The organism is Algibacter sp. L1A34 (assembly GCF_009796805.1).
GTDB lineage: Bacteria > Bacteroidota > Bacteroidia > Flavobacteriales > Flavobacteriaceae > Algibacter.
Genome location: NZ_CP047029.1, coordinates 915,172 through 1,145,857, shown reverse-complemented (window position 1 = coordinate 1,145,857; position 230,686 = coordinate 915,172). Strand labels below are relative to the sequence as shown.

Below are 230,686 nucleotides of genomic sequence, written 5' to 3'. Positions count from 1 at the left end.
TGATACTATTGATACCGAGACGTTTACATCTAAATTAATGCGCATTAGTCGCTATTTTGATGTGTTAACATCTTCATTTACTATTATGAAGGATGGAATGGACGTGGAGCAATACAATAAATTTAGGACAACTTTAACGCCTGCAAGTGGGTTTCAAAGCGCACAATATCGTAAAATTGAATTTGCTTCTACGGAGCTAATTAATTTAATCGATAAGCGTTTTAGGGATACGTTTGATAAAAACTCATCTTACGAAAATGCTTTTGAGCATTTGTATTGGCAAGCTGCTGGTAAAGATTATAAAACAGGAAAAAAAACGTATACATTGTCTGATTTTGAAGGTCGATATAAAGACGAATTTATTAGATTTATAAAGTTTTATAAAAACAGCAACTTGTGGAGCAAATTTAAGGAGCTTCCTAAAGCATCGCAAGAAAATGAAGAATTGATTGATGCCATGAGGCATTACGATTATACGGTGAATATAAAATGGGTTATGGCCCATTATAATACCGCAAATCATTATTTAAATATTAACGGAAAAACAGCCGAGGCAACCGGAGGAAGTGAATGGGTGAAGTATATGCACCCCAAATACCAAAAAAGAATATTTTTTCCAGATTTATGGACAGAGCAAGAAAAAGAAACGTGGGGAACAAATATATAATTCTATTAGCATGCATATTGGTTTTTATAAGTTGTAAAGACGATGAAAAGCAAGACGAGGTGGTAGATCAAGAATTGGCTTTAGTTGAAATGCCAGAAGAGAATTTTGAATTTGGTTTTAATTTAGACGATTTTATCGTGAAACGGGATACTATTAAAAGTGGTGATACTTTTGGTAAAATCCTAGATAGGAATCATTTAAGTTATCCTGAGATATTCAATATAGTTGAAAAGGCAAAAGATAGTTTTAATGTTAGAAGTTTACGGCCGGGCAAACCTTATACGTTGCTGTGTGCTAAAGATTCTTTACAAACACCTAAATGTTTTGTTTATCAACCAAATGTAGAGGAGTATGTAGTTGTTAATTTTCAAGATTCTATCCATGCTTATACAAGTAAAAAACCAATAAAATATATTGAAAAAACGGCAACAGGTGTTATTACTAATAATATTTCGCAAACTTTAGAAGAGCAAGGGTTAAGTCAGCGTTTGGCCTATAAAATGGCAGATGAGATTTATGCTTGGACTATAGATTTTAGACGTTTACAGAAAGGTGATCGGTTTAAAGTTATCTATACCGATAAATATATCGATGATACTATTTATGCTGGAGTTCAAGATGTAAAAGCCGCGTATTTTGAGCATAATAGTGAACCATTTTATGCTTTCGAATATGTAACAGATTCTACTAAAGGTATTGTAGATTATTTTAGTGATGAAGCTAAAAATTTACGACGTGCCTTTTTAAAAGCACCAGTTAAGTTTAGCAGAATATCTTCGAGATATAATTTAAAAAGACGTATTGCTGTTTACGGTTTTAAATTAAGACCACATAAAGGAACCGATTTTGCTGCACCAATTGGCACGCCTATTATGGCGACGGCAAATGGAACAGTTTCTAAATCGACCTACTCTGGTGGTAACGGTAATTATGTAAAAATTAGGCACAATGCCACTTACGAAACCCAATATTTACATATGAAAAAACGTAATGTAAAACCGGGGCAGTTTGTAAAACAAGGCGATGTTATTGGTTGGGTTGGCATGACAGGGAATACTGGAGGGCCACATGTATGCTATCGTTTTTGGAAAAATGGTAAACAAGTAGATCCATTTAAGCAAAAATTACCTGAAGCAAAAGGGATTTCAGATTCATTAAAAATAAAATATTTAGAATTTATTGAGCCTATAAAAAAACAACTGGACGCTGTTGATTTCTTGGAAGATGTTTTCGACGATCAAAAGCAAATAGAACCTACAATAAAACAAAATACTAACGCAATATCATTTAATAATTAATCTTATGGCATTACCAAACGTAAATCCGACAACAACAGCATCTTGGAAAAAACTGCAAGCGCATTTTGAATCTGTAAAAGATGTACATATGAAAGATTTATTTGCTCAAGATAAATCGAGAGCAAATAATTTCACTATTAAATGGGATGATTTTTATGTAGATTTTTCTAAGAATAGAATTACTGAAGAAACACTTAAGTATTTATTAGAATTAGCTGATGATGTGAAGCTTAAAGACGCCATTAAAAGTCAGTTTGCTGGAGAGATAATAAATGAAACCGAAGGAAGAGCCGTTTTGCATACAGCCTTAAGAGCACCAGAAGATGCCGATTTTAAAGTAGATGGTGTTAATGTGATGCCGGAAATATATCAAGTAAAACAAAAAATTGAAGGTTTTACAAATGAAGTTGTAAGTGGCGCAAGAAAGGGGTATACAGGAAAAGCATTTACCGATGTTGTAAATATAGGTATTGGAGGATCGGATCTTGGACCTGCTATGGTGGTAGATTCACTTCAATATTATAAAAACCAACTAACAACTCATTTCGTGAGTAATGTAGATGGCGATCATGTTAATGAAGTTATTAAAAAATTAGATCCAGAAACTACATTGTTTGTTATTGTTTCTAAAACATTTACTACACAAGAAACACTTTCTAATGCAAATACGTTAAAGGATTGGTTTTTAAAGTCAGCAAGCAGTGATGCTATTGCAAAACATTTTGTTGCAGTTTCTACTAATATTGAAAAAGTAAAAGGTTTCGGAATTGATGGAGATAATATTTTCCCTATGTGGGATTGGGTTGGTGGTCGTTTTTCACTTTGGAGTGCTGTTGGGTTAACCGTAAGTTTAGCTGTTGGTTATAAGAACTTCGATAGCATGTTAAAAGGGGCTAACAAAATGGACGAGCATTTTAAAAATGAAGATTTTGAGTCTAATATTCCAGTTGTTTTAGCATTATTAACGGTTTGGTATAATAACTTTTTTAAAGTAGAAAGTGAAGTGGTAATTCCATATTCACAATATTTAAACCAATTTGCTACCTATTTACAACAAGGTATCATGGAAAGCAATGGTAAAAGTGTAGATAGAAATGGCAATCCTATAGATTACCAAACAGGAACTATTATTTGGGGAGAACCAGGAACAAATTCTCAACATGCCTTTTTTCAATTAATACATCAAGGAACAAAGTTAATTCCAGCCGATTTTATTGGGTTTACTAAGTCGTTACATGGTAACCAGGATCATCAAGATAAATTAATGTCTAATTTTTTAGCGCAAACTGAAGCGTTATTAAATGGTAAAACACAAGCCGAAGTTGTTGCCGAAGGTACAAGTGAGACAATAACACCTTTTAAAGTATTTAAAGGTAACAAGCCAACAAATACCATTTTTATAGATAAATTATCACCAGAGAGTTTAGGTAAACTAATCGCGATGTACGAGCATAAAATATTTGTTCAAGGTATTATATGGAATATCTTTAGTTACGATCAATTTGGTGTAGAGCTAGGAAAACAGTTAGCGTCTAAAATTTTAAAGGAATTTAGTGGTGATGTTAATAATGAACATGATTCTTCAACTCAAAATTTATTGAATTATTATAAGCGATTTAAGTAAATTGATAGAATATTCTTATACAAAAAGCAAAAAGGCCTTGATATTTTTAATATTAAGGCCTTCTTTTTTATAGAAATTGTTAAATTTGTTAACATTTACTTAATATTGGCCCGCAATTTATCCGTATTTTTGCACCGACTAATTTCAAATAATTAATTACATAATTAAAATTATGAAAAAAACAGCAAATTATTTATTACTAACTGTGGCACTGTTATTCAGCACAGTAATTATGGCACAAAGTACTATTACAGGTACTTTAGTGGAACAAGGTATTGATATGCCTCTTCCTGGTGCTAATGTATTAGAGAAGGGAACAACTAATGGAGTTGTAACAGATTTCGACGGAAACTTTACTCTTAAAACAAAATCGGACTCAGGTGAGATTGTAATTACTTATGTTGGTTACACATCTAAAACAATTCCTTTTTCAGGGAGTGCTTCTTTAGGGAGAGTTATGTTAGCGCCTAGCCAAGTAGGTTTAGAAACTGTACAAATTATTGCATCTGTGGCGGTTGATAGAAAAACGCCAGTTGCTGTATCTACAATTAAATCGGCAGATATTGAGCTTAAATTAGGAACACAAGAATTTCCTGAAATTTTAAAATCTACACCAGGTATTTATACAACGAAAACAGGTGGTGGATATGGTGATGCTAAAACAAGAATTAGAGGTTTTCAATCAGAAAACGTTGCTGTAATGATTAACGGTATTCCTGTTAACGATATGGAAAATGGAGCTGTTTACTGGTCTAACTGGGCTGGTTTAGGTGATGTTACTTCAACTATGCAAGTTCAAAGAGGTTTAGGTGCTTCTAAAGTGGCTGTACCTTCTATAGGTGGAACAATTAATGTGATCACAAAAACAACAGATGTTGAAGAAGGTGGTAGTGTGTTTACATCTATCGCAAACGATGGTTACGAAAAATATGGTCTTACATACTCTACAGGAGTAAATGATAAAGGTTTTGCTGCAACAGTTTCTGCTGCTCAAACTAGTGGTAACGGTTACGTAGATGGAACAGAATTCACAGGTGTTTCTTACTTTGTTAACCTTTCTAAAGAAATAAACGATTTTCATAAACTTTCGTTTACTGCTTTTGGTTCTAAGCAACGTCATGGTCAAAGACAAAACAGACAGTTGATTTCTACTTTTGAAAATAGTGAAAGAGGGAGAAAATTTAATGCAGATTGGGGTTATAAAGATGGACAAGTATTGCATCAAGAAGATAACTTCTATAACAAACCACAAATGTCTTTAAATCATTACTGGACTTTAAGTGATAAAACATCTGTTTCAACCGTAGCTTATGCCTCTTTTGGTTCAGGTGGTGGTGGTGGAACCGCTGGAGATAATAAATTTACTTTCGATAGTACAGGATATAGTGAATATAGAAATGGTCTTTACGGAACTATTGATTTCGATAAAATTGTTGACGAGAATATTGCAAATGGAGCAAACGGTTCTACAACTGCTTTAAGAGCTTCTAGAAACGACCATAATTGGTACGGAGTTTTATCAACTTTAAAAACAGATTTATCTGATGATATAGTTTTATTAACAGGTCTTGATTACAGAAACTACAAAGGAATTCACTTTTCTGAAGTAACAGATTTATTAGGTGGTCAATATTTACAAGAAGATGATAATGTTGTAAACAATCCAAATCAAATACTTAAAGTTGGAGATAAAAGAAGTTACTATAATGATGGCTTAGTAGGTTGGTTAGGTGCTTTTGGACAAATAGAATATGATGTAAACGAAAACTTTAATACGTTTTTATCTGCGGCATTATCTAACACTTCTTACAAGAGAGTTGATTATTTTGGTTATTTAGATACAGATCCGTTACAAGAAACAGATCGTTATAATTTCTTAGGGTTTAGTACAAAAGGTGGTGCTAACTATAGATTAGATAATAACCATAACGTATTTATGAATATTGGTTATTTTGAAAAAGCAGCTGATTTTGATGCTGTTTTTCAAGAATTTGATAATGAGCATATTAATGAAAATGCTGAAAATCAAAAAATATTTAGTTTTGAATTAGGGTACGGGTTTAGAAGTGATAAACTTACTGCTAACGTAAACGTATATAGAACAACTTGGAAAGATAGAACGGAAACAGCTTCTTTTCAGCAGCCAGATGGTACAAATGCATTTGCTAATATTTTAGGTGTAAATGCAATTCATCAAGGTTTAGAGGTTGATTTTATTTATAAAGCTACCGATAAGTTAAACATTACAGGGATGATGTCTTTAGGAGATTGGAGATGGGATAACAATGTAACAGATGTTCAAATTCTTGATGAAGATCAAAACCTAATATCTACAGTAGATCTTTTCATAGAAGATTTACATGTTGGTGATGCTGCTCAAACAACATTAGCTTTAGGTTTAAACTACAAGTTAACTCCAGATACAAGAGTAGTTTTAGATTACAATTATTTTGGAGATCTTTATGCTGATTACGACCCTAGTGATAGAGGAGAACCTGGTGATGATGCTTGGAAATTACCAGATTACGGATTGTTTGATGCCGTAGTTAGTCACGGTTTTAAATTTGGTCCATTTGATGCGACTTTAACAGGTCGTATAAATAATGTGTTTGATACAGAGTATGTAACAGATGCTTTCGATGGTACTGCTGATACTGCACTAGTGTATTTCGGTACAGGTAGAACATTTAGTGTTGGAGCAAAACTTAAATTTTAAAAAATATTCAAAATGAAAAAAATAATATATTATTTATTAGTTCTAGGAGTAGTCTTTACAGGATGTAATCCTTTAGAAGATATTACTGATGATATTCAAGAGCGTGATATAGAAGGTGTCGATTTTATTAAAGGTGTAGAGCAATATACTTTTACTGATGAGGATTATGAAATCTATGAAGATGAATTAGATTTTGAGACTTATTTTTTAAACCAGGATCTGGCCGATTTAGTTATTCCAGATTTCTTAGCAAATAAGTACCCTGTTTGGGGAGAAGGTTCTTTAGTAAATGTTGGATATAATCTTTATAGCCCTACGTTACTTGAAACAATGAGTACTACCGAAACTTTAGCTGGTTTATCTGGTATTGAGGGGTATTTAAGTTCAAATTATGAAACTGCTTCAAATGGAACATTTTTAGAGTTAACATACAATGCTGAGGTTTTAGCTTATGAATTATCTAGTGCTGATTTTGAAACTATTGGAGCTGCTTTAGCTGATAAATACCCGAACCCTGCAGATAATGCTGCAAGTTATGGGAATTTTGGTAGATGGGATTCTAGTAGTTCTTATTGGTCTGATGATATGATATTAGAAGCAATGGATGCGCTTTTAGCAGGTAAATATGCTGCTGGTCAAGTAGTTTCTGTTTCTTTTGCTACTTATGGTCCTTCAAGCTCAGAATCTTTTACTTTACAATATGATGGAAGTAAATTTATAGATTTAGGTTTTGAAGTCGTTGCTGAATCTGGAACAGAATATACGCTTTCAAGTACAGACTATGATGATATTATTGCTGGACTTATAGGAGAAAACCCTGGGCCAGCAGGAAACTTAGATGCTTATGGTAGTATTGATGTAAGAGAGACAAGTGATAACTATTGGAGTCAAGAATTGATTTTAGAAGGTTTAAATCTTATTTTACCAACAGCTGCAGAAGGTGATATTTATGTGGTAACTTATACCATTTATAATGGATCGACTACGACTCAAGTTATGACTCTTAAATACGAATCTGGAGAATATGTTGTAAACCCAGCAATTATTACAGAAGTTACAACGATAGTAGCGAAAAATAATGGAGATTGGGTATTCCCTTATGTTTTCTCTAGTGCCGATTATGATTTGTTAGGTGAATCTTATGGTAACTTTGATTCTGGATCTATCTACAAATTAGAGATCTTCTTAAAGTCTTTATATCCTTATGCTCAGGCTGGAGATGTTTCTACTGTTCAATATAGGTATTATAGTAGTGGTGAAACAACTACTAAATATGGATCTAGTGTTTTTGATGGTGATAAATGGTCTTTACCTCAAGATATAATTGAAACTTCATTCCAATATGGTTTTGAAGATGGTCAATGGGTTCCAGATAACACAATTAATTACTCATTACTAGCTGCAGACATTACTTTAATTTCTACTGCACTAATAGAAGATTATCCTGGGCCAGCAGATAACTTAGGATTCTATAAAAGTTTTGATAGAAGAGATACTAGTGATAACTACTGGGATGATGAGACACTATTAGAAGCTTTTAATGTTTTATTAAACGCAAGAGATTCTGGAGCAGAAGAAGGACAAAAATATGCTGTATCTTATGTAGCATATACAGGTGCTACGGTAACAGAAACTCAGTATGTAGTTAAAACTGATGGAGTTTGGGTATACCAATAATAACCACACTTTAATTAAATAACAAGAAAAAACCTCTCACTTTATGTCAGAGGTTTTTTTTGCTAAACTTTTTTATTATGAAATATTTATATCTATTTTTATTTGTAATGTTTTTTGCTTGTAGCGGAAGTGATGATAGTGTGGCTATAGAGCCACCTGTAGCAACTAACGATGCTGCAAGTACACCAGAAAACACACAAGTAATAATAAATGTGTTAAGTAATGATGTACTTACAAATAGTGCGGAACTTACCGATTTCGATGCAGTCTCTGCAGAAAATGGAGTTATTACAGAAATCTTAAATAAACTTATTTATACACCTGCTGATAACTTTAGTGGCACAGATACGTTCACTTATACTATTTGTAATGGCTTAAGTACGCCAATTTGTGCAACAGGTACAGTTACGGTTACAGTTACGGATAATGGCACTGCACTGGCTGTAGACGATGCTTTAGAAGTTTTAGAGAATACAACTACTGTACTTGATGAGTTATTAGATAATGATACTATAGTAGACGGTGCGGAATATGAGTCTATAGACACAACTTTAACTAATGGAACTGTTGTTTTAAATGATGATGGTACAATCGGTTATACTGCTACGAATGGTTTTGCAGGTGAAGACACATTTACATATACCATATGTGATAATGATGTAAACCCAGAATGTTCTACAGCTACTGTTACTATTACTGTTTTAGATGAAGGAACTCCTGAAGCGACTAACGATACTTACTCTGTGGTTTTAGATTCTTCTTTAAATATCTTTAATGTTCTATCTAATGATGATATTATTGATGGTGCATTAATAACGGATACTGATAATTCGTTGACACAAGGTGCTATTACTTTAAATTCAGATGGAACAATAAGCTATACAGCTCAATCTGGTTTTGAAGGCACTGATACATTTACCTATACTATTTGTGATAACGATGTTCCAACTGCACAATGCTCAACAGCAACCGTTACAGTATCAGTTGTAAAACCAATAAGCTTTAATATCTCTTCTAGTTTAGGGGATTATTACGATGGTGTTATTTTTACAGAAGATGCCGATTTAATGTTCAATCAAATTTCTGCACATACGCAAGATATGCACACGGTAATATTAAGTTATACACAACGTCATGATTATTTATATAATGCCGATGCCGATTTATCAAATCAAGATAATGTAATTTTAATGTATACTGGCGAAAGTAGATATTGGGAGGAGTATACTTCAGGAAATAATCCATATGCAACACAAACTTATAACACAGAACATATTTTTCCACAATCTAGGTTAAGTTCGGATATAGCAGTTTCAGATTTACATCATCTAAGATCTGCTGATGCAACAGTTAACAGTGATAGAAGTAACTATCCATATATCGATGGAAGCGGAACTAATAAATTAATTGGAGAAGCTTGGTATCCTGGTGATGACTGGCGTGGTGATGTTGCTAGAATGGTAATGTATTTAAACATTCGTTACGGAGAGGATTTTGATAAAGTTGGTGGTTTAGAGCTTTTTAAAGCATGGAACGTTGCCGATCCAGTATCAGCCTTTGAAGAACAACGTAACAACGTAATTTATGCCGCACAAGGCAATAGAAACCCTTTTATTGATAATCCATACATAGCTACTTTAATATGGGGCGGTACGGCTGCAGAAAATAAATGGGAATAAGAATTATTCTAATTTAGAAATAAATTAAACCGCTTCAATCGAAGCGGTTTTTTTATAAATTATAATTACTATTTTTGCATCAATAATTAAAACAAAACATTCATGTACAACATTGTATTATCACTCCATTCCTATTGGGCGTATTTAGTATTAATAGTTTTAATAATTGCAGCGGTAAATGCTGTGATAAAAACTATAGGAGATAAAGAATACGAAAACAACGATTTTAGAATATCTTTATTCACCTTAATAGTATCGCACATTCAATTAACTATTGGTTTAATATTGTATTTTGTATCGCCTCGTTTAGCATTATGGGGAGAGCTAGGAGGAAAAGTGATGAGTAACTCTATTGCAAGATTATACTTGGTAGAACATCCATTTGTCAATATTATAGCAATTGCATTAATTACAATTGGTTATTCTAAACACAAAAAGAAATTAACTTCAAAAAACAAGTTGAAAACCATTGCAATTTTTTACAGTATTGCTTTAGTATTGTTTTTATCAAGAATTCCTTGGAGTACTTGGATAGGCTAGAAAATAAAAAGTATTGTAATATTCAGATCCTTCAGGTTTTTAGCTTGAAGGATTTTTTGTTTTTAAGGCACTTCTTTAATCAAATAAATATAAACAGGAAAGTGATCACTAAAGCCATTGTTAAACCCGTGATACCCAAAACTTCTTAAAGGATAACCCTTATATGCTCCATTTTTAGTGATAATATAGTTTTTGTTGTAAATACCTGCTTTGTAAAACTGAAATGACGAGTAATCTTTTTCAAGTAAAGGTTTCGTAATCATAATTTGATCGAATAAACTCCAAGCATCTCGATAAGCTGTTGTGCCAATACCGTTTTTATAGAAATTAATATAAGGATTGTAAATGCCTTTTAAACCCAATTTTTTAGAGGGTTTAGCCTTTAAAATTTTTTTAACGCTCGCATTATTTGGATTATCATTTAAATCCCCCATAATAAACACTTTGGCATACGGATCTATCATCTGTAAAGAATCTAAAAGATGCTTGCTTAATTTGGCTGCAGCCACACGTTTTGGTCTGCTTTTAGCCTCGCCACCACGTCGCGATGGCCAATGATTCACAATAAGATGAATGGTTTCGTCTTCCAATTTTCCACTTACTAGTAATTGTTCACGAGTATAAACGCGTTTGTTAGTATCTGCATTGTAAATTTTTAATTCATGAGAGCTTGTGCTTATAGGTGTAAAAGCTTTTTTTTGATATAACAAGGCAACATCAATTCCACGTACGTCTGTGGAGTTATAATGCACAATACCATAATCTTTATCCACGAGAAGTGAATCGTTTACTAGATCTTCTAAAACGGCTTTATTTTCAACCTCGCAAACACCAATAATACTTGGTGAGTTTTCAGAAACATCTTTACCGATATCGGCAATAACACGTGCCATATTCCTTATTTTTTTCTTGTAAACGGGACCTTTATCCGTTTTCAATTCCATCATGGGGCTATATTCATCTAGTTTTGACGTATCATTTATAGTATCGAATAAATTCTCTAAATTGTAGAAGGCAACCGTATGAATTTTAAACTTTTTATCCTGTGCATTTGTGTTTAAAAAGACCATGAAAAATAAACCGATAAAAGCGATTTTTAAACAATTCATTCTTTCATATAAGAATGAAACTACAGGTCTGTTATTGCAAAGATTACATCTAATTTCTTGAAATTCTTTTAAGTATTTAACTGTCAATTGATTGTTTTTTGTTATAATTGAAGTAATAAAGATACGTATGAATAAAATAACCCTTATTTTTTTATTCGGAATTTTTTCAATATCCCTCCATTCACAGCAAACTTTTGTGAAAGGTAGCCTACTCGACGCACTCACTTTTGAACCTATAAAAAATGTTTTTGTTGACATTGAAGACAGTGATTTATCAACATATTCTAATGCTTTAGGTGAATTCGTGTTTGATAAAAACCTGCCGTTAGGCGAGCAAATGCTAAGGGTTTCTAAAAAGGGTTATATCTCAAAACGATTCCCAATTATTATAAATGAAGGTGAAACTGTAAATATTTCCGATATCACATTAGATATTGATGCTAGCGCGACCAGTGATTTATTTACCATTACATTAACCGATGATGAATTGAACGACGATTCTAGCGGTGCCGATAATATTTCGGGATTATTAGCCTCATCTCTCGATATTTTTCAACGTACAGCAGCATTCGAGTTTAGTCAGTCTTTTTTTCGTCTTCGCGGATTAGATTCAAAAAACAGTACCATTTTAATCAATGGTATCGAAATGAATAAAACCTACAACGGTAGACCGCAATGGAGTAATTGGGGCGGTATAAACGATGTATTGCGTAATCAAGAATTAACCACAGGCTTAACACCATCAAATTATAATTTTGGAGGTGTTTTGGGGACAAATAATATTAATATTCGGGCATCTCAAACTAGAGCAGGTGGGCGGTTAACCTATTCTTCTTCTAATCGAAGTTACAGTAATCGGCTTATGGCGAGTTATGCTTCTGGTTTGTTAAAAAATAATTGGGCATATACATTAACGTTAGGTCGTCGATGGGGAAATGAAGGCTATCAAGATGCGACGAGTTATAATTCAAATTCCTTTTTCACTTCCGTGGAAAAAATAATAAACAAAGACCATAGTTTAAGCTTTTCTGCAATTTACACACCAAATCGCAGAGGTAAATCGTCTCCAAATACACAAGAGATTTTCGATTTAAAAGATATAAAATACAATGAATATTGGGGATGGCAAGATGGTGAAAAACGAAATTCTAGAATAAAAGAAGTAAACGAACCCATTGTAATGCTTAACCATTACTGGAATTTGAATAATAAAACTAAGTTAAATACAAACATTGGTTATCAATTCGGGAAAATGGGAAATAGCCGTTTGGACTATAACGGTAAAGATTTAATTGATGGTTTTCCGCAAGGTGGTGGTGCTAACCCTAGTGCGGCATATTATCAAAAATTGCCAAGTTATTTTGAACGTAATTTTCCAGATGAGTTAGGTTTTGCCTATCAAGCATTACAAACATTTCAGGACAGCGGGCAAATAGATTGGGAAGCCATGTATAGCACTAATATAGCAAATACTCAAAATGGAGGGAATGCCACGTATGCTTTGTATGAAGATCGTGTAGATGATCGGCAACTCACCATAAATTCGATTTTGAATAAAGAAATAAACGACCACATTAATATTAATGCAGGTGTAAATTTTAAAATTTTAAATTCCGAGAACTTTGCTGAGGTTTTAGATCTTTTAGGAGCAGAAACTTATTTAGATATCGATGGATTTGCAACAAATATTAACGAAGCCCAAAATGATTTATTAAATCCAAACCGTATTGTTGGTGTGGGTGAGAAATTTAAATATGATTATAATATTTTTGCGAACGAAATTGGAGGATATGCTCAAACTCAATTTTCATATAGTAATGCAGATTTTTATGTAGCTGCCAGTATCAAAAATACCGAATATCAACGAGAAGGTATTTATCAAAATGGAGGATTTCCAGATAACTCATTAGGGAAAGGCGAGAAATTAAGTTTTATGGGTTTTGGTGCAAAAGCAGGTTTTACTTATAAGCTATCGGGTAAACATGTGTTTAATTTTAACGCAGGTTACATTACTAGGGCACCAACATTACAAAATACGTTTTCAAACTCTAGAGAAAATCATAATATTGTTCCAGATATTACTGAAGAAAAAATAACATCTGCCGATGTAAGTTATGTCTTTCGTTCGTCCATGATTAAAGCGAGACTCACAGGGTATTACACAAAAGTGACTGATGCTAGCGAAATTTCATTCTTTTTTGCCGATGGTATTGGTGGCGATAATTTGGCCTTTGTACAAGAAATTCTTCAAGGCATTGAAAAACAACATATCGGTGCCGAATTTGGTGTTGAAGCCCAAGTAACACCAACCATAAAATTGAAAGGCGCTGCCGCTATCGGGCAGTTTATATACAATAATAATCCAAACCTGTTTCTGTCTACCGAACCTGATGATGAAGCATTAGCTGCTGGTTTTATAGATGGTTTTAAAGATTTTGGACAATCTAAACTAAAAAATTATAAAATTGCCTCTGGGCCACAAAATGCATATTCAGTAGGTTTTGAGTATAGCGATCCAGATTATTGGTGGTTTGGAGCTACGGCAAACTTTTTCGCAAACACTTATATAGATGTGAGTCCGTTAACGCGTTCTTCAAATTTTTCAACAGATTTTGATGGTAATGTTTTTAATGATTATGATGAGGTTTTGGCTAGAGAACTTCTAAAGCAAGAACGGTTTGATAATTATATGGTGGTGAATTTAATTGGCGGGAAATCGTGGAAGGTTGGGGACTATTACATCGGTTTTTTTGCAAGCATAAATAATTTATTAGATCAAGTTTATAAATCTGGAGGTTTCGAGCAAGGCAGAAATGCAAATTACCGTGAACTTAGAGATGATAAAGCTTTAGATACACCTGTTTTTGGATCGAAATATTGGTATGGTCGTGGAACTACATATTTCTTGAATTTGAATGTGAGATTTTAAATGAAAATGAAAAAACACTAAGTTAAAAAGACAGCTAATACCATGCAGAGCTTGTTGAAGCAACAAATAATATAAAAACATTAATCATGAAAAATTTTAAAATACTAATTGTCATTTTTCTGATGCATACATTAATAACTTCTTGTGTAAAAGACGACGATTACGGCATTCCTGATATATCATTTACGGAGCCCATAATTCCTCAGGATAAAATAACAACCTTTAAAACTATAAAATCACTTTACGACCAGGCGGTAAATAGTGGCAATTCAACGGCTAGAATTGATGAAGATTCAGAATTATATATTGAAGGTTATGTGGTGTCTTCCGATAAATCGGGAAACTTTTTTGAGGAATTAATTATTCAGAATAAAATAGATGATTCTAGCCCAGATAACGACCCGAGATTAGGTTTTCAAGTGGTTATCAATGTGTCCAGTTTATCCGATACGTATCAATTTGGACAAAAAGTATATGTAAAAATGGCAGGATTAACCATTGGAGAAAGCAGTGGTATCATTGCCATAGGAAAAGGGGATGGTGCCCGAGTAGAACAAATTCAACCTGCAGAATATAAAAGTATTATTATTAGAAGTAATGAAATTGCCGAGATTCAACCTAAAATATCAAGTATAGCTAATTTAACAAGTTGGGATTATAATACCTTGATTAAATTAGAAAACATGCAATTAAACCGGTTTGAATTAGGAGCAACATTTGCGAGTGAAACTATAGATGAATACGACGGTATTAGAATTCTAGAAAGTTGCCATACAGGAGTTTCAATACGCATGCAAACAAGTACGTTTTCCGATTTTAAATCTTTAATTGTTCCGCAAGGAAAAGGAACGATAACGGGGATTTTTGGTCGTGATTATGGCGACGATTTTAATGTACTTGTTGTAAATAGTTCGGCTGATATTAATTTTGATGACATTGAACGTTGCGACCCTATGGAATTAAGTTGTGGTATTGCTTCAGTCTTAGGTACAGGGAATTTGTTTTATGAAGATTTTGAACCTCAAAAAAATAATAAACCCATAGTAATTGATGGTTGGACAAATTATATTGAAGCAGGAACGGAAGCTTGGGAAGGGTATTCTTCTACATCTTCGAACGAGTCTTTAGGACGTTCGGCACGGTTTCAATGTTCTAGCTCGGGAGACGATTCTAATATTGGTTGGTTAATTACACCTGCAATTAATTTGGACGAGCAAGAGGGGGAAACACTTCGTTTTAAAACATCAAATAGTTTGGCAGATAGTAGTTTTTTAGAAATCTTATATTCCTTAGATTGGGATGGTACCGAAGCTAATATTGATACAGCAACTTGGGGTGCTTTATCCGATGCTTATGTGGTGAAAGATACAGACTCTTTTGTACCGTGGTTTAATTCGGGAGCAGTAGATTTATCTTGTGAAAGTGGAACTATGTACATCGCGTTTAAATTTACAGGAAGTGGCCAAGATACCTTCGATGGTATTTATGAGTTAGATGAAATTAGTGTGGATTTTGTGGAAGAATAATTTGTTATTTAGACTTAACAAGTTTTAAATAAAAAGTCTAATTTCGTCGCATGACTACATTCGATATTCTATTCTATCATTTTTTTAATCACTTCAAATTAAAGAAAAACAAAAATGCCAATAGCATTGCTACTTTTTACGTTTCTTTTTTACAATGCAGTTTACTATTACTTTTAGGTGTGTTTTTTGCTAAGTTTTTTAGAAAAATGCACATGGATACTATGTCGTCTGGCAAAGCATGGACACTTTTTGTACTTGTTGTTATATTTATTTACTTTAGAAACTGGATGTACTACGGTGGTCGAAAACGTAAAGTATTAAATGCTAAAATAATTAAAAACAAAAAGCTTAATTATAATATTTATATGCTTTGGTTTTTGCCTGTTGTTATTTTAGCATTAACAATGGTACTGTTGCAGGCGGTTTAAAAAGTGTAATTACTTCTTGAAAATAGCGTAAACCGGGAAATGGTCGCTATAACCACCTTTGTAGCGTTTGCCAACGTAAGTTCTGTACGGCGCGCCTTTGTATCTGCCTTCAAATATTTTTAAAAAGTCTTCATCAAAAATATTAGATAGGCTGTATTCATATAAGTTATCCGAAGTTTTGAAAAAGTTAGTTGAAATCAAAATTTGATCGAATAAATTCCATTGCCTATTATGTTTGGTGGTACCACGATTAAAAGAGCGTAGCGTTTCCATAGGGTTGAAAAGACTATAATTATCAACCAAACGTTTAATACTGTTATTGTGCGGATCGTCATTAAAATCGCCGATTGTAATAATTTTAGCTTCGGGATCTTCTAAGGTGATGTTAGAAATAATTTCGCCTACTTTATCAGATGATGCAATGCGTTTGTGTTCCGTTTCTTTTTCACCTTCGCGTCTAGAAGACCAATGGTTTACAATAACATGAATTTTTTCACCATCTAAAATACCAGAAACCAATAGCACATCGCGCGTATAATCTGGGAGACCTTTATCGTTTTTTAATTCAACTAGAAATGGTTCTGAGTGTAAAACCTCAAAAACATCTTTATCATAAATTAAAGCGACATCAATACCGCGCTCATCCGGAGAATCATAATGAACATAACCGTAATTGTAGGGTTCTAAATGTTTCGATGCAATTAAATCTTTGATCACTTTTGCGTTTTCAATCTCGGCAAGACCTATAATAGCGGGTTGTCTACCCGTTTCTCGTCTTCCTATGTTAGAAATTACATAACCTAATTTTCTAAGTTTATTATCGTATCGTTTTGGTGTCCATTTTTTAATGGATTTAGGTGTGAAATCATTGTCGTACTTTAGTTTATCATTAAAAGTATCAAACAAGTTTTCAGTATTATAAAAGGCAATAGTTTGTAAATCGTTACGAACGGGAATGTCATCAAAAGGTTCTATCATATCTCAAAAATAGGCTTAAAAATATTAAAAATAAAATCAACGCAATTGTGTAACTTTGTATTATGATAGAAGAGAAAGATATTTCTTTAGAGCGCGCAGTATTAATAGGCGTGATTACTAAAGACCAAAACGAAGAAAAATCTAAAGAATATTTAGATGAGTTGGAGTTTTTAACCTATACCGCAGGCGGATATGCCATTAAGCGTTTTACGCAAAAAATGGATATGCCTAACCCAAAAACCTTTATTGGTACCGGTAAAATAGAAGATGTACGTGTATTTATAGAAGCAAACGATATAACCACCGCTATTTTTGATGACGAATTATCGTCAGCTCAAGAGCGAAATATTAGTAAAATCTTAAACGTAAAAGTTTTAGATAGAACGAATTTAATACTTGATATTTTTGCACAACGTGCACAAACGAGTTATGCTCGTACGCAAGTAGAATTGGCGCAATGTCAATATTTATTACCGCGTTTACGTGGTATGTGGACGCACCTTGAACGCCAAAAAGGGGGTATTGGTATGCGTGGACCTGGTGAAACAGAAATAGAAACGGATAGACGTATTGTACGCGATAAAATTGCATTGCTAAAAGATCGTATTAAAATTATAGATAAGCAAATGGCCGTGCAACGTGGTAACCGTGGTAAAATGGTTCGTGTTGCACTTGTGGGGTATACCAACGTTGGTAAATCTACTTTAATGAACGTGATTAGTAAAAGTGATGTTTTTGCTGAAAATAAACTTTTTGCAACTCTTGATACTACGGTGCGTAAAGTGGTTATTCAAAATTTACCATTTCTTTTATCTGATACCGTAGGGTTTATTAGAAAATTACCAACACAACTTGTAGATAGTTTTAAAAGTACACTAGATGAGGTTCGTGAAGCCGATTTACTGTTGCATGTTGTAGATATTTCTCATCCAAATTTCGAAGAGCACATTGCTTCTGTAGAGAAAATTTTAGGTGAAATTAAAAGTGGCGATAAACCAACTATTATGGTGTTCAATAAAATTGATGCCTATACAGCCGAACATTTAGATGATGATGATTTAGAAACAGAACGTGGTGCAAGACATTATAGTTTAGATGAATGGAAGAGTACCTGGATGAGTAAAGTGGGTAACAATGCACTCTTTATTTCTGCACTGAACAAAAAGAACTTAGAAGATTTTAAAAAGCGTGTTTACGATGAGGTTCGTGAAATCCATGTAACTCGTTTTCCTTACAATCAATTTTTATATCCGGATTACAATTATGAAGATATGGAATAGATAAAACCACATATGGCATTACTAAAAAGTTTATTTAGAAATAAATGGGTGAAACTAGCGCTTATTGGTTTCATTTCCGTTTTAATATTTTTTATAGGGCTTTACATCAGTATTTATTTAGGGGCTTTTGGTAAAATGCCAACATCTGTAGAATTAAGTTTTATTAAGCAGGAAGAAGCTACTCAGGTTTTAGATCAAGAAGGAAAACTTATCGGTAAATATTATGTTTATGATAGGCAACCGCTGCATTTTGAAGATTTACCAAAACATCTTATTGAAGCTTTAGTTAATACCGAAGATGTTCGCTTTTTTGAACATGACGGTATCGATAACGTGAGTTTAATACGGGTTTTTGTAAAAAGCATTTTACTTCAAGATAAATCTGCAGGAGGTGGAAGTACTATTACTTTACAGTTAGCAAAAAATCTATACGGTAGAAATAATTATCGATTTTTTAGTATGGTGATTAATAAGTTTCGCGAATCTATTATAGCGAAACGTATTGAAACCATATATTCAAAACATGAGATTCTTACCATGTATTTCAATACGGTGCCTTTCTCTGATAATACTTATGGAATTGAAAGTGCCGCACGTAAATTTTTTAATAAACCAGCGTTTGAACTTTCTGTAGATGAAGCGGCTACTTTGGTTGGCTCCTTAAAAGCAAATAATTATTACAACCCGAGATTGCACCCAGAACGAAGTGTAGATAGGCGTAATGTTGTACTTAATCAAATGGTTAAATACGGGAATATGCCTCAAGATTCCGCTAATTTTTATGCAGAAAAAGCATTAGGTCTAGATTATAAATCTTTTAATCACGATGTGGGTATTGCACCTTATTTTAGAGCGCAGGTTAAAAAGGAATTGGCGATTATTTTAGATAGTATTAAAAAGCCAAATGGAGAGGCTTACGATTTATATCGCGACGGACTTATAGTACACACCACTTTGGATATGGGTATGCAAAAAATGGCAGAAGAAGCCATGAAAGAGCACCTTACAGCGTTGCAGAATAGTTTTGAGCGTTCTTACGGAAATGCTGCGCCATGGCAAAAAAACAAAAAATTAATAGATGCTGCTTTAAAAAAACTACCACAGTATAAATTATATAAAGAAGCAGGTTTAACCGAAGCTCAAATTAGAGATTCGCTCTCTATAAAGCAAGATACAGAATTGTTTCAATGGAAAGGTGATAGTATCATGAAAGCGAGCGTGATTGATAGTTTACAGCATTATTTAAAGTTTTTAAATACAGGTATGTTAAGTATCGAACCTCAAACAGGTGCGATAAGGAGCTATATTGGAGGTATTGATTATCGTTATTTTAAATACGATCATGTATCGCAAAGTGAACGTCAAGTAGGTTCTACTTTTAAGCCTTTTGTTTACACAGCCGCTATTGAGAATGGTATGAAACCTTGTACTTATTTTTCTTTAGCTGAGGTTACTTATAGCAATTTTAATAATTGGACGCCTTCAAATTCTGGAGGTGAAAATGAAGATCCCTACATTAACTATAATCTTGAAATGGCATTGAGTAATTCTGTTAATACCATTGCTGTAAAGGTTTTAAATGAAGTTGGAATTCCGAAGGTATTAGAGCAAGCAAAACGAATAGGTATTAAAAAAGAGTTACCAAATTTACCTTCTATAGCGCTTGGTGTTGCGGAAATTAACTTAAAGGAACTTACGGGAGCTTATGCTAGTTATGTAAACGATAGCAAACCGGTAACGCCTTATGCTATTACTAAAGTTACAGATAGAAATGGTAGAGTTCTAGCGGAGTTTAAGCCAGAAGAAGCGGAGCCTGCTTTTAAGGACTATACACGGCAGGTTATGTTAGAAATAATGCAATCTACAGTTAATAAAGGTACAGCGTCTAGATTAAGATCAGTGTATGGTTTAAATAATGATATTGCTGGAAAAACCGGAACAACACAAGATAATAAAGATGGTTGGTTTGTTGGAATTACTCCAAAATTAGTAACCATAACTTGGGTTGGAAACGATAACCAAGCTATTGGCTTTAAAACAACAGGATTAGGGCAAGGTGCAAATTCTGCTCTTCCTATATTCGCGAAGTTTTATTCTAAATTGAATAAGGATTCTAAGTACAATGGCATAACAAAAAGTCATTTTGAAACACCTACCGATCAAGTGGTTTCCGATCTCGATTGTAATGAAGAAAAACGAGATGGGTTACTAAAAAGAATATTCAGTAGTAAAAAGAAACAACGAAAATTTAAAGGCAATAAAGAATAGTTGAAACAAAAAAAACGCACATCAATCGATGTGCGTTTTTTGTTTCTTCCGTTAAGGAAAAAGTTATTAGAATTTATAACTTAAACCAACAGTGTAGTAAGATTGTAATTTATTATCTACAGAATCAAAAGTTTCAGTAGTATTACCTAACGTTGCAATAGAGTAGTTAAGCGCTTCTTGTTTGTTGCTTCTTAAACCAAAATCGAAACCAACACCAATCATTTTCCATAATGTATAGCTAAAAGAGTTCGACCATGTAAAGTTCGATAAATCTCCAGATTTGTAGCTTTGGAATGTAGAAAAGTTTGTTTTGAAGTTAATAGCTCCAATTTGTCTTGTGTAATCTGCAACTATTTTAGCGCCTAAAGATGAATCGAAAACTGAATCACCATCAGCAAATACAAAGTTGTAGTTTAAAGGGTGGATAACCACGATTAAGTTTTCAATAGGTGTCCATGTCGCACCAATACCTAAATCTAAATATCCAGGGTCGTTAAAATTATCAAGTAAAGTAGTTCTGTATTCAGCTAAACCAGAAGCAGCTAATGTTTTAGTTATATTTCTACCGTATAAAGATGAAATACTAAAAACATCAGTTGTTGGGCTAAAGCTATCATCATCAGTAGCATCATCTTTATTATCTAATTTTACCCAGTTTAAATTTGTGTTTAAAGAGTTTCTCCAAAAGAATTTATCTTCAATTAAATTAGCAAAAGCATTTACAGTAAAACCAATGTTACCAGATGCATTGTTTGGTGTTCCTTGAGAATACCAGTTGTTAAAGTTAGATAAACTACCACCAATAGTACCAAAAGCACCTTTTCTCCATCCTGGAAGCGCATCAATTTTAGCTTGTAAAGCATTTGCTTCACCTTGAGCAGCGTCTGCAATAGCTTGTTTTTCTGCTTTTTGAGTGTGTAATTCTTCTTTAGTCTGTGCATTTACCGAAAACATTCCGATACATAATGCAAGTAATAATAACGTTTTTTTCATTTTTAGTTTGTTTTAAATTGCGTGCAAATATAAGTTATTTCACAAATTTTTTAAAAGGACACGTTACAAAATACTCAAAATAAAATATGAGGCTTTTATAAATGTATCCATACATTAGACGCCATATTTGTATGGACGTCACAATAAATTTGAAAATTATTTCTTTTTATAAAGTGGCACTGAAGAACAAGCTTCTCCGTACATAATAGATTTTGCAAAAGGTTGCAATTTATTAGCCAACATAATGTAGGCGTTTTGTGGTACGGGTTTTTTAGAACAACCTTTTATAATGATGGGTTTGTCTTTAAACTCGCTGACATCTAGAGTGTTAATAACATCTTGATAGATAGATGTTTCTAGATTATCGAGGTTGCCAATGATAGTTTTTTTAGCAAAAGGTTCTAAGTGAATACTTAAAAGCATGTAAGCCCAACCGGGTACTATGGCATCTGTACTGCAAGTTAAGGCTATATATGCGCCTTGATATTGCTCCCAATTAAATTCTGATGCATGGGTTCTAAAATCTTTTTCACGCAAAACAAAGCCTTCAAAAAGCCAATCTTTTATATCAAAAAGCACACGGTTGCCTTGAGGATAATAATCTTCAAGATTAACCGTGATTAATTTACTATTCGCAACGCGATTTATTATTTCGTCTGGCATAATTATTTTAGAAAATGTAATAAAAACTTAATACTATTTTTAAAGCATTCCAAGTTCTAATTTTGCTTCTTCGCTCATTAAATCTTGCGTCCATGGTGGATCGAAAGTAATTTCAACTTCGGCACCTTTTACTTCGTTTAGAGATTTTACTTTTTCTTCAACCTCTAATGGCAATGTTTCTGCTACTGGGCAGTTTGGCGTTGTTAAGGTCATTAATATTTTTACGTCGTAATCTTCATTTACAAATACATCGTAAATTAAACCAAGTTCGTATATATCAACAGGGATTTCTGGATCGTAAATAGTTTTTAATACATTAACTATTTTTTCGCCTAATTCGGCAGTATCTATAGGTGTTTCGCTCATTTTTTAGATTTTTTTTATTTCCGCGAAGGCGGAAATCTTATTGTTTTATTTGTGTTTGGTAAGCAATAGCATACAATTTTAATTGCTTTATCATGCTTACTAAACCATTTGCTCGTGTGGGAGACAAATGTTCTTTTAAACCAATTTTATCAATAAAATCGGTGTTGGCATTAATAATATCTTTTGGATGCTGATCGTTAAACACACGAATTAAAATAGCAATAATACCTTTAGTGATTATAGCATCACTATCTGCGGTAAACTCTATTTTATCGTCGTTTAATTCGGCATGTACCCAAACTTTACTTTGGCAACCTTTTATGATGTTGCTGTCGGTTTTGTATTGGTCGTTAATTAGGGGTAAATCTTTCCCTAAATCAATCATATATTGGTAACGTTCTTCCCAGTCTTCAAACATGGAGAATTCGTCAATTATTTCGTTTTGAATGTCTTCAATAGTCACAGTAATAAATTTTTATACAAAAATACAATAATAGATGATGCTTTTCAATGTTTTATAAAAAGATAAGAAGCTCTTTTTTTAGCTGAAAAGACTGTTTCTGTTAAACTATTTTTTTGCGGTTATAAGAATGTTGTCGTTTGATTTTAACTGTAAAGTATTGTTTTTAAATGAGAACCCATTAATCTTTGAAAGAAATTGGAGTATTTCGGTTTCAATGTTATTCGCATCGCTAAAGCACATTTTTCGAGTTGATCCCATAGCCCCAAAGCTTAAAACGTCCTCCTCTAAAATGAAATTTCCAAAGTAATTATTACATCCAGAAAATCCTGAAATTTTTTTAGTTTCTGAATGAAAATAGATGGTTAAATTGTCTGGTAAACTCGAATTTTTCTCTAAAGATACGATATGAAATTCGCCCGAAAGTTTTTCAGAATTGTTTGAATTTGATGAATCTCCACAAGACTTAACAGAAAGTATAACGACTAAAAGAATACTAAATATTTTCATGTTTTATTTTTTATAACTTGGTTTTCAAAAATGAAGCCAAATTATTTTAGGAAAGCATCATTTTTGCTTTTTTTACACCTTCAACTAAAACATCAATTTCTTCTTTTGTATTGTAAAAAGCAAATGATGCGCGTATAGTTCCGGGAATACAGTAAAAATCCATGATTGGTTGCGCGCAATGATGGCCAGTTCTTACGGCGATGCCTAATTTATCAAGAATAGTTCCCACATCATACGGGTGAATACCTTCTAAATTAAATGAAATTACAGATGTTTTGTGTTTAGCCGTACCGTAAAATTTTAAGCCTTCTATAGTCGATAATTGTTCTGTAGCATAGGCTAGTAATTCATTTTCGTAACTCGCAATATTATCAAAACCAATGTTGTTCATGTAATCTAAAGCTGCTCCAAAGGCAATACCCCCACAAATATTAGGTGTTCCGGCTTCAAATTTATGGGGCAAATCGGCATAAGTTGTTTTTTCAAAAGTAACTTCAGCAATCATTTCTCCACCACCTTGATAAGGAGGTAGTTTTTTTAACCACTCTTCTTTACCGTAAAGCATACCAACACCTGTTGGTCCACAAACTTTGTGAGCCGATGCAACATAAAAATCTACATCTAAAGCTTGTACATCGGGTTTTATATGTGGGCAAGATTGAGCACCATCTATTAAGACAGCAGCGCCTACGGCGTGTGCTTTTTCAATAATATATTCAATAGGGTTTATGGTGCCTAGGGCATTTGAAATATGATTTACAAAAACCAGTTTTGTTTTATTGGATAGTAACTTATCATAAGCTTCCATAATAAGTTCGCCTTCCAAGTTCATGGGGATCACTTTTAAAATGGTACCTGTGCGTTCGCAAAGCATTTGCCATGGTACTATATTACTATGGTGTTCTAAGGCCGAAACAATAATTTCATCACCTGCTTTTAAAAGTGCCGAAAATCCGTTAGCAACCAAGTTAATACTATGGGTTGTACCGGAAGTAAATATGATTTCATGAGAAAATTTTGCGTTAAAATGTGCTTGTATTTTTTGACGCGCTAATTCGTATTTGTCGGTAGCTTCTTGACTTAAGGTATGCACACCTCTGTGAATGTTTGCATTATAATTGCTGTAATAATCTACAATAACATCTATAACTGCTTGTGGTGTTTGCGATGTTGCTGCATTATCAAAATACACCAATGGTTTGTTGTTTACTTGTCGAGAAAGAATAGGGAAATCGGCTCTTATTTTGGATACGTCAAGCATGTGTTTTGTTTTTAAATAAAAGTACTAACTAATAATTTTTAGTACATAGGTTATTATTTTTTTTTCTTAAAACGGCACTCTTTAAATTGGCTACGAGTTGGTTTTAAATAAAAAAAGTAATATTACAAAAGATGAACTTTTTTAATATTACTTTTAAATTATAAGGGTGAAATATTGATTATAAATCGAATCCGATATTTACGCCTAATTTTTTTGCTATAATTTTAGTAATACGTTGTTTCATCTCTGGTATTTTGACCGAGCTTAATACATTGTTGCTAAACGCATACATTAAAAGTGCTTTAGCTTCCTTTTTAGGAATTCCGCGAGATTGCATGTAGAACATGGCGCTTTCGTCTAATTGCCCAATAGTACAACCGTGAGAACATTTTACATCGTCTGCAAAAATTTCTAATTGTGGTTTACTGTTTATTGTTGCTTTATCACTTATTAATATATTATTGTTGGATTGAAATGCGTTTGTTTTTTGCGCTTCTTTATCTACAATAATTTTACCATTAAAAACCCCGGTAGAATTATCTCCGAAAATACCTTTGTAATCTTGGTGACTTTCGCAATTTGGTTCTATATGGTGTACTAATGTGTTATGATCTACGTGTTGTTTTTCTCCAATAATAGTAACACCTTTTAATATAGAATTAATACGCTCTCCGTTTTGATAAAAGTTAAGATTATTACGTATTAATTTCCCTCCAAATGTAAAAGTGTGTACAGATGCTACGCTTTCACGTTTTTGTGAGATGAAGGTGTTATCTATAAGTGATGCGTTAGAATTATCATTTTGAATTTTATAATAATCTACAATAGCGCGCTTGTTGGCGAAAATTTCGGTAACACTGTTTGTAAGTACAGAATTATCGGTTAAACTCTGGTGACGCTCAATAATTTGAACATGGCTGTTCTCATCTACCACAATTAAATTACGTGGTTGCGCTAAAGTTGCCGACTCACTTCCTGTTGATAAATGTATAATTTGAATTGGTTTTGCAACCAGTTTATTCTTTGGAATATGGATATACGCACCTTCTTGTGAAAATGCCGTATTTAAAGATGCTAAACTATCTTTAGTGGCTGCTTTGTTAAAGTAATTTTCAATAACTAAGCGGTATTTTGGCTTTGTTAAGGCCGCAGACATTAAACAAACGTCTATACCATCGTGTGTTGTTTCAGATAGGTAAGAAGAATATTTTCCGTCTATAAAAATTATTTTATAAGAATCTATATCGTGAATAAAGTATTTTTTTACATCTTTATAATCGATTGAGTTTTCATGTTTAGGGAAAACGCTATAATCTTCTTTTAAAATTTTATTTAAAGATGTATATTTCCAAGCCTCTTCTTTTTTGGTAGGAAAGCCTTTTTCTTCAAATGTTTTTATAGCCTCGTTTCTAATATCGTGTATTTGAGTGTCAACATCTACGTTGTTCTCAAATGCAAGAAAAGATGATACTAATTTTTCTTTTAAATCCATTTCTTTTGAGTCTTCAGTTCTTAGTCTTCAGTTTTAGTAGGCTTTTAAGTCATATAATTAGACCGTAAATTACTTACTTAATAACTATTAACTAAATTATGCGTTCACTTCTTCTTTAATCCAATCGTATCCTTTTTCTTCAAGCTCGTGAGCAAGTTCTTTCCCTCCCGATTTTACAATTTTTCCGTTGTATAAAACGTGTACAAAATCTGGAACGATATAATCTAAAAGACGTTGGTAGTGCGTTATTACAACTACAGCGTTGTCTTTACTTTTAAGTTTGTTAACACCATTTGCAACAATACGTAATGCATCGATATCTAAACCAGAATCGGTTTCATCAAGAATAGCCAATTTTGGCTCTAGCATTGCCATTTGGAAAATTTCGTTACGTTTTTTCTCACCACCAGAAAAACCTTCGTTTAACGAGCGAGATAAAAATTTACGATCCATTTCTAATAAATCTGCTTTTTCACGAATAAGTTTCAGCATGTCTTTGGCAGGCATATCTCCTAAACCTTTTGCTTTACGAGATTCGTTAATAGCGGTTTTTATAAAGTTAGTTACAGATACTCCAGGGATTTCAACTGGGTATTGAAACGATAAAAACACACCTTTATGTGCGCGCTCTTCGGCTGCTAATTCTTCAATATCTTCTCCTTCGAACATAATGTTACCTTCCGTAACTTCATATTCATCTTTTCCTGCAATAACTGAAGCTAGTGTACTTTTACCTGAACCATTTGGCCCCATAATAGCGTGAACTTCTCCTGCTTTTACTTCTAGGTTAATACCTTTTAGAATGCCTTTATCTTCTACGCTTGCGTGTAAATTATTTATTTTTAACATACTTTATATTTTAAATCCTGTTTGATTAGAATGTTCTTTTCAAATTAGAATTCGGTGTTTAATTGTTATTATTTTAACTGCCCAATTTTATAAGGCCTTCGTTTTGGTTGTTTGCTGGTTTTACGCTTATAATTTTTAAAATTTCAACTTTGTTTTCCCAAAGAATCTTTTCGTCTTTTTCTTGCGATACTTTACCTCGTATTTCAATAGTCACCATATCGGTTTTATGATTTTTAAAGGCTTCGGCTTGTTTATTTAATTCTTCTAGTTTGTCAGTGAGAAATACACCGTAAATCTCTGTGCTTGTTTGTAAAACAGCTGCACCATCATAATAAACAAACTCACCTTTTAAAAGTGTTAAATCATCATCTTGATATATAATTTCATTCGATTTGTTGTCGTTTTTACAACTTACAAATAGTGAAATACAAAGAATTAAAACGCCTAATTTTTTCATTTATATCGATTTATAGATGTTATCCTACAGAACCTTCTAAACTAATTTCTAATAATTTTTGAGCTTCAACAGCAAACTCCATTGGTAGCTTATTTAATACCTCTTTACTAAAACCGTTTACAATTAATGCAATCGCTTTCTCAGTATCAATACCACGTTGGTTGCAATAGAAAATTTGATCTTCACCAATTTTACTTGTTGTAGCTTCGTGTTCTACTTTAGCAGTCTTGTTTTTAGCTTCAATATAAGGAAAGGTGTGTGCGCCACATTCGTTACCCATTAACAAACTATCACATTGCGAAAAGTTACGTGCATTATCAGCTCTAGAACCTATTTGTACCAAGCCGCGGTAACTATTTTGCGATTTTCCTGCCGATATTCCTTTAGAAATAATAGTAGATTTTGTGTTTTTACCAATATGAATCATCTTTGTACCTGTATCGGCTTGTTGATAATTATTAGTAACCGCAATAGAATAAAATTCACCTACAGAATTATCTCCTTTTAAAATACAAGAAGGGTATTTCCATGTTACAGCCGAACCTGTTTCAACTTGTGTCCAAGAAATTTTAGCGTTTTTCTCGCATAAACCTCTTTTGGTTACAAAATTGTAAACGCCACCTTTACCTTCTGCATTACCAGGGTACCAGTTTTGTACGGTTGAGTATTTTATTTCAGCATCGTCTAAAGCAATAAGCTCTACAACAGCTGCGTGTAATTGGTTTTCGTCACGACTAGGAGCAGTACAACCTTCTAGGTAACTTACATAACTACCTTCATCGGCAATAAGTAAAGTACGCTCAAATTGCCCCGTTCCACCTTGATTTATTCTAAAATAAGTAGATAATTCCATTGGACATCTTACTCCTTTTGGGATATAACAAAAGGATCCATCACTAAAAACTGCAGAATTTAAAGCAGCATAAAAGTTGTCTTTTGTTGGTACAATGGTTCCTAAATATTTTTTTACAAGCTCTGGATGCTCTTTAATAGCTTCAGAAATACTCATGAAAATAATTCCTTTTTCTCCTAAAGTTTTCTTGAATGTTGTAGCTACCGAAACGGAATCCACAACAATATCCATTGCAACATTGTTCATCTTTTTCTGTTCATCAACAGAAATTCCTAACTTCTTGTACATGGCAAGTAAATCAGGGTCTACATCATCTAATGTTTTATTTGGATCTACAGAAGTTGGTGCCGAATAATAGGCTATAGATTGAAAATCTGGTTTTTTATATCTAACATTCGCCCATTCTGGCTCTGTCATTCCTTTCCAAACTTTAAATGCTTCTAATCTCCAATCGGTCATCCATTGAGGCTCTTCTTTCTTCTTAGAAATAGCGCGCACAATATCTTCATTTAAACCAATAGGAAATGTTTCAGATTCTATATCGGTAAAAAATCCGTATTCGTATTCTTTGGTTTTAAGCTCTTCGCGTAAATCATCCTCGGTATACTTCGACATAATTCTTTTCTTATTTTTTTATAATGAAAACGATTCGCCACAACCGCAAGTACGGTTTGCGTTAGGATTATTAAAAACGAAGCCTGTGCCGTTTAATCCTCCTGAATATTCAAGGGTAGTCCCTATTAAATACAAGAAACTTTTTTTGTCAACAATAATTTTTACACCATTATCTACAAAAACTTTATCGTCTTCTTGATTTTCTTTATCAAACTTTAAATCGTAAGATAGACCGGAACAACCACCACTTTTTACCCCAACACGAACAAAATCTTCGGTAGGATTATAGCCATCGTCTGTCATTAGTTCGATAACTTTCTTTTTAGCTGTTTCAGAAACTTTTATCATATATTTTGAATTTAGATTTGCTCTAAATAGAGGACAAATATACAATATAAGTCATGGATTTCCATAGAACCTAACATTATATTAGCATATAGCTTGATAGGTTTTCTTTATGAAGTAGCTTTTGGTTACATATTAGTTGAGTCTTTCAATGAATTTATTGCAGAATTATTGTTTAATTCATCTAATTCAGGGGAATATGCAAGTTTAATTTAGTAATGATTAAAAGAGAAGATTGATTGCCTAGTTAGGACGTAGAATCCTTATAATCTCATCTAAATTGGTGTAATTGGTTTTAGCTTTTATAATATCGCCGTTGGTATTGTAATTAAATTGCGTACCACAAGATTTGCAAATAAGTTGGGGCATTTCGAAACTTGTTCGTTCTATTAGAAAATAATTGTGGCCAAAAGAAGAGCAAAACAAATTTATAGGTAAATTCTGATTCATAGGTTAATAGTTTATGGGACTACAAAGTTAAGGAAATCGACCAAATAACCGATGAAATAATACTATTAATCGACGAAACACATCACCCAGTAGTCCGTTGTTGCTTTTTAGACGATGAAATGCTGTTTTGTGAAGTTTATTTGAAATATGATATAACTGTATTTGTCCTTAATCTTGTTATTGCCTAGTAGAGAAAGAGTTATTCAATTTTAATGTGATGCTTTCGGTAATATTTATAATTCTATTAGGTTTGCTGCTAATTTTCTATTAAAAATGAAATTAGCTTCTTATTTTTGCATCATGATAGAAGATAAAAATCAACAACGTACACCTTTAAGTGTCTTAGGTGAATTTGCACTTATTGAACATTTAACTAAAAATTTCGAAATTTCACATACATCCACCATTAAAGGTATTGGAGATGATGCTGCTGTTTTGAATTTTGAAGATAAAAACGTGGTTGTTACTACGGATCTATTAGTTGAAAATGTACATTTCGATTTAAGTTATATGCCTTTAAAACACCTTGGATATAAGGCTGTTATTGTTAATTTATCCGATGTTTATGCCATGAACGCCGAGGCAACTCAAATTACGGTATCTATTGCAGTATCTAATCGTTTTCCTTTGGAAGCTGTTGAGGAGTTGTATGCTGGAATTGAAACAGCTGCTAAAATTTATAATATTGATGTGGTTGGAGGAGATACAACATCGTCTACAACAGGCTTGTTAATTTCTGTAACTGCTATTGGTCAAATTGCTAAAGGGGATGAAGTGTATAGAAGTACGGCAAAACCTGGCGATTTATTAGTTGTAACAGGTGATTTAGGTGCTGCCTATATGGGCTTGCAAGTTCTAGAACGGGAGAAGGAGGTTTATAAAGTTAATCCAAACAGTCAGCCAGATTTGGAGGCTTATACTTATATTGTTGAGCGCCAGTTAAAACCTGAAGCAAGAAAAGATGTTGCTAAATTACTGAAGGATTTAGATGTTAAACCGACAGCTATGATTGATGTTAGTGATGGTTTATCTTCAGAAATTTTACATATCTGTAAGAGTAGTAAAGTTGGATGTGATTTATATGAAGAAAAAATTCCACTAGATCCTACCGTGATTACTGTTTGTGAAGAATTTGATATTGATAGCACAACAGTAGCATTAAACGGAGGTGAGGATTATGAATTGCTTTTTACAATTTCTCAAGACGATTTTACTAAAATTAAAGCGAATCCGCATTTAAGTATTATCGGACACATAAAAGATGAAAATGAAGGTGTTCATTTAGTAACACGGTCAAATTCTAGAATACCTTTAATAGCACAAGGCTGGAAAAATTTTGATTAATATTTAATATATTGAGTTATCTGCTTTTTCTAGCGTAATCCATAACAATAAGTTGTATTAAATGCAGTACTTCTTTATGATGCGGACGTATCAATTTTGCAGGGAGTTTATAATAGAACATGTTTTTGGTGTTGTAGGTTTTAAATAAGAGCTTTATTGTTTCTAGTACGCTTTATTCTACTGTTATGTATACGTGCTAAAATGGTGTTTATCTCTTTAAATTTTGGGGTAAGTTCAACTAATGCGCCATTGCTACTGGTTGTTAATTGTTTTTTGCAATGCGAGCAAGTATATTCGCTTACGTGGTAAGTTACTTTTTTAGAAACCTTATAACTATGGCCAAAAAGACTACAATATATTTTAGGTAAAAGTGCTGTTTTGTTAGGTGTGTTTTCCATTGGGGTTGATTTTTACACTGTGAATATAATGAAAAAAGAAATAAACACGATAAAAAGCTATATTTTTTCGATGAAATGCATTAAATTTATTAGTAGTTCGTCTTTATTTTCAATATGAGACATGTGTCCGTCTGGAAGTGTAACTAGTTTAGCTTCTGTGTTTTTGGTTTGTTCTACTAGTAAATCGTAATGTAAAACAGGGTCTTTTTTTCCGGCAATTACCATTTTTTTGAACGGTGTAAAGTGTAGTAGAGCTTCGCGGTCGTTTCTAATTTTCATACCTTCCAATGCGGCTACAATACCTTGAAGTGGTGTTTGTTGAGCTTCTTTTCTAATTTGTTTTATTTTATCAGAAAATAGCTTACGGTTTTTTGGCCGGAACAAATTAACAATGGCCATTCTTATAAAACTTTTATGATTTTGTTTTACTGCTAAAATGGCTCGGTCCCTATTTAGTTTTTTTTCTGGAGTGTCGGCACTGGCTGTAGAATTCATTAGACATAGACCTTTTAAAGCGTCTGGATGCTCTTCCGCGAAAGCGAGTGCTACATAGCCACCCATGGAATGACCAACAAATATAGAGCGACGGATTTTTAAATGTTTTAAAACGGCATCTACAACTTCTGCCATAAGTTCCATACTATGCACGTAGCCTAAACAATCTGTTTTTCCGTGTCCTAATAAGTCAATACAAATTACTCTGTTTTTTTTAGAAAGTGTTGGTGTGATGCCGTTCCACATGGATATGTTTTCTAAAAAACCGTGAAGTAAAACAACTGCGCTGCCTTTACCTTCATCGGTATAAAATATGTTGATGCCTTTATGTTGTAAAATCATGATTTCAATATCTTGGGCAAAGATACTCTATCATTATATTATTTAAAAATTAAGACTTCACTCGTTTTATGGCAGCGAAAGCTTGATCTACATATTCATCTTCAACTAAAATAGTAAATTCGTTTGTGGTCGAGATAACTTCATAAAGAACAATACCTTCCCAAGCTAATCGTTTAAAAAAATGATAATAAAGTCCGGCGATTTTAGAGTTGTCTTGAGGTAAATTAATGCTAATGGCAGAAAGTCCTTCTTGTACAGCAATAAAAGACTCAAGTTTTAATGCGTCTTTAATAAAATCGTTTAAACTACTTGAAATAATAATGTTACTTTCATGTATACCTCTAGTAAAGGTGTAAAACAATTTCGATTCTTGATTAATACGTGCTAGAATCTTGGCGTGATTGTTAATAAGGGTTCCTGAGTTTTTAACGGTGAAATCTGTTAAGTTAGATCGTACGGTGATATCCCCTAAGTTTTGAATAACGCGTTTCATTTTAACCGAATTTGTTAAAGTAATCGGAGGGTTGTAACGGCGTAAGGCCATCATGATTGCTCCAGCTTTCACCTCTTTTTTTAGCATTTGGCTAATGGGTTCGGTAAGTTCTAATGCTAATGCACTAAAATTTATAATGTTTCTCGATAGCGCTTCTTCTAAATAAGGCTGCGAAATTAAAATGTCTTCTACACAGTTAGATACAGTCTTCATGTTAATTATTTAACAATTTGTGCAAAAATAAACATATTTTTTAAAAAATGCTATTAATGGTTTCAAGAGTTTTAATTTCGCGGAAGAAATAAACAAAATAAAAGTATTGACGTATGAAAGTTTTAAAATTTGGTGGGACTTCGGTAGGATCGGTTGAGAATATGCTTAACGTTAAAAGTATTATTAACGATGGTACTAAAAAGGTAGTAGTGCTTTCGGCAATGTCCGGAACTACAAACCAATTAGTAGCTATCGCAAAAGATATTACAGAACACAGAAGTGATGCAGCAGCAGAGAAGGTGGCTGCTTTGCACGAAACTTATAATGAGGTTATCGATGTTTTATTGCAAGACCAGGCGTTAAATGCTAAAACTAAAACATACGTTTCTGGTGTTTTTAATTTTTTATTGGGGTGTACTTCTAAATGGACAGAAGAGTCTGTTGAAAACCAAGTTGTTGCGCAAGGTGAATTAATGTCAACCTATATGTTTAATAGTTTTTTAAAACAAGAAGGTGTGAGTTCTGCTTTACTTCCTGCTTTAGATTTTATGAAAATAGATAGTTTTAAGGAGCCAGATATTAATTATATAAAAGAAAATTTTCAAATAGTTTTAAATCAAGCTGAACCTGCTGATATTTATATTACTCAAGGATTTATTTGTTTAGATGAAGCTGGTGAGATTTCTAACTTACAACGTGGCGGTAGTGATTATACTGCAACTATTATTGGTGCAGCAATAAAAGCAGAAGAGGTTCAAATTTGGACAGATATTGATGGGATGCATAATAACGACCCAAGATATGTTGAAAACACAAATCCAATTTCCGATTTATCTTTCGATGAAGCTGCTGAGTTAGCTTATTTTGGAGCTAAAATTTTACATCCACAAACCGTAACTCCAGTTCGAAAAGATTGTATTCCGGTACGATTGAAAAACACTATGAACCCAGAAGCTCATGGGACTTTAATTTCTAATAAAACTTCGGAAACAGGAATTAAAGCCATCGCTGCAAAGGATAATATTACGGCCATTAAAATTAAATCGGCTCACATGTTACAGGCTTATGGTTTTTTGAAAAAAGTATTCGAAATTTTTGAGACTTATAAAACGTCAATTGATATGATTACAACTTCTGAAGTTGCTGTATCTTTAACTATTGATGATGATAAGAATTTAGATAAAATTTTAGTTGAGCTGAAGAAAATAGCATCGATTGAGGTCGATAAAAACCAAAGTATTGTTTGTTTGGTAGGTCATTCGGTTGTTAATCATCAAGATACTTTTAAGCTGTTTCAAATTTTACAAGATGTAAAAATTAGAATGATTTCTTACGGTGGAAGTAATAACAATATTTCGCTTTTAATTGACTCTAGCGATAAAATTAGTACGCTACAAAAACTAAACAGTTATTTATTTGAATTAGTCACTCTTTAGATCAAGATAATATTAGTTTTTTAGCAATAAGAGGTCGTTTAGATAGAAATATTTAAACGATTTTCTTTGATTTATTATTGGTTTTTTTACGCAAACATTAATACAAAAAAAGACAGTCATTTTCAGACTGCCTTTAATTACAAATAAAACACTATTAATTACTCCACAGTTAATGTATACTGAGGTGTTTTGTTAAGCGGACAAAAATAAGTGTACTCGCCTTTTTCTAAAGTTGTTACGTTAGATTTTTCTGTTTCACCTTCGGCAACAACCTTTGTTACGTAAGCTGTTTTTATGTGGTTTTCGGGGTTAGATGCATCTTTTCCTTTTTGGATTAATACAAAACCAACATCTACTCCAGAGTGGTTGTTTGCTATTTCAAAAATATAAGAACCTTCGCTTATTGTTAAATTCTTTTGTGTAAATTCTCCTTTAGTTTGTTCTAAAGAAACTGTTTTTACTGCTTGATCTTGTGCGTTAGAATTAAATGCGAATGCTAAGGCTAATACTAAAATTGCTACTACTTTTTTCATCTTTAAATTTGATTGTGCTTCGTGTTTTTTGAGAAGCTTTATTAATAATTATTTGTTTTAAAAACTACAAGGTGTTTAAACCTTGTAGTTAGAAGTTTTATTTATGCTACAACTTCGGCGTCTTTAAGTGGTTGAGCTACTGGAAAATCTACAGGTACTTGTGTTGTGCTATGTACATAGTTAGATATTGTTTTGTCTCCAACTAGTGATATGGTATCTATTAAATTTGCTTTTGTGTAACCAGCATTAAAATAGTTTTCTAGAACTGCAGCATCTGTTCTTCCACGGTTTTCTGTAATGTTTTTAGCTAGTGCTGCTAAAGCATTAAATTTATCGTTTACAGAAGAATGTCCCGCTCTTAATTCTAAAATTTGTTTATCTGTAAAACCGTTCATTTTACTAATGGCAGTATGTGCAGATAGGCAATAAATACAGTTGTTTACTTCGCTTACTGCTAAGTTTACAACTTCTTTTTCTTTAGCAGATAAAGAAGTTTTGGCATTGGCAAAACCTAAATAGTTTTCTAATGCAGTATCACTGTATGCGTATGCTGCGTATAAATTTGGTACAAAACCAACGGCTTTTTTTAAGTTATCAAAAATAGCTTGATTGTTTTCACTTACTTCTTCTCTTGTTAGTACATTAAATGTGCTCATATTTTTAAATTTTTTATTGTTAATTTTTATGTTTTAATTTCTTGGTACAAAGGTGCGACGGTTTTAAAGGTTATACCATGTAGGTTTTTCCTTTTAGATTGTCAATTTTTCCCTTTTGTTTTTTTTAGGATAAATTATTGGGTAATGTGTGGTTTTTCAGCATCGCAATAAAAATCGTATAAATGATTTTGCTCGCAATGTGTTTTAGGACTAATAGTGTTTAATACTACTTTCTTGTTGCTTCTGAATATTTCAATTAAATTGAAAATGGATATGTTTTTAGTTTTCATGACTTTGTTGTTTTAATTATACAGTGCAAAGATGAAGAGTAAACAGATGCTATAGAATGGATAGATTACCCGAAGAGTTGTCAATTTTTCCCTAAACCGTAGTTTTGAGTTGTTTTTTAAAGTCTGAAGGAGAAAAAGAGGTGTTTTTTTTGAATAATCGACTTAAATGAGAGGCGTCTTCAAAGCCAACTTCGTATGCTATTTCCTTGGCCGTTTTATCGGTGTAGATTAATAAGCGTTTTGCTTCAAGAATAATACGGTCGTGAATAATTTGTAACGGACTTGTATTAAGTTTAGAAAACGTGTTGGATAATGTTTTTGGAGATTTAAAAAGTTTATCTGCATAATAAGATACGCTATGCTCTTTTTTAAATTCTGCTTCTACCAATATATTAAACTCACGTAATAATTCTATTTTGGTGTTTTTAGTAGTTTCTACAAAACCTTCTTTTGCTTTAAGTAAACGCGTGCTTATTATAATAAAGCGGGCCATAAGCATGCGCAACATTTCAGCTTGTATACTATCTTTAGTTTCAAATTCATCTCTAAAAACCTCATGAAGAATTGAGAATTTATGAGCCTCATCTTCACTTAATCCAATTAAAGGTACATGGACATTTCCAAAAAACAATAATCCGGCACAGCTTACTTCTTGATCGTGATCCTTAATGCAGTAAAACTCCTGATTAAATTGATACACTACTAAATTTTCACCTTTAATAAACTTAATGTATTGTACAGGTGTTAATACCAGTAAGCTCCTGGCTTCAATGGTGTAAGGTATGCTGTCTACAACAATTTCGGCTTTAGTATCTTGCGTTATAATAAAAGTATACAGTGCTGCTTGGGTAGATTCTTTATAGCTGCTTAATAGAGACTCATTACCAATTTTTAAAATCGCATTAGTCGAAAATTCTGTAAAAGTTTGTTGCATACACGTTTAGTCTTATCATTTTTAGAAACATTACACTTGCTACCATTGCGAATCAATATTATAAGGAAAAAGACAATACTTGTAGCATGGCAGAGGTATTGTTTTTAAGTTTCATATCTTCGTGATTTCCTTAAAACATTCTACTTCGTGGCATATAAACCAAATAATAATCAAGTAAGAGCAAAAAAGCATCTGGGTCAACATTTTTTAAATGATGAGTCGGTTGCAGAACGAATAGCCGATACCTTAACGCTAAATAATTACAAAACCATTCTAGAAATTGGTCCGGGTACAGGCATGCTTACCAAGTATTTACTTAAAAAACCGGTAACCACTTACGTTGTAGAAATTGATACTGAATCGGTAGAATATTTGCAGGCTAATTACTTAAATTTGGCGCCTAGAATTATAGAAAAAGATTTTTTAAAATACGATTTAAATGAATCCTTAAACGGCGAACCCTTTGCAATCATTGGGAACTTTCCATATAATATTTCAACACAAATTGTGTTTAAAACTTTAGAAATGCGAGATCAAATCCCTGAGTTTTCAGGTATGTTTCAAAAAGAAGTCGCTGCGCGTATTTGTTCTAAAGAAGGCTCTAAAGTTTACGGTATTCTTTCTGTTTTGGTGCAAGCTTTTTATCATGCCGAATATTTGTTTACTGTGCCTCCACATGTGTTTAATCCGCCTCCAAAAGTAGAATCTGGAGTGTTAAGGCTTATCCGTAAAGAAGATTATTCATTGCCATGCGACGAAAAAATGTTTTTTAAAGTGGTAAAAACAGCTTTTCAGCAACGTAGAAAAACACTTCGTAACAGTTTAAAAACATTCGATTTGTCCGATAATTTAAAAGCAAATAGTATCTTTGGCCAACGTCCCGAACAATTAAGTGTAGCCTCGTTTTTGGAGCTTACGCAATTGTTAGAAAACGACAAGTAGAACCTTTTAAATTTTTTCATTTGTCTGAAGAAACGGAAAACATACAATTCGAATTAACCAAGGCGCTCATTGAGCAAGTAGAGCAACTCATTGAGGCTAAAGCCGAAAATGAACTTAAGGAACTTTTAGACGAGTTTCACCACGCTGATATTGCCGAAATTTTAGATGAATTAAATCTAGAAGAGGCGATGTATGTTATAAAACTGCTCGATTCTGAAACTACGGCAGATATTTTAATGGAACTCGATGAAGATAATCGAGAAAAAGTATTAAAAAATCTTTCAGCCAAAGAAATCGCCGATGAAATTGAGGAGCTTGACACCGATGATGCTGCCGATATTATTGCCGAACTCCCAGAAGAACGCCAGCAAGAAGTTATTGCTCAAATAATAGATGAAGAACATAGAGCTGAAATTACTGAACTTTTAGCCTATGATGAAGATACCGCAGGTGGACTCATGGCAAAAGAACTTGTGAAAGTTTATGATACCTGGACGGTTGCCGGTTGTTTACGTCGTATTCGTGGCCAAGCCGAAGAGGTTACTCGTGTACACTCCGTTTATGTTGTAAATAAACAAGGCAAACTCGTAGGTCGTCTATCGTTAAAAGATCTTATTGTTGCAAAGAATGAACAAAAAATTGCTGATATTTATATCTCAAGTGTCGATTCTGTAAATGTGCACGATAGCGTTGAAGTTGTCGCTCAAGTTATGGTTAAATACGATTTAGAAGCTATTCCTGTAGTCGATGGAAAACAAATTCTTTTAGGCCGTATTACCATCGATGATATTGTAGATATCATAAAAGAAGAAGCTGAAAAAGATTACCAATTAGCTGCCGGTATCTCGCAAGATGTAGAAGCCGATGATAGTATTTGGGAACTTACCAAAGCCCGCCTACCGTGGTTACTTATTGGTATGTTTGGAGGGCTTGGAGCCGCAAGTATTATTAGTGGTTTTACGGGAGCGATGCTTAAATATACAGAGTTACTGCTATTCATTCCGCTTATCCAGGCAACTGCCGGAAACGTTGGCGTACAATCTTCAGCTATTGTAGTTCAAGGTCTAGCAAACAATACAATAAAGGGTAAATTGTTAAAACGTTTACTTAAAGAATTTTCGCTTGGTTTAGTAAATGGTGTTGCCATTGCGCTCATCGTTTTGCTTATCAGTCACTTTGGCTTTAAAACCTCGTATCTTGTGTCTATGACTATTGGTATCGCACTAATTACCGTTATCATTATGGCTGCATTAATCGGTACGTTTGTGCCTATTATTTTAGATAAACGTGGTGTTGATCCTGCTATTGCCACAGGGCCGTTTATCACTACAAGTAATGATATTTTTGGAATACTTATCTATTTTCTTATAGCAAAGGCTATACTAGGATTTTAATTTTTTTTGGGCGTTACCCGAAAAGGGTCGGGCTTTTACTACTCAATCTTTTTGTTTTTTCGCAAAAACAAAAAGGATTTCAAACAGGCCGTTCAATCCCTAACGCGCTCATCAGCTAAGGTTAGTTTTTCTCAATGAATTTTTGTGAGTTTGCTTATTTATAGCACATGGCTATTAAAAATATCTTCTAGCATTTTTTCAGGATTATCGCACAATCCAGAATGTGTTTTAGAGCTTTGTATAATGGTGCTTCTGCAAGCTGTTAACCATCTAAACCTATCCGATAGTTCCATCCTTTCTATTCTACCTCCATTTGGGTTTCCGGCGCAAACCAGTTCCCAAGCTTTTAAATAATCATTAAATAACTCCAATTCTACTTCCGGAGAAAACGCTTTTAGTTTATGTGGGTTTATATAATATTTTATACCAAGAAATTTTTTACGCTTCGAAAAAAGAATAACTCCAACATTAAAAAATTCTTCGCGTTCTACCTTAGGTACAACTCTAATAACGGCGTACTCAAATGTATATCTATCTTGCATCTTCAGCTTCTTTAACTAGTAAATCAATCTTAGAATATCTCGAATTTATAAACTCAATATAAGCTGCTCTCATGTCATCACTACTCATAGTATCCGATTCGCTTATAAGCCAATCTTCAGGTATATTAGATATTATTTCTGCAATTTTAACTTCACTTAGCAGGTCTTTAATTTCTATCGAAGCTTCTTTTAAACGTGTGGCTTTTTGTAAAAGCACATGGTCTTTTATTAACGGAAATGTTCTGGTTAAATGGTTCTCCCAATTTTTCCAGTCGTGATGAAAATAAAAACTAGCGCCATTATCTATCACCCAAAGTTCTTTATTCCATTGTAATAAATTGGTGTTCTTTGCAGTTCTGTCAATATTACTAATAATACTATCTAAAAGCACCACTTTAGATGCTGTTAAGCTGTCTGTTGTGCTAACCAACGGGTCGTAAGTAATCGCGCTTGATAAAAAATGTAAGCCTAAATTCAACCCTACACTAAATTTAAGTAAGTCTTGGATTTCTTCATCTGGTTCGGTTTTACTAAACGAGTCGTCTAAATTCATAAAGACCAATTCAGGAACCTTTAAGCCAATGGCGCGTGCCATTTCTCCGCCAATAAACTCAGCAATTAATGCTTTTTTGCCTTGTCCGGCACCTCTAAATTTTAATACATATAGAAAACCATCATCGGCTTTAACTATGGCCGGGAGTGAACCTCCTTCTCTTAACGGATGCACATATTGTGTAACATCTACAGTGCGAATATCAATTTTATTCATAAAGACTAAAATACTAAAAATGTAATTTGTAAAACGATAATAGACTTCTATTATTTTCTTGAAATATAAGAGTGATTTATTATAACTTATATAAGTTTGTAAGCATGATATTTACCGATCCTTAATTCGTTGAAGGATTTATTTTTGGTAGGCAAAATTGCATGTTGGTGCCTACGCCAACTTCGCTTTCTGCCCAAATTTTTCCTTTATGGTAATCAATAAAATCTTTACATAGTATTAGTCCTAGTCCTGTTCCACTTTCATCGTTTGTACCAGAGGTTGAGTGCAATCTATCTATTTGAAAAAGTTTTTCAAGGTTAGCATTCGCAATACCAACACCACTATCTATTATAGATATGAGGTGCTCGGTTTCGTTTTCTTCAGCATTTATGCTAATAACTCCATTTTGAGGAGTAAACTTTATGGCGTTAGAGATAAGGTTTCGTAGTATTGTTTCTATCATCTTTTTATCGGCATACACAATAATGTTAGTGGGTGCGTCAAGGTTAATGCTTATTTGTTTTTGTTCCGAAGAGGTTTTTAGTAATTCTAAGGTCTTTTGTATCAAAGTGATTAAATCGATATACTCTGGGTTAAATTTCATTTGTCCAGATTGAGATCTCGACCACTCCATGAGGTTGGATAGTAAAGCCATGGCGTGCTCTGATGAGGTTTGGATAATTTCGGCATACTCATCAATATCTTCGTAGTTTTTCTCTTTAATTTGGTCGCTTAATATTTGACTAAAGCCTATAATACCATTAAAAGGTGTTCGCAAATCGTGTGCAATTATCGAGAAAAACTTATCTTTTGTGGAGTTTAATTCTCTTAAAGTGGCTTCACTATTTCTTAGATTTAACTCTGCTTTTTTTCTATTACTAATATCATTTATTACGGAAATAATACAATCTTCATTATTAATGTTAATCACTTGTGCTGTCATTAATCCAGGGAACAGCTCTCCAGATTTTTTTCGAAATATATATTCGTTTTCTTTAACAAAACCTTTTGAGCTTAAGCTTGATAAGAATTTTTGACGATCACTCTTCTGTCCCCATAAATTTAGTTCGGCAGAATTCATGCCTATTAAATCTTCTGTTTTGTAGTCCGAAATGGTTTCTACACTTTTATTTACTTCAAAAATTTTACCATCGCTAAATTTTGATAATGTAATAACAAAGGGAGCGGCATGGAAGGCTTTGGAGAACTTTTCTTCTTGTTTGTTTATATTTAGAACTAAGCGCTTATTATACATTAAGGTTATAATATATGGCATAAGAATGGTAATAATAATCCAAGATAAAAGAAATAGCGATTCTATAGATGTAGATTTAAAATAATCTGATATAGCTTCTTTTTTTTGTAAGTTGTAAATAATGTGAATGCATTGTATAATAAAAACAGCACAAAAAAGATACCCAATAGAGCGCGTTATTCTGCGCATAGGTTTTGGTGTTTTTTTAAACACTAAAAAAGCAATTTGATAACTAATAATAACATAGGCTAGGGCAATATTTATATTTCTAGCATTTAAATTAGGCTCAATAAAGGTGTAATAAGAATGTACAAGAAGAAAAATAGCGGTTAGAATGTAGTTGTGAATATGGCTTCCTTTTTTATCAATAAATTGTTCTAAGCCCATTAATAATGCAATTAACGACGAAATAAGTAGAACGTTGCCTAAAGGTATAGAAGCCCAATCGGGAACAAAACCACGAAAAAATATTAAAACATTTCCTACGGCACTAAAGTAGAAGCTTATGAGTATTATAAAAGTGCCAGAGAACCTCTTTTTTACCTGAAAATGTAAGGAGCTAATCAACACTATATTAATAATATTAATTAGAGTGAAGCATAAATAAAGGGTTCGAATATCAATTGGAAACATGCGGGTGTCTCATTTAATGTAAATTATAATTTAAATACCATCTAGTTATTATGCTAGGCTTTCATGATATATTTAATGTAAAAGGCAAAGGTTCTTAAGTTTTTCTATATTTTATTGATTTTGTAAGGCAATATTTAGGTCTAATGTAAATGTACAAAACTTTTTTTTGTAAGGTAGTGTTTAGGTAATTCTTTGTTTATTAGTGCTTTTTATCCAGTTTACATGATGTTTAATGTGATAGGTTTAAAAAAATAGATTTTCTTAAGATCACTAATCTTCTAGAAATCGAAACAGTTCATTTGTTAATTGATAGGTATCAATATGTATAAAATAGGAAGGGAATATTAAGTGAATTGATTGAAGTATTGCTTTAATCCATCAACATCTAAGTTGATTAATTTGAATAATTCATCAACTTTACCGTGATCCATAAATCGATCAGGAACACCTAGAATTTTAATGGTGTTTTTGTAGTTGTGTTGCGCAGCAAACTCTAAAATAGTAGATCCAAAACCACCAGTAATTGCGTTGTCTTCAATAGTAATAATTGTTGCATTTTCTTTAAAGATACTGTGTAGTAATTTAGCATCTAAAGGTTTTACAAAACGCATGTCAAAATGAGAAACATCGAGGTCTTCAATCGCTTCACTTACATTTTTTGAAATACTACCAATACTTAAAACCGCTAAGTTTTTTCCTTTTTTTAATTGTGTGGCCTTACCAATTTCAATTTTAGAAAATGGTTGTTTCCAATCTATAGTTACACCTCGCCCTCGTGGGTACCTTATGGCAATAGGAAACTCTAAACCTAATTGTGCGGTGTACATGATGTTGCGTAATTCGATTTCATTTCTTGGTGCAAAAATTATTAAATTAGGAATGCATCTTAAATATGATAAATCGAAAACACCATGATGTGTAGCGCCATCTTCACCAACCAAACCAGATCGATCTAGACAGAAAATAACAGGTAGTTTTTGTATGGCTACATCGTGAATTATTTGATCGTAAGCTCGTTGTAAAAACGTTGAGTAAATATTACAGAATACCACTAAGCCTTGTGTTGCCATACCAGCGGCTAAGGTAACAGCATGTTGTTCGGCAATACCGACATCGAAAGCACGGTCGGGCATTATGTTCATCATGTATTTTAATGAACTTCCTGTTGGCATGGCAGGTGTAATGCCTACTATGTTTTTGTTTGTTTTAGCTAATTCTACAATAGTGTGTCCAAAAACATCTTGATATTTTGGAGGTTCAACGATGGGTGTTTTTATATTTAAATCGCCAGTTTTGGCATTAAATTTTCCTGGTGCGTGGTATTTTACTTGGTCTTCTTCAGCTTGTTTTAAGCCTTTGCCCTTAGTTGTTATTACGTGTAAAAACTTAGGGCCTTTAACGGTTTTTAAACGTTCTAACTCTGCAATTAGCTTTGGTAAATTCTGTCCGTCTATAGGTCCAGAATAGTTGAAATTTAAAGCCTCAAAAATGTTGTCTTGTTTTTTTGTGCCTTTTTTAACGTTGGTTAAGTATTGTTTTAAGGCGCCGACGCTTGGGTCGATTCCAATAGCGTTGTCATTTAAAATAACCAGTAAATTAGCATCGGTAACACCAGCGTGATTCAATCCTTCGAATGCCATGCCGCCCGCAATACTTGCGTCTCCAATTACGGCAATATGTTGTTTGTTAAAATTCCCTTTTAATTTTGAGGCGATAGCCATGCCTAAAGCAGCCGAAATAGATGTAGAAGCATGCCCAACTCCAAAAGTGTCATAAATACTTTCGCTTCGTTTTGGAAAACCGCTAATGCCTTTTAACTGTCTGTTGGTGTGAAAGTTTTCACGACGTTCGGTTAATATTTTATGACCGTACGCTTGGTGGCCAACATCCCAAATAAGTTGATCGTCTGGTGTGTTAAATACATAGTGTAATGCAATAGTCAATTCAACTACGCCTAGGCTGGCACCTAGATGTCCTTCTTTGGTTGCAACAATATCAATAATAAACTCACGTAATTCTCGAGCAAGTTGAGGTAAGTCTTTTTGGTTTAAAAGACGAAGTTCTTTGGGTGAGTTTATGTGGTTTAAAAGTTTGCTTTTCACGTGGCAAAAGTACATGATTTTTATTATTCTTCTACAGTGAAAACAATTGGTAAGTAGTAAACTATACTTGTAGGCTTATTTGCTTGCTTTGCTGGAGTAAATTGTGGTAAAAGATTAATAACCCTTTCTGCTTCTTTCTCTAAGTTAGGGTGCGGTGCTCTTGTTTTAATGTTAGCGACCTTACCGTGTTCGTTTATTATAAATTGAACAAAAACTTTTTGTTTACCTGTTAATTCTAGGCAAATTGAAGTGTCGAAATTTTTAGTAACTATTTTTGAGATGCGCTCAGAAAAATAGTCTCTTTTTTCTTTAATTGTGAGGCTTTTTGGTGTGTTTTCGAATTCTGGTGGAGATTCTATTGTAAGAAAACCGATTGTTATTGGAGCTTCTGTTATAAGATCACCCATGATAATAGGCTCTATTACTTTTATATCTGGAATAATTATCGGTTCTAATACCGGTGGTGGAGTTTCTAATATTGTTGGCTCGCCAAGAGTGTCAGTAATTATTAATCCATCTGTAATTTTTATTTCTTTTGAAATAGTACTGCATGATTTTTTTGCGACGCTATCTTTTTTAGTTGTTTTTGGTAACGCTTCTAAAATATTGATAGTTTTACTGGATATAGAGTCTACAATTTCAATACTGTCAATTTTTTGTTTGGCACCGTTTTTATTGGTGCAATTCATTAAAGTGGTCCCCATTACAATGAGTAGCGTCCATAAAAATATGTGGTTAAAGCTTTGTCTTTGTGTTAAAACATGCGATGGAATATGCAGATTAATACTATCTAGTTGTGTTTGTTTAAAATGCCCACAGATATTATTCTCTTTGTTTTGATCAATAAAATCCTGAATTTCCATAGTATCCATTTGAGTAAAATCGATAACGGTTTTAGAACAAGAGTTACAAAATCGACCTTTTTCTTCGGGAATCATGTTGTTCCAATTCTCATGGCAAGGTTTAGGGATAGAAATGGAGTAGAATTTTTTCATATTAAAACAGATTTTGAATTTTAATAAATCTAGATGAACTGTGTGCGTTAATTATTATTATCAATTTTCTTGCCGAAGCTTAAATAAATGATTTCAAATTGTATTTTTGCTTTTATGATACAACCTTTTGATGATACGTATTTTATGAAAAAAGCACTTCAGGAAGCTGAAGCCGCTTATAAAAGTGGTGAAATTCCTGTTGGAGCCGTTATTGTTATTGATAATAAAATTATTGCTCGCGGACATAATTTAACTGAGACTCTGAACGATGTTACAGCACATGCGGAAATGCAGGCCATTACTGCAGCTGCAAATTTTTTAGGAGGTAAGTATTTACAAAACTGTACTTTGTATGTTACGCTAGAGCCTTGCCAAATGTGTGGCGGTGCTTTGTATTGGAGTCAGATTTCTAATATTGTGTATGGTGCTCGAGATATGGAGCGTGGTTGTATTAACTTAAACACTAAGCTTCACCCCAAAACAACTATAAAAGGAGGTGTTTTAGCAGAAGAAGCTTCGGCGCTTATGAAACAGTTTTTTATAGAAAGAAGAAACTTAAACTAAGCATTTTATATACTTGAAAAGTTTAATGGTTTAAAGGATTGTAGCCTAAATATGGTACTTGTTTTTCTTTAAAGGTAATTCCGAAATTTTGTAACTCTTTTAAAATTGGAGTGTAAACTTCTTTATTAATAGGCAATTGTACTCCGGGTGTTGTAATAGCCTTATTCAAAATAGCAATTGTGGCAATAGCAACTGGTAGGCCAACTGTTTTTGCCATGGCGGTATAGGTTTGATCTTGGCCAATAGTAACCATGTTAGATTCTATTTGATAGTTTTTTCCAGCTTTTTCATAACCAAATTTATGATACATAACAATCATGTCTTTATCCTTTTGAGATAGTGTCCAGCTGTCCATAAGTATTTTTTGAAGTATTTGTGCGGGTGTTGCTTTTTTTAGGTCAACCTTTTTGTTTGGGTTAAAAATATCGAGTTCAATAAGTTTGTTCCAAACAATATCGTCTTGATCAATTTTTAGTTGATAGCGCAGTTTAAGTTCTACGGAATCTGTTGGACTGTATGGTAAAAAGGCGTTTACAAAATCACGATAACTCATGTTTTCACTATCATCTATAGTATAGCTGTCATCGGTCATGCCTAGCGTTACAAATATGTGCCATGCTTTACTAAACCCAACGCGACGCATAGTACCGCGGTAAAGCGTTTTTATATTTTGAAGGCCATAGATGGTTTGGTATTTTAAGGAGTCTCGGTTGGCATAAACTTCAAAACGTCCAAAATTTTCTATATCTAAAAATTCAGTTCTTCTAAATAATCGATTATAAGGAATGTATTTATATGTACCTTCTTGTAAAAACTTTGCGGGACCACCTTGGCCTGCTGTTACTACATTTCTTGGGTTCCAGGTAAATTTGTAATTCCATAAGTTGTTATCACTTTCTGGTGCTACAAGTCCGCCTGTAAAAGATTCAAAAAGTATAATTTCCCCGCCATCGTCCCTGATTTTATCAATAACATGCATGGCGCTCATGTGGTCTATCCCGGGGTCTACACCAATTTCATTCATTAAAACCACACCTTTTTCTATAGCTTCTTGGTTTAAGTCTTGCATTTTCGGGCTTATGTAAGAAGCTGTTACCATGTGTTTACCATAGAAAACGCAGTCTTTCGCCACTTCAATATGGAAGCGTGCAGGAAGCATAGATATCACAATGCCGGCATTTTGAATGGCTGTTTTTCTTGAGCTTTCATCAAAAACATCGAGCTTTATCACTTTTACATTTTTATGTCCGCTTGTTAGTTTTTGAGCATGTTCAATATGTAAATCGCCTATGGTGATAAATAAGTTTTCCTCTTCAGATTTTTCTAATAAATATTTTAGAAGATAAGAAGTGGATTTTCCTGAACCAATGATTAAAATTTTTCGCATATTGAGTTTAGTTGAGTAGTTTTGTTTAGTGGTCGATTGTAAGTAGAACATGGTTTCGACTTCACTAATTTAATGAATATTTAAACGATTTATAAGGATATGAACAGAACTATTTTATTAACAGCAGCCATTTTAGGTGTTACAAGTATTATTTTAGGGGCTTTTGGTGCACATGGTTTAAAGGCTTTAATTTCTCCAGAATCTGTACAAACTTTTGAAACGGGTGTGCGTTACCAAATGTATCATGCTTTGTTTCTTTTATTTGTTGGAAGTACGACTTATGTTTCTGTAAGATCTAAAACCAAAATATTTTATTTAGTAGTTGTTGGGTTGCTCTTTTTTTCGGGGTCAATATATGGCTTATCAACTAATGTATTAACCAGTTTCGATTTTAAAACTATTGGTGTAATTACACCAATTGGTGGGCTACTTTTAATAGTGGCTTGGGTGCTCTTGTTTATTGATTTCTTAAAAAAACAAAACTAATTTTGAATTTAATTTAAAGAAAATTCAATTTATTTGTTTTAAATTTACGGGATAATTAATTTAACATCAAAATATGGGTAATTACGCACAATTTACGAAAACGTTTGAGTTAGAAACTTACGGCATAAAAAACGCCAAAGTTCATTATCAATTATCACCAGAAGAGTTGCATAATATTGCTATTGAAAATGGGCAAGCCGTAGAGGCTTCTTCAGGAGCTTTAGCGGTTAATACAGGAGAATTTACAGGCCGTTCTCCAAAAGATCGATTTATCGTTAAAGATGATATTACAAAAGATAGAATATGGTGGGGCGATGTCAATATCCCCTTCGATACAGATAAATTTGATAAACTATATAATAAAGTTGTAGACTACCTTTCGGGAAAAATACTTTTTGTTCGTGATAGTTATGCTTGTGCAGATGAAAATTATAAGCTGAATATTAGAGTTATCAATGAATTTCCGTGGAGCAATCAATTTGCTTATAATATGTTTTTACGTCCAACCGAAGCGGAGTTAGAAAATTTTACTCCAGAATGGACTATTGTAAATGCACCAAGTTTTATGGCAGTTCCGGATGAAGACGGCACGCGACAACATAATTTTGCTATTTTAAATTTCACTAAAAAAATTGCCTTAATTGGTGGTACCGGTTATACTGGAGAAATTAAGAAAGGTATATTTTCTGCATTAAACTTCATTTTACCGGTGTTTAAAAATACGTTACCAATGCACTGTAGTGCTAATGTTGGTAAAGATGGGGATACGGCTATTTTCTTTGGACTTTCCGGAACGGGGAAAACAACGCTTTCTACCGATCCGAATAGAAGTTTAATTGGAGATGATGAGCATGGTTGGACCGAAGAAAACTCGGTATTTAATTTTGAAGGTGGTTGTTATGCTAAAGTGATTAATTTAGATAAGGATCATGAACCTGAGATATTCGCAGCTATTAAAAAAGGAGCGATTTTAGAAAATGTTATTTTAGATGAAAACGGACATGTTAATTTTGCTGACACATCAATAACTCAAAATACACGGGTAAGTTACCCAATAGATCACATTGAAAATATTAGAAAACCATCTATTGGAAAGAACCCGAAAAATATTTTCTTTTTAACGGCTGATGCTTTTGGAGTTTTACCTCCAATTTCTAAGTTAACGCCAAGTCAGGCGGCATATCACTTCATTTCTGGATATACGGCTAAAGTTGCCGGTACAGAAGCGGGTGTTGTAGAGCCTACACCATCATTTTCTGCTTGTTTTGGAGCGCCATTTATGCCTTTGCATCCTTCAAAATATGCCGAAATGTTAAGTAAAAAAATGATTGATGCTAATGTAAATGTTTGGTTAGTAAACACAGGCTGGACTGGCGGTCCTTATGGTGTTGGAACCCGGATGAAACTTAAATATACACGTGCTATGATTAATGCGGTTTTAAATGGAGATTTAGGACTGTATTCTTATGATAAGTACCATATTCATTCAGTATTTGGTGTAGCGCAACCAAGAGAGTGTCCTGGAGTACCAACTAAGGTTTTAAGTCCGAGAGCAACTTGGAATGATGATGAAGCGTATTATAAAACAGCTTTTAAACTCACGAATGCTTTCCGTGAAAACTTTAAGAAGTTCGAGGCACATTGTAGTGAAGAAATTCGACGAGGTGGACCACAACGTTATGCTTTCTAAAATAATATGGCATAAAAAAAGCTCTGATAATTTATCAGAGCTTTTTTATTTTACAACAGTAATGTTGCTATATTTTTTTATCATGCACTTTTACATGTTTACCGCCATTCCAAAGTGTTAAAATATCTGTAGCTACATGTGCGCCGCTTCCAGAAGCCATGGCAAATTGACTGCGCCATCCTGCTAAAGTGCCCGCAACGTATAGATTTTCTTCAATTAAATGGTCTGTGTTTTTTAGCCAAACTCTATCTTTTTCTATCGCAGCTCTTGGATGTACTTCTATAAATGGCTCTAAGCCTTTTATGTTTAATAAATTGGTGTAACCTACGGCAATAACTACTGCTTTAGCGCTATATGTCGTTTTGTTGGTTGAAACTTTAAAACCATCATGTTGTTTTTCAATTTCTAAAACTTTTTCATGATCTATTTGCTCAACATGTGGGTATAGGGAAGCGAGTTGATTTTTGCCTTCATCTAAAATAGATTCACCAGTTGTACCAGGAGCTAAACCTAAAACATTATTAAACAAGGCGGTTTGTAGATGCGATGTTTTTTGGTGTGTAATAATAGCAATCCGTTTATCTTTTGTAAATGCTCTGTTTTGGGCAGAACCCAAAACTAATGCACATGATAAGCCTGCTGCACCACCACCAATAATTAAAGCATCGTACATATTTATTTAATGTCTTTTACTTTTTGCTCAATTCTTTTAGAGACTCTTAAAATCAACATCATTAATATTACACATAGCAATGCTACAATGGTTATTATAGCAATCATGCTTTGACCTTGAAAAGGGTTGTCTAAATTTATTTCAGTGAAATTAAAAATAATAAGTCCTAAGGCAAGGATGCTAAAAACTACGGTTAAAATTTTCATATTATAATATTTATATTACTTCAAATAGCGCTTTAATATTATGTGCAAATAATTTTACTGCAATAGCTAGTAAAATAACGCCAAATATTTTTCGTATAATGTTAATACCATTTTGGCCAATTATACTTTCGATTTTTGAAGATGTTTTTAAAACGATAAAAATAATAATAACATTCATTAAAACAGCAACAATAATGTTTTCTGTTCTAAATTCTGCTCTTAATGATAGTAAGGTAGTTAAACTTCCTGGTCCCGCAATAAGCGGAAATGCCAATGGGAATACGGCTGTAGTCATAGAAGCCTCTTCCTCTTGCTTATATAGTGTAATACCGAGTATCATTTCTAAAGCAATAAAAAATAAAATAAAGGCACCTGCTACAGCAAAAGAATTTACATCTATACCAATAAGGGTTAAAATACTTTTTCCTAAAAACAGGAAAACGATTAATATCACTCCTGCGTAAATAGAAGCTTTTTCACTTTGTATGTGTCCTACCTTTTTGCGTAAATCGATTACTATGGGAATATTGCCAATAATATCGATTACTGCGAATAGTACCATAAAAGCTGTGAATATTTCTTTTAAATTAAATTGCATTTCTTTTTTTTGTAATTTTAATAAATCGTAATAATGTTTACGTTTTTCTTAGTTAAATCTGTTTAAACTGAGAAATCTCAATTTTTCGGCAAAAGTAGATTATTAAATTAATTAATTTCAATTTAAGATTAACTATTTTTGCATTTTCTAACGTAAAATACAATATGTTTCAATTAGGTAAGACCATTATTTCAGAAGATGTAATAAAAAAAGATTTTTTGTGTAACCTTTCGGCGTGTAAAGGTGCTTGTTGTATCGATGGTGATGCAGGCGCTCCTTTAGAGGAAGACGAAATTAAAATCATGGAGGCTATTTATCCTAAGGTAAAACCGTTTTTACGACAGGAAGGCATTGATGCTATAGAGGCGCAAGGTACTTATGTAACTTCGGAAGATGGCGACTTAGAAACACCCTTAATTAATGGTGCCGATTGTGCTTATGTAATTTTCGATGAAAAGAACGTTGCGCTATGTGCTATTGAAGAAGCTTATAATCAAGGTGAGGTAGACTGGAAAAAACCAGTGTCTTGCCATTTGTATCCAGTAAGAATTCAAGATTACTCGGAGTTTTCTGCTGTAAATTATCATAAATGGCAAATTTGTGATGATGCTTGTACGCTTGGTGAAGAATTAGGTGTGCCAGTTTATAAATTTGTTAAGGAAGCGCTTATTCGAAAATTTGGCGAAGATTGGTATGCCGAATTAGAAAAAGTAGCCGAGACTATGTAAATAGATTTTGAATATTCTTCTTCTTAAAAAAATGAAACCGAGATCTAAAAAACTTCAAATTCATTTAAAATAAAATTTCATTTTCAAAATATTTTTTCAGAAAAAAAATAAAAAAAGCTGTCTAAATATTTTGATTTTAATAAAATTCAATACCCGGTATTTAAAATTTATACTTTAAGAATTCATTGAAATTCGAAGGTAAATCAATGTCTAAAATCTCGTATTAACAAGTGTGAAATAAGGGGTTCTAGTATGAATTTGTACAGTGAATTTATAGGCTGAAGTTTGATTTTATTTATTTATAATAATTTGATATTCAATAAAGTAAGAATGTCATAAAAAAAGCACCTGTTTTTTGCGAGATTATATAATTGTTAAAAACTTGTTGACAATGTTTATAAAATACCCTTTCATTTTCAGGAACAAATGTCAATCTTTGTTGTCGGCAAAAAAAGCAAAACTTTTCTACTTTATTTTTTAGATAAGTGATGCAACACAAGCCTCTTTTTATTTCTCTTAAAGAAAAATATAACACGATTTTACCGATTAACGAACATAATTTTGGATTAACATCAATATTCAAATGAGTGTCTAGCTATTAACAAAAGATAATTATGGAGATTACACAAATAATAAAAAGAGATTACGAAACAAGTCCTTTTGTTTTAACTAAAATTTCTAGTGCAGTTGAAAAAGCCATGCTTTCAGTTGGAAACGGAAGTAAAGAGGATGCAGAAGTTATCGCTATAGAAGTTTTAAGAACATTATTAGATAGAAAAGAAAAAGATATTAATTATTTACCTAATGTAGAACAAGTTCAAGATCTTGTTGAGGATAAATTAATGGAGAGCTCTTTTCATGATGTAGCAAAAGCTTACATACTATATAGAAATGAGCAAGCGAGAAGTAGAAAGACAAATATTTTCGAAAAACGAATTAATTTAAAGCCTTATGAGTATCCTGCATTAAATGATTATGTGGATGCTATTCGTCACTCATACTGGATTCATTCAGAATTTAATTTTACAAGTGATATACAAGATTTTAAAACAAGACTAACTCCAATTGAGCAAAACGCCATTAAGAATACTATGTTGGCTATTTCTCAAATTGAAGTTGCTGTAAAAAGTTTTTGGGGAGATATCTATAACAAAATGCCTAAACCAGAGATTGGTTCTGTAGGTGCTACATTTGCAGAAAGTGAAGTGCGTCACCATGATGCATATTCGCATTTATTGGAAATATTAGGCCTTAACAACGAGTTTAAAGATTTAAAGAAAAAACCAGTAATAATGAGACGGGTTCATTATTTAGAAACCGCCTTAAAAAATGCCAAAAGTGAAAACAATAGAGATTATGCAGAATCTATTTTGTTGTTTTCTTTATTTATAGAACACGTGTCTTTATTTTCTCAGTTTTTAATCATTATGGCCTTTAATAAGCATAAAAACATGCTTAAAGGAGTGTCTAATGTTGTTGAAGCAACTTCTAAAGAAGAGCAAATACACGGTGATTTTGGTATTGATATTATTAAAATTATAAAAGAAGAAAACCCAACATGGTTTGATGACGAGCATGCAGACTTAATTAAAAAGTTATGTATTGAAGCTTTCGATTCTGAAAGTGATATTGTAGACTGGATTTTTGAAGACGGTGAATTAGATTTCTTACCAAAAGATGTGGTTAACGAGTTTATTAAAAACCGTTTCAACAACTCTTTAGAGAGTATTGGTATTGAAAAAGTATTTGAAGTTAACGAAGAATTAGTGCAAAAAACCGAATGGTTTGACGATGAAATAATCGGTACTAAACACGGCGATTTCTTCGTGAAACGCTCAATAAACTACAGTAAAAGAACAAAAAGTATAACTAGCGACGACTTATTTTAAAAATGAACAATCAGACAAAAAATCAAACCGACACGAGTTTAAATGAAAACACAAAATCATCTAATTATGATGATTTAAAGAAAGCAAGAAAAGAAGCTAGAAAAGAAATTGGAAAACAGCCAGAAATAAAATGGTTAACCGAAAATAGTCGTCAGTTTTTAGCCTCTGGATACCTTACCGATGATGCTACACCGGAACAAAGAATTAGAGAAATAGCAGAAAGAGCCGAAGAGATTTTAAAAATCGATGGCTTTGCAGATAAATTTTACGGGTACATGGCAGAAGGGTATTACTCTTTAGCTTCGCCAGTATGGTCTAACTTTGGCAAGCGTCGTGGCTTACCAATTAGTTGCTTTGGTTCGCATATTTCTGATGATATGGGAGATATTCTATATACACAATCGGAAGTTGGAATGATGTCTAAACTTGGTGGTGGTACATCTGGTTATTTCGGGAAATTGCGCCATAGAGGTGCGCCTGTAAAAAATAATGGAGAGTCTTCTGGTGCAGTTCACATCATGCAACTTTTCGAAAAAATGGTAGATGTTGTAAGTCAGGGGTCTGTACGTCGCGGTCGTTTTTCACCCTATTTACCAATAGAGCACCAAGATATTCACGAGTTTTTAGAAATAGGAACAGAAGGAAACCCAATTCAAGAATTAACCCATGGTGTTACAGTTGGTAACGAGTGGATGCAAGAAATGATTGATGGTGATGCTGATAAAAGAGCTATTTGGGCAAAAGTATTACAACGTAGAGGAGAAATAGGATATCCTTATATTTTCTTCAGAGATAATGCAAATAATAATGCTCCTGATGTTTATAAAGATAAGAACCATGAGATTTACGCAAGTAACTTATGTTCTGAAATTATGCTACCTACAAACGATCGTTGGTCTTTTGTTTGTGTATTATCTTCAATAAACTTATTACATTACGATAAATGGAAAGATACCGATGCTGTAGAAACTATGGTATACTTTTTAGATGCGGTATTAGAAGAGTTTATTACAAAATTAGAAGTTTATAGAGATTCTGATAGTCGTGATGATAGACACACGTTCATGTTTATGGAAAAAGCTTATACTTTCGCTAAAGAAAACAGAGCTTTAGGTATGGGCGCTTTAGGATGGCACTCATTATTACAATCTAAAATGGTAGGTTTTGATAGTCAAGAAGCTTTCGATTTAAACAGTGAAATCTTTAAAACTATTAAAGAAAAATCTGTTAAAGCATCAAAAGAATTAGCGGTATTATTTGGTGAGCCAGAAGTTTTAAAAGGTTATGGCAGACGTAATACAACGCTTAACGCTGTAGCTCCAACAACATCTTCAGCATTTATTTTAGGACAAGTTTCTCAAGGTATCGAGCCAATTTGGTCTAACAGTTATGTAAAAGATATTGCTAAAATTAAAACAACTATCAAGAACCCGTTTTTATTAGATCTTTTAAAAGAAAAAGGAATTAATACTAGTGAAATTTGGAGGTCTATTCGTGATAACGATGGTTCTGTTCAACATTTAGAAGAACTTACCGATCATGAAAAAGATGTGTTTAAAACGTATTCTGAAATCGACCAGATGACTATTATTTATCAGGCTGCTAACAGACAAAACCATATCGATCAAGCACAATCTTTAAACATTATGGTGCATCCAGATATGCCTGTAAAAGAGATTAATAAAATATATGTTACTGCTTGGCAATTAGGTGTTAAGTCTTTATACTACCAACACAGTATGAATGCTGCACAAAAATTTAAGCAGAAGAAAGAATGTAAAAGTTGTGAAGGTTAACCTTCACTAAAAATATAGTGTTAAGTAAATCCTACGGTAGTAGGTAAGTGTTAATAAAAAGCATCTCTACGGAGATGCTTTTTTTATTAAAAAATCTAATATGTAAAAAATTACGTATATTTATTTCACCATTAATGAGTCTGTTTTTTTAAGATGAAAAACTACAGATTATCAACCCCAAATATGCTTAAATACCTATTTTTAATTACCCTTCATTGTGTTGTGTTTTCTTTTGAAGGAACAAGTCAGTCTCAAGAAAGCTCTACGTTTTTATTTAACGAAACCACCCTATTAAAGCATCTGAAATCTTTATCGTCTGATGCTTTTGAAGGAAGACGGACAGGAACTAAGGGAGCAGAAAAAACGAGAAAATATATTATTAACCAGTTTCATGCTTTAGAGGTTTTACCTTTTATGAAGAATTATCAGCAGTCGTTTCATTTTTATGCAAAAAGAGAAACCTATACTGGAGTCAATATTTTGGGACTTATAAAAGGATCTGAATTATCTAAAAAATATATTGTAATAAGTGCGCATTACGATCATGAAGGTATCAAAATGGGAAAAATTTATAATGGAGCCGATGATAATGCATCAGGACTAAGCGCTTTATTTAGTTTTGCAGAATATTTTCAGAAAAACCCACCTAAGCATTCTGTTATTTTAGCGGCCTTCGATGGTGAAGAATTAGGTTTACAAGGTTCTAAATATTTTATAAAGAGTGAAACCTTGGCCTATAAAAATATAAGTTGCAACCTTAATATGGATATGATTAGCCGCAGTGATAAAAATGAGTTATTTGCTGTAGGTACGGCCTATAACGAAACTTTAAAAAATATTGTAGCTACAGTTGAAGGCTCGGGAAATCTAAAGCTTATTCCAGGACATGATGGTTATGATGGTTTGGAAAATTGGACATATTCATCAGATCATGGTAACTTTTATAAAAAAGATATTCCATTTTTATATTTTGGAGTAGACGATCATAAAGATTATCACGAACCAACCGATGATTTCGAGAATATTCAACCTGAGTTTTACATAAATGCGGTAAAAACTATTATTTCTGTATTCGAAAAAGTAGATGATATTAAATAAATTAAAACTTTTAAAAATAAGCTTTCAGTTGAAAAGAGCCTGTGTGGATGGTTTTGCTAGTTTCTGTTTTCCTTCCGAAGTAGCTAAAATTTAAATCTAAGAAATTAGTTAGTTTTTTTTGCGCAAGCAATGTCCAAGTAAAGTTTTTTCCTGGCTGTAACCCTTCTAACATTTGGTAAGCAACAGGCGTGCCAGCAGAACCTTCAAAAGTATTAGATAAATAGTTAAACTCTCCATTTAAAGCACCTTTGTCTTTATTGTTAAGCGTAAACGATGCGCCGTATTTTTGTTGCTGTAAAGCTTCAAAATCGCCTATAGTATTTGTTTTGTCTTCATATTGATAAAATATATCAAAGCTAGAATTATCGTTAAATAAATAAGAGAGTTTGGGGTTGAATCGCGTTTCATCAAAATTGTAATTTCTACTAGAATAGTTTTCACTCACACTTTCATTGTTTTCAAAAGTTGAAAGCACGTTTATTAACCAATTACCCGATATTTTATGATTAAAATTAAGTTGATGACTTTTGATGCTATTCTCGATATAGCCAATAGATAAAACACTTCGGGTAGTGTTATCTAAAAAGGTGTAAGATGTTGTGTAGTGCTGTTTGCCGCGATTAAAAAACAATACATTTCTAAAATTTAACTGTAAACCTAATTGATCGTTCGCGTTTTTTTCAAAAGGATTTAAGTTGAATTTATTTCCCTGACGTTTTATTTTTCGGTCGATTAAATAAGCGGTTTGATTATAAAAATGCGACCAAAATTTTTCTGTTTTCTTTTTGGAAACCGACCATTTCGATGGGTTAATGGTTAATGTCTGGCTCAAACGGTTTTGGTGCGTTTTAATATACACCTGATTAGGTAATAGCACCCGAATATATTTTCCTTGATCTTGAAACTGTGCAATTTCAAACTCATCAAGTTCCTGAATACCGTTTGCATTATAGTCTACCCAAGTATATGTGCCTAAGCCGGCTTCGACTTCAATATAAGTAAAATCTTGCTGAGGTAAAGTACCCGAATTGGTTTCGAAAATGGTGTTCCACTGTATTAATTGATTAAATAGTTTTTGGTTGAATTGTAGCCGCGAATTCAGCGATTGCTCATCTGCAATATCAATATCTTCACTTTTTAAAGTTCTGTAATTGGCAAATAGAGATAAGGTGGTGTTTTTCTTTTGAACCAATTTTGAATCTAAATAAAATGTGTTGGATGTATTTACTTTTTCTAATACATTGTTTCTAATGCTATCATTTACACGATGTTTATAACCTATTTCTGCAAATATTTGTGTACTGTCTCCAACTCCAAAAAATACCTCATACGATTTAAATTTCTGACTTAATTCTGTTAATTGTTGTGTTGCAATATCGGTTTGTTGGTTGTCTTCAATAGCCATTTTTGTACCAATCCAACTCGATTTTAAACTATAAGAAATACGATTGTAAGATCTTAAAAAGGTGGATGTATTACTATTAGAATCTGCATTTAAAAAACTAGAGATAGAAGAGAATCTCAATTTACCAAAAACTAAATTAGCATTGGCTACATGGCGATTTCCATTAAAACCATCGGAAAAATTTAAATGTTCAAATTGATAATTTAAATATCCTTTTTCACGATGAAATACGCTAAAACCGGAATTTACAAGTAATTGATTTCCTAAATTGGAGCCAATACCATTGAGGTTCGTTAAATCTAAATTCCAATCCCGATTGAACTCCGGATTATAAAGTCCTTCAATATTTCTGAAATCTGAACTAATATAATCGGAATCAAAAAGTGCATTTAGATTCCAAAGACTGTCTGTTTTTATAAGTTGTTGTTCAATATTTAACTTCCCTGCGAAACCATCATTATTTTGATCGTCGATGGTTGAAAATAAATTCAAATCGTTTTTACTTCCTGCAAGTTCAAAATTAATATGTGTTTTTTCCGAAGGGTTATATGCACCGTTCACCACAACTAATTGGAGTTTTGTTGGAGCAATAAGCTGTGTAATAGGAGCGTAGTTACCTTGTAAAACACCCACATATTCGTAAATGTTATTAATGGCGTTGCTACTACTTAATATGTAATCACCGAGGTTGTCACCAACTTGAGAGAACGTTACACGATACAATTCATCGTCCTCACTATTAGAGAATACAAAAACTTCGGCGCCATCAATCAGTTCTTTTTTGTATAAAATTCTATTTTCGTTTAAAGCTTCTTGAATTTCCGAAGGTGCTACCATTAAAGATTTATCATCACCAGCTTCAGCTAAAATTTGAACCTGCTCTTCCGATAAATTTTGTTGTAAAGGTTGGTTTTTAGCATCATTTTCAGAATATATAGAAACACCAATTTTCAGCTTTTCACTTTCAAATTTACCGCCACCGTAAGCCACGAAACGAGAATAGTTTCTGTCGCTAAATTGATAATCTACGGTAATTCGCATCTCGGAAGTTATGGGGAATGTTGAATTAAAAATAATTTCACCGGCATTATAATCAATAATATAATCTTGGTCTTCGCCACGTTTTACGGCCACGCCGTTCACATAAACCGTTTCACTTCCAGATACAATAAGCACGAATAATTCTCCATTGGCGCCTTGTAATTTATAAGGGCCTTGGTTTCCTTCTTGAGCAGTAAATTGGCTCGTTGTAAATTGGCCGCGAACCAATGCGCCTGCAGCAAACAAATCTGTTCTAGCGCTATCGTCTCCCAACTTCAAATTAAAATTTAAACCTTGTACACGTTTAGAAAAACTTGCGAAATAAGAGTCGGTGTTTACTAAGTCGATATCACCAGCTCTAATATTCCAATCGTTGGTAAAAAGTTCTATAAAAACTTGATCGAATTCATCTAAACGCTGGCTGTATCCACTTTCTTGTAAAGGTATATTCGCATCTTGAATGGAAGCACGCAGCGAAACCTTATCATTTAATTTCCCTGTAATTTGAAGATCGAGTTCGCTATTTAAAACGGAGTTCTGATTATTCCCAATGGTAACACCTCGCGAAATGCTTCCGGAAGTTGTTAAACCATCAAAGGGGATAACTTCTTTTTCAGTGTTCGGTTCCGATAATTTATATAATTTCTGAAGGTTATCTGTGTTTTCAACAATAATATTTTCATCTAATTGACGATAAGTTTTCGTTAAAAAATCTGGAAATCTTAAATAATTGATAATGATAGAATCCGTATCAATCGGTTTTTTAAAAGTTAATAACGCTTTAGGGAAGTCTATGCTGTAAAAACTTGAGTCTATAAGTGTGCCATCTATTCTTCTAATAGAAAAAGAACTGGAGTTAATACTTATGCTATCTATTTGTATAGCGGGCTTTACTGCAACCTTTTTAGTTTTATAAATAGAGGTTTGCTCCTGCGAAAACCCGCAAAAACCAATTAAAACCATAATTATGCATGTAAAAAACTTCATTCAGACACTTAAACTATAAAAACTTTAAAATATTTTGTTGATAGCTTCGTTAAAATTCTTGCTGTAAATTATAGTGTAAAAGTAGCGTATTATTTATTTTTGCTGAAATTAGGTTTGTTGGTAAACAAATCTATCTAGATAAAGGTCTCAATCTTTGAAACTAAGACCATCATTTAAATAAAATCCCTTGTCATTTGTATTAGGTTAAGAAGAACAATGAAAATTATATCATATAATGTAAACGGTATTCGTGCCGCATTAAAAAAAGATTTTATTGGGTGGTTAAAAAGTGCAAATCCAGATGTTATTTGTTTACAAGAAATCAAAGCCATGAAGGAGCAATTGGATCTAGAGGTTTTTGAAGAGGCAGGATACATTTATAATTATTGGTTTAGTGCGCAAAAAAAAGGGTACAGCGGTGTTGCTATTTTGAGTAAAATAGAGCCAAATCATGTTGAGTTTGGCACAGGAATTGAGTCAATGGATTTCGAAGGTCGAAATATTCGAGCAGATTTCGATGGCGTTTCGGTAATGAGCCTATATTTGCCATCGGGTACAAACAGTGAGCGGCTTAGTCATAAATTTGAATACATGGATATGTTTCAAGAGTATATAAATAATCTAAAACAGGATATCCCAAATCTCGTAATTTGCGGCGACTATAATATTTGTCACGAAGAAATCGATATTCATAATCCAAAAATGAAAGGAGTTTCTGGGTTTTTACCAGAGGAACGTGAGTGGTTAGGGAAGTTTATAGATAGTGGATATATAGATTCTTTTCGTTACTTACATCCAGAAACACAAACATTCAGTTGGTGGAGTTACCGTGCTAATTCGCGAGCTAACAATAAAGGTTGGCGTTTAGATTATGCTTTAGTTTCTCAACCCTTACAAGAAAACATTAAAAGAGCCGTTATACTTACGGAAGCCGTGCATAGCGATCACTGTCCAATTTTAGTAGAAATAGAAAATTAGAAAAACAACCAAAATAGAACCTTAGTAAAAATGATTAAAAAAACCGTACTCACACTATTAACACTGGCCGTTTTAACCAGTTGTGTCTCTCCTAAAGTTTACAAAGAATTAGAGAGTAAATATGCTAAATTGAAACAAGAAAATCGAAAAATTTCGGATGCTAATGAAGCTTTGCTAAGAGAAAAAACAGTAGCCGAAAATGAGTTAAAACAATTGCATACTGCCTATGATGAAGCTGTAGCACAACGAGATAAATTACAATCCGATTATAATTCAACAAAAACGAACTATGATAATTTAAAGAATTCTTACGATGCTTTAGAAAAAAATAGTTCGGCGTCTATAGCGGCAAATTCTCAAAAGAACCGTGAGTTATTAGCACAGCTAGAAGCAAAAGAACAAGCTTTGGCAGCCGAGAATGCGCGTTTAGAAAAACTTAAATCTGAGTTAGAAAATAGATCTAATCGTGTTGCTGAATTAGAAAGTGTAATAGCGGCTAAAGATGCAGCTATGACGGCTTTGAAGAATGCTATTTCTAAGGCTTTAACGGATTTTGAAGGCAAAGGATTAACCGTAGAACAACGCGACGGAAAAGTCTATGTGTCTATGGAAAACAAACTATTGTTTAGCTCAGGAAGTTGGGCTGTTGGTGCCGAAGGTAAGCGCGCAGTAAAACAATTGGGTAGCGTACTTGGAGACAATCCAGACATAGCAGTTTTAATTGAAGGTCATACAGATAACGTGCCTTATAAAGGGAACGGGATTTTAACTAGCAACTGGGATTTATCAACAAAACGTGCAACAGCAATCGTAAATATTTTACGTGAGAATGCAGATATAAATGCTGAAAACCTTACAGCCGCCGGCCGTGGTGAGTTTGCTCCAGTGGCATCAAACGAAACAGCAGTGGGTAAAGCTAAAAACCGTCGTATCGAGGTGATTTTAACACCAAAATTAGATGAGCTTTCAAAACTTTTAAACGATAATTAATATTTAGTAGGGCGTTACTCCTGCTGCGCTTTTATGGCGCAGCAGGAGTCGGGCTTTCACTACTCAATCTTTTTATTTTTCAAAAAAAAGGATTTCAAACAAGCCGTTCAATCCCTAACGCAATTATTCTCATATTTACATGCTTCCTATTGGTAAATTCCTATTTACAAGGTCTTTGTAATCAAAAACATGCAAAAGACTTTCATTTTACAAGGAAATTATTATTTTTACCTTTTAATTCGAAATAGTAGGGGATGAAATCAAAAGAAAAAAGTGCTAGCATAGACGGGATAGATAAAAAAATACTTAGAACTTTAATGGAGGATGCTAGAATTCCAATTCTAGAAATTGCAAGAAATGTTGATATTTCTGGAGCAGCCATACATCAACGTCTACGTAAACTCGAAAAATCTGGAATTATATCTGGCTCAAAATTTGTGATAAACCCAAAAATGTTAGGTTATGAAACCGTAGCTTTTATTGGTGTTTATTTAGATAAAGCCATCCAGAATCCAGAAGCAATTAAGCAATTAAAAAAAGTGCCAGAAGTTCTCGAATGTCACTACACAACAGGGAATTGGAATGTTTTAATCAAAATTTTGTGTAAAGATAATGCCGATTTAATGCATTTGCTTAACAACCAAATTCAGACTATTTCAGGCGTATCTCGTACGGAAACATTTATATCTTTAGATCAACAAATAGATAGACAGATTACTATTTAGTTTAAAACTTTATTCATTGGAATGATTATTGATTCAACCTGAACCATTAATCAAAAACTATTTTCATGAAAAAGAAGTACTTAGTTCTATTTGTATTGGCAGTTGTTTCAGTAGCAACGTATGCTCAAAAAGCAAGTGTAGAAAAATCAACTTATGGTATTCAAACAGGTTTTTTAGGAGTTTGGGCACATCGCGAAGTTAAATTATCTAATGAAATAGCACTTCGTGCAGAACTCGGAATGGATTTAGGTCTTTGGGGTGGTGATTTTTATCCAAAATCGGGATATTTATTAGCTCCCGTAATTCGATTAGAGCCACGATGGTATTATAATTTGGATAAACGAGTTTCAAAATCTAGAAGTATTTCTGGAAATGCTGGTAATTTTTTAGCATTACAAACTAGTTTTCATCCTAATTGGTTTACAATTTCTAATTACGATAATGTTGAGGTTGTTAATCAAGTTTCAATTATTCCAACTTGGGGTATAAAAAGAAACATTGGCAAGCATTTTAATTACGAAACCGGAATAGGTATTGGTTATGCTTATTACTTTGCCAAAAGTGCTGGTTATCTTGAAAATGAAGGTTATACCACCATTAATCTTAATCTTAGAATTGGATATCGTTTCTAATACTTAAATTATAAAAACATAAAAAATCCCAACCGAAGCAATTCGATTGGGATTTTTAATATTGAAAATATACCCTATTTAGTTCTTTAGATTTTTACATCTTCATTAACCAAGTACGTACATCAACTTCTTGTTTTATTATTTTTTGTAAATCATCAATATTAACACGTTCCTGTTCCATAGTATCTCTATGTCTAATAGTTACAGTGTTATCTTTTAAAGTATCGTGATCTACTGTAATACAGAATGGAGTTCCGTTAGCGTCTTGTCTTCTGTAACGACGCCCAACAGCATCTTTTTCATCGTAAATCACATTGAAATCCCATTTCAATTCTTCTACAATTTTACGAGCCACTTCTGGTAAGCCGTCCTTTTTAACCAATGGTAAAATGGCAGCTTTTACTGGAGCTAGTACACTTGGTAATTTTAATACCGTTCTAGTTGTTCCGTTTTCTAGTTCTTCTTCTTGTAAAGAGTTAGAGAATACGGCTAAAAACATACGGTCTAAACCAATAGAGGTTTCTAATACATATGGTGTGTAGCTTTTATTTTCTTCATGGTCAAAATATTGTAATTTCTTTCCAGAATGCTCTTCGTGTGCTTTTAAATCGAAATCTGTTCTAGAGTGAATACCTTCTAGTTCTTTAAACCCAAATGGGAATTTAAATTCAATATCGGCAGCAGCATCAGCATAATGTGCTAATTTATCATGGTCGTGAAAACGATAGTTCTCCGCTCCCATTCCTAAAGATAAATGCCATTTCATACGTGTTTCTTTCCAGTAGTCGTACCATTTGGCTTGCGTACCTGGTTTAATGAAAAATTGCATTTCCATTTGTTCAAACTCACGCATTCTAAAAATAAATTGTCTTGCAACAATTTCATTTCTAAAGGCTTTTCCGGTTTGTGCAATTCCAAAAGGAATTTTCATACGTCCGGTTTTCTGAACGTTTAAAAAGTTAACAAAAATACCTTGAGCCGTTTCTGGACGTAAATATAAATCCATTGCAGACTCTGCAGAAGCACCAAGTTTTGTTCCAAACATCAAGTTGAACTGCTTAACATCTGTCCAGTTTCTACTTCCTGTTAAGGGATCGGCAATTTCTAACTCTTCAATTAATGCTTTAACATCGACTAAATCTTCTTTTTCCAAAGATTGACCCATCCGCGAAAGCGTTGCATTTATTTTTTCTTGATATCCAACAACACGTCCGTTTGTTGCTAAAAATTCTTCTTTATTAAAGGCTTCACCAAAACGTTTTGCTGCTTTAGCGACTTCTTTATCAATTTTAGCTTCAATTTTGGCGCAATAATCTTCAATTAAAACATCGGCGCGGTAACGCTTTTTTGAGTCTTTATTGTCAATTAATGGGTCGTTAAACGCATCAACATGTCCAGATGCCTTCCAAGTTGTTGGATGCATAAATATCGCGGCATCGATACCAACAATATTTTCGTTCATTTGTACCATGGCTTTCCACCAGTAGTCACGTATGTTTTTCTTTAACTCAGCACCATTTTGGGCGTAGTCGTAAACGGCGCTTAAACCGTCGTATATTTCGCTACTTTGAAATACATATCCGTATTCCTTTGCGTGCGATATTACCTTTTTAAATTTATCATCTTGATTTGCCATAGTGCAAAAATAAAAAAGCGTTTGAAACTATTCGATATTATTAACTAAATTTACAGAACTACTTTTAATTTAAATGTTTAAATCGGTATTAAATATATTTTTTCCTAAGGTGTGCTATGCTTGTCTTGGTGCATTAAACGATAATGAAGACACTATTTGTGTGGATTGCAGGCACGATTTACCGGTTACCAATTTTCATTTTGATAATAGTGATGCTGTTAAAAAAGTGCTTTACGGACGTTGTAAAGTTGAAAATGGCACCGCGCTTTTTAGATTTGAAAAGAAAAGTTTAGTGCAACAGCTTATTCATGGTCTAAAATATCGAGGTTATCAAAACATTGGTTTTGTATTAGGGAATTGGCTAGGAGCCGAGCTTCAGGAGTTAGAGACTTATCGTGATGTTGATGTTATAATTCCTGTGCCTTTACATAAGAAGAAGCTGAAATCACGCGGTTTTAATCAAGTTGAAAAATTTGGACAGCAAATAGCTGAAGCTTTAGAAGCGGATTATTTAGATGATGTGCTGGTTAAAATATCGAATAATAAATCGCAAACTAATAAAGGGCGTATTGCGCGTTTGGTTAATAGTGAAGAATTGTTTGCTTTACAGAATAGGGCATCCATAGAAAATAAACATGTTTTAATAGTAGACGATCTTATAACAACTGGTGCAACTTTGGAAGCTTGTATTTTAATTCTGAATCAAGCTAAAAACATAAAAATAAGTATAGCTACTATGGCAATTGCTTAGGACTTTAAGCGTTATATCTTTAAAATTATGTAGGTTTGTGAAAATTTTAATTGGTAATGAATAAAACACTTTCAAATTTTATTTTAGCTGCAGTTATTGGCGTTATTTTTTTTAATTGTGCCAATCGTGGAACGCCCGATGGTGGCCCAAAAGACGTGACTCCTCCTGTTATCGTGAAAACAGAGCCTGCAAATTTAACAACCAATTTTAAAGGCGATGAAATAAAGATTTATTTTGACGAATACGTTAAAATGAAAGATTTAAATAAGCAGCTTATTATTTCGCCACCCATGGTAAATCAGCCTGAAATTACACCTTTGGGAACGGCAAGTAAATATATTACTATTAAAATTCACGATACGCTTAAGCCCAATACTACTTACGCATTTAACTTTGGTAATAGCATTCAAGATAATAACGAAGGGAATCCATACCCTTACTATCGTTATGTGTTCTCTACTGGGAGTTATATTGATTCGTTAAGCGTAAAAGGAACCGTTGTAGATGCTGTAAAAGAAAAACCAGATACTTTTGTTTCGGTTATGTTGTACGAGGTCGATTCTACTTATACAGATTCTATTGTTTATAAGGAAACGCCTAAATATATTACCAATACATTGGACAGTCTTACAACATTTTCTGTTGATAATATTAAGGCTGGAAAATATATGCTTATGGCTTTAAAGGATGGGAATTCTGATAATAAGTTTCAACAAAAAGTAGATCAAATTGCTTTCCATAAAAGTTTTATTACCGTACCAAACGATTCGCTTTACAAATTGAAATTGTTTAATGAAGTGCTCGATTATAAGGCTACGCGACCAATGATTATTGCTGGAGAAAAAATAGCTTTTGGTTATGAAGGTGTTTACGAAGGGATGAAAATTAAATTGAATTCTGATGTTCCTGAAGGTTTTGATTATCGCATTACTAAGGATTTTAAAACAGATACGCTTAATTATTGGTACAAACCAAAATTGGAAGTGGATTCGCTATTGTTTAGTATTTCTAATATTGATTATGAAAAGGATTATACCGTTAGAATAAGGAAATTGGATAGAGATAGCTTAGTTATACAGTCGAAACCTGCGGGAGCAGTGGGTTATAATGAATCTTTTTTTATCTTCGGAACCACACCGTTTGTTAGTTTTAATGCTGAGAAAATGACGATTTTGGATAAGGATTCTACTAATGTAGCGTTTACAACAAAGTTTGATACTATAAATAATACCTACAAATTCGATTTTGATAAAACTGAAGATAATAGCTATCAAATACAGCTATTGCCAGAAGCGTTTATTGATTTCTATGATGATAAAAATGATACGTTAAATTATTCGTTTAAAACAAAAAAGGAATCGGAATTTGGATATGCTCGTTTTACTTTGATAAATGCTTCGTTTCCATTGATAATTCAATTAACTGACGATAAAGGTGAAGTTATATATGAGCAATTTGCTGAAACTAATGAACTTGTTAATTTTTTGAATGTAAAACCTGCGACCTATAAGATTCGGGTAATTCATGATGCTAATGGTAACAAGAAATACGACACGGGAAATTATTTAAAAAAGATACAACCCGAAAAAGTAAGTCACTTTAAAGCTATAGAAATACGTGCAGATTGGGGTTATCCTGAAACGTTGACGTTTAAGGATTAAATATTTCAATTCCATAATTGGAAAATGAGGTATAAAAAAGGTCTCTGATTATATTAAATCAGAGACCTTTTTTTTATGATAAGTTTAAACGTTTTAATTAAACTACACGCAATACAAAATAGTTCTTTTTTCCACGTTGAAGGAGAACAAATCTATTATTGATTAAATCGGCAGTTGTTACGGTGTAATCGTCTTTTACTTTTTCTTTATTAACAGATATTGCATTTTCTTTTAAAGCACGGCGCGCTTCGCCGTTAGATTTTAAAAAACCACCTTTTTCGGCTAGTGCAGCAATAATATCTATCCCGTTTTCAATATCGTCTTGAGTAATTTCTGTTTGTGGAACACCATCAAAAACATCTAAAAAAGTTTGCTCATTTAATCCTTTTAAATCGTTGCTAGTAGATTTTCCGAAAAGAATAGCACTTGCTTTTATAGCATTGTCTAAATCTTCTTTAGAATGCACCATAGTTGTAATTTCTTCCGCTAAACGTTTTTGTAGCACACGTAAATGTGGAGCGTCTTTATGTTCTTTTGTTATAGCGTTTATTTCATTCTCAGTTAGAAAGGTGAAAATTTTGATATATTTTTCAGCATCTTCATCCGATGAGTTTAACCAATATTGGTAGAATTTATAAGGTGATGTTCTATTAGAATCCAACCATACATTTCCACCTTCGGATTTTCCGAATTTAGAACCATCGGCCTTTGTTATTAACGGACAAGTAATAGCATAACCTTTACCACTACCAACACGACGAATTAATTCGGTTCCTGTAGTTATATTTCCCCATTGGTCGCTTCCTCCCATTTGTATGGAGCAGTTTTGCTCTCTATATAAGTGAAGAAAATCGTAGCCTTGAATTAACTGGTAAGTAAACTCAGTGAAACTTAAACCTTCTGTAGACTCTGAAGACAATCTGCTTTTTACAGAATCTTTCGCCATCATATAGTTTACCGTAATGTGTTTACCAACATCGCGTATAAAGTCTAGAAACGAAAACTCCTTTATCCAGTCGTAATTATTAACTAAAACAGCTGCATTATCGGCATCACTCTCAAAATCTAAAAAGTGCGCTAATTGTTTTTTTATTGAATTTTGATTATGACGAAGTACTTTTTCGTCTAGTAAGTTGCGCTCGTTCGATTTTCCTGATGGATCACCAATCATTCCTGTAGCGCCACCAACTAACGCTAGTGGTCTGTGTCCTGCGCGTTGATAATGTGCAAGTAGCATAATAGGGACTAAATTACCAATATGTAAAGAATCGGCAGTAGGATCGAAACCTACATAAGCACTACGCATGCTCTCCATTAAGTGTTCTTCCGCTCCTGGCATTACTGTGTGTATCATGCCTCTCCAAGTTAGTTCTTCAACAAAATTCTTTATCATTTTTAGGTGTATTTAGTAATCTTTGGCAAATATAAAAATACGTGTAGAATTTGTTATGTTTTATGTGGAATTCTTTGCAAATTGATTTGCCGCTGTTGTACGGTAATTTCGCGATAGGGATTGCAGCGGCATCCTTTTTTGTGCTGACCAAATGTTTATTGATTTGGACTTTATGTTGTATTGCTAGGTTGTTAATTGGGTAGCGATAATGTTGTGGCGCGAAAAAGATATAGTGGAAAGCGCGGTTTGTTTTGGGCTTTTCGACCAAAATAAAATTGCCCAAAAATAGGTTGAAATAAAAAATCCCAAACAGTAACTGCTTGGGATTTGATTTATAATTGATATACTGAAATAAGTTCAGTAGAAAAAAACTTTCGTTTTCTTAGTATCTGTAATGTTCTGGTTTGTATGGTCCGTCTACAGTTACACCAATGTAAGTTGCTTGCTCTTCACGAAGCTCAGTAAGCTCTACTCCAATTTTTGCTAAGTGTAATTTTGCTACTTTTTCGTCTAAGTGTTTTGGTAACATATATACATCGTTTCCGTATGCTTTTGCGTTTGTCCAAAGTTCGATTTGCGCTAAAGTTTGGTTTGTAAACGAGTTAGACATTACAAAACTTGGGTGTCCTGTTGCACAACCTAAGTTTACTAAACGTCCTTCTGCAAGAAGAATAATATCGTTTCCGTTAATATTATATTTATCTACTTGTGGTTTGATAGTATCTTTTGTGTTACCGTGGTTTTTGTTTAACCAAGCCATATCGATCTCGTTATCGAAGTGCCCAATGTTACATACTATAACTTTATCTTTCATGGCTTCGAAATGACGCCCTTGGATAATATCTTTATTTCCTGTAGTGGTGATAATAATATCTGAATTTCCAACAACAGTTTCTAGTCTCTTAACTTCAAAACCGTCCATTGCCGCTTGAAGCGCACAAATTGGGTCGATTTCTGTTACTGTTACAATAGATCCAGCACCTTTAAAAGAAGCGGCTGTACCTTTACCAACATCACCGTAACCACAAACAGTTACACGTTTACCGGCAAGCATAATATCGGTTGCACGGCGAATTGCATCTACTGCAGATTCTTTACATCCGTATTTATTATCGAATTTAGATTTTGTTACAGAATCGTTTACGTTAATAGCAGGCATTGGTAATGTTCCGTTTTTTACACGCTCGTAAAGACGGTGAACACCTGTAGTCGTTTCTTCTGAAAGCCCGTTAATTCCTGCTGCTAATTCTGGGTATTTATCTAAAACCATGTTAGTTAAATCGCCACCATCATCAAGAATCATGTTTAAAGGTTTTCTATCTTCTCCAAAGAAAAGTGTTTGCTCGATACACCAATCAAATTCTTCTTCTGTTAATCCTTTCCATGCGTAAACTGCTGTTCCTGCTGCTGCAATTGCTGCTGCTGCCTGATCTTGAGTTGAGAAAATATTACAAGAACTCCAAGTTACCTCGGCACCTAATGCTTGTAAAGTTTCGATTAAAACCGCAGTTTGTATCGTCATGTGTAAACAACCAGCAATACGCGAACCTTTAAGTGGTTGTGAGTTACCGTACTCTTCACGAAGGCTCATTAAACCTGGCATCTCTGCTTCGGCTAATTCTATTTCTTTTCGTCCCCAAGCTGCAAGAGAAAGATCTTTAACTTTGCTAGCTACGTAAGGAATTGTTTTTGTGCTCATATCAATGTTCTTTTTTATTTAATAACTTAAACAGGATTGAGATTCGTGTTAAAATCGTTAAATTCGCTCGTGAGAATCGTACAATTTGTTTAAGATTGTGCAAAGATAATCAATAACATTTAGAATATTAAATGCCACTTTACAAAACCATTACGCCAAATTCACAAACTGTTGTTAAAATCTGGAAGATTACAGAGTCTTTTGATGATTTAATGAATCCAATTACTTTAAAACCAGAGACCTTAAAAAGGGTGTTGGGAATGAAGAGTACATTGCACCAACGTGGGTTTTTAAGTGTACGCCACTTACTTGCGGAATTTGGATATGAGGATGCCGATTTATTTTATGATGATAATGGTAAACCACATTTAAAGGATGGTAAAGAAATTTCTATAACACATTCTTTTAATTTTTCGGCGGTAATTATTAGTAGCCATATTATTGGGATTGATATTGAAAAGCAACGTGATAAAATTACGGTGATTGCCCATAAATTTATTGACTATGAGGAAGATTACTTAGATAAAATAGCTGTCGATTATATTAAAAAACTAACCACTGTTTGGTGTGTAAAAGAATCCTTATACAAACTTTTCGCAACGCCCGGTACGAGTTTTAAACAATGCTTTTTGGTGATTCCTTTTGAATTGCAAGATGAAGAAACGATTGCTTGGATTGATTATAAAGAAAAAAAACACCGATATTTAGTTCACTTTTTTGAGTTTGAAGGATTTGTTTGTGCTTTTGCTATTGGAGAATGATAAATATTTATTCTAACATACAAGGCGGTAAAAGGCAACTTGCGGTTTTAATAGATCCTGATAAATTTTTAGTTGAAAAAACAGGTGCTTTTATTGAAAAAATAAACACATCTATAGCTACACATATTTTTGTAGGCGGGAGTATAGTTGATGATTTTGTTACTAATGTTTTAGTCAAAGAAATAAAGAAACACACCAAATTACCCGTAGTTTTATTCCCGGGTGATGTTACTCAAATTACTAAAAAAGCAGATGCTATTTTGTTCTTATCTTTAATTTCTGGGAGAAATCCGGAATATTTAATAGGTAAACATGTGGAAGCGGTTTCAAAATTAAGAGACACGAAATTAGAAATTATTTCAACGGGTTATATTTTAGTTGAAAGCGGAAAGGAAACGGCAGTGCAGCAGGTTACTGAAACGTTGCCAATGCCTGATAAAAATACCCAAAACATTATCGATACCGCGAAAGCAGGTGAGTTGTTAGGTATGAAACTAATATATTTAGAAGCCGGAAGTGGGGCAGATTTTCCTGTTTCGGAAACTATTATTTCAAAAGTAAAAAAGGAAATAGAAATCCCGTTAATAGTTGGTGGTGGTATTCGAAATTTAGAACAATTGGAAAAAGCATATCAATCGGGTGCCGATTTAGTAGTTATTGGTACGGCTTTTGAAGAAGATGAATTGTTCTTTAATGCATTAAAGAAATAAATTAAAGCACGATAATAATTTTTATGAACGCTATTTTCGAATTTTTATTCAAACAATATTCTGGGTATGAAACTATTGATATCGCGCTTGAGGTTGTAGCCATTATTTTTGGTTTGTTCTCTGTTTGGTATTCAAAACAAAATAAAATTTGGGTGTTTCCAACGGGTATGATAAGTACGTTAATCTTTGTTTATTTGCTCTTAAAATGGGAGCTTTTAGGAGATATGATGATAAATGCATATTATTTTATTATGAGCGTTTATGGTTGGTATATTTGGACACGTAAAGTAGACGAAAGTGACGTTACACCTATTTCTAAAACCACGTTTAACGAGAAAAAACTTAGTTTAACTATATTTTTAGCCACTTTAGTATTTGTTTATTTAGTTTACAATGCTTTTGGGAAATGGACGAGTTGGATGGCGTATGTTGATACGCTTACAACAGCGATATTTTTTGTGGGTATGTGGCTTATGGCTAAACGAAAAATTGAAAATTGGTTATTTTGGATTGTGGGAGATATAATTTCAGTGCCATTGTATTTCTATAAAGGATTTACATTTACAAGTTTTCAGTATTTAGTATTTACATTTATTGCCATATTTGGCTATTTAGCATGGAAAAACAATATAAGCAAGAGCCTTCAAACTGTGTAAAAGTAGTTTTATTTGGTCCAGAATCGACAGGGAAAACAACCTTGTCGAGACAATTAGCTAGATACTATAACTCGGTTTGGGTTCCAGAATTTGCACGCGATTATTTGCAAGATAAATGGAATAACGAGCGTAAAACATGCGAAATAGCAGATTTGTTGCCTATTGCTAGAGGCCAAATGAAGCTGGAAAACGATTTGGCTAAAAAGACGGATACCGTATTAATTTGCGATACAGATTTGTTAGAAACCAAAGTGTATTCGGAAGCATATTACTTAGGTAGTTGTGATCCGGATCTTGAAAAATACGCGTTAGAGAATACTTACGATTTGTATTTTTTGACTTATATTGACACGCCTTGGGAAGCAGATGATTTGCGTGACAAGCCAGAACGAAGAGAAGCTATGTTTAAGGCTTTTGAAGATGAATTAGTAAAGAACAAACGACCCTATGTGTTGTTGAAAGGTGATATGAAAACTCGTCTTGAAACAGCTATTAAATATATAGATAACCTTTTAATTAAATAAACAAATGATGTTTTCTGAACAAGATATTCAACAAATTAAAAATAAGGGAATAACGTTAAATCAAGTTGAAGCGCAGGTTTCTCGTATAAAAAATGGGATGACGTATTCTAACTTAATTGCTGCTGGAAATATAGGAAAAGGCATTGAAAGTTATAATGATGCTGAAATTCAGAATTATATAAAAGGGTTTGAAGCGAAACAAAATAGCCTTGATATGGTGAAATTTGTACCAGCTTCCGGTGCGGCAACTAGAATGTTTAAGTTCCTTTTTCAGTTTCTTAAAAACTTTGATGCGAACAAAGAATCTATTGAAGAATACATTGAAAATAAGAATGATAAATTAATAAAAATATTTATTTCAGGCTTAGAAAAACTTCCATTTTATAATGACGTTTTAATAAAAGCAAAATCTATAAATCCTAATTTTGATAGTTTAAATGAAGGTGAAGCTTGTACAGCATTTGTAAAAACGATGCTCGATGAAGATGCTTTAAATTATAGTTTTTTTCCAAAAGGATTATTACCATTTCATAAGTATAACAATGTTGAAGTAACTGCTTTTAGAGAGCATTTGTTAGAATCTACTTTATATGCATCTTCAAATAATAAAGCAAATCTTCATTTTACAGTTTCGGAAAAACATCATAAATATTTTAATGCTGAATTGGATAAAATTAAATCGGCTTTAGAGGAAAAAACAAATACAGTTTTTAATATTTCTTTTTCATATCAAAAAGAAGAAACGGAAACATTAGCTTTAACTACTGATAATGAAATTTACAGAAAAGAAGATGGATCTATTTTGTTTCGCCCGGCGGGTCATGGTGCTTTAATCGAGAATTTAAACGACTTAGATCACGATATTGTTTTTATAAAAAACATTGATAACATTGTTGTTTTCGATGATAATAAAGATGTTTCGGAGTATAAAAAAATGCTTGGAGGTGTTTTAGTTGAAGCTCAAGAGCGTGCGTTTAATTTCTTAAATCAATTAGATGAAGCAGCAGGGGTTTCAGAAGCAGGAATGTTGAAAATAGCTCAGTTTATTACAACCAAAATGAATATCTCTATTGGTGATGAATTTGACGATATGGCTTCCGAAGACAAGAAAAATTACTTGAAAAATAAATTAAATAAACCTATTCGTGTTTGCGGTATGGTTGAAAATGTTGGTGAGCCTGGTGGTGGTCCGTTTTGGGTTAAGGACAAAAACGGAGATGTTTCTTTACAAATTGTTGAGTTTGCTCAAATTGATATAGATAATAAAGCGCAAGCTGACATTGTTAAGAATGCAACTCATTTTAACCCAACAGATCTAGTTTGTGGTGTTAAAAACTATAAAGGTGAAAAGTTTAATTTATTAAATTATGTTGATCCCGAAGCTGCTTTTATCACTATGAAAACACAAAATGGAACCGATATTCAAGCGTTAGAACTTCCCGGTTTATGGAATGGTAGTATGGCCGATTGGATTACTGTTTTTGTTGAAGTGCCATTGAATACTTTTAGTCCGGTAAAAACGGTTAATGATCTTTTAAAGCCGGAACATCAAGGGTAATATGTTTAATGAAGCAGCGTTAATTCAAGAGTTACAATTTAAAGCGGTGAGAAGTTCGGGTGCGGGCGGACAGCATGTAAACAAAGTATCTTCAAAAATTGAACTGAGCTTCGATTTGGTAAATTCTTTAGTGTTTTCCGAACCTCGAAAAGCACGTTTGTTAATAAAGTTGAAACACCGTTTAACCAAGAACGACGTGCTTTTAATGCAATGCGGAGAGAGTAGAAGTCAGCATAAAAATAAAGAGCTTATTATAAAACGTTTTTTAACGTTAATAAAATCGTCGCTTGTAATTCCGAAAAGGCGAATTGCAACAAAAATTCCAAAATCGGTTATTAGAAAACGATTAAAAAACAAAAAGAACCTTTCTGATAAAAAAGTAAATAGGCGTAAGCCAAATATAGATTGAAAAGAATTGTTTTATTCTTATTGTTAATTCTAAATTGTTATTTACTTTTGCAACGTTCTCAAAAAAGGGGTGCCTAATATCGGCTGAGATCATACCCATTGAACCTAGAACAGGTAATGCTGTTTAGGAAATGTAACATCATGCAAATGGTGCGAATAGTTATGCTAAGCTTGTCTAAGCATTTCGAAAATTAATTAATTTTAAAGAATAATCACCTCTTTTTATTCGATTATAAATATAATCGTAATGAAAAACATTTTTCTTTTTTTAACACTTCTTGTGTTATCAGTCTGTGCAAATGCACAACAAAACCCAGTACAAACAGATTCTACTAAAATAGAAACTCTCGATGAAGTTTTAGTAAAAGCAGTGCGTGTAAATGCCGATTCGCCAATTACACACTCTAATCTTTCTAAGGAGCAACTTGAAAAGCGCAATTTAGGGCAAGATATCCCTACGCTTCTTAATTTTTTACCATCAGTTGTTACTACAAGTGATGCTGGTGCTGGAGTAGGTTATACCAGTATTCGTGTACGGGGAACCGATGGAACACGTGTAAATGTTACTATTAATGGGATTCCTTATAATGATCCTGAAAGTCAAGGATCATTTTTTGTGAATTTAGGAGATTTTGCATCATCTACAGAGAGTTTACAGTTGCAACGTGGTGTTGGTACATCTACTAACGGTTCTGGTGCTTTTGGAGCGAGTTTAAATCTTTTAACCGATGCGTATTCTGATGAAGCTTCAGGTGAAATTTCTAATAGTTTTGGAAGTTTTGGTACACGAAAGCATACCGTGAAATTAAGTACAGGTTTGCTGAATGATCATTTTGAAATTTCTGGTCGTTTTTCAAAATTAAAATCCGATGGCTATGTAGATCGTGCTTTTACAGATTTAAAATCTTATTTTTTACAAGGTGTTTATAAAGATGGTAACACATTAATAAAAGCTTTGACTTTTGGAAATGAAGAGCGAACTTACCAAGCATGGTATGGTTTAACTGCAGATGAACTTAAAGAAGATCGTAGACAAAACCCATATACTTATGATAATGAAACCGATAATTACTGGCAAGATCACTACCAATTACATTGGAATGAGCGTTTTGATAATAACTGGTCTACAAACTTAGGTTTAAACTATACTAAAGGAAAAGGATATTTTGAGCAGTACAAAGCAGAAGAATCTGCTGCCGATTTTAATAATTTAATTGAAGAAGATTCGGATGTTATTGTGCGTCGTTGGTTAGATAATAATTTCTACGTTGTTAATGCTAATGTTACTTATAAGAACAATGCGGTTGAGGTTATCACCGGATTATCGTACAGTTCTTATGATGGAGACCATTTTGGAGAAGTTATTTGGGGTAGTGATTTAGCTGCAAACGCAAATATTAGAGATCATTATTACGATGGTGATGCTACTAAAAATGATTTTAGTGTATTCTCTAAGGCAACCGTTAGATTTAGTGATCAACTTATTGGTTTCGTTGATTTACAAGGGCGTTTTGTAGATTATAAAACAGGCGGATTAAATTCTGATAGAGTTGATTTTAATGCAGATGCTAGTTTTAGTTTCTTTAACCCTAAAGTAGGTTTAACTTATAAAAATTCTGAGTTTAGTAGTTTTTACACCTCGTTTGCTATAGCGAATAGAGAACCTAATCGTGATGATTTTGAAGCAGGAGTTACTCAAAACGAAACACTTAAAGATATTGAGTTAGGCTGGCGTTTTAATAAAAATAAAGTGAGTGTAAATTCTAATTTATATTATATGTTTTATAAAAACCAATTAGTTTTAACAGGACAATTGGATGATGTTGGAAGCCCAATTAGAGCAACTAGCGGCAAAAGTTACCGCTTAGGTTTGGAGGTTGATGCTAATATTAGATTTAACAAAATGTTTAGTATAGCCACTAATTTTGCCTTGAGTACTAATAAAAACGAGAATTTCAATTCGTCTATAAATGGTGAGGTTGTCGATTTAGGAAGTACAAATATTTCGTTTTCACCAGAAGTTGTTATTGGGAACGCTATTAATTTTTCACCTATAGAAAATTTACAATTATCACTTTTAAGTAAGTTTGTTGGCGAACAGTATATGGGGAATATTGATAATGAAGATTCTGTTTTAAGCGATTATTTTGTAAATGATATAAGTATAAACTACCTTATTAAAACTAACAAAATATTTAAGTCGATTACTTTATCTGCATTAGCTAACAACATATTAAATAGAAAATATGTGTCTAACGGTTATTTCGGATCTTATGATTATGATGATTCTGGAAGTCAAACAGGTACAACTACAGGTTATTACTCAGGGTACTATCCGCAAGCAACTTCTAACTTTTTAATAGGTGCTACATTAAAGTTTTAATAAAATATAGATTAGACACTTTTCTGAATCTTGCTAGAGGTTTAGAAAGGTGTTAATTTGAAATAATTAACGTACTCCCGTTTACCTGAACTCTGTAAAATAACAATGTGCAAGGTAAGTCGTTATCACCTAAAGCTTGCCCTGTTACTAAGCTATATTCATTTTTATCATCGCAACCGCAAGTGGCGGTTAAACCAGAATTCACTAAAATAGAGCACGAGCTAGGTATATGGTTTGGGTCTGCAGCATCCCAAGCATAATAATCTACACCAGTACTCGCTACTATAATTCCGCCATTTCCAGCATTAGGTAAATACACCGAGTTTCCTGCAAATTGCAGTTGGCTGTATTGTGGTAAATTTAAGTTAACAACTTCATTTATACTTAAGTCTAGGAGAAATTGGCAGTTAGGATTATCTATCGAGTTATCATTGCAAGAAGTTAAAACTAAGGTAGCTATTAAAAGAAATATGAATCGCATAGTTAAGGGGAAATTGATTTGCAATTTACAACAAAAAGCAAATTGAGTTAATTATTTTGTATATTTGTTTTCGAATCTCGTGTGAACGGGATTTTTTTGTTCCGAATGCTTTAATAATTATTATTAAATTGTATTTCGGAATCTTTTTTTATTAAGTAAACGATGAAGTTATGAGTAAAGTATCTTACTATACACCTGAAGGACTAAAAAGATTAAGAGGCGAGCTTAAACAATTGAAAGATGTTGAGCGTGTAAAGGCATCTAGAGCCATTGCAGAAGCGAGAGATAAGGGCGATTTAAGTGAAAATGCTGAATATGATGCAGCAAAAGAAGCGCAAGGTATGTTAGAAATGAGAATTTCTAAGTTAGAAGATGCGTTAGCTGGCGCTCGTATTATTGATGAGTCACAATTAGATAATTCTAAAGTTTTAGTGTTATGCAAAGTGAAAATTAAAAATCAAACCAATGGTATGGAAATGAATTATACTTTGGTTGCAGATGGTGAAGCAGACTTGGCTACCGGAAAAATATCGGTAAACTCTCCTATCGGAAAAGGTTTATTAGGTAAGTCTGTTGGTGATGTTGCCGAGATTCAAGTGCCAAACGGCGTAATGAAATTCGATATAGTTGAAATTTCTAGATAGAATTATTTTTTTTATTTCCGCGAAAGCGAAACCCTCATTTAAAAAACACACAAATTATGGCATCTATTTTTACTAAAATTATAAACGGAGAACTTCCATGTTACAAAGTAGCAGAAACCGACGATTTTTTAGCGTTTTTAGATGTTAATCCAAACGCAAAAGGCCACACGCTTTGTGTACCTAAGCAGGAGGTTGACAAAATTTTTGATTTAGATGAAGCCACTTATAATGGTTTAATGTCTTTTTCAAGAACAGTAGCATTAGCCCTTGAAAAGGCTGTTCCGTGTAAACGTATTGGTGTTTCTGTTATTGGTTTAGAGGTGCCGCATGCGCATGTACATTTAATACCGTTACAGTCTATGGAAGATGCACGATTTATTCAGAAACAAAAATTATCTACCGAGGAGTTTGTTGCGTTAGCCGAAGCTATTAAGGCAAATTTATAATCTTGTTATAAATTAAAAGACTAACAATTACTGCAACAATAGCAACACCTATCAATGCAAAAATAAGATAAGCCGGCTTTTTAAATTGTCGCGATGTTTTTTTTGGTACAAAAGCTCTTTTTTGATATTCAAAAACACGCTCAATATGCTCATCCCATTGTACGGGATAAATTATAGAATCGCATGTTTTACAGAAAAGCACATGTTTAATCTCGTTTGTAATACGCTTGTAAAATGTAGTCTCAATAAAGCGCTGCTTAAAGGTGAGTTGCATGCCGCCATTACTATAGCATTCTGGGCAATAGTTTTTTAATGCAACTTCTTTTATGGTGATTAGTTTATCTTGTTTCTTCATGAGAGTCGCGTTTTAGAGTTATTAAAAACGTAGTACCTATACCTTTTTCCGATTGTAATACTTTTATTTTTCCGTTGTGGAAATCTTCAATAATACGTCTAGTAAGTGACAATCCAAGTCCCCAACCACGTTTTTTTGTGGTGTAACCCGGCTCAAAAACTTTATTAAAATCCTTTTTTGCAATCCCTTTTCCGGTATCGGTTATGCTTATTTTAACTTGTAGCTCTAATTGCGAAATTTCAATTTTTAGTTTGCCTCGTCCTTTCATGGCATCGATAGCATTTTTAACAAGATTTTCAATCGTCCAGCTATAAAGTTGTTTGTTTATTTTTACGGGAATTGGGTCTACGGGTGTTTTTATTTCAAACTCAATTAACTTGGACGATCTTGATTTTAAGTAATCGAAAGATTCTATAGTTTCTTTTATAATATCGACAGATTCCAGTGTTGGCAACGAACCTATTTTGCTAAAACGTTCTGTAATAGTTTTTAGCCTATCTATGTCTTTTTCAATTTCTACAATATATTCTGGGTTTACTTCTTCTATTTTTAAAATTTCGGTCCAGCCAATTAAAGAGGATAGGGGCGTGCCTATTTGGTGTGCGGTTTCCTTTGCCATACCCGACCATAACTTGTTTTGTACCGCGTTTTTATTGCTGCTATAAAAAAAGTAAATCATGGCCGAAAACAGAAAAATAATAAGCAATAAAGCCAGCGGGTAATACTTTAGTTTATTAAGTAAAGGAGAATTGCCATAGTAAATGGTGCTAACGATAGTGTCTCCCATTTTTACGTGTTTTGGTGTGTTTTCTTCCTTGAATTTTGCGATTAACTTTTGAACATAAACGGAGTCGGTAACTTTTGTTTCATCAATATTGTTGTAACTTCCTAAGCTGCCGTCTTCATTAATAACAAGCATTGGAGTTGTTTTGTTGCTGCTTAAAATTTTAAGTGTGAGTTCTAAATCTCCATTGGTTTCATCGTTTATAAAATCGGTTTGGGCAAACGACCAATTTTCCATTTTTATACTTTCTTCCTTTTTAAAATGCTGGAAAAACTCGTAAGTATTCCATAAAATTAAGGAAACAATGATAAATGATGTGGCTATCATTACCCAGCGGAAAGCGGCATTATATTTGGTGAAAATCATGCTATAATTAATTGTCAAGTAATATAATGCAAATCTGTTAATATTATTGTTCAAAGTTGTTAGTAAATCTGTTTTTAGTTCCACAAGAGAATAGTTACCTTTGTCCAAATTAAAAACTTAATGGTATCTATAGACCCTAAAAGTGTTGCAACAAGTAAATTGCATAGCTATTTGTTAAGTGCCGTAGCGCCTAGGCCAATAGCGTTTGCAAGCACTGTGGATGCTGATGGGAATCCTAATTTATCACCATTTAGTTTTTTTAATGTGTTTAGCGCAAAGCCGCCAATATTAATTTTTTCGCCGGCTAGACGTGTTAAAGATAATACGGAAAAGCATACATTATTAAATGTAGAAGCGACGAAAGAGGTGGTAATTAATGTGGTTAATTTTGATTTAGTACATCAAATGTCATTATCAAGTACAGAGTATGCCGATGGTGTTAATGAATTTGATAAAGTTGGGTTAACCATGTTGAAATCTGATATTGTGAAACCGTTTCGAGTAGCCGAATCTCCTATACAAATAGAGTGTAAGGTAAATGAAGTTATTAGGTTAGGGCATGAAGGTGGTGCTGGTAATTTGGTGATTTGTGAGGTTGTAAAATTGCATATTGATGATGCTGTTTTAAATGAAGATGATACCATAAATCAAGAAAAGCTTGATTTAGTGGCTAGAGCTGGAGGTAGTTTTTATAGTCGTGCTAAAAACGGTTTTTTTGAAATACCAAAACCAGTTGCAACCAAAGGGGTTGGAGTTGATAATTTTCCTGATCATGTTAAAAACAGCATGGTTCTAACAGGGAACGATTTAGGGATGTTGGGTAATGTTGAAACTTTACCAACAACCGAAAGCGTTGAAACATTTGTTGCCAGTTTAGGATCGAATAACCCGAGCATAAAAACAGCAACGCACAATGAAAAGCATGAGCTTGCTCAATATTATTTAAGTTTGGGTAATGTTGAAGATGCTTGGAGAATATTACTGTCTTAATAGAGGCATTTTAAATTTACGAATACTAATATATATATAAAATGGAAGTTCAAGGAAGAGTAAAAATGGTTGGAGAAACTCAAACGTTCGGTGGAAATGGGTTTAGAAAAAGAGAGATTGTAGTGACAACAGAAGAGCAATATCCACAACACATTATGGTGGAATTTGTACAAGATAAAACAGATTTATTAAATAGTTATAAAGAAGGCCAACAAGTTAAAATTAGCATTAACTTACGTGGTAGAGAATGGGTTAATCCACAAGGAGAAACTAAATATTTTAACTCAATTCAAGGTTGGAGAATTGAAGCAGTGCAAGCAGAAGGTTCTAGTGCAGGTATGCCAGCTGTACCACCTGCAGATGCTTTTGAACCAGCAGGAGATTTAAAAGAAGAAGATCACGACGATTTACCTTTCTAATAAAAATGATTTTGTATTTCTACGAGAGTAGAGATTTTATAAAAAAACCTCAATATTTTATAAAAAATGTTGAGGTTTTTTATTTTTACAATTAATAGAGTCTCGTTAAATTTATTTAAAGGGAACGCTATGTTATAACAGTTGCTAAGTGTATTATTTAAACGAAAACATACAATTTCCCGATGTCTCGGAAGCGTCTCCCGAAGGTGTGCTTGCTATTGGTGGCGATTTATCTGTAGAGCGCTTAATACTTGCTTATAAATCGGGTATTTTTCCTTGGTTTGATGATGCCGAACCTATCGTATGGTGGTCTCCAGATCCGCGTTTTGTTTTATTTCCGGAGAAACTTAAGGTTTCTAAAAGTATGCGGCAAGTTTTAAGAAATTCTGATTTTGTCGTTACTGTAAATAAAGACTTTAGAACTGTAATTACCGAGTGTTCTAAAATGAAACGAGATGGTCAAGCCGGCACTTGGATTACGGAGCATATGATTGATGCTTATGTGGAACTACACGAACAAGGCTTTGCTAAGTCTGTTGAAGTTTGGCAAAACGATACGCTTGTTGCTGGGCTTTACGGAGTTGATTTAGGTAACGGTGTATTTTGTGGAGAAAGTATGTTTACCAAAGTAAGTAATGCTAGTAAAGTTGGCTTTATAACGTTTATTCAAAATACAAATTACAAGCTTATTGACTGCCAGGTTTATACCAATCATTTAGAAAGTTTAGGTGCGGAGGATATCGATAGAGAAACGTTTCTAGATTATTTATAAAAACTTGGTTTGTTTTAATGACTTATTGAAAACGCGCTATATTCTACTTTTGGTGTCGTATCATTTCCTTCGGTATATACGCCAGCTTTTAAGTAATATGTATCACTTTTAACACTCCAAGCTTCATTTGGCCAAAGCGTTTGTGTCCATGATACCTCGCCCATTTGTAAACTGATTTCTGCTTTTTTGTCGCTGTTTTCACCTGTTATAATCGTTATGATAATTTCTTGATTTTCGATGTATTCTGGACCAGTGTAAGTCGTGTAATCAGAGCTGCTGCCTGTTGGGTTTGTTTCTGTTTCCTTTATTTTAATGTTTTTGTTGTTATCAAAGTAAAGCCTTAACCAAGGCCTTTTTACATCGGTTCCTCTATTATGAATTTGTGCAATTGTAACGCCATTTTCAGGGATATTTGTAAATTTAGCAGTAAATGTCATTTTTTTATAGTGGTCTAAAGCAGCCTCATCTCCTATGTTTTCTTTTAACTCTGTTCTATGGCTATCACCGCTTAAACAGGTTAACATAACAATATCAGTATCGTATCTATCCATCCAGTTTTCTCCATCTACACTGCAGGCATCAAAAGTATCTCGATCTCCTGTGTCTTGAGATATCCAGCTGGTTTCTACTACTAAATCTTCGAAATTTACGGTTGTACTGCAAGTTCCGTTGGGTGTTTTTGTTGTATTTCCGGTTTCTGAATCATCAACTTCTATTTCGATTTCAAGTTTAATTAAACTGTCTTCTTCATCTGTATTTGCTTTTTCGTTAGAACAGCTTATAAAAAACAGGGAAAGCATTAATGATTTAGCGATTGTATACATGCTATTAGTTTGAAATTATTTTAATTGGTTAACCAATTTGGTTTTTTAAAGATATCGATAAAAAAATAATTAACAACTTTTTCTAGATTATTAGTCTATTTGTATGTCACACTAAAGTGTTTATTCAAATAAAAAAAGGCAGTAAATTAAATTACTACCTTTATTGTGGTAAAACTTTTTAAGGACTCACACCCTTAAAACACTAACTAATTTACACCTTGCGCATCACCAATAACACGATCTATAAAATCTGTATTTATATATAGAAGCCTTGCTAGGTTATATAAAACATTAACTTCACTATCATCTATTTCTCCATCGGCATAAGATATAATGGATAAGTCTCTTAATATATTTAGCTTTTGCATAACGGACAGGGCAACATCCAAATCTTTGGTAAGCTGTTGTACTTCTTCAATCATTTCTTGTTCTGTTAATCCTTTTATAGTCATCATACAATTGGCGAAAACTTTAGGAGCAACAATACTACTTAATGCTTGTATTTCAGAATCGTCTACAACACCATCTGCATTCGAAATTAGATAACCACCTAAAAACATTAAGCGTTGTATTTTTTCAGAATGTTCTCCTTCTTCATCTAAATTTTCAGGTTCCATTAAAGACATAATACGCTTAATTTCAACCTCCATAGCTTCTTCTGTAATTTCACCAGAAATAGATTTATTAAAAGCAGCATAAGTCTCGCTTTTATTAAAAAGTTCTAGGGCTTTAATTCTTAAAGGACTAAAAGGATGACTGCTATACCAATCTGAAGGATCTAAATTAGAATCGTTTAAAACTTCTTCTAAATCTACAAATTGTTCGATGTATGCATTTAATTGAAAGTCTAAAGAATCTGTTGTTACACCTGATGATAATTTAAAAAAAGTACGACCTACAGCTTCAAAGTTTTGGCAACATAATAAACCAGCTCTATCTGCACTTATTTCTGCATTTCTGTTCCATGCATACAATTTCATGGCATGGATTGGTGCTAATTCATTTTCTCCTGTATCTAAAATTTGACGTACTGGATAATCAAAATGCTCAAAAAGTACATGCCCTATTTCATGGCCAACAACAAAAGTTAATTCTTCTTTAGAAAAACGTTCTAAGATTCCTGATGATAAAATAATGTATAATTTATTATCGTCTGGCGGATAGCAAGATGCATTAAAAATATCGCTTTGGTAAACAAAAAATTCAATATCGGCTTTAAGTTTTAATGTGTTTTTACAATGCTCTCCTATTTCATGAAGCATTGGTGCTAAGGTTTTTGTTAACCTTAAGCTAGATTTTAATAAATGTTTTCTAGACTTAAATTTACCACTGTTTTTGTTTACTTTTTCTAAAGTTTTTTGAATTAATTCGTCTTGTTGAAAAGCAATAACATAATCTCTATCACCATCATATACTAATAAATTTAAATCTATATCGGTTCTGCTATTGGTGTAAATCTCTGGCTCTTTTTCAGCCACAGCTTTATGGTTTAAAGTATTAATTTCATCGATACGTTTGGTGTATTCTTCTGCTAATTGTGTTGTTATATTCTGAAATAGAATACTTGCTTCTTGTAGCTTTTCATGATTTCCTGAGGTTTGTGCCTCATTTAAATCTGTCATCATTTTTTCTTGAGCTGTATTTATAGCAGCTAAATGTTCTTTTTCTAAATCTGAAAGTGTTTGTGATGTATATGACATAATATTTTAGGCTTTAACTGTTAGTTTTGAATTAGAAATTTTCATGAGTCTTCCTTTTAAGTCAAAGATTCCTAAAATTTGATCATCATCTTTTTTAGCAATAATATTGTTACCTGGAAGTTCTACTTCGTAGCCTTTTGCTTTTAGATAAAAATATAGACTGTACTTATGAGGGAACGTATAGCTTGCTGCAATTTTAGTAAAATGAGAACAAAGTAGAGCTGGAGCAGTTCGCGCTTTACTGTCTGCTTCTTCTGAAGTTATGGTAACATAAACAGTTAATCCTTTAAAAGTTAATGGAACATAACAACTCTCTTTTAACATGGCAGAAGCAATGGTAGAAAAATAAGCACCTGGGTCTGAGTCTAGTTCTTTTTTTGGATTGGTTAAATCGTCTATTTGATAAGCTTCTCCTATTGCTTTCATACCTAGAGCGGTTTGTAAAAACTTTTCAGGAATACCACTTTGTGTATTGCCCCAAGCCCATAACCAGCTCTTTTCATTTTCAGAATATGTTCCTATAACCTGTATGTCAAAAACTTTATCGTTTCCGTAAGTTAACTTCCCCTCTAGCATATCACAACTCCAGCCTAAACCATCTACCATTTCTCCAAAAATTTCTTGTTTTTCTGCTGAAATAAGAAACGATTGATTGTATAATTCTTGGATATCCATTTTAGGAGTTTCCTTGGCTTCTTCTTTGTTTTTAGATTCAGAAGTTGTGGTTTCTGTTGGTGCTTCAGTAAAGTCTTCTAATTTATCTTCTAATAAAGAAGTGATACGTGCAGCTCTGTCTTTTATCTTATCTGCATTGATAACGGGGCTGTGGTTAATTTTTAAAATGCCATCTTCAAAAGTAATAGCGCGTTCTAAATTATGCTCGTTGTTTTCATTTACAATAATCACGTTTTTTAATCCGGTCTGCAAAAGTTCTACCCCCATACTGTCTATACAAATGGCTTTGAAAGCTTCTATTAATGGTAAAAAGTATATTTTAGGAAACGTATCGTTATATAAATGAGAAAAACGATCTTCCATTAAAGTGTTCCACGAAATATTTAAGGGAACTGTGTAGCCTGCCGCCGTGTTAATCTCAGTTTCTAATGCTGGAAATAAATCGTTTTGAAATGCTTGAATAATTCTTTTTTCTTTAAGTCCCATAATTTTATTTTTTAATGTTTTAAATGAATTTTTATTTTTTATAATACCTGAAGAAGCTTTTCTTCTAAAATATTAGATAGTTTTTCTGGTAAGGCTTTGCTAACAGCCATAGATATTGTTAAGGTTTTTACTTGAATATTTAACTGTAGCTTGTCTGCTTGTTGCAAAACAATGGTATCGATGCCTTGCCAAGCATCTTGCCCTAATGTGTCTTTTGTTATTTGATCTATAGCTCTTTTCAAGGCAGCAAAAATATCTTGAACATTCAATCTGTTATTTAATTGATCTAAAGGAAGGTGGTCTATGTTGAGTTCTTTTATTTGATTTCCGAATAGATTTTTTTCAGTATTTAACCAGCGTTTTAGTTGCAATACAGTAAGCTCTTGATTGGTGGACGATATTTGCCTGCTAATAGAGCCTTTAGATAATTCTACAACCATTTTTTCTGGTTGTTTTATAGTTATGAATGCTATGTTATAGATGTTAAAAAAGGATACTTGTTTACCTTGAGAAAGCATACAAACCGATTTTTGCTGACTGCTATTTTCTTTAATATCTAGAATTATGCCTTCTACATACATTCCATTACTCAATGAAATGGCTATTAATACATCTTCATTTTTTTTTAAAACAGACTGTAAGATTTCCTCTGGCGTTTGGGCAACAAACGCTTTGTAATAACTTGTTTTATTCATGGTATAAAAATGATATTATGAATGTTCTATTAAGTATTTGTAATCTTCTGGTAATTGATCTATTAGATAAAGAGAGATGCCATCTCGTGGTGTTGTTTTGTAATCGTAGTATGCTAAGGTTTCCATTTCAAGGTTTGGATAGGTCATTTTTACCATATACATACCTACACCTTCAGTTATATTTCTGTTTCCTTCAGCTTTTTTTAGTGGCTCGTATTTTTCAAGAGCAATGTAAAATGAGTTTAGTTGCGTTTGGTTTACCCAGATGTTATTCAGAAAAACTGGAGCATCTGGTTTAGAAAATTTTTTTTGTATAATACGATCAATGTTTTCAGCTTTTTTGGATCCAAAATTATTTGTAACAATCGAGTTTGGATAGTATCTAAATGATTTGTTACTATCATTGTAAGTATTCGGTTTTACTATAAGTTGATAAAATCCTTTCTCTTCTGTTTTTGTTTTAAAGTTTACATGAGCCTCACTAGTCCAGGTATTTGGGTAATCCTCTAAAACGTAACGTATTTTTCTCGAAAAGTGTTCAAAGTCTTTTTGAGATGGTTCTGTTTCTAAACTGATGCTAATAGTTTGGTTAAACACATTCACATCCATATCTAGAACATCATCATCCAATGCCTCGTGTAATTCCTTTTTTATTACAATTTCTTCTTCTTGGTAACGTGTTAAAGATTCAATACTTCTGTCTTGGCTGTATTGAGAGGAGATGTATAATGCTTTGTTTTTAGCATTCCATTCAAAGCTTATTACTATATCTGGGTTTTCTTTAAGCTCTAATTCTACCCAAAATAAATCTGGGTTCATGCTAGCTGCGTTAAAGTTTCTTTTAAAAGTTAGAACCTCATACTTGTCTTTATGATGCATTTTTAAATATGCTACAAGTCCTTTTTTAGCTTCCACTCCAGAAACTTTACAACTCGCAAGCGATAAAAACAATCCGATTAAAATAATATAAAAAATAGATCTATACATATCAATAACTATTACTAATTAAATTACACGTTAAACTTTTACTTATAAATTGTTTTCCAACAAATTAACTAACACCTTAGTTCGGTTGTCAATATCATCTGCATTAAGTATCGGGCTGTGGTCTACAGTTAAAACTCCGTTAGAAAATGAATAAGCATTTTTAGGATTGTGATGATCTTTAGTGTTTGTGATGTGTATTTCTTTTAAGCTTTCAGATAAGGCTTCTTTACCCATATCGTCTGTAGTGATAGACTTAAAGGCTTCTATAAGAGGTAAGAAATATATTTTTGGGTAGGAGTCGTTATAAAGGTGTAAAAAGCGGTCTTCGAATAAAGTACTCCATTCAATATTAAAAGCAACATCGAAACTTGCAGCTTCAATTATTTGATCTTTTAATTCTGGAAATTGTTCTTCTTGAAAGGTTCTTGTAAATCTGTTTTCTTTTAATCCCATGATCTTTTTATTTAAAGGTTATTTGTTTATATACCTCAAAACTAAGATTTGAATAGGATGATTTTAAAACCGTTTTACATTCGCCATTTTCTGTTTTGTATTTGCGCTTATAGGGTGTCTAAAAGCTGTTTTAAGTAAGATTTTTTTCGTGTAGCGACTGGTATTCTTTCATCGTTTGTTAAGCAAACGGTATTGTTAGCATTAATCGATTTTATGTATTTTATATTTACTAAATGCGATTGATGTACGCGTACAAAGGTGTGTTCGCTTAAAATATTTTCATAATATTTTAAGTTGCGAGCACTCATTATTTTTTTGTCTACAGTATGAAAAATAGTATAAGCACCATCGGATTGGCAACGAACAATATCTTTTGTTTGAAGAAAATATTGTGCATCTGCAGTTTTAATTAATAATGTTTTTTGAAGTTCCTTATCATTAATTTCCGAAACCTTATCTATCGCATTTTTATAAACTTGTTCCTTTTTAAAAGCAATTCTAAATCTATCAATACATTCCGATAATTCTTCAGAATCTATAGGTTTTAATAAATAATCGATAGTATCGAATTTAATGGCTTTTATAGCAAACTCATCATAGGCCGTTGTGAAAATTATTTTGAAAGCAATACTATCTAGAGCTTCTAGTATTTGAAACGCATTGCCGCCAATAAGTTCAATATCCAAAAAAACAAGATCTGGAGTTTGGCTTTTTAAAAATGTTATAGCGTCTGTAACATTATCTATTTTAGCAATAACCTCAATATCTTTTTGGGTGTATTTAATAAGTTTGTCTAACGTATTTAAAGCATTAAACTCGTCTTCTATTATAACTGCTTTTATCATTAAATTTTTAATTTAAAAAATACTTTAGTACCAATAGGGTTGTTGTCATTATCAAATAAATCTTCGATAATAAAGGTTTTCTCTTCACCCTTTTTTCTCATTTTTAAACGCTCTATAAAAATAGATGTTGCGTGGAGCTCTTCTGTTATTTTTTCTTGCTTTGCTTTTGCAGATCTTCCTATGCCGTTATCTAAAACAACAAATTTCAAGCCTTGTGCTTCTTTTTCTATTTTAAGGATAAGTTTTCCGTCTTCTTTTTTCTCTTTTAAGCCGTATTCTATGGCGTTTTCCACAAAAGGCTGCAATAGCATTGGCGGTACTTTTATTATGGCGCTATCTATCGATTCTGTGATTTCTATAGAATATGTAAATGCATTGTTAAAGCGTAATTGTTGTGTTTCTATATAGTTAGAAATCATGGCGACCTCTTTATCTAGCGTAATAGATTCTTTTTTAACATAGTCGAAGTTCTGCCTAATTAATTTAGAAAACTTCGCTATATAATTCGATGACTTTATTGGGTTTCCTTCTAAAGTTATATTCTGAATAGCAGCTAGTGTATTGAATATAAAATGAGGATTCATTTGTACACGCAGTAAGCTTTGTTCTAGTTTCGAGGCTTTGTTGGCGGCACGTAATTTGGTGTTATATATATAAAAGGCTGTTGCTATAGATAGGAATATAAACAGCATAACCGTACTTATTAAAAGCCATTGATTTCTGGAGTTAATTTCTTTTTGATGATTAATTTCCGTTTCTTTTTGTTTTACTTCATAGTTGACATTAGCAAAATTTAAAAGTCTGTTTTTTCCTAAACGGCTTACGTTTAATTGTAAACTATCCCGAACTATTTGGTTGTTTAAAGCCTTTACATAATCTCCAGACATAATAGATATAGCGATTAGCTTATCTCTAACCTCTATCTCATCTTTTGTGTTGTTATTAGAAACATATATATCTAGTGCTTTATTATAATTAGCTTGAGCGGAATCGTTTTTAGTCATTAATAAAAACAGATTCCCTAAGCCTTTATATGGCGCGGCATTAATCGCTTTTATATTTTTATTTAAAGAAATGGCTCCTCTTAAAAATTTTTCTGCACTTTGGTATTCACCAGCTTCAATATAAGTGTATCCTATGTTATTTAAAATACTAACTAATATTTTTGGGTTTCGTTTAGATTGGCTTAAAGACATTGCTTCCGAGTAACTCGCCAAAGCCTTGTTGTATTCTTTTAATTGCAAATAAACACTAGCTGTGTTGTTTTTAATGGAAATAATAGAAAGCGTATCCGTTCCTTTAGAGTATAAACTATCTGTTGCTTTTATGTAGGATAATGCTTTGTCGTAATCTTTTAATCTAAAATGTAAACTAAATAACTGATTATAGGCTTTACCCTCTATGCGTGTATCTCCAATTAATTGGGCTAAATTCAATGCTTTTAATGCATAAACTTGAGATGTTTCTAAATCCCCCATGTGCAGAGATGCACCACTTAATGTAATTAAGCAACGGCCCTCATTGTATATGTCTTTTAGCTCAATAAATAATTTGTAACACTTTAAATGCACATTAAATGCTTCTTGAAATTTATCGTTTAGATAAAGAGTTTCTCCTTTATTAAACAACAACATGGCGCGCTCCAGAGTTGTTAGGTTTTTATTATTTACGAGTAAACTATCTAATTCTAGAAGTGATTGTTGAGGTTGTGTTTGAGCTAAACTACCTAATGTAACTAGTTTTTTTTCTATCTCGGGACGAATAGTATCTTGCCTTGAACAAGTGAAAAATAACATGAAAAAAGAAATGACAAAACTTAATTGCCACAAGCTTTTGTATTTTGAAATCATAAAAGCAAAACTAGGTATTATTTGGATAAGCTAAAATAAGCAATCATCAATGTTTAATAAAGAAATTTAGAGTTATGTTTTATATCACTGCGGAAGTTTAGGTTTTAATGGAAGTTTTTAAATATTTAAGGTTGCCGATGTTAAAATAAATAAATTGTTTTTTGCAGCAAGGTTAAAAGCTTCGAGTCTATGCTCTAAGCCGGTTTGTAATTTTATGTCTTCAGTAATTTGCCAACCAATTTGGGTGGTTAATCTAATATCTGTTTCTGGTTTTTCTGTTTCACTTAAACTTAATAAACCTTCAAGTGCACTTGTCAAATAAGGTTCTCCAATGTCTAGTGTTTCACCCTTTAAAGGAACGTTTGCCGCAAACCTATAACGTTCTCTAAAAATAGTATTAGCATCTAGTATACGTTGTTCGGCTCTAAATCTATGGCCGTATTTTACGCCAAGTTTTTGCTGCTTATAACTAAATTGCTCAAAGAAGCGTAATTCATTACTACCACTATCAAAAGGGGCTCTAGTTCTATAATAAACACCTAAACTTAAAGTATGGCGTTTATCTAATTTTAATTTTGAAAAATGATAAAAATCTACTTGTTGTTGGTCGTAATGTAAGTGGCTATCTTGGTATAAAAAATAGCGCGATCTTAGTGTGAAATTAATATCATACACCTTCGAAACTTTTTTGTTTACAGCAATTCTAGTTTCGCCTAAAGTATTGAGGTTTTCCTGAGAAACCATTTCAAAGGTTATAAAAATGAAAAATAGAAAGATTAATTTATACTTCCGCATACCTAAAACAATTCACTTCATGATCGTTTACCATTCCTGTAGCTTGCATGTGAGCATAAACTACGGTAGAACCTACAAATTTAAAACCACGTTTTTTTAAGTCTTTACTTAAAGCATCGCTAATTGCTGTGTTTGGTGGTGCGTTTTTATAATGATCTACACTGTTTTTAATAGGTTTTCCTTTAACAAAAGCCCAGATGTATTTGCTGAAACTTCCAAATTCGTCTTGAATTTTTATAAAGGCTTGTGCATTGGTAACTGTAGCTTTTACTTTTAGTTTATTCCGAATAATGCCGGCATCCAAAAGTAAATCGTCCATTTTATCTTGACTGTATTCTGCAATTTTTTTATAGTCGAAATTATCAAAAGCCTTTTTGAAGTTTTCACGTTTCCGTAAAACTGTAATCCAACTTAAACCGGCCTGAAAAGTTTCTAATATTAAGAATTCAAAAATGGTAGCATCATCATAAACGGGAACTCCCCATTCTTCATCGTGATAAGCTTCATATAAAGCATCGCCTTCGCACCAGCCACATCTGTGTTTTGTCATTGTAATTAAGGTTTTAATTTTGCTATTTCTTCTTCTTTTTGCTTTACTTGTATCTGCAAAATTTTAATTGAGCAAGCAAAATATAGAATTACACATAAAGATGGCAAACTATATAGATAAAAGTTTTTAGAAGTTAGATATTTTCAATTAACTGAGAGCGTTGAATACAATAAAACACTGCAAAAAGTAAAATGAAAACAATGTGTAAGGGTCTCAAGATTTTTAACCAATTGAAGATAGTGTAAGTTTAGTAAAAAAAACATGACAAAAGTCATCGTAAATCATAGTACAAGATACTAATTTTGTATTAGTTAAAAGAGAATGTTATGAGCAACGCTATTATAAATTCAGGATTAAAAAACAGTATTAGCTACCAAGCATATAGAGATTTGGTTAAGCAATTAGTAGAAAAAAATGCGAATACGGGTCCAGAACAAAATGCGGATTTAGCTGGTTATACTAAGCTTAACGATAAACGTATGAAGCGTTGGGATAAAACTATTAAAATTTCTGAAGATGATAAAAAGCAAATTGAAGCTTTTAGTCAAAAATCGACTTGGTTAGTAATTACCGAAAGTTGGTGTGGTGACGCAGCTCATGTTTTACCTGCTATTAATAAGATAGCAGAATTAAATGACAATATTGATATGAAAGTAGTGCTTCGTGATGAAAATTTGGAGCTTATAGATGCTTTTTTAACAAACGGAGGTCGTGCTATTCCTAAAGTAATTATGATTGATAATGCTACAGGTAAAGTTTTAAATACCTTTGGGCCAAGACCAAGCGAAGCTACTAATTTGGTTAACAGGTTTAAGGCCGAAAATGGTAGTTTAACTCCAGAATTTAAAGAAGATTTACAGTATTGGTATAATAAGGATAAGGGGCAAAATATTATAAAAGATGTAACTAAAATACTTTCGGAAGTAAGTCCAGTTACATCAGTTTAGCTTTTACCGATAAAATTAAAAGTAATACTTCCAATTTGAGATGCCTTGGAACCATCACTACTAAATTTCGATTTTTTAGCGTATTCCAAGGCATGTTTTATTAAACAATCGTTGGATGAGTTTGAAGACGAGTTAACATAAGCTTCCATAACATTTCCGTTAGAATTAACAGAGATGTTTATAACAACCTTACCATCTACTTCACAAAGATAAACGGGAATAGGAATAAATATTTTTTTTCTATTAGATAACGAGTAACTTATTGTGCTTTTAGAATTATTTCCTTCATCTTTTTGTTTTTTCAATAAATCATTTACTTTATTAAAAGATGATAATTGCTCTTTATTAAGTTTAGAATCTATTGCTTTATATTTCTTAGTGTAAGAATTGTCAGAGTCATCTGAGTTCTCAGAGCTATTTTGGTTTTGTGGGACATAATCCTCTGGTGGAGCGAGGGTTTTATAAGCTTGAGCAAAATGTTTGCTCTTTTGTGTTTCGTTAAATGCCGAATTAGTTTCTGCTTTAGCATTACTAAGCTTTTCTAAGCTTTCCAATATTTTAATTTCTTCAGGGAGTAGTTCTTTTTCAGGCTCTAATTCGTAATAACTTTCAGAAGCTAAATCATATTGTTGTTTAAGCCCAATATTGAATACGGTAAGCACTACGGTTCCAGCAATTAGAAGCGTGATAAGTAGGGCTTTATGTTGATCTGTTAGGTTCAAATCGATGAATTTAGGAGCTTTTAATTAATAAATATACGTAAAAATGATGAACTTAGACTTTTAGCGATGCGATGAAGCCTTCGATAGAGTCTCCATCATTCACATTAAAATCACCAATTTTTGTTCTGCGTAAAACAGATAAGTGGGCTCCAGATTGTAATGCTTTTCCAAAATCGTGTGCCAAAGAGCGAATGTAAGTCCCTTTGCTACAAACTATTCTGAAATCAATATTTAAATCATCAATTTTGGTGATTTCAAATTCTGAAACATTTATTTTTCTCGATTTAATTTCAACTGTTTCGCCGGCACGAGCGTATTCGTATAAGCGTTTTCCATCTTTTTTTAATGCTGAAAAGATAGGTGGAAACTGTTCAATATCACCAATGAATTGTGCAGTAGTGCCATAAATTAAATCTTCTGTAATATGGCTGGTTTCAAAGGTTTCATTTACTTCAGATTCCAAGTCGTAAGATGGCGTTGTGCCTCCTAAAACAAAAGTACCTGTGTATTCTTTTATTTGTCCTTGAAAGGTGTCAATCTGCTTGGTCATTTTTCCGGTACAAATCACCAATAAGCCAGTGGCTAAAGGATCTAAAGTTCCAGCGTGGCCAACTTTTATTTTTTTAATATTGAAAGCCTGGCGAATTTCCCAACGGAGTTTATTAACCACCTGAAAAGAAGTCCATGTTAGTGGCTTATCGATCAATAGAACTTGACCCGCCTGGTAATCGTCGGCTGTTTTCATCTTAATTTAATAAAGAATAAGTAATGGCAATAATTCCAACAATTAGGCAGTAAATAGCAAAGTAGGATAGTTTGCTTTTCTTTACTAAAGAAATCATCCAAGTACAAGCAAACAAACCTGCAATAAAAGCTGCAACAAAACCAATAGAAAGTGCAGTGAAGTTTCCGCTATCGTAAGCTAAATCACCGCTTATAACATCTTTAGCAATTTTACCAAAAATTAAAGGTACAACCATTAAAAAAGAAAAACGTGCTGCTTTTGTTTTATCGTTTCCAAGTAAAACCGACGTAGAAATAGTAGCTCCAGAACGCGAAATACCTGGTAACATGGCAATGGCTTGAGATATACCAATTATAAAAGCATTTTTAAAGGTTACGTTTTTATTGGTGTCCTTGGCTTTATCTGCTAAGTAAAGTAAAATAGCTGTAACAATTAACATGCAACCTACTAATAGAATATTACCGCCAAAAAGAGATTCTAATTGTTCTTCAAAAAATAAACCAACAATTACGGCCGGTATCATAGAAATTGCAATCTTGGAAATAAATTGCAAATCCTCGTTCCATTTAAATTTAAGCGCGCCTTGTATAAGACTCAAAATATCTTTTCTAAAAACCACAATGGTACTCAAAGCTGTTGCAAAGTGAAGTACTACCGTAAAAAGTAAACTTTGTTCTGCTACTTGAGTATCGCCTAAAATGGCTTTTCCTATTTCTAAATGTCCACTTGACGAAACGGGTAGAAATTCGGTAAGTCCTTGAATAATACCCAGTATAATTGCATCTATTATTTCCATGGCGCAAAAATATTAAAATTGGCGTAGTATCGTCATGATAATCTTATAAAAATTTTATACTTTAAAAGTAGAATCTCTAATTTCGGAAAAACAAGGAGGAATTATTAAATATATATGAAAATTATACTAGCGCCAGATAAGTTTAAAAATTCTTTAACAGGTTTAGAGTTTTGCAGTGCTGTTGAAGCAGGAATTAAAACTGTAATGCCAGAAGTGAGTATTGTTAAACTGCCTTTAGCAGACGGCGGAGATGGAACCATAGAAGTGGTTAATTATTATTTAAAAGGTAAGGTAGTTTCCATTGAGGTAAATAATCCTTTCTTTCAACCGGTAATGGCATCTTATTTATATGCTGAAGATTCTAAAACGGCATTTATTGAAATGGCTGAAGCTTCGGGTTTAAAACTTTTAAAGCGTAAAGAATTCGACTGTAAAAATGCAACAACACTTGGTACTGGCGATATGATTGTGGATGCATTAAATAAGGGAGCTAAAACCATTATTTTAGGTATTGGTGGGAGTGCAACCAACGATTGTGGCATTGGTATGGCAACTGCTTTAGGTTATCGTTTTTTAGATAAAAATGAAAAGGAGGTAAAACCCATTGGAGCTAATTTATCGAAAATTAAATCGATTGATGTTACCAATGTACATCCAAATATTAGCGAAGTCAGTTTTAAAGTGGCCTGCGATGTTACCAATCCGTTATACGGAAAATACGGAGCTGCTGAGGTTTACGCTGCTCAAAAAAGTGCAAACACGGACGATATTAAAATGTTAAATGAAGGTTTGAAATCGTTTTCAAAAATTATAGACGCCGTTTTTGGCATCGATGCTCAAAAAACTCAAGGTGCAGGAGCCGCTGGAGGTATGGGGATTGCATCAAAAGTATTTTTAAAAGGCACTTTAGAGCGCGGTATTCAGCTTATTAAGGATTTAGCAAATTTCGATGAACAATTGGATCATGCCGATTGGATTATTACAGGAGAAGGTAAGCTCGATACTCAAACCATGTCTGGGAAAACGATACAAGGCGTGCTATCTTCCGCGAAAGCGAAACAGATAAAAGTGGCTGCGTTTTGTGGTGCTATAGATTTGGAAGGAAAGGATGTAAAAGATTTCGGAATAGAATATGCCGATGCCGTTATGAATTATGCTAAAAATTTAAATGATGCTATGAGGAACTCCAAAAGTTATGTTGAAAAAATGGCTAAAACGTTTGCCGAACATTTACAGCAATCAACTTGATGTTTTAAAATACTTCCATCATTTCGACGATAAGAGAAATCATATCATTCAAAATAAGGAATTAATCAAGAAGTTTTACTTCTTATCCGGATTCAATAAAATAGCATAAACTTGAATACCAAACCCAATAAGAATAAGCATTGGTGCCAAACGGATACGTCTCCAGCTAAATATTTCTGGGTTAAAAACAGCAGGATCGTCGCTACCACCACCAGACATTAAAATAAAACCAAGTGCAATAATAGCTAGACCAATAAACATGAATTTATAGTTTTTTTTACCAAATACAAATGTGGCTTTTACTGCGTCTTTTTGTTTTTTATCTCCCATAGTAATTATATCTCCCTTAATTTTTACTAAAAAGCAAAGTAACTGTTTTTATTTCTTAAATTTTGTTAAGTGTATTTACTTTTTTTTAATCTGGTATGCCATAAGTATCAATAATATAATCTAAATCCTTATCTCCTCTACCACTTAAATTTACTAAAATAGATTGTTTTGGGTTTTTCTTAGCTAGTTTTAAGGCGTATGCAACCGCATGCGAGCTTTCTAAAGCCGGAATAATACCTTCTAAGCGGCTTAATTCAAAAAATGCATCAATACATTCTTTGTCTGTAATAGAATCGTAAGTTACTTTTTCTAAATCTTTTAACATACTGTGTTCTGGTCCAACTCCAGGATAATCTAACCCACTAGCAATAGAGTGCACGGGTGCTGGTTCTCCATTTTCATCTTGTAAAACATAACATTTAAAACCGTGGATAGTACCTGGTTTACCTAAAGTCATTGTTGCTGCGTGTTCGCCCATTTTAAAAGATGTTCCACCAGGTTCAATACCATAAAGTGCACATTCATCATCAAATAAAAATGCAGAAAAAATACCCATAGCATTACTGCCTCCACCAACGCAGGCCACAACGTTATCTGGTAATTCTCCCGTCATTTCAAAAAATTGATCTTTAGCTTCGATACCTACAACACGTTGAAAATCTCTTACCATCATAGGGAATGGGTGTGGCCCAACTACAGAGCCAATACAATATATGGAATTTATAGGGTCTTTTAAATAAGCTTCAAAAGCACTGTCTACAGCTTCTTTTAACGTTTTTAAACCATGAGTAACTGGTATTACGGTGGTGCCTAAAACTTTCATTTTTTGCACATTTGGATATTCTTTAGCTATATCAACTTCACCCATATGGATTTCGCACTCCAAACCAAAATATGCGGCTGCAGTAGCTAATGCCACACCGTGCTGGCCGGCTCCGGTTTCCGCAATTAGCTTTTTCTTGCCCATATGTTTTGCCAGTAAAGCTTCACCCATACAGTGGTTTAATTTATGCGCGCCTGTATGATTTAAATCTTCTCTTTTTAAATAAATCTGACCGCCATATTTTTCAGATAACCTACTGCAATGATAAACAGGTGTTGGTCTGCCTTGAAAATGTTTCCTTATTTGTCGTAGTTCTGTAATAAATTTATGAGATTTACTTATTGAGAAGTAAGCATCATTAATTTTTTTCATTTCTTCTTCTAAATTAGGCGGAATAAATGCGCCTCCGTATGTTCCGAAAAACCCATCTTTATCAGGGTTGTTTTTGAAATAGTTTTTAGACATTGTTATGATTTTTTATAGTAACTAAATATAAGGCTTGTATTTAATAATACAGCTCGTCTGTTTTTAAATTCAAGAAACGTTGTGTCGCAAAATGTGTGCTTATCCATGTTATTAAAATGCCAAGCGCGAAAATAGCACCAAATAAAATAGCTATTAAAATCGGGTTACTTAGTAATTCTAACTCTGCAAAAGTTTTGTTTAAATAATATAAAACAATAGCCATACCTATTAAAGCGAGTATAGCACCAATAATACCTAAACGAACGCTTTTCCAAATAAATGGACGTCTAATAAACCGTTTCGTCGCTCCAACCATTTGCATGGTTTTTATGGTGAATCGTTTAGAATATACTGCCAAACGGATGGAACTATTTATTAATAACACAGCAATAAGCGTGAAGATACCACTGATCACTAAAACCCAAAAACTAATTTTTTTAACGTTATCGTTCATAAGGTTCACCAAGTCGTTATCATAGGTTACTTCTTCTACAAAGTTTTTATTTATAGCTTCCGCTGAAATTTTTTCTAGATGTTCCGATGTTACAAAGTCTGCTTTTAAGTGTACATCAATCGAATTTTGCAATGGATTGTAACCCACAAAATCCATAAAATCTTCACCGTTTTCAGCTTTCATAAATTCGGCAGCCTGTTCTTTAGATACATATTCGGTAGATTTTACATAATCGGCCATAGCCAAACTTTTTTCAAGCTGTTTGGTTTCAACATCTTTAGCCGAATCTTTCAAATAAATTGTAAGAACTACTTGTTCTTTAAAATGATCGGAAACTTTTTTGGCGTTCAGTACCAACATACCTAAAAGTCCTAGTAAAAATAATACTAAAGCAATACTTAAAACCACCGAGAAATACGATGAAATTAGTCTGCGTTTTTGATGTTTTTCAAAAGATGAACTCATAAAAGATGTCGATTAATACTGTAAAAATAATAAAGAATAGTGAATCTTCATTTAAATAAACTGAAACATATTGAAATTGTTGTTATTGGGCTTTAATTTGTACTAAAAATTAAGCTAATTTCTTCGGTGGTTTACTAATAATATAAACGCCAGCTACCACCATAAGGCAACTTAATATTTTTACAAAGTTAATATCTTGTGCATATTCGTCTTTCATTAAAACATAAGCGTAAATAGTTACCATTAAAAAACTAATTACCGGTTGTAAATAAATATAGCTACTGGTAACCGATGGCATAACATGGTTTAATGCAAAAACATTAAGTAAGTAGGCGAAAAAAGTTGTAAAAAGAACCACATATCCAATAACTAAATATGTGTTTGTGCTAAAGGACTCAAAATTAGTATCTATTATAGGTTGATAGGCGAATGGTAAAATAAAAATAAATCCGAATAAAAACATCCAACTAATAATCGTTATGGAATGGTATTTTTTCATTAAAGTTTTAACGATTACTAGATAGAGGCCGTAACTTGAGGCATTTAAAAACACAAGTGAATTACCTAATAAAGAACTTGTTCCCGTAGATTTATTTCCATAGGCGATTAAAAATATAGCGCCTATACCGGCAATTATAATGCCTATAAATTTGTTTTTTGTTAAGCGTTCTTTCAAAATAAAGAAGCTAAAAATAAAAACCATAACAGGAGTAACGGTCATTATTATAGACGCATCTACAGGTGATGTTAAATTAATACCGTGAAAAAAAAACATCATATTAGCAGCAGCTCCAAGTAGACCGCAAAGGCCTAATTGTATAAAATCTTTACGTTCTACTTTTTCTTTTACAAACAAAAATTTTAATGCCCAAAATAGCATCGCGCAGCAAGCCAAACGAATAAAAACAAAAGCGGTTGGTCCAATTTTATGTGGCATAATGCCTTTTGCTATAATATAGTTTGCACCGTAAATAAGGTTGGCGCTAAAAAGTGCAAAATGGGCTTTATAAGTATTAGAATTCAATGTGTTCTATTTTAAAGGACAAAAGTAAAAGGATAATGTTGATATAGCATAGTTTTTGGGTGAATTAACTTATAAAAATAAAAGATTTTTAAGTTGATTTATAAAACGTAAATTTGCGCCGAATATGGCGGTTTTAAAAACCACCTTATAGTAATACGAAAACAAGATATAGGATGATATACGATTTCAATAAAATCGAAGAAAAGTGGCAAAAATATTGGGCAGACAACCAAACATTTAAAGCCGAAAACCAAAGTGAAAAACCAAAATATTATGTGCTAGATATGTTCCCTTACCCAAGTGGAGCTGGCTTGCACGTTGGGCATCCGTTAGGTTATATCGCATCCGATATTTATGCACGTTACAAGCGTCATCAAGGTTTTAACGTATTGCATCCGCAAGGGTATGATAGTTTTGGTTTACCTGCCGAGCAGTACGCTATCCAAACAGGGCAACATCCTGCGGTTACTACTGCCGATAATATTAAAACATACCGTCGCCAGTTAGATCAAATTGGTTTTTCTTTCGATTGGTCTCGTGAGGTAAGAACATCCGATCCTAGTTATTACAAATGGACACAATGGGTTTTTATTCAATTGTTCAACTCTTGGTTTAATAATGATAACGATAAAGCTGAAGATATTTCAACTTTAGTTACCATTTTTGAAGCAGAAGGAAACGCTACAGTAAATGCGGTTTGCGATGATAATATCGAACCATTTACAGCAGCAGAATGGAAGGCGTATACATCTAAAGAGCAACAAGAAATTTTATTACAATATAGATTAACATATTTAGCTGAAACTGAAGTAAACTGGTGTCCTGGATTAGGAACGGTTTTAGCGAACGACGAAATAGTTAATGGTGTTTCCGAGCGTGGCGGACATTCTGTAGTGCGAAAAAAGATGACACAATGGAGTATGCGAATTTCTGCTTACGCGGAACGTTTACTTCAAGGTTTAGATAAAATTGATTGGACAGATTCACTTAAAGAAAGTCAGCGTAACTGGATTGGTAAATCTGTTGGAGCTTCGGTAACTTTTAATGTTAAAGAAAACGATGCCGTTATCGATGTATTTACAACAAGGCCAGATACTGTTTTTGGAGTCTCTTTCATGACGCTTGCTCCAGAACACGATTTAGTTTCTAAAATCACAACTGCTGAACAAAAAGCAGATGTAGATGCTTATATTTTAGCAACCGCAAAACGTAGCGAACGCGATAGAATGGCCGATGTAAAAACAATTTCTGGTGCATTTACTGGTGCTTATGCCGAGCATCCTTTTTCTAAAGAACCAATTCCAATTTGGATTGGCGATTACGTTTTAGCGGGTTACGGTACAGGAGCTGTAATGTCGGTGCCATGTGGCGATCAACGTGATTATGCTTTTGCAAAACATTTTAATATCCCGATTATAAATATTTTTGAAGGTGCCGATATTTCGGAAGAAGCCTTTACCGATAAAAATAAAACCATTATTGCTAATAGTGATTTCCTAAACGGAATGAACTACAAGAAAGCCACCAAACGTGCTATTTTCGAATTAGAAAAAATTGGGTATGGCGAAGGGAAAACCAATTACCGTTTACGCGATGCTGTATTTAGTCGCCAACGTTATTGGGGAGAGCCTTTCCCGGTGTATTATGTAGATGGCATGCCGCAAATGATTGATGCTGCACATTTACCAATTAAATTACCAGAAGTAGAAAAATATTTACCAACCGAAACCGGCGAGCCACCATTAGGTAATGCGACCGTTTGGGCTTGGGATACTGATAAGAACGAAGTTGTTTCTAACGATTTAATCGATAATGAAACCATCCATCCGTTAGAATTAAACACCATGCCAGGTTGGGCTGGTAGTTCTTGGTATTTTAACCGCTACATGGATTCTACAAACACCGAAGAATTCGCGAGTAAAGAAGCGATGGATTACTGGAAAGATGTCGATTTATACATTGGCGGAAGCGAGCACGCTACAGGACATTTACTGTATTCTCGTTTTTGGCAGAAATTCTTGTTCGATAAAGGTGTTGTACCTGTTGATGAGTTTGCTAAAAAACTGATTAACCAAGGAATGATTTTGGGGACTAGTGCTTTTGTAAGAAGACTTGATGGTTTTAAATATGAAAAAGGAAAATTTGGAAGTCCTGGTTATATGTCAGGAGCGTATGATGTAAAATCAAATATATTGGTTTCAGAAAATCGTGCAAATGATCAAGAGTTTCTTAAGGAGTTAATTGTAAAATATAAGCCAGAAACTGAGAATGCTTTGAAATCATATGATAAGATAATTGAAAGTCTTGATGAATTTAAAATTGAATTGCGTCAGGGTATTCACGCTGATGTCGCTTTTGTGAATTCTTCAGATGAATTAGATACTGAAGCTTTTAAGAATTGGAGAGAAGAATATAAGGATTCTGAATTTATTTATGAAGAAAATGGAACTTTTAAAGTAGGTCGCGAAGTCGAAAAAATGTCTAAATCTAAATACAACGTTGTCAATCCTGATAACATTGTTTCAGATTACGGTGCAGATAGTCTTCGTTTATACGAAATGTTTCTTGGGCCTTTAGAGCAATACAAACCTTGGAATACGGCCGGAATTACAGGTGTGCACAACTTCCTTAAAAAGCTATGGAAATTGTATGTGGATGATAACGGACTTAAAGTTACAGAAACAGCAGCAACAAAAGATAATTTAAAAACACTTCATAAAACCATTAAAAAGGTTCAAGAAGATATCGAGAATTTTTCTTTCAATACATCGGTTTCAACATTTATGATTGCTGTTAATGAGTTAACAACTCAAAAATGTACATCTAAAGAAATTTTAAAACCGCTATTAGTTTTATTATCACCTTACGCGCCACATATTGCGGAAGAATTATGGAACCAATTAGGGAATAGCGAATCTATTTCAACTGCAGAATTTCCAGAATTCGATGCAAGCCATTTGGTAGAAAGTAGTAAAAACTATCCAATTTCTTTCAACGGAAAAATGCGTTTCACTTTAGAGTTACCCATGGATATGAGTAAAGAAGATATCGAGAAAACGGTATTAGCTCACGAGAAAACAAAAGAACAATTAGGAGATCGCACACCTAAAAAAGTAATAGTTGTGCCAGGTAAAATTGTAAATATAGTAGGTTAAGCCTATCTAGTTAAAAATAAGCATGTAAGCCATCTCGTTTATAATAATGAGATGGCTTATTTTAATTTAGTCTTAAAAAAATAAAAAGTATCCATTTAAGTTTTAAGTTATGTTCGAAATTCAACCCATAGAAATTGTAGGTTTAGTAGCTGCCACCTTAACTACGGCATCTTTTATTCCGCAGGTATACAAAGCATGGAAAACAAAAGAGGTAGAAGGCATATCCTTAACCATGTTTACGGCTATGTTTATAGGTGTTTTATTGTGGTTAATTTATGGATACAGCCTAAAAAGTTTGTCTATGGTAATAGCAAATACAGTTACATCGGTATTATGTTTTGCTGTTTTAGTACTTAAAATTAAGTATAGAAAAAAGTAGTTTATAGAATTTTATTGCGGTGAAAAACGCTTCCCATTTCAAAAAGTGTAAATATTGATTTATTAAAAAATTCACTATTTTTTAGATGAATTAAATATTTTTAAAGTGATTTTTTATTAAATCGACACAAATTATAGATTAATCAGTGTTATTGCGTATTAGTTAAAAATAATACAACAAAATCGTTATTTTGATTATAATATTAAAAATTTTGTATTAATTTTACTTCGATTTAAAACTATAAAAAGCTTAATAAATGAAAATTGGAGTTCCTATTGAGATAAAAAACAGCGAAAACCGCGTAGGTATGATACCTTCTGGAGTTTTCGAATTAACCAAAAGAAACCACGAAGTTTACGTGCAAACCAACGCAGGTTTCAATAGTGGTTTTCTCGATGAAGAATATATAGAGGCAGGTGCAACTATTTTAGATAGCATAGAAGCTGTTTACGATATTGCAGACATGATAGTAAAGGTAAAAGAACCTATCGAGCCAGAATACGATTTAATTAAGGAAAACCAAGTCGTGTTTACTTATTTTCATTTCGCATCTAGCGAGCCTTTAACTATGGCTATGATTAAAAGCAAATCCATTTGTATCGCTTACGAAACCGTAGAAGATAACGATGGATCTTTACCACTTTTAATCCCAATGTCTGAGGTTGCAGGTCGTATGTCTGTACAACAAGGCGCAAAATACTTAGAGAAACCCATTAAAGGTCGCGGTATTTTATTAGGCGGAATTCCAGGTGTGCCACCAGCAAAAGTACTTATTCTTGGTGCAGGAATTGTTGGGTATCAAGCCGCAAAAATGGCATCTGGTTTAGGCGCACAAGTAACCATTATGGATGTTAACATGAAAGCCTTACGTTATGTAAGTGATTCTATGCCAAACAACGTAGTAAGTGAGTTTTCTAGTGAATATAACATACGTAAACATATTTCTGATACCGATTTAATTATTGGTGGTGTATTATTAAAAGGTGCAAAAGCTCCAAAATTAATAACACGCGATATGCTAAAAGAAATGCGCCCAGGTACCGTAATGGTAGATGTAGCTGTAGATCAAGGCGGATGTTTTGAAACCACACACCCAACCACGCACCAAGATCCAACATACATTATAGACGAGGTTGTACATTACACCGTAGCCAATATGCCAGGTGCTGTGCCATATACATCTACAATGGGTTTAACCAACGTAACCTTACCGTATGTTATTAAATTAGCAAACGAAGGTTGGGAGCAAGCTTGCGAAAATAGCGTGCCACTAGGTAAAGGTTTAAACATTGTAAAAGGAAAAATAGTGTACAAAGAAATAGCCGAAGCTTTTGATATGTCTTTAGAAACAGCATAGTTTCTTAAAATACACAAACTATATATTAAATCTGGTTTTAGGCATCATGTCTAAAACCAGATTTTTTTTGTTTTAAATAATCATTTGGGCGTTACCCGAAAAGGGTCAGGCTATCACTACTCGCTCCCCCTCAAAAGGTCGGGGGAGCTCAAACAGGCCGTTCTATCCTTAACGCGGGTTTTGGCTGTGGTTTAATAAGTCTAAGTATTATAGAATTTTCGTTAAGTTTTTTTATAAATTAATTCCAACTCCAAAATTAACAGTTGTTGGTTCTTTTTCATTATTAGAATCCACATATTCATTTAAGTTTGAGTTAGAGTCAGCATTCTTTATAGAATTGAAATATTGATTTATTTTTAATAATAAAAAACCTTTTGTGTTTTCGGAAAATGAGATGTTCTTTTTTAATTGGATAAAGGCTCCTATTCCAACCGAATTATATTTACTCTTTAGATCTTTATCGTAATTTACAGCAGCGTTGCGGTCAACTAAAGGATCTAGAGCAGGGTTTTCATCGTTGTAATAAAAAGCTGAAGATTCAATTCTTGTTTCACCTTTTTCTTTGGCTGATATTAAAAATGCTGTAAAAGCACCAATTCCAAATTGATAGGAATTACTATTTCCAAAATGAAAGTTGAAATTAATTGGAGTTTGAATTTGACTTATGTTTCTATTGCCTTTGCTTATTACATAGCCAATTTCATCTTCAATAGAGAATCTGTCAAGGTAAAAGCCTAGGCCGAAATCTAGAGAAGTTTTTTCATTCAAAGCATAATTTAGATTTGGTAAAATAAAGGCTCCAATGTTTATATAAGATCTTATTTTGGGTGCTCCAGTAATATTCGAATTTGTTAAATCACTTGTTTTGGGAACGGATAATGTTGTTCCTGCAAGTAATTGAAAATTGACTTTTTTTTCTTGTGAGTAAGATTTAATAAATAAGGTAATAAAGAATGTAAGTACAATTATTTGTTTCATAGTTTGGGGTTAATGAATGTCAATATGATTATATAAAACTGTTTTCAATATTTTATATTATTTATAAAACGAAACTAGATGTTTTTCTCATAAAATCAAATAGCTTTCTTGTTTGTATTAAGCTGTCAAAGCTTTAAGCATACCTTTAAAAATAAACCCATGAAAAGGTAATACAGCATACCAATATAATCTGCCCGCTAAACCAAGAGGCCTAAATGTTGCGGTTTGTGTTAGTTTATCATTTACAACTTTAAATTCTAACCAAGCTTCGCCAGGTAGTTTCATTTCAGCAAATAAAAGTAAACGACCTTCTGTTTTATCCGCATACAATACACGCCAAAAATCGATGGAATCTCCCACGTTTATAGTAGATGGATTTGTTCGTCCACGTCTTAATCCAACACCACCAAATAACTTATCCATATAGCCTCTAATTTTCCAAAGCCAAGTGCCGTAATACCATCCGGTAGTTCCGCCAATAGCCCATATTTTATCTATGGTCTCTTCACGATTTTTAATAGGTTTCGTTCTACTATCTTTAAAACAACCAAAAGACGGGACTTGTATAAATTCGGATATATTAAAGTTTAGTCCGCTACTTGAATAAGCATCTTTCCAACTCGAAAGGATTTCGTTATTTTCAATTTTAGTGAAAGCGCGTTTTAGAGATTCGTTATAACTTAAAGGTGTTATGCCTAAAATATTATTTATACGGTTATCACGACAAACCACCTCTATTTTCATACTGTTTACAAGAGACGCAGCAAGTTTGTATGAGGTTGAGGTTACAAAATAAAGCCAGTACGAAGACAATTTAGGCGTCATCACAGGAACGGTAATAATTTTACGTTTTAAATTCCGTGCTTTGCCAAAGTTTAAAAGCATCTCCTTATATGTTAATACATCGGGGCCGCCAATATCAAAATTCTGATTAAAGGTTTCTGGGTTAAACATAGACCTAGAAAGAAAAGCCAAAACATCGGAAATACCAATAGGTTGGCATTTGGTGTTTAACCACTTTGGAGTAATCATAATAGGGAGTTTTTCAACTAAATCTCTAATAATTTCAAAAGAAGCACTTCCGGAGCCAATAATAATTCCTGCTCGCAATGCTGTAAAATTGTAATCGCCTTTAGCAAGTTCTATTTCTACATTTTTTCTAGAGGATAAATGTTTAGAAAGTTCGGTTTCATTAACAATACCGCTTAAATAAACTACATGATTTACATTGGTGTTTTTTAGGGCGCTCCTAAAGTTTTGGGCCGAGATTTCTTCTAAAGATTTATAATCTCCGTCGGAAGACATAGAGTGTACCAAATAATAAGCACCATCGATATCTTTTGGAATATGTTCTAAAGACGCTTGATCTAAAAGATCCAATTGAAGTACAGTTATACTTTTTGATAAGGATTCTGGCGGATTGAATCTTTTGGGATCTCTAACACAGCAAATAACTTCATGTCCAGCTTCAACAAGAACGGGAATGAGTCGTTTACCAATATATCCTGTTGAGCCTGTTAGTAGTATTTTCATTTTAAAGAATCAGAATTTCACGATGTTAAACGAAGTTAATCATTTTTTTATAAAGCGTTATTTATTTAAAAATTAACTGACAAACTAGCATAAATTACAATTGGCTTTATTTTTGATATATTTACATTAGAATTTTAAAACGAAAACAAAATGATTGGATATTATATATTACTAGGCGCTATAGCTCTTGTAAGCTGGATAGCGAGCAGTACCTTAAAAAAGAAATTTGCCAAATACTCGAAAATACAACTGAGAAATGGCATGAGTGGAGCAGAAATTGCTACAAAAATGTTAGCTGATAATGGTATTACCGATGTTGAGGTTATTTCTACACCTGGGCAATTAACCGACCACTATAACCCAACAAATAAAACAGTAAACTTAAGTGAGTCTGTTTATAATCAACGAAATGCAGCAGCTGCGGCTGTGGCAGCACACGAGTGTGGGCATGCCGTGCAACATGCGCAAGCATATCAATGGTTAGGAATAAGATCTAAATTAGTGCCTATTGTTAGTGTAACTTCAAATATGTCGCAATGGGTTGTTATTGGTGGATTAATGTTAGGTGCAGCAGCAGGTTTAGGTTTTGGCTACTGGGTAGCTATTGCTGGATTAGTGATGATGGGGTTTGCAACTTTATTTAGTTTTGTAACTTTACCGGTAGAATACGATGCTAGTAACCGTGCTTTGGCTTGGTTAAAAAATAAAAACATGTTATCTCAAGAAGAATACGCAGGATCGGAAGATGCTTTAAAATGGGCTGCTAGAACATATTTAGTTGCAGCAATTGGTTCTTTAGCATCTTTAGTATATTGGGCTTTTCAAGTATTTGGTGGCTCTAGAAATTAATACCTATAAATAATTAAAAAATCAATTAAATCCCAAATTTATGAATCAAACATTTAATGGTAAACTTATGGTTAGTCAACTATCCGAAGTAGATAGAGTGGCTTTTTACAAAAAAACGTATTCGCATGTTGCGGGTGGTGTTTTAGTATTTATTCTTTTTGAATATTTATTGTTACAAAGTGATACGGTTGTAGAGTTCGCTTTATCGATGACGCAAGGTTGGCGTTGGCTTATTATGCTTGGTGGTTTTATGTTTATTACAAACTATGCCGAAGGTATGGCGATTAAAACTCCAGATAAAAATAAGCAGTATTTAGCATTTGGACTTTACATTTTAGCCGAAGCTTTTATTTTTGTACCGCTTATTTATATCGCGGCGTATGCTATGGAAACAGGACCGGATATTTTAAAGCAAGCAGGTATTGTTACTTTGGCTTTGTTTTCAGGTTTATCAGCTATTGTTTTTGTGACTAAAAAAGATTTTTCATTCTTAAAAGCAGGACTAACAGTTGGCTTTTTTATAGCCATTGGGTTAATTATTGCTGGAAGTATTTTTGGTTTCAATTTAGGACTTTGGTTCTCGGTTGGTATGTGTCTTTTAGCTGCCGGCTCAATTTTGTATCAAACTTCTAATTTAGTAAATAAATATGGTGTTGAAGATTATATTCCTGCTGCTTTAGGCTTATTTGCTTCGTTAATGCTACTGTTTGGTATGTATTACGAATTTTTATGTCTAGAGATTAATTAAGGTAAAGTATAATAATAAGATTTTGAGCTTGTAGAAGCTTTTCAAAATAAATAGCAAAAACAACAAAATAAAAAAGCTCTGAAAAAACAGATTTCAGGGCTTTTTCGTTTCTTTACCATTTCAATTAAATAAAATGAGTGCACACATAAAATATTACCAAGAACATCAAGCTAAATACACCTTAGAAGCACAAAAGTTACATAAGCAAATGATAACCTTAAGTATGTTGAGGTTGGTGGTATTCGTGGCTATGGGCTTTGGAATATATTTAACATTTCAAAATTGGCAAATAGCACTTGCAATAGGTGTTATGGGTATAGCTCTTTTTCTTTTTTTACTTTCAAAATATAATAATATTAAGCGTGAACGCAGTTTTAAAAAAGCGCTTATATCTATAAACGAGGAAGAAATTAAGATTAGTTCTGGTGATTTTCATGATCGCGATGAAGGGCTTAAATTCCAGGATTCCAATCATTTTTATAGTTTAGATATCGATTTATTTGGTAGAGGCTCCTTTTTTCAATTTATTAATAGAACAACTATTACCGAAGGTCAAGAAAAATTAGCTGGTTTATTAAAAGCAAACAATACCGAAGCTATTGTTTCTCGTCAAAAAGCTATTGAAGAATTAAGCAGTAAGCCTGAGTGGAGACAACATTACGATGCAAATTCTAGCTTAATTGAAACAGAAACGTCTGCTAAGCATATTGTGAGTTGGTTAAAAAATTATAAAACGTTTTTGCCAAAGGCGATGCAGTGGTTACCAATAGTATTTACGGTTATTTCTGTGGTTTTATTTGGGTTGACAATACTAGACATGATTAATCAGGAATTTGTTGGATATTGGTTACTTATAGGGTTAGGTTTTACAGGTTTCTATGTAAAGAAAATAAATAAACTTTCTTCTGGAGCCGATAAGGTAAAAGATACCTTTCGCCAGTATGCTGCATTGTTGAATTTAATCGAAAATGAAACGTTTACTTCAGAATTACTTCAACAGAAACAAGAGAAAATTCAATCGGAACATAAAAAAGCATCGTTAATCTTCAAGGAACTTTCAAAAGGTTTAGATGCTTTGGATAACCGAAACAATATTATTTCGGCCATTTTTGCGAATGGGTTATTTCTATCGGATATTAAAAATAGCTACCGTATTGAAAAATGGATTAATCAATATGCTGATAAAGTTGAAGATTGGTTTGAAGTGGTTTCCTTTTTCGATGCTTATAACTCTTTAGGCGGATTTCATTTTAATCATCCGGAATTTGTGTTTCCTAAAATAGCGAAGCATGGTTCTGTTATAAAAGCAACCGGTTTAGGGCATCCTTTATTAAATAAAACAAAGCGTGTAGATAGTAATGTTACAATAGAAAACGAACAGTTTTTTATTGTAACCGGAGCAAATATGGCAGGGAAAAGTACCTTTTTGAGAACCATGTCTTTACATATTGTAATGGCTAATATTGGTTTGCCTGTTTGTGCGAAAGCGAGTGAGTATTCGCCTGTAAAATTGATTACGAGCATGCGTACCACAGATTCGTTGACTGATGATAGTTCGTATTTCTTTTCGGAATTAACACGTTTAAAATATATTGTTGATGCCATCCAAAAGGAACCGTATTTTATAATTTTAGATGAAATTTTGAAAGGAACAAATAGTACGGATAAAGCTATTGGGTCGCGTAAATTTGTTGAAAAACTTGTTGCTTCTAACGCTACTGGAATTATTGCAACACACGATTTAAGTTTATGTGATATTGAAAAAGAATTACCGCAAGTAAAAAACTACTATTTCGATGCTGAAATTATAAATGATGAACTTCATTTTGATTATACACTTAAAAATGGTGTTTGTAAAAATATGAATGCCTCTTTTTTACTGAAGAAAATGGAGATTATTTAGATTAGTTATTTCGAGAAATGAAAAATTCAAAAAAAACCTATTAGGCAACAAACTCAACAGGATCAAAACCTGAAAATAAAGGTTTTAGAAGTGTTTGACTAACTAGAATGTAGCAGGAATTAAAGTTTAGTTTTGTCCGCTTATTTTGTTCACTTTTAAATTTTTTAACTACGTTTACTATATTTTTATTATCTGGTTGTAAGTTCATACTTAATAATAATTTTGGTACGGTAAAGGCACATGGTTTACAAAGTTAAAGAGACATCGTTTACACTTTTCAAACACATAAATCATTTATTGTTAATGGCAAGTTTGTTGATAAAACTTCGGGAAATATACTTCATTTAAAAAGGGTTAATATCCTTATTGGACGAACATATAATGTGGATTTGTTATGTAAATTCGGGTTTTGAAAATTTGGGTTCATGTTTGTCTAAATTATTTTAGTTAAATTCATCTTAAATAGGTAACCTTTTTTATATAATGGTGTCTAAATTTATATAAAGTAATTTTAAAAAATAGATTATGAAAATTTGGATGATAGTTGCATGTATGGTTTTTGGATTAACACTACAAGCTCAAGAAGTAATATTTAAAGAAGTAACATATCAAGTAAAAGGCGACAAGATTTTAAAGGATGGCGCCGATGTTACAAAAGCATTATCTGTTGAAGATAAGCAACAAATAAAAGATGCTTTTAGTATTAAAAAGGCTGAATTAGAAAAAACTAATGCAGCGGCTAAAGTAGAAGCTAATAAAGCTAAAGCTGAAGCAAATCGAGTAAAAGAAGAAAATAAGAAGGTAAAAGATGCTTTAAAGAAAAAAGAAGACGAGCGTAAAGACAAAGAAAAGGCTATTAAGAAAGAAGAAAAAGCCCAAAATGATCAAGAAAAAGCATTAAAAAAAGCTCAAAAAGAACAAAAGAAATCTGAAAAAGCTTTGAAGGCGAAAGAGAAAGCGAAATCTAATTTTGAAAAAGCAGGCAAAAAACATAAAGATGCAATCAAGAAATATGAAAAGTTAAAAAATAAAGGTAAATTGTCTCCGGTTGATGAAAAGAAATCGCTTGATAAAATTGAAAAGCTTAAAGAAAAGCTGGAAAAAACAAAACGTAAATTATAAAAACAAAACCACGGTATGGAGAAGGAGCTAAAGGTTGCATTAATTCAAGCTAATTTAGTTTGGGAAAACCCAAAAGAGAACCGTGAAAAGTTTACAGAGAAAATAAAACAAATTTCAGGCAGTATAAATCTAATTATACTGCCTGAAATGTTTACAAGCGGTTTTACCATGAATGCGGGAAAAGTTGCTGAAACCATGGAAGGCGAAACGGTAACTTGGATGCAAGACATGGCTATGGAAAACGATGCGGCTATTGTTGGAAGTCTAGTTATAAAAGAAGAAAATAAATACTATAACCGTTTATTATTTGTTGAACCTTCTGGTAAAATTACTATTTATAATAAACGCCATGCTTTTACCTTGGTTGGCGAGGAAAAAACGTATTCTGAAGGCAACAAAAAAGTAATTATAAATTATAAAGGCTGGAAAATTTGTCCGTTAATTTGTTATGATTTACGTTTCCCTGTTTGGGCACGGAACATCGAAAATTACGATGTGTTAATTTATGTAGCCAATTGGCCGAAACCTAGAGTTTCTGCTTGGGATACGCTGTTAAAAGCACGCGCTATTGAAAATATGAGTTATTGTATTGGTGTAAATCGAGTAGGAGTAGATGGTGTGAATAGTGAATATTCTGGACATTCGGCTGTTTATGATGTTTTAGGAAACCAATTGACTGCTTTTAAACCTCATGAGGAGGAAACTCAAGTTATTACTTTAGAGAAAAGGCATGTAGACGCTTATAGAAACAAGCTTAAGTTCCTAAATGATCGCGATACGTTTTCAATTAATTAATTCTTAAAAATAACAAAGCCCGATTTTTACATCGGGCCTTATCAATTAACCAAATTTATTACTAAATTTTTCTTTTACTTAGCGATAGTTTAGTCGTTTATGTTTTTCATTACTTACAAGTTTTTTTATATTAAAGTACCATTAAGTTACAACCACGAATATCCGAATTATCAAAACGGCCAATAACTTCAAAAGAGCCATCACGATCTACACGTCCCAAATCTTGGGTTGCAATAAAAGAACAAGAATTAATATTAGCTAAATCTATTACATTAATACCGCCAGCTTTTCCATTCGTGTTTATGGTTAAGGCGTCTTCAGTGTCGCGTGTTAAAATTCGCATCCAATTTGGACACTTAAATGTACCGTTACCTTGAGAGTAACCTTGGCTCAATAACTCAGTCATGCCATATTCACTATGGATGTTGTTAACTCCAAAACCTGTTTTTAATTGTTTGTGTAGTTCTTCACGAATTAATTCTTTTCGGCGCCCTTTCATCCCACCAGTTTCCATTATGATAGTGTTTTTTAAGTTGAATTGGTGCATTTCAACTAAATCTAGCAAAGCAAAAGAAACACCGATAAGTAATATTTTTTTACCTTCGGAATCTAGTTTTATCAAAGTATCTTTTAATTCTGAAATATTATCAAGGTAAAACCCACTTTCATGATGTTTTGATTTGGAAATCATGGCATCTACCATATATATTAAAGAAGAGCCTTTGCGTTCTAAATAAGATGGTAACAGACCTAAAACAACATAATCTTCAATAGCACCATAAAAATACTCAAATCCTTTATTGAAACTTTGCTCGTAGATATCTAAATCTGTTACATGGTGTTTGCTTGTTTCACTTCCGGTAGTTCCAGAACTTGTAAAGGTTGTTTTTACTTCATTTTTAGTACTTAAAATATCACGTGTTTTAAAAAATTGAATAGGTAAAAAAGGAATATCGATAACCGTTTTTATATCGGTAGGGTGTTTGTATAGTAAGTCGCAGAATGAACGATAAACTCGATTGTTCTTAAATTGAAATCTAAAAACTTCTAATGCTAAAGCTTCGAATTCGGCTTGAGTTTGTATTTTAAAAATGGCGTTTTTATCGATCATAAATAGATTTCAATAATAATTAAGGATTAAAACTAGTTAGGTGTTCTGTAGTCCTTCATTTTAGAATAACAAAAGTATATAAAATAAAAAAGCGCTACCAAATGGTAACGCTATTATATTTGTTGATTCGGTAAAATTATTTTACAACCAGTTTCCTAGTTTCACTAATATTGTTTTCTGTGATATTCAAAATATAAACGCCTTTGCTTAAATTCGAAATATTTAAGGCTTTGCCAACGAGTTTAACCGCTAATACCTGTTTGCCTAAAACATTAAAAACTTTAATGTTTTTTACTAAGTTTTTTTTCGAGGCTATATAAACAACATTTCCCTGCGCGCTTACTGGATTTGGATAAATTGTTAGATTTTCAATTTTATCATTTTTAGATTCAAAACCTATACTATTCTGCGCATCCATGGAGTGGATTGCAAAAAAAGAAATGATTGTAAAAAATATTAAAAAGTATTGTTTCTTCATATCTACTATTTATTACGTCAAATTTATGATAATACTAACAATTTTAATGCCAAAAAACAGTTAAGATTGATGTGTTTGGTTTAAAAGTTTAAGTATTTGTTTCTGTATTGTTACCTTAGTGTTATTAATTTTGTAATTTTAATAAAATTATGTTATTAGCTTTACCTTTACTTCAAGAAACAGATTTTCTTTACAAATGAAAAAAAAAGATATTAAAATATTGTTGGTTGATGATGAGCCGGACATTTTAGAAATTGTAGGATACAATTTATCAAATGAAGGATATCAGGTACTTACGGCCGAAAATGGTGCAGAAGGTGTTAAAGTCGCAAAAAAAGAATTACCTCAATTAATAATTCTGGATCTTATGATGCCCGAAATGGATGGTATCGAGGCTTGTGAATTAATTAGAAAGCAGCCCGAATTATCAAACAGTATAATAACCTTTTTAACAGCTCGTGGTGAAGATTATTCCCAAGTAGCTGGATTTGATGCTGGTGCCGACGATTATATTACTAAGCCCATAAAACCAAAGGTTTTGGTGAGTAAAGTAAAAGCACTTTTGCGTCGTTTTAAAGAAGAGGAGGTTGCCAATACTTTAAAAATTGGTACGTTGGTAATTAATAGAGACGAATACAAAATTACGTCTAAAGGCAAAGAAATTATTTTGCCAAGAAAGGAATTTGAATTATTATCTTTATTAGCGTCAAGACCAGGAAAAGTTTTTAAACGCGACGAAATTTTGGATACCGTTTGGGGTAACGAGGTTGTTGTTGGCGGACGAACTATCGATGTTCACATCCGTAAATTACGTGAAAAACTAGGGGATAAAAGCTTTAAAACCGTTAAAGGCGTAGGCTATAAGTTTGTAGATTAATATTAAATGAAGGAGACCAAATTTAAAAAATCGTATCGATTCGCGAGAATCACTTCGTTTTATATCACCTTATATATAACGCTCTTATTGAGCGTTTTTTTATTTTATTTCTCTAATATAGAATTATGGGAAATCCCTGTACTAGCTATTAGTACTTACGTTTTTTGTTTTATTGTTATTCAATATCGAGTAGAACGATTTATTTATCGTCGTGTAAAAAAAATATACGACGATTTAACGTTGTTGGAATCTGCGAAGTTTACCAAAGGAGCTATTACGACAGATATGCATACACTTACTCAAGAAATTGATAAGTTTGCGCGCGATAAAAAACTAGAAATAGAAACTCTTAAAGTTAGAGAACAATACCGAAAAGAGTTTATTGGTAATGTATCTCACGAGTTAAAAACACCACTTTTTACTGTGCAAGGTTATATTTTAACGCTGCTCGATGGTGCTATGAATAACAAAGAAATTCGTGAAAAATATCTAGAACGTGCCAGTAAAGGCATTGAGCGATTAAGTTATATTGTGGAAGATTTGGATATGATTACCAAATTAGAAGTTGGTGATTTAAGACTAAAAATAGAAACTTTTGATATTGTAGAGTTAGTAGATACTATTTTCGATATGCTAGAAATGAAAGCAGCAAAAAAGAAAATTACGCTAACTTTCGATATGAAATATAAAAAAGCAATATTCGTTAAGGCCGATAAAGAGCGCATTCAACAAGTGTTAATCAACCTTATTGTAAATTCTATTAAGTATGGTAGTGAAAAAGGAACTACCGAAATTAGTATAGAAAATTTAATAAAAAATAAAATTATTGTTCGTGTAACTGATAATGGAGAAGGTATATCTGAGACGCATTTACCACGATTATTCGAGCGTTTTTATCGTGTAGATAAAACAGGATCCCGAAAAGAAGGAGGCTCAGGTCTTGGTCTATCGATAGTAAAACATATTATTGAAGCACACCAAGAAAAAATATATGTAGAAAGCGAGTACAGCGTAGGTAGCGAGTTTTCATTCACCCTGGAAAAGGCTTAATAATACTTTAAAATCAACCTCAAAATCAAAAGTTTTCAAGCCTGCATAACCCGTTATGTTTTCAAGTGTTTTCAAACTAAAATTATCCTGACTACAAGTTGGTACTAATCGCATATCACTTAATCTTTCAGCCAAATATTCTTGTTCAAACTGCCCAGGTGTTGGTATAAAAAAGGCTTTTTTGTTCAGTTTAGCTAAATCCATTACTGTAGTGTAACCAGAGCGCGAAATTATTAATTCACTTTCATTAATTGTTTTTTCTAATAAAGTGGATGTCATAAAATTGTAAATCGTCATATTGCCGTTTACTTGTATGGTTTGCTCGTTTTCCATCACACCTTTTACAAACATAATTTTACCATTAAAATCTTTCAGTTCTGCTAAAAGGCGTTCTTCCAACATGCTGCGCTGCGGTTCTGGACCCGAAATTAAAACCATTAAATCATTTTTAATTTCAGTCTCTTTTTTAGTAAAGCGACTTAAAGGTCCAATATATGTCGTGGGTATTTCAAAATGCTTAATATGTCCTAGTTTTCCACTTAAATTAATTTCTCCAGCAGTATCCGGAACCCAACAAGCATGGAATTTATTAATAATTTTCTGGTGTATTTTAGTGCTAAACCAAGTTGTGATACCACTTAAAACATTTAATTGATGTGTGATAAAAACCGATGGCACTTTCTTACTCCGCACACCTAATCGGTTATCCGAAATTATACCAGAAATCCCTTCTGAATCTACAATATTCTTAACCGCTTTTTTTTCAGCTTTAATTGCCTTCAAAAGTTTTGGTGAATCTTTAATTAATTTCAACTTAAAATGCTTCCCGTTTTTAGCATAAGTTACGTTGTATGATGGTAATTCCAAACATTTTAGATTTGGAAATTCTTTTTTCAATAAAGCCAAAGCTACGCCGTCACTAGCAATAATGGGTTCAAATCCATTTAAAATTAACGCATTAATAATAGGTATACATCGTGTGGCATGGCCTAAACCCCAATTTAATGGAGCTACTAAAATTCGTTTTTTCATTAATTAAATTTATAAATAAAAAGTATCATTTGGGCGTTACCACATGGGTCGGGCTTTCCGCTATATCTTTTGTTGTGCTTTCCTTTGTTTTAGCATATCATTAAGCTCAAAGATAATCAAGTAGATTTGGCTTATTTTTAATGTTTTGGCTAGCACAAAAAAAGGATGCCGCATCAATCCCTAACGCACATTTCCGCAAATTCAAAGGTAAGCATATAAAGACTTGGGTATATTTCCGTAATTTTACCAATTCAAAACTAATAATAACAAATAGTTAATATACTGTGGGTAGTAAAAATAAACTGAGACGATTTAGAGAAAACGAAACCTTTTCCAACGTATTTCAACCATCGCGAGAAGAATTGGTCGAGTCAAATTTCAATCTAAAAGGACATTGGCGCTCCGAAGTTTTTAAAAACGAGAATCCGTTAGTGCTAGAATTAGGTTGCGGAAAAGGAGAATATTCAGTAGCATTAGCTCAAAAGTATCCAAATAAAAATTTTATTGGTGTCGATATTAAAGGTGCTCGATTTTGGAGAGGAGCAAAAACTGCCATAGAAGAAAATATACCTAATGTGGCTTTTCTGCGTACGCAAATAGAGCTTATCGATCATGCTTTTGCTAACAATGAAGTAGACGAAATCTGGATAACATTTCCAGATCCACAAATAAAATACAAGCGTACCAAACACCGTATGACAAATGCTGTTTTCTTGGAACGTTACAAACAGATTCTGAAACCAGATGGTGTCATGAATTTAAAAACTGATAGCGAATTTATGCACGGTTATACACTAGGATTGCTACATGGAGCTGGTCACGAAGTTTTGTATGCCAACCATAATGTTTACAAACAAGAAGGTAGCCCAGAAGAGGTGACTAGTATTCAAACCTTTTACGAGTCGCAATATTTAGAGAAAAATAAACCTATCACTTATATTAAATTTAAAATTAAATAGTTTTGAACATTACATTTATCTTTTTTTTGGGGTTAGTTTTTGCGCTTGTTGGTGTTATTCCGCCAGGGTTGTTAAACATGACGGCTGCTAAAATTAGTTTAAAAGAAGGGCATGTACGCGGTATTATGTTTTCTGTAGGAGCTTGTGTAGTAGTAATTATTCAAACTAGCATCGCGGCAGTTTTTGCACTTTATTTAAGTAGAAATCATGATGTTATAGATGTTTTACAACGCGTAGCTTTTGTTGTTTTTGTATTAGTGACTATTTATTTTTTGTTTATAGCAAAATCGGAACCTAAAGAGCAGGTAGAGCCAAAGGTTAGAAGTAAAGGTAGTCGGTTTTTTCAAGGTGTTTTTTTATCGGGAATTAATGTATTTCCTATTCCTTATCAGGCCTACATAACTATTACTTTAGCGTCTTTTGGTTGGTTAGATTTTAGTCAAACCAGTATTATTTCATATGTTGCTGGTGCAGCTATGGGGACATTCGTTACCTTATATATGTATATTTTCTTTTTCGATAAAATAAAGAGTAAAACTTTAACATCGCAAAAAAATATGAATCGTATTATTGGAAGTATTACTGGAATTATTGCTATTGTGACTTTAATAAATATTATTAGAGAAATATAGAAATGAAGCCGGAAACACTCAATTTTTTTGATAAAGTATATGAAGTGGCTAAATTAATTCCTTTTGGTCGTGTTACTAGTTATGGCGCGATTGCTAAATATTTAGGAGCTGCAAAAAGTGCTAGAATGGTTGGTTATGCCATGAATGGCTCGCATGGAAAAGATGTTCCTGCACATCGTGTTGTGAACAGAAAAGGTTTGCTAACCGGTAAACATCATTTTGATGGTACAAATCTTATGCAGCAACTATTAGAAAGTGAAGGTATTCAAGTTGTTGAAAATCAAATTCAACATTTAGATAAGGTGTATTGGGATCCTTCAGTAGAATTATAATTCTTTTTAAAAAGAAATACCGAAACCAGCTGTTACATTCGAAAAAGGAACACTTGCAATCTTTAAGTGTTCGTAGCCCAGTATATATTTATATTGTTTTTTATGGTAATTTAATAAACCATTAAATTTATTAATGGTCTCGCTGTTCACTAAAGTTTGGTTGAAGTTAGACTCTAAACTAAATGGTTTTTTAAAAAATAGTTCGGCACTTAATCCATAAGTAAAACCTAATTTGTTAACATTTCCGGCAACATAAGCAACTCCCAATCCCCAGGACGCATTGAAACGTTCTGTGCGAACGCGGTTATATTTGGCCAAGGCTGTGTAAATACCAAGTGAGTTTTTTGGAACATTTGTTTTATGTTCCCACAATTGTAAAAAGTCTAGCTCTAATTCTAGACGTTTTAAAAACCGCAAATCTAGGTTTAAATGATTTCCGTAGATCGAATTACTTTCATAAATCAAGCGGTTACTAATGGTCGTGGTGAAAATTTCGGTGTTATCATTCCACTCGTAAGAATAATGACCAGTATTAGTCTTTGCGTATGGATGTTTTGTTAAATACGCATCACTTGCTTTGTGTTCCATTTCAAAAGGGCTTTCAATGGCGACTCCGTAAGCTGTGTATGCAAAAAGTTGAATAAATAAACCGCCAATAACATCCGATGAAAAGTTGCCTCTAGAATCGTAGTCGTTATAAGTTTTTGACGATTTACTTATAGAATGGTTGGTGTTAGTCGTGATTTTTTCTTTGTTTAATTCCTCTTCAGCTTTATTTATTTTGCCCTGACTGTAGCTAACATGTTGGAATATGAGGAAAAAAAAGACGGCCATTTTTGTTAGTTTCATGGAAGTATATCTGAATTAATGGTAAGAAAATCAATATAAATTGTGCCAATTTAAACAATTTTTGAAATATATGAGGTTATACTAAAACGTTATATCTGTATAAATTAAACTTCTAATGTAGTACGTCCTTTTTATAATGTTAATTAATTATCTTTGTACTTAGATTTATTCTTAATAAAAGCAATGAAATTAAATAAACAAGATATACTAAAAGCACTCGAAAATATTACTGTTCCTGGTGAAGGTCAAAATATGATTGAAAGTGGTGCCGTGAAAAATGTGATGACTTTTGGAGATGAAGTTATAGTAGATATTACTATTAACAACCCAAGTTTACAGGCGAAAAAACGTACGGAAGTTGATGTTTTAAAAATTATTCACGAACAAGTTTACGAAAAAGCTAAAATTACAGTTAATGTAAAAGTTGATGCTCCGGCTAAGCCAAAGGCGAATGTTATAAAGGGTAAACCAGTACCTGGAATTCAAAATATAGTAGCTATAGCTTCTGGTAAAGGAGGTGTAGGTAAATCTACAGTAACAGCTAATTTGGCGGTTACTTTAGCTAAAATGGGTTTTAAAGTTGGTGTTTTAGATGCTGATATTTATGGGCCGTCAATTCCTATTATGTTCGATGTTATTGACCAAAAACCTTTAGCCGTTAATATTGAAGGGAAATCGAAAATGAAACCTGTTGAAAATTATGGTGTAAAAGTTTTATCTATTGGCTTTTTCACACAACCCGATCAAGCGGTTGTTTGGAGAGGACCTATGGCTGCAAAAGCTTTAAATCAAATGATTTTTGATGCGCATTGGGGCGAATTAGATTTCTTACTTTTAGATTTACCTCCGGGAACAGGGGATATTCATTTAAGTATTATGCAATCTCTTCCTATTACAGGAGCCGTTGTAGTTAGTACGCCGCAAAACGTTGCTTTAGCCGATGCTAAAAAAGGTGTTGCTATGTTTCAACAAGAAAGTATAAATGTACCTGTTTTAGGTATTATTGAAAATATGGCGTATTTTACTCCAGAAGAACTACCAAATAATAAGTATTTCATCTTTGGAAAAGAAGGCGCTAAAAACTTGGCTGAAGATTTAAAGGTTCCGTTTTTAGGAGAAATTCCTTTGGTGCAAAGTATCCGTGAAGCAGGAGATGTTGGTCGTCCAGCAGCTATGCAAAAAGGAACGCCTTTAGAAAAAGCTTTTGAGAAAATAACACAAAATGTAGTGCAGGAAGTTGTTAGTAGAAATGACGATTTGCCACCAACTGAAGCAATAAAAATCACAACAATGGCTGGGTGTTCTGCCGTAAAAAAATAAGAATTATGACCAGCGAAGAAGTAAAGTTAAATGTTGAAAAAGCATTAGAAGAAATTCGTCCGTTTTTACAAAGTGATGGAGGTGATATTTCGTTATTATCTATTGAAGATAATGATACACTGGTAAAAGTGCAATTGCAAGGTGCTTGTGTTGGATGTTCTGTGAATCAAATGACCTTGAAATCAGGTGTTGAGATGACAATTAAAAAATATGCACCACAGATTGAAACTGTGGTAAATATTGCTGGTTAATAGAAAAAATTATTATAATTTAAAATAAAGAATCTTCAAATTAAAATTTTGAAGATTCTTTATTTTTTTTTAAAACGTTTCTATTTTTTACAAGAAAAGTATTAAAATTAAAGAGACAAAACTTAAATTTGTGGCACGAATTATGACGTATCACTAATAGAATTACTAAATAGTATCATGCAAGACATAAACATTAAAATTACAGATAGAGACGGTGTTAAACACGAAATTGTAGCCCCAACCGATATGGCCATGAACCTTATGGAAGTGGTTCGTTCGTATGAATTAGCTCCAGAAGGAACTATTGGTGTTTGTGGAGGTATGGCTATGTGCGCATCATGCCAATGTTATGTAACTAGTGAAACGGTATTACCAGAGATGGGAGATGATGAAGAAGCAATGCTATCTGAGGCTTTCGATGTTAAGGATAACAGCCGTTTAGGTTGTCAGATACAAATGACTCCTGAAATGGAAGGTCTTGAAGTAGAGCTTGCTCCTGAAAGTTAAAAGCTCTTTTTTAAAATTGCCATAACTTAGATAAAACCTAAGTTTTTAACTTGCTATAAATTAGTCTTATGTGACTTTTCGCGAGGTTGAGTGTCTAATTAAATAGAGTATGTGATTTAATTCTCTTAAAAATGGCACTATTTAAAATTTATACAGACAAAGAAGGTTTGTATCGGTTCTTTTTAAAAACCGATGCAAAGCATATTAGTTTTATGAGCGCGGGGTTTTCTTCAAAATTACTGTGTTTAAGAAAAATTGAATTATTTAGGAAGCAGGCCTTCAATAATAATTCCTATTTACGTTTAGCTTCAAAAAACGGAAATCCATATTTTAAATTCATAAAAGGGCTATCCAATGAGGTTGTTGGGTTTAGTGAGTTCTTCTTAAATCAAAAGATTATGGAACAGAAAATAGATGAAATAAAAAAAGTTGCCTTATTTGCTAAAATAGACAACTTAACTTATGCAGTTTAAAACCAGTTTTTAGTTTCTCTCTTTCTTCGGCTTAAAAATGAAGGCTGCAGGGAATTTCTTTTTAATTTTCTTTAGCGCTCTATCGGCTTCCAAACGTGTGCTGAAATTTCCTGCCCAAATTTTAAAGTTTGGTGTTTCATATTCTATTGATGGGTTCCATTCTCCAAAAGCTTGATTAAAATCTGCTTTGGCATTTTGCGCTGCAGAGCGATTTCCAGAGTAAATTTGGATTTTATAGCGCTCAGAGTCATGCTCATTTTTATTCATTTCCTTTTTTAAATCTAATAAAACAGATATGTTTTTATCTTGATTTAAAGAAACATGGCCTTCTTGCGAAAAACTAATTGTTGATGTTAGCAAGAATACGGGGAGGAATAACAAACTAAATTTCATTTTCAATAGGTTCATTTTCAAATTATTTTGTGCAAATATATACGTTGCAATTAAATTATTAGTTCTTTTGTTTATTTAGAATCTCTCTAAATTATTAATAATACCTATACTAGATTTCTAAAATCGACTTTTAATATTACTTTTGCGAGAGATTTTTTTAACTGTTTTTTTCAATTATTTAGTAATGAAAAAATCATACCAAAGTTTAGAAGTTAATTTAACCAACAATATGAGACAGGTGATTCACCGTATATTAAGTAAAAACACTCTTAGTTTCTGCTTAATAATTTTATTAGCGTTTACATCAGTCCTTTCTGCTCAGGAAGGCGATTCAGCGAAAGGAAAATCTTTATTCAATGCCAACTGTGCGGCTTGTCATCAATTAGACAAGAAAATGACTGGACCTGCTCTGCGTAATGTAGAAGCACGTTTGTCTGACGAGCAAGGTTTAGATCGTGATTGGATTCATTCTTGGATTCGTAATAGTTCTGGACTTATTAAGTCTGGCGATTCTTACGCAAACAAAGTTTACAATGAGTTTGGTGGTGCTGCCATGACGGCTTTCCCACAATTATCAGATGACGATATAAGCAATATTTTAGCTTATACAGCTGAAGAAAAGAAAGCTCCGGCTGCTGCTGCAACGGGTGGTGCGGTTGCCACACAGGCTTCTGCAACAACAGGAGGTATTTCAAACGAAATTGTATTAGGCGCTTTAGCTATATTATTTATTCTCTTAGCTGCTGGGTTATATTTAGTAAATAAAACATTACGTCGCTATGCTATAGCTTCTAATATTGAGTTGCCAGAAGATTCAAAAAGAAGACCACTCTGGAAAGCCTTTTTGCAGAATCAATTCTTGATGATGGTTGTTACTATCTTCTTTTTGTTATCAAGTGCTTATTTTGTTTACGGGTATTTATCTCAAATCGGGGTAGATCAAGGTTACCAACCAGTACAACCAATTCACTTTTCACATAAAATACATGCAGGAGATAATGGTATCGACTGTAAGTACTGTCACTCTTCTGCAAGAGTTAGTAAAACATCAGGTGTTCCTTCGTTGAATGTTTGTATGAACTGTCACAAATCGATTTATGAGTATAATGGTGAAACATCTCCAGAATATTCTAAAGAGTTTTACGATGGTGAAATTAAAAAATTATACGCTGCTGCAGGATGGGATGATGCTGAACAAAAATACACAGGTGAATCTAGTCCAGTAAAATGGGTTCGTATTCATAACTTGCCAGACTTTGCATACTTTAATCACTCACAACACGTAACAGTTGCAGGAGTAGAGTGCCAAACTTGTCACGGTCCTGTTGAAGAAATGGAGGTTGCTTATCAATATGCTCCATTAACTATGGGATGGTGTATTAACTGTCACAGAGAAACAGATGTTAGCGTAAAAGATAATGCTTACTATACTAAAATTCATGATGAATTATCTAAAAAGTATGGTGTAGATAAGTTAACAGCTGCTCAGTTTGGTGGTTTAGAATGTGGTAAGTGTCACTACTAAAAAAATAGTTTTTCTTTTCTGTTAAAGCAGGAAACTTTTAAAAATTAATAAGAAGTAATTCAATTATATAATATGTCATCAAACAAGAAATACTGGAAAAGTGTTGAAGAGCTAAACGAAAATAGCTCTATTGTTGAGACGCTTAAACAAAACGAGTTTGTAGCTGAGATTCCTACTGATGAATTTTTAGGAGATAAAGATACATTAGAAGAAAGCTCTACAACGCGTCGCGATTTCTTAAAATATGTTGGGTTTAGTACTGCTGCAGCGTCTTTAGCTGCTTGTGAGGGTCCTGTTAAAAAAGCGATTCCTTATGTAGTACAACCAACAGAGATTATTCCTGGTGTTGCTAACTATTACGCAACTACTATAGCGAATGGTTTTGATTTTGCTAGTGTTTTAGTGAAAACCCGTGAAGGTCGTCCAATTAAAATTCAGAACAATGTGATGGCTGCTACCAATGGTAGTGCTAACGCAAGAGTTAACGCTTCTGTATTAGGATTGTATGATAGTTTGAGAGTTCAAGGTCCTAAAAAGGCTGGAGATTCTATTTCTTGGGATACTTTTGATATTGAAACAACTAAGAAATTAACCGATTTAGCAGCGGCAAACAAGAGCATTGTGTTATTAACACAAACTTTTGCTAGTCCTTCTACTGATAAGTTAATTGCTGAATTTAAAAATAAATATGGTAATGTAAGCCACGTGGTTTACGATGCTATTTCTGAGTCTGCTGCTCTTGATGCTTACCAAGCTAAATATGGTGAGCGCGGATTAGCAAATTACGATTTTTCTAAAGCGATGACAATCGTTTCTATTGGAGCTGATTTCTTAGGAGATTGGCAAGGTGGTGGTTTCGATTCAGGATATTCGAAAAACAAAGTGCCTAACCATGGTAAGATGTCTCGTCATATTCAGTTTGAATCTAATATGTCTCTTACTGGTGCTAATGCTGATAAGCGTGTGCCTTTAACTCCATCAGAACAAAAGATAGCTTTAGCCAAATTATATAGTTATGTTGTTGGAGGTTCTGTTTCTGGAACATTGCCCGCTAAAGTTGATGAAGCTGTTAAAAATGCGGCCTCTCAAATAAAAAGAGCTGGAAGTAAAGCAGTAGTCATTACAGGTATTCAAGATGTAAATGCTCAAACGATTGCTTTAGAGATAAATGAGGCATTGAATAGTAAAGCCTTCGATTCTAATACTCCAATAAAAACAAGACAAGGTAGCGATAAAGCGGTGACTAAGTTAGTTGCAGATATGAAAGCTGGAAGTGTTGGCGCTCTTATTATGAGTGGTGTTAACCCAGTATATAGCTTACCAAATGCTTCAGATTTTTCAGAAGGATTAAAGAAAGTTGATTTGTCTATTACTTTTTCTTTAAAAGAAGATGAGACATCAACTGAAACAGAATATATTGCAGCAGCACCTCATTACTTAGAGTCTTGGGGTGATGTTGAAATCAAAAAAGGTCATTATTCTTTAATGCAACCTACTATTCGCCCATTATTTGATACACGTCAGTTTCAAGATGCTTTATTAAAATGGACAGGTAATGAAGATACTTTTCACGATTATATTAAGAACAACTGGAATTCTAGCGTATTAGGCGGAAATTCATTTAATCAAGCATTACATGATGGTGTGTTTGTTTATGGTTCTTCAATTGGTGGTTTAAATGCTGCTTCAACTAAATCGATTACAACTACAACAACAGAATTAAAAGATAAGAAAAAACGAACGTTAGTTGGTGGTCTTATTCATGGTGCTGCTGTAGGTGTAGGTCTTAAGGATGAGGATAAAGATGAATTTGTTTCTACAACATCTACATCAACTTTAAGTAATAGTCAGGCTACAAATGGATCTGCAGTAGTAGGTGTTGTTAGTGGTGTAGCTGCAGCGAAAGCTTTAGCTTCTTCAGTAAAATCAAGTGGATTAGAATTATCATTATATACCAAAGTAGGTATGGGAGATGGCCAACAAGCTAACAACCCATGGTTACAAGAGTTTCCAGATCCAATTACAAGAACATCTTGGGATAACTACTTAACTGTTTCTAAAGCTGATGCTGAAGCGTTAGGGTTAATGAACAGGCACGTTGCAAACGGTGCGTTAAATGGTAGTTACGCAAATGTTACTGTAAATGGTGTTAGTTTAACGGTACCAGTAATTATTCAACCAGGACAAGCTAAAGGCTCTGTTGGATTATCTTTTGGTTACGGTAAAACAAAAGGATTAAAAGAAGAGATGCAAACAGGTGTAAATGCCTTTGCTTTCTATCATAACTTTAATACAGTACAAGATGTAACTATTGAAGTAGCAGCAGGAGAGCATGAATTTGCTTCTGTACAGTTGCATAATACGTTAATGGGACGTGGAGATATTATTAAAGAAACCTCTTTAGAGATTTTCAATACCAAAGATAAGCAAGAGTGGAACCCTATGGCTATGGTTTCTTTAAATCACGAAGAAACTGCAGTAACGGATCCAAAGGTTGATTTATGGGATGAATTTGATCGTTCTATTGGACACCATTTCAACTTATCTATCGATTTAAATTCTTGTACAGGATGTGGGGCTTGTGTTATTGCTTGTCACGCTGAAAATAATGTGCCAGTAGTTGGTAAATCTGAGGTACGTAGAAGTCGCGATATGCACTGGTTACGTATTGATAGATATTATTCTTCGGAAGAATCTTTCGATGGTGATAATGAGAAAAAAGAGAATACAACAGGATTGGCTATTGCTGGTGCTTTAGGAGAAATGGAGCATGCTTCAGAGAATCCTCAAGTAGCTTTCCAACCAATTATGTGTCAACATTGTAACCACGCACCTTGTGAGACTGTTTGTCCAGTTGCGGCAACATCACACGGTCGTCAAGGTCAAAATCACATGGCTTATAACCGTTGTGTAGGTACAAGATATTGTGCTAACAACTGTCCTTATAAAGTACGTCGTTTTAACTGGTTCTTATATAATGGAAACGATGAGTTCGATTATCATATGAATGATGATTTAGGTCGTATGGTTTTAAACCCAGATGTAACTGTTCGTTCTCGTGGTGTTATGGAAAAATGTTCAATGTGTATGCAAATGACACAAAAAACAATTCTTGATGCTAAACGTGATGGACGTGTTATTAAAGATGGTGAATTCCAAACAGCATGTTCTGCAGCTTGTAGCAGTGGCGCAATGGCATTTGGTGACATCAATGATAAAGAAAGTCAAGTTGCAAAACTTAAAGAAGATAACCGTATGTATCACTTGTTAGAACACGTTGGAACAAAACCTAACGTACAGTATCAAACAAAAGTGAGAAATACAACAGAAGCATAAGTCTAATTAAAGAATCAATTATATAATTATGGCGTCTCATTACGAAGCACCTATTAGAAGACCTTTAGTTACAGGGGAAAAGTCGTACCACGACGTTACTGTGGATGTGGCACGTCCTGTAGAAGGAAAAGCAAATAAGCAATGGTGGATAGTTTTTTCTATAGCATTAGCCGCTTTCCTTTGGGGTATAGGATGTATTATTTATACTATTTCAACAGGTATTGGAACTTGGGGTTTGAATAAAACTGTAGGTTGGGCTTGGGATATTACTAACTTCGTTTGGTGGGTTGGTATTGGTCACGCCGGAACTCTAATTTCAGCGGTGCTTTTATTATTCCGTCAAAAGTGGAGAATGGCTATTAACCGTTCTGCGGAAGCTATGACTATATTTTCGGTGATACAAGCAGGTCTGTTTCCAATAATTCACATGGGTCGTCCTTGGTTAGCTTATTGGGTATTGCCAATTCCAAATCAATTTGGTTCATTATGGGTAAATTTTAACTCACCTTTACTTTGGGATGTATTTGCAATTTCAACATATTTGTCTGTATCATTAGTATTCTGGTGGACGGGTTTATTACCGGATTTCGCGATGCTTAGAGATAGAGCAGTAAAACCTTTTCAAAAGAAAATTTACGCTTTATTAAGTTTCGGTTGGTCTGGTCGTGCAAAAGATTGGCAACGTTTTGAAGAAGTATCTTTGGTACTTGCTGGTTTAGCAACGCCTTTAGTGCTTTCTGTACACACTATTGTATCTTTCGATTTCGCAACATCGGTTATACCAGGATGGCATACTACTATATTTCCTCCATACTTTGTTGCTGGGGCGGTATTCTCGGGATTTGCTATGGTAAATACGCTTCTTATTATTATGAGAAAAGTGTGTAATCTTGAAGATTATATTACAGTACAACACATAGAATTGATGAACATCGTAATTATGATTACAGGTTCTATTGTTGGTGTAGCTTATATTACAGAGTTATTTATCGCTTGGTATTCTGGTGTAGAATACGAACAATATGCATTCTTAAACAGAGCAACCGGTCCTTACTGGTGGGCATATTGGTCAATGATGACTTGTAATGTATTCTCTCCACAGTTTATGTGGTTCAAGAAATTAAGAACGAGCATTATGTTTTCATTCTTTATCTCTATAGTTGTAAATATTGGAATGTGGTTTGAACGTTTTGTAATTATCGTAACATCGTTACATCGTGATTATTTACCATCATCATGGACTATGTTCTCTCCAACATTTGTAGATATTGGAATATTTGTTGGGACAATTGGATTCTTCTTTGTATTATTCCTATTATATGCAAGAACATTCCCAGTAATTGCACAAGCAGAGGTTAAAACTATTTTAAAATCTTCTGGTGAACGTTATAAAAACATCAGAGAACGCGGAGATAGTTTAGTTGGATCAGGATCTGATTCTAGAACATCTAACGGTAAAGTGGCTACGGTTTCGAAAGTTGAAGAAGTTTCTACCGCAGATGATTCAGAAAAAGTAAATAACTTGCTGGGTAGTCTAGGTGCGTTTGATGCATCGTCTCAAAAGGCCGATGACTTAAAAGAAGTGAATGGTATTGGACCTAAAATGGAGGAAGTACTTAACGGTATAGGTATTTATACATTCCTTCAAGTTAGTAAAATGACAAAAACAGAATATGATTTGTTAGACAGTATCACAGGTTCTTTCCCAGGAAGAGCAGAACGTGATGATTGGTCAGGACAAGCTAAAAAATTAATAAACTAAACATAGTCAATGGAAGCTTCAAAAGTTATTCACGCTATTTATACGGATGATGACGTTTTAATGTCGGCTGTTAAAAAGGTTAAGGCAGAACGATTTCATATCGAAGAAATATACACACCATTTCCAGTTCACGGACTAGACAAAGCGATGGGGTTAGCGCCTACACGTATTGCTATTACGGCGTTCATATATGGTCTAATTGGTTTAACCGTTGCAACGGTTATGATGAACTTCATAATGATTGAAGATTGGCCTCAAGATATTGGTGGAAAGCCAAGTTTTAGCTACATAGAAAATATGCCAGCTTTCGTTCCTATTATGTTCGAACTTACTGTTTTCTTTGCAGCGCATTTAATGGTACTAACATTTTACCTAAGAAGTAGAATGTGGCCTTTTAAAAATGCTGAGAATCCTGATCCTAGAACAACGGATGATCATTTCTTAATGGAAATAGCTGTTAATGGAAATGAAAAAGAGTTAGAAAGTTTATTAGCCGAAACAGGAGCAGTAGAAATTAATTTAGTTGATAAAGCACATTAATTTATAGTATGAAAAGCTTAATTAAAATATTAGTAATTGCAGTTGTTTTAGTAGCTGTTTCTTGTAAAAAGGATACAGCGCCTAACTATCAGTTTATGCCTAACATGTATGAGTCTGCTGGTTATGAAACTTATGGTGAAGCAGCTTTTAAAGATGGAGTAGAGGCTCAAATACCTGCTGAAGGTTCTGTAGCAAGAGGTCATGTACCTTTTGATATTGAAAATTCTACTGCTGGATATGAATTAGCAAAGGCAACTTTAATTAGTCCACTTAGTGCTGATGATATTGATAGTGAAAGAGGAAAAGAGTTATACAATATTTACTGTGGAATCTGTCATGGAACTAAAGGTAACGGACAAGGAAACTTAGTAAAGCGTGAGAAGATCTTGGGTATACCGAGTTATGATGATGTTGGTAGAGCTATTACCGCTGGAAGTATTTATCATACTATTTATTATGGTAAAAACGCCATGGGATCGTATGCTAACCAAATAAACGAAGAAGAACGTTGGCAAGTTGTTGCTTATGTTTTAACGTTGAAGGCAGATTTAGAAAAGTAAGATTGATAAGATTATTATAGATATGTACACATTTTCAAATAAATTAAAGACATTCTCTTTCATTCTAATGCTTTTAGGAGCAATAGGAGTTGGTTATGGTTTTTTTACATCTCATTTATCTTTTGACGAGGTTGAAACCTTATTAGCAGAAGAAGCTCATCACGGTGGAGGTCATGAAGAAGAGGCGGCACATGCAGCACCATCTCATGATGCACATGTAAAAGAAAACGCTCACGGTGAATCTGCTCATGCAGAATCTGGAGAACATCATGTAGATGCTCATAAAGAACACATTGAACATGTACAACACCAAATAGCAAACAGACCTTGGTCTGCTTTATATGTTGCTGCATTTTTCTTTATGATGATTGCTTTAGGTGTTTTAGCATTTTATGCTATTCAAATTGCTGCTCAGGCAGGATGGTCGCCAGTATTATTTAGAGTTATGGAAGGTATTACGGCTTACTTGCTTCCTGGAGCATTAATTGTTCTTGCAATTGCAGTCGCTTCTGGTACTATAGGTCACTATAATATCTTTATGTGGATGAATCCTGAGGTTACAAACCCAGAAAGTCATCACTTCGATAAGCTAATTGCTGGGAAATCTAGTTGGTTAAACACAGGATGGTTTGCAGTAAGAGGTTTAATATTTATTGCAGGTTGGAGTGCATATCGTCATTTTTCACGTAAATTCTCTATCGCTCAAGATACTGCTGATGATAAAAGTAACTTTAAAAAATCTTTTCGTATTTCAGCAGCATTTTTAGTATTCTTTATATACACCGAGTCTATTATGTCTTGGGATTGGATTATGAGTGTAGATCCACACTGGTTTTCAACTTTATTCGGGTGGTATGTATTTGCTAGTATGTTTGTAAGTGGAATTACTGTAATTGCATTAGTTACTATCTACTTAAAATCTAAAGGTGTATTAGAATTTGTAAACGAAAATCATTTACATGATGTTGCCAAATTTATGTTCGCTTTCAGTATTTTTTGGACATATTTATGGTTCTCACAATTTATGTTAATCTGGTATTCAAACATTCCAGAAGAGGTAACTTATTTTGTAACACGTTTCCAAGATTATCAATTACCTTTCTTAGGTATGGTGGTTATGAATTTTGTGTTCCCTTTATTACTATTAATGAATGCTGATTATAAGCGTGTACCATGGTTTGTTGTTATGGCTGGATTAGTTATACTATTCGGACATTATATTGATATTTTCAATATGATTATGCCTGCAACCGTTGGAGATAGATGGTTTATAGGAATTCCTGAAATAGCTTCTGTTTTACTTTTCGCAGGACTATTCATATTTGTGGTGTTCACAGCTTTAACAAAAGCGCCATTATTAGTAAAAGGTTATCCTTTTAGAAAAGAAAGTGAAGATTTTCATTATTAATTAAGAAATAAATAAAGACGAACGATACCAATGACTGCTTTATTAACAATTATAGTTTTAGTATTTATTTTAGTTGCCATATGGCAAATGGTTAAAATTTTTGATTTAGCTCAAGCTAAAGGCGAAAATAGTGCCGTTGCTACTGACAAAGACAATGCAATGAATGCATATTTAATGATGGGTTTTTTAGCCTTTATTTATATCATTACAATTGTATGTTTTGTAAAATGGGGCGATTTACCTTTAATGTCGAATGCGGCATCAGAACACGGAGCAACTATTGATAACCTTATGGTTATTTCAATGATTCTTATTTTCGTTGTGCAGACGCTTACTCAGTTTTTACTGCACTATTTCGCTTTTAAATATAAAGGTGAAAAAGGAAGAAAAGCATTATTCTTTGCGGATAATAATAAGTTAGAATTTATTTGGACTATTATTCCGGTAATTGTTTTGGCTGGTTTAATTATTTACGGTTTGAGTACTTGGATTAACATTACAAGTGTTGATGAAAGTGACGACCCTTTAGTAATTGAATTGTACGCACAACAGTTTAACTGGAAAGCTCGATATTCTGGTGAAGACAATACTTTAGGAAAAGCAAATGTGCGTTTAATTGATATTGATAGAGCTAATATTTTAGGTTTAGATGAAGCTGATCCTAATGCTCAGGATGATATTATTACTACTGAATTACATTTACCTGTTGGAAAACCAGTGTTGTTTAAAATGCGTTCTCAAGATGTATTGCACTCTGCTTATATGCCTCACTTTAGAGCACAAATGAATTGTGTTCCTGGGATGATTACTCAGTTTGGTTTTACACCAAGTATTACTACAGCAGATATGCGTCTAACTGAACAAATTCAAGAGAAGGTAGCACATATAAATGAAATAAGAGTTGAAAATAGTAAGGCGTTAATTGCTAAAGGAGACGAAGCTTTAGAACGTTACGAGTTTGACTTTCTACTACTTTGTAATAAAATTTGTGGAAAATCGCACTACAATATGCAAATGAAGATTATTGTAGAAACACAAGAAGAATATGATGCTTGGATTAAAGAGCAAAAACAATTCAAGAACTCTCTAATTAACTAATTAAAAAGATAAATACGATATAAGATTATGTCAGCACACGCAGATACTCACGCTCACGACGACGACCACGGACATCATCATAAAGAAACCTTTGTGACTAAATATATATTTAGTCAAGATCATAAAATGATTGCTAAGCAGTACCTAGTTACGGGTACTATTATGGGAGTTATTGGGGTTTTAATGTCTATGATGATGCGTATGCAAATCGCATGGCCAGAAGAGCCAAATGTTCTTTTTGAGGCATTATTAGGTAAATGGGCACCAGATGGTGTTATGGATGCTGATATTTATTTGGCAATAGTTACAATTCATGGTACTATTATGGTATTCTTTGTATTGACGGCTGGTTTAAGTGGTACGTTTAGTAACTTGTTAATTCCATTGCAAATTGGTGCAAGAGACATGGCATCGGGTTTCTTAAATATGGTTTCATATTGGTTGTTCTTCTTATCAAGTATAATCATGGTATGTTCATTATTTGTTGAAGCAGGCCCTGCAGCAGCAGGTTGGACAATATACCCTCCATTAAGTGCATTACCAATGGCACAAGGTGGTTCTGGTATGGGAATGACACTTTGGTTAGTAGCTATGGCTATTTTTATTGCATCTTCATTATTAGGATCTCTAAACTATGTTGTTACCGTAATTAACTTACGTACAAAAGGAATGTCAATGACAAGATTGCCTTTAACTATTTGGGCATTTTTCATTACAGCTGTAATTGGTATTATTTCTTTTCCAGTTTTATTATCTGCTTGTTTATTATTAATAATGGATAGAAGTTTTGGAACATCATTCTTCTTATCAGATATATTTATTCAAGGTGAAGTACTACACTATCAAGGTGGTTCACCGGTATTATTCGAACACTTGTTTTGGTTTTTAGGTCACCCAGAGGTATATATTGTAATATTGCCTGCAATGGGATTAGTGTCAGAAATTATGGCATCTAACTCGCGTAAACCTATTTTTGGTTACCGTGCGATGATTGCTTCAATTTTAGCTATTGCTTTCCTTTCAACAATTGTATGGGGACATCATATGTTTATCTCAGGAATGAATCCATTCTTAGGTTCGGTGTTTACTTTCACAACCTTATTAATCGCTATTCCATCTGCGGTTAAAGCCTTTAACTGGATAACAACATTATGGAAAGGTAATTTACAGATGAATCCGGCTATGTTATTTTCTATCGGTTTTGTGTCAACATTTATTACTGGTGGTTTAACAGGTATTATTTTAGGAGATAGTGCTTTAGATATTAATGTTCACGATACGTATTTTGTGGTAGCTCACTTTCACTTGGTAATGGGTATATCTGCACTTTATGGTATGTTTGCTGGTATTTATCATTGGTATCCAAAGATGTACGGTCGTATGATGAACAAGAATTTAGGGTATATCCACTTCTGGATTACTGCAGTTTGTGCTTATGGCGTATTTTTTCCAATGCACTTTATAGGAATGGCTGGTTTACCACGTCGTTATTATACAAACTCTAATTTCCCGTTGTTTGATGATTTAGCCAATGTAAATGTGGTTATTACACTTTTCGCTTTAGTTGGTGGTGTGGTTCAAATTATTTATTTATACAACTTCTTTACGAGTATGTACTACGGAAAGAAAGCAGTTCAAAATCCATGGAAAGCAACTACTTTGGAGTGGACAACTCCAGTGGAGCATATTCACGGAAATTGGCCAGGAGAAATTCCTCATGTACACCGTTGGGCTTATGATTACAGTAAACCTGGTCATGATGTAGATTTTGTGCCTCAGAATATTCCTTTAATGGATGGTGAAGAGGAATTACAACACTAAAATTAAGCCTTTAATAAAGGCATCTTTTAAAAGATAAATTAAGATATATAAAAAGGCCTTTCCAATTTGGAGAGGCTTTTTCTTTATATTTGCTATATTGTTCTAATCACATTTAGAACTCTTTCAGTATCTTAAAAATATATACTATTTACAAATGAATGAAAATTTAGATCCTAGCGATGCACATTTTTCCCCTGAAGAATTCGATGTCGAAAAACAATTAAGACCCTTGTCATTTGATGATTTTACAGGGCAGGATCAGGTTTTAGAAAACCTTAAAATATTTGTAGAAGCGGCTAACCTTAGAGGAGAAGCTTTAGATCACACTTTGTTTCATGGACCTCCTGGACTAGGAAAAACGACTTTGGCTAATATTTTGGCAAATGAGTTGAATGTTGGTATCAAAATAACATCTGGTCCTGTTTTAGATAAACCAGGTGATTTAGCTGGATTGTTAACTAATTTGGATGAGCGTGACGTACTGTTCATTGATGAAATACATCGATTAAGTCCTATAGTTGAGGAATATTTATATTCAGCTATGGAAGACTATAAAATTGATATTATGATTGAAACTGGACCAAATGCACGGTCGGTTCAGCTTAACTTAAATCCGTTTACATTGGTTGGTGCTACAACACGATCTGGTTTACTTACGGCACCTATGCGTGCTCGTTTCGGTATTCAAAGTAGGTTACAATATTATAAAACAGATTTGCTCACTACAATTGTTGAAAGAAGTGCAAGTATTTTGGATGTACCTATTTCAATGGAATCTGCTATTGAAATCGCTAGCCGTAGTAGAGGTACACCTAGAATTGCCAATGCATTATTGCGTCGTGTACGTGATTTTGCTCAAATAAAAGGCAATGGAAGTATTGATATAGCTATTGCTAAATATGCTTTAGAAGCTTTGCATGTGGATGCACATGGATTGGATGAAATGGATAATAAAATACTTACTACTATTATTGATAAATTCAAAGGTGGACCTGTTGGGATTTCTACTATTGCAACAGCAGTAAGTGAAAGTACAGAAACCATTGAAGAAGTTTACGAGCCATTTCTTATTCAACAAGGTTTTATTATGCGCACACCTCGTGGTCGAGAAGTTACCGAAGCGGCATATAAACATTTGGATCGTGTAAAGGGACCTACTCAAGGCGGTTTATTTTAAGCTTTATCTTAAATATTTTACGTGAATAAAACGGACTATACAAAACTAATAAAAACCGAAGCCAAACGCCTCGGTTTTTTATCTTGTGGTATTAGTAAAGCTCAGTTTTTAGAGGAAGAAGCACCAAGGTTAGAGAATTATTTAAATAAAAACATGAACGGTGAAATGCGTTACATGGAAAATCATTTCGATAAACGCTTAAACCCAACCTTACTTGTTGAAGATTCAAAAAGTGTAGTTTCGTTATTATTGAATTACTTTCCTTCTGAAGTTCAGCAAAATCTCGATGCTCCTAAATTGAGTAAATACGCATACGGAAATGATTATCATCATATCATAAAAGATAAATTAAAACGCCTTTTACATTTTGTTCAAGATGAAATAGGAGAGGTTAGTGGCCGTGCTTTTGTAGATTCTGCACCAGTTCTAGATAAGGCTTGGGCAGCTAAGTCGGGTTTGGGTTGGATAGGGAAGCATAGTAATTTAATAACGCAGCAAGTTGGCTCGTTCTATTTTATAGCAGAACTTATTATTGATTTAGAGTTGGAGTACGATTCTGCCACTACCGACCATTGTGGTAGCTGCACGGCTTGTATTGATGCTTGCCCTACAGAGGCCATTGTAGATCCTTTTGTTGTAGATGGGAGTAAATGTATTTCATATTTAACCATTGAATTAAAAGAAAATCTTCCTAATTCATTTAAAGGAAAAATGGACGATTGGATGTTTGGTTGTGATGTTTGCCAAGATGTTTGTCCATGGAATAGATTTTCTAAAGCACATAATGAACCGTTATTCAATCCGCATCCAGAATTACTTTCAATGACTAAAAAAGACTGGGAAGAAATTACTGAAGACACCTTTAAAAAAGTGTTTCAAAAATCTGCTGTTAAACGCACTAAATTTACTGGGTTAAAAAGAAACATCAATTTTTTAAAATAGCTTATAAGAAAGATAACCCGTATTATATATCCTTTTTAGACTTTCTAAATTGAAGGGTTTTAATAAGTTGGTGATGGTTGTGTAGTTAACTTTAACAATTTATTGTGGGATTATTTAATCGATATAAAGTAATTTGCTATAATCTTAAATTTAATTATTATGGTTACCCCAGATATACCAGAAAATGAAGCTGAAAGACTTAAAAACCTGGAGTCTTATAATATATTAGATACGCTTCCGGAAATAGATTATGACAATATTACGGCCATTGCTGCCGAAATTTGTGGTACTCCAATTGCTTTAATTAGTCTACTAGATAACAAACGCCAATGGTTTAAATCGCATCATGGAATAGATACTACTGAAACCCCAAAAGAACAGTCTTTTTGTGCTCATGCTATAAATAATACCGATGGAGTTTTTATTGTTCCCGACACTCGAGAAGATTTTCGATTTCATGATAACCCTTTAGTAACGGGAGATTCCAATGCTATTTTTTATGCGGGTGCACAACTTACTAGTAAAAATGGATTGCCATTAGGGACTTTATGCGTTATGGACCATAAACCAAATGTTTTAAATGAAGGACAAATAAAATCATTGTCTGCGCTTTCAAACCAGGTTATGAATTTGTTAGAGCTTCGAAAAAACAAATTTTTATTAGAAAAAACACTTAAGGATTTAGAGGAGAAGAATCATGAATTAGAACGTTTTGCATACATCGCTGCTCACGATTTAAAATCCCCTTTAATCAATATTTCTAGTTTAGCAGAAATATTTATTGAGGATTACAAGCTGAAGATTGACGCAGAAGGCTTAAAACTTTTAGAGTTAATTCTAAGTTCTGCAGATAGTCTTCGTGGTTTAGTTGATGGATTGCTTAATTATAGTAGAAGTGATGGTCTTTTAAAAGAAAAGAAATCTACCATTAATTTACAAGAATTGACTACTGAAATTGCTCAGTTATTTAATTCGGATCATCGTGTAAAAATGGTTTTAAAGTCATCTTTAGAGACTGTGCATGTTAACAAAACAGCTATTCATCATATTCTAATGAATTTAGTGAGTAACGCTATTAAGTATAGCGATAAAGATGATGTGCTTATTGAAATGAATGTGGAAGAAACAGATACACATTATCAGTTTTTTATAAAAGATAATGGGCCAGGTATTGCCCCAAGTAATCAATCTAAAATATTTAAACTATTTGCAAAAGTAGCCGATCAAGATAAATTTGGTCAAGCCGGACATGGTATTGGCTTAGCTACAGTAAAAAAGATAGTTAAAAAACTAGGTGGAAAAATAAGTGTAACTTCGGAATTAGGACAAGGCGCTACATTTAATTTTTCGATAAAGAAATAGGAGTAAGCTTTAATATTTTCTAAAGAAATAATATTTTTTTGAAATGTTCAGGATTTAGTTTCGACTAAAATAGATTAATCAATAAAAGAAAATAATACAATGAGAACATCTTATAAACTTCTAGGTTTATTTTTAGTATTAACTATTGTTGCTTGTAAGCAAACAAATAAAGTAGAAGCCGTTGCTAGTGAAAAGGTTGAGAATGCTGAAGCAAAATATGATATTCCAGCGTCTTGGGTAGAAAAAAGAGTAGAAGCTGCAAATAAAAAACTTAATGCTACAGAAGCAGGTAAAGTGCTTTGGAGCGCTATGGAAGCTCATGGCGGATTAGATAAATGGTTCTCAAACGGGTACCTTTCCTTTCATTTTAATTACCAACCATTAAATGGTAAAGGTGTTAGAGATTCTTATCAAACTATTGATACTTGGAACAATAAAGCAAGACATAATAGCATTCAAGATCCAACATCTATTTATGGTTGGGATGGTAAAGAAGCTTGGTTAAAGGCTAAGGATAGCACTTCATTTGCTTACGATACGCAGTTTTGGGCTTTAACTCCTTTATATTTTTCTGGTCAGCCGTTTGTTTTAGATGGCGAAGGTGTAAATCTTGAATTACTACCAGAACAAGAATTTCAAGGCGCTACTCAAAAAGTTCTAAAAGCAACTTATGATGCTGGTATTGGAGCTGCACCGGATGATTACTATATTTTGTATATAAATGCAGAAACAAACTTGGTAGATGCTTTTAAATATATTGTGTCTTATCCGCAGTATTTTCCAAACGGAGGTCATGCTCCAGAAAAAATTACAGTAACTCAAGGTACTACTACTGTAAATGGTATTGTATTTGCAACTGGGTTTAAAACATACTGGTCTACATCTGATAAAGATGGGTTAGGTGAGTATATCACTAAAATAGATGTTAGCGATATTAGTTTTTCTCCAACTGTAGAAGATAATTTCTTTTCTAAACCAGAAGGAGCAGAAGTGTTGAATAAATAATTCAACAACAAATAGTATTAAAAAGCCTTAGTTGTCACTAATTGATAACTAAGGCTTTTTTGTTTTTAATAATGAACTTAAAAAAAGAATAAATATGAAGAGGAAAATAAAAATCAATTCTTTAAAAGAATAGCAGTTTACATGGCAGGATTCTTATATTTGTTGGTTAGAAGTAGAGCGTTTTAAGTTATGAGATTATTTCAAATTAATTGAATTGATTTTAAAGCATAAAATGCTAACCATTAATTAAATATCCGTCTATATGAGTGAAGAAAGCAAGCGTAGAGAAGCCCTTATTTATCACGCAAAACCAACTCCAGGTAAAATAGAAGTTGTTCCAACAAAAAAATATGCCACCCAACGCGATTTATCTTTAGCTTATTCACCAGGTGTTGCAGCACCTTGTTTAGAAATTGAAAAAGATAAGGAAGCAGCTTATAAATATACAGCTAAGGGGAATTTAGTAGCTGTAATATCTAATGGAACGGCCGTTTTAGGATTAGGAAATATTGGTCCTGAAGCTTCAAAACCCGTAATGGAAGGTAAAGGTTTACTATTCAAAATTTTTGCAGATATTGATGTGTTTGATATTGAAGTTGACACTGAAAATGTAGATGCTTTTATAGAAACAGTAAAAAATATAGCACCAACTTTCGGTGGAATTAATCTTGAAGATATAAAAGCACCAGAGGCTTTTGAAATTGAACGTCGTTTAAAGGAAGAATTAGATATTCCTGTAATGCACGACGATCAGCACGGAACTGCAATTATTTCGGCAGCAGCCCTAATAAATGCCGTTGAAATAGCTGGAAAGAAACTAGAAGAAGTAAAAATAGTGGTGAGTGGAGCCGGAGCCGCAGCTATTTCATGTTCTCGTATGTACCAAGCTTGTGGTGCAAAACGCGAAAATATGGTGATGCTAGACAGTAAAGGTGTTATCCGTAATGATAGAGAAAATCTTTCTGATGAAAAATCAGAATTTGCAACTCACAGAAAAATTGATACTTTACTTGAAGCCATGGAAGATGCCGATGTATTCATCGGTTTGTCTAAGGCGGATATTGTATCTCCAGAGATGCTTTTGGTGATGGCTAAAAACCCAATTGTTTTTGCTATGGCCAACCCAGATCCTGAAATTAAATACCAGTTAGCAGTAGATACAAGAAAAGATATTATTATGGCAACTGGCCGTAGTGATCATCCTAATCAGGTTAATAATGTGTTAGGATTTCCTTTTATATTTAGAGGGGCTTTAGATGTTCGCGCTACTAAAATTAACGAAGCTATGAAAATGGCAGCGGTAAGAGCCTTAGCTAAATTAGCTAAAGAACCGGTACCAGAACAAGTAAATATTGCCTATGGCGAAACACGTTTAACTTTTGGTAAAGAGTATATTATTCCGAAACCATTCGATCCACGTTTAATTGCCGAAGTGCCACCAGCAGTTGCAAAAGCAGCGATGGAAAGCGGTGTAGCAAAACAACCCATTACAGATTGGGAACGTTATAAAGATAGTTTGTTACAACGTTTAGGGTCGGATAATAAATTAGTTCGTTTACTATTAAACAGAGCTAAACTAGCACCAAAACGTATTGTTTTTGCAGAAGCCGATCACTTAGATGTTTTAAAAGCAGCGCAAATTGTACATGATGAAGGTATTGCTATTCCTATTTTATTAGGAAGAAGAGAAACCATATTATCGTTAATGAAAGAAATTGAGTTTTATGACGATATTTTAATCATCGATCCAAAAGAAGAAGAAGAGAACGAGCGTAAAAACAAATATGCTAAAGTATATTGGGAACAGCGTAAGCGTCGCGGTGTAACTCTATATTCCGCGCAGCGTTTAATGCGTGAGCGTAATTACTTTGCTGCCATGATGGTTAACGAAGGTGATGCAGACGGTTTAATTTCTGGATATTCTAGAAATTATCCAACAGTAATAAAACCGATGTTAGAGTTAATTGGTTTAGATAAAGGTGTTTCTCGTGCGGCAACTACCAATTTAATGATGACGAAACGTGGTCCGCTATTTTTAAGTGATACTTCTATAAATATCGATCCATCAGCAAAAGATTTAGCTAAAATTGCTCAAATGACATCCAAAGTGGTTCAAATGTTTGGTCTAGAACCTGCTATGGCTATGGTGTCGTATTCAAATTTTGGATCATCTATTAATGATCGTGCATCAAAAGTTAGAGAAGCTGTTTCAATTTTACATAGAAACTATCCGGAAATGGTTGTTGATGGTGAATTGCAAACCGATTTTGCTTTAAATGATAAGTTACTTCGTGAAAAATTCCCGTTTTCTAAATTAGTTGGTAAAAAAGTGAATACTTTAATTTTTCCAAATTTAGACTCAGCAAATATCACTTATAAATTATTAAAAGGATTAAATGAAGCTGAATCTATTGGACCAATTATGATGGGTATGTGTAAACCTGTGCATATTCTTCAACTTGGAGCAAATGTTGATGAAATTGTTAATATGGCTGCTATTGCTGTAATTGATGCTCAGAATAAAGAGAAGGGTGGCGTTGAACACGCTGGCTAAAATAATTTTATTACATTTGAAAGTGAACCAATAACGTGCTATGATAACACACATTCAAGGAAAATTAGTAGAAAAAAACCCAACACATGTTGTAATAGATTGCAACGGTGTTGGTTATATGCTAAATATTTCATTACATACATTCTCTCAAATCCCAGACGGAGAGTTTTTAAAACTGTTTACACACCTTCAGGTGAAAGAAGATTCACATACATTATATGGTTTTTCTTCGGTTGCCGAGCGGGAAATGTTTAGGCTGTTATTGTCGGTTAGTGGTATTGGTGCAAGCATTGCGCGTACCATGCTGTCTTCATTAACGCCAAAGCAGGTGCGAGAAGGTATTGCGACAGGAGATGTTGCGCTTATTCAATCCATAAAAGGGATTGGAGCAAAAACAGCGCAGCGCGTTATACTCGATTTGAAAGATAAAGTTTTGAAGATATACGATATAGACGAAGTTTCTGTTTCTAAAGGCAATACGAATAAGGATGAAGCGTTATCTGCTTTAGAAGTGCTTGGCTTTGTTAAAAAACAAGCAGAACGTGTTGTGGATAAAATTGTAATAGCCGAACCCGATGCCTCGGTAGAATCTATTATAAAACAAGCCCTAAAAAAATTATAGTACATTTTGAAGAGAACTAATCTTTATTTTTTTAAATCAATAAAACATGTCGCTTTTTTGGTGTCCATGGTGTGTTTTTCAATAGCATCTTGGGGACAGGAAAAGGAACAGGATTCAGTAAAAAAAGGGTATCAGCAAGGTGAAATAAAAACATCACGACCTAACAGTATTGAGTCTAAATACACCTATGATCCATTAACCGATCGTTATATTTATACCGAAAAAATAGGGCAATTCAATATTAATTATCCTGTAATTTTAACACCAAAGGAGTATTATGCTTTGGTTTCAAAACAAAATTTAAGTAGTTATTATAAAGAAAAAGTTGATGCTTTTTCTGGTAAAAAGGATGGTTCTGATGATGCTCAAAAAAATCTATTACCAGAGTTTTATGTGAATTCCGATTTATTTGAATCTATCTTTGGCGGTAGTACCATAGAAGTAATCCCGCAAGGTTCTGTAGAAATGGATTTGGGTGTTTTATTTTCAAAACAAGATAATCCCACTTTTTCACCAAGAAATAGAAGTAATTTCACGTTTGATTTTGATCAACGTATCAGTTTAAGCCTTTTAGGAAAGGTAGGTACAAGACTTCAGATTAATGCAAATTATGATACACAATCTACGTTCGATTTTCAAAACCTTATAAAATTAGAGTATACTCCAACCGAGGATGATATTATTCAGAAAATAGAAGTTGGTAATGTAAGTATGCCGCTAAATAGTTCTTTAATAACAGGTGCTCAAAGTTTATTTGGTGTAAAAGCCCAATTACAATTTGGTAAAACAACTATAACTGGTGTTTTCTCGGAACAACGATCGGAATCTAATACGGTGGTTGCACAAGGCGGTGGAACTCTTGAGGATTTTGAGTTGTTTATTCGAGATTATGATGAAAACCGACATTTCTTTTTAGCACAATATTTTAGAGATAATTACGATAAAGCTTTAAAAACTTACCCATATTTAGATACAAAAGGATTACAAATTACAAGAATTGAAGTTTGGATTACTAACAGAAGTAATAGAACAGAAAACGTTAGAAACATTGTTGCACTTCAGGATTTAGGAGAAAGTGATAAGGTCTATTCTGCTGTTAATGTTTTCGGTGGCCTTGGTGCACTTCCTAAAAATGATAATAATGCATTCGATCCAACTAAAATAAATGTGGTTGGTCCAACCTCTCAATTAAATACAAGTATTAGAGATGTAGCAACTATAAAATCTGGTATAGAAGTATCGGGTACTAATGAAGGTTTTGATTATGCAACTCTTGAAAATGCTCGAAAATTAACGAGTGGTCAGGAATATAATTTAAATTCTGAATTAGGTTATATTTCATTAAATCAACGTTTAAATAGTGATGAAGTATTAGCTGTTGCCTTTCAATATACCATAGGTGGTGAGGTATATCAAGTAGGGGAATTTGCTAACGATGGTGTTAGCGCAACCGATGTAACAACAAATACGAATGGTGATGTCACCCAAGTTGTAAATAGCAATTTAGTTGTGAAATTATTAAAAAGTAGTATTACCAATGTCGATCTTCCTATCTGGGATTTAATGATGAAAAATATCTACGATACAGGTGCTTACAATTTAAGTTCGGAAGATTTTAAATTGAATATTTTTTATAATGAAGCTTCACCTTTAAATTACATTACACCAGTTGGTACAACCGATTTTCCAGATCCATTACCTGGAGAGAAACCTTTAGAAGAGCAACCGCTTTTGCGTGTTTTTAATTTAGATAAGTTAAATTATAATAACGATCCGCAAACAAGTGGTGATGGTTTTTTCGATTATGTAGAAGGGATTACAGTACTTTCTCAAAACGGACAAATTATTTTCCCGAATGCAGAACCTTTTGGAGAATATTTATTTGATGTTTTAGGTGGTGGTGATTATGAAAATGATACATCATACAACGAAAATCAAGAAAAATATGTTTACGATGTACTGTATAAAAGTACAAAAACAAAAGCTTTAGACGAGAGCGAAAAGAATAAATTCAAACTAAAAGGACGTTATAAATCATCGGGTGGTGATGGTATTTCTATTGGTGGCTTTAATCTTTCACCAGGTTCGGTAAGAGTTACCGCAGGTGGTCGTGTTTTAGTTGAAGGAATAGATTATACTGTAAATTATCAATTAGGGCAAGTTCAGATTTTAGATGAATCTTTAAAAGCTTCAAACACACCTATTGAAGTTTCAACAGAAAATAATGCTGTTTTTGGTCAGCAAACTAAGCGTTTCACTGGAATTAATGTAGAACATAAGTTTAATGAGAATTTTGTATTAGGCGGAACATTTTTAAATTTAAATGAACGACCAATTACTCAAAAAGCAAATTATGGTACCGAACCCATAAACAATACTATTATTGGCTTTAACGGGAATTATGCAACTAAAGTTCCGTTTTTAACACGCTTGGTAAATAAATTACCGAATATAGATACCGATGCAGAATCTAACTTTTCTGTTCGTGGTGAAGTTGCTTATTTACTACCAGGTTCTCCTAGCGGAACGGACTTAGATGGTGAGGCAACATCTTATATAGACGATTTTGAAGGTTCGCAAAACGCAATCGATTTACGTTCGCAGCAATCTTGGTTTTTATCTAGTAGACCTATTGGTTTAAACACACCTACTAATGGTAATGAAGATGATAATGGAATCCAAAACGGCTACCAGCGTGCCATGTTAAATTGGTATTCTATAGATCCTATTTTTTATACAAGCCAAAGACCAGGCGAAATTACAGATGAGGATATGTCTAGTCTTTATACAAGTCGTGTTTTTATTAACGAGTTGTTTCCAGATCGAGATTTAGTTCAAGGTCAAAATTCTGTAATTTACACGTTAGATTTAGCATATTACCCACAAGAACGTGGTCCTTATAATTACGATCCTGCAGCTGCAGACGGTATTGATAATACAGAAGCTAGAGATAGTTGGGCAGGTATTACGCGCCAGTTAACTTCAACAGATTTTGAGCAGCAAAACGTAGAGTATATCGAGTTTTGGTTGCAAGATCCGTTTCAAGAAAATCAAACTAATCCAGGTGGTAAACTAGTTTTTAACTTAGGAAATATCTCGGAAGATATTATAAAAGATGGTAGAAAGTTATATGAAAACGGATTGCCTGATGATGGTAATATCGATTTGCTTCAAAAAACAGCTTGGGGAACGGTTGTGCCTCAAAACCAATCTTTAATTTATGCATTCGATTCTACGGGAGACGAGCGTACTAATCAAGATGTTGGTTACGATGGGTATCCCGATTCTGGAGAAACACCAGTAATTGATGATGATCCTGAGCTTACTGCTATTTACAGTAACTATAGTGGCTTGGATGATCCTGCAAATGATAATTACGAGTATTTTTTAAATGCTGAAGGTGATATTTTCGATCGTTATAAAAAATATAATGGTGTTGAAGGTAATACTCCCGATTCTTTTAGCGATACAGACCGTGGTGCAAATACACAACCTGATGTAGAAGATATTAACCGTGATAATACCATGAACACGATTGATAGTTATTATGAATATGAATTAGATATTCAACCACAATATTTACCAACAAGTCGTGCGAATTTTGATAATATTCCTGATAGTAATCCTTTAAAGGAATATTTAAGAGATTTTAAAGAACAAGAGCGTACACTTCCAAATGGTGAGACTCCTATGGTAAGATGGTATCAACTTAGAATCCCTGTTGAGGGAAAAGATCGTGTCGCAATTGGTGGTATTAGTGACTTACGTTCTGTACGTTTTTCTAGAATTTATTTAAAGGACTTTGTGCAACCTACGGTTTTCCGTTTTGGTACGTTAGATTTGGTTAGAAGTGATTGGCGCCGATATACACAGACCTTGAATAACGATATTCCATACGATGCGGATACTGATTTTTCTGTTGAAATTATTGGTACTATTGAAAACGATGGAAGTTACGAGAGACCTCCGGGAATTGAACCTGAAGAACTTTATAATAACAATACGGTAGTTGAGCAAAACGAACAGTCTTTGGTGCTTAAAGCTTGTGATTTAGAAGCAGAAGACTCAAGAGGAGTTTATAAAAATGTGAGTTTCGATATGCGCCAGTATAAACGTTTAAGAATGTTTATGCATGCCGATGATGACGATTCTGGTAATTTAAATGATGAAGAACTCGTTGGTTTTATTAGAATGGGTAATGATTTAACCGAGAATTACTATCAAATAGAAATACCATTACAAGTTTCGCAGTCTACTACAAGAGAAGGGTTGTGGCCAACGGTTAATGAAATTAATATTCCTATTGAAATTTTAGGAAAGGTTAAAGCCCAAGGAGTTTCAGATATGACTTTGTCGAATGAAGATCCAACATTTTATGATATTATAAATGATGAACTTAGTATAGTAAGTGATGAGTTTACAGGTTATACTTCAGGCATCCATCGTGTAGGAATTAAAGGAAATCCTAATTTTGGAGACATTAGAACCCTTATGGTTGGGGTTAAAAATGTTTCTCAAGATAAAGGCGATGTTTGTGGTGCAGTTTGGTTTAACGAAATGCGTTTATCCGATATGGATAACGAAGGTGGCTGGGCAGCTGTAGTTAGTATGGATACTAACTTTGCCGATTTTGCAAGTATTAGTGCTACAGGAAGCCAAAGCACATCTGGTTTTGGATCTATTGAGCAAGGGCCAAGCCAACGTAGTTTGGAAGATGTTAAACAGTACGATGTTGTTACTAATGTTAACGTGGGACAGTTATTACCTAAAAAATGGGGGATTCAAGTACCATTTAATTACGGACAAAGTGAAGAGTTAATTACGCCAAAATACGATCAATATTACGAAGATTTAACTTTAGATTCACGACTAGACGCAGCAGAAACAAACGCTGATAAGGAACGTATTAAACAAACTTCGGAAGATTATACTAAACGCCAAAGCATTAATTTAATTGGTGTACGAAAAAATAGAACAGGTGATTCTAAACCAAGATTCTATGATGTTGAGAATGTTACTTTAAACTATTCTTATAACAAAGTAGAACATCGTGATTTCGAAATAGAAAAATCGATTAATAAAACGGTGCGTGTTGGTGCAAATTATGCGCACAACTTCAATCCAGTTACTATTCAGCCTTTTAAAAAGAACGATTCATTATTCACTGGTAAGTATTGGAAAATATTAAAAGATTTTAACTTGAATTTACTGCCGACAAGTTTCACTGTAAATACAGATTTAAACCGTCAGTTTAATAGACAAAAATTTAGAGATTCCGATTTGTCAGGAAGTTCTAATATTGAAATTGAAGAATTATTTAGAAGAAATTATACTTTCGATTTTCAGTATACCATAAATTATAATTTAACCGAGTCGCTTCAATTTAATTTTACGGCTTCTAATAATAACATTGTTCGTAATTATTTTAAAGACAATATTATTAATGGCGAGCAAGATCCTACACTCGATGTTTGGGATGGCTTTTTAGATTTTGGAGATCCTAATAGGCAAATGCAAAATATTGGAGTTACTTATCAATTGCCTATTAATAAAATTCCAACCTTTAGTTTTGTTAATGCTACTTACCAGTACACGGGTAATTTTCAATGGCAAAAAGGATCGGATTTATATGGTAATTTAGAACTAGATGGTGAAACTTACGATCTAGGAAACACCATACAGAATGCCAATACGCACAATATTAATACATCTTTAGATATGAATAAGCTGTATAAATATATTGGTTTGGTTAAAAAACCAATTAGGCGTATACGGACTAGAACGGCTGGGCCTCCAGGTTCTAAAACCTCTGGAAAAGATAAAAAACAATCTAAGGTTAAAAGTCAATCTAGCACCAAATTATTAAACGCTGGTATAGATATATTAACATCGGTTAAAAGAATTCAATTTAATTATTCTGAAAACAACGGGACTTACTTACCAGGTTATACGCAAACACCTGGTTTTCTAGGAACGCTTAAACCTTCTTTTGGGTATACTTTTGGTAGTCAAAGCGATATTAGAAGCTTAGCTGCGCGTAATGGTTGGCTTACTTTGTATCAAGATTTTAATCAACAATTTACATCTACCAATACAAAACAACTAGATGTGTCTGCAAGTTTAGAACCTGTAAAAGATTTAAAAATTGATATTGTTGCTAATAGAACTTACTATAAAAACTTCACAGAAAATTATAGAGTGGATGTTAATAACGATAATCAATATGTTGGGTTAACACCAAATACGTTTGGGAATTTTAATATTTCAACATTGTTAATAAAAACTGCTTTTAGTAAAAGTGATGAAACGGTATCTGATGCGTTTAACGATTTTAGAAGTAACAGACTTACTATAGCTCGTCGTTTAGCCGCTCAAAATGGTGCAGATGTTAACGATTTAGACGATGATGGTTATCCAAAAGGATTCGGTAAAAACAATCAGAATGTTTTATTACCAGCGTTTTTAGCTGCTTACACAGGTACAGATGCTAATAAAGTAAACATGAGTGCGTTTAGAAATGTGCCAATACCAAACTGGGATTTAAAATATTCTGGTTTCATGAAAATGGCATGGTTTAAAAAGCGTTTCAAGCGTTTCTCATTAACACATGGATACCGTTCAACTTATACTATAAATCAGTTTCAAACTAATTTAGATTATAATGAAGTAGATTTCTCTTTACCCTATGACGATCAACCTGATGATACCAAGGATCAGTCTGGGAATTATAAAAACGAACGTCTATTTAGCAACATTAACTTAACAGAAATGTTTAGTCCGTTAATACGAATCGATATGGAAATGAAAAATTCCGTAAAAATTCTAGCTGAAATTAAAAAGGACCGTTTACTATCATTAAGTTTCGATAATAATTTAATGACAGAGATAATAGGTAACGAATACATTATAGGACTGGGGTATAGAATTAAAGATTTAAGAATTAGATCGAAGTTGGCTGGTCCGCAAAAACGTATTGTTAGCGATTTAAATATGAAAGCCGATATCTCGGTACGTGATAATAAAACTATTATTCGCTATTTAGATCTTGAAAACAATCAAGTAACCTCTGGGCAAACCATTTGGGGATTGAAGTATTCCGCAGATTATGCCTTTAGTAAAAACTTAACGGGTATCTTTTATTTCGATTATTCGTTCTCCGAGTATGCTATTTCTACAGCTTTTCCATTAACCACTATTCGTTCAGGATTTACTATTAGATATAATTTTGGGAATTAATAAATAATCTATTTGAAATTCAAGATTGAATAAATACATTTGTGAAAACTTAAATGAATCAGTTTTACAAATTAATAGTATTTAATAAATAAAATTAAAATGAATATTCCAGCAGAATTAAAATACACAAAAGATCACGAGTGGATTAAAGTTGACAATGATATTGCTACAATTGGTATTACCGATTTTGCACAAAGTGAATTAGGAGATATTGTTTATGTTGAAGTAGAAACTTTAGACGAAACCTTAGAAGCTGAAGAAGTTTTTGGAACGGTAGAAGCTGTAAAAACGGTATCTGATTTGTTTTTACCAATATCAGGTGAAATTATTGAGTTTAATGAAGCCTTAGAAGATGAGCCAGAAAAGGTAAACACCGACCCTTACGGAGATGGATGGATGATTAAGGTAAAATGTTCTGATATTTCTCAAATTGATGGGTTAATGTCTGCCGATGATTATAAAGCTCTTATTGGTGCTTAAAAAATCTGCACTAGTCTTTGCTGTTATATATACCATTGTTTTGAGTGCGGCTTGCTTAATGTCGCTTAAAGACATGCCAAAGATAAATGTTTCTAATGGTGATAAAATATTTCATTTTGGTGCATATGCTGTTTTTGTAGTTCTGTGGTATGGTGCTTTTATATTCAATATAAAATTTGAAAAAATGAGAGCTTTATTATCTGCAACTGTATTCGCAGTAGTGTTTGGCATAGTTGTTGAAGTGTTGCAAGGTACAATGACGGACTATCGCTCAATGGATATTTACGACGTAATAGCGAACACCTCGGGAGCTTTATTAACGGCTTTAATATTGTGGCGAATAAATAAAATACAAGTTAAAAAGCAATAAAGACTTGTTTTTTTGATAAATAAATAGTTATTTTAGCAATCTTGATAAACTAATTAAATCTATGGAACCTAAAAAAAATCCTAAAGCAAATGTTGGACGTAACAGTTCACTCTATTTTGCAATCGGCTTAGCGTTAATGTTATTTTTAACGAACTATGCTATTAATTTTAAAACTTATGATGATGTAGTTACCGATATAGGAGTGGTAAGTATGGATGAAGTAATTGAAGAAGAAATTCCAATTACAAACTTAATGCAAACTCCACCACCACCACCACCACCACCAGCAGCTCCAGATGTTATTGAGATTGTTGAGGATGAAGTGGAAATTGAAGAGACTGTTATAGAGTCTACAGAAGTTGATCAAGAGACAGAAATTGTTGAGGTTGAAGAAGTAGAGGTTATGGAAGTTGAAGAAGATATTGAAGTTCCATTTGCAGTTATTGAAAACGTACCAGTTTTTCCTGGTTGCGAAAAAGGAAACAATGCGGCAAAGAAAGCTTGTATGTCAGAAAAAATTCAAAAATTCGTTACTAAGAAGTTTAATACTGAGTTGGCTAGTGAATTAGGTCTCTCAGGAAGACAACGTATAAACGTAATCTTTAAAATTGATAAAACAGGAAATGTTGTTGGAGTTCGTTCAAGAGCACCGCATCCAGGTTTAGAAAAAGAAGCAGCACGTGTTATCAATATGTTGCCAAAAATGAAACCAGGCATGCAACGTGGAAAAGCAGTAACAGTACCTTACTCTTTACCTATTGTATTCCAAGTTCAAGATTAAGTTTCTTTATGGCTGTTAACTAACAGTGATATAAATATAAAATCCCGTTACATTTCTGTAGCGGGATTTCTTTTTTGGTATGCTTATTGCAACTTTATCATAATATTAACATTTAAATTTTAATAATTATGAGTAATCCAAAGGAAACTCACGAACTCATTCGGCAAAATGAGCAAATCGTGAAAAAGTCGCAAAAGCATGATGCAAATTTACAAAAAAACTCCACCCTTTACTTTCAAGTAGGTTTAATCATCTGTTTATTTATGGTATACGGACTTTTTGAAATGAAGTTTGAATCCGAAATACCCACAGATACTGGGTTTAATTTTGATCCTGGACCAGAAGAGATTCGAATTGAAAATTTTAGAGTTTATGTTGAACCAGTAAAGGAAGTTCAACCAGAACCACAAAAATCAACAAAGTTAATAGACAAGGTTGAGGTGATTGATAATGATGAACCACTTAAAGAAGCGCTAAATATTAAAAAAGCAGAGCAGAAGACAACGTCTGATCCAATTAAGATTGGAGATGTAGTAGTTGTAGGTCCTCCAATAGAAGAGCCTCCAGTAGATTTTATGACTATTGAAGAGGTACCTATCTACCCAGGTTGTGAAAACAGAAAAACCAATTTAGATAAGCGAAAATGTATGTCTGAGAAAATAACCAAATTAGTTCAGAAAAAATTTGACACCAATTTAGGTAGTGAACTTGGCTTATCAGGAAAACAAGTAATTCGAACTCAATTTAAGATTGATAAAACAGGACATGTTACTGATATAAAAACGAGAGGAACACATCCCGATTTAGAGAAAGAAGCTCAACGTGTTATCAATAAAATTCCAGAAATGACCCCTGGAAAACAGCGAGATAAAAATGTAGGAGTTATTTATACTTTGCCCATAGTATTTAGTGTGCAAAATTAAAATACTCAATATAATTAAGCAAAAGCCGTTAACCTATATAGGTTAACGGCTTTGTTGTTTAAATGAAGAAGGTTTGTTGCCCTTCAAAATCTAAAAAATATAGTATCTTTCGAGCTTAAATAAATTTTATACTATTTATCAATACCCAGTAAAGTGATGAAACAAATACTTGTACTAGTTTTTATTTTGGTTCAATATTTTGGGAATGCTCAAAGTAGCTCGTATTCAGAAAAACCTCCAGTGTTTCCTGCTTGCGATAGTATTTCTTTTGATAAACAACAAAAATGTTTCGATAATCAAGTTCATGCACATATTTATAATAGTTTTAAGGTACCCGAAAAGGTGATAAAAGAAAATTATAAAGGTGAAGTGGTTGTGCTTTTTGAAGTGGATACAACAGGTTATTTTAAAGTAATTTATGTCGATGCGGTTTATAGTGAATTAAAACAGGAAGCAAAAAGAGTGTTTTCAGATCTTCCTAAAATTAAACCTGCTACTTATTACGGTCGCGCTACTTTTAAGCAATATTCGCTTCAAATTAAAATTCCTTTAGTTGATACAAGTTTAGATACGAAGAAAACTAATGACATAAATCTAATTTCTAAATTAGAAGAAGAAGCAAAACAAGAGTTTGATAAAGTTGATAAGGATTTAAAAGCTTTTGAAAATAAAGCCTATAACAGTCAGTTAAATATTCAGTTTACACATAGTGATTATGCCAAATTTGATAGACAAATGAATCTTGTTGGTACAAACAGCCACACAGCTTCAAAACCATTTGTTTATGATGATGTAGCGCCGTATTATGATTTTGATGAGGAAAAAGAAGCTTTAGAACGTGAAACTAAAACATGGGCTGGACAAAAACTTTGGAATGAGCATTTGGTGCAGTTACAAAGTGATGATTATTGGTTTACAATCGATCCTATTTTCGATTTAGAAGTAGGTAAAGATACAGATGCCGAATTCAGTTCAACTTACAATAATACACGTGGGTTTTTAGTGCAAGGTGGTTTGGGTGAAAAATTTAATTTCCAAGCTTCTGTTTTTGAAAGTCAAGGACGTTTTGCCGATTATGTAAATCGATATGCCGAGAGTTTAAAAGCTTTTGGTCCCGATCCTGCAATTATACCCGGTCGTGGTATTGCAAAACGATTTAAAACGGATTCTTATGATTATCCGGTAGCGGAGGCTTATATGTCTTATGCGCCTGCAAAATTTATAAATGTCCAGTTTGGTCATGGTAAAAACTTTATTGGAGATGGTTACCGATCTTTATTATTGAGCGATGTTGCTAGTCCGCACCCGTTTCTAAAATTAAACACTAAATTCTGGAAAATTAAATACACCAATACATGGATGTGGTTAAAGGATGTACGTCCGGAAGTAACTGAAGATGGTGCGTTTCTAACAAAATATATGGCTAACCATTATTTAAGTTGGAATGTCTCAAAACGATTTAATTTAGGTTTATTTGAATCTGTAATTTGGACAGACTCAAACAGTCGTGGTTTTGATGTAAATTACTTAAACCCTATTATTTTTTATAGAGCTATAGAGTTTGAAACAGGTCAAGATGCTGGAAACGCTATAATGGGAGCAACAGCAAAATATAAATGGAATGATCATATAAATTTATATAGCCAATTTGTTTTAGATGAATTTTCCCTAGCCGATGTAAAAGCAGGAGAGAGAAGCTGGAAGAATAAGTTTGGTTATCAATTGGGTGTTAAATATTTTAATGCTTTTAAGGTTGAAAATTTACTGCTTCAATTTGAATATAATCGCATTCGTCCTTACACGTATTCGCATAACACGATAGCTACAAATTACGGACATAATAATCAGTCTATGGCGCATCTTTGGGGCGCAAATTTTAGTGAAGCTATATTTATTGGTCGTTATCATTACAAACGGTGGTTTGCAGATGCTAAGTTAATTTTTGGTGTACGAGGTTTAGATTTTAATGATGATACAGACAGCTTTAGTTACGGTGGTGATATCTACAAAAACTATAACGATCGTCCATTCGACTCTGGTGTAGAAGTAGGGCAGGGAATAAAAACCAATATTTTTAATGGTAATTTGCAAGCGGGTTATGTTGTTAATCCAGCGTCCAACTTAAAAATATTTACAGATATTACTGTTCGAAATTTTAACCCAGACGCAACTACAACAACAACGTTTAAAAACAATACTGTTTGGTTTAATTTCGGAATTAGAACCGATTTATTTAATTGGTATTTCGATTATTAGTCTCATCTTAAGAGTTATATCCCTTTTTTTATAATTTTTTTTCTTCAAACTTATTGAGGCGATTTCTCGTTGCATTAGATTTTATTTTTAATATATATTCCGTAAAGGCCTTTATTTACATGAGGTAGTTAAGCTGGAAGGTATTTGTGGATGTTCTAACGTTTGTTAAGCTATAGGATTTTAACCTTATAATATGCTCAATTATCAAATATTTGTGTTAAAAAAATTTGAATACCTTGAAATTATGCATATATTTGGAAAACCAATCTGGTTAACCAATTTGGTTTTCCAAGATGTTGTTCGTCTAAATTAAGTATGAAAACAAAACGCTTTTTTCTTATATGCTTGTGGTATTTGTAGAAATATATAGCACTTTTGATGAAAGGTTAATTTTAGGGAAGAATTTAGTAAATAATAATATAGATATTTCAAGTTTAAATAGAGGTGTTTATCTTTTAAGAATGAGCACTTTAAAAAATAAGCTTGGTTAAAAAAATTATAGTTGAGTAGTTAGTTGTTTTTAAAAGAAGGTCTTTGTTGTAATTGGCCTTCTTTTTTGTTTATTTTTAAATTATCAAAAATATTTTTTATGAATAAGTTAGTTTGCCTTTTATTGGTAGTTGCATTGTCTTTTTCCTGCAAGGAAAGTGTTAAGAGTTCGGATACTCTAGTTAAGACTAATAAGGAGTTGTATGAAGCTATAACAAATGCAAAAGCCGGAGATAATATTGTTTTAGCAAATGGTGTTTGGGAAAATGTAGAAATAAAGTTTGTTGGTGAAGGGACAGAGAAAGCTCCAATTACTTTAAGTGCAGAAACTCCTGGCAAAGTATTCATTGAAGGTGTTTCTAATTTAGAAATTGCGGGACATTATTTAATTGTAGAAGGCTTGTATTTTAGAAATGGTTATACACCAACAAGTAATGTTATTGCATTTAGAACTAGTGAAGAAGAAGTAGCGAACTATTCTAGGGTTACCAACTGTGTGATTTTAGATTTCAACCAAAAACAACGTGATAAAGATGATCTTTGGATTCAACTTTTTGGAAAACATAATCAAGTAGATCATTGTTATATTGCCGGTAAAACTAATGGTGGTCCAACACTTAGAGTAGATTTAAAAGGCAATCAAAGTATTAGAAATTATCATCAAATTGTAAATAATCATTTTGGGCCAAGACCAAGAAAAGGTGGTGCGCGAGGAGAGTCTATTCAATTAGGTAGTAGTTTTACATCTATGTCGCCTAGTAATACAACTATTGCTAATAATTTATTTGAAGAATGTAATGGAGAGGTAGAAATTATTTCTAGCAAAACAAATTTCAATGAAATTAGAAATAATGTATTCTATAAAAGTGAAGGTTCTGTGGTAACACGCCATGGTAATTATGCTGTTATTGATGGTAATTATTTTATTGGAGATGGTGTGAATAAAAACTTTGGAGGAATTAGACTTGTAAACACAGGACATTGGGTTATAAATAATTATTTCTATAATATTATTGGTGAAAACTTCAGAAGCCCATTGGCTGTTATGAACGGAATACCAAAATCACCATTAAATAGATATAATCAAGTTACAGATGTTGTGGTGGCATATAATACTTATGTAAATTGTAAATCGCCTTGGCAGTTTGGAGTTGGTACTAACATAGCTCAAGCAGATGTGTTACCAAAATCGGAAATTCGTTCGGCAAGAGCCCTTAGAACTAACGTTGCTAATAATATTATTTATAATAAAACAGGAGATAAAAATGTAATTATTGAGCATGATAAGGCCGATGGTGTTCGATTTAGTAATAACATAATTAATAATCAAGGTGTAGATTTTGGTAACAAAGAAAGAATTGAGGCCAATAAATTTGAATTAACAAAAGTTAGTGAGAATATTTTTTTGCCTAAATTAACAGGTGAATTTGATATATATCAAGGCTTTGGATTTGAAACCATTACCAAAGATCTTTTTGGAAATTCTCGAGTAGATAATAACTCTATCGGTGCAACAATTCAGGGGAAATTAAATGCTCCACCAATTTTAGATAAAACTAAATATGGAGCTAGCTGGTATTCTAATGAAGTTGAAATTATAGAGCCTAATGTTATAGAAGTTACTGCAACTAAAGGGCAATTAGAAGCTAAAATAGCGGCAGCTAAAGCAGGAGATATTATCTCTTTAAATCCAGGAAAACACCAGGTGTCAAAATCTATAGTAATTAATAAAACCATTACAATTCAATCTAAAGGAAGCGATAAGGCTGAAATAGTGTTTGAAGGATTAGAGAATACGCCGGTATTTGAGCTAAATCCTTACGGAATTTTAAATATTAAAAACATTATTCTTACTGGAAATAATTCAAATTATGCTTTTGCAAGTTTAAAAGAAAATATGTCTAACCATTTTGGCTTAACAGTTTCTGGTTGTGAGATAAGCGACTTTAATTATGTTTTAAAAGTGTATAAAGAATCGTTTGCAGAAAAAATCACGTTTGAAAACACGTCGATTTCAAATTGTGAAAATGGTTTAGAATTATCTGAAGAAACAAACGATAGAGGTGATTATAATACAGAATATCTAACAGTAAATAGCTGTACGTTTGATAATGTAAAACAAAACGTGATTGATTATTATCGCGGAGGTTACGATGAGTCTACCATTGGTGGGAATCTAAACGTTACAAACAGCACATTTACTAATTGTGGAGAAAAAGAACCAAACAAAATGTTGTTAAATCATAGAGGTATTGTTTATGTAAATCTTACAAAAAATACTTTTAAAAATAATAAGGTTGATTATGTTGCCATTCTTTGGGGAGCTAAAGAGAATTACGAATCGGATAACGAACTCAGTAATTCTGGTAAAATTAAAACCGAAGAGAATTTAAAAATGACGTTAATGTATTAAAAGACGCTTCAGTTTAAAAAATCATTAAAACAGCATTAAAATGTTTTGTTCTACAGCTTCAATTAAAGTATATTTTATATTAAAGAAAAGAAGTTTGCAGCATTCAAAATTAATTTTAATACTGTTTTTTCTTGGAATAATTTCACCTATTTACGCTCAAGATATTCCTTCTGGAAGTATTATTGAAAATCAAGAACTCTCTAATTATTTAAAGGAAAGTGTAAAGGTTCAATTAGGTAATGAAAGTGAAATATCAATAGCAGTTCTTGCTAATTATTTGCGAGAAAAATTTTCCGAACGTTATTTTTTCAACTGGAAGAATAAAGACGAACGCTTTTTAGAGTATAAAAGTTTATACGCTTCCGCGGAAAAATCACATATAGAACGAGCCAAAGATCATATAGCAAAATTTCCAGATGCTACACAATGGAAACTCCCGTTTAACTACCAAAATGGAGAACCGGTAAACGCTTATGCTATGAGGCATTTGGCACGCCAGCATAAAATGATCGATATCGCTTATTTATATCATTATAGAAACAAGGACACTACATATCTAGATTATTTTAAAAATCAATTAAAGTCTTTAAACACTGCGCTTGCTTCTGATCAATACGAAAAAATAGAAGATGGAAATGGTGTTTTCGAATCATTTAGGTCTGGTTACCGAGTTTTAAATTGGTTGCAAATTCATAATTTGTTTTTAGGGGAAGAAAGTTATACAGATGAAGATGAGTTAATCACTATAGCAACGCTTTTACAGCATGGTCAGCATTTGTATGAACATAACGCTAAGTTTCATGCAGGTAATCACCAAACAAGAGGTTTGTCGGCTTTAGCCATGCTTTCTATATTACTTAGGGATTTTGAAGGAACAGATATATGGTACAATCACGCTATGAAACTTTTGGAAGAGCATTTATCTAAAGAAATAAATGATGATGGTTTTCAGTTTGAGCGTACGGTACATTATCATATGAGTGATATTGGTAATTATTATTACGTTTATCAGCTTGCAAAAATGAGTAATCTAGATGTGAGTCCGTTTTGGAAAGATAGATTGAAATCCCTTTTTGTAAGTTTAACAAAAATGGCGTATCCCGATAAATCGGCTCCTGTTTTATCTGATGATACTGATGATCCTTGGGCGGAAAAAAATAATATTTCTGGCGCTTTAACGTTGGGTTATTTGTTGTTCGATTCACCTAAAATGGGCTATTTTGCCAATAGTCAGGTAGACGCTAAAATGTTTTGGTATGTTACCGATAAGCAGTTAGAGATGTTGAGTGATATTGAATCTAAATCGCCAAGTATGAAATCGGTAGAATTTGCAACTACAGGTTATTACATAATGCGTGAAGGTTGGGAGAAGAATGATAAAATGATGATTATTTCTGCTGGTTTAGATACCGATAAGCCAGATCATCAGCATGGGGATATGTTAGGTGTTCAAGCTATGGCCAACGGAAAAGTTGTTTTACCAAATTATCAAGTACGTTATTCCTTGGAAGATTTGGAGCTTTTTAAAAATTCTATGACAAAAAATGTGGCTTTGGTTGATGATGAATTAATAGGTAAACAATATACGTCTAACAAAGGAGGAAGCGGTTTTGGGAAGTTTTTAAATTTACCTAAGCCAAAAATAACTGCGTGGGAGAAAAATAAGGATTTAGATATTTTTATAGGAAGTCATGACGGGTTTGAAAATATAGGTGTTAAATATAACCGACAAGTCATTTATCTAAAGGATGATTTTTGGATTGTAAAAGATAATTTTACATCTGAGGAAAAGCATACTTATAAACAGGTTTGGCAAGGGCATTATACTTTAGAAGAAGGAGCGAATTTAATTCGTTCTAGTTTCGATGATGCTTCTGGATTGGATATTTTACAAATAAATAAAGCCGATGCTGTTTTAAACTCTGGACAACGTGGTAAACAATGGTCGGTAGTTTCAAAAATGAACGAAAATAATTTCAGTTTTATTACGGCTTTATATCCTTATGAGGGTTATAATAATAGAATTGATGAAAATGTCAAAATGCCCAAAATAAAAGGGTGGGAACTAAATACTTCAAGTTATAACATTACAGGAGAAGCTGCTTCGAGTTTGTCTAAAGGACATGAGGTCGTGCTTTTTTCGGCAAAATCTTTGGAGTTGAATAGCGTTAAAATTGAGTTTTCTGAAAGTTCGGATATGTTTATAAAATACTCTGATAGTGTTTTAACAATTCAATGTTTAGGAAAACAAGATGTAAAGACTCAAGTGAAAACATCTAAAATTAATGAAGCATTTTTAATAAAACCTGGAGAAGTTATTTTGATTAAAATTTAAATATTTTTTTGGTTAATTATCATAAAACAAAAGGAAAACTCTTTGATAGATTTGTTATTTTTGGAATGACCCGATTAAGAAGGGATACAACAAAACGAATATTCAAAATTAATATAATGTATCCAATGAATTATGATTATGTAAATTTTTCATATAAATAAACTAAATACAGATAAAAAAGTAACTGTGAAATTACATTAACCTAACAAGGTTGTAATACTGCGGCCATAAATTTGGATTTTATAACAATTCTTTAAAATCCAATTAATAATGCACTTTAAATTTTTATTTACATCATTTATACTGTTTAGTATAATCAATATTAATGCCCAAACTACAGGCACATTAAAAGGTACAGTTACTACCGAAGAAGGAGAACCAATTATATGGGCTAGTATCTTTATAAAAGATCTGTCTATGGGAACAACGTCTGATGTTAATGGAACATTTTTATTAGAAAAAATTCCAAATAATACTTATGTAGTTCAAGTATCATACATGGGGTATAATGCAATTAATAAACAGGTAGAAATTACAACTACAGAAACTATTCAGAATTTTACATTAAAAGAAAGTTCTTATATGTTGGAAGGTGTTTTAGTAACATCACAAAAAAGAGAACAAAAAAATAAAGACGTTCCAATTGCCATTACATCTTATGGAACAGACTTTATTGAAAATCAAGGAACCTTTGAATATGATGCTTTGTCAGAATATGTGCCTGGTTTTCAAGTGCAAATTCAAAGTGTTAATAATCCAGGTATTGTAATTAGAGGCATTACAAGTGATAGTGGAGATTCTAGAGTAGAACCAAGAGTTTCTATTTTTCAAGATGGAGTTTCTATCAGTAAGTCTAGAGGTTCAGTTGTAGAATTATACGATATAGAACGTGTAGAGGTTTTAAAAGGCCCGCAAGGAACATTGTTTGGTAGAGGAGCTCAAATAGGAGCCATGCACATTATCCAAAATAAAGCGAAAAATGAAAAATCGGGATCTATAAAATTAGGATATGGTAATTTTAATCAATTTTTAGCTACAGGGCATTTTAATGCGCCTTTAGTAGGAGATAAATTGTTTTTTAGAGCAGCCGGAATTTATAATGGAAGAGATGGTTTTATTGAAAATATTTCTGGTAGAGATTTAAACGGTAAAGAAACGTTGGCTTTTAGAACTTCATTTAAATATCTAATAAATGCTGATACCAATTTAGACGTCATTGCAAATTGGCAAAAAGATACACCACCTGGAACTTCTTTTAAAAGTGGAACTTATGCACCTTTAGGTGGAGATACAAACCCAAATACTTTTGCTGATTTAGAAAGAGGTGAAGAATTAGGTTTGGACAGAACTGTTTGGGGTGTAACCGCTATTTTAAAACACGAGTTTAATGATGTTTGGGATTTAACCTCTACAAGTGCCTATAGAGAGTTTGATTCTAATGAAGCTTTTGATGCAGATGGAACTGCTGCACCTGCGTTATTCTTTAATGAAATATCAATAGGAAAACAATTTAGTCAAGAATTTAGATTTAATTTTGATAATGATGATAAGTTTAGAGGTTTTTTTGGAACTAACTTCTTTTATGAAGATGGTTCACAAAGTGTGCCTTGGGAGTATGATGAAAGAAGTGTGGCTATGTTATTATTAGATCCTGCTAACCTTGTTGTTGGTGGTGTTCCAGTTTTATTATCAGCTATTCCAAACGACCCAACTACATTTGGTGCAATTGCAGGCGCACCATTAAATTCATTTAATAAAGAAGCTTATACAAATTACGGGAAAAATTATTCTGGAGATATTTTTGCTGATGCTTCTTATGATGTTACTGATAAATTATCATTTACATTAGGATTAAGAGCAACATTAGAAAATATAAATGCCGCTTATGAGGTTATAGATACAGAAACACCTTCTTATTTAGGGTATTTATCAGGAAATTATCCAAACACATTATTTGCACCAACAAATGGTAAAATAGAAGCTAGTGAAAACTTTTTATCAGCAGTGGGTCGTTTTGCTGTAAATTATGAAATAAATGAAGAGATTACATTATTTGGTACAACCTCTAGAGGTAGAAGGCCTAATGTGATCAATGTAACAGCAACAGAAACTAATATTTTATCTGATGAAATTGTTTGGTCTTATGAGGTAGGTGCAAAATCATTATTTTTAAATAATAGATTACAGTTTGATGTAAATGCTTATATGTATGATTATTCAAACTTTCAAACATCGGTAGCTAAATTAGAAGATGGGGCTTTAACAAATACAACAGAAGATAGCGGTAATGCAAGCTCTTTTGGTTTTGAAATGGCTTTACAATATGCTTTTTCAAAAACGTCAAGCTTTTTTGCTAATTATGGTTATATAGATGCTTCTTTTGATGATGAAGATTCTGATGGAAATCCACAAGAATTAGCTGGAAATACATTTAGATTAACACCTAAAAACTCATTTTCAGCAGGTTTTAATATCAATTTAGATGTCAATAAAAATTTAGATTACTTCTTTAGACCTACATATACTTATAAATCTAAAGTATTTTTTGAAGAAACAAATTTACCTGATATTTCTCAAGATGAATATGGTTTATTGAACTTTAGAACCGGTTTTGTTATTAATAAAGATTATGAAATTAATTTTTATATTACGAATGCTTTAGATAAAGAATTTATTGTTGATGCAGGGAATACAGGTGGTGCATTTGGTATTCCTACTTTTATTTCAGGTGCTCCAAGGTTTTTTGGAGTACAAGTAAAAGCAACGTTTTAATATAAATATTAGTAAAACTAAAAGCTATCTAATACGTTTTATTGGATAGCTTTTTAAATTCAATAAGTATGCAAAAAACATTTTTCACATTTATATTTTTAATAACTTTTGGTTTTGTTATTAAAGCACAAGAAATACAATCAGTAAAAAACATAGAAAATATTGTGAATGCCAAAGAAAGCAACACTAAAAATATAAAGCCGAACAATCAAGCCAGAATTATTTGGTCAGAAAACTACAAAGAAAAACAATCTCCAATAGCATTTGTGTACTTACATGGTTTTGGTGCAAGTAGTAGAGAAGGAGAACCCATTATGAGTAAACTTTCTAAAAGATATAATGCTAATGTTTACATGTCACGTTTAAAAGAGCACGGTATTAAAAGAGCGGATAGTTTTAAAGATTTAACTCCAGAAAATTATTTAGAAACAGCAAAGGAAGCGTTATCTATCGGGAAATTAATTGGTGAAAAAGTAATTCTAGTAAGTACTTCTACAGGTGGATCTTTAAGTTTAAAGTTAGCTTCAGAAGATAGTTCTATTGCAGGATTAATCATGTATTCTCCTTTTATAGATCTTATAAATCCTGCTTTTAAAACAATTGTTACGCCAGAAGGTAAAGCAGGATTTATAAAAATGAACAAAGGAAGTGAAATTATAAAACAAACGAGACCGGAAGAAGAAGCAAAATACTGGTCTACAATTTATCATGTAGATGGATATGAAGCTTTAATTAAGATGATTATAAAGACCATGACACCTCAAACTTTTTCAAAAGTAAAAACGCCTACATTTGTTGGTTATTATTATAAAAATGAAGAAGAGCAAGATCAAGTTGTTTCTGTTCCGGCAATTTTAAAAATGTTTGATAGTTTAGGAACTCCGGAAAATAAAAAAGTAAAAAAAGCTTTTCCAGAAGCAGGAAATCATGTTATAGGTTGCGATTTAAGGTCTAAAGATAGGCGAAATGTATACAATCAAACAGTGGCTTTTATAGACGATGTCATTTTAGAGAAACAACAAAAATATAGTTTTGATTTACAAGGTCATAGAGGTGCTAGAGGTTTAGCTCCAGAAAACACCATTCAAGCTTTTGAAAAAGCATTAGCTTTAGGTGTCAACACGTTAGAATTAGATGTGGTTATTAGTAAAGATAACAAGGTAGTTGTTTCTCATGAGCCTTGGTTAAATGATGAGGTTACTTTAGATTCAAAAGGAAAAAATATCACAAAAGAAGATGCTTTGGCTTTTAATATTTATAAAAATAAATACAAAAAGATAAAGAGTTACGATGTTGGTTCTATTGGAAATCCGAAGTTTTTATTGCAGGAAAAAGAAAAAACTTATAAACCATTATTGTCTGAAGTTATCGCTTTTGCTGAAGCGGAAAATAATAAAATTCGTTACAATATTGAACTTAAAAGTACACCAACAGACGAAAAAAACGGATTTCAACCTTCTGTTGCTGAATTTTCTGATCTTGTAATTGAGCAATTAAAAAACGCGAAATTACCGTTAGAAAGAATAACGATACAAAGTTTTGATTCAAGAGTTTTAGAATATATTCATAAAACATATCCAGCATTTATTTTGGCATTTTTAACGTATCAAAATGATTTTGAAACGAATATGAAAATGTTAAGTTTTGTACCAGAAATATACAGCCCATATTACATTCTATTGAATAAAAATGAAGTTGAAATGATACATAATAATAATAATAATAATCTGAAAATAATTCCTTGGACCGTAAATAAAAAAGAGGATATGATTAATTTACTTAAAATAGGCGTTGATGGTATTATTACAGATTATCCAAATATTGCAATTCCTTTAAGAAAATAAGTCAATTATTTCAACCATTTAATAAAAAAAGAAGAGTGTCAAGGGCATACTAAATTATGAAGAATTGATGTTTAACACCAATTTCATTTTATAATGTCGCTATAAAAGCATTTAAATAATGATGGTTTCCGGTAATTGATTTAATAGTTTTTCGACTCATATTATTGACAGATTCGTGTAGCCAGGTCCTTAAGTCTTCCATAGATTGAAATCGCTGATTTTTATAACGTTGCTTCATGTATTGACATATTTGTTCGCAATGGTTTAGTTCAGGGGAATATGGAGGTATTCTGAATATATATATTCAGGTTCCTCTATGTTTTTTGTTGAATGGAACCCTGCATTGTGTATAATTACAATTTTAAACCCTTCTGGCTTGTATAAGGAAAATTGTTTTAAGTATGTTTCAAAAATAATAGTGTCTACTCCATTAATTTCCCATACAAAATATCACCATTTATAGGCGAATAACTGCCATATAAGTATATAGTTTTAAAACTTGTAGGTAGGAAACAATACGCTTTATTCCAGATGCGGTTAGATATTTTCTTAGATGGGTCATCATACCAAACTTAGCTTCATCTTGAAAATATAGATTTATATCACTACACTTATATTTATTTAGACTTAATCTATTATATTTTAAGGTATTAGGTGGTTTTTAAAAAAGTATTTACTGCTTGGTCGTCTTTTTTATAATGAGATTTTCTAGGACTTTTAAGCTTTGTTTTAAAATGCTTTATTAAGTATTGCCTCAATAAATGGTATTTAACATCAACATTATATTGTGATAAGACCCATTGTTGTGCATCCCAATAGCCTAAGAAACCATGCGCGTTTGAATTTAAACGTTTTGAAAGCCCATCGTGAATCTCTTTTGTGGTGATTTTAGACTTTTTGTTTATCTGTTACTTGCAAACCATTGGTAATATACTCTTTTGTCCAACGTTCTTGCGTTCTAGGGCTTATGTTTAAATATTCTGAGAGCTCATTTCTAGTCTTGAATCTTTTTTTCTGTAATGCTAATAGCTAAATAATCCTTTTTTCGAGCCTAAAATTTGGTTGTTGTTTTCGGAGTGTAATTAACTCTCTGTTATTTGAAATTCTTGGGGTTTTGCCATACCTCTGAGATAAATAAAAATGACGACATTTAATAATTAAATTAGTGTTATTAGCATTCTAATTTGTTTAATTGTCCAGTACGTTATTTGTTGCTCGATTATAGGCTGTTATAAGGTTACGGGACATTAGGCGTCAAGTTTTGCTGAAGGAAATGAAACTGTCTTTTTTTCGGTAAAATCCTTAGAGTTAAATAAATTTAAAATTGAGTTTTCTGAAATTACAGATGTGTTTGTAAAAGTTACAGATGCAGAGTTGTCTATCCAATCATTGGCTAATCAAACAGTAAATGTTTCATTGAAAGCTAACAATATAAATAAGGAAGTTCCAATAAAACATGGTAAAGTGATTTCAATTAAAATTTAGTCTATTTTTTTTCTTAAAGTTTTTAATCGAAGTAACGTTTCTAAAAAGTAATAATCACCATACACAATAGGTTCATCTACTTCATCATTTTTCGGCCAATTACCTGTGCTATGATCTAAAATGAATGGAGCTTCAATGTCTTCATTTAGAAGATAGTTCTTAGATTTGAGGCTATTTACTACCTTTTTGCTATAATTTAAATAGGTCTCGTTATTTGTATATCCGTATAATTCAACCAAAGCAGAGGAAACAATTGCTCCTGCTGAAACATCTCTTGGTGCGTTTGGAATTGAAGGATCGTTAAAATCCCAATATGGAATCCCGTCTTCAGGTAAGTTTTTATGATTTATAAAGAAATTAGCGGTGGCTTCTGCTTGGTTTAAGTATCGTTTATCCTTGGTGTATCTATATGCCATGGTGTAACCGTAAATTGCCCAACCTTGTCCTCGTGACCAAGAGGATTCATTATTAAAACCTTGGTGTGTTACCTTCATTCTTGGTTGAAACGAAATAGTATCATAATCTACTACGTGATAACAACTATTATCTGGTCTAAAATGATTTTTTAGCGTGGTATTAGCGTGTTTAACCGCAAGATTATAGTAAGAGCTGTCTTTGGAGATTTTAGTAGCTTCAAACAGTAATTCTAAATTCATCATATTATCTATAATGACTGGAAATTGCCAAACATTTTTGTTGAAATCCCACGAGCGGATACTGCTTATATGTTCATTAAAACGTGTGCTTAATGTTTTTGCGCTTTCAACTATAACTTTTTTGTACTCTTCGTTTTCTTCATGTTTTAATCCATTTCCGAAACTACAGAAAATTTTGAAACCCATATCGTGCGTGCGGTTATTGGTTTTTTCTTTTTCAACAAAAGCTGTCCATTGTTTGGCTTTGTTTTTATAAGCTTCATTTTCTGTTAGTTCATAAATTTGCCAAAGGTTACCAGGGAAGAAGCCACTACACCAATCTTTTGATAGTATTGTTTTTATAGTATTAGTTTTTATGTTTAAGCTACGCGGAAATGCCAAAGAATCTAGGTTGTATTGAAGTAGATCTTTGTAGCGCTTTTCTAATGGGACTGAGCCATGTTGGGATTTATTGGTTTGGACCTCTGTTTTGTTTTTACAGCTTAACGTTGTAAGTGTAATTGCTAGAAATAGAATTTTTGTGTTCATTTTTATTAAATTACATATAAATATATAATAATTAAACTCAACATTACAACTATAATAGTTAGGTCAATTTGTTAAACGTATTATTGAGTGTATTGTTTTTACAATATAAAAAAAATAATATAATGGATGTAGAATTGATATTTATGATTTTAGAGAAACCATTTTAAATAAAAAAACAGATTCAAAATAATATTCAGGTTGTATTGAATATTATTTTGAATCTGTTTTTTTCTATTTGTTAGTAATCTTGGGTTTACATTTTTAATTTGGTAAGCCCAAGATTGAAAACTATAAGCTATTAGCTAGCTTTGTGTAATTTAAAATTTATTACCAATGCATTTATAAATTAGGGTTTCTTTCTAATTCATCTTCAGGGATTGGCATTAAATAGTCGTCCGAAGAAAAGTTAGCTTTTGCACCTTCTAAACCAGAAGCACTAAAAACTTGATCTCCTATTTTTCTTCTAGCAATATCATACCATCTTTTACCTTCGAATGCAAGTTCTAATCTACGTTCTTCTAATACATCATCAACAGTAACTCCTCCTGAGTGATCTGCAGGAACTAAACTTGATGCTGTGCTTAACCATGCTCCACCAGATCTAGCTCTAGATCTTACGGCATTTATATATTTTACAGCAGATATATCATCATTTAATTCAACGGCTGCTTCTGCAGCAATTAATAATACTTCTGCATAGCGAATCATTGAATAATTATGGCTAGTTGCTCTACCGTTTCCACGAGCAAAAGGTCCTGGGTAACGTGTATACTTTGCTACGTAAGGTCTGTTTTTAGCAAATTTATGAGGTCCAGCAGATACATAACCACCAGCAGGTATTTCTTCTCCAGAATCACCAATTCCGTCATTGTTAGTATCATCTTCTAATTGTACACATGTACCATCTGCATCAGTATACCAACCTGTAGGATTTCCTTCTGAATCAATGCTAGGGCAATCGTTATAATTTACTTTTACACCACCAAAATATGAAAAATCATCCATACTAACAGCTCTTCTGTAATCTTCAGAGTTCCAAGTTTCATAAACTGCAAGTGCTGGAACAGCAACAGACCAGCCACCACCGTTTGTGTCACTTCCTCTAATACCTGTCATTGGAGCTATTTGATCGTAAGCATTATCAGGAGCTTCAAAGTTATTATAATCTAAAGCAAAAATAGGCTCAATAGAAGCGTCTATTTTAGTCGCATCAAATAAAGTTTGATAATCAGGATCTAAACCTAAGCTATAAGTACCGTTTTCAGCGCGAGCAATAACCTCTGAGGCTTCGTCGAAAGCTTTTTTGAAATTAGCAGAATCACTTGTTCCTGCCATTGTTAAATATACTAACGATAAATATGAGCTAGCTGCTGCTTTAGATGGGATAGCTCTAGATAGAGTTGTGTTAGGTAACCATGTTTTTGCAAACTCTAAATCTGCAATAATGTTCTCATATATTTCTGCTACAGGTGTGCTGCTTATAGCTGCAGATGCTGCTGCGTCTGTAATTGGTTCATCTATGTATGGAACAGATCCAAATTGTCTTACTAAGTGAAAATAGTAAAAAGCTCTTATGAAATATGCTTGTGCTACTACTGGGTTTTTAATAGCATCTTCTGCGCCTACAGATTCTGCTCCGGCAATAGCAAGGTTTGCAGCTGCAATACCTTGGTAGGTTTTAGGCCAAAATTCACTAATCATCCCGTTACTACCTAGTGTGGTTAATTCGTTCATCTCAACCCTTCTTGTTTCGTCTGATGCAAGGTCAACCATGTCAGAACGTAACATTAAAGCAATAGATAATTTTCTTCCCCAAAACTTTTCATTGATAGCATGTGTTAAAGCACCGTCAACTGCAGTTTGTATATCATTTGTAGATTGGAAGAATCCGTCTGGAGATAATAGTCCTACTGGCTCTTCTTCTAAATCTGAACATCCAACTATTGATAAACTCATCAATAACAAGAATAAATATTTATATGTTTTCATGTTTTTTATTTTTTTTATTATTGATTAAAATTTCACATTAAGGCTGAAGTTTACAGATCTTACTGTTGGGTAATTTCCAAAATCAAAACCTTGAACGGTATTTGAAGAAGTATTGTTGTCTCCCGCAGAACCGAAATAGTTTACCTCAGGATCTAAACCTGAATAATTTGTGAATGTTAATAGGTTCTGTGCACTTACAGATACTCTTACTCTTTCTAATCCTAATTTAGAAATAACATCTGTTGGTATGTTATAACCAAGTGCGATGTTTTTTAATCTAATATAACTTCCATCTTCAACAAAGCGAGAAGAAATCTCTCTGTTACTGTTGTTTCCAACTCTTGGTTGGTTTGTATCAGTATTTGTAGCCGTCCAAGCGTTATTAAAATAGTCTCTAGTGGTGTTTGCGTCACCGTTATTAAGCTGCACATCAGTTAAGTTAAAAATGTCTGCACCTTGAGAACCTTGAAAAAAGATGCTTAAGTCTAAGTTTTTATAAGAAAAGCTATTTGTAATTCCAAAAGTGTAGTCTGCATTGGGGTTACCTATCGTTGTTCTATCATCTTCTGAAATATCTCCACTTCCATCTAAATCAACAAATAATGGATCACCTGCAACACCGCTAGCTAAAGTTGCTGTTCCTGTTGGTAAAGCTCCACCTTGGTAAACACCTGCATAATCATAACCCCAGAAAAGACCAACTTCTTCTCCAACTCTTAATACATAACTTCTATCGTGGCTAAAATAACTAGGAGTAGCATCACCAAATATATCAGCATCGTTAATTAATGCTACTACTTTGTTTTTGTTAGCAGAAAGATTAAAATCTGTAGACCAGCTAAAGTTATCGTTAGTAATATTTCTTGTGTTTAAAGAAATTTCAAATCCCTTATTGTTAATCTCTCCAAGGTTTGTTAGTATTTCATCATTTGCATTACCGAAATACTCTGGAATACCATTGTTTCCTAAGATTAAGTCCTTAGTATCAATATTGTAATAATCTAAAGAAAGCGTTACTTTACTATTAAATAAACCTAAATCTACACCAAGATTTGTTTGGTAAGAAGATTCCCATTTTAAATCTGGGTTAGCCGGTTGGTCTGGTGTAATAGCATTAACGGTTTGCCCGTTGCTAGAAGCATAAAGACTAGCGAATCGAGCTAAAGATTGGTAAGGACTAATTGATGGATTACCTGTAACACCATAACTTACTCTTAATTTTAAATTAGAAACTGTTTCACTGTCTTTTAAAAAGTTCTCGTTAGATACTTTCCAACCTAATGCTGCAGAAGGGAAAATAGCGTATTTTTCATTGGCAGCGAAGTTAGAAGCTCCATCACGTCTTACTGTTGCTGTAATTAAATATTTATCATCATAATCATAATTTACCCTTCCAAATTGAGATTGTATTTCTGTTTCTGATAAAGAAGAATCAGGTTGTAATAAGCCTGTTGCTTTGTCTAAAGCATAAAAAGAAAAGCTATCTGAGATGAAACCTGTACCAGCAGCAGAAAATGCTTCAGTAGTTGTTTTCTGAAAAGAAACCCCACCTAATAAAGTTAAATCACCTTTTCCTAATTCTTTTTTATAAGTTAAGTAATTTTCACTTAAAACATTTGTTCTTTTTGCATTCGTTACGTTTGCACGTCCTCCTTCAGATGAAGCTGTTGTTATTAACGTTGATGGACTGTAAGTCCCGTTAGTTTCATTTTCCGTGCTTAAACCAAATGTTGTTTTAAAAGTAAGACCTTCTAAAATATCATAATTTGCATAGAAGTTTGCTCTAAAGTTATCTGTTTTAGTTTCATCTACTCTTTCTGTTGCAACTGCATATGGATTATCAACTTGATCACCAACAGAGTTAACCGTATTGTGTCCTAATTCATCTTGAACTGGTAAGTCTGGTGCAAATCTCATTGCTAAAGAAATTACATCATCACCACCTGCACCAACACCGTTAGAACCAGTAGATTGAGTTGCAACACCGTTTTTAGTGCCACGACTACCAAATAGGTTTAAACCTAATTTTAATTTATCAGTTACTTGTGCATCTAAGTTTGCTAAGAATGTTGCTCTTTCAAAACCAGAATTAACAATTATACCATCTTGATTAAAATAGTTACCAGAGGCATAGAAGTTCATTTTGTCCGATCCTCCTGAAAAAGATAGTTGATGGTTTGCTGTACTTCCAGATCTGTATATTAAATCTTGCCAATCTGTATCTGCTGTTCCTTGCACATAAGATGGATTTCTTAATTTTTGGTATTCAGTAAATTCATCTGCATTTAATAAATCTAATTTATTAGCGATATTTTGAACTGCATATGTAGAATTAAGTTCTACTGTTAGTTTTCCGTTTCTACCTTTTTTTGTTGTTACTAAAACTACACCGTTAGAGCCCCTAGATCCGTATATAGCTGTTGCTGATGCATCTTTTAAAACTTCTAAAGATTTAATATCATTAGCTTGAGGCATTGAAGCTCCTACAAAACCATCCACAACAATAAGAGGTGAACTGTTTGCACTAATAGACGTTGTACCTCTAATTTTGATTTTTATTGGAGCTCCTGGCTCACCACCATTATTAGATTGTACTACAACACCTGCAGCACGTCCTTGAAGTGCTTGTGCTGCGTCTAATACAGGGAATGCTGTTAGTTCGTCAGCTTTTACTGATGATACAGCTCCTGTAATGTCACTCTTTTTACGAGCACCATATCCAACAACAACTACTTCTTCTAAAGCACTTACGTCTTCGGATAAAGCTACATTTATTTTAGATTGAGTTCCAACAGTAACTGTTTTTTGAACAAAACCTACATAACTAAAGCTTAGTTCTAAATTAGTTCCTTCTACAGTTATAGAATAGTTTCCATCAAAATCGGTTGAAGCCCCTGTGTTTGTCCCTTTTACAATTACATTAACACCAGGTAACGGCTGGTTGTCTGTTTCCGAGGTTACTGTTCCTGTTATTGTTTTTTGTTGGGCATTTACAGTAAATGCAAAACAAAAGGCTAATAATAAAAGGTAAACCTTTTTAAATCGTTTGTGTTTTTTCATTAGTTTAATAAATTAGATTAGTTTAGAATAAATAATAAGACATATGTTGATTCTTGTGGTGATTCAACAGATATCTTGGCTTGTTTGTTTTTCTTCTTTCTTTTCTTTTTTTTAGTTTTTCATAGAGTCTTTTTAGTAGATTTTAAAATTAGTTTAATTGTTGTTTTTAAGAGTTCGAAATTAGGAGTGAAATTGTCCGAATTTGAATATTGTTTAAACTGGTTTACCAATTTGGTTTACCAAATATAGTTAAATTTTTCATAAAAACAAGATTGAGTCAATTTGTTTTTATGAGCTAAGGGTTTGAAAGTGTGTAAGAAACTTATTTTAGTATGAGTGATGTTGAACTAAGTAGTGGTGCGACATAGTATTATTTTTTTTAGATTAATAAGTTTATTACAATAGCGGACGTATGTTTTATTGAATTTTTTTAAATTCCCTCTCATATCCGTTTGTTACTAATGTTTTTTTAATAAAAAGTATATTCGTTAGCATTAAATACTTTATTTAAGTCATTATTGTCACCTTGTTTTTAGCGTGCAGAGTTATAGGTAAGAGGTTCTTAAAAGTTTTGAAAATATAGCACGTTTAACCTATATCTTTTATTTTTAATTTCTTACGAAAAACCTAAAGTAGGAAAATTAAACAAATAAAGACACAAAACAGTGAAATAGTGTAATTTATTTTATGTCGATTATTTGTTGTTGTGTTTTTAAATTAACAATGAATTTGTTTAATTTATAAGTTGAAAACTTGGTTATTTTTGACTTTTTTTCAATTTTAAAATCATTAATATGTTGGTCATTCTTTTGCGCAAGTGATAATAATGCTTATATTTGGTAAACCAATTTGGTAAACCAATTAAACCTTTTCTAAAAAAAATGAAAAAATCAAGAGTCAATTTACTCAGTTTAATACTCGTTTTAATCGTTATGTTTTCTTGTAAGGAGCAAGTGTCGAATGAAAAAAGTGAAATGGTTTCTACAGAGACTGAAGGAGGTCATCCCAATTTAATTCTTACAAAACAAGGAGTTAGGGAGATTAGAGCGCAATTGGGTAATATTCCAATTTTTGATAATACTTTAAAAGAAGTTCAAGAAGAAATTGATGCCGAAATTGAATTAGGTATCGATACACCAACACCAAAAGACTATTCTGGTGGTTATACTCATGTGCGTCATAAACGTAACATGATTGTTTTGCAAAAAGCAGGAGTTTTATATCAAATTTTAGATGATGAAAAGTATGCAAAGTATGTAAAAGATATGCTTATGCAATACGAGGGTATGTATAAAGGATTGCCTAAGCATCCTAAAACAAGATCTTATGCGAGAGGCAAGTTGTTTTGGCAATGTTTAAACGATTCTAACTGGTTGGTGTATGTGAGTCAGGCTTATGATTGTGTTTATGATTATTTAACTGAAGAAGAAAGGAACAAGTTAGAAACTAATTTATTTAAGCCTTTTGCAGATTATATTTCTATAGAAAACCCTCAGTTTTACAACAGAGTACATAACCATAGTACATGGGGAAATGCAGCAGTTGGTATGATTGGTTTGGTAATGAATGATGAAGAGTTAATCAATCGAGCTTTATACGGGATTAAAGATTTAGAAATGGATAAAACCGCCAAAGATGATGATGGTGGTTATATTAATAAGGACGGAAAAGCTGGGTTTTTAGCCAATATAGAAGAGCCTTTTTCGCCTGATGGATATTATAATGAAGGACCTTATTATCAAAGATATGCTATGTATCCTTTTTTAATTTTTGCTGAAGGCTTGCATAATGTAAGACCAGATGTGAAGATTTTTGAATATAAAGAAGGCGTGCTTTTGAAATCAATAAATGCTCTTTTAAATTTATCTGATGCGGATGGTGATTTTTTTCCGCTTAACGATGGTCAAAAAGGGATGTCTTATTACAATAGTGCTTTAGTAACGGCTGTAGATATTTCGTATCATTTTGGAGTGCAAGATCCAGGCCTGTTAAGTATAGCGAAGCAACAAAATAGAGTGTTGTTGGATGATTCTGGTTTAGCAGTAGCACTCGGAATAAAAAATGGAGAAGAAAAACCGTTTAATAAAAAGTCGATTAATTTATCCGATGGTCCTAATGGTTCCCAGGGTGGTGTGGGTATTTTGCGTAACGAAGGCATAGAGCTTGTTTTTAAATATGCGGCGCAAGGTTCAAGCCATGGGCATTACGATAAATTATCATATTCATTATATGATAATGGTGATGAGGTTATCCAGGATTATGGTTTAGCTCGTTTTGTAAATATTGAACAAAAAGGTGGCGGAAATTATTTAAAAGAAAATAAGACTTGGGCGAAACAAACCATAGCTCATAATACCGTGACCCAAAATGAAACCTCTCATTTTAATGGTGATTTTGAAACAGGGAATAAATATCATCCAGAACTTAATTATTTTTCTTCAGAGCATGAAAATGTGCAAGTAGTAAGTGCAAAAGATGTTCATGCCTATGCAGGAACAGAAATGCTTCGTACTATGGCTGTTATAAAGGACGAAGATTTTGAAAAACCTTATGTTTTGGATATTATGAAGGTGACATCAAACAAGGCCAATCAATATGATTTTCCATATTACTTTTTAGGTCAGGTTTTACAAACAAACTTTGAATATAAAACACCAGCTACGTTAAAAACTTTAGGTAATAAAAACGGATATCAGCATTTGTTTGTTGAAGGTTCCGCTAAAGCGCAAAGTGGTAATAGTAAATTGTCTTGGTTGAATAAGGGTGAGTTTTATACGTTAACAACGGTTACTACTACTGCCGACGATTTGTTGTTTACACGAATAGGTGCAAACGATCCGTATTTTAATTTAAGACGAGAGGCTGCTTTACTTTTAAGACGTAAGAATGTTAAGAACACAACGTTCGTGTCTGCAATTGAGGCGCATGGAAGTTATAGTCCAGTAACAGAATCTGCAGTAAATTCTAAAAGTAATATAGCGGAGTTAAAAGTGCTTTTAGATACCGAAGCTTATACAGCAATTGTTATTACTAATGTAAAAGGTAATTCGAAATTATTTATTACTGCTAATATCAATAGTGAAAAGGAAGTAAAACATAAATTGAAAATTAATAATGAGAATTACGAGTGGTCTGGTTCTTATTATTTCAAATAAATAAATCAACTTAAATAAAAAATTATGAAAAGATTAAGTGAAAAGTACGTCATCACAAAAGACATGGAATGGGAAGAACTTGGAGGAGGAGTTTCAAGAAAGTTTTTAGGCTACGATAACCAAATTATGATGGTAAGAGTGAAATTTGAGAAAGGGGCATTAGGTTCTCCTCATCAACATTTTCACACGCAAGCTACTTTTTGTGCTTCAGGTAAATTTGAATTTGAAATTGATGGAGTAAAGCAAATTGTAGAAGCAGGAGATGGCGTATATATTGAGCCTAATTTATTACATAGTGCGGTTTGTCTAGAAGAAGGCGAATTAATTGACACATTTAGTCCTGTAAGAGAAGATTTTCTAAGTGGTGATGGTGTGTCTTATTTTGGAGATAAATAGTCAAAGTAAAAAATCTGTTATGATGATAAATTAATACTTTTTAAAGTGTTTTTTTTATACAGGAGATGTTTTAATAGATTTTTTAGTTAAAATTTATGAAATCACTGTTTTTAACAAAATTTTATATATATTTGGTAAACCAATCTGGTCAACCAGTTATTTGATTGAGTAAGAGTACTAAAGCTAATTTTATAAATTATAATTATGAAAGCTTTTTATAAAATATAAAAAAAGGACGGATTCATCCCCGTCCTTTTTAAAACTATTTACTTCTTGTAGGAGGGAAGTAAATTAAAACATGCCATTACATTAATTAAAACATGTGTTCTACAAAATTACATAATTATAGTTAGTACAGATGTTTTTAATACAATTTTAGGAGTTAAACAATTCTTAAAACTATGGAGTTATTTCAGTTTTTAAAATTCAAATAATTTTGAAAATTAAACTCCATTTCAAACACAGTAAAAATTAAACTAATTTAATTTAATTATGAATTTAAAGTCTAAACTAATTTTAACAGTAATGTTGGTTTTCAATATTACTTTATTTGCGCAGAGCAGCAGGCAACTTACGGGTGTTGTTGTTTCGGCTGCAGATAACATCCCTATTCCTGGGGTAAATGTTATTATATCAAATACTTCAAAAGGAGCTTCAACAGATTTTGATGGTGCTTTTCAAATAGAAGTAAAGCAAGGAGATGTTCTTCAAATATCTTATGTTGGTTTTATTTCTCAAACTATTATTGTCGCTAATCAAAAAACATTGAATATAGCGCTTCTTGAAGATGTAGCTCAACTAAATGAAGTTGTAGTTATTGGTTACGGAGATCAAAAAGAGAAGACTATAACTAGTGCTTTAACAAAAGTTTCTGGTAAAGATCTTGAAAATGTTTCGGTATCTCGTGTAGAGGATGCTCTTCAAGGGAAAGTAGCTGGTTTAAGAATTCAAGTAGCATCATCAGAGGCTGGTGGTGATCCAAAAATCACATTAAGAGGGCCTGGATCAATTACAGGTTCATCGTCCCCTTTAATTGTTGTAGACGGAATTGTTTTAGGTAATGATGCTGATATTTTAGGATCTATCGATAATAATAATATTGATTCTATTAGTGTTTTGAAAGATGCATCGTCTGTTGCTATATACGGTTCTCGTGGAGCAAATGGCGTAATATTAGTTACTCTTAAAAAAGGTATTTCAGGGACAACAAAATTCTCGTACAATACATTTACGGGGTATAAATACGCTAATAAAAATGACAATTTTAATACTACCATAGCAGATGAAAGAGCTAGGTTAAATGGATTAGAGAGTGTGATTAATGGGATATCTCTCGATAGCCCGAACTATGATAGGATTTTAGGTGATTATGATTCTGCTTATGCTGAGCTTGAAGCTATGGATTTCATTGCTTCATTAGGTGGTGGTGAAAAAAACTGGCAAGATGAAGTTTTTAATGGAGGTGTTATAACTAGCCACTCTTTAGCAGTAAGAGGAGGTACTGAATTAACAAGTTACACGGCTTCTTTAGGATATCTTGAAGATGAGGGGATTGCATTAACCGATAATTTCAAGAAATATAATGCAAGAATAAAAGTTGATAGTAAATCAAAAAACAAGAAAATTAAATTTGGTGCAAATTTAAGTGTTAATTATAACGATCAAAATAAGTTGCCAGCGCGTTTTACAGATCCATTAAGACAATATGGGCATGTGCCGCTTTACTTAAATGAAGAACATTTAAAGTATGTTACTAATTTTTCTACAGATGTAGGGACTTCAACAGATGCTGGGAAACTATTTGAGAACCTTGGAGAAGGAAGTTATGGTTTTTCTAGAGCTTTTGATCATGTTTTTACACAAGACCCAAATAATCCTAGACAAATTCTTAGAGACCCTAATACAGGACTTCCAGTGGCTAGTGATTTAACATCAGGAGGACTAACTTTATCTACTACAAAAAATGTACATCCTTTAGTTCATTTTCTGGAAAGATCTAGAACGAAGAAGAAATTAAGTTTAAATGCATCATCTTATATTGATTTTGAATTAGCGAAAGGGCTTAATTTTAGACAAACTGTTTCAGGTGTTTTTAGACACAATAAGAATAATGATGCTGACTATTTATATGGTCAAGAAAATAGAGATCAAGAAGCTTTCAGAGCAGAAGGAAGAGATGAATTAAATCAATTTGTATTTGAATCACTTGTTAAGTATAAGAAGAGTTTTGGTAAACATGAATTTAATTCAGTTTTTGGATTTGAGTATACACAAAGAGATTTTTATACACAAGAGACCGAAGCAGTAGGTTATACCAATGATTTTAATAATAATATTGCGCTTGCAGATGGAGGAACTACTTATACAGATAATGGAACAGATAAGTTAGTGTCTTATTTTGGAAGAGTAGATTATAACTATAATGAAAAATATTTATTACAAGTATCTGCTCGTACTGATGGTAGTACTAGATTTGGACCAAATACTAGGTTTGGGTTCTTTCCTGCAGCTTCTGTAGGTTGGGTTATGTCGAAGGAAAATTTCTTGTCGTCAAGCGATCTTGTAACATTCTTAAAATTAAGAGCTAGTTATGGTGTTTCGGGTTCTAATGAAATATCTAACAATATATTTGAATCACTTTATAGATTCGAAGAAACATTCGGAACTGTTGGTTATAATGGTCAAACAGGAGTTAAAGGGTTAACTTTAGCAAATAAAGATTTAGGTTGGGAAAAATTAGTAGAGTTTAACCCTGGGATAGATGTTACCTTTGGTAGAAGTCTTTTAAATTTATCATTAGATTATTATACAAGAACAAGTGAAGACTTAATTCTTTTTGCTCCGGTAGCAGGTACTTATGGTGCAGATAATTGGTTACAAAATATTGGTGAAGTTAAAAACGAAGGTCTTGAAATAGAATTAAATTCAAGACTTATTACTAGCGAAGATTTTAGTTGGTCTGCTTCAGGTCAGTTTTCTTTAAACAGAAATACAGTTCAAAGTTTAGGGAAAAGTGAACAAATTATTTCTGAGATTGCACAGGATACCAGAGCTACACAGTTTATAGCTAAAGTAGGGCAACCAATAACATCTTTTTACGGTTGGGTTTACGAAAAAGAAATTCCGTTAGAGTGGGTTGATAACCCTTTTAATAGGTTTAATAATGATTTTGCAGATGTTTATGTAAAAGATTTAAATAATGATGGTGTTATAGATGATGAGGATAGAACGGAATTAGGAAGTCCTTATCCAGATTTTACTTGGGGATTCAGTTCAGATTTTAGATATCAAGATTTCGATTTTTCATTCCAATGGCAAGGGTCTCATGGAGCCGAAGTTAGAGTTGCCGATTTAGATCAGTTGTATTATGCTAGTGAATCTGCCGTAAATGAGCTTGCTAGTTTTCCTGATAGAGATTTAACAGTTCATAGAAGATTTACAGACGATCATATTCAAGATGCTTCTTTTGTGACTTTAAGAAATGTAACATTAGGTTTCTCTTTACCAGAATCGTTTACTTCAAGAAATGGAATTGATAAGCTAAGGTTTTATTTAACAGGAGAGAATTTATTGTTTTTTACTGCTAAAGGTTATGAAGGGTTTAACCCAGATGCTTCTGGTCAAACATCAGATAATGCCAATACGCCATTAACATCAGGTTATCAAAGAGGAGATGGTCCAGTGGTTAGAACAATTTCAGCAGGGATTAACTTTCAATTTTAATTAATTATGAAAAAGATATATAAAAATATAATAGTTTGTTTTTCTTTAGCAGCTTTAGTTACAAGTTGTGAGAAAGAACTAGACCTTAGTAATCCTACGGCACTTTCAATAGAGGAGTTACTACAAACAGATAACGGATTTGAGTTGTTATCAAATGGAGTTTTAGATGCGTATCAAAAAGTTCCAGCAAATGAGTTTTTATTAATAGAATTACGATCTGATAATGTAAGAGCTAATTCAGAAAACGGAAACTTTCCTGCAATCAATGCTTATAATGTAAATGCAAATAATGGTGATGTAGCAACATATTATTCTAATAATATGTCTACTATTAAACACGCTAATAATATTATCGATAATCGATTTTTAGCCCCAGAAAACCAGCAATATGCCGTTGGTGAAGCTTATTTTATGAGAGCTTTGTGTCATTTTAATTTGGTAAGAGCGTATCAAAACGTGCCTTATGTAGATAAAGTTTTAGATATCACTAAGGATGAAGCTTTAGATTATCCTCAATTACCAGAAGCCGATGTTTATGCTAAGATTATTAACGATTTTAAAACATCCATAGCATATTTAGACGGTGGTGTACAAAATAGATATCGTCCTTCTAAAGGCGCTGCAATTTGTTTAGCTGCAAAAGCATATTTAAGTCAACCTAACCCTAATTATGCTGAAGCAGAACTTTTATTAGCCTCTGTAATAGAAAATAATGGGTCATATAATTATGATTTAATATTTACAGAAAGAAATAACGCTGAGCAGTTCGAGTTTAATGCAGATCCTTTAAACCCTACAACTGATGTTTTAACTGATGCCGAATATTATGCCAACCTAGTAATCGATTATGGGCATGTTTTAGGAAATGCAATTTCTGATGGTTATACAGATGGTGTTCTTGATGGATCTTGGTCAAACAGTTCTGCATTGGAAATTAATGATGAAGTTATTTTTTCAATAGCTTACGATTTAGTTAGTAGTGACAATTATGTAACTAGTGATAGTGGTTTAGGCGATCAAGTAGAAACCGATTCAGAATCGCATAGTTTTGCTATGACGTTGCAAGGGCCTTCAAATGGTGTAAATATTGCAACCCTTGATTTTTTAGAAGTTATGAATCCAGAATTACAACCTGTAAGGTTCTATGCTAGTGTTAATGCATTAGATTATAGCGCAACATTAATAGATAATACAAAAGATACTTTTAATGTTAAATTCCCAACAAATGGTGAGATTGGAGATAATGATTGGATAGTTTTAAGATATGCCGATGTATTATTGTTGTACTCAGAAGCTATTTTAGGAAATGATGATAGTACCACAGATTCTAGAGCTATTGACGCTTTTAATAAAGTAAGATTAAGAGCTGGTCTTGAAGAGGTAGTTAACTTAACAAAGGCTGATTTATTAGCGGAAAGACGTGTTGAATTTGTTTACGAAAATCAACGTTTGTACGATTTAATTAGGTTTGGTAAGGCAGATGATGTTTTAACAACATTCTCAAATCAAAACAGTTTGTTTTACACAAACGAAAAGAAATACCTTCCTTTTCCACAAAGAGAAATAGACAATTTACCTGGCTTTTATAACCAAAATAACGGATACTAAAATCGCATAATTATGAAAAAATATTTATTTAATTTAAAATATATAGTGTTAGGTACATTCGTTTTCCTAACAGCGTGTGTTAGCGATGATTTAGCTAACGTAGGTGATTTAGAGGATATTACGGGTCCGACACCTTTTTATAACTTAACCGACGTAACGACTTCAGAATTTGACTGCGAAAAAAATGAATTATGGGCGAAGTATGATTTTAATTTTCAAGCAGGTTCTAATTTAGCAGTAAACGGAACAATGTATGAGTGGTCCATAGCTCCTGCAGATGGAGTTACTTTCATCAATAAGGAGTTGCCGATTTTAAACCTTAAAATTGAAGCTGAAAGAGCTACGGTTGTGGCTATTGAAAAAGAGATTGCTAAACGTGAGTTTAAATTACCATGTGAAACTAATCAGGCTAAGATTGATGTTTTAGAAGCAGAAATTGTTGACTTTGAAGCTCAATTAGTAGCAGCTGAAGCAGCACTTTCAGATGAAATATTACAAAATATTTCTGATTTAGAAAGTGAAATTACGGCTTTACCTCCAGCAACATTACAAGATCAAGAATTAATATTTTCTTTTCCTGGCCCAGGAGAGTATACCGTTGGATTAACGGTTACCGATAACCTTGGTAAATTTAATTATACTGAAAAACTAGTTACTGTAAATCAAGCTGTACCAACAATTCCACAACCGGAAATTGGAGAGCCTGGTTTCGAGGATAATAGTTTGTTTGACGGCACTGGAGATGGTAGAGATTCATGGAGAGCACCTAGCAGTAGTGCTTGGGGTAGTGTATTTCAGATTAATTCAAAAGCAGAAGGTGTTTTACCTGAAGGATTACAAGCATCGAAATTTCCAGCAGATGGAACTAGAACTGGTTATCAAGAAATAGAGGTAACTGCAGGAGCAACCTACGTATTAACTTATTTTAGTGCTTTTGAAGAAAATGCTTTTGGAGATGTTACTGTATCTATAGTAAGTACAAATGCAACAAGTTTAGATGAGGCAAAGTTAGCTGCTAACATTATTGCTTCTAGAACGGATAATAATGTAGGTAGAGTAGGTGATGTTTTCAAAAAGCACGCTATAACTTTTGAAGCTGGAGAAAATGAAAAAGTAATCATTTTACTTACTAATTCTGGTGTTGAAAGTAGATTAGACGCATTTGATATAACAGTTAAACAATAAACGTTCTAAAATTTAATATTATGAATTATAAAATATTTAAAAAAATTAATAGAAGTGTTTTTGTATTATTTTCTATGCTTTTGGGGCTTGTATCATGCTATGATAGTGGTTATGACGAGTTTATACCACCAACGGGAAATGTAAATAATATTCAACCAAATACTTTGTTTACAACAAGTACAAGTGCAGATGATACTATGTCATTTGTGTTTAGAAGTTATTCAACGGACGCAGCTTCTTATTTATGGGATTTTGGAGATGGTAATACATCAACTGAAGCAAATCCTGATTACACTTATACTGAAGGTGGTGAATATACAGTAACATTAACTACAAAAAGTTCTGATGGTTTAGTTGCTGAAGATTCATCAAATGTAGCACCTATTTTTGTTGATTTCACGCCTACTATGGTAGATTCAGAAGTTGCTTTCGAAAATTTAACCTCTGGTGCTAAAGCATTAGTTTGGGATTTTGGCGATGGAGAGACTTTAGTGTGGAATTCTGAAGAAGGTGATACCGAAGAAGATCCTAGTTTTAATCCTGTACATATATATAAAACCGCTGATACTTTTGAAGCAACCCTTACGGCAACTACTTTTTTGAACGTTCAAGTTTCTGTATCTAAAAATATAGAAGGATTAGTCTTATCAACAATTCCTGATTTTACTTTTGCTGTTTCAGGTTTTAGCGTACAATTTACAGATGCATCAATATTAGCAGTTTCTCATAGTTGGGATTTTGGTGATGGAACTACGTCAACAGAGGTTAATCCAACACATATTTATGCTGGTGAAGGTAGTTATGAAGTGACATTAACTACAACAAATGATGCCGGTGTATCTAAAACTATTACACAGGGTGTTCCTGTAGGAGGTGTTCAAGCAACTTTTGCTGCAAAAATTTTGAATGGCTCAATTGATGAGTTTACAGGAAATAAAGATGATAATAATGATGCATGGGAACTAGATCCTCCAAATACATTAAAAGATGGTTCTGATAGTCCTTATTCATGGGCTAATGCTGGTCTTAAGTCTTTAGGAAAGAAAGCAGGAGGCATTACTTCAACTAAGAATTCCGGCACGTATGCTTTAAAATTTGATAGTAGTGATCGTAGAGCGTATCAGCCTTTTGCTGTGGAAGTTGGCGTTGAATATACTATTTCAATGTTTGTTAGAACTAAAGGAACAGAAAATTTTACCGTGTATATCTTAAATAATGAAGTTCAGGATGAGACTGATTTAACAGGAAATAGTGATGCTGTTTATATTGTTTCAGATGATGAGGATTCATATAAGGAATATACGTTTACTTTTACTGCGAGTTCAACAACTGCTGTGTTTTATGGGGTTCCTGATGATAATTCTTCAGCAAATAATCAGTTTTTAGACGATGTATCAATTCAAACACCTGGGTTCGATCAAGACGGGAACGCAACTGGAGTTAATGCAACTTTTGCTGCAGAGATTCTTAATGGTTCAATTGATGAGTTTACAGGGAATAAAGATGATAATAATGATGCTTGGGAGTTAGATCCTCCTAATGTATTAAAAGACGGAATAACAGATAGTCCATATACATGGGCTAACGCAGGTCTTAAGGCCTTAGGAAAGAAAGCAGGGGGGATTACTTCAACTAAGAATTCCGGTACTTATGCTTTAAAATTTGATAGTGATGATCGTAGAGCTTATCAGCCTTTTGCTGTTGAAATTGGTGTAGAATATACTATTTCAATGTTTGTTAGAACTAAAGGAACGGAAAATTTTACCGTGTACATATTAAATAATGAAGTTCAGGATGAGACTGATTTAGCAGGAAATAGTGATGCCGTTTATGTTGTTTCAGATGAAGAGGATTCATACAAGGAATATACTTTTACGTTTACTGCTAGTTCAACAACAGCTGTGTTTTATGCGGTTCCGGATGCTGGTTCTTCAACGAATAATCAGTTTTTAGATGATGTTTCAATTCAAACTCCAGGGTTTTAATCAATAAATAAGAAATGAATAACATCCGAAAAGAACTATTAGTACTTTTATTATCGATATTTCTATCTGGAAACGTTGCTTGTCAAGCACAGAAAAGCAACGTTTCAGATTCGGGTATTAAAGTTGAAAATAAAAAGAAGAAGAAAAAACGAAAAAAGGTTAAGCTTTCAAACATTGATTTAAGCCATTGGAGTGTTACAACACCTGAGCTAAACAAAAAAGGAGGAGCGATGAATATTGAGCCACCTGAAATTTTGAATTACGCTACAGACGAAAGGTTAATACCTTATATGTATAATGATTCTACTAGTGGAGCATTAGTTTTTTATTCTTTTCCGAGTAATGCCACAACGGCAAATACAAAGTACACGAGATCTGAATTAAGAGAGCAAATGGTTCCTGGTGATAATAACACGAACTGGACCTTTGCAGACGGTGCTAACATGAAAGGGAAACTAGCCATGGGAGAAACTACAAAAGATTCGGAAGGCAAGTATCATAGAACTATTATCATGCAAATCCACGGGCGTTTAACAAATGAACAAAGGGATTTAATTGGTGAAAAAGACAATAATGCGCCTCCAATATTAAAAATATATTGGGATAAAGGTAAAATTAGAGTGAAAACCAAAGTACTTAAAGATTTAAGTGCAACTGGTGAGGCTTTATTGCATGAAGATGCTTGGGATGATGATGATGGATTTAATTTTGAACAAGAAGTTGGTTTTAGAAAGTTTACGTTAGAAGTTAAAGTATCCGAAGGTAAAATGGTCATTGTTTTAAATAATAACGAGTACAAGGTTTACGAAGGCATTCATATGAGAAAATGGGGCGTTTTCGAAAACTATTTTAAGGCAGGGAATTATTTTCAATCAAGAGATGAAGGCTCATATTCTAAAATCAAGTATTACGAATTAGAGGTAACACATTAAAAAAGGAATTAAATGCAATATATTTAATTTTTGAATTATGAAAGAAAGTGAAATACTAGATTAAACGGGATTAAAATTTAACGATTTTGTTTAAATTCGGCACTTTTGTTTGGTTAATTAATTTGTTGTTAATCAAATAGTAGTAAATATATTTAATAACATATGAAGTTAGAAGCACTTACAATAAGCGATAATCAGATAATACAAAACGATATAATTGGTAAAATTAGAGAGCTTATTAATTATAAAAACTTAGAACCTGGGGATAAGTTACCAGCTGAGAGAACGTTATCCGAAAAGTTTAAAGTAACGCGTTCTAATGTCCGTGATGCTATTCAAAGATTAGAGTTTTATGGTTTACTAAAATCTATTCCACAAAGTGGAACGTTTGTAGCAAATATTGGTGTTATTGCCATGAATGGGATGATAGATGATATTTTAGGGCTTAAGGATCCTGATTTTAAATCTTTAGTAGAAACTCGAATTTTGCTAGAATTAAAAACGGTTAGATTGGCTTCTTTGCGACGAACTGATGAAGATTTAAAAAATATAAAAGCAGCTTTAGATGCTTATAAAGAAAAGGCCTTATCAGGAGAAGATGCTGTTCAGGAAGACTTACTTTTTCATTTAGCTATAGCAAAGGCGAGTGGAAATAGTAGTATTAATACATTTATGCTAACTATTACACCGCAAATAATTATTGATTTTGGAAAGTATCATGTTTGTGACATTAACCAAGCTGTAGTTGGAATAGATGAGCATACTAATATTTATGAAGCCATAAAAAAACAAGACCCAGTATTGGCAAAACAGAAGATGAAAGATCATTTTAATATTCTGTATCAGTATTGTTATAAAATTTAATAGGAAGAATTTGCTTAAATAAAGTTAACTTATCATGTTATAAGTTGATTTTAAAGTTTATAAGTGGATAATTAAAAAGTTTAATTGCCAAATAAAACAGTAAACGTTGAATAGTTTATTTTAAAAATGTGTTTGTATGAAAGTAAAAGGATTAAGGTGGTTTATTATTGGGCTCATATTTTTAGCTTCTGTAATTAATTACATAGACAGAAGTGCATTAGCAGTAATGTGGGGGAATGAAAACCTAGAAGGCTCAATATCTCACTCTTTAGGTTTAACTAAAGAGCATTATAGTTATATTCTTAACATTTTTATGGTAGCCTATGCCTTGGGACAGTTGTTTTCGGGTAAGTTATTTGATAAAGTAGGGACACGTGTAGGTTATGTTATTAGTATTGGTGTTTGGGGAATATCTTCTTTTTTACACTCTACAGTAAGAGGATTTATTGGACTAGCATTTTTTAGAAGTACATTGGGTTTATCTGAGGCAGGAAACTGGCCAGGTGGAGTTAAAAGTAATGCGGAATGGTTTCCTATTAAAGAACGTGCAATTGCACAAGGTTTATTTAATGCAGGTGCTTCTATAGGTTCTGTAATTGCGCCACCATTTATAGCAATGCTTTTTGTTGCTTATGGTTGGAGAACTACATTTATGGTTGTAGGTTCTTTTGGTATACTTTGGATTATTCCATGGTTACTTATTAATAAAGCCGGACCAAAAAAACACCCTTGGATTACTCCTGAAGAGCAAGAACATATTCTAGATGGTCAAAGTCAAGCGGATCGAGATGCTGCGGAAGACAGTAAAGGATTAAGTTTAAGAGAAATTTTATCGCATAGAGAAGCATGGGCTATTGTTGTTGGTCGTTTCTTTTTAGAACCAATTTGGTGGTTATTTGTAGGTTGGATGCCTATTTATCTATTTGATGTTTATGGATTTAACGTAAAAGAAGTAGGTATGTTTGCTTGGGTACCTTATGTTGGTGCTGCCATTGGTAGTATTATTGGAGGCTATGTTTCAGGGCAAATTATTTCTAGAACAAATTCCATTGACAAAGGTAGAAAGTATACCATTTTAATTGGTGGAATTATAATGTTTTCAGGTCTTGTAGCTACTGTATTATTTGGTAATACACCAGAACGTTTTGTTGGTATTGTATTCGTAGTATTATTTGGTTTCCAATTTGCTATTGGTAACGTACAAACCTTACCAAGTGATTTATTTAGCGGTAAAAATGTTGGGTCGTTAGCCGGTTTAGGTGGAATGGTTGGTGTGTTTTCGGTAATCATTATGAATTTTGTTGTACCTATTGTTGCTAAAGTATCTTATACACCTGTATTTATTGCTATTGCATTATTTGTACCACTTGGTATTGGAGCGATTTATTATTTCGCTAAAGATATTAAATCAGTAGAGTAAAGAATAATTAAAAATAAACGAGTAAAATAAAACTTAAAAATTTAAAAAAATGAGTAATTCAAATGTAAAAGTAGCTGTAATAACAGGAGCTACAGGTGGTATTGGTTTCGAAGTAGCAAAAAGATTAGGTAAAGACGGATTTACTGTAATATTAAACGGTATTGAAGATGAAATAGGTGCACAACGTGTAAAAGAACTTACGGCTGAAGGAATTACTGCTGAATATTTCGGATTTGATATGACAAAAGACGAAGCAGTAACTGAAAACATTACTAAAATTGGTGAAAAATACGGGAAAATTGATGTTCTTGTAAACAACACTGGTGGTATTGGTGTTAGAGCTAGATTTGAAGAAATGACAACTGAGCAATACAGATTTGTTATGGCTTTAAACTTAGATTCAGTATTTTTTGCATCAAGAGCAGCGATTCCTTTCCTTAAGAAAAGTGAAAACCCTAGTATAATTAACTATACTTCTAATGCAGCATGGAATGGTGCAGGACCTGGAGCTGGAATCTATTCAGTATCTAAAGGTGGAGTACAATCTATCACTAGAGCTTTAGCTAAAGATTTAGCTGAATACGGAATTAGAGTAAATGCAGTATCTCCTGGTACTATCGATACGCCTTTCCACGCACAAATTAAAGCGTCTAAACCAGAAGTTTTTGCTTCTTGGGCAAATAGTGTTTTATTAGGTAGATTAGGTCAGCCAGAAGAAGTTGCTGGTGTTGTTTCTTTCTTAGCTAGTAAAGATGCTTCTTTCATTACAGCTGAAACTATCCAAATTGGTGGTGGACAAGCTTTAGGTATCTAAATAATTATAGATTTAGTCAAAATCTAATAAAGCGTTTTTGTTTAATTACAAAAGCGCTTTATTGCTTTTCAGAAGAATCTCTAATTACCAATTCAGCGTTTAAAATAATTTTATTTAATGTTTGAGTAAATGTTTTATGCTCAACATGCTTTAAAAAAGTCTTTGCTGCTAGTTGTCCAATTTCAGTACTATGTTGTTCCAAACTTGTAATGGCAGGAGAAACTATAGCTGTAAATGGTTCGTTTCCAAAACCAACCAAAGCAATTTCTTCGGGCATTTTAATTTGTTGTTCATTTAAAATCTGGAAGGCTCCTAAGGCCGCATAATCGCCAGCAACATATACAGCGTCTGGTCTGTTTTTTAACGCCAATAATTGTGTCATTTTTTCTCGACCATCTTCGGTTGTTAAGCTACTTTCAATTAAAAGTTCATTGTCTAGAGGTAAATCGTGTTTCATTAAGGCGTCAACATAACCGCGAATTCTATTGTTAAAAATTCGAGTGCGTTTAAAACCACCAATATGAGCAATACGTTTACAACCTTGTTTTACCAAGTGGTCCACAATGATATGGCTACTTTCATAATCGTTAATTCCTATATAATCTACATTTAAATCGTTTTCACCACGATCAAATAAGATTAAAGGAATTCCTTTCGATTTCACTTTTTCATAATAACTTAGATCTACGGTTTCATTTGCCATAGAGGCAATAATACCATCGACTTGTGTAAATAATAAGGTGTCAATATTGGCACATTCTTTTTTGTACGATTCGTTCGATTGGGTAATAATAATATTATAACCAGCCTTATTTAAAACTTCTTCCATATTCTGGATTACTGAAGAAAAAAAGTTACTATTGGTTCTTGGCACAATAACTCCAACCAAATTACTTTTACCTTTTCGTAAAGCACTTGCTAAATGATTGGGTTGGTAGTTTAGGTTTTTTGCGACTTGCCTTACAGCTTTTTTTGTCTTTTCACTAATTCTAGAGTCGTCGTGAAGTGCTTTAGAAACCGCTGCAGCTGAAATATTTAAAACGTTTGCAATATCTTTTATGGTCGTTTTTTTTTTCACAATGAAATTTTTTATATATTTGCTTAAACGTTTAAGCAAATATACTGAGTTTGTATTTATAATCAAAGCGAGATATTTAAAATATAAGGTTTTGATTTTATTTGTAAACGAGTGCTTAAACGATTAACCAGCTTTAATTATAAATTAAATAAGTATTAAGAAAATGGGTAAAGTAGTAACATTCGGAGAAATCATGTTAAGATTAGCTCCTCAAGGATTTTTAAGGTTTTCACAAGCAAATAATTTTGACGCTATTTATGGTGGAGGAGAATCTAATGTAGCAGTTTCTTTAGCAAACTACGGTGTAGATGTTGATTTTGTAACACGTTTACCAAAAAATGATATTGGTGAGTGCGCTATGATGGAAATGCGTAAAAGAGGTGTTGGTGTTGATAAAATTGTTTACGGTGGAGATCGTTTAGGGATTTATTTCTTAGAAACGGGTGCTGTATCAAGAGGGTCTAAAGTAGTTTATGATCGTGCGCATTCTGCAATTGCTGAAATTGAATCAGGAATGATTGATTGGGATGCCGTTTTTGAAGGATGTGAATGGTTTCACTGGACAGGTATTACTCCTGCTATTTCTCAAGGTTCTGCAGATGTTTGTTTAGAAGCGGTTAAAGCTGCAAGTGCAAAAGGAATTACAATTTCTACAGATTTAAATTACCGTGCTAAATTATGGAATTACTGTGATGATGCTCATAGAGAGGCTGTAATGACTGAATTAACTTCTTATTGTGATATTGTTCTTGGTAATGAAGAAGATGCAGAAATGCACTTTGGTATTAAGCCAGCAGGAGCAGCAGTTCAAACAGCTGGACATGATGTAAAAGCAGAAGCTTTCTTATCTGTTTGTCAACAAATGACAGAAAAATTCCCAAGAGCTAAAAAGGTAATTACTACTTTAAGAGGTTCTATTTCTGCATCTCATAATACTTGGGCTGGTGTTTTATATGACGGTAAGCAAATGTTACAAACACGTCAATACCAAATTACTGATATCGTAGATAGAGTAGGTGGTGGAGATTCATTTATGGGAGGATTAATCTACGGATTATTGAAATACCCAGAAGATGACCAAAATGCATTAGATTTTGCAGTAGCAGCTTCTTGTTTAAAACACACAATTAAAGGTGATGCGAATTTAGTAACTGTTGCCGAAGTTGAAAAACTTATGGGTGGAGATGCTTCAGGACGTGTAGCAAGATAAAATAAGTGTTTAATTGCTGAACTGCTAAATCGTTTATTAGGTTTAGCAGTTCAGCAAAAACACAATTCAACAACTAAACATTTTTTATAATGGCACAATTTTCAAGATTAGAAGTAGCTCAAGTAATGAAAGAAACAGGAATGATTCCTTTGTTTTTTCATAACGATATAGAGTTAAGTAAAAAAGTATTAAAAGCATGTTACGATGGTGGAGCTCGTTTAATGGAGTTTACAGCACGTGGAGATTTTGCTCACGAAGTTTTTGGTGAGTTAACAAAATATGCTATTGCTGAATTACCAGGTATGATAATGGGTGTAGGTTCTGTAACAGATGCAGGAGCGGCTTCATTGTATATGGCTTTAGGTGCAAACTTTATTGTAACTCCTGTATTAAGAGAAGATATTGCAATTGCATGTAACCGTAAAAAAGTATTATGGTCTCCTGGTTGTGGTACATTAACAGAAATAACTAGAGCAGAGGAATTAGGATGTGAAATTGTAAAATTATTCCCTGGTGATATTTATGGACCTCAATTTGTAAAAGGAGTTAAAGGACCTCAACCTTGGACAAGTTTAATGCCTACAGGTGGAGTTTCTCCAACTGAAGAAAACTTAAAAGGATGGTTTGATGCAGGAGTAACTTGTGTTGGAATGGGATCTAAATTAATTTCTAAAGAGATTATTGCTAATCAAGATTATGCTAAATTAGAAAAAGATGTGAGAGCAGCTTTAGCTATTGTAAAAGCGGTTAGAAAATAAGCTTAAAAAATATAAAGTTAAAAGCCTTCCTTTTTCTTAAATGAAATAGGAAGGCTTTTTCAATTTTATAAATAAAAGGTTTTAGATAGATTTACTGTTTATTAATTCTTCTAAAATAGATTCTACACCTTGATTGGTATTGCTTTTGGTTTCGAAATTTGCAATTTTCTTCACGTTAGGGTGTGCGTTTTCCATGGCGTAACTAAAATATGCTAATTCAAGCATTTGTAAATCGTTGTTATAATCACCAAAAACCATAGTTTCATTTTTGTTGATTCCCATATCCTTTTGGAGCATTTTTAAGGCATAGCCTTTGTTGGCATCTTTATGCGAAATATCTAACCAGTTTTGCCCCGAAACCGTTACTTGATAGTCTGCTGTAATTCCTGAAATATTTGGTAAAATGCAATCTTCGGAAGATTCAAAGTGATAAACGGCTATTTTCATAAAATCGTCATCGGTTACTTTAGTTAGGTCGTCAACTATTTCATAAGATGTATAATACTCACTGAATTTTGAGATAAACTCAGAATCTGTTGTTTCAATATAAGCAGCTTTTCTTCCGCATAAAACAATAAAAGAACCTGGTATTTCACGAAGTATTTCAATAGATTTAAAAACATCTTCCGAAGATAATTTTAGTAAAATGTTAATTTCATTTTTGTACTGCATCAATCCACCGTTTTCTGCAATTATTGAAATCTCATTTTTTATGGTTTCTAGTTTATGAACAATACTTTGATACTGTCTGCCACTTGCTGCAACAAAGTGTATATTTCGCTTTTTTAATTCTTCAAACTGTTTAAAAAAACGATCGCTCACTTCGCTGTTATTATTTAATAAGGTGCCATCCATATCGGTGACAACTAGTTTTACTTCAGATAAATTCATATAAAATATTTCTAATTGCAAAAATACAAACTAGAACTGATAGCCTTGTTAGTTAAAGATTAAAATAAAAAATCCTGTAAATTTTTGAAAACTTACAGGATCTAGCTTTTAATAGAATTAGGAGTGTTAAAACTCTTTTTTACCAAATTCGCTATCAATAAATTTAGATTTGTTTTTAACCGTATTAAACGTGTACGATAGGTTTAAGGACACCATATCTACTTCGTAAGCATAATTTGTTGTGGTATAAAATTGATCTGATCTCGAGGTTGTAATGCGTTGCTCATTGGTGTTTAATATTCCCATGTCTATATTTTGCCATTGTAGAGTTGCTGTTAAACGGTTGTTTAAAAAGGTTTTTCTAAAGGCTAAATTTGGCGAATAGAATCGAGAATCTTCTCCCATTGCAGTGTTTCTATCCGATAGATAGTTGAATGTAAATTGAAGTGATGCATTATCCCAAAATGAATAGGTTGAATTTAAATTGAAAGAATAAATTGTTGATTTTGAATCAATATTATAAGTTCTAGTAACACCGTCTCTGTGATTAAAACTCAACAAGCCATCAATAGCATAATTGTAAATATTAGCGCCAATAACGTTTGTCCAGTTTTTAGAAGGTTTAAGCGTTGCTCCAAACTCTAAACCAATTGCGTTACTTTTTCCAACGTTGGAATATACACGGTTTATAACACTATCAATTATGGCTCCGTTAGTTTCGTAGGCCAATGTATTTACGCGGTTTATTACGTTATCAACATGTCTAAAATATGTAGTAGCATAAACTGAATTCCCGCCTTTTAATTTTTTAGTAAAGCCTAATTCAACCAAATCTATAAACTCTGGTAATAAGGTGTTATCCCCTTGCTCAAAAACTTCGGAATGCTCACGTTCGGCAAAACTATTCATTTTTAAAGTTGTGGTACGTTCTACACGTTTACTGTATGCCGCTTTAATGTTTGTTTTATTGTTAACAGCGTATTGTAAAGATGCTGAAGGGAATAATTTTACAAAATCGTAGTTGTAAACATTTGCTGATGTTTCACTTTTTAAAGCTTCGGTATACGTTCTATCCATAGACTCTAAACGTGCACCAGCAGCATAATCCCATTTGTCTTTTTTACCTGTTAATTGTGCGTAACCCGAATGAATGGCACGTTTTAATTGAATATCACTAGAGAATTCTGGAACTAAAATGCCATCACGTTCATAAACAAAATCTCCTTTGTGATCGATGTCGCGATATTGGTAACCGGTTTCAATAGTTCCGAAAGAGAAGGGTTTCCAAGCATAATCTAGGTTGAATCGTGTACCGTAAAGCGGATTATCGTTGGTGTTGTATTCTTGTTGATAGATAATAGAATTATCAGGATGGCCTAAATTATCATTAACCGTTGGTCCTCCTAAAAAAGTGTATTCATATAAAATAGAAGTTGATAATTTAGAATCATCATTAAATTTATGGGCATAATCAAAACTTCCTAAGGCAAAATCACCTTTTCTAATTCTTAAGTTATGGTTATAATATTCAAAGGTATACAATCTGTTTTCTGTTCCAATTGGAGAAACCGCGTGATTATCGTAATATACAATATCTGCAAGTCTTTCTTTGGTATGTTTTCCGGCGAAGAACCCTAAAGAAAACTCATCGTTTTTATTTGGTGTAAAATCTATATTAAGACGTCCGTTATAACTTGTCTCATCAAAACTACGTTCACCATCTGATGGCAAGAACGTTGTTTTGTTTTTGGCTTGGTTTATAATAAACATATTACCTTCACGACGTCCTGTTTTATCATTACGTTGATAACTTGCTCCAAGTGAAATGTTCCACTTATCGGTGCGTTTATTAAGAGTAGCATCAATACCATAACGTTTGGCAGGAACTTGGGTGTTGTAAGGTTCAATCGAAGGGAAACCACCACGAACATTTATTTGTGCAAAGGTGCCATTTGTTGCACCTTTTTTTGTTTTAATATTTAAAATACCACCTTTACCTTCTGGATCGTATTTGGCGGATGGTGCTGTAATAAGTTCTATGGTTTCTAGAGCATTTGCAGGTAATTGCGCTAAAATAGAAGCGGCATCTCCTTGTGTTGGTTTTCCGTTTACTAAAACAGTAAAACCTTTACTACCACGAACGCTAATATCTCCTTGGCCATCTACAGTAACCGATGGTAAATTTTTTATAACATCGACAGCGCTTCCGCCTTCGGCGTTTTGATATTTTTTAGTATCGAATACTTGGCGGTCAATTTTGTGTACCACGGCAGAGCGTTCTGCTTTTAGCAACACCTCGTTTAATTGGCTTCCTAAAGTTAATTTTATGATACCTAAGTTAATCATTTGTCCTTTTTTATTTACTGAAATTGTTTCCGATTTATAAGATGTGTATCCCATAAAAGATGCTTCTAAATAATAGTTGCCAGATTTTATGTTTTCTATTGAAAAAGCACCTTCTATGTTAGTTACAACACCAGTAACCAGTTCTCCATCTGTTTTATACAAAGCAACAGTAGCATATTCTAATGGTTCGGTTACATCACCATCGATGATTTTACCGTTTATTTGGCTAAAAATGAGTTGGGTTGAGAAAAATATAAGGGAAAATACAATTGAAATTTTTGTTTTCATTTTAATTAATTTGAGTTGGCTACATTATTTAGGGCGAAATTATACTTATTAAATATAACAAAATGGTGTTTTTGAAAAATTTATGGTATATATGATGTTTTGTTTTTAAACTCGCTTGGTGTTTTTCCAACGTGACGTTTAAAATATTTTGTAAAATGTGAGTTATCTCGAAAGGAAAGTGAGTATGCAATTTCCGAAATATTTTTTTCAGTATATAAAAGGAAACGCTTGGCCTCACTTAAAATAAAGTCTGATAAAATTTCGGAGGCCGATTTATTACATTCGGTTCTGCAGCTTTTGTTAAGGTTTTGCGGACTGGTGTTTAATAAGTTGGCGTAATGCTTTACACTGTTCGATAGTTTTTTTTGCGTACTAAGAAGAGCAATGAATTCTTGATAAATAGATTGATGGGTTATATTCTTTTTGTTTTCAATTTGAAGTAACTTTCCTAATAGAACCTTCATCAAACCTTCAACAATAGTCTTGTTTTTTTTGTTTTTATTTTCAGTAATTAATAATTGAAATAACTGTTCTATTGTAGTATTATCTTCGGGGCTTAAATACGGAAATGCACTAATTTTTGCTAATTGTTGTTTGATTTCGATATCTAAACATTGCTCAATAAAGGCTTCTTTGATAATAATAACATAACCTTCGGGCTCTGAAGTTAAGTTCCAATAATGAATTTGTTCTTTTCTTACTATGAAAAAAATAGGGTTCGTTATTTCTATTTTAAAATTATCAATAACATGAAAACCAGTTGCTTTAGTGAAATAAACAAACTCTAAATATTTGTTGTGCTTGTGTGGTTTAGTTACTCTAGTGTGTTTTCTAAAAGGTTCAATTTTTATAAATTCTTGGGCATTGGTTTTATCTTTTACGGTAAGCTCTGTCATATTTATGCCTTAATAGAATGCTTTAGAATTTAAAATGTAAGAAATACAAATATAAAATAATTATAAGTTATATATAGTAAGGTAATTTGAAAATAGTATTTTTGTAAATTACACTTCTTTATATATCAAACTTGTATGGTTACATTAAAACAGTTAGCGAAAGAATTAGGCGTGTCTATTTCTACAGTTTCAAAAGCTTTAAATAATAGCGAAGAAATTGGAGAAGATACCGTTAGACGCGTAAAAGAACTCGCAGAACTATATAATTACAAGCCAAATAAAGTGGCGTTGAGTTTAAAAAATAATAAAACTAAAACTATTGGTGTTATTATTCCTAATATTTTAAACAGGATTTTAGCCAAAGTGCTTTTTGGTATTGAAACTGAAGCAGCAAAACACGGCTACAATATTATTACGTGTATATCTAACGAATCTTTAGAGAAAGAAAAGGAAAGTTTACAATTACTAGCTAATGGGAGTGTAGATGGCTTTATTTTATCGGTTGCTGAAGAAACGCAGATTAATAATGAGATTGAACATTTTAAAAAAACCATTAGTCAAGGGTTGCCAATTGTAATGTTTGATCGTGTTGCTCATGATGTCATGTGCGACAAGGTTATAGTTGATGATTTTGATGCGATATATAATGCTACAAAAAGCCTTTTAAATGAAAAAAGGAAAAATATAGTCTTTATTAGTAATATTAATGACTTAAGTGTTGGTAAGTTACGCGAACGCGGTTATAATAAAGCTATTTTAGAACATGGTAAGCAGGAGCCATTAGTTTTAAAAATTAAAAAGAAGAAAGACGATCATCAGAAAAAAATAAAATCCTTCTTAAAGAAGAATAGAACTGTAGATGCTGTAATAGCTGCCGATAGTTCATCTGGTATTATAGCATTAAATACTGCTATAAATTTAGGATTAAAAGTACCAAAAGATTTTTCGGTTATAGCCTTTGCTAGTAAATCTGATTCCAACCACACCATTCCCAAATTAACAACTATTCGTCAACATGCAAAAGAAATTGGAGTAAGTGCAGCTCAAATGTTAATTACTAGAATGCAAAATTTAGCTGCTAATGCCGATGTGAAAACTAAGATTGTTAAGACGAGTATTGTTAAAAACAAATCTACTTTATAGTAGTTTTACCTTTTTTTTGTAAATTTTACTCTCATTTTTCTACTTTTTATTGTCTTCGTTACTTTCGATTCTCGATGTAATACAAGTCTTGCAAGAATTACCTTATTTTTTCAGTAAGGCTAAGCCTTTTTATGCGCAATTTTTACGGTTAATCCTTTTTTTACAAGAAATTTAAATAATTTCTTGTGTACTTTTGTTTCACTGATCTTAAGATAATTACCAGTTTTTTACCCTTTAATTCGTACAAATTATGGGGCCAGGATTCCATTTGCCAAAAATTAAAATTCACCTTAAAAACACAAAAAAATGAAAGCATTAAAAATTACATTCTTACTAGCCTTATTTGTTACGGTATTCACATCATGCACGGAGCAAGATTTAAACGACGATAGTTTATTAGCAGGGAATGAAACAGAAGTTAACGATACAGGCGGCGACATAGACGAATTTACAGGCGGCGATATCGACGAGTAAAACATTAGAAACAAATAATACAATTCACCTTAAAAACACATACAAATGAAAGCATTAAAAATCACCTTCATACTAGCCTTATTAGTTACCATATTCACATCATGCACAGAGCAGGACTTAAACGACGATAGTTTATTAGCAGGGAATGAAACAGAAGTTAACGATACAGGCGGCGACATAGACGAATTTACAGGCGGCGATATCGACGAGTAAAACATTAGAAACAAATAATACAATTCACCTTAAAAACACATACAAATGAAAGCATTAAAAATCACCTTCATACTAGCTTTATTAGTTACCATATTCACATCATGCACAGAGCAGGACTTAAATGACGATAGTTTATTAGCAGGGAATGAAACAGAAGTTAACGATACAGGCGGCGACATAGACGAATTTACAGGCGGCGATATCGACGAGTAAAACATTAGAAACAAATAATACAATTCACCTTAAAAACACATACAAATGAAAGCATTAAAAATCACCTTCATACTAGCTTTATTAGTTACCATATTCACATCATGCACAGAGCAGGACTTAAACGACGATAGTTTATTAGCAGGGAATGAAACAGAAGTTAACGATACAGGCGGCGACATAGACGAATTTACAGGCGGCGATATCGACGAGTAAAACATTAGAAACAAATAATACAATTCACCTTAAAAACACATACAAATGAAAGCATTAAAAATCACCTTCATACTAGCTTTATTAGTTACCATATTCACATCATGCACAGAGCAGGACTTAAACGACGATAGTTTATTAGCAGGGAATGAAACAGAAGTTAACGATACAGGCGGCGACATAGACGAATTTACAGGCGGCGATATCGACGAGTAAAACATTAGAAACAAATAATACAATTCACCTTAAAAACACATACAAATGAAAGCATTAAAAATCACCTTCATACTAGCCTTATTAGTTACCATATTCACATCATGCACAGAGCAGGACTTAAACGACGATAGTTTATTAGCAGGGAATGAAACAGAAGTTAACGATACAGGCGGCGACATAGACGAATTTACAGGCGGCGATATCGACGAGTAAAACATTAGAAACAAATAATACAATTCACCTTAAAAACACATACAAATGAAAGCATTAAAAATCACCTTCATACTAGCCTTATTAGTTACCATATTCACATCATGCACAGAGCAGGACTTAAACGACGATAGTTTATTAGCAGGGAATGAAACAGAAGTTAACGATACAGGCGGAGACATAGACGAATTTACAGGCGGCGATATCGACGAGTAAAACATTAGAAACAAATAATACAATTCACCTTAAAAACACATACAAATGAAAGCATTAAAAATCACCTTCATACTAGCTTTATTAGTTACCATATTCACATCATGCACAGAGCAGGACTTAAACGACGATAGTTTATTAGCAGGGAATGAAACAGAAGTTAACGATACAGGCGGCGACATAGACGAATTTACAGGCGGCGATATCGACGAGTAAAACATTAGAAACAAATAATACAATTCACCTTAAAAACACATACAAATGAAAGCATTAAAAATCACCTTCATACTAGCCTTATTAGTTACCATATTCACATCATGCACAGAGCAGGACTTAAACGACGATAGTTTATTAGCAGGGAATGAAACAGAAGTTAACGATACAGGCGGCGACATAGACGAATTTACAGGCGGCGATATCGACGAGTAAAACATTAGAAACAAATAATACAATTCACCTTAAAAACACATACAAATGAAAGCATTAAAAATCACCTTCATACTAGCCTTATTAGTTACCATATTCACATCATGCACAGAGCAGGACTTAAACGACGATAGTTTATTAGCAGGGAATGAAACAGAAGTTAACGATACAGGCGGAGACATAGACGAATTTACAGGCGGCGATATCGACGAGTAAAACATTAGAAACAAATAATACAATTCACCTTAAAAACACATACAAATGAAAGCATTAAAAATCACCTTCATACTAGCTTTATTAGTTACCATATTCACATCATGCACAGAGCAGGACTTAAACGACGATAGTTTATTAGCAGGGAATGAAACAGAAGTTAACGATACAGGCGGCGACATAGACGAATTTACAGGCGGCGATATCGACGAGTAAAACATTAGAAACAAATAATACAATTCACCTTAAAAACACATACAAATGAAAGCATTAAAAATCACCTTCATACTAGCCTTATTAGTTACCATATTCACATCATGCACAGAGCAGGACTTAAACGACGATAGTTTATTAGCAGGGAATGAAACAGAAGTTAACGATACAGGCGGAGACATAGACGAATAACTAGTTAAAAATTTAATCAACTAAGAAAATAATAATACATTTGAAGTAATCATAAAATGCATTATTGTTGAGACTCAGTATATTTATAATATTATTTATCTGTAATTTTTCCTTTTGCCAGCAGGAAGATGCATTTTTAGAAATAGATTCCTTAAAGAAAACCGTTTTTAATATTAAAAAACAAGACTCTTCTTTAATAGCGGATACCCATTATTTAATAGCGCATACATTTAGAAAGAGCACGACCTACGCCGATAGTGCATACTTTTACTACCAAAAAGCTGAAAAAATATATCGGAGCTTAGGTAACAATTTTAAATTAGCGCGTACTATTTATGGTATTGCTGTTATATTAAAAAATGAAAAGGATTTTATAGGGAGTGAGGTTGCTAGTTTTGAAGCTATAGCTTTATTAGAGCCTCTTTATGAAACCAGATCGGTTACAGAAGTAAAGTCTTATATTTATAATAATTTAGGTATTGTTTTTAAAGAACTCGATGAATTTGATGAATCAATAGAATACAATAAAAAAGCACTCGAATTAAAATATAGGTTAAATGTTAAAAGCAGTATTGATGCTTCTAAAAACAACTTAGCCAATACTTATAAAAAGAATAAGCAGTATAACCTAGCACTAAATTATTATAGTGAAATTTTATCCAATAAGGATCTTGTTAAAGAACGTCCACGGATATTTTCATTAGTGCTTGATAATTATGCGCATACACGATTTCTTTCGGGTAACTTGAGAGAACTTCCTGGGTTATACCTCAAAGCCTTAAAAGTTAGTAATAGCGTAGGTAAAGACGATTACTATTCTATAATTATCAACCAGCATTTGTCAGAATATTACTTCGATAATAAAAGAAATATTGATTCTGCTAAATATTACGCTTATAAGGCAAAAAATATTTCAGAAAAATACTACACAGACGATTTATTAAAATCCTTACTCTTACTGTCTAAAATAGAAGAAGATCACAAGGCCGTAGAATACTTCAATGCTTATATTAAATTGAGTGATAGTCTACAAAAAAATGAACGTAACATTCGAAATAGATTTGCAAGAATCCGTTTTGAAACAGGTCAGAAAGAGAAAGAAAATATCCAGCTTACAAAAGAACGTATGTGGTTATTTATTATTTCGGTTGTTGTCGTGATTTCTTCTTTTTTATTATATCTCGTAATAACTCAAAGAAATAAAAATATTGAATTGAAGTTTGTTCAAAAGCAACAAGAAACAAATGAGGAAATTTATAACTTAATGCTTTCTCAAAATGAAAGTATAGAAGAAGCTAGAGATTTAGAAAAGAGGCGTATTTCTCAAGAACTTCACGATGGTGTTTTGGGACGATTATTTGGAACACGTTTAAGTTTAGATAGTTTGAATAGAAATAATAGTGATGAGGCTGTTAAGTCTAGGGATTTATATATTACTGAGTTAAAAACGATTGAAGATGAAATTAGAAAGGTGTCTCATGAGTTAAATACCGATTTTGTTTCTGGTTCCGGATTTATAGATATCATTAAAACACTTATAGAAACACAAACATTAGCCTATGGGTTGAGTTATAATTTAGATTATGATGAATCCATAAGTTGGGAAGATGTTAATAATAAAAAGAAAATACACGTTTACAGAATTATCCAAGAAACATTACATAATATTTACAAGCATGCTAATGCTGAAAGCGTAAATATTAGTTTAAAATTAAAAAATGACGTAATTTGCTTGTCTATTAAAGACAACGGCTCAGGTTATGATGTAAGAAAAGCAAGGTCTGGTATTGGTTTAAAAAACATGAATTCAAGAATAAACGATATTAACGGCATATTAAAAATAACTTCGATTAAAAACCAAGGAACAACTGTAGTAATTGAAGTGCCAATGCTTTAACCAAAAAAAATGATTGAAAAATTAAAACTATTAATGATTGATGATCACCCTATGATTATTGAAGGGTATCAAAACACATTGCTTTTTACTAAAAAAGAGAACCAAGAATTAGAAATAGATATTGCAAATAATTGCGACGAAGCGATTATGTATATGGATAAGGCGGTTGCAGCAGGTTTACCTTATAATGTGCTATTTGTTGATATTAGTATACCACCATCTAAAGATGGAATTATGAGTTCTGGTGAAGATTTAGCTGAGTATGCTAGAAAAGTGCTGCCAGACGCTAAAATTATTATTCTAACCATGTTTAATGAGTCTTTTAGAATTCATAATATTATAAAGACTATAGATCCAGAAGGATTTTTAATAAAAAGTGATTTAACGTCTAGTGAATTAGCTAGTGCGTTTCAGGCGGTAATTAATAATCCTCCATTTTATAGCGGTACGGTTAATAATCATATTCGAAAATCCATCGTTAGTGATATCGTAATAGATGATAAAAACAGGAAAATACTTCATTTATTATCTCAAGGTATAAAAACTAAAAACTTAGCATCTCATTTAGATATCTCTTTAAGTGCAGTAGAAAAACGTAAAAGACAGTTGAGAGATATTTTTGAAGTGCAAGACGGTCAAGACGAGACTTTGTTGAATGAAGCAAGAAAAAAAGGTTTCGTATAGTTATTCTTACAAAAATGTTAAAATTATAAGTTTTTTAATAAAACTTTACTTTTTTTTTGTGCCCGTAAGCATGATTATACTTGATTTGTATTATTTACCCGTAAGTCTGTTACGGGTTTCCCACAGTTTGAAAAGAAAAGATATTTTTATCTTTGATGTATCAACACTTCGAAAATTAATTAATCCCTCAATTTTTTGTTGATAATAGCAATTTACATAGACCCTGTGGAGGTGAGAGACCCACAGGGTTTCTTCATTTTAAAACTTTAGTAAGTAAAAATAGCACTACCATAATCAATTAGTATTCCAATAAAGAGACCTAAATAAATTATAGCAACAACAAATTTTATAAAAGTTGATGTTAAAAAGCCTATAAACGATCCAAATGCGGCCTTCGTTGCGGTTTTTGCATCATTTTTATTTATAAGTTCTCCTATTAATGCTCCAAAGAAAGGGCCAATAATAATACCTCCAGGAATAGGAGCTATTAAGCCTACAATGAGTCCTACCGTTGTACCAATTACTCCATATTTTGTGCCTCCAAAGCGTTTTGTACCTATAACAGGAATAATGTAATCTAATACCCAGATTGCAATAGCAATAAGTAAAGTTATAATTAAAAAGGATTTGTTCATAGGCACAGCATCTGTAAAATGTGCTATTAAAAGCCCAAACCAACTTGTTACTGGCCCGGGTAAAACTGGTAAAAAACTGCCAATAATACCTAGTATTATAAAAAGAGATGCAATAATAATTAAAATAATATCCATATAAAGTGTTATGTTTTATAATAATAAGACGAAATACCATGCCAAATGTTACATTTTTAAACTAAAAAATTAGTTTGAACTAAGTTTTTAGTTATATTTGTGAAACTAAGTTTTTAGTTGAATAAATAATTTCTATAAAAATGAAACAACTTACTAAAGCAGAAGAAGATATTATGCAAATACTTTGGCAACTCGAAAAAGCCAATGTAAAAGCTATAATAGAGCAGTTTCCAGAACCAAAACCAGCGTATAATACGGTATCAACTATTGTTCGGATTTTAGAAAGTAAAGGTTTTGTAGATTATGAAAAAGCAGGGAAAGGCCATATATATTTTCCGTTAATGAAACAGCAAGACTATAGTAACCAATCTATAAATAAATTGGTAGACAATTATTTTCAAGGTTCATTTAAAAGTATGGTGTCATTCTTTATGAAGAAAAATGATATCAGTTTAAATGAGCTGGAATCTATACTAAGCGAGATTAATAAAAAGGATAAATCATGATACACCACATCATTCAAACTATAGCTTTTCAGGTATTCTTTTTACTAATTTACGATGTATTCTTAAAGAAAGAAACCTTTTTTAACTGGAATAGATTCTATTTATTAGCTACAGCATTAATATCGTTAGTACTCCCTTTGGTGAAGATTGAAAGTTTCAAAAATGTTGTTCCAGAAAATTATATCATTAGGTTACCTGCAGTTATTTTAGGGCAAACACAAGCAAATGTTAAAGCCGAACAAATAAATGAAACCATTTTACCTTCTAGCTTTTCTGTTTTAGAATTAATATTTTATGTTGGTGTTGGAGTAGTGGTGTTATTGTTTATCTATAAGCTGAGTAAACTTGTAAGGTTAATTCACTCAAATCCTAAGGAGTATAAAGACCAATTTATTATCGTTAAACTTTTAAACAGTAGTGCTTCGTTTTCATTTTTTAAATACATTTTTTTAGGTGAAATACTTAATAAAGATGAAAAAGAAATCATTTTAAAACATGAAGAGATACATGTAAAGCAATGGCATAGTTTAGATTTAATGTGTTTTGAGTTGTTGCGTGTTTTATTTTGGTTTAATCCATTAATTTATATTTATCAAAATAGAATAACAGAACTGCACGAGTTTATCGCCGATGCTGAAGCTGCTAAAATAGAAGGGAAGTCAACTTATTATCAAAACTTATTGGCTCAAGTCTTTGAAACCGAAAAAATATCATTCATCAATCCATTTTTTAATCAATCATTAATCAAAAAACGAATCGTTATGTTACAAAAATCAAAATCAAAACAAGTTTATTTATTTAAGTATGCACTGTTAGTTCCTATGGTTTTCGGTATGCTGGTTTATACCTCGTGTGCTGATAATACTGGAGAGAAAGAAGTGCCCGAATTAATTAGTCCTGACAATAATCAAGAAACAGAGTTAGTTAAAACAGTTAACGAAGTAAAATATCAAATACAAATTCAAGGTGATATTAGTGATCAGGAAGAAAAAGGACTAGATCTTTTACTTCAAACTGTTAAAGGTTCTGGGTTAAGTAGTTCGTTGGTAAATGATGTGCAAGAATTTATAGCAAATAAAGATGAAACCAAACTAACCGAAAAAATTTCTTATGTCTTTGAGCAAATTCAGGCTAAAGGTGAAGTTAGCGAAGCGGAAACAAAAGCCTTAAAAGGTTTATTAATTTTAACTAGTGAAGATGGATTTAATGATCCGTTTTTTGCTGATGTTTTAAATGATGTTGAAATACCTTTCGGAATTATCGATCAAGTACCTGTGTTTCCAGGTTGCGAAGATTTAGAGTCTAACGCTGATAAAAAAGCGTGTATGTCCAAAGGAGTTCAACAATTAGTTGTTCAAAATTTTAATACTGATTTAGCTGATGATCTAGGGTTGAAAGGTAGACAACGCATTAATGTTATTTTTAAGGTAAACAATAAAGGCGATATTGTCGATGTTAGAGCAAGAGCACCGCATCCAGCATTATCTGAAGAAGCCATTCGAGTTATAAAAACACTACCTAAAATGATTCCCGGAGAGCAAAGAGGTAAAAAGGTAAATGTACCTTATTCATTACCAATAGTTTTTCAGGTGCAGGAATAAAAAAAAATCAATACTATTTTTAAAACCGAAGTGGGAGCTTCGGTTTTTATTTTGCTCTAATTTTTGAAATAAAATGCCATACATCGCTATTAAGTGCCTTATTTTGAACAAAAAGAGTTTAAAAACCAAAAAAATCGTACTTTTCGGCTTTAGTTTTAATCTATGAAACAAATTTGTGTTTTTCTATCTGTTTTAATGCTCTGCTCTTGCGAGTATTTTAATGTGAAAAAAACATCATCAGAAGCTATTTTAAAAGAGGAACTACAAACTTTTAATTGGAGTGATGTTGATGCTTATCCCAGTTTTTCGGAGTGCGATTCGATTGAAACAAAAACCGATAGGAAATCTTGTTTCGAGAGTGTTTTAACTTTGCATATTTGGGAGTTTTTAAAACAAGAAAAAATTGTAGTTACTCATGATATTAGCGATACTATTATTTTAAGTTTTAGAGTTTCGGAAACTGGGGATTTAAAACTTCGAAATGCTAAAATAGATTCCTTAACACACCATGAAATTCCAGAAATTGAATCGTTACTTTATAAAAGTTTAGATGGCTTGCCTCAAGTTTTTCCTGCAACTAAACGCGGACAACAAGTTAAAACGGAATTTGAATTACCAATCATTATTAACATAAAATAATGTTTCAGAATACTCTTTTCAATTTAGAAGATAGGTTCGTGGTCTATTTTTTAAATTCTCGCCCTTTCCATTTATAGGTTTTAAAAATCGATAAAAAAGCAATATAAACACTAAAAAATGGATATATACAAAAAGTTGGAATGAAGCTTTTTAAAACCCATTTTTGATTGAAAAACGAGGCTGTTTTATGTATTAAATAAAAATCGATACTAAATTTAATTAGTAAAATATAGAATAGCGTTTTTAAAGGAAAATATCCAAAAAACGATAGCAGTATTATAGAAATAATTAAGGTGTTAATTAGTAAAACAATAAGCCCTGTAAGTTTACCAAAGAAATTATTATAAGCACTTGCTTTAGATGCCCATCTTAGGCGCTGCTCTATTAAACTACTCCAGCTAGGTTGCGCATTTGTTTTTACTATGGCATGCTTGCATTTTAAGTAATGCGTGTTTTTAGGGTGCTTTTTTACAGCTTTTTCTAGTAGAAAGATGTCATCGCCACTTGCAATATTGGTGTTGCCTTCAAAACCATTAACAGTTTTAAAAAGTGTTTTTGTATAACCAAAATTAGCACCGTTGCATAAAAAAGGTTTTTTTATCCCAAAGCCGCCAATAGTTGCCCCTTGTAAGCTCAAAAGATCGAGGGTTTGGAAACGATTTAAAAAACCTTTTTGCTTACTGTAAGCAACTGGGGCGGCTATACATTTTGCTTTTGTTTTTTGTATAAACTCATCAAAACTATCAAGCCAGTATTTTGGTAGCGAACAATCGGCATCGGTAGTAATTATCCACTCATGTTTAGCTTGTTTTATAGCTGTTGTAATAGCATCTTTTTTAGGTGAATTTGTTTGTCTGTCGTTACCAATTATCTTAAATTTTTGTTGTTTTTTATTGAAGTATTGGGTTATAATTTCAGCAGAACAATCAGTTGAGTCATCATCAATAAAAACGATTTCAAATAGATGTTTTGGGTAGTTTAGATTTTCTAAAGACAGCAGAAGGCTTGATAAGTTTTTGGCTTCATTCCTAAAAGGAATTAGTATTGAAAATTGTGTTTTTGATGCTAAATCCGTTAATTTAAAGGTTAAGACTTTATCAAAACCATAAGTAAAACGCCATATTAAAGCGAGATAAATAATGCTAATAATGATGCTTGTTAAAATCATGAATTTATTATGGTTTTTGGCATTTTAAAACGGAGTACAAAAAAACTACCTATTATGCTTGGTAATACAAAATTTAGCAACCACATTATGGTAATTACACATAGAATAATTAGTTCATTTACACCTAAAAAAGAGAATAAATAAACAGCTACACTTCCTTTAATTACAACATCGAATATAAATATTGTTGGTATTATAGATGCTAATAAATACATAGATGTTATACCAATCATACTATTAAAATAATCAATTTCAACATGAAAACATTGTAATAAAAAGTAAAATTGAAATGAAAAAATAGCATAGCGTAGAAAGGATAATAAAAAACCAATTGATAGGTTTGTTTTTTGAAAATTAAGAATAAACATTTTTAGTTTTTCAATAGAAAATCCTTTAAAGATGAATTTCGTTTTACGTAGAATAAAAATGATTAAACAAATTAATACAAAGCCAATAGTAGTATATTTTGATAAGCGATAATAGTTTAAATCGAGATTATATTTGGAAACAAAAAAGTAAAGCCCAATAATTCCTAAAACAACAGTAACACTCATTTGTTGTAAATTACCAATTAAATTAACAAGCATAATACGTTTGCGTAAATTTTTAGTGAAATACATTGCTTTTGCTCCGTATTCACCAATTCTATTGGGTGTAATTAAAGATGCTGTTAAAGATCCTAAAGTTTGGTTTGTAGCTTGTTTAAAACTTGTTTTTTCCTGAGTTGAAACTAAATTTTGCCATTTTAGAATTTCGAAAAACCAATTAAAACTACTTAAAAGGATTAAGAAAATGATGATTTTAGGTGAAAACGCATCATTTTTAATGATATTTTCTTTAAAATCATAAAAACTAAGTTCGTTGTTATTTACCAGTTTATGATAAATAAAATAAAATGCAGCAACAACTATGCTCAATTTAATGAGTACAAAAAAGAATTGTTTAGTTTTGTGTGGTAACATTTTATTGAAATAGTTATCCAATAAGTTTTAAGTAACCTCGTTGGTTGTTTAATACCTTATCACGATAAATAAAGTGCAAATTAAATTAATATTATAACATGGTTCCTATTTTAAAATTTAATAAACATAAACTAATTGCAATATCTTTAATTTGTTTTGCAACTTTATGCTTTTCTCAAAGCGATACGAGTACGTTTAAAGCACAATTTGCTTTGGGGGTTAATAGTCCGTCTAGTAATGGTTTTGTTAGTAATTTCGAAGCTAATTCTGTTAATTTTCCAACCATTAATTTAGGTTTGCAGTATATGTTTAACTCTTTAGTTGGAGCGAAATTAGATTTAGGTTATAATCGGTTTTCAAATGCTAAGAACACACCAGAATTTAAAACAAACTATACGCGTATAAATGCGCAACTGGTTTATAATGCTTCAAACTTGCTAGGCCTATATAATAACTTTGGAACGTTTTTACATGCAGGGCCGGGTATTTCAATAATAAAGCCATTGGGAGATTATGGTGAAAATAAAACGACGTTCTTAAATGCTATGGCAGGCGTAGAGTTTCATTATGGCGTTTCGGATAAATTATCGTTGTATTTAGATACTTCTTATATTTTAGGATTCGGAAAAGATTTTAACCCAATTAACGAAGGTTTTGGATCGTTTAATGGAAATTTATTAACCATAACAGTTGGCGCGTCTATTTCGTTAAGTGGTTGTAAATATTGCGGACAATGAAACCAGAAAGAATTATTTTAGGGATAGATCCAGGTACAACCATTATGGGATTTGGGTTAATAAAAGTAGTTGGAAAGAACATGGAGTTTCTTCAAATGAACGAATTGGATTTAAAAAAATACAGCGATCACTATTTAAAATTAAAACTCATTTTCGAGCGTACCATCGAACTTATAGACACACATAACCCAGATGAAATAGCTATTGAAGCACCTTTTTTCGGTAAGAACGTACAAAGTATGCTGAAGTTGGGTAGAGCTCAAGGTGTTGCAATGGCAGCAGGTTTAAGCCGCGAAATTCCTATTACAGAATATTTACCTAAAAAGATAAAAATGGCTATTACTGGAAGCGGAAATGCTAGTAAGGAACAAGTTGCTAAAATGCTTCAGAGTCTATTAGGTTTAAAAACGCTTCCAAAAAATTTAGATTCAACCGATGGGTTGGCAGCAGCTGTCTGTCATTTTTATAATTCCGGTCGGGTAGAAATTGGTAAAAGTTACACGGGTTGGGATGCTTTTGTAAAACAGAATGCAACTAGAGTTGCTAAAAGAACTTTAAAAAAATAAAGTGTTAAATACGAAAGAAACCCATAACATTAAATATTCCGAGGCATCGGAAAGGCAAGGAGGCGCTATTTATATTCATATACCTTTTTGTAAACAAGCCTGTTTTTATTGTGATTTTCATTTTTCAACCTCATTAAAAAAGAAAGATGAATTAATTCAATGTTTGGTGAAAGAGTTAGAATTAAGAAAGAATAAACTAGAAAACTTTACCATTGAAACCATTTATTTTGGAGGAGGAACACCAAGCTTGTTAACGGTTAGTGAAATTCAATTATTAATAGATACTGTTTATGAGAATTATGATGTTCTCGAAAATCCGGAAATTACACTAGAAGCTAATCCAGACGATTTATCAACTGAGGTTATTCTTCAGCTTGCTAAAAGCCCAATAAACCGTTTAAGCATTGGTATTCAATCTTTTTTTGAAGACGATTTAAAAAGCATGAATCGTGCTCATAATACTGAAGAAGCAAAGCGTTGCCTAGAGGAAGCTACGCAGTATTTTGATAATATAACCATCGATTTAATTTACGGTATTCCAAATATGAGTTTGGAAAAATGGGATAAGAATTTAGAAATTGCATTTGGTTTTGGAATCAATCATATTTCGAGTTATGCCTTAACTGTAGAGCCAAAAACGGCATTAGATACTTTTGTTAAGAACGGCAGCTATCCACCAATAGACGAAGGTTTGGCTTTAGAACATTTTAATCATTTAGTTGAAAAAATTGAGGCTCAAGGTTTCGTGCATTATGAGATTTCAAACTTCGGAAAACCCGATTATTTCTCTAAACATAATACAAGTTATTGGCAAGGGAAACCTTATTTAGGCATTGGCCCATCGGCACATTCCTTTTATGGAAATGAGCGTAGTTGGCATGTTTCAAATAACATAAAATACATACAAGCCATTCAAAAAAATGAATTGCCTAACACGATAGAAATACTTTCTAAAAAAGATCAATTTAACGAGTATGTGATGACGGGTTTGAGAACCATTTGGGGTGTTTCATTTAATAGAGTTGAGGTTGAATTTGGAGACGTATTTCTTCAGCATTTAAAAAAATATTCAAATAAATTTATAAAAGAAGGCTTGTTAGTTATTTCGAATGAAAACGAGCAAATAGCTCAGAGTAAATTGGATACCGATTTAAAAAGTAAGGCTAGTCACCAAATTCTAAAAACAACTCAAAAAGGGAAGTTTCTTGTTGACGGAATTGCTTCCGAATTATTTATGATTTAACTATATTTGATGATATGCAAACAACAATTCAATATAATTCAAGAAAACTTCAAATAGATTTAACAAAACCAATAGATATTTCGATTGCAATTGAAGCGTCAAAACAGAGTGTGAATGCTTGGTATATAGACGGTCCAAAAATTGAGCCTGCTAAAGATGGCGAATGGGTTGCTAGTGTAAAAGATGGCGCGGCTATTAATTTTAATAATATAATTTTTAATCCACATGCTCACGGTACGCATACCGAATGTGTTGGGCATATTACCGAAAAAGTGCATTCTATTAACCAAAATTTAAAACAATTTTTCTTTTTGGCAGAAGTTATTACTGTAGCTCCAGAGCGTTTAGATGACGATTTTGTTATTTCTAAAAAGCAACTACAATATGCATTAGGAAATAAAAAACGTGATGCTGTAGTTATTCGTACCTTACCAAATACTAAAGGGAAATTATCACGACAATATTCAAATACAAACCCGACATATATATTAGAGGAAGCCGCTATTTACTTGCGTGAAAAAGGTGTAAAACATTTATTGGTAGATTTGCCGAGTGTAGATAAAGAAAAGGACGAAGGCGAACTTTTGGCACATAATGCTTTTTGGAATACCAAAGGGAAATTAAGAATGGATGCTACAATAACCGAATTTGTTTACGTGGAAAACCGTGTAGAGGATGGCGAGTATTTTTTGAATCTACAAATTGCTTCTTTTGAGAATGATGCAACGCCAAGTAAGCCTGTTTTATACAAAGTAGAGTCAGTTTAAAAATTTTGGAACAGAAATTGATTTCATAAGAGAAAACTAAAACGAATTAATGGAAGCATTTTTAGGCATAATAATCGGAATTTTGGCGACAATGGGTGTTGTAACTTATACCAAGTCGCTTAAAAAGAAAAGCTTAGTAAACGCGCAGTCTGTTTTGTTGCTAGACAAGATTAAAAAGGTGTGTAAGTTTATTACAGTTGAAGGTGATTTTGCTGAAATTTATCATTATGAAGATGTTAAAGAGCGTTTTTTAAAATTAGTAAGTAGTCGAAAAAAAGCACTAGTTATCATTAATGCCAAAGCGCATGTAGGATACGATTTAGCTAAAATTGAATTAAGGGCAGATACTGAAAGTAAGAAGATTATTTTAGAACATTTCCCGCAACCTGAAATTTTATCTATTGAGACTAATTTGAATTATTACGATAAATCTGACGGGATTTTTAATAGGTTTGAAGCATCAGATTTAACAGGTCTACATAAAGAAGCCAAACTTCATATTCAGGACAAAGTACCTGAAAGTGGACTTATTGAAGTTGCGCAAAAGGAAGCCTTAGAAACCATTTTACTTATGGAAACCATTGTGGAAACTATTGGATGGGAATTGGATTATTCGGCTTTAAAAATTGAAGAAAAAGGTAAAAAGTTGATCAAGTAAATTATTTAATAATGATTGAAATTTCAACAGATAAAAGTAAACTTCAAATAGATGTTGTTCATCACTTCATAACCAATGCCTATTGGGCAAAAGGTAGAACAGTTGCTGAGGTTAAAAAAACTATAGAGCATTGTTTTTGTTTTGGTGTATATCTTGATGATAAGCAAATTGGTTTTGCAAGAATAGCTACAGATTATACTGTTTTCGCGTATTTAATGGATGTTTTTATTCTTAAAGAACATCGTGGCAAAGGCTATTCAAAAGAATTAATTGAATTTATTCATGAAGCTGAAGAATTAAAATCATGCAAAGTGTGGATGTTAAAGACGGCCGATGCTCATGGTTTGTATAAGCAGTTTGGTTATACGGCATTGAGGAATCCAGAAAAAGTAATGGAGCGAATTTTGAAATGATATGGTTTAAATATCTAGCCTATCGAATTGTAAACTCCTAGATGAGTTCAACTTAAAACCATTAAAATGAATATCGAGCAACTCCGTAATTACTGCCTAGAAAAGAAAGGAACTACCGAGGATTTTCCGTTTGATGAAGATACTTTAGTATTCAAAGTATTAGGTAAAATGTTTGTTTTGGTTGGATTATCAAAATGGGAGCGTGGTGAGGCATCAATAAATCTAAAAGCAGATCCAGAATACTCCCAAGAATTACGTGCAGAACATGAAAGCATCCGTCCGGGGTTTCATATGAGTAAAAAACATTGGAATACTATTTATATTCACGAAGGTGAATTATCACCTGAATTTATCTTCAAGCTTATCGATCATTCCTACGATATGGTTCTAAAAGGTATGAGTAAAAAAATGCGTGAATCTTTATAATTTCACTTAAAGCTTTGATTATCAATTGTTTTTTTTGTATTTTGGCAACATCTATTTCTCTCTCCCTTACATATTTACTAGCATAATCTAAACACCCTTAAATCTTAAAGTCGTAATTAATTAACCATTATATTAACTTTAAAATTAACAGATTATGAAAAAAACGAATCAATTATTCGCTACAATTGTTGTGTTATTATTGTTTTGTGCAACAACTCTCCAAGCACAAGAAAAAAAAGAAGTAAAGTATATTACGGTGACAGAAAGTCACTGGGATATGGACAAGGAGGATTTTAAAATGAGTGAATGGAAAGTTGCCGAAAAAGAGTATCTCGAGAAAGTAACGATGAAGAATGAATATATTATGAGCGCTTCAACATATTTGCATAACCTAACACCAGATAATACAGAGATAGTAAGTTCTTTTAGTTATGCATCTTGGGAAGATATTGAGAAACAAGCCGAACGAAGCATAGAGTTGGAAAAAGAGGCTTGGCCGGATGAAGATGAGCGGAAGGCATTCTTAAAAAATTTAAATTCGTATTATTCCAATGAGCATTCGGACGAAATTTATATGCCGCTTTCTGGTTTTAAGTTTTTAGCGGAAAAACCAACTAAAGATATGGTGGTTTATGCTAGAAAAAGTCATTTTGCATTTCCCGAAAACGGAACAATGAAAGAGTTTCAAAGTTTACGATTAGAAGGAAACGAAGGGATTACTCAAAAGAATGATTATATAAAAGGTTACTCGGCATATGTTCATGCTTGGGGTGCTGACAAAACGGAATATTTAGAAGTATATTTTTTAGATTCATTAAGTGATTTAGAAAATATGTTTGATAGGGATGATGAATTGTTTACGGAGGCTTTTCCGGAGAATGATGAGAATAAGGCTAAAGTAAAAACGTGGAGTTCTTATTTTACTGGTGTCCATGGTGATTACGTGTATACTTTTATCCATGATCTAGTAAAATAAATAACGATAATTGAGTTTAAGGGAGGGCGCACCTTGCGTCCTTTTTGATTTAATAAAAATATTACAGAAACCTAAATTTGTTCAATCTTCTATTTTACTGTACTATTGCAAAATTAAATTTATACTTATGAGCGTTTTACAAACATTACAAGAGCGAAGCAATTCTAGTTGCGAATTATGTACTTCAAAAGAAGACTTAAACCAATATACAATTCCGCCGTCGTTGAACGAAAATGTAGGGAATGATGTTTTAGTTTGTAAAACTTGTTTAGATCAAATTAATGGTGATGTTGATATGGATGCTAACCACTGGCGTTGTTTAAATGATAGTATGTGGAGTGAGCATGTTGCTGTGCAAATTATGGCTTGGCGCATGTTACAAAGGTTAAGAAATGAAGGTTGGCCAAAAGATTTATTGGATATGATGTATCTTGATGATGATGCCATTGCTTTAGCTAGAGCCACAGGCGAGCATGAAGATGCTGCAAGCAAAATAATTCATCGTGATGTAAACGGTGTTATTTTAGAAGCAGGAGATAATGTGGTTTTAATAAAAGATTTAAAAGTGAAAGGTTCTAGCATGGTTGCCAAACAAGGTACGGCTGTTAGAAATATTAGACTAGATCATGAAAATGCTGAGTTTATAGAAGGTAAAGTAGGTCCAACACAAATTGTGATTATTACAAAATATGTAAAGAAAACATAGTTTTTAGAGGGATTTCTTTTCAACTTTAAAAACTCTTAAAACGGTTAAGTCCTTATTGATAAAACTCAATAAAGCTTTAACCGTTTTTTTATGCAAAAGCATTGGCTTTTAGAGGTTAATTCTATGTTTTATTACTTTTATTCTTGAAAACAACGCAAGACTATGCTGTTTTAGCATCGTTACTATAATAGGTTTATATAGAGTTGGTTAAAGCTTATTATTTCTAGTTTTAAGGAATTCGACAATTCAAACCTTAAAAACAACACTTCGGAAATTAAAATTTATTAAAATCGGATAATAATCTCAAATTTGAAGTAATAAATTTAATTAACTACAAATGGAAGAAGCGATTAAAATTTTGATATACATTCACGCCTTTTTTGGTGGCGTTGGATTAATTACAGGAATTGGAAGTGTTATTGTTAAAAAAGGAGGTCGTATGCATAAAAAAATGGGTAAACTATTTTCGATTGGCATGCTTGTGAGTTCCTTAATTTCATTGCCTATTTCATGTATGCCTAATCATGAAAACGTATTTTTATTTTTAATCGGGTTATTTACAATATATCTGGTTTTAGCAGGTAATCGCGCATTGACTTTTAAAACGAAAAAGGAAGCGGATAAGAAAGATAAATTGCTTTCTGGGGCTATGGTTTTCTTTTCTGCTATTATGGTTTTAAATGGAATTTATGGTCTTATAAATAATTCCTCAATGAGTATTTTATTTCTGTTTTTTGGAGGTTTTGGATTATTAATGAGTATTCAGGATTTTCGATTTTACTTTAACCCTCAAAAATCAAGAAACATGTGGTTACGATTGCATATCGGAAAAATGGTTGGCGCTTTAATCGCATCATTCACAGCTTTTATTGTTGCTGGATTGGGAATTGGAAACCTAATATCTTGGACGCTTCCAACAATTATTGGAACTATTTATATTTTGTATTGGAAACGTAAAATGAATGTAAAAGTTGGTATTAAGCCTTAAAATCTAGTGATTTAAAAATGAAACCTTGTTCGCTAAAATGTTTTAAAACCTTCGGAAGTGTATATTGCATATTTCTAGATGCTTTTACGCTATCATGAAAAACAACGATACTTCCATTTTTAGTTTTAGAAATAACGTTTTTAAAGCAGGTTTCTTTACTTATTTTATGTTCCCAATCGAAAGATAAAATATCCCACATAATTATCTTATAACCAAGGTTAATAATTTGTTTGCCTTGGTTAGACCTTATTTTGCCATACGGCGGACGAAATAATTTTACGCTCTTAGAAGTTGAAGTGTGTTGTTGAGGTTTTTCTTTTTGAATGTTTTGCTCAGCTTGTTCAACGTCAGATAAATAATCTACTGTTGAAGTTTTCCAGCCTTTTGCATGGTTCTGGGTATGATTACCAATAGCATGACCATGTTTTATTATGTCCTTAAAGATTTCGGGGTTTTTTTCAATATTGTTTCCTATGCAGAAAAAAGTTGCTTTAGCGTTATATTTTTTTAGGGTATCTAATGTCCAATTTGTAATTTCTAGAGTTGGACCATCATCAAAAGTGAGATAGATTATTTTCTTATTTGTTGCGATGTCCCAAATGTAATTTGGGAACATCTTTTTCACAACAAATGGTGTTTTTACAGGTGTTAAGGTCATGTGCCTTAGTCTATAGGTTCAATGGTATCAGTGCTTACTTCCGCAGGAATATCTTTATTTGCTTTTTTTTCATATTCATCAGAGGTGTCATCACCATAAAAATATTCGAATAATTTTAAATGGTTGTTGAAAACATCACCTTCGCTTTCAGCAAAATCAATGTCATATTTAATTAAAACATCAACTAAACCTTTGTAGCGTTGTATATCTGTATAAATATCTTCAAATAAACGTTCTTGTTTGTCTGTTTTTAAACTGCTATAATACACTAAGTTTTCTTGATATTTTTTAGCGACTTCTTTAAATAAACGTTGCGCTTTTTCTTTGTTTCCAACTTCATAATAAGCGCTAATGTAAGGTTCTAAAAGTGTATAATACCCAAAATATTCAACAGGCATATTGTCCATTGCTATATCAGCTATTTCTTCAGCTTTATCAAGTTTATCTTCATTAATTAACTGTTCTACTAACCGTGCTAAGTTGCCACGGTAAGTAATCGAGTTTTTTCTAGTTTCAACATCGTGATAAATATCAGGGCTTCCACTATTTCCCCAATCCCATTTTTTAACTTTTTCGTACATTAAATCGCTGTCTACACGACCCATATCAAAAGGATTAGAGCGATCTACTTCAGTTTTAATAGGTACTAGTTTGTAGCACATACCATCGAGTTGAAGGTAATCTTTCATCCAAATATAATCGTCGTCACCAAAGCTTCCTCCTGTAAAATAGATTGGGCGATTCCATTCATTATTTGCAACAATATCTAGCATTAACAAGCGGTTTTTATAAAGCGCTCCGCCTTTTATTGTAAGATCTATATAGGGTACAATTTTATCTGCATCTTCTGGCTTAACAATACCCGAATTTAAAGCATTTTGTTTATTTACTGGTAAACGTAATGTTTCGGTCGGTAAATAGCTTGCTTTTAAATCCTGACTTCTCACTTGCGAAATATCGACACCTTGCTGCTCTAAAACATATTTGTATTTAGTTTTAGGGTTGTCGCTAGCAATAAAATCTAAAAACTGCTTAACTTCAATAGTATCTTTAGTTACAGGTTCTATTACTATATAATCGTTGGTTCCGTATTTGTATAAGTCGTGAGTTAATTGCGAAGGCACAGGGTCACTTTCGTAAGCCTTACGTTTCATTTGGTCTATGTACCAATCTGTTTGAAATAAACTCGTGTTTACCACACGTACATCTGTTCTGTAACCTTCAATTTCTTGAGCGTACCAAAGTGCAAAGGTATCGTTGTCTCCAATAGTAAATAGAATACCATTTTCAGCACAAGAATCTAAATACATTTTTGCCATAGAGTTGGCAGTGTATTTTCCCGAACGATCATGGTCGTCCCAATTGCTCGCCGCCATAATACCTGGAACCAAAATTAAACAAGCCACTGTAATTATTGGAGCGGTTAGATGTTTTGGTAAGTAGTTTTTAAAGAAGTCGTACAATGCATATACACCAAAACCAATCCATAACGCAAATACGTAATAAGAACCAACTACAGAGTAATCACGTTCACGAGGTTCAAACGGGCGTACATTGGTGTAAACTTGTATCGCTATTCCTGTAAATAGGAAAAACACAAGCATAACCCAAAATAGTTTTTTGTCTTTATTGAAAAGGAAAAACAAGCCTATAATTCCTAATATAAGCGGTAGCATGTAATAAGCGTTTCTAGCTTTATTGTTTTTAACATCGCTAGGTAAATTCTCTTGCGGGTAACCTAAATGCCATTCGTCAATAAATTTAATACCAGTAATCCAGTTACCATGATTATCGTATCGACCTTGAATATCATCTTGCCTTCCGGAGAAATTCCACATAAAATAACGCCAGTACATGTAGCCCAATTGGTACTCGAACATGTAAATAACGTTGCTAATAAGAGAAGGCTTTTCAACTTCAATTAAACTTTTTTCCTTTTTCAAGAAGTTGTTGTAATCTTCGTAATCAACATTGCCTTGTGCTACTTGATTTTTAAAATCATTTATTTGGCTTTTGTATTTTGTGATTTGATTTAAAGCATATGTCTTGGCTTGCTCTTCGCTTGCTCCTGCATTATTGGCGCTTCTGTAATAAGAATTCTGTGCATCTGGTTTTACTTTAAAATCTAAAAATCCAGAAAACATCATATAGTTTTCGGCATGTTCAGCGCTCCACATTCTTGGAAAAATAGACGCATGCTTGGAGTTGTAGTTTTGTTTGGCGTTTTTCCAATCGTTTACAATAACGTATTCGCCTTTTTCTTTGTCTTTTTCATACTTAGGTTTATCATCTACATACGGATTGTTATCATCTAAATATGCATATTGATCGGTAAACTGAGGGCCATAAAACAAATGTGTTTCTGGGTATTGCTCTAAATTATAGTAAGCCAATAATTCTCTTGCACTCGATGGATTGTTTTCATTAATTACCACATTAGCATTAGCACGAATTGGTAACATTAACCAAGTAGAAAAACCAATAATAACAAAGGTTAAGCAAAGAATGGCGGTGTTTAAATGTACAAAATGCTTTTTTCGAGTATATTTTAAACCATAAGAAATAAGACCAACAAGCAATAAGCCTGCAATAATAGATCCTGAATTAAAAGGTAAGCCAATAGTGTTCACGAAAAAGATTTCGAAAGCACTAAATATTTTTAAGATGTTTGGAGCCAAAAGTTTAAAAACGAATAATAAAATACCCACCGAAGCAATATTTGCAATGATGAAGTTTTTTATGGTAACGGTTTTGTAATTCTTAAAAAAGTAAACCAACCCTATGGCAGGTATGGTTAGTAAGCCCATAAAGTGAACTCCAAAAGAAAGACCGATAACAAAGGCAATTAAAACAAGCCATCGATTACCTCTTGGGTTATCCATATCTTGCTCCCAACGTAATCCTAGCCAGAATAAAGCCGACATAATTAGTGTTGCCATGGCGTAAACTTCTGTTTCTACAGCATTAAACCAAAACGAATCGGTAAAAGTAAAGGCTAAACTCCCAACTAAACCACTACCTAATATGGCAATAGCTTGGTTTTTATTAATCTCATTATGAGATCCAACCATTTTTTTTAGTAAAATAGTAATGGTCCAAAACATAAAAAGAATTGTAAAAGCGCTGGAAACAGCACTCATCATATTCATCATCCAACCAATTAGAGCATTATTTCCAAACGTGAAAATAGAGAAAAACGCACCTAACATTTGAAATAGTGGTGCTCCTGGTGGGTGGCCAACTTGTAGTTTGGAAGAGGTTAAAATATATTCGCCTGCATCCCAGAAACTCACTGTTGGCTCAACAGTTAAGCTATAAGTAATAAGTGCTATTAAAAAAGAGAACCATCCTAAAATGGTATTCCATTTTTTAAAGTTAAAATTTGCCATAAAAATCTATACATTAATTGCTTTGGCGAATTTAATAATAAATACTCAATACCTTATGTTTTTAAGGAAACGTTAAGTGTTTGAAAAAAATATTTGAAAAAAAAAATAAAAAAGCTTGCACAAAGCAAAAAAAGTTCTAAATTTGCCGTCTCGAATAAAGAATGGCCCATGGTGTAACTGGCAACACGTCTGTTTTTGGTGCAGAAGAGTCTAGGTTCGAGCCCTAGTGGGCCAACTCTGAAACCAACCCTAATTACGAAAGTAGTTGGGGTTTTTTTTTGCGCGTTATTTTGGGGATGAAAAAAATAAAATGGCTCCATAATAGAATTTATGGAGCCATTTTAAAAGGTGATTTTGAATCTTTTAAAAAGAATTATTCGATATACTCTGTTTCCAAAAAGTAATTTACAATAGCCTCTTTCATTAAAACACTTTGTTCACCAGCTTTTAAGTGCGGCAAGGCTTCAAGTGTTTTGTAATGTGGCCAACCGTCTTTATCTACAAATTCTAGTGAGTAATAGCCGTAAGGCATAAGTAGTTTGCAGATAGCAATATGCATTAAATCTAATTTTTGATCTTTTTTAAAAGCACGTTCTAGCTGTCCAAGTTCTTGTACGCCTATAAGGTAAATAATCGCGTCGAGGTCCAAAGTGTCACCGTCAGCAAATTGATCAGATAATTTTTTTACAACCAAGTTCCAGCGTTCCTTTAATTCTTCGTCTCTTGCCATTTTTAGTTTTTAAATTGAAATTTCGTGCAAAGTTAACGAACCTTTTGGTATTTCGGATAAGATAGTAGTTCATTTACCGTTATTGTTTACATAAGCAGTACTAGGGTGTAAGTTCTTTTATTTTATATTTGCATTAAATTATTACTATGGGTGTTATTGATATTGTTTTAGGTGCTTTAATTCTATTTGGGTTGGTTCGTGGTTTTATGAAAGGGCTTTTTGTTGAGGTTGCTTCTTTAGTTGCTTTGGTTGCCGGTGTTTATGGCGCCATACATTTTAGCGATTTTGCGGCCGAGTTTTTGCAAACTAAAACCGATTGGAATGAGAAAACCATTAGCATAACGGCTTTTGCAGTAACTTTTGTAGTTATCATTTTAATTATTTCATTGGCAGGAAAGGCGCTAACCAAATTAGCCGATTTTGCAGCACTTGGTGTTATTAATAAATTAGCTGGTGGTGTTTTTGGTGCCTTAAAAATAGCAGTTATTTTAAGTGTAGTTTTAATAATTTTTGATAGAATGAATAGTACAATTACTTTTATAGATGAAGAAAATATGGACGACTCTGTACTTTATGAGCCTGTAAAATCGTTGGTGCCTATGATTTTTCCAAATATTTTAAGTCTGAAAGAAGATAGCGAAAACGAAGAAACTGAAATTTAGTTTTATTAAATTAGAAAGAAATCGTATCTTAAATAATTGAAATTTACCTAGATAATTGACGTTAATTACTAAAGCAAAAAATCTTTGTTTCTAGTCTTTAGAATAATCTTATCTTTACATCTTGAAGTTGTGTTAAGTTAACAAACTTTATCAACCGAGTTATACTCTTGCTTTTACAGTGTAAATAGTTGTAAAGTAAAGATTCAAAATAAATAGTTATAAACCTTCTTCTGGTAAAACCTCGGTTTTAGCCAGAATCAATATATAAAATATATGGCTTGCGCAAGTTGCTCAACAAAAGACGGCTCTCCTAGTGGCTGCAAAAATAATGGAACCTGTGGTACAGATAGTTGCAATAAATTAACCGTTTTCGATTGGTTAGCAAATATGTCACTTCCAAATGGTGAAAAACCATTTGATTGGGTAGAAGTTCGTTTTAAAAACGGACGAAAAGACTACTACAAAAATACCGAAAATTTAACATTAAGTATTGGTGATATTGTAGGAACTCAAGCGCAATCTGGTCATGATATTGGTATGGTTACCCTTTCGGGAGAATTGGTACGGGTACAAATGAAACGTAAAAATGTTTCGGTAACTCCAGATGAAGTTTTAAAAATTTACAGAAAAGCAAGTCAGAAAGATATTGATATTTGGCAAGCTGCCCGTGATAAAGAAGAACCTATGAAGGTTCGCGCACGCCAGTTTGCAATAGATTTGAAACTCCAAATGAAAATTTCGGATATCGAATTTCAAGGTGATGCTAGTAAAGCCACTTTTTATTATACCGCTGAAGAACGCGTAGATTTCCGTGAACTTATAAAAGTTTTTGCTCGTGAATTTAGAACACGAATAGAAATGAAGCAAGTTGGTTTCCGCCAGGAAGCATCAAGACTTGGTGGTATTGGCTCTTGTGGCCGCGAATTATGTTGCTCTACATGGTTAACAGATTTTAGATCGGTAAGTACATCGGCAGCGCGATACCAACAATTATCTCTTAATCCGCAGAAATTAGCAGGGCAATGTGGTAAATTAAAATGCTGTTTAAATTACGAATTAGATACGTATTTAGATGCTTTAAAAAGTTTTCCAAAAACAGATATTAAACTTAAAACGGGTAAAGGAACTGCGGTTTGTCAAAAAACAGACATTTTCAAAGGCCACATGTGGTATGCTTATGAAGGTGAATGGATGAATTGGCATAAAATTACTACGGAGCAAGCCAATGAAATTATTGAAGCAAATAAAAAGAACGAACCTATTGCTAGCTTAGAAGAATATGCATTAGACGTTTTAGAAGATGTTAAAACAGAGTTCGAAAATGTAGTTGGTCAAGATAGTTTAACACGTTTCGATAGTCCAAAAGGTAATAATAAACGTAAAAATAATAAAAGGAAACCAAACCAGAGCGGGAATCAGAATTCTAATAAGAAACCGAATCCTAATCAGAAAAAAAGGAATCCTAATCAAAAGAGACAGAACCCTAATCAGAAGAATCAGAATTCTAATCAAAGTGGTGAAGGAACTCAAAAAGCAGCTCCAAAAAGGACTCCTAAGAAGAGGGCTACTGGTGCTGGTGGTGATAATCCAAAAAATACGGCTAAACCTAACAGTAACCCTAATCAGAATAACCGAAACCGGAATAATAAAAGAAAACCAAAACCGCAAAATAATAACAATGCTACCGAATAATAGCTTCTTGTTTTTTTTAATAATGGCATGTGTATTTACATCATGCGATTCTAATCGTGTTTTCGATGAATATCAATCTGTTCCAAATACTTGGAATAAGGAGAATGTGATTAGTTTTAATGTAAAACCAACCGATTCTGTTACGCCCTATAATCTATTTGTAAATCTTAGAAATACAAATGCTTATAAATTTAACAACATATTTTTAATTGTTGAAATGGTAAACCCGAATGGGAAAATTCAAAAAGACACATTGGAATATAAAATGGCCGAACCTAGCGGGAAACTATTAGGTACAGGTTATACAGATGTAAAAGAAAATAAACTTTGGTATAAAGAAGGTTTTGTTTTTAATGAAGCTGGCGATTATAAGGTGAAAATACAACAAGCTATGCGCGAACGCGGAAAAGTGAACGGTGTTGTAAACCTAGAAGGTATAACCGATGTTGGCTTTAGAATAGAAAACCCTACAATACAATAAACCCTAAAATTTAAAACTTAAATCTCTCATAGTTTAAGGATCTTAAAACATGGCAAAAGCAAAAAAAGAAACAAATACAGTTCAGGATTTTACAAAATACGTTCGATGGTTTTGGTTGATATTCTTAGGAGGAATTTTCTCCATTGTTTTAGTGTTTTTATTAGCATCATGGGGTGTTTTTGGCGAAATGCCAGATCACACAGTGCTAGAAAACCCTAAAACAAATTTAGCAACCGAAATTATTTCTTCAGATGGACAAACACTGGGGAAATTCTATTTTAATGATAACAGAACACCTGTTGGTTATAATGAGTTACCACAATATTTGGTGAATGCTTTAATAGCAACAGAAGATGCACGTTTTAAAGATCACTCTGGTATTGATGCCAAAGGAACTTTACGTGCAATTTTGACGCTTGGTAGCGGTGGAGGAGCAAGTACTATTTCTCAACAATTGGCAAAGCAGTTATTTCATGGTGAAGGTTCAAAAAATATTATAGAGCGTGTTTTGCAAAAAGTAAAAGAATGGATCATTGCTATTCGTTTAGAACGTCAATATACCAAAGAAGAGATTATTGCGCAATACTTCAATATTTACGATTTTTTAAATAATGCCGATGGTATTCGTAGTGCTTCGCGTATTTATTTTGGAAAAGAGCCAATGGAATTAGATTTAAAAGAATCTGCTATGCTAGTCGGGATGTTTAAAAATTCATCTTTATTCAATCCAAGAAAAAGAGTAGAGCTTACAAAAACACGTAGAAATGTGGTGTTGGCTCAAATGGAGAAATACGATTTTATATCGGAAGCAGTAAAAGATTCTCTGCAAAAAACAGATTTAGATTTAAATTATTCTCCAGAGTCGCATCGAGAAGGTATAGCAACTTATTTTAGAGGGTATTTAGATGGTTTTATGAAAAATTGGATTAAAGATAATCCGAAACCAGACGGCACAAAATATAATTTATACAACGACGGATTAAAAATTTACACCACCATCGATTCACGTATGCAAAAGCATGCAGAAGATGCAGTGCAAGAACATATGCCAAGATTACAAGCTGAGTTTTTTCATCAAAACACACCAGAACGTAACCCAACAGCACCGTTTCTAGATCTTGATAAAAATGAAATAGCATCTTTATTAAGACGAGGTATGAAACAGTCTGAACGTTGGAGACATCTTAAATACGACTTAAAAAAATCGGATAAAGAAATTGAAGATTCGTTTAATAAGCCAGCAGAAATGTCTGTTTTTGCATGGAGAGAAGGTAAAGCATCGGAAATAGATACTATCATGAAACCCATAGATTCTATGCGTTATTATAAGTCTTTTTTACGTACAGGTATGATGTCTATGGATCCGCAAACGGGCCATGTTAAAGCTTGGGTAGGTGGTATAAACTATCGCCATTTTCAATACGATATGGTAAACCAAGGTAAGCGTCAAATTGGTTCTACTTTTAAACCTTTTGTTTATACAGCGGCTATGGATCAGTTACATTTATCGCCTTGCGATGAGTTGCCAGATACTCCATTCTGTATAGAAGCCAATAAATATGGTAATCCAGAAGCTTGGTGTCCTAAAAACTCAGGTGGTGAATATGGTGGAACGCGTACGTTGAAAAATGCTTTGGCAAATTCAGTAAATACAATTACAGCACAATTAATTGATAAGGTTGGGCCACAAACGGTTATAGATTTGGTTAGAAAGTTAGGGATTGAATCAGATATTCCTGCGGTACCTTCAATAGCGTTAGGAACGCCAGATATTAGTGTATACGAAATGGTTGGCGCATATTCTACATTTGCAAATCAAGGTGTTTATACCAAACCAGTAATGGTTACTACAATTGCCGATAAAAACGGAACTATTTTATATCAATTTAAGCCTGAAACTAGAGATGTTTTAAGTGCAGAAACCGCTTATGTTACCGTAAAACTTATGGAAGGTGTAACGCAATCTGGTTCTGGTGCAAGATTAAGGGGGAAAGGTAGAGATTCTTACAGAGCAGATTATAGAGAAGTTATTACAGGATATCCATACGAATTTACAAACCCAATTGCTGGTAAAACCGGAACAACGCAAAACCAAAGTGATGGTTGGTTTATGGGGATGGTACCAAATTTAGTAACAGGTGTTTGGGTTGGAGCAGAAGATAGAGCGGCACATTTCCCATCTATAACTTATGGACAAGGTGCTGCTATGGCGTTACCTATTTGGGGAGTTTATATGAAGAGTTGCTACGGTGATAAACATTTAGAAATTTCAAAATCCGATTTTCAAAAGCCTAAAAACCTATCTATAAATGTAGATTGTTCTAAAGTTGAAGAGACAGGTGATGCGGATCAACAAGATACTGATACTCCTCAGGATTTAGATTTTTAGATAGAAAATTTTGTTCTGAATATCATTTCAGAATAGAAATTTAAATATAAAACCATTCTGAAAAGAGTGGTTTTTTTGTTTTTACAAAGATTTTATTAGGCTTAAATTATTTTTAGATTAGTACTTTGCAATAAAATCTGTTTAATTTTTAGTATTCTTTTGAATTATTCGTAAATTTATACAGCTTTAAATGATGTTTTTATAAAATCATGAAGCTTAATTCTAAAACGGATTCATAATGATAAATAAAAAAGTAGCCAATGTTGATACGGCTCTAAAGGGTGTGAAGGATAATATGACTTTTATGCTTGGTGGATTTGGACTTAGCGGTATACCCGAAAATGCCATAGCTAAATTGGTTAACCTTGGCGTTAAGGGTTTAACTTGTATTTCTAATAATGCGGGTGTTGATAATTTTGGTTTAGGCTTACTCCTTCAGAAAAAGCAAATTAAAAAAATGATATCCTCTTATGTTGGAGAAAATGATGAGTTTGAACGTCAAATGCTTTCTGGAGAACTCGATGTTGAACTCATTCCGCAAGGTACCTTAGCTGAAAGATGTCGAGCAGCTCAAGCTGGATTTCCTGCTATTTATACACCTGCAGGTTATGGAACAGAAGTATCCGAAGGTAAAGAAACTCGTGAATTCGATGGTAAAATGTATGTTTTAGAATATGCGTTTAAAGCCGATTTTGCTTTCGTTAAGGCGTGGAAAGGCGACGCTGCCGGTAATCTAATTTTTAAGGGAACCGCACGTAATTTCAATCCAAATATGTGTGGTGCTGCTAAAATTACTGTTGCTGAGGTTGAGGAATTAGTACCGTTAGGAACCTTAGATCCTAATCAAATTCATATTCCAGGTATTTTTGTACAGCGTATTTTTCAGGGTGAACATTATGAGAAACGTATCGAGCACCGCACGGTAAGACAGCGTACTTAGAAGGTTGTTGATTTTTGTAAGCATGAATTTCAAATAAAGAAGTATCCAAATTAAAAATGTTTTCGCTTTCGCGGAAATAATAAAGACACAAAGCATGTTAGATAAAATAGGTATAGCAAAGCGTATAGCGAAAGAGGTTCAAGATGGTTATTACGTTAATTTAGGAATTGGTATTCCTACTTTGGTAGCAAATTATGTTCGAGATGATATTGAAGTGGAGTTCCAAAGTGAAAACGGCGTGTTAGGCATGGGGCCTTTCCCTTTTGAAGGTGAAGAAGATGCTGATGTTATTAATGCGGGAAAACAGACGATAACGACGTTACCTGGTGCTAGTTTTTTCGATTCTGCTTTAAGCTTCTCTATGATTCGCGGGCAACATGTTGATTTAACTATTTTAGGAGCCATGGAAGTATCTGAAGATGGGGATATAGCAAATTGGAAAATACCAGGACGCATGGTTAAAGGTATGGGAGGTGCTATGGATTTAGTAGCGAGTGCCGAAAATATTATTGTGGCTATGATGCACACAAATAAGAACGGAGAGTCTAAACTCTTGAAAAAATGTGCTTTACCATTAACAGGTGTTGGTTGTGTAAAAAAAATTATAACGAATCTCGCTGTAATTGAAATCACTGAAAAAGGTTTTAAACTTTTAGAGCGTGCGCCTGGAGTTTCTGTAGATGAAATAAAAAACGCAACAGAGGGGACATTAATCGTTGAAGGTGAGATTCCAGAAATGCAATTTTAATACGTGTGATTATATGGTTTAGGGCAATAAATAAGTTTAAATGTTAAAATTTATTGTATTTTATCGATAATATGTGTTTTTTAGCTGATTAAATGAAATAAAAGAATATATTTACAGTGTACAAAGAAATAAAGTTTAACTATAGATTTCCCCAAATCTACCATAACCTAACCCCCTATGAATTTTGCACCAAATCTACCTGAACAATCTACAATTAAAACGAGTAAATTTCAAGAATCCGTTCAAGGAAACTTACAGTTTTTAAAAAGCCTACTTTATTTAACCAAGAAAATTTTCATGCTATAGCCTCCCCAAGTTATAGCGTGAATTTATTTTGGTGATATATTAAATTCCTTTTGGAATAGCTTCTATTAGTTTTTTAGTATAATCCTTTTTCGGCGATTTGTAAATAATATCTGCATCGTCTAATTCCTCAATTTGTCCTTTATTCATGACTAGTAATTGGTCACTCATATATTTTACAACGGCTAAATCGTGTGAAATAAATATATAAGTAAAGCCAAAATCTTCTTTTAATTCATTTAGTAAATTTAAAACTTGCGCTTGCACCGAAATATCTAGTGCAGAAACAGATTCATCACATACAATTAACTTAGGTTGCAATGCAATAGTACGTGCAATACCAATACGTTGTCTTTGTCCACCAGAAAACTCGTGAGGATAACGATTAAAATAATCTTCAGATAAACCAACGCGGTTTAAAATATCAATTACTTTTTCTTTTCTTTCTTTAGTAGAGCTGAATAGTCCGTGAACTTTCATTGGTTCCATAATGGCTTCTCCAACCGGAATTCTTGGGTTTAAAGATGAATACGGGTCTTGAAAAATAATTTGAATTTCTTTTCTTAGTTTTCGTGTTTCTGCTTTATTTAATTTTGTAATATCTGTACCTTTATATATTATTTGGCCAGCAGTTGCTTTATCTAATTGAAGAATGGCGTTACCAAGTGTCGATTTTCCACAGCCAGATTCACCTACTAAACCTAAAGTTTCACCTTCATATAATTTAAAACTCACATTATTTACAGCTTTGAACGAGGTTGCTTTTATAAAAAAGCCACCACTAGAGAAGTATTCTTTTTCAACGTTTATAACTTCTAGTATTGGAGGTTTGCTATAGATCTTTTTGTGGTTTTGTTTTCGATCTTCATCGGTTACAATCTCGGTAGATATGGTATCTTCCAAAAAATCTTTAATAGTTGGCAAGGTCTTTAATCTGGTATCAAGCGAGGGTCTAGAATTAATGAGTGCCTTGGTGTAATTATGCTGCGGGTTTTTAAAAATGGTTTCCACAAGGCCTTCTTCAACTAAATTACCTCTAAACATAACTAAAACATGATTAGCAATTTCAGAAATTAATGCCAAATCGTGAGTAATGAAAATAATACTCATTTTGGTTTCGGCTTGCAGCTCTTTAAGTAATTTTATAATATCTTTTTGAACGGTAACATCGAGTGCCGTTGTAGGTTCGTCGGCAATTAAAACGTCTGGTTTACACGCAATAGCCATGGCAATCATAACACGCTGTTTCTGGCCTCCAGATATTTCGTGCGGATATTTTGTATAGGTACGCTTAACGTCTGGAAGCTTGACTTTTTCGAATAAGGAAATTGTTTCGTTTTCGGCTTCTTTTTTCGATAAATTGGTATGCTGTAGAAGAATTTCTTGTACTTGCTTTCCGCAAGTCATAGATGGATTTAAAGAACTCATAGGTTCCTGGAAAATCATGGCAATTTTTTTTCCTCTAATACTTTTAAATGCTTTAGAAGAAAGCTTGGTTAAATCTTCTTCATTATATATAATACTTCCGGAAGTAATTTTAGAAATCTTCTTCGGAAGTAAGCCTAAAATTGCTAAAGAGGATACGGATTTCCCTGAACCCGATTCGCCTACAATACCTAAAATTTCATTTTCTTTAAGGTTGAAAGATATATTATGGATTACCTCATTGCCATTAAATGCAATCGATAAATCGTTAACGCTAAGAATATTTTTCTTCATTTAAATATGAATAATTTCGTCGTTTTTTAAAATGGCATCACCTCGTAAGCGTAAAAATATTTGAGCCACGGCAATGGTGTCTTTCTCACAATAGGTAACAATCCTGTCAATTTCATTTTCTTCGTAAAATACACGATAGACCTCGCTGCCATCAATATCATCTTTTGGTGAAGGAATACCTAATACGCTAGTTAATAGTTTTAAGGAGGTATAGGTTTTGTAATCGCCAAATTTCCAAAGCTCAAGTGTGTCGAGATGTGGTACTTCCCATGGTTTTTTACCGAAAAGGTTTAATTTTTCTGGCAATTCAATATCATTTATAATCATTCGTCTTGCGATGAATGGAAAATCGAATTCCTTACCATTATGACCGCAAAGTAAGTGTTTTGCTTGGTTAAAATGAGTGTTTAATAAATTTTTAAA

At 32.9% G+C, this 230,686-nt stretch carries 206 protein-coding genes, 1 tRNA gene, 1 pseudogene and 1 riboswitch (2 of these 209 running past the window's edge); of the genes and pseudogenes, 131 read left to right on the top strand and 77 right to left on the bottom strand.

What is annotated here, in order from left to right:
* The 7 genes from GQR97_RS05055 to GQR97_RS05025 form a co-directional block, all read left to right on the top strand.
* Nucleotides 1-667: the 3' portion of a tryptophan 2,3-dioxygenase family protein gene (locus GQR97_RS05055; RefSeq protein WP_158846109.1), read on the top strand. The gene continues 251 nt to the left of window position 1, outside the view; the window shows 667 of its 918 coding nt (coding positions 252-918); the start codon falls outside the window, past its left edge; it ends in the stop codon at nt 665-667.
* Entirely contained in the window at nt 625-1,965 is a 1,341-nt protein-coding gene (locus GQR97_RS05050; protein ID WP_158846107.1) for a peptidoglycan DD-metalloendopeptidase family protein, read from the top strand. The genes GQR97_RS05055 and GQR97_RS05050 overlap by 43 nt, the downstream gene beginning before the upstream one ends.
* 4 nt (nt 1,966-1,969) lie before the next feature.
* Nucleotides 1,970-3,589, top strand: coding sequence for a glucose-6-phosphate isomerase (gene pgi, locus GQR97_RS05045; protein ID WP_158846105.1), 1,620 nt, complete (start codon nt 1,970-1,972; stop codon nt 3,587-3,589).
* A gap of 172 nt (nt 3,590-3,761) precedes the next feature.
* A complete protein-coding gene (locus tag GQR97_RS05040) occupies nt 3,762-6,305 on the top strand; it encodes a TonB-dependent receptor (RefSeq protein WP_158846103.1) in 2,544 nt (847 codons plus the stop codon).
* A 12-nt stretch (nt 6,306-6,317) separates the two neighbouring features.
* On the top strand, nt 6,318-7,982 hold the full coding sequence (locus GQR97_RS05035; protein WP_158846101.1) for a hypothetical protein: 1,665 nt from the start codon (nt 6,318-6,320) through the stop codon (nt 7,980-7,982).
* Between the two features lie 77 nt (nt 7,983-8,059).
* Nucleotides 8,060-9,661 (top strand): Ig-like domain-containing protein, encoded by a 1,602-nt coding sequence (locus tag GQR97_RS05030; RefSeq protein WP_158846099.1) that lies wholly within the window; start codon nt 8,060-8,062, stop codon nt 9,659-9,661.
* 102 nt (nt 9,662-9,763) lie between these two features.
* Nucleotides 9,764-10,201: a hypothetical protein gene (locus tag GQR97_RS05025; protein WP_158846097.1), complete on the top strand. Its 438-nt coding sequence runs from the start codon at nt 9,764-9,766 to the stop codon at nt 10,199-10,201.
* Between the two features lie 62 nt (nt 10,202-10,263).
* Here the strand turns inward: GQR97_RS05025 and GQR97_RS05020 are convergent, their stop codons facing one another.
* Nucleotides 10,264-11,310 carry an endonuclease/exonuclease/phosphatase family protein gene (locus GQR97_RS05020; RefSeq protein ID WP_158846095.1) on the bottom strand — a complete coding sequence of 349 codons (1,047 nt, stop codon included), beginning with the start codon at nt 11,308-11,310 and terminating at the stop codon, nt 10,264-10,266.
* Between the two features lie 127 nt (nt 11,311-11,437).
* On the opposite strand from GQR97_RS05020, the gene GQR97_RS05015 reads away from it, so the two are divergent.
* From GQR97_RS05015 to GQR97_RS05005, 3 genes are all read left to right on the top strand, one after another.
* Nucleotides 11,438-14,239 carry a TonB-dependent receptor gene (locus GQR97_RS05015; protein ID WP_158846093.1) on the top strand — a complete coding sequence of 934 codons (2,802 nt, stop codon included), beginning with the start codon at nt 11,438-11,440 and terminating at the stop codon, nt 14,237-14,239.
* Nucleotides 14,240-14,325: 86 nt separating this feature from the next.
* Nucleotides 14,326-15,765, top strand: a complete 1,440-nt coding sequence (locus GQR97_RS05010) for a DUF5689 domain-containing protein (RefSeq protein ID WP_158846091.1) — start codon at nt 14,326-14,328, stop codon at nt 15,763-15,765.
* Nucleotides 15,766-15,815: 50 nt separating this feature from the next.
* On the top strand, nt 15,816-16,193 hold the full coding sequence (locus GQR97_RS05005) for a hypothetical protein (RefSeq protein ID WP_158846089.1): 378 nt from the start codon (nt 15,816-15,818) through the stop codon (nt 16,191-16,193).
* Between the two features lie 9 nt (nt 16,194-16,202).
* On the opposite strand, the gene GQR97_RS05000 is transcribed toward GQR97_RS05005, so the two are convergent.
* The gene (locus tag GQR97_RS05000; RefSeq protein ID WP_158846087.1) at nt 16,203-17,171 is read right to left on the bottom strand and encodes an endonuclease; all 969 of its coding nucleotides are present in this window, start codon (nt 17,169-17,171) and stop codon (nt 16,203-16,205) included.
* A gap of 62 nt (nt 17,172-17,233) precedes the next feature.
* On the opposite strand from GQR97_RS05000, the gene hflX reads away from it, so the two are divergent.
* Nucleotides 17,234-18,451, top strand: coding sequence for a GTPase HflX (gene hflX / locus GQR97_RS04995; protein WP_158846085.1), 1,218 nt, complete (start codon nt 17,234-17,236; stop codon nt 18,449-18,451).
* Nucleotides 18,452-18,463: 12 nt separating this feature from the next.
* Complete coding sequence (locus tag GQR97_RS04990) at nt 18,464-20,719, top strand: transglycosylase domain-containing protein (RefSeq protein WP_158846083.1); 2,256 nt, start codon at nt 18,464-18,466, stop codon at nt 20,717-20,719.
* Nucleotides 20,720-20,785: 66 nt separating this feature from the next.
* Here GQR97_RS04990 and GQR97_RS04985 read toward each other — a convergent pair whose 3' ends face one another.
* The 12 genes from GQR97_RS04985 to GQR97_RS04930 all read right to left on the bottom strand — a co-directional run bounded on the left by GQR97_RS04985 (nt 20,786) and on the right by GQR97_RS04930 (nt 30,033).
* Nucleotides 20,786-21,712 carry a DUF3078 domain-containing protein gene (locus GQR97_RS04985; RefSeq protein WP_158846081.1) on the bottom strand — a complete coding sequence of 309 codons (927 nt, stop codon included), beginning with the start codon at nt 21,710-21,712 and terminating at the stop codon, nt 20,786-20,788.
* 156 nt (nt 21,713-21,868) lie between these two features.
* Complete coding sequence (locus GQR97_RS04980) at nt 21,869-22,375, bottom strand: DUF2480 family protein (RefSeq protein ID WP_158846079.1); 507 nt, start codon at nt 22,373-22,375, stop codon at nt 21,869-21,871.
* Between the two features lie 39 nt (nt 22,376-22,414).
* Nucleotides 22,415-22,741 (bottom strand): DUF59 domain-containing protein, encoded by a 327-nt coding sequence (locus GQR97_RS04975; protein WP_158846076.1) that lies wholly within the window; start codon nt 22,739-22,741, stop codon nt 22,415-22,417.
* 37 nt (nt 22,742-22,778) lie between these two features.
* Nucleotides 22,779-23,204, bottom strand: a complete 426-nt coding sequence (locus GQR97_RS04970) for a SufE family protein (protein WP_158846066.1) — start codon at nt 23,202-23,204, stop codon at nt 22,779-22,781.
* Between the two features lie 105 nt (nt 23,205-23,309).
* Nucleotides 23,310-23,711: an META domain-containing protein gene (locus tag GQR97_RS04965; RefSeq protein ID WP_158846064.1), complete on the bottom strand. Its 402-nt coding sequence runs from the start codon at nt 23,709-23,711 to the stop codon at nt 23,310-23,312.
* Between the two features lie 46 nt (nt 23,712-23,757).
* Nucleotides 23,758-24,972 (bottom strand): aminotransferase class V-fold PLP-dependent enzyme, encoded by a 1,215-nt coding sequence (locus GQR97_RS04960; protein ID WP_158846062.1) that lies wholly within the window; start codon nt 24,970-24,972, stop codon nt 23,758-23,760.
* A 178-nt stretch (nt 24,973-25,150) separates the two neighbouring features.
* A complete protein-coding gene (gene sufD, locus GQR97_RS04955) occupies nt 25,151-26,464 on the bottom strand; it encodes a Fe-S cluster assembly protein SufD (protein WP_158846060.1) in 1,314 nt (437 codons plus the stop codon).
* 96 nt (nt 26,465-26,560) lie between these two features.
* A complete protein-coding gene (gene sufC / locus GQR97_RS04950) occupies nt 26,561-27,313 on the bottom strand; it encodes a Fe-S cluster assembly ATPase SufC (protein ID WP_158846058.1) in 753 nt (250 codons plus the stop codon).
* Between the two features lie 73 nt (nt 27,314-27,386).
* Nucleotides 27,387-27,770, bottom strand: a complete 384-nt coding sequence (locus GQR97_RS04945; RefSeq protein ID WP_158846056.1) for a hypothetical protein — start codon at nt 27,768-27,770, stop codon at nt 27,387-27,389.
* A 19-nt stretch (nt 27,771-27,789) separates the two neighbouring features.
* Nucleotides 27,790-29,238, bottom strand: a complete 1,449-nt coding sequence (gene sufB / locus GQR97_RS04940) for a Fe-S cluster assembly protein SufB (RefSeq protein ID WP_158846054.1) — start codon at nt 29,236-29,238, stop codon at nt 27,790-27,792.
* 18 nt (nt 29,239-29,256) lie between these two features.
* The gene (locus tag GQR97_RS04935; RefSeq protein ID WP_158846052.1) at nt 29,257-29,586 is read right to left on the bottom strand and encodes a HesB/IscA family protein; all 330 of its coding nucleotides are present in this window, start codon (nt 29,584-29,586) and stop codon (nt 29,257-29,259) included.
* A gap of 240 nt (nt 29,587-29,826) precedes the next feature.
* Nucleotides 29,827-30,033: a hypothetical protein gene (locus tag GQR97_RS04930; RefSeq protein ID WP_158846043.1), complete on the bottom strand. Its 207-nt coding sequence runs from the start codon at nt 30,031-30,033 to the stop codon at nt 29,827-29,829.
* Nucleotides 30,034-30,333: 300 nt separating this feature from the next.
* Here GQR97_RS04930 and thiL point away from each other — a divergent pair, with 300 nt between their 5' ends.
* Nucleotides 30,334-31,377: a thiamine-phosphate kinase gene (thiL, locus tag GQR97_RS04925; protein WP_158851597.1), complete on the top strand. Its 1,044-nt coding sequence runs from the start codon at nt 30,334-30,336 to the stop codon at nt 31,375-31,377.
* Nucleotides 31,378-31,517: 140 nt separating this feature from the next.
* On the opposite strand, the gene GQR97_RS04920 is transcribed toward thiL, so the two are convergent.
* The 3 genes from GQR97_RS04920 to GQR97_RS04910 are packed head-to-tail and all read right to left on the bottom strand — an operon-like array spanning nt 31,518 to nt 33,318.
* Nucleotides 31,518-31,775, bottom strand: a complete 258-nt coding sequence (locus GQR97_RS04920; RefSeq protein ID WP_158846041.1) for a hypothetical protein — start codon at nt 31,773-31,775, stop codon at nt 31,518-31,520.
* Between the two features lie 57 nt (nt 31,776-31,832).
* Complete coding sequence (locus GQR97_RS04915) at nt 31,833-32,612, bottom strand: alpha/beta fold hydrolase (protein ID WP_158846040.1); 780 nt, start codon at nt 32,610-32,612, stop codon at nt 31,833-31,835.
* A 49-nt stretch (nt 32,613-32,661) separates the two neighbouring features.
* A complete protein-coding gene (locus tag GQR97_RS04910; RefSeq protein WP_158846038.1) occupies nt 32,662-33,318 on the bottom strand; it encodes a hypothetical protein in 657 nt (218 codons plus the stop codon).
* A gap of 113 nt (nt 33,319-33,431) precedes the next feature.
* Between GQR97_RS04910 and GQR97_RS04905 the strand changes: the two genes are divergently transcribed.
* The gene (locus tag GQR97_RS04905; protein WP_158846036.1) at nt 33,432-34,754 is read left to right on the top strand and encodes an aspartate kinase; all 1,323 of its coding nucleotides are present in this window, start codon (nt 33,432-33,434) and stop codon (nt 34,752-34,754) included.
* Nucleotides 34,755-34,912: 158 nt separating this feature from the next.
* On the opposite strand, the gene GQR97_RS04900 is transcribed toward GQR97_RS04905, so the two are convergent.
* The 4 genes from GQR97_RS04900 to GQR97_RS04885 form a co-directional block, all read right to left on the bottom strand.
* Nucleotides 34,913-35,287, bottom strand: coding sequence for a cupredoxin domain-containing protein (locus GQR97_RS04900; RefSeq protein ID WP_158846034.1), 375 nt, complete (start codon nt 35,285-35,287; stop codon nt 34,913-34,915).
* A 101-nt stretch (nt 35,288-35,388) separates the two neighbouring features.
* On the bottom strand, nt 35,389-35,943 hold the full coding sequence (locus GQR97_RS04895) for a carboxymuconolactone decarboxylase family protein (RefSeq protein WP_158846032.1): 555 nt from the start codon (nt 35,941-35,943) through the stop codon (nt 35,389-35,391).
* A gap of 134 nt (nt 35,944-36,077) precedes the next feature.
* Nucleotides 36,078-36,233: a hypothetical protein gene (locus tag GQR97_RS04890; RefSeq protein WP_158846030.1), complete on the bottom strand. Its 156-nt coding sequence runs from the start codon at nt 36,231-36,233 to the stop codon at nt 36,078-36,080.
* A 91-nt stretch (nt 36,234-36,324) separates the two neighbouring features.
* The gene (locus tag GQR97_RS04885) at nt 36,325-37,167 is read right to left on the bottom strand and encodes a helix-turn-helix domain-containing protein (protein ID WP_158846028.1); all 843 of its coding nucleotides are present in this window, start codon (nt 37,165-37,167) and stop codon (nt 36,325-36,327) included.
* Nucleotides 37,168-37,314: 147 nt separating this feature from the next.
* Between GQR97_RS04885 and rsmA the strand changes: the two genes are divergently transcribed.
* Together rsmA and mgtE are read left to right on the top strand one after the other, a co-directional pair.
* Nucleotides 37,315-38,109: a 16S rRNA (adenine(1518)-N(6)/adenine(1519)-N(6))-dimethyltransferase RsmA gene (gene rsmA / locus GQR97_RS04880; protein WP_158846026.1), complete on the top strand. Its 795-nt coding sequence runs from the start codon at nt 37,315-37,317 to the stop codon at nt 38,107-38,109.
* Between the two features lie 20 nt (nt 38,110-38,129).
* Complete coding sequence (gene mgtE, locus GQR97_RS04875) at nt 38,130-39,503, top strand: magnesium transporter (RefSeq protein WP_158846024.1); 1,374 nt, start codon at nt 38,130-38,132, stop codon at nt 39,501-39,503.
* 158 nt (nt 39,504-39,661) lie between these two features.
* Here mgtE and GQR97_RS04870 read toward each other — a convergent pair whose 3' ends face one another.
* From GQR97_RS04870 to GQR97_RS04850, 5 genes are all read right to left on the bottom strand, one after another.
* The gene (locus tag GQR97_RS04870) at nt 39,662-40,045 is read right to left on the bottom strand and encodes a DUF3037 domain-containing protein (RefSeq protein WP_158846023.1); all 384 of its coding nucleotides are present in this window, start codon (nt 40,043-40,045) and stop codon (nt 39,662-39,664) included.
* Nucleotides 40,035-40,814: a HipA family kinase gene (locus GQR97_RS04865; RefSeq protein WP_158846021.1), complete on the bottom strand. Its 780-nt coding sequence runs from the start codon at nt 40,812-40,814 to the stop codon at nt 40,035-40,037. The genes GQR97_RS04870 and GQR97_RS04865 overlap by 11 nt, the downstream gene beginning before the upstream one ends.
* Nucleotides 40,815-40,935: 121 nt before the next feature.
* Nucleotides 40,936-42,456, bottom strand: coding sequence for a PAS domain-containing sensor histidine kinase (locus GQR97_RS04860; protein ID WP_158846019.1), 1,521 nt, complete (start codon nt 42,454-42,456; stop codon nt 40,936-40,938).
* 590 nt (nt 42,457-43,046) lie between these two features.
* The gene (locus GQR97_RS04855; RefSeq protein WP_233267603.1) at nt 43,047-44,819 is read right to left on the bottom strand and encodes a 1-deoxy-D-xylulose-5-phosphate synthase; all 1,773 of its coding nucleotides are present in this window, start codon (nt 44,817-44,819) and stop codon (nt 43,047-43,049) included.
* 8 nt (nt 44,820-44,827) lie between these two features.
* Nucleotides 44,828-45,799: an energy transducer TonB gene (locus GQR97_RS04850; protein WP_158846015.1), complete on the bottom strand. Its 972-nt coding sequence runs from the start codon at nt 45,797-45,799 to the stop codon at nt 44,828-44,830.
* A 114-nt stretch (nt 45,800-45,913) separates the two neighbouring features.
* On the opposite strand from GQR97_RS04850, the gene GQR97_RS04845 reads away from it, so the two are divergent.
* Nucleotides 45,914-46,363 carry a nucleoside deaminase gene (locus tag GQR97_RS04845; RefSeq protein ID WP_158851595.1) on the top strand — a complete coding sequence of 150 codons (450 nt, stop codon included), beginning with the start codon at nt 45,914-45,916 and terminating at the stop codon, nt 46,361-46,363.
* Between the two features lie 22 nt (nt 46,364-46,385).
* Here the strand turns inward: GQR97_RS04845 and GQR97_RS04840 are convergent, their stop codons facing one another.
* On the bottom strand, nt 46,386-47,750 hold the full coding sequence (locus GQR97_RS04840; protein WP_158846013.1) for a saccharopine dehydrogenase family protein: 1,365 nt from the start codon (nt 47,748-47,750) through the stop codon (nt 46,386-46,388).
* 99 nt (nt 47,751-47,849) lie between these two features.
* Here GQR97_RS04840 and GQR97_RS04835 point away from each other — a divergent pair, with 99 nt between their 5' ends.
* Nucleotides 47,850-48,236, top strand: a complete 387-nt coding sequence (locus GQR97_RS04835; RefSeq protein WP_158846011.1) for a DUF423 domain-containing protein — start codon at nt 47,850-47,852, stop codon at nt 48,234-48,236.
* Between the two features lie 73 nt (nt 48,237-48,309).
* Complete coding sequence (pckA, locus tag GQR97_RS04830) at nt 48,310-49,926, top strand: phosphoenolpyruvate carboxykinase (ATP) (RefSeq protein WP_158846009.1); 1,617 nt, start codon at nt 48,310-48,312, stop codon at nt 49,924-49,926.
* A 67-nt stretch (nt 49,927-49,993) separates the two neighbouring features.
* Here the strand turns inward: pckA and GQR97_RS04825 are convergent, their stop codons facing one another.
* The 3 genes from GQR97_RS04825 to GQR97_RS04815 are packed head-to-tail and all read right to left on the bottom strand — an operon-like array spanning nt 49,994 to nt 51,403.
* Nucleotides 49,994-50,599, bottom strand: coding sequence for an NAD(P)/FAD-dependent oxidoreductase (locus tag GQR97_RS04825; RefSeq protein ID WP_158846007.1), 606 nt, complete (start codon nt 50,597-50,599; stop codon nt 49,994-49,996).
* 2 nt (nt 50,600-50,601) lie between these two features.
* A complete protein-coding gene (locus tag GQR97_RS04820; RefSeq protein ID WP_158846005.1) occupies nt 50,602-50,805 on the bottom strand; it encodes a hypothetical protein in 204 nt (67 codons plus the stop codon).
* A gap of 10 nt (nt 50,806-50,815) precedes the next feature.
* Nucleotides 50,816-51,403: a MarC family protein gene (locus GQR97_RS04815; RefSeq protein ID WP_158846002.1), complete on the bottom strand. Its 588-nt coding sequence runs from the start codon at nt 51,401-51,403 to the stop codon at nt 50,816-50,818.
* Between the two features lie 164 nt (nt 51,404-51,567).
* On the opposite strand from GQR97_RS04815, the gene GQR97_RS04810 reads away from it, so the two are divergent.
* The 4 genes from GQR97_RS04810 to GQR97_RS04795 all read left to right on the top strand — a co-directional run bounded on the left by GQR97_RS04810 (nt 51,568) and on the right by GQR97_RS04795 (nt 56,914).
* A complete protein-coding gene (locus tag GQR97_RS04810; RefSeq protein WP_158846000.1) occupies nt 51,568-52,131 on the top strand; it encodes a DUF3109 family protein in 564 nt (187 codons plus the stop codon).
* A gap of 614 nt (nt 52,132-52,745) precedes the next feature.
* Nucleotides 52,746-54,020: a ribonucleotide-diphosphate reductase subunit beta gene (locus GQR97_RS04805; RefSeq protein ID WP_158845998.1), complete on the top strand. Its 1,275-nt coding sequence runs from the start codon at nt 52,746-52,748 to the stop codon at nt 54,018-54,020.
* A gap of 2 nt (nt 54,021-54,022) precedes the next feature.
* Nucleotides 54,023-55,816 (top strand): ribonucleoside-diphosphate reductase subunit alpha, encoded by a 1,794-nt coding sequence (locus tag GQR97_RS04800; RefSeq protein ID WP_158845996.1) that lies wholly within the window; start codon nt 54,023-54,025, stop codon nt 55,814-55,816.
* 183 nt (nt 55,817-55,999) lie between these two features.
* Nucleotides 56,000-56,914 carry a M28 family peptidase gene (locus GQR97_RS04795; protein ID WP_158845994.1) on the top strand — a complete coding sequence of 305 codons (915 nt, stop codon included), beginning with the start codon at nt 56,000-56,002 and terminating at the stop codon, nt 56,912-56,914.
* A gap of 10 nt (nt 56,915-56,924) precedes the next feature.
* Here the strand turns inward: GQR97_RS04795 and GQR97_RS04790 are convergent, their stop codons facing one another.
* Complete coding sequence (locus tag GQR97_RS04790) at nt 56,925-60,347, bottom strand: hypothetical protein (protein WP_158845993.1); 3,423 nt, start codon at nt 60,345-60,347, stop codon at nt 56,925-56,927.
* A gap of 216 nt (nt 60,348-60,563) precedes the next feature.
* On the opposite strand from GQR97_RS04790, the gene GQR97_RS04785 reads away from it, so the two are divergent.
* The 4 genes from GQR97_RS04785 to GQR97_RS04770 all read left to right on the top strand — a co-directional run bounded on the left by GQR97_RS04785 (nt 60,564) and on the right by GQR97_RS04770 (nt 63,672).
* Nucleotides 60,564-61,325 carry an exodeoxyribonuclease III gene (locus GQR97_RS04785; RefSeq protein ID WP_158845991.1) on the top strand — a complete coding sequence of 254 codons (762 nt, stop codon included), beginning with the start codon at nt 60,564-60,566 and terminating at the stop codon, nt 61,323-61,325.
* A gap of 30 nt (nt 61,326-61,355) precedes the next feature.
* Entirely contained in the window at nt 61,356-62,315 is a 960-nt protein-coding gene (locus GQR97_RS04780; RefSeq protein ID WP_158845989.1) for an OmpA family protein, read from the top strand.
* A gap of 254 nt (nt 62,316-62,569) precedes the next feature.
* Nucleotides 62,570-63,040: an Lrp/AsnC ligand binding domain-containing protein gene (locus GQR97_RS04775; protein ID WP_158845987.1), complete on the top strand. Its 471-nt coding sequence runs from the start codon at nt 62,570-62,572 to the stop codon at nt 63,038-63,040.
* Nucleotides 63,041-63,105: 65 nt separating this feature from the next.
* Nucleotides 63,106-63,672: a hypothetical protein gene (locus GQR97_RS04770; protein WP_158845984.1), complete on the top strand. Its 567-nt coding sequence runs from the start codon at nt 63,106-63,108 to the stop codon at nt 63,670-63,672.
* A 94-nt stretch (nt 63,673-63,766) separates the two neighbouring features.
* Here the strand turns inward: GQR97_RS04770 and GQR97_RS04765 are convergent, their stop codons facing one another.
* Nucleotides 63,767-65,308: a glycine--tRNA ligase gene (locus GQR97_RS04765; protein ID WP_158845982.1), complete on the bottom strand. Its 1,542-nt coding sequence runs from the start codon at nt 65,306-65,308 to the stop codon at nt 63,767-63,769.
* 73 nt (nt 65,309-65,381) lie between these two features.
* Between GQR97_RS04765 and GQR97_RS04760 the strand changes: the two genes are divergently transcribed.
* Nucleotides 65,382-66,059 carry a ComF family protein gene (locus GQR97_RS04760; RefSeq protein ID WP_158845980.1) on the top strand — a complete coding sequence of 226 codons (678 nt, stop codon included), beginning with the start codon at nt 65,382-65,384 and terminating at the stop codon, nt 66,057-66,059.
* 56 nt (nt 66,060-66,115) lie between these two features.
* Complete coding sequence (locus GQR97_RS04755) at nt 66,116-67,720, top strand: Ig-like domain-containing protein (protein WP_158845978.1); 1,605 nt, start codon at nt 66,116-66,118, stop codon at nt 67,718-67,720.
* 97 nt (nt 67,721-67,817) lie between these two features.
* On the opposite strand, the gene tyrS is transcribed toward GQR97_RS04755, so the two are convergent.
* Together tyrS and ahcY are read right to left on the bottom strand one after the other, a co-directional pair.
* A complete protein-coding gene (gene tyrS, locus GQR97_RS04750) occupies nt 67,818-69,113 on the bottom strand; it encodes a tyrosine--tRNA ligase (RefSeq protein WP_158845976.1) in 1,296 nt (431 codons plus the stop codon).
* Between the two features lie 382 nt (nt 69,114-69,495).
* A complete protein-coding gene (ahcY, locus tag GQR97_RS04745) occupies nt 69,496-70,812 on the bottom strand; it encodes an adenosylhomocysteinase (RefSeq protein WP_158845974.1) in 1,317 nt (438 codons plus the stop codon).
* A gap of 131 nt (nt 70,813-70,943) precedes the next feature.
* Here ahcY and GQR97_RS04740 point away from each other — a divergent pair, with 131 nt between their 5' ends.
* The 7 genes from GQR97_RS04740 (at nt 70,944) to GQR97_RS04710 (ending at nt 77,812) form a co-directional block, all read left to right on the top strand.
* Nucleotides 70,944-71,573 (top strand): 4'-phosphopantetheinyl transferase family protein, encoded by a 630-nt coding sequence (locus GQR97_RS04740; RefSeq protein WP_158845972.1) that lies wholly within the window; start codon nt 70,944-70,946, stop codon nt 71,571-71,573.
* The gene (locus GQR97_RS04735; RefSeq protein WP_158845970.1) at nt 71,570-72,283 is read left to right on the top strand and encodes a geranylgeranylglyceryl/heptaprenylglyceryl phosphate synthase; all 714 of its coding nucleotides are present in this window, start codon (nt 71,570-71,572) and stop codon (nt 72,281-72,283) included. The genes GQR97_RS04740 and GQR97_RS04735 overlap by 4 nt, the downstream gene beginning before the upstream one ends.
* Nucleotides 72,284-72,306: 23 nt before the next feature.
* Nucleotides 72,307-72,939, top strand: coding sequence for a nicotinamide riboside transporter PnuC (gene pnuC / locus GQR97_RS04730; RefSeq protein ID WP_158845968.1), 633 nt, complete (start codon nt 72,307-72,309; stop codon nt 72,937-72,939).
* Nucleotides 72,900-73,463: an AAA family ATPase gene (locus tag GQR97_RS04725; protein WP_158845966.1), complete on the top strand. Its 564-nt coding sequence runs from the start codon at nt 72,900-72,902 to the stop codon at nt 73,461-73,463. The genes pnuC and GQR97_RS04725 overlap by 40 nt, the downstream gene beginning before the upstream one ends.
* 4 nt (nt 73,464-73,467) lie before the next feature.
* The gene (locus tag GQR97_RS04720) at nt 73,468-75,021 is read left to right on the top strand and encodes a DUF4301 family protein (RefSeq protein ID WP_199269909.1); all 1,554 of its coding nucleotides are present in this window, start codon (nt 73,468-73,470) and stop codon (nt 75,019-75,021) included.
* Between the two features lies 1 nt (nt 75,022).
* Nucleotides 75,023-75,430, top strand: a complete 408-nt coding sequence (gene arfB, locus GQR97_RS04715; protein WP_158845964.1) for an alternative ribosome rescue aminoacyl-tRNA hydrolase ArfB — start codon at nt 75,023-75,025, stop codon at nt 75,428-75,430.
* A 55-nt stretch (nt 75,431-75,485) separates the two neighbouring features.
* A riboswitch (TPP riboswitch) is annotated at nt 75,486-75,577 on the top strand.
* A gap of 99 nt (nt 75,578-75,676) precedes the next feature.
* Entirely contained in the window at nt 75,677-77,812 is a 2,136-nt protein-coding gene (locus GQR97_RS04710; protein ID WP_158845962.1) for a TonB-dependent receptor, read from the top strand.
* 52 nt (nt 77,813-77,864) lie between these two features.
* Here GQR97_RS04710 and GQR97_RS04705 read toward each other — a convergent pair whose 3' ends face one another.
* Nucleotides 77,865-78,293, bottom strand: coding sequence for a hypothetical protein (locus GQR97_RS04705; RefSeq protein ID WP_158845960.1), 429 nt, complete (start codon nt 78,291-78,293; stop codon nt 77,865-77,867).
* Nucleotides 78,294-78,463: 170 nt separating this feature from the next.
* Here GQR97_RS04705 and greA point away from each other — a divergent pair, with 170 nt between their 5' ends.
* Both greA and GQR97_RS04695 read left to right on the top strand, forming a co-directional pair.
* Complete coding sequence (gene greA, locus GQR97_RS04700) at nt 78,464-78,937, top strand: transcription elongation factor GreA (RefSeq protein ID WP_158845958.1); 474 nt, start codon at nt 78,464-78,466, stop codon at nt 78,935-78,937.
* A 56-nt stretch (nt 78,938-78,993) separates the two neighbouring features.
* Nucleotides 78,994-79,383: an HIT family protein gene (locus GQR97_RS04695; protein ID WP_158845956.1), complete on the top strand. Its 390-nt coding sequence runs from the start codon at nt 78,994-78,996 to the stop codon at nt 79,381-79,383.
* Here the strand turns inward: GQR97_RS04695 and GQR97_RS04690 are convergent.
* Together GQR97_RS04690 and GQR97_RS04685 are read right to left on the bottom strand one after the other, a co-directional pair.
* Nucleotides 79,367-79,738, bottom strand: coding sequence for a hypothetical protein (locus tag GQR97_RS04690; protein ID WP_158845954.1), 372 nt, complete (start codon nt 79,736-79,738; stop codon nt 79,367-79,369). The two genes, GQR97_RS04695 and GQR97_RS04690, sit on opposite strands and share 17 nt — an antisense overlap.
* Nucleotides 79,722-80,888 carry a sensor histidine kinase gene (locus GQR97_RS04685; RefSeq protein ID WP_158845952.1) on the bottom strand — a complete coding sequence of 389 codons (1,167 nt, stop codon included), beginning with the start codon at nt 80,886-80,888 and terminating at the stop codon, nt 79,722-79,724. The genes GQR97_RS04690 and GQR97_RS04685 overlap by 17 nt, the downstream gene beginning before the upstream one ends.
* 120 nt (nt 80,889-81,008) lie before the next feature.
* On the opposite strand from GQR97_RS04685, the gene GQR97_RS04680 reads away from it, so the two are divergent.
* The 3 genes from GQR97_RS04680 to aat all read left to right on the top strand — a co-directional run bounded on the left by GQR97_RS04680 (nt 81,009) and on the right by aat (nt 83,069).
* The gene (locus GQR97_RS04680) at nt 81,009-81,878 is read left to right on the top strand and encodes a flavin reductase family protein (protein WP_158845950.1); all 870 of its coding nucleotides are present in this window, start codon (nt 81,009-81,011) and stop codon (nt 81,876-81,878) included.
* Nucleotides 81,879-81,919: 41 nt separating this feature from the next.
* Nucleotides 81,920-82,297 (top strand): DUF3127 domain-containing protein, encoded by a 378-nt coding sequence (locus GQR97_RS04675; protein ID WP_158845948.1) that lies wholly within the window; start codon nt 81,920-81,922, stop codon nt 82,295-82,297.
* 148 nt (nt 82,298-82,445) lie between these two features.
* On the top strand, nt 82,446-83,069 hold the full coding sequence (gene aat / locus GQR97_RS04670) for a leucyl/phenylalanyl-tRNA--protein transferase (protein WP_158845946.1): 624 nt from the start codon (nt 82,446-82,448) through the stop codon (nt 83,067-83,069).
* A gap of 14 nt (nt 83,070-83,083) precedes the next feature.
* Here the strand turns inward: aat and GQR97_RS04665 are convergent, their stop codons facing one another.
* The 10 genes from GQR97_RS04665 to GQR97_RS04620 form a co-directional block, all read right to left on the bottom strand.
* Nucleotides 83,084-83,893 carry a polysaccharide lyase family 7 protein gene (locus GQR97_RS04665; RefSeq protein ID WP_158845944.1) on the bottom strand — a complete coding sequence of 270 codons (810 nt, stop codon included), beginning with the start codon at nt 83,891-83,893 and terminating at the stop codon, nt 83,084-83,086.
* Between the two features lie 206 nt (nt 83,894-84,099).
* Nucleotides 84,100-85,593 (bottom strand): M48 family metallopeptidase, encoded by a 1,494-nt coding sequence (locus tag GQR97_RS04660; protein WP_158845942.1) that lies wholly within the window; start codon nt 85,591-85,593, stop codon nt 84,100-84,102.
* A gap of 6 nt (nt 85,594-85,599) precedes the next feature.
* Entirely contained in the window at nt 85,600-86,754 is a 1,155-nt protein-coding gene (locus GQR97_RS19660; protein WP_199269908.1) for a DUF6882 domain-containing protein, read from the bottom strand.
* Between the two features lie 38 nt (nt 86,755-86,792).
* On the bottom strand, nt 86,793-87,449 hold the full coding sequence (locus tag GQR97_RS04650) for a hypothetical protein (protein ID WP_158845940.1): 657 nt from the start codon (nt 87,447-87,449) through the stop codon (nt 86,793-86,795).
* Between the two features lie 15 nt (nt 87,450-87,464).
* A complete protein-coding gene (locus GQR97_RS04645; RefSeq protein ID WP_158845938.1) occupies nt 87,465-88,436 on the bottom strand; it encodes a hypothetical protein in 972 nt (323 codons plus the stop codon).
* 42 nt (nt 88,437-88,478) lie between these two features.
* On the bottom strand, nt 88,479-88,889 hold the full coding sequence (locus GQR97_RS04640) for a hypothetical protein (protein WP_158845936.1): 411 nt from the start codon (nt 88,887-88,889) through the stop codon (nt 88,479-88,481).
* Between the two features lie 107 nt (nt 88,890-88,996).
* Nucleotides 88,997-89,734 carry a LytR/AlgR family response regulator transcription factor gene (locus tag GQR97_RS04635; protein ID WP_158845934.1) on the bottom strand — a complete coding sequence of 246 codons (738 nt, stop codon included), beginning with the start codon at nt 89,732-89,734 and terminating at the stop codon, nt 88,997-88,999.
* Nucleotides 89,734-91,584, bottom strand: a complete 1,851-nt coding sequence (locus GQR97_RS04630; RefSeq protein ID WP_158845932.1) for a tetratricopeptide repeat protein — start codon at nt 91,582-91,584, stop codon at nt 89,734-89,736. The genes GQR97_RS04635 and GQR97_RS04630 overlap by 1 nt, the downstream gene beginning before the upstream one ends.
* A 117-nt stretch (nt 91,585-91,701) precedes the next feature.
* Nucleotides 91,702-92,328 carry a DUF2490 domain-containing protein gene (locus tag GQR97_RS04625; RefSeq protein ID WP_158845930.1) on the bottom strand — a complete coding sequence of 209 codons (627 nt, stop codon included), beginning with the start codon at nt 92,326-92,328 and terminating at the stop codon, nt 91,702-91,704.
* A 37-nt stretch (nt 92,329-92,365) separates the two neighbouring features.
* Complete coding sequence (locus tag GQR97_RS04620; protein WP_158845928.1) at nt 92,366-92,929, bottom strand: DNA-3-methyladenine glycosylase I; 564 nt, start codon at nt 92,927-92,929, stop codon at nt 92,366-92,368.
* A gap of 326 nt (nt 92,930-93,255) precedes the next feature.
* Here GQR97_RS04620 and GQR97_RS04615 point away from each other — a divergent pair, with 326 nt between their 5' ends.
* Nucleotides 93,256-93,876, top strand: coding sequence for a thioredoxin family protein (locus GQR97_RS04615; RefSeq protein ID WP_158845926.1), 621 nt, complete (start codon nt 93,256-93,258; stop codon nt 93,874-93,876).
* On the opposite strand, the gene GQR97_RS04610 is transcribed toward GQR97_RS04615, so the two are convergent.
* Genes GQR97_RS04610 through GQR97_RS04600 form a run of 3 tightly spaced genes read right to left on the bottom strand, consistent with a single transcriptional unit; the run spans nt 93,873 to nt 96,139 of the window.
* Nucleotides 93,873-94,598: a hypothetical protein gene (locus GQR97_RS04610; RefSeq protein WP_158845924.1), complete on the bottom strand. Its 726-nt coding sequence runs from the start codon at nt 94,596-94,598 to the stop codon at nt 93,873-93,875. The two genes, GQR97_RS04615 and GQR97_RS04610, sit on opposite strands and share 4 nt — an antisense overlap.
* A 52-nt stretch (nt 94,599-94,650) precedes the next feature.
* Nucleotides 94,651-95,343, bottom strand: a complete 693-nt coding sequence (gene truB, locus GQR97_RS04605) for a tRNA pseudouridine(55) synthase TruB (protein ID WP_158845922.1) — start codon at nt 95,341-95,343, stop codon at nt 94,651-94,653.
* A gap of 1 nt (nt 95,344) precedes the next feature.
* Entirely contained in the window at nt 95,345-96,139 is a 795-nt protein-coding gene (locus tag GQR97_RS04600) for an undecaprenyl-diphosphate phosphatase (protein WP_158845920.1), read from the bottom strand.
* Nucleotides 96,140-96,253: 114 nt separating this feature from the next.
* Here GQR97_RS04600 and GQR97_RS04595 point away from each other — a divergent pair, with 114 nt between their 5' ends.
* The gene (locus tag GQR97_RS04595; RefSeq protein ID WP_158845917.1) at nt 96,254-97,387 is read left to right on the top strand and encodes a glycerate kinase; all 1,134 of its coding nucleotides are present in this window, start codon (nt 96,254-96,256) and stop codon (nt 97,385-97,387) included.
* A gap of 75 nt (nt 97,388-97,462) precedes the next feature.
* Here the strand turns inward: GQR97_RS04595 and GQR97_RS04590 are convergent, their stop codons facing one another.
* The 4 genes from GQR97_RS04590 to GQR97_RS04575 form a co-directional block, all read right to left on the bottom strand.
* A complete protein-coding gene (locus GQR97_RS04590) occupies nt 97,463-97,717 on the bottom strand; it encodes a DUF3098 domain-containing protein (RefSeq protein ID WP_158845915.1) in 255 nt (84 codons plus the stop codon).
* A gap of 85 nt (nt 97,718-97,802) precedes the next feature.
* Nucleotides 97,803-99,005 carry a tryptophan synthase subunit beta gene (trpB, locus tag GQR97_RS04585; RefSeq protein WP_158845912.1) on the bottom strand — a complete coding sequence of 401 codons (1,203 nt, stop codon included), beginning with the start codon at nt 99,003-99,005 and terminating at the stop codon, nt 97,803-97,805.
* A gap of 40 nt (nt 99,006-99,045) precedes the next feature.
* A complete protein-coding gene (locus tag GQR97_RS04580) occupies nt 99,046-99,924 on the bottom strand; it encodes a cell division protein FtsX (protein WP_158845909.1) in 879 nt (292 codons plus the stop codon).
* 109 nt (nt 99,925-100,033) lie between these two features.
* Nucleotides 100,034-100,948 (bottom strand): DMT family transporter, encoded by a 915-nt coding sequence (locus tag GQR97_RS04575; RefSeq protein WP_158845906.1) that lies wholly within the window; start codon nt 100,946-100,948, stop codon nt 100,034-100,036.
* A gap of 173 nt (nt 100,949-101,121) precedes the next feature.
* Here GQR97_RS04575 and GQR97_RS04570 point away from each other — a divergent pair, with 173 nt between their 5' ends.
* From GQR97_RS04570 to ald, 3 genes are all read left to right on the top strand, one after another.
* Entirely contained in the window at nt 101,122-104,103 is a 2,982-nt protein-coding gene (locus GQR97_RS04570) for a leucine--tRNA ligase (RefSeq protein WP_158845903.1), read from the top strand.
* A gap of 109 nt (nt 104,104-104,212) precedes the next feature.
* Nucleotides 104,213-104,482, top strand: coding sequence for a SemiSWEET family sugar transporter (locus tag GQR97_RS04565; protein WP_158845900.1), 270 nt, complete (start codon nt 104,213-104,215; stop codon nt 104,480-104,482).
* Nucleotides 104,483-104,738: 256 nt separating this feature from the next.
* Complete coding sequence (gene ald / locus GQR97_RS04560; protein ID WP_158845895.1) at nt 104,739-105,839, top strand: alanine dehydrogenase; 1,101 nt, start codon at nt 104,739-104,741, stop codon at nt 105,837-105,839.
* Between the two features lie 231 nt (nt 105,840-106,070).
* Here the strand turns inward: ald and GQR97_RS04555 are convergent, their stop codons facing one another.
* Nucleotides 106,071-106,817: an outer membrane beta-barrel protein gene (locus GQR97_RS04555; RefSeq protein WP_158845892.1), complete on the bottom strand. Its 747-nt coding sequence runs from the start codon at nt 106,815-106,817 to the stop codon at nt 106,071-106,073.
* 117 nt (nt 106,818-106,934) lie between these two features.
* Nucleotides 106,935-108,350, bottom strand: coding sequence for an SDR family oxidoreductase (locus tag GQR97_RS04550; RefSeq protein ID WP_158845889.1), 1,416 nt, complete (start codon nt 108,348-108,350; stop codon nt 106,935-106,937).
* A gap of 150 nt (nt 108,351-108,500) precedes the next feature.
* Between GQR97_RS04550 and GQR97_RS04545 the strand changes: the two genes are divergently transcribed.
* The 5 genes and pseudogenes from GQR97_RS04545 (at nt 108,501) to GQR97_RS04525 (ending at nt 113,767) form a co-directional block, all read left to right on the top strand.
* Nucleotides 108,501-109,199: a zinc metallopeptidase gene (locus GQR97_RS04545; protein WP_158845886.1), complete on the top strand. Its 699-nt coding sequence runs from the start codon at nt 108,501-108,503 to the stop codon at nt 109,197-109,199.
* A gap of 40 nt (nt 109,200-109,239) precedes the next feature.
* Nucleotides 109,240-109,943 (top strand): annotated as a pseudogene (locus tag GQR97_RS04540) (Bax inhibitor-1 family protein).
* A gap of 137 nt (nt 109,944-110,080) precedes the next feature.
* Nucleotides 110,081-111,850 (top strand): MutS-related protein, encoded by a 1,770-nt coding sequence (locus GQR97_RS04535; protein WP_158845879.1) that lies wholly within the window; start codon nt 110,081-110,083, stop codon nt 111,848-111,850.
* Nucleotides 111,851-112,402: 552 nt separating this feature from the next.
* The gene (locus GQR97_RS04530; RefSeq protein WP_158845876.1) at nt 112,403-112,972 is read left to right on the top strand and encodes a hypothetical protein; all 570 of its coding nucleotides are present in this window, start codon (nt 112,403-112,405) and stop codon (nt 112,970-112,972) included.
* A 15-nt stretch (nt 112,973-112,987) separates the two neighbouring features.
* Nucleotides 112,988-113,767, top strand: coding sequence for an amidohydrolase (locus GQR97_RS04525; RefSeq protein ID WP_158845873.1), 780 nt, complete (start codon nt 112,988-112,990; stop codon nt 113,765-113,767).
* Between the two features lie 130 nt (nt 113,768-113,897).
* Here GQR97_RS04525 and GQR97_RS04520 read toward each other — a convergent pair whose 3' ends face one another.
* Both GQR97_RS04520 and GQR97_RS04515 read right to left on the bottom strand, forming a co-directional pair.
* Nucleotides 113,898-114,878 (bottom strand): acyl transferase, encoded by a 981-nt coding sequence (locus GQR97_RS04520; RefSeq protein WP_158845870.1) that lies wholly within the window; start codon nt 114,876-114,878, stop codon nt 113,898-113,900.
* A gap of 136 nt (nt 114,879-115,014) precedes the next feature.
* Nucleotides 115,015-115,356: a T9SS type A sorting domain-containing protein gene (locus GQR97_RS04515; protein ID WP_233267602.1), complete on the bottom strand. Its 342-nt coding sequence runs from the start codon at nt 115,354-115,356 to the stop codon at nt 115,015-115,017.
* A gap of 196 nt (nt 115,357-115,552) precedes the next feature.
* Between GQR97_RS04515 and GQR97_RS04510 the strand changes: the two genes are divergently transcribed.
* The gene (locus GQR97_RS04510) at nt 115,553-116,233 is read left to right on the top strand and encodes a response regulator transcription factor (RefSeq protein WP_158845867.1); all 681 of its coding nucleotides are present in this window, start codon (nt 115,553-115,555) and stop codon (nt 116,231-116,233) included.
* A gap of 6 nt (nt 116,234-116,239) precedes the next feature.
* Nucleotides 116,240-117,283, top strand: a complete 1,044-nt coding sequence (locus GQR97_RS04505) for a sensor histidine kinase (RefSeq protein ID WP_158845864.1) — start codon at nt 116,240-116,242, stop codon at nt 117,281-117,283.
* Here GQR97_RS04505 and GQR97_RS04500 read toward each other — a convergent pair.
* On the bottom strand, nt 117,260-118,315 hold the full coding sequence (locus GQR97_RS04500; RefSeq protein ID WP_158845861.1) for a glycosyltransferase: 1,056 nt from the start codon (nt 118,313-118,315) through the stop codon (nt 117,260-117,262). The two genes, GQR97_RS04505 and GQR97_RS04500, sit on opposite strands and share 24 nt — an antisense overlap.
* A 284-nt stretch (nt 118,316-118,599) precedes the next feature.
* On the opposite strand from GQR97_RS04500, the gene trmB reads away from it, so the two are divergent.
* From trmB to GQR97_RS04485, 3 genes are read left to right on the top strand one after another with little or no spacing between them, the layout of a single operon-like run.
* Nucleotides 118,600-119,274, top strand: a complete 675-nt coding sequence (gene trmB, locus GQR97_RS04495) for a tRNA (guanosine(46)-N7)-methyltransferase TrmB (RefSeq protein WP_158845858.1) — start codon at nt 118,600-118,602, stop codon at nt 119,272-119,274.
* 2 nt (nt 119,275-119,276) lie between these two features.
* A complete protein-coding gene (locus GQR97_RS04490) occupies nt 119,277-119,906 on the top strand; it encodes a LysE family translocator (protein ID WP_158845855.1) in 630 nt (209 codons plus the stop codon).
* 2 nt (nt 119,907-119,908) lie between these two features.
* Nucleotides 119,909-120,238 (top strand): MGMT family protein, encoded by a 330-nt coding sequence (locus GQR97_RS04485; protein ID WP_158845852.1) that lies wholly within the window; start codon nt 119,909-119,911, stop codon nt 120,236-120,238.
* 6 nt (nt 120,239-120,244) lie between these two features.
* Here GQR97_RS04485 and GQR97_RS04480 read toward each other — a convergent pair whose 3' ends face one another.
* Entirely contained in the window at nt 120,245-121,087 is an 843-nt protein-coding gene (locus GQR97_RS04480; protein WP_158845849.1) for a hypothetical protein, read from the bottom strand.
* Between the two features lie 183 nt (nt 121,088-121,270).
* Between GQR97_RS04480 and GQR97_RS04475 the strand changes: the two genes are divergently transcribed.
* The 4 genes from GQR97_RS04475 to GQR97_RS04460 all read left to right on the top strand — a co-directional run bounded on the left by GQR97_RS04475 (nt 121,271) and on the right by GQR97_RS04460 (nt 123,638).
* On the top strand, nt 121,271-122,407 hold the full coding sequence (locus tag GQR97_RS04475; RefSeq protein ID WP_158845846.1) for an Mrp/NBP35 family ATP-binding protein: 1,137 nt from the start codon (nt 121,271-121,273) through the stop codon (nt 122,405-122,407).
* Between the two features lie 5 nt (nt 122,408-122,412).
* Entirely contained in the window at nt 122,413-122,658 is a 246-nt protein-coding gene (locus GQR97_RS04470) for a NifU family protein (protein WP_158845843.1), read from the top strand.
* 177 nt (nt 122,659-122,835) lie between these two features.
* Nucleotides 122,836-123,165: a 2Fe-2S iron-sulfur cluster-binding protein gene (locus tag GQR97_RS04465; RefSeq protein ID WP_158845840.1), complete on the top strand. Its 330-nt coding sequence runs from the start codon at nt 122,836-122,838 to the stop codon at nt 123,163-123,165.
* Between the two features lie 131 nt (nt 123,166-123,296).
* Nucleotides 123,297-123,638: a hypothetical protein gene (locus GQR97_RS04460; protein WP_158845837.1), complete on the top strand. Its 342-nt coding sequence runs from the start codon at nt 123,297-123,299 to the stop codon at nt 123,636-123,638.
* Between the two features lie 9 nt (nt 123,639-123,647).
* Here GQR97_RS04460 and GQR97_RS04455 read toward each other — a convergent pair whose 3' ends face one another.
* A complete protein-coding gene (locus tag GQR97_RS04455; RefSeq protein ID WP_158845835.1) occupies nt 123,648-124,046 on the bottom strand; it encodes an SPOR domain-containing protein in 399 nt (132 codons plus the stop codon).
* Nucleotides 124,047-124,260: 214 nt separating this feature from the next.
* Here GQR97_RS04455 and GQR97_RS04450 point away from each other — a divergent pair, with 214 nt between their 5' ends.
* From GQR97_RS04450 to GQR97_RS19780, 24 genes are all read left to right on the top strand, one after another.
* Nucleotides 124,261-125,556, top strand: a complete 1,296-nt coding sequence (locus GQR97_RS04450) for a c-type cytochrome (RefSeq protein ID WP_158851589.1) — start codon at nt 124,261-124,263, stop codon at nt 125,554-125,556.
* A gap of 72 nt (nt 125,557-125,628) precedes the next feature.
* Nucleotides 125,629-128,892, top strand: coding sequence for a TAT-variant-translocated molybdopterin oxidoreductase (locus tag GQR97_RS04445; protein WP_158845833.1), 3,264 nt, complete (start codon nt 125,629-125,631; stop codon nt 128,890-128,892).
* 28 nt (nt 128,893-128,920) lie between these two features.
* Complete coding sequence (gene nrfD / locus GQR97_RS04440; RefSeq protein WP_158845831.1) at nt 128,921-130,654, top strand: NrfD/PsrC family molybdoenzyme membrane anchor subunit; 1,734 nt, start codon at nt 128,921-128,923, stop codon at nt 130,652-130,654.
* A 9-nt stretch (nt 130,655-130,663) separates the two neighbouring features.
* Entirely contained in the window at nt 130,664-131,194 is a 531-nt protein-coding gene (locus GQR97_RS04435; protein WP_158845829.1) for a DUF3341 domain-containing protein, read from the top strand.
* Between the two features lie 8 nt (nt 131,195-131,202).
* Nucleotides 131,203-131,754 carry a c-type cytochrome gene (locus GQR97_RS04430; protein ID WP_158845827.1) on the top strand — a complete coding sequence of 184 codons (552 nt, stop codon included), beginning with the start codon at nt 131,203-131,205 and terminating at the stop codon, nt 131,752-131,754.
* Between the two features lie 22 nt (nt 131,755-131,776).
* Nucleotides 131,777-133,162 carry a quinol:cytochrome C oxidoreductase gene (locus GQR97_RS04425; protein ID WP_158845825.1) on the top strand — a complete coding sequence of 462 codons (1,386 nt, stop codon included), beginning with the start codon at nt 131,777-131,779 and terminating at the stop codon, nt 133,160-133,162.
* Nucleotides 133,163-133,192: 30 nt separating this feature from the next.
* The gene (locus GQR97_RS04420) at nt 133,193-134,260 is read left to right on the top strand and encodes a cytochrome c oxidase subunit II (protein WP_158845823.1); all 1,068 of its coding nucleotides are present in this window, start codon (nt 133,193-133,195) and stop codon (nt 134,258-134,260) included.
* 27 nt (nt 134,261-134,287) lie between these two features.
* Nucleotides 134,288-136,081, top strand: a complete 1,794-nt coding sequence (locus GQR97_RS04415; protein WP_158845821.1) for a cbb3-type cytochrome c oxidase subunit I — start codon at nt 134,288-134,290, stop codon at nt 136,079-136,081.
* Nucleotides 136,082-136,235: 154 nt separating this feature from the next.
* A complete protein-coding gene (gene ruvB / locus GQR97_RS04410; RefSeq protein WP_158845818.1) occupies nt 136,236-137,258 on the top strand; it encodes a Holliday junction branch migration DNA helicase RuvB in 1,023 nt (340 codons plus the stop codon).
* Between the two features lie 21 nt (nt 137,259-137,279).
* Complete coding sequence (gene queG / locus GQR97_RS04405) at nt 137,280-138,200, top strand: tRNA epoxyqueuosine(34) reductase QueG (protein WP_158845816.1); 921 nt, start codon at nt 137,280-137,282, stop codon at nt 138,198-138,200.
* 159 nt (nt 138,201-138,359) lie between these two features.
* Nucleotides 138,360-139,562 (top strand): sensor histidine kinase, encoded by a 1,203-nt coding sequence (locus tag GQR97_RS04400; protein ID WP_158845813.1) that lies wholly within the window; start codon nt 138,360-138,362, stop codon nt 139,560-139,562.
* 99 nt (nt 139,563-139,661) lie between these two features.
* On the top strand, nt 139,662-140,567 hold the full coding sequence (locus GQR97_RS04395; RefSeq protein WP_158845811.1) for a hypothetical protein: 906 nt from the start codon (nt 139,662-139,664) through the stop codon (nt 140,565-140,567).
* A 262-nt stretch (nt 140,568-140,829) separates the two neighbouring features.
* Nucleotides 140,830-143,121 carry an NADP-dependent malic enzyme gene (locus GQR97_RS04390; protein WP_158845808.1) on the top strand — a complete coding sequence of 764 codons (2,292 nt, stop codon included), beginning with the start codon at nt 140,830-140,832 and terminating at the stop codon, nt 143,119-143,121.
* Between the two features lie 40 nt (nt 143,122-143,161).
* On the top strand, nt 143,162-143,743 hold the full coding sequence (gene ruvA, locus GQR97_RS04385; RefSeq protein ID WP_158845806.1) for a Holliday junction branch migration protein RuvA: 582 nt from the start codon (nt 143,162-143,164) through the stop codon (nt 143,741-143,743).
* Between the two features lie 6 nt (nt 143,744-143,749).
* Entirely contained in the window at nt 143,750-150,979 is a 7,230-nt protein-coding gene (gene sprA / locus GQR97_RS04380) for a cell surface protein SprA (protein WP_233267601.1), read from the top strand.
* A 99-nt stretch (nt 150,980-151,078) separates the two neighbouring features.
* The gene (gcvH, locus tag GQR97_RS04375; protein ID WP_158845803.1) at nt 151,079-151,459 is read left to right on the top strand and encodes a glycine cleavage system protein GcvH; all 381 of its coding nucleotides are present in this window, start codon (nt 151,079-151,081) and stop codon (nt 151,457-151,459) included.
* Entirely contained in the window at nt 151,431-151,829 is a 399-nt protein-coding gene (locus tag GQR97_RS04370) for a VanZ family protein (RefSeq protein WP_158845801.1), read from the top strand. Before gcvH ends, GQR97_RS04370 begins: the two co-directional genes overlap by 29 nt.
* Before the next feature lie 61 nt (nt 151,830-151,890).
* Nucleotides 151,891-152,610, top strand: coding sequence for an energy transducer TonB (locus GQR97_RS04365; RefSeq protein ID WP_158845798.1), 720 nt, complete (start codon nt 151,891-151,893; stop codon nt 152,608-152,610).
* Nucleotides 152,611-152,738: 128 nt separating this feature from the next.
* A complete protein-coding gene (locus tag GQR97_RS04360; protein WP_158845796.1) occupies nt 152,739-153,533 on the top strand; it encodes an energy transducer TonB in 795 nt (264 codons plus the stop codon).
* 156 nt (nt 153,534-153,689) lie between these two features.
* Nucleotides 153,690-155,789: a gliding motility protein RemB gene (locus tag GQR97_RS04355; protein WP_158845793.1), complete on the top strand. Its 2,100-nt coding sequence runs from the start codon at nt 153,690-153,692 to the stop codon at nt 155,787-155,789.
* Between the two features lie 589 nt (nt 155,790-156,378).
* On the top strand, nt 156,379-158,691 hold the full coding sequence (locus tag GQR97_RS04350) for a chondroitinase-B domain-containing protein (protein ID WP_158845789.1): 2,313 nt from the start codon (nt 156,379-156,381) through the stop codon (nt 158,689-158,691).
* Between the two features lie 40 nt (nt 158,692-158,731).
* Nucleotides 158,732-161,026 (top strand): heparinase II/III family protein, encoded by a 2,295-nt coding sequence (locus GQR97_RS04345; protein WP_158845786.1) that lies wholly within the window; start codon nt 158,732-158,734, stop codon nt 161,024-161,026.
* Between the two features lie 270 nt (nt 161,027-161,296).
* Nucleotides 161,297-163,798, top strand: coding sequence for a TonB-dependent receptor (locus tag GQR97_RS04340; RefSeq protein ID WP_158845783.1), 2,502 nt, complete (start codon nt 161,297-161,299; stop codon nt 163,796-163,798).
* A gap of 68 nt (nt 163,799-163,866) precedes the next feature.
* Nucleotides 163,867-165,642: a glycerophosphodiester phosphodiesterase family protein gene (locus GQR97_RS19780; protein WP_233267600.1), complete on the top strand. Its 1,776-nt coding sequence runs from the start codon at nt 163,867-163,869 to the stop codon at nt 165,640-165,642.
* A gap of 88 nt (nt 165,643-165,730) precedes the next feature.
* On the opposite strand, the gene GQR97_RS19945 is transcribed toward GQR97_RS19780, so the two are convergent.
* The 4 genes from GQR97_RS19945 to GQR97_RS04310 all read right to left on the bottom strand — a co-directional run bounded on the left by GQR97_RS19945 (nt 165,731) and on the right by GQR97_RS04310 (nt 173,360).
* Nucleotides 165,731-165,892: a hypothetical protein gene (locus GQR97_RS19945; RefSeq protein ID WP_368736168.1), complete on the bottom strand. Its 162-nt coding sequence runs from the start codon at nt 165,890-165,892 to the stop codon at nt 165,731-165,733.
* Nucleotides 165,893-167,123: 1,231 nt separating this feature from the next.
* Nucleotides 167,124-168,311 (bottom strand): glycoside hydrolase family 88 protein, encoded by a 1,188-nt coding sequence (locus GQR97_RS04320; protein WP_158845780.1) that lies wholly within the window; start codon nt 168,309-168,311, stop codon nt 167,124-167,126.
* 339 nt (nt 168,312-168,650) lie between these two features.
* Nucleotides 168,651-170,300, bottom strand: coding sequence for a RagB/SusD family nutrient uptake outer membrane protein (locus GQR97_RS04315; RefSeq protein WP_158845777.1), 1,650 nt, complete (start codon nt 170,298-170,300; stop codon nt 168,651-168,653).
* Between the two features lie 24 nt (nt 170,301-170,324).
* The gene (locus tag GQR97_RS04310; protein ID WP_158845774.1) at nt 170,325-173,360 is read right to left on the bottom strand and encodes a SusC/RagA family TonB-linked outer membrane protein; all 3,036 of its coding nucleotides are present in this window, start codon (nt 173,358-173,360) and stop codon (nt 170,325-170,327) included.
* A gap of 881 nt (nt 173,361-174,241) precedes the next feature.
* Here GQR97_RS04310 and GQR97_RS04305 point away from each other — a divergent pair.
* From GQR97_RS04305 to GQR97_RS04260, 10 genes are all read left to right on the top strand, one after another.
* Nucleotides 174,242-176,515 carry an alginate lyase family protein gene (locus GQR97_RS04305; RefSeq protein ID WP_158845771.1) on the top strand — a complete coding sequence of 758 codons (2,274 nt, stop codon included), beginning with the start codon at nt 174,242-174,244 and terminating at the stop codon, nt 176,513-176,515.
* Between the two features lie 24 nt (nt 176,516-176,539).
* Entirely contained in the window at nt 176,540-176,911 is a 372-nt protein-coding gene (locus GQR97_RS04300; RefSeq protein ID WP_158845768.1) for a cupin domain-containing protein, read from the top strand.
* Nucleotides 176,912-177,403: 492 nt separating this feature from the next.
* Complete coding sequence (locus GQR97_RS04295) at nt 177,404-180,634, top strand: SusC/RagA family TonB-linked outer membrane protein (protein WP_158845765.1); 3,231 nt, start codon at nt 177,404-177,406, stop codon at nt 180,632-180,634.
* Between the two features lie 6 nt (nt 180,635-180,640).
* Complete coding sequence (locus GQR97_RS04290) at nt 180,641-182,242, top strand: RagB/SusD family nutrient uptake outer membrane protein (protein WP_158845762.1); 1,602 nt, start codon at nt 180,641-180,643, stop codon at nt 182,240-182,242.
* A gap of 12 nt (nt 182,243-182,254) precedes the next feature.
* Nucleotides 182,255-183,427, top strand: a complete 1,173-nt coding sequence (locus tag GQR97_RS04285) for a hypothetical protein (RefSeq protein WP_158845759.1) — start codon at nt 182,255-182,257, stop codon at nt 183,425-183,427.
* Nucleotides 183,428-183,447: 20 nt separating this feature from the next.
* Complete coding sequence (locus tag GQR97_RS19875; protein ID WP_158845756.1) at nt 183,448-185,412, top strand: PKD domain-containing protein; 1,965 nt, start codon at nt 183,448-183,450, stop codon at nt 185,410-185,412.
* Between the two features lie 14 nt (nt 185,413-185,426).
* Nucleotides 185,427-186,344, top strand: coding sequence for a polysaccharide lyase family 7 protein (locus GQR97_RS04275; RefSeq protein WP_158845752.1), 918 nt, complete (start codon nt 185,427-185,429; stop codon nt 186,342-186,344).
* A gap of 162 nt (nt 186,345-186,506) precedes the next feature.
* Entirely contained in the window at nt 186,507-187,208 is a 702-nt protein-coding gene (locus tag GQR97_RS04270) for a FadR/GntR family transcriptional regulator (RefSeq protein ID WP_158845749.1), read from the top strand.
* Between the two features lie 136 nt (nt 187,209-187,344).
* A complete protein-coding gene (locus tag GQR97_RS04265) occupies nt 187,345-188,628 on the top strand; it encodes an MFS transporter (protein ID WP_158845746.1) in 1,284 nt (427 codons plus the stop codon).
* Between the two features lie 49 nt (nt 188,629-188,677).
* Complete coding sequence (locus GQR97_RS04260; protein ID WP_158845743.1) at nt 188,678-189,442, top strand: SDR family NAD(P)-dependent oxidoreductase; 765 nt, start codon at nt 188,678-188,680, stop codon at nt 189,440-189,442.
* Between the two features lie 58 nt (nt 189,443-189,500).
* Here GQR97_RS04260 and GQR97_RS04255 read toward each other — a convergent pair whose 3' ends face one another.
* Complete coding sequence (locus tag GQR97_RS04255; protein ID WP_158851582.1) at nt 189,501-190,523, bottom strand: LacI family DNA-binding transcriptional regulator; 1,023 nt, start codon at nt 190,521-190,523, stop codon at nt 189,501-189,503.
* Nucleotides 190,524-190,683: 160 nt separating this feature from the next.
* On the opposite strand from GQR97_RS04255, the gene GQR97_RS04250 reads away from it, so the two are divergent.
* Together GQR97_RS04250 and GQR97_RS04245 are read left to right on the top strand one after the other, a co-directional pair.
* A complete protein-coding gene (locus GQR97_RS04250; protein WP_158845741.1) occupies nt 190,684-191,730 on the top strand; it encodes a sugar kinase in 1,047 nt (348 codons plus the stop codon).
* 89 nt (nt 191,731-191,819) lie between these two features.
* Complete coding sequence (locus GQR97_RS04245; RefSeq protein ID WP_087520051.1) at nt 191,820-192,488, top strand: bifunctional 4-hydroxy-2-oxoglutarate aldolase/2-dehydro-3-deoxy-phosphogluconate aldolase; 669 nt, start codon at nt 191,820-191,822, stop codon at nt 192,486-192,488.
* A gap of 81 nt (nt 192,489-192,569) precedes the next feature.
* Here the strand turns inward: GQR97_RS04245 and GQR97_RS04240 are convergent, their stop codons facing one another.
* The 3 genes from GQR97_RS04240 to GQR97_RS04230 form a co-directional block, all read right to left on the bottom strand.
* The gene (locus GQR97_RS04240) at nt 192,570-193,379 is read right to left on the bottom strand and encodes an HAD family hydrolase (RefSeq protein WP_158845738.1); all 810 of its coding nucleotides are present in this window, start codon (nt 193,377-193,379) and stop codon (nt 192,570-192,572) included.
* Nucleotides 193,380-193,505: 126 nt separating this feature from the next.
* Nucleotides 193,506-196,013 carry an outer membrane beta-barrel protein gene (locus tag GQR97_RS04235; protein WP_158845735.1) on the bottom strand — a complete coding sequence of 836 codons (2,508 nt, stop codon included), beginning with the start codon at nt 196,011-196,013 and terminating at the stop codon, nt 193,506-193,508.
* Between the two features lie 80 nt (nt 196,014-196,093).
* Nucleotides 196,094-196,909: an AraC family transcriptional regulator gene (locus tag GQR97_RS04230; protein WP_158845732.1), complete on the bottom strand. Its 816-nt coding sequence runs from the start codon at nt 196,907-196,909 to the stop codon at nt 196,094-196,096.
* Nucleotides 196,910-197,044: 135 nt separating this feature from the next.
* Between GQR97_RS04230 and GQR97_RS04225 the strand changes: the two genes are divergently transcribed.
* The 15 genes from GQR97_RS04225 (at nt 197,045) to GQR97_RS04155 (ending at nt 203,426) form a co-directional block, all read left to right on the top strand.
* Nucleotides 197,045-198,052, top strand: coding sequence for a LacI family DNA-binding transcriptional regulator (locus tag GQR97_RS04225; protein ID WP_158845730.1), 1,008 nt, complete (start codon nt 197,045-197,047; stop codon nt 198,050-198,052).
* Nucleotides 198,053-198,358: 306 nt separating this feature from the next.
* The gene (locus GQR97_RS04220) at nt 198,359-198,526 is read left to right on the top strand and encodes a hypothetical protein (RefSeq protein WP_158845727.1); all 168 of its coding nucleotides are present in this window, start codon (nt 198,359-198,361) and stop codon (nt 198,524-198,526) included.
* A 45-nt stretch (nt 198,527-198,571) separates the two neighbouring features.
* Nucleotides 198,572-198,739 carry a hypothetical protein gene (locus tag GQR97_RS04215; protein ID WP_158845724.1) on the top strand — a complete coding sequence of 56 codons (168 nt, stop codon included), beginning with the start codon at nt 198,572-198,574 and terminating at the stop codon, nt 198,737-198,739.
* A 45-nt stretch (nt 198,740-198,784) separates the two neighbouring features.
* Nucleotides 198,785-198,952, top strand: a complete 168-nt coding sequence (locus tag GQR97_RS04210; protein ID WP_158845724.1) for a hypothetical protein — start codon at nt 198,785-198,787, stop codon at nt 198,950-198,952.
* Between the two features lie 45 nt (nt 198,953-198,997).
* On the top strand, nt 198,998-199,165 hold the full coding sequence (locus tag GQR97_RS04205) for a hypothetical protein (protein WP_158845724.1): 168 nt from the start codon (nt 198,998-199,000) through the stop codon (nt 199,163-199,165).
* Nucleotides 199,166-199,210: 45 nt separating this feature from the next.
* Nucleotides 199,211-199,378, top strand: coding sequence for a hypothetical protein (locus tag GQR97_RS04200; RefSeq protein WP_158845724.1), 168 nt, complete (start codon nt 199,211-199,213; stop codon nt 199,376-199,378).
* 45 nt (nt 199,379-199,423) lie between these two features.
* Nucleotides 199,424-199,591 carry a hypothetical protein gene (locus GQR97_RS04195; RefSeq protein WP_158845724.1) on the top strand — a complete coding sequence of 56 codons (168 nt, stop codon included), beginning with the start codon at nt 199,424-199,426 and terminating at the stop codon, nt 199,589-199,591.
* A 45-nt stretch (nt 199,592-199,636) separates the two neighbouring features.
* Nucleotides 199,637-199,804: a hypothetical protein gene (locus GQR97_RS04190; RefSeq protein WP_158845724.1), complete on the top strand. Its 168-nt coding sequence runs from the start codon at nt 199,637-199,639 to the stop codon at nt 199,802-199,804.
* A gap of 45 nt (nt 199,805-199,849) precedes the next feature.
* A complete protein-coding gene (locus tag GQR97_RS04185; protein WP_158845724.1) occupies nt 199,850-200,017 on the top strand; it encodes a hypothetical protein in 168 nt (55 codons plus the stop codon).
* Between the two features lie 45 nt (nt 200,018-200,062).
* A complete protein-coding gene (locus GQR97_RS04180; protein WP_158845724.1) occupies nt 200,063-200,230 on the top strand; it encodes a hypothetical protein in 168 nt (55 codons plus the stop codon).
* A gap of 45 nt (nt 200,231-200,275) precedes the next feature.
* Nucleotides 200,276-200,443: a hypothetical protein gene (locus tag GQR97_RS04175; RefSeq protein ID WP_158845724.1), complete on the top strand. Its 168-nt coding sequence runs from the start codon at nt 200,276-200,278 to the stop codon at nt 200,441-200,443.
* Between the two features lie 45 nt (nt 200,444-200,488).
* Nucleotides 200,489-200,656 (top strand): hypothetical protein, encoded by a 168-nt coding sequence (locus tag GQR97_RS04170; RefSeq protein WP_158845724.1) that lies wholly within the window; start codon nt 200,489-200,491, stop codon nt 200,654-200,656.
* Nucleotides 200,657-200,701: 45 nt separating this feature from the next.
* Complete coding sequence (locus tag GQR97_RS04165; protein WP_158845721.1) at nt 200,702-200,845, top strand: hypothetical protein; 144 nt, start codon at nt 200,702-200,704, stop codon at nt 200,843-200,845.
* Between the two features lie 67 nt (nt 200,846-200,912).
* The gene (locus GQR97_RS04160; protein WP_158845718.1) at nt 200,913-202,742 is read left to right on the top strand and encodes a tetratricopeptide repeat-containing sensor histidine kinase; all 1,830 of its coding nucleotides are present in this window, start codon (nt 200,913-200,915) and stop codon (nt 202,740-202,742) included.
* Between the two features lie 9 nt (nt 202,743-202,751).
* Nucleotides 202,752-203,426, top strand: coding sequence for a response regulator (locus GQR97_RS04155; RefSeq protein WP_158845715.1), 675 nt, complete (start codon nt 202,752-202,754; stop codon nt 203,424-203,426).
* A 266-nt stretch (nt 203,427-203,692) separates the two neighbouring features.
* Here the strand turns inward: GQR97_RS04155 and GQR97_RS04150 are convergent, their stop codons facing one another.
* A complete protein-coding gene (locus GQR97_RS04150; protein ID WP_158845712.1) occupies nt 203,693-204,196 on the bottom strand; it encodes a DUF456 domain-containing protein in 504 nt (167 codons plus the stop codon).
* 140 nt (nt 204,197-204,336) lie between these two features.
* Here GQR97_RS04150 and GQR97_RS04145 point away from each other — a divergent pair, with 140 nt between their 5' ends.
* The 3 genes from GQR97_RS04145 to GQR97_RS04135 all read left to right on the top strand — a co-directional run bounded on the left by GQR97_RS04145 (nt 204,337) and on the right by GQR97_RS04135 (nt 206,942).
* Nucleotides 204,337-204,702 (top strand): BlaI/MecI/CopY family transcriptional regulator, encoded by a 366-nt coding sequence (locus tag GQR97_RS04145; protein ID WP_158845709.1) that lies wholly within the window; start codon nt 204,337-204,339, stop codon nt 204,700-204,702.
* Nucleotides 204,699-206,303 carry a M56 family metallopeptidase gene (locus GQR97_RS04140; RefSeq protein ID WP_158845706.1) on the top strand — a complete coding sequence of 535 codons (1,605 nt, stop codon included), beginning with the start codon at nt 204,699-204,701 and terminating at the stop codon, nt 206,301-206,303. The genes GQR97_RS04145 and GQR97_RS04140 overlap by 4 nt, the downstream gene beginning before the upstream one ends.
* A 162-nt stretch (nt 206,304-206,465) precedes the next feature.
* Nucleotides 206,466-206,942, top strand: coding sequence for a hypothetical protein (locus tag GQR97_RS04135; protein WP_158845703.1), 477 nt, complete (start codon nt 206,466-206,468; stop codon nt 206,940-206,942).
* A gap of 43 nt (nt 206,943-206,985) precedes the next feature.
* Here the strand turns inward: GQR97_RS04135 and GQR97_RS04130 are convergent, their stop codons facing one another.
* Nucleotides 206,986-208,110 (bottom strand): glycosyltransferase, encoded by a 1,125-nt coding sequence (locus tag GQR97_RS04130; RefSeq protein ID WP_158845700.1) that lies wholly within the window; start codon nt 208,108-208,110, stop codon nt 206,986-206,988.
* On the bottom strand, nt 208,107-209,072 hold the full coding sequence (locus tag GQR97_RS04125; RefSeq protein ID WP_158845697.1) for a lysylphosphatidylglycerol synthase domain-containing protein: 966 nt from the start codon (nt 209,070-209,072) through the stop codon (nt 208,107-208,109). The genes GQR97_RS04130 and GQR97_RS04125 overlap by 4 nt, the downstream gene beginning before the upstream one ends.
* Before the next feature lie 98 nt (nt 209,073-209,170).
* Between GQR97_RS04125 and GQR97_RS04120 the strand changes: the two genes are divergently transcribed.
* The 10 genes from GQR97_RS04120 to GQR97_RS04075 all read left to right on the top strand — a co-directional run bounded on the left by GQR97_RS04120 (nt 209,171) and on the right by GQR97_RS04075 (nt 216,552).
* Nucleotides 209,171-209,809 carry an outer membrane beta-barrel protein gene (locus tag GQR97_RS04120; RefSeq protein ID WP_158845695.1) on the top strand — a complete coding sequence of 213 codons (639 nt, stop codon included), beginning with the start codon at nt 209,171-209,173 and terminating at the stop codon, nt 209,807-209,809.
* Entirely contained in the window at nt 209,806-210,375 is a 570-nt protein-coding gene (gene ruvC, locus GQR97_RS04115; RefSeq protein ID WP_158845693.1) for a crossover junction endodeoxyribonuclease RuvC, read from the top strand. Before GQR97_RS04120 ends, ruvC begins: the two co-directional genes overlap by 4 nt.
* A gap of 28 nt (nt 210,376-210,403) precedes the next feature.
* The gene (hemW, locus tag GQR97_RS04110) at nt 210,404-211,618 is read left to right on the top strand and encodes a radical SAM family heme chaperone HemW (protein ID WP_158851580.1); all 1,215 of its coding nucleotides are present in this window, start codon (nt 210,404-210,406) and stop codon (nt 211,616-211,618) included.
* Nucleotides 211,619-211,632: 14 nt separating this feature from the next.
* Nucleotides 211,633-212,385, top strand: coding sequence for a cyclase family protein (locus tag GQR97_RS04105; RefSeq protein ID WP_158845690.1), 753 nt, complete (start codon nt 211,633-211,635; stop codon nt 212,383-212,385).
* Nucleotides 212,386-212,434: 49 nt separating this feature from the next.
* Nucleotides 212,435-213,043 carry a DUF4230 domain-containing protein gene (locus GQR97_RS04100; protein ID WP_158845687.1) on the top strand — a complete coding sequence of 203 codons (609 nt, stop codon included), beginning with the start codon at nt 212,435-212,437 and terminating at the stop codon, nt 213,041-213,043.
* An 11-nt stretch (nt 213,044-213,054) separates the two neighbouring features.
* The gene (locus tag GQR97_RS04095; protein WP_158845684.1) at nt 213,055-213,456 is read left to right on the top strand and encodes a GNAT family N-acetyltransferase; all 402 of its coding nucleotides are present in this window, start codon (nt 213,055-213,057) and stop codon (nt 213,454-213,456) included.
* 66 nt (nt 213,457-213,522) lie between these two features.
* Nucleotides 213,523-213,882: an MmcQ/YjbR family DNA-binding protein gene (locus tag GQR97_RS04090; RefSeq protein ID WP_158845682.1), complete on the top strand. Its 360-nt coding sequence runs from the start codon at nt 213,523-213,525 to the stop codon at nt 213,880-213,882.
* Nucleotides 213,883-214,036: 154 nt separating this feature from the next.
* Nucleotides 214,037-214,858, top strand: a complete 822-nt coding sequence (locus GQR97_RS04085; RefSeq protein WP_158845679.1) for a hypothetical protein — start codon at nt 214,037-214,039, stop codon at nt 214,856-214,858.
* 127 nt (nt 214,859-214,985) lie between these two features.
* Nucleotides 214,986-215,564: a PhnA domain-containing protein gene (locus GQR97_RS04080; RefSeq protein ID WP_158845676.1), complete on the top strand. Its 579-nt coding sequence runs from the start codon at nt 214,986-214,988 to the stop codon at nt 215,562-215,564.
* A gap of 358 nt (nt 215,565-215,922) precedes the next feature.
* The gene (locus GQR97_RS04075; protein ID WP_233267599.1) at nt 215,923-216,552 is read left to right on the top strand and encodes a hypothetical protein; all 630 of its coding nucleotides are present in this window, start codon (nt 215,923-215,925) and stop codon (nt 216,550-216,552) included.
* Here the strand turns inward: GQR97_RS04075 and GQR97_RS04070 are convergent.
* On the bottom strand, nt 216,542-217,210 hold the full coding sequence (locus tag GQR97_RS04070) for a polysaccharide deacetylase family protein (protein ID WP_158845671.1): 669 nt from the start codon (nt 217,208-217,210) through the stop codon (nt 216,542-216,544). The two genes, GQR97_RS04075 and GQR97_RS04070, sit on opposite strands and share 11 nt — an antisense overlap.
* Before the next feature lie 5 nt (nt 217,211-217,215).
* Nucleotides 217,216-220,599: a DUF2723 domain-containing protein gene (locus GQR97_RS04065; protein WP_158845668.1), complete on the bottom strand. Its 3,384-nt coding sequence runs from the start codon at nt 220,597-220,599 to the stop codon at nt 217,216-217,218.
* A gap of 162 nt (nt 220,600-220,761) precedes the next feature.
* On the opposite strand from GQR97_RS04065, the gene GQR97_RS04060 reads away from it, so the two are divergent.
* Nucleotides 220,762-220,834, top strand: a tRNA-Gln gene (locus tag GQR97_RS04060).
* A 138-nt stretch (nt 220,835-220,972) separates the two neighbouring features.
* Here the strand turns inward: GQR97_RS04060 and GQR97_RS04055 are convergent.
* A complete protein-coding gene (locus tag GQR97_RS04055; RefSeq protein ID WP_158845666.1) occupies nt 220,973-221,329 on the bottom strand; it encodes a hypothetical protein in 357 nt (118 codons plus the stop codon).
* Between the two features lie 146 nt (nt 221,330-221,475).
* Here GQR97_RS04055 and GQR97_RS04050 point away from each other — a divergent pair, with 146 nt between their 5' ends.
* The 6 genes from GQR97_RS04050 (at nt 221,476) to GQR97_RS04025 (ending at nt 228,241) form a co-directional block, all read left to right on the top strand.
* On the top strand, nt 221,476-221,991 hold the full coding sequence (locus tag GQR97_RS04050) for a CvpA family protein (protein ID WP_158845663.1): 516 nt from the start codon (nt 221,476-221,478) through the stop codon (nt 221,989-221,991).
* A 273-nt stretch (nt 221,992-222,264) separates the two neighbouring features.
* The gene (locus GQR97_RS04045; protein ID WP_158845660.1) at nt 222,265-223,683 is read left to right on the top strand and encodes a stage 0 sporulation family protein; all 1,419 of its coding nucleotides are present in this window, start codon (nt 222,265-222,267) and stop codon (nt 223,681-223,683) included.
* A gap of 22 nt (nt 223,684-223,705) precedes the next feature.
* Nucleotides 223,706-224,164, top strand: coding sequence for a gliding motility lipoprotein GldH (locus GQR97_RS04040; protein ID WP_233267598.1), 459 nt, complete (start codon nt 223,706-223,708; stop codon nt 224,162-224,164).
* A gap of 49 nt (nt 224,165-224,213) precedes the next feature.
* Nucleotides 224,214-226,553, top strand: a complete 2,340-nt coding sequence (locus GQR97_RS04035; RefSeq protein WP_158845654.1) for a penicillin-binding protein 1A — start codon at nt 224,214-224,216, stop codon at nt 226,551-226,553.
* Nucleotides 226,554-226,791: 238 nt separating this feature from the next.
* Nucleotides 226,792-227,493: a CoA transferase subunit A gene (locus GQR97_RS04030; protein WP_158845652.1), complete on the top strand. Its 702-nt coding sequence runs from the start codon at nt 226,792-226,794 to the stop codon at nt 227,491-227,493.
* Nucleotides 227,494-227,587: 94 nt separating this feature from the next.
* A complete protein-coding gene (locus tag GQR97_RS04025; protein ID WP_158845649.1) occupies nt 227,588-228,241 on the top strand; it encodes a 3-oxoacid CoA-transferase subunit B in 654 nt (217 codons plus the stop codon).
* A 345-nt stretch (nt 228,242-228,586) separates the two neighbouring features.
* Here GQR97_RS04025 and GQR97_RS04020 read toward each other — a convergent pair whose 3' ends face one another.
* The gene (locus tag GQR97_RS04020) at nt 228,587-230,263 is read right to left on the bottom strand and encodes an ABC transporter ATP-binding protein (protein ID WP_158845646.1); all 1,677 of its coding nucleotides are present in this window, start codon (nt 230,261-230,263) and stop codon (nt 228,587-228,589) included.
* Nucleotides 230,264-230,686, bottom strand: partial view of a 3'-5' exonuclease gene (locus tag GQR97_RS04015; protein WP_158845644.1) — the 3' portion only. 291 nt of this gene lie beyond the right edge of the window; 423 of the gene's 714 nt are visible here — the last part of the coding sequence; its start codon lies off the right edge, out of view; its stop codon occupies nt 230,264-230,266.

What these genes read in the sequence shown, in the direction of transcription:
- GQR97_RS05050 (WP_158846107.1), top strand. Translation starts at nt 625, where the DNA reads ATGGACAGAGCAAGAAAAAGAAACGTGGGGAACAAATATATAATTCTA.
- pgi (WP_158846105.1), top strand. Translation starts at nt 1,970, where the DNA reads ATGGCATTACCAAACGTAAATCCGACAACAACAGCATCTTGGAAAAAA.
- GQR97_RS05040 (WP_158846103.1), top strand. Translation starts at nt 3,762, where the DNA reads ATGAAAAAAACAGCAAATTATTTATTACTAACTGTGGCACTGTTATTC.
- GQR97_RS05035 (WP_158846101.1), top strand. Translation starts at nt 6,318, where the DNA reads ATGAAAAAAATAATATATTATTTATTAGTTCTAGGAGTAGTCTTTACA.
- GQR97_RS05030 (WP_158846099.1), top strand. Translation starts at nt 8,060, where the DNA reads ATGAAATATTTATATCTATTTTTATTTGTAATGTTTTTTGCTTGTAGC.
- GQR97_RS05025 (WP_158846097.1), top strand. Translation starts at nt 9,764, where the DNA reads ATGTACAACATTGTATTATCACTCCATTCCTATTGGGCGTATTTAGTA.
- GQR97_RS05020 (WP_158846095.1), bottom strand. Translation starts at nt 11,310, where the DNA reads ATGAATTGTTTAAAAATCGCTTTTATCGGTTTATTTTTCATGGTCTTT.
- GQR97_RS05015 (WP_158846093.1), top strand. Translation starts at nt 11,438, where the DNA reads ATGAATAAAATAACCCTTATTTTTTTATTCGGAATTTTTTCAATATCC.
- GQR97_RS05010 (WP_158846091.1), top strand. Translation starts at nt 14,326, where the DNA reads ATGAAAAATTTTAAAATACTAATTGTCATTTTTCTGATGCATACATTA.
- GQR97_RS05005 (WP_158846089.1), top strand. Translation starts at nt 15,816, where the DNA reads ATGACTACATTCGATATTCTATTCTATCATTTTTTTAATCACTTCAAA.
- GQR97_RS05000 (WP_158846087.1), bottom strand. Translation starts at nt 17,171, where the DNA reads ATGATAGAACCTTTTGATGACATTCCCGTTCGTAACGATTTACAAACT.
- hflX (WP_158846085.1), top strand. Translation starts at nt 17,234, where the DNA reads ATGATAGAAGAGAAAGATATTTCTTTAGAGCGCGCAGTATTAATAGGC.
- GQR97_RS04990 (WP_158846083.1), top strand. Translation starts at nt 18,464, where the DNA reads ATGGCATTACTAAAAAGTTTATTTAGAAATAAATGGGTGAAACTAGCG.
- GQR97_RS04985 (WP_158846081.1), bottom strand. Translation starts at nt 21,712, where the DNA reads ATGAAAAAAACGTTATTATTACTTGCATTATGTATCGGAATGTTTTCG.
- GQR97_RS04980 (WP_158846079.1), bottom strand. Translation starts at nt 22,375, where the DNA reads ATGCCAGACGAAATAATAAATCGCGTTGCGAATAGTAAATTAATCACG.
- GQR97_RS04975 (WP_158846076.1), bottom strand. Translation starts at nt 22,741, where the DNA reads ATGAGCGAAACACCTATAGATACTGCCGAATTAGGCGAAAAAATAGTT.
- GQR97_RS04965 (WP_158846064.1), bottom strand. Translation starts at nt 23,711, where the DNA reads ATGAAAATATTTAGTATTCTTTTAGTCGTTATACTTTCTGTTAAGTCT.
- GQR97_RS04960 (WP_158846062.1), bottom strand. Translation starts at nt 24,972, where the DNA reads ATGCTTGACGTATCCAAAATAAGAGCCGATTTCCCTATTCTTTCTCGA.
- sufD (WP_158846060.1), bottom strand. Translation starts at nt 26,464, where the DNA reads ATGGATTTAAAAGAAAAATTAGTATCATCTTTTCTTGCATTTGAGAAC.
- sufC (WP_158846058.1), bottom strand. Translation starts at nt 27,313, where the DNA reads ATGTTAAAAATAAATAATTTACACGCAAGCGTAGAAGATAAAGGCATT.
- GQR97_RS04945 (WP_158846056.1), bottom strand. Translation starts at nt 27,770, where the DNA reads ATGAAAAAATTAGGCGTTTTAATTCTTTGTATTTCACTATTTGTAAGT.
- sufB (WP_158846054.1), bottom strand. Translation starts at nt 29,238, where the DNA reads ATGTCGAAGTATACCGAGGATGATTTACGCGAAGAGCTTAAAACCAAA.
- GQR97_RS04935 (WP_158846052.1), bottom strand. Translation starts at nt 29,586, where the DNA reads ATGATAAAAGTTTCTGAAACAGCTAAAAAGAAAGTTATCGAACTAATG.
- GQR97_RS04930 (WP_158846043.1), bottom strand. Translation starts at nt 30,033, where the DNA reads ATGAATCAGAATTTACCTATAAATTTGTTTTGCTCTTCTTTTGGCCAC.
- thiL (WP_158851597.1), top strand. Translation starts at nt 30,334, where the DNA reads ATGATAGAAGATAAAAATCAACAACGTACACCTTTAAGTGTCTTAGGT.
- GQR97_RS04920 (WP_158846041.1), bottom strand. Translation starts at nt 31,775, where the DNA reads ATGGAAAACACACCTAACAAAACAGCACTTTTACCTAAAATATATTGT.
- GQR97_RS04915 (WP_158846040.1), bottom strand. Translation starts at nt 32,612, where the DNA reads ATGATTTTACAACATAAAGGCATCAACATATTTTATACCGATGAAGGT.
- GQR97_RS04910 (WP_158846038.1), bottom strand. Translation starts at nt 33,318, where the DNA reads ATGAAGACTGTATCTAACTGTGTAGAAGACATTTTAATTTCGCAGCCT.
- GQR97_RS04905 (WP_158846036.1), top strand. Translation starts at nt 33,432, where the DNA reads ATGAAAGTTTTAAAATTTGGTGGGACTTCGGTAGGATCGGTTGAGAAT.
- GQR97_RS04900 (WP_158846034.1), bottom strand. Translation starts at nt 35,287, where the DNA reads ATGAAAAAAGTAGTAGCAATTTTAGTATTAGCCTTAGCATTCGCATTT.
- GQR97_RS04895 (WP_158846032.1), bottom strand. Translation starts at nt 35,943, where the DNA reads ATGAGCACATTTAATGTACTAACAAGAGAAGAAGTAAGTGAAAACAAT.
- GQR97_RS04890 (WP_158846030.1), bottom strand. Translation starts at nt 36,233, where the DNA reads ATGAAAACTAAAAACATATCCATTTTCAATTTAATTGAAATATTCAGA.
- GQR97_RS04885 (WP_158846028.1), bottom strand. Translation starts at nt 37,167, where the DNA reads ATGCAACAAACTTTTACAGAATTTTCGACTAATGCGATTTTAAAAATT.
- GQR97_RS04870 (WP_158846023.1), bottom strand. Translation starts at nt 40,045, where the DNA reads ATGCAAGATAGATATACATTTGAGTACGCCGTTATTAGAGTTGTACCT.
- GQR97_RS04865 (WP_158846021.1), bottom strand. Translation starts at nt 40,814, where the DNA reads ATGAATAAAATTGATATTCGCACTGTAGATGTTACACAATATGTGCAT.
- GQR97_RS04860 (WP_158846019.1), bottom strand. Translation starts at nt 42,456, where the DNA reads ATGGGCTTAGAACAATTTATTGATAAAAAAGGAAGCCATATTCACAAC.
- GQR97_RS04855 (WP_233267603.1), bottom strand. Translation starts at nt 44,819, where the DNA reads ATGTACTTTTGCCACGTGAAAAGCAAACTTTTAAACCACATAAACTCA.
- GQR97_RS04850 (WP_158846015.1), bottom strand. Translation starts at nt 45,799, where the DNA reads ATGAAAAAATTCTACTCCATTTCTATCCCTAAACCTTGCCATGAGAAT.
- GQR97_RS04845 (WP_158851595.1), top strand. Translation starts at nt 45,914, where the DNA reads ATGATACAACCTTTTGATGATACGTATTTTATGAAAAAAGCACTTCAG.
- GQR97_RS04840 (WP_158846013.1), bottom strand. Translation starts at nt 47,750, where the DNA reads ATGCGAAAAATTTTAATCATTGGTTCAGGAAAATCCACTTCTTATCTT.
- GQR97_RS04835 (WP_158846011.1), top strand. Translation starts at nt 47,850, where the DNA reads ATGAACAGAACTATTTTATTAACAGCAGCCATTTTAGGTGTTACAAGT.
- pckA (WP_158846009.1), top strand. Translation starts at nt 48,310, where the DNA reads ATGGGTAATTACGCACAATTTACGAAAACGTTTGAGTTAGAAACTTAC.
- GQR97_RS04825 (WP_158846007.1), bottom strand. Translation starts at nt 50,599, where the DNA reads ATGTACGATGCTTTAATTATTGGTGGTGGTGCAGCAGGCTTATCATGT.
- GQR97_RS04820 (WP_158846005.1), bottom strand. Translation starts at nt 50,805, where the DNA reads ATGAAAATTTTAACCGTAGTTTTTAGCATCCTTGCCTTAGGACTTATT.
- GQR97_RS04815 (WP_158846002.1), bottom strand. Translation starts at nt 51,403, where the DNA reads ATGCAATTTAATTTAAAAGAAATATTCACAGCTTTTATGGTACTATTC.
- GQR97_RS04810 (WP_158846000.1), top strand. Translation starts at nt 51,568, where the DNA reads ATGTTTCAATTAGGTAAGACCATTATTTCAGAAGATGTAATAAAAAAA.
- GQR97_RS04805 (WP_158845998.1), top strand. Translation starts at nt 52,746, where the DNA reads ATGGAGATTACACAAATAATAAAAAGAGATTACGAAACAAGTCCTTTT.
- GQR97_RS04800 (WP_158845996.1), top strand. Translation starts at nt 54,023, where the DNA reads ATGAACAATCAGACAAAAAATCAAACCGACACGAGTTTAAATGAAAAC.
- GQR97_RS04795 (WP_158845994.1), top strand. Translation starts at nt 56,000, where the DNA reads ATGCTTAAATACCTATTTTTAATTACCCTTCATTGTGTTGTGTTTTCT.
- GQR97_RS04790 (WP_158845993.1), bottom strand. Translation starts at nt 60,347, where the DNA reads ATGAAGTTTTTTACATGCATAATTATGGTTTTAATTGGTTTTTGCGGG.
- GQR97_RS04785 (WP_158845991.1), top strand. Translation starts at nt 60,564, where the DNA reads ATGAAAATTATATCATATAATGTAAACGGTATTCGTGCCGCATTAAAA.
- GQR97_RS04780 (WP_158845989.1), top strand. Translation starts at nt 61,356, where the DNA reads ATGATTAAAAAAACCGTACTCACACTATTAACACTGGCCGTTTTAACC.
- GQR97_RS04775 (WP_158845987.1), top strand. Translation starts at nt 62,570, where the DNA reads ATGAAATCAAAAGAAAAAAGTGCTAGCATAGACGGGATAGATAAAAAA.
- GQR97_RS04770 (WP_158845984.1), top strand. Translation starts at nt 63,106, where the DNA reads ATGAAAAAGAAGTACTTAGTTCTATTTGTATTGGCAGTTGTTTCAGTA.
- GQR97_RS04765 (WP_158845982.1), bottom strand. Translation starts at nt 65,308, where the DNA reads ATGGCAAATCAAGATGATAAATTTAAAAAGGTAATATCGCACGCAAAG.
- GQR97_RS04760 (WP_158845980.1), top strand. Translation starts at nt 65,382, where the DNA reads ATGTTTAAATCGGTATTAAATATATTTTTTCCTAAGGTGTGCTATGCT.
- GQR97_RS04755 (WP_158845978.1), top strand. Translation starts at nt 66,116, where the DNA reads ATGAATAAAACACTTTCAAATTTTATTTTAGCTGCAGTTATTGGCGTT.
- tyrS (WP_158845976.1), bottom strand. Translation starts at nt 69,113, where the DNA reads ATGATAAAGAATTTTGTTGAAGAACTAACTTGGAGAGGCATGATACAC.
- ahcY (WP_158845974.1), bottom strand. Translation starts at nt 70,812, where the DNA reads ATGAGCACAAAAACAATTCCTTACGTAGCTAGCAAAGTTAAAGATCTT.
- GQR97_RS04740 (WP_158845972.1), top strand. Translation starts at nt 70,944, where the DNA reads ATGCCACTTTACAAAACCATTACGCCAAATTCACAAACTGTTGTTAAA.
- GQR97_RS04735 (WP_158845970.1), top strand. Translation starts at nt 71,570, where the DNA reads ATGATAAATATTTATTCTAACATACAAGGCGGTAAAAGGCAACTTGCG.
- pnuC (WP_158845968.1), top strand. Translation starts at nt 72,307, where the DNA reads ATGAACGCTATTTTCGAATTTTTATTCAAACAATATTCTGGGTATGAA.
- GQR97_RS04725 (WP_158845966.1), top strand. Translation starts at nt 72,900, where the DNA reads ATGGAAAAACAATATAAGCAAGAGCCTTCAAACTGTGTAAAAGTAGTT.
- GQR97_RS04720 (WP_199269909.1), top strand. Translation starts at nt 73,468, where the DNA reads ATGATGTTTTCTGAACAAGATATTCAACAAATTAAAAATAAGGGAATA.
- arfB (WP_158845964.1), top strand. Translation starts at nt 75,023, where the DNA reads ATGTTTAATGAAGCAGCGTTAATTCAAGAGTTACAATTTAAAGCGGTG.
- GQR97_RS04710 (WP_158845962.1), top strand. Translation starts at nt 75,677, where the DNA reads ATGAAAAACATTTTTCTTTTTTTAACACTTCTTGTGTTATCAGTCTGT.
- GQR97_RS04705 (WP_158845960.1), bottom strand. Translation starts at nt 78,293, where the DNA reads ATGCGATTCATATTTCTTTTAATAGCTACCTTAGTTTTAACTTCTTGC.
- greA (WP_158845958.1), top strand. Translation starts at nt 78,464, where the DNA reads ATGAGTAAAGTATCTTACTATACACCTGAAGGACTAAAAAGATTAAGA.
- GQR97_RS04695 (WP_158845956.1), top strand. Translation starts at nt 78,994, where the DNA reads ATGGCATCTATTTTTACTAAAATTATAAACGGAGAACTTCCATGTTAC.
- GQR97_RS04690 (WP_158845954.1), bottom strand. Translation starts at nt 79,738, where the DNA reads ATGAAGAAACAAGATAAACTAATCACCATAAAAGAAGTTGCATTAAAA.
- GQR97_RS04685 (WP_158845952.1), bottom strand. Translation starts at nt 80,888, where the DNA reads ATGATTTTCACCAAATATAATGCCGCTTTCCGCTGGGTAATGATAGCC.
- GQR97_RS04680 (WP_158845950.1), top strand. Translation starts at nt 81,009, where the DNA reads ATGGTATCTATAGACCCTAAAAGTGTTGCAACAAGTAAATTGCATAGC.
- GQR97_RS04675 (WP_158845948.1), top strand. Translation starts at nt 81,920, where the DNA reads ATGGAAGTTCAAGGAAGAGTAAAAATGGTTGGAGAAACTCAAACGTTC.
- GQR97_RS04665 (WP_158845944.1), bottom strand. Translation starts at nt 83,893, where the DNA reads ATGTATACAATCGCTAAATCATTAATGCTTTCCCTGTTTTTTATAAGC.
- GQR97_RS04660 (WP_158845942.1), bottom strand. Translation starts at nt 85,593, where the DNA reads ATGTCATATACATCACAAACACTTTCAGATTTAGAAAAAGAACATTTA.
- GQR97_RS19660 (WP_199269908.1), bottom strand. Translation starts at nt 86,754, where the DNA reads ATGGGACTTAAAGAAAAAAGAATTATTCAAGCATTTCAAAACGATTTA.
- GQR97_RS04650 (WP_158845940.1), bottom strand. Translation starts at nt 87,449, where the DNA reads ATGAATAAAACAAGTTATTACAAAGCGTTTGTTGCCCAAACGCCAGAG.
- GQR97_RS04645 (WP_158845938.1), bottom strand. Translation starts at nt 88,436, where the DNA reads ATGTATAGATCTATTTTTTATATTATTTTAATCGGATTGTTTTTATCG.
- GQR97_RS04640 (WP_158845936.1), bottom strand. Translation starts at nt 88,889, where the DNA reads ATGGGATTAAAAGAAAACAGATTTACAAGAACCTTTCAAGAAGAACAA.
- GQR97_RS04635 (WP_158845934.1), bottom strand. Translation starts at nt 89,734, where the DNA reads ATGATAAAAGCAGTTATAATAGAAGACGAGTTTAATGCTTTAAATACG.
- GQR97_RS04630 (WP_158845932.1), bottom strand. Translation starts at nt 91,584, where the DNA reads ATGATTTCAAAATACAAAAGCTTGTGGCAATTAAGTTTTGTCATTTCT.
- GQR97_RS04625 (WP_158845930.1), bottom strand. Translation starts at nt 92,328, where the DNA reads ATGGTTTCTCAGGAAAACCTCAATACTTTAGGCGAAACTAGAATTGCT.
- GQR97_RS04620 (WP_158845928.1), bottom strand. Translation starts at nt 92,929, where the DNA reads ATGACAAAACACAGATGTGGCTGGTGCGAAGGCGATGCTTTATATGAA.
- GQR97_RS04615 (WP_158845926.1), top strand. Translation starts at nt 93,256, where the DNA reads ATGAGCAACGCTATTATAAATTCAGGATTAAAAAACAGTATTAGCTAC.
- truB (WP_158845922.1), bottom strand. Translation starts at nt 95,343, where the DNA reads ATGAAAACAGCCGACGATTACCAGGCGGGTCAAGTTCTATTGATCGAT.
- GQR97_RS04600 (WP_158845920.1), bottom strand. Translation starts at nt 96,139, where the DNA reads ATGGAAATAATAGATGCAATTATACTGGGTATTATTCAAGGACTTACC.
- GQR97_RS04595 (WP_158845917.1), top strand. Translation starts at nt 96,254, where the DNA reads ATGAAAATTATACTAGCGCCAGATAAGTTTAAAAATTCTTTAACAGGT.
- GQR97_RS04590 (WP_158845915.1), bottom strand. Translation starts at nt 97,717, where the DNA reads ATGGGAGATAAAAAACAAAAAGACGCAGTAAAAGCCACATTTGTATTT.
- trpB (WP_158845912.1), bottom strand. Translation starts at nt 99,005, where the DNA reads ATGTCTAAAAACTATTTCAAAAACAACCCTGATAAAGATGGGTTTTTC.
- GQR97_RS04580 (WP_158845909.1), bottom strand. Translation starts at nt 99,924, where the DNA reads ATGAGTTCATCTTTTGAAAAACATCAAAAACGCAGACTAATTTCATCG.
- GQR97_RS04570 (WP_158845903.1), top strand. Translation starts at nt 101,122, where the DNA reads ATGATATACGATTTCAATAAAATCGAAGAAAAGTGGCAAAAATATTGG.
- GQR97_RS04565 (WP_158845900.1), top strand. Translation starts at nt 104,213, where the DNA reads ATGTTCGAAATTCAACCCATAGAAATTGTAGGTTTAGTAGCTGCCACC.
- ald (WP_158845895.1), top strand. Translation starts at nt 104,739, where the DNA reads ATGAAAATTGGAGTTCCTATTGAGATAAAAAACAGCGAAAACCGCGTA.
- GQR97_RS04555 (WP_158845892.1), bottom strand. Translation starts at nt 106,817, where the DNA reads ATGAAACAAATAATTGTACTTACATTCTTTATTACCTTATTTATTAAA.
- GQR97_RS04550 (WP_158845889.1), bottom strand. Translation starts at nt 108,350, where the DNA reads ATGAAAATACTACTAACAGGCTCAACAGGATATATTGGTAAACGACTC.
- GQR97_RS04545 (WP_158845886.1), top strand. Translation starts at nt 108,501, where the DNA reads ATGATTGGATATTATATATTACTAGGCGCTATAGCTCTTGTAAGCTGG.
- GQR97_RS04535 (WP_158845879.1), top strand. Translation starts at nt 110,081, where the DNA reads ATGAGTGCACACATAAAATATTACCAAGAACATCAAGCTAAATACACC.
- GQR97_RS04530 (WP_158845876.1), top strand. Translation starts at nt 112,403, where the DNA reads ATGGTTTTTGGATTAACACTACAAGCTCAAGAAGTAATATTTAAAGAA.
- GQR97_RS04525 (WP_158845873.1), top strand. Translation starts at nt 112,988, where the DNA reads ATGGAGAAGGAGCTAAAGGTTGCATTAATTCAAGCTAATTTAGTTTGG.
- GQR97_RS04520 (WP_158845870.1), bottom strand. Translation starts at nt 114,878, where the DNA reads ATGATCGATAAAAACGCCATTTTTAAAATACAAACTCAAGCCGAATTC.
- GQR97_RS04515 (WP_233267602.1), bottom strand. Translation starts at nt 115,356, where the DNA reads ATGAAGAAACAATACTTTTTAATATTTTTTACAATCATTTCTTTTTTT.
- GQR97_RS04510 (WP_158845867.1), top strand. Translation starts at nt 115,553, where the DNA reads ATGAAAAAAAAAGATATTAAAATATTGTTGGTTGATGATGAGCCGGAC.
- GQR97_RS04505 (WP_158845864.1), top strand. Translation starts at nt 116,240, where the DNA reads ATGAAGGAGACCAAATTTAAAAAATCGTATCGATTCGCGAGAATCACT.
- GQR97_RS04500 (WP_158845861.1), bottom strand. Translation starts at nt 118,315, where the DNA reads ATGAAAAAACGAATTTTAGTAGCTCCATTAAATTGGGGTTTAGGCCAT.
- GQR97_RS04485 (WP_158845852.1), top strand. Translation starts at nt 119,909, where the DNA reads ATGAAGCCGGAAACACTCAATTTTTTTGATAAAGTATATGAAGTGGCT.
- GQR97_RS04480 (WP_158845849.1), bottom strand. Translation starts at nt 121,087, where the DNA reads ATGAAACTAACAAAAATGGCCGTCTTTTTTTTCCTCATATTCCAACAT.
- GQR97_RS04475 (WP_158845846.1), top strand. Translation starts at nt 121,271, where the DNA reads ATGAAATTAAATAAACAAGATATACTAAAAGCACTCGAAAATATTACT.
- GQR97_RS04470 (WP_158845843.1), top strand. Translation starts at nt 122,413, where the DNA reads ATGACCAGCGAAGAAGTAAAGTTAAATGTTGAAAAAGCATTAGAAGAA.
- GQR97_RS04465 (WP_158845840.1), top strand. Translation starts at nt 122,836, where the DNA reads ATGCAAGACATAAACATTAAAATTACAGATAGAGACGGTGTTAAACAC.
- GQR97_RS04460 (WP_158845837.1), top strand. Translation starts at nt 123,297, where the DNA reads ATGGCACTATTTAAAATTTATACAGACAAAGAAGGTTTGTATCGGTTC.
- GQR97_RS04455 (WP_158845835.1), bottom strand. Translation starts at nt 124,046, where the DNA reads ATGAACCTATTGAAAATGAAATTTAGTTTGTTATTCCTCCCCGTATTC.
- GQR97_RS04450 (WP_158851589.1), top strand. Translation starts at nt 124,261, where the DNA reads ATGAGACAGGTGATTCACCGTATATTAAGTAAAAACACTCTTAGTTTC.
- GQR97_RS04445 (WP_158845833.1), top strand. Translation starts at nt 125,629, where the DNA reads ATGTCATCAAACAAGAAATACTGGAAAAGTGTTGAAGAGCTAAACGAA.
- nrfD (WP_158845831.1), top strand. Translation starts at nt 128,921, where the DNA reads ATGGCGTCTCATTACGAAGCACCTATTAGAAGACCTTTAGTTACAGGG.
- GQR97_RS04435 (WP_158845829.1), top strand. Translation starts at nt 130,664, where the DNA reads ATGGAAGCTTCAAAAGTTATTCACGCTATTTATACGGATGATGACGTT.
- GQR97_RS04430 (WP_158845827.1), top strand. Translation starts at nt 131,203, where the DNA reads ATGAAAAGCTTAATTAAAATATTAGTAATTGCAGTTGTTTTAGTAGCT.
- GQR97_RS04425 (WP_158845825.1), top strand. Translation starts at nt 131,777, where the DNA reads ATGTACACATTTTCAAATAAATTAAAGACATTCTCTTTCATTCTAATG.
- GQR97_RS04420 (WP_158845823.1), top strand. Translation starts at nt 133,193, where the DNA reads ATGACTGCTTTATTAACAATTATAGTTTTAGTATTTATTTTAGTTGCC.
- GQR97_RS04415 (WP_158845821.1), top strand. Translation starts at nt 134,288, where the DNA reads ATGTCAGCACACGCAGATACTCACGCTCACGACGACGACCACGGACAT.
- ruvB (WP_158845818.1), top strand. Translation starts at nt 136,236, where the DNA reads ATGAATGAAAATTTAGATCCTAGCGATGCACATTTTTCCCCTGAAGAA.
- GQR97_RS04400 (WP_158845813.1), top strand. Translation starts at nt 138,360, where the DNA reads ATGGTTACCCCAGATATACCAGAAAATGAAGCTGAAAGACTTAAAAAC.
- GQR97_RS04395 (WP_158845811.1), top strand. Translation starts at nt 139,662, where the DNA reads ATGAGAACATCTTATAAACTTCTAGGTTTATTTTTAGTATTAACTATT.
- GQR97_RS04390 (WP_158845808.1), top strand. Translation starts at nt 140,830, where the DNA reads ATGAGTGAAGAAAGCAAGCGTAGAGAAGCCCTTATTTATCACGCAAAA.
- ruvA (WP_158845806.1), top strand. Translation starts at nt 143,162, where the DNA reads ATGATAACACACATTCAAGGAAAATTAGTAGAAAAAAACCCAACACAT.
- gcvH (WP_158845803.1), top strand. Translation starts at nt 151,079, where the DNA reads ATGAATATTCCAGCAGAATTAAAATACACAAAAGATCACGAGTGGATT.
- GQR97_RS04370 (WP_158845801.1), top strand. Translation starts at nt 151,431, where the DNA reads ATGATTATAAAGCTCTTATTGGTGCTTAAAAAATCTGCACTAGTCTTT.
- GQR97_RS04365 (WP_158845798.1), top strand. Translation starts at nt 151,891, where the DNA reads ATGGAACCTAAAAAAAATCCTAAAGCAAATGTTGGACGTAACAGTTCA.
- GQR97_RS04360 (WP_158845796.1), top strand. Translation starts at nt 152,739, where the DNA reads ATGAGTAATCCAAAGGAAACTCACGAACTCATTCGGCAAAATGAGCAA.
- GQR97_RS04355 (WP_158845793.1), top strand. Translation starts at nt 153,690, where the DNA reads ATGAAACAAATACTTGTACTAGTTTTTATTTTGGTTCAATATTTTGGG.
- GQR97_RS04350 (WP_158845789.1), top strand. Translation starts at nt 156,379, where the DNA reads ATGAATAAGTTAGTTTGCCTTTTATTGGTAGTTGCATTGTCTTTTTCC.
- GQR97_RS04345 (WP_158845786.1), top strand. Translation starts at nt 158,732, where the DNA reads ATGTTTTGTTCTACAGCTTCAATTAAAGTATATTTTATATTAAAGAAA.
- GQR97_RS04340 (WP_158845783.1), top strand. Translation starts at nt 161,297, where the DNA reads ATGCACTTTAAATTTTTATTTACATCATTTATACTGTTTAGTATAATC.
- GQR97_RS19780 (WP_233267600.1), top strand. Translation starts at nt 163,867, where the DNA reads ATGCAAAAAACATTTTTCACATTTATATTTTTAATAACTTTTGGTTTT.
- GQR97_RS04320 (WP_158845780.1), bottom strand. Translation starts at nt 168,311, where the DNA reads ATGAACACAAAAATTCTATTTCTAGCAATTACACTTACAACGTTAAGC.
- GQR97_RS04315 (WP_158845777.1), bottom strand. Translation starts at nt 170,300, where the DNA reads ATGAAAACATATAAATATTTATTCTTGTTATTGATGAGTTTATCAATA.
- GQR97_RS04310 (WP_158845774.1), bottom strand. Translation starts at nt 173,360, where the DNA reads ATGAAAAAACACAAACGATTTAAAAAGGTTTACCTTTTATTATTAGCC.
- GQR97_RS04305 (WP_158845771.1), top strand. Translation starts at nt 174,242, where the DNA reads ATGAAAAAATCAAGAGTCAATTTACTCAGTTTAATACTCGTTTTAATC.
- GQR97_RS04300 (WP_158845768.1), top strand. Translation starts at nt 176,540, where the DNA reads ATGAAAAGATTAAGTGAAAAGTACGTCATCACAAAAGACATGGAATGG.
- GQR97_RS04295 (WP_158845765.1), top strand. Translation starts at nt 177,404, where the DNA reads ATGAATTTAAAGTCTAAACTAATTTTAACAGTAATGTTGGTTTTCAAT.
- GQR97_RS04290 (WP_158845762.1), top strand. Translation starts at nt 180,641, where the DNA reads ATGAAAAAGATATATAAAAATATAATAGTTTGTTTTTCTTTAGCAGCT.
- GQR97_RS04285 (WP_158845759.1), top strand. Translation starts at nt 182,255, where the DNA reads ATGAAAAAATATTTATTTAATTTAAAATATATAGTGTTAGGTACATTC.
- GQR97_RS19875 (WP_158845756.1), top strand. Translation starts at nt 183,448, where the DNA reads ATGAATTATAAAATATTTAAAAAAATTAATAGAAGTGTTTTTGTATTA.
- GQR97_RS04275 (WP_158845752.1), top strand. Translation starts at nt 185,427, where the DNA reads ATGAATAACATCCGAAAAGAACTATTAGTACTTTTATTATCGATATTT.
- GQR97_RS04270 (WP_158845749.1), top strand. Translation starts at nt 186,507, where the DNA reads ATGAAGTTAGAAGCACTTACAATAAGCGATAATCAGATAATACAAAAC.
- GQR97_RS04265 (WP_158845746.1), top strand. Translation starts at nt 187,345, where the DNA reads ATGAAAGTAAAAGGATTAAGGTGGTTTATTATTGGGCTCATATTTTTA.
- GQR97_RS04260 (WP_158845743.1), top strand. Translation starts at nt 188,678, where the DNA reads ATGAGTAATTCAAATGTAAAAGTAGCTGTAATAACAGGAGCTACAGGT.
- GQR97_RS04250 (WP_158845741.1), top strand. Translation starts at nt 190,684, where the DNA reads ATGGGTAAAGTAGTAACATTCGGAGAAATCATGTTAAGATTAGCTCCT.
- GQR97_RS04245 (WP_087520051.1), top strand. Translation starts at nt 191,820, where the DNA reads ATGGCACAATTTTCAAGATTAGAAGTAGCTCAAGTAATGAAAGAAACA.
- GQR97_RS04240 (WP_158845738.1), bottom strand. Translation starts at nt 193,379, where the DNA reads ATGAATTTATCTGAAGTAAAACTAGTTGTCACCGATATGGATGGCACC.
- GQR97_RS04235 (WP_158845735.1), bottom strand. Translation starts at nt 196,013, where the DNA reads ATGAAAACAAAAATTTCAATTGTATTTTCCCTTATATTTTTCTCAACC.
- GQR97_RS04230 (WP_158845732.1), bottom strand. Translation starts at nt 196,909, where the DNA reads ATGACAGAGCTTACCGTAAAAGATAAAACCAATGCCCAAGAATTTATA.
- GQR97_RS04225 (WP_158845730.1), top strand. Translation starts at nt 197,045, where the DNA reads ATGGTTACATTAAAACAGTTAGCGAAAGAATTAGGCGTGTCTATTTCT.
- GQR97_RS04220 (WP_158845727.1), top strand. Translation starts at nt 198,359, where the DNA reads ATGAAAGCATTAAAAATTACATTCTTACTAGCCTTATTTGTTACGGTA.
- GQR97_RS04215 (WP_158845724.1), top strand. Translation starts at nt 198,572, where the DNA reads ATGAAAGCATTAAAAATCACCTTCATACTAGCCTTATTAGTTACCATA.
- GQR97_RS04210 (WP_158845724.1), top strand. Translation starts at nt 198,785, where the DNA reads ATGAAAGCATTAAAAATCACCTTCATACTAGCTTTATTAGTTACCATA.
- GQR97_RS04205 (WP_158845724.1), top strand. Translation starts at nt 198,998, where the DNA reads ATGAAAGCATTAAAAATCACCTTCATACTAGCTTTATTAGTTACCATA.
- GQR97_RS04200 (WP_158845724.1), top strand. Translation starts at nt 199,211, where the DNA reads ATGAAAGCATTAAAAATCACCTTCATACTAGCTTTATTAGTTACCATA.
- GQR97_RS04195 (WP_158845724.1), top strand. Translation starts at nt 199,424, where the DNA reads ATGAAAGCATTAAAAATCACCTTCATACTAGCCTTATTAGTTACCATA.
- GQR97_RS04190 (WP_158845724.1), top strand. Translation starts at nt 199,637, where the DNA reads ATGAAAGCATTAAAAATCACCTTCATACTAGCCTTATTAGTTACCATA.
- GQR97_RS04185 (WP_158845724.1), top strand. Translation starts at nt 199,850, where the DNA reads ATGAAAGCATTAAAAATCACCTTCATACTAGCTTTATTAGTTACCATA.
- GQR97_RS04180 (WP_158845724.1), top strand. Translation starts at nt 200,063, where the DNA reads ATGAAAGCATTAAAAATCACCTTCATACTAGCCTTATTAGTTACCATA.
- GQR97_RS04175 (WP_158845724.1), top strand. Translation starts at nt 200,276, where the DNA reads ATGAAAGCATTAAAAATCACCTTCATACTAGCCTTATTAGTTACCATA.
- GQR97_RS04170 (WP_158845724.1), top strand. Translation starts at nt 200,489, where the DNA reads ATGAAAGCATTAAAAATCACCTTCATACTAGCTTTATTAGTTACCATA.
- GQR97_RS04165 (WP_158845721.1), top strand. Translation starts at nt 200,702, where the DNA reads ATGAAAGCATTAAAAATCACCTTCATACTAGCCTTATTAGTTACCATA.
- GQR97_RS04155 (WP_158845715.1), top strand. Translation starts at nt 202,752, where the DNA reads ATGATTGAAAAATTAAAACTATTAATGATTGATGATCACCCTATGATT.
- GQR97_RS04150 (WP_158845712.1), bottom strand. Translation starts at nt 204,196, where the DNA reads ATGGATATTATTTTAATTATTATTGCATCTCTTTTTATAATACTAGGT.
- GQR97_RS04145 (WP_158845709.1), top strand. Translation starts at nt 204,337, where the DNA reads ATGAAACAACTTACTAAAGCAGAAGAAGATATTATGCAAATACTTTGG.
- GQR97_RS04140 (WP_158845706.1), top strand. Translation starts at nt 204,699, where the DNA reads ATGATACACCACATCATTCAAACTATAGCTTTTCAGGTATTCTTTTTA.
- GQR97_RS04135 (WP_158845703.1), top strand. Translation starts at nt 206,466, where the DNA reads ATGAAACAAATTTGTGTTTTTCTATCTGTTTTAATGCTCTGCTCTTGC.
- GQR97_RS04130 (WP_158845700.1), bottom strand. Translation starts at nt 208,110, where the DNA reads ATGATTTTAACAAGCATCATTATTAGCATTATTTATCTCGCTTTAATA.
- GQR97_RS04125 (WP_158845697.1), bottom strand. Translation starts at nt 209,072, where the DNA reads ATGTTACCACACAAAACTAAACAATTCTTTTTTGTACTCATTAAATTG.
- GQR97_RS04120 (WP_158845695.1), top strand. Translation starts at nt 209,171, where the DNA reads ATGGTTCCTATTTTAAAATTTAATAAACATAAACTAATTGCAATATCT.
- ruvC (WP_158845693.1), top strand. Translation starts at nt 209,806, where the DNA reads ATGAAACCAGAAAGAATTATTTTAGGGATAGATCCAGGTACAACCATT.
- GQR97_RS04105 (WP_158845690.1), top strand. Translation starts at nt 211,633, where the DNA reads ATGCAAACAACAATTCAATATAATTCAAGAAAACTTCAAATAGATTTA.
- GQR97_RS04100 (WP_158845687.1), top strand. Translation starts at nt 212,435, where the DNA reads ATGGAAGCATTTTTAGGCATAATAATCGGAATTTTGGCGACAATGGGT.
- GQR97_RS04095 (WP_158845684.1), top strand. Translation starts at nt 213,055, where the DNA reads ATGATTGAAATTTCAACAGATAAAAGTAAACTTCAAATAGATGTTGTT.
- GQR97_RS04090 (WP_158845682.1), top strand. Translation starts at nt 213,523, where the DNA reads ATGAATATCGAGCAACTCCGTAATTACTGCCTAGAAAAGAAAGGAACT.
- GQR97_RS04085 (WP_158845679.1), top strand. Translation starts at nt 214,037, where the DNA reads ATGAAAAAAACGAATCAATTATTCGCTACAATTGTTGTGTTATTATTG.
- GQR97_RS04080 (WP_158845676.1), top strand. Translation starts at nt 214,986, where the DNA reads ATGAGCGTTTTACAAACATTACAAGAGCGAAGCAATTCTAGTTGCGAA.
- GQR97_RS04070 (WP_158845671.1), bottom strand. Translation starts at nt 217,210, where the DNA reads ATGACCTTAACACCTGTAAAAACACCATTTGTTGTGAAAAAGATGTTC.
- GQR97_RS04065 (WP_158845668.1), bottom strand. Translation starts at nt 220,599, where the DNA reads ATGGCAAATTTTAACTTTAAAAAATGGAATACCATTTTAGGATGGTTC.
- GQR97_RS04055 (WP_158845666.1), bottom strand. Translation starts at nt 221,329, where the DNA reads ATGGCAAGAGACGAAGAATTAAAGGAACGCTGGAACTTGGTTGTAAAA.
- GQR97_RS04050 (WP_158845663.1), top strand. Translation starts at nt 221,476, where the DNA reads ATGGGTGTTATTGATATTGTTTTAGGTGCTTTAATTCTATTTGGGTTG.
- GQR97_RS04045 (WP_158845660.1), top strand. Translation starts at nt 222,265, where the DNA reads ATGGCTTGCGCAAGTTGCTCAACAAAAGACGGCTCTCCTAGTGGCTGC.
- GQR97_RS04040 (WP_233267598.1), top strand. Translation starts at nt 223,706, where the DNA reads ATGGCATGTGTATTTACATCATGCGATTCTAATCGTGTTTTCGATGAA.
- GQR97_RS04035 (WP_158845654.1), top strand. Translation starts at nt 224,214, where the DNA reads ATGGCAAAAGCAAAAAAAGAAACAAATACAGTTCAGGATTTTACAAAA.
- GQR97_RS04030 (WP_158845652.1), top strand. Translation starts at nt 226,792, where the DNA reads ATGATAAATAAAAAAGTAGCCAATGTTGATACGGCTCTAAAGGGTGTG.
- GQR97_RS04025 (WP_158845649.1), top strand. Translation starts at nt 227,588, where the DNA reads ATGTTAGATAAAATAGGTATAGCAAAGCGTATAGCGAAAGAGGTTCAA.
- GQR97_RS04020 (WP_158845646.1), bottom strand. Translation starts at nt 230,263, where the DNA reads ATGAAGAAAAATATTCTTAGCGTTAACGATTTATCGATTGCATTTAAT.